Source organism: Enterococcus sp. 3G1_DIV0629, from assembly GCF_002141285.1.
GTDB lineage: Bacteria > Bacillota > Bacilli > Lactobacillales > Enterococcaceae > Enterococcus_B > Enterococcus_B lactis.
In genome coordinates, this window is sequence record NZ_NGLI01000002.1 from 478,976 (window position 1) to 692,051 (window position 213,076).

Here is a 213,076-nt window from a genome sequence, read left to right on the forward strand (position 1 = left end):
TAACACCACAGTGTGGTGGCGATAGCGAGAAGGATACACCTGTAACCATGCCGAACACAGAAGTTAAGCTTCTTAGCGCCGATTGTAGTGAGGGGTTGCCCCTTGTGAGAGTAGGACGTCGCCACGCTTAAGTTATCCATGGAGGTTTAGCTCAGCTGGGAGAGCATCTGCCTTACAAGCAGAGGGTCAGCGGTTCGATCCCGTTAACCTCCATATGAGCCGTTAGCTCAGTTGGTAGAGCATCTGACTTTTAATCAGAGGGTCACAGGTTCGAGCCCTGTACGGCTCATATTTTTGCGGGTGTGGCGGAATTGGCAGACGCACTAGATTTAGGATCTAGCGCCTTACGGCGTGGGGGTTCAAGTCCCTTCACCCGCATCATTTAAGTTTTACATGCCGGCTTAGCTCAGTTGGTAGAGCATCTGATTTGTAATCAGAGGGTCGAGGGTTCAAGTCCTTTAGCCGGCATCTTTAAACACGCGGAAATAGCTCAGTGGTAGAGCACCACCTTGCCAAGGTGGGGGTCGCGGGTTCGAACCCCGTTTTCCGCTTTGCCAAAGCAATCGCGCCGGGGTGGCGGAACTGGCAGACGCACAGGACTTAAAATCCTGCGGTGAGTGATCACCGTACCGGTTCGATTCCGGTCCTCGGCATTTCAAATATGCGCCCATAGCTCAACTGGATAGAGTGTTTGACTACGGATCAAAAGGTTAGGGGTTCGACTCCTCTTGGGCGCGTAGTCTTTTTTATTTTTTTAACGGGAAGTAGCTCAGCTTGGTAGAGCACTTGGTTTGGGACCAAGGGGTCGCAGGTTCGAATCCTGTCTTCCCGATTTTTTTTATCTTGCTTTTTGTTTTCAAATGATTTATAATTTTTTTAAATTGAATATGCGCCCATAGCTCAACTGGATAGAGTGTTTGACTACGGATCAAAAGGTTAGGGGTTCGACTCCTCTTGGGCGCGTCGATACGGAATAGTATATTCCGTATTTTTTTTGTTGATTCTAAAGGATTTATTTAACAAAAAGCGTTCTTCTTTCTTTCTATTACCAAATTCGTTATAATTAAGGTCAATATTAGTCAAAGGGAATGAATAAGATGGCACATCAGAATACCTCGGATTTAATTGAATCATATATAAAGAAAATTCTGGAAAATAGTGAAATGATCGAGATTCGAAGGATTGAAATGGCAGACCTCTTTAACTGTGTTCCTTCACAAATCAACTATGTGATTAATACCCGTTTTACCATCCAACGCGGTTATTTAGTAGAAAGCAAACGCGGGGGTGGCGGTTATATACGAATTGCGAAAGTAAGAATTTCAGACAAAAAACAGTTACTTGAGCAGATAAATCAGTTGTTTGATGATACAATCAGTGAGAAAAATGCTTTTGCTATTATTCAAAAACTTTATGAAGACCAAATAATTACAAAAAAAGAAGGAAACTTGATGTTAAGTGCAATTGCAAAAAACACATTGAATTTCAATGAATTTGAAGATCATACACGTGCTCGGATTCTCCGAGCATTTCTGGAACGTTTAAGTTATGAAGATGGGAAGTGAGATTAGATGGAAGAACTTTTTACTGAAAGAGCCCAAGCGGTATTAGAAATTGCACAAGAAGAAGCAAAACGATTGAAACATCAATCAGTTAGTTCAGAGCATGTTTTACTAGCATTAGTAGTTGAACAAAATGGAATTGCTGGAAAAGTATTACGTGAAATGGATTTGAATGAGACAGAAATTTATGAAGAAATTGAACATCTGATTGGTTATGGCGGTATCCGTTCTTACCCTAAAGGAGTCTTTCTTCCATATTCTCCAAGAATGAAACAAGTTTTTGCTTTAGCTAGCAGCGAAGTAAAGAAAACGGGTTCTCAAAAAGTTGGAACAGAACATATTTTGATGAGCTTATTAAAAGATGAAAGTATCATGGCTACTCGAATCATGATCAACTTAGGTATCAGCCTTTCAAAAGCCCGACAAGTTCTGAAACAAAAAATGGGACTAGCTGGTGATTCAGGTGGAAAGGGAATGAATCGTCGTAGAAATATACAAGATAAACGGCAAACACCGCAAGGAACACCTACACTGGATTCATTAGCACGTGATTTGACGAAATTAGCAAAAGAAAACAAGTTGGACCCAGTTGTTGGTCGTTCTAGAGAAGTCAAACGGCTTATTCAGATTCTTAGCCGACGGACAAAGAACAACCCTGTACTGGTGGGCGAACCTGGTGTAGGTAAAACAGCTATTGCTGAAGGACTAGCGCAAAAAATCATTTTAGGAGAAGTCCCAGAAGACATGCAAGAAAAGCGTCTGATGATGCTTGATATGGGATCTTTGGTTGCTGGTACGAAATATCGCGGTGAATTTGAAGATCGAATGAAAAAAGTCATCGACGAAATCTATAATGATGGTCAAGTAATCTTATTCATTGATGAATTGCATACCTTGATTGGTGCAGGTGGAGCAGAAGGAGCAATTGATGCTTCGAATATCTTGAAACCGGCGTTAGCTCGAGGAGAATTACAAACGATCGGAGCAACGACCCTAGATGAATATCAAAAATATATCGAAAAAGATTCTGCATTAGAGCGACGTTTTGCACGAATTCAAGTAGATGAACCAACTCCTGAAGAAGCGGAAGAGATTCTTCAAGGATTACGTTCAAGATATGAAGAGCACCACGGGGTAGAGATTACAGATGAAGCTGTGCGGGCAGCAGTGAATCTTTCTGTTCGTTATATCACTTCTCGTCAACTACCTGATAAAGCTATTGATTTAATTGATGAATCAGCAGCGAAAGTCCGTTTGGATCAAACCGATCACTTAACAAAATCAACTGTAATCAAATTAGAAATTGATGAATTAGTACAAGAAAAAGAAGCAGCGATCCAAAAACAAGACTTTGAAAATGCTGCGCAATTACGTAGACAAGAAAAAGCACTACGTAAAAAGCTACAAAAAGTTTCTGCAATCGAAGCAAAACAGGAACAAGGATATTCTGATCGTGTAACAGAAGAAGATGTTGCTACAGTTGTATCGGAGTGGACTGGTGTCCCTCTACAGCAGTTGGAGAAAAAAGAAAGTGAACGTTTGTTAGAATTGGAAGGTCTTCTGCATGAACGTGTGGTTGGTCAAGATGAGGCTGTCAAAGCAGTTTCACGCGCCATCCGTCGTGCACGAAGCGGCTTGAAAGATCCTAACCGTCCAATTGGGTCATTTATGTTCCTCGGACCAACTGGTGTCGGAAAAACAGAATTGGCCAAAGCACTTTCAGAAGTCATGTTTGGAAGCGAAGATTCCCTGATCCGTGTTGATATGTCAGAATTTATGGAAAAATACAGTACAAGCCGATTAATCGGATCTCCTCCAGGATACGTAGGGTATGATGAAGGTGGACAGTTGACAGAAAAAATTCGTCAAAAACCATATTCAGTGATTCTCTTAGACGAAGTGGAGAAAGCACATCCAGATGTTTTCAATTTACTTCTGCAAGTATTGGATGATGGTCATTTAACAGATTCTAAAGGTAGAAAAGTGGACTTTAGAAATACGATCATGATTATGACTTCAAATATCGGAGCGACACAAATTCGAGAAGAAAAAAATGTCGGATTTAATGTCCAAGATGTCACGAAAGATCACAAAGCCATGCAAAAACGTATCTTAGAAGAGTTAAAGAAAGCTTTCCGACCTGAATTCTTGAATCGAATTGATGAGACTGTCGTCTTCCACTCATTGAGTAAAGATGAAATCCATACAATCGTCCAAATTATGAGTAAAGCGATTATCAAACGATTGAAAGAACAAGATATTCAAGTGAAAATCACCCCATCTGCAATCGATGTGATTGGGAAAGCCGGATTTGATCCTGAATATGGTGCACGTCCAATCCGTCGCGCACTTCAAAAAGAAATTGAAGATCGATTGAGCGAGGCGTTGCTTGGCGGAGAGATTCGTTTAGGTGACCACGTAACAGTAGGTGCTTCAAAAGGAAAAATCACATTGAATGTTCGCGGACCTAAAAAGGAAACAGTAGGTTCCCTATAGGTACTTGGTCTATGTAGCTGAATTTTTATAATAGTAAGACTTGATTAAGAGGTTGTGACAAGACTTTTGTCACAATCTCTTTTTATATTTGGACAGAATATACCGAACTTTATTTTGAATTTTTGTGAAATAATTTTCAAAAATCCAACTTTAAATAGAAGAAGTATTGGAAAGTTTTTAGAGCTATGCTACTATTATGAAGTTGTAGGAGGAGGAAATTATGATCGAACTCATAACCACAGTAGAGACTATCAAACAAGCAGAACAGTTGCTTGCTGCAGGTGCAGACACACTATATTTCGGTGAAGAGCAATTTGGATTGCGTCTGCCTGCTTCGTTCACACGAGAAGAACAGCGACAATTAGTAGAATTAGCACACAAGCATGGTAAAAAAGCAAATATTGCTGTAAATGGGATCATTCATCCTGAGAAAATGAAAAATGTACCTGAATATTTGGCTTTTTTAAAAGAAATAAATGTAGATGTGATCACAGTTGGTGATACAGGTATCATTTATACGATGAAAAAAAATCCTGAATTGCGTATACCGTATATTTATGATGCTGAAACATTAGTAACGAGTGCACGTCAAATCAATTTCTGGGCGAAAAAAGGCGCAGTTGGCGCAGTACTTGCTCGTGAAGTTCCGTTTGAAGAGATGAAGGCGATGGAAGAAAAACTCGACATTCCTGTAGAAATCCTTGTGTATGGTGCTACATGCATCCATCAATCCAAACGTCCACTGCTACAGAATTACTATAACTATACGAAGCAAGACGAACAAAAAGATCGTGAAAGAGGTCTTTTTATCTCGGAACCTAAAAAAGAAGAGACACATTATTCTATTTATGAAGATAGTCATGGCACACATATTTTTGCCAGTAATGATCTAAATCTCTCGAATGAATTGAATGAACTTTATCAGCATCATTACCGTACATGGAAATTGGACGGGTTATTTACTCCAGGCGAAAATTTCGTGAATATCACTCAACTATTCGCCGAAGCAAAAAAACAAATTTTAGAAGGTAGCTGGAATCAAGAAAAAGCAGAAAAATTGACGAGCGAAATCAACAAATTGCATCCTGAAAACCGTGAATTAGATACAGGATTCTTTTATATTGATCCTTCTGCTATCAAATAAGGAGTATGATGAATGAAATGACAGTAAAAAGAAAATTGAAACGTCCAGAAGTCTTAGCGCCAGCAGGAACACTGGAAAAGTTAAAAACAGCGATCCATTATGGAGCAGATGCAGTATATATTGGCGGAAATGCATATGGTTTAAGAAGCCGTGCAGGTAATTTTACTTATGAAGAAATGGCTGAAGGAGTTGCTTTTGCAAAAGAACACGATGCAAAAGTGTACGTTGCTGCTAATATGGTCACCCATGAAGGAAATGAAGAAGGCGCTGGGGAATTTTTCCGCAGTCTGCGCGATGTCGGTATTTCTGCAGTAATCGTTTCTGATCCAGCTTTGATCGAAATTTGCGCGACTGAAGCTCCAGGTCTGCCGATCCATTTATCCACTCAAGCTTCAGCAACCAATTTTGAGACATTGGAATTCTGGAAAGAAGAAGGGTTGGAACGTGTCGTTTTAGCTCGTGAAGTTTCAATGGAGGAAGTGGCAGAGATTCGTAAAAATACGGATATCGAAATCGAAGCATTTATTCATGGTGCCATGTGTATCTCTTATTCTGGTCGCTGCACATTGTCCAACCATATGTCAATGCGGGATGCGAATCGTGGCGGATGCTCTCAATCTTGTCGCTGGAAATATGGATTGTTTGATATGCCTTTTGGTCAAGAACGGAATAGTTTGACTGATACAGGAGAAATTGAAGAAGAATTCTCGATGAGTGCAGTTGATATGTCAATGATCGAGCATATTCCAGAATTGATTGAAAACGGCGTAGACAGCTTCAAGATCGAAGGAAGAATGAAATCGATCCATTATGTATCTACAGTGTCAAACGTCTATAAAGCAGCTGTAGACAGCTATATGGAAGATCCTGAAAACTATGTCTGCAAACAAGAATGGATCGACGAGTTATGGAAAGTGGCACAACGAGAGTTAGCTACAGGCTTTTATTACAATACACCAACTGAAAACGAGCAATTATTCGGTGAGCGTCGTAAAATCCCAGTATATAAATTTGTCGGTGAAGTATTATCTTATGATGAGGCAACACAGATTGCTACGATACGTCAGAGAAACTTATTCTCTGTAGGGGATGAAATCGAATTTTATGGTCCAGGGTTCAGTCATTTCAGTCAAACAGTCGAAATCATGCATAATGAAGAAGGGGAATCCATTGACCGAGCACCAAATCCAATGATGGTTTTGACCATGCCAGTCGCACAACCAGTGAAACCTGGTGATATGATCCGGAAACGTAAATAAAGAAAAGCTGATACAGTCCTGTTTCAAGCATCTCCGCATACAAAATCCAAGAAAAGTGTTACACTTGTTTTCTGTAGAAAAAGGATCGTTAAATAAATGTTTTGATTGATCTCTTCAATAAGGAGGAACAAAATGCAAATATATGATTACATCGTAATTGGTGGCGGCTCTGGCGGTATTGCTTCAGCAAACAGAGCAGGGATGCATGGCGCAAAAGTTTTGCTGATCGAAGCAAATGAATTAGGCGGAACCTGTGTCAATGTCGGTTGTGTACCTAAAAAAGTCATGTGGCAAGCAAGTACGATTTTGGAAACAATTGAACGTGATGCTCCAAGTTACGGCATCCAAGCAGATTTAAAAAGTGTCGATTTCGCTGGTCTAGTAGAAAGAAGAGAAAAATATATTGATTTTCTACATGGTGCTTACCAAAGAGGATTAGATAGCAATCATGTCGAGGCTATAAAAGGATATGCTACTTTTATCGATAGTCAAACGATCGAAGTAAACGGTGAAACTTATCATGCGCCTAAAATCTTGATTGCAACTGGAGGCCGTGCAAGCAAGATGAGCATTCCTGGTGGCGAGTACGCCATTGATTCAAATGGATTTTTTGAATTAAGGGAATTACCTAAGAGAGCAATCGTTTTAGGTGCTGGATACATCGCAGCTGAACTTTCAGGTGTATTTCGTGGTTTAGGTAGTGAAGTCATGTGGGCATACCGAAAAGAACGTCCACTTAGAACGTTTGATAAAATGCTTTCGGACAATCTGATCCAAATGTACCAAGAAGCTGGGATCAAGACTTACGCACATCATATTGCTAAAGAAATCACTAAAAACAATGACGAATACACGGTGTTATTTGAAAATGGTGAAACCTTAACTGGCGATTGTGTCCTTTTTGCAGGCGGGCGTGTACCGAATACCGAAAAATTAGGTCTGGAAAATACAAATGTCGAATTGGACGAAAAAGGATTTATCAAAGTAGATAAATACCAAAACACAACGGATGAACATATTTTTGCGGTTGGTGATGTGATCGGTAAATTAGACTTGACTCCTGTTGCAATCGCAGCTGGCCGACGTTTGTCGGAACGTTTGTTTAATGGGAAGAAAGATTCTTATCTGGACTATAAACTTGTTCCGACAGTTGTCTTTACGCATCCACCAATTGCAACGATTGGATTGACAGAAGAAGAAGCATTGGAAAAATACGGAGAAAATGACCTGAAAGTTTATCGTTCACGCTTTACTCCAATGTACTTTGCTTTGAATGATTATCGCCAAAAATGCGAAATGAAATTGATTTGCGTCGGAAAAGAAGAAAAAATTGTCGGCTTGCATGCTATTGGTGTAGGTGTCGATGAAATGCTACAAGGTTTTGCTGTGGCTATCAAGATGGGCGCAACTAAAGAAGACTTTGATAATACAGTAGCCATCCATCCAACAGGAGCGGAAGAATTCGTAACGATGCGATAATTTAATATTAACAGTTCCAGCAGCTTTTTATTGAATAAACCAATGTAAAACCCGAAAATCTGTATACTGATTTTCGGGTTTTTTGTTTTTTCATTATTTATGTAAGATTGCTTCGATATTTTCCCAAAACGAATAAGTAGGGAAGTTGGATATTTTGATCATCTTCGTGTTCAGCCGATTCCTATCTAAAGGAAAGTCAGTCAAAACCAAATCATATTGATTGATCAATCCATAGTTCAAATCAAAAAAGCTATCCTGATATTCTTTTATTTCTTTTATCTCAGGAAATTTTTTAGTTAATAATTCCTTATATAAGAAACAAACTTTCGGTTCTTGAGAAGAAAGGATCATGACTGTATATGTCTTTTTTTGGGGAATGATTCGATCAATAAGAGCTGGAGACAGCAAAACCAGTTCTTCCAGCAATTCTTCATATAATAGACGATTGATTAGAATAAACGAATAATTTTCTTCCACCAATGCTTGTTCATAAAAAGAAAGAATGAGTGGATCCGATTTCAAGACGATCACAAAGAACCGTTTAAAGGAATTGGTTAGAAAAGGTAAAAACTCCTTCTTGAAAGAAATCAAATGATACAAGTAATTTAATTGCTGATCAGATAACACCGTATCAGTAGATAAAGAACGATAGAAATTTTGTGACAAGTTTCTTAATTTTTTGATTTCATGAGCTGGTGCCTTTACAGAAGCAAAATGGATCATCTGACTGATTGGACGCAAAAGTTCACTAGCTGTTTCTTTAGTCAAATAGAAATGATAATTTTTCTCCATAACGGAGCAAAATGTAATGTTATTTTTCGTTCGCTCAAAAAATAAATCAATATCCATTTCGAGAGGTTGGCTTTTCAACTGATCGGATAATCTATGTTTCTTTCCGATCCGGATAATAGAAATCAAAAAATAATAAATCAAAAAAAGCTGTTTGTGGACAGATAGTTTGTTTAATGGCGGATAAAGTTTCATGTATCGTTTGATAGCTGCAGACAATATTTGGTAATGAGGAAGTTGATCCGGTGTATAGATCTCCTCAAATAAACTGCAGTAGAAAAAACGTATTTGTCTCTCCTCACCTTGAATATGTACATATGGAGTAGCGTGGATTCTAAAAAGAAATCCTCGCTTTTGAAAGGATTCATTCAGAAACATAATGATTCTGCGAATACTTGCTGTACTTAGAAATAACTGATCAGCTAGTTTAGCAATACAAGGTTCTTGCATCAAAATGATTTTCAACACTTGTATATGGCTTGAATGTTTTAAGATAGTACTCGTGATGCTTTCTAAATTATATTCACAAGGTAATCTCAAAGAAACTTTCTGATGCTCGTCGATATGAATAGATGCCGGAGAATGAACAAAATTAAATGCGGCAATATCAGATAAGAGCGTTTTTTTTGTTACAGCAATTTTCTTCTCTAAGTCTTCTAAATAAAAGGAATCCATACTCAAAAGCATGGCTAATCTTAACTGTCTTTCTGATAATTTTTCAAGCATAGTTATATCTTCTGTCATATTTCCATCTGCGTTTTTTAAGAAATAATAGATAAAACGCTCCTTCACTTCCTTTCTTTTCGGTCGTTCTTAACCATTATCCCATGTTATAGAGAAAATTGATTCGTTTGTATGTTTGTTCAACAATTTTAAGCAACAGGCAGAATAAACAGCAAAAACAGAATGCCTTGACCTCATATTTTTGTTAATTAAAATAACGTAACAACGATAAAATAAATAGTTTTATATTTTTTGTTTTAGTTATTTTTAATTATGTATTTATAAAACCTTTTTGTACTCTCTATATTTACAGTAAAAAAATAAAACATAAATAAAAAGATTAGATAGAAATATCATGCTTATGTTCTTTAGATTATTGTTATTTAAAATAGCAAATATAACTACTGAATGAAAATTAAACCAACTATACTTTTAATTATTTTATATAAAATTGTTTTTTTTATTTATATCTTCGAGGGTTGAAAATGATATTTCAAGGGAGTTGCTCTTCATTCGATTTTTTGTTTCCGAAAATAAAAGATCGTTTTCTTTTATTTTTTTGATACCTATTCCTTTAGATATAGTTATTTATACTGTTTATCCAAAAATAATAATTATAACATATAAAAACAGTTTTTAAGAAACAGGTTTTCCAAAATAGAAAAAAAATAATACTAAATTCTAGCGTAAATAACTGTAGGATAGATTTAATAGCAAACGAGAAAAGGGGAAGTAAAAAATGGTAGGATTTTTGGAAAAGCAACTAGAGAGACAAATCATGCTGATCTGCTTGCTAAGCATGGATATGGCTGAGATCAACGACCTTGCGGAAGAGCTAAAAGTGACGGATAAAACAATTATTGCAGATATTGATAATTTTAATTCTTCTTGTTTTCCTGCGTACATCGAGGTCAATCAGTATAAAGAAGTAACGTTGAAAATACCCAGTAACCTCAATTTAGATGATATTTTTATCAAGATCCTAAATAATTCTATCTATATAGAAGTCTTAAAATACATTCTGATTTCAGAACCGTCTTTAACTGAGATTTCAGCTAAATTATTTTTGAGTAAGACAAGTGTCAGGAGAATCATTACCAAAATAAATACGTACTTTTCAAAAGAAAGATTAGATATACAAATCATCTTAACCACCAGACTACAAATCATCGGTGATGAAATCTATATTCGCAAATTTTTCTCAAGTATGTTCAAAGAAATCTGCAAAGAAAAAGATCTTCCTTATTTTGAAATGATTTATAAAATGTTGAAACGCTGTTTGATCAAGCAAGAACGGGATGCTAGCTCTTCTAAAATCATTTATACAGTCTATTATATTTTTACTTCGATCATTCGAATCGGGAACGACCATCTGATTCCCAAAGAGGAACTGGCAGATCGGCCAGCTGTCGTTGACTCAATTATGGAAACAATCAAGAGCGATACCGTCTTCTGCACGCTTATCAATCAAAATTATAAATTTGTGATCAGTAGAGAAAATATAGAAAATATTTTGAGCCCATATCTCAGTCTGCTGTTTACCAATCCAGCTGAAACAGATGAGTATATGCTCAGAAGAGTAGAACTGTTTCTTAAACATTTCTATTATCTTTCCAATATCAATGAAACGGTCACAACTGAAAAGGTTTTGCATTTCACCAGTTTTATTACCTTTTATAAAGAATTGACTTTTTTCAAAGTCAGCTATGCAGATATCTTTTATAAGAAAATCCTGAAGAAAAAAGTCCAGATATGGGAAGCTTATCAAAGTGCATTGATCATCTCTAACTTATCCTCTGTACGGAAAAATGAGCTTTTGTTAAAAGAATTACTGTTGGAGCTGATTGTCTCTTCGAATGAATTATTGCATCGAGTGGAGCCAAAACTAAAAGAACGGTCTATTTTGTTATTAAGTTCACAAGAAATGGGACTTCCTATTTTATATAAGAACTTGATTTTGAATAAGTACCCTTCTTTTAAGAAAGTCGATATTTATGAAAAAGATGTTTTTTCTTTAGACTATACACTGATCAACCAATATGACTTAGTGTTGACCGATGTGAATTTGAATTTGAATCGCATATCTTCCGCCATTCTGAAAATTTCTAAAGTACCGACGGATGCTTTCTGGCATAATTTGGAAACATTTCTTCATTCCACTTGAGAAAAAAGTTGCCAATAAATTATTATTTCGGAAAAAGTAGGTGTGGTATAGACAATTTTCAGCGTTAAGATAAAAACAAAAACACTGGAGGAACGAAAATGAAAGAGTTAATCGGTTTATTTTGTATTTTATCCTTTACGTTCAGAATATTGGCCTCAATGATCAAAGGATTGTATTACGTGGCAAGAACCCTTGTTTTATTACCAGTCGCAGGATACAAGTGTTACAAAGAATGCAAAGCCAACAAAAGAGAGAGCAATCTTTCAGATATTTCATCTACATCATCAAGAGAAAGCAATAGGCAATATGGGACTATTACCAATCGGATATCAGATGCTTTTAAGGATGCAGACAGGACAAATGAGTCAAGAAAAATAAAAGTACCTTTACAAGATCTAGCACATTCTAGCCGTAACAGTATATAGAGTAAAAATCTGAGAGGAAGTAAAAAAGATGCTTACACCAATCAATCAAAAGTTATTTGAACTTCTGGAATATGACGTAAAAGACAAAAGATTTACAAAAGAACCATCTTCCTTCGTAAACCCACGCGACCCGAAAATTGATATCAATATGAATAAGTTGAACGAATCTGTTTCAGAAGCAATTGAGGGAAAAATAAAAACGTTAACTGATGAACAGAAGCTATATGGTTATCTTTCAGAGGAAAAGAAACTTCAAAGCATCATCAATAAGATAAATGAAAAGCCATTCGTTGAATTGGAGCAGGAAAGAAAAACATTCGAGGAGAAGCTTGAAAAAGTCACTGGCCATCAAGAGAAGATCAAACAAGAAAAAGGTACGGTTGTTTATACATCCGATCAAACGTTTAACACCGATAGCTATCAAAATGAAATGCTAATCTTATCTAGAATAAATGTGGCAGAAAACAACTATCGAATCGGGGAAATAAACGAACCTACCAAAAAGGCTGAAGAAAGAGTAAATGAGCTAAGGAAGGAATCGAGGCAACTAAAAAAGCATTTGTCTAGAGATTTACAGAAAAAAGAACAAGAAATCATAAATCTTAAATCCTCTTTACCTCCAGCACCTGAAGATAAAGAGCGAAGAAAAAGTTGGGAAACGAATAACAAGGTGGTGATTGTACAGCTTCAAAAACTAGAAGAAGAAAAAAAAGTAATTGAATCAAAAATCGAAACCATTGATGCTGCAACTTCACGAACTGTTCCTACTGCACAAGTAGAATTCTCCAAAGATCTGCCAAAAAAGGAAGGTATCCTAAAAGAGCAGCCTAGCCAAATAGTCCAAGAAAGTGTACCTTTGCATCGAGCTGATAGTGAAAAGGCACAGCTGAGTACTCCATTAACAGCACCATCTATGCTAAGTAAAGAATTATCGCAGACACAAGAAACACAAAAGTCAGAGAAAGCACCTGATCCTATTGATCCGAAGGCTATCATTCAAGAGAATCCTAGCCAAAAACGGGAAAATGGATCTCGTCCAAGAGCTGCTAGCGATCCTGGAGAGTCTCGGACAGATGTACCAGATAGTGGTAAAAAGACGCAAGATACACCTGAAAGAGACAAGAAAGAGGAGCCGGATAAATCAACTAAAGATGCTTTACATACAGCAATCGGCGAAAATTTAAAAGCTAGACAAGAACTGCTCCAAGTGACGATCGAAAAACAAAAAGAAATACTTGGTATCATTCCTAAAAAAGCGAAACATTTACCAGAATTAAATGCGATAGATAAGAAGATCCAAGAAAATGAAGCCGAACTCGCAAAACTGAAGACCCAGTTAGATGACCCTAAAACGTGGAAGCCCGAAATGATCCAACTGCCAAAGGGACAATCCGCTACTGTTGAAAATATCAAAGCAGATACTGACAAAATCAAAACAGATATCGAAAAGATCAAAAGCATGGATATCAAAGATTTAAAAAAAGAACTATTCCCACATTCTAAAAAAATGCGTTGGCTCCGCCGAGCGTTGCATCTATGGCCTTTGGCGGCATACCCTTTATTTGTGAGTTGGGCAGTGATGATTTTACCAGCTCTGACAGTTAGTCTCTATGCGGCACCAGTTGCGATTACTGCTTTTTCTTTCTTTTGTGCCAGTTATTATGTCCCTAAATTGATCAATTATGCGAGGAAAAAAATAGCCAATCGACGCGAAGCTCAGAAAGATAAAGAAGAACTAAATAAAGGACTGACAAAAGAAAAAGAGCAGCCAGAAGCAACAAAAGAAGTAGTCCAAGAAACAGAAAAAGAAGCAAAGAAAATAGATATAACGACAAATGAAAAAGGCAAAGAAACGCTTAAAGGAGAAAAAACGGCAGAACCAAGTCTGGAACCTTCCGCGAAAAAAGATTGGAAAGCCAAAACGAAAGATTTCTTGAAGAACAATTGGAAGACACTCGCGATCATAGTAGGCGGAAGTACGTTGATTGCAGTAGCTTCTGTATTCCTCATGCCAGTCATCGCACCAGGACTAGTTGGGGCCGGTATATTTACCCTTGGAACTGTAGCGTTGATGGGGGCTTCTGTGGGTATCGGGGCGCAACTGATCGACAAATTTGGATTGAAAAAAGTAGAAAATCATTTGAATAAAAGAGAAGAGAAAAACTTTGATCAAAAATTAGAAAAAGCACTTCATTCATTTGACCTCTCGAATCAAAAAGAAGAGAAAGCGAAAGAGGTACACGAAGTAACTAAAGACTCAAAAATAAAAGAAGCAAAAGAACAAGGCATCTTGTCAGATACTTCCCGAAGAAGTTCTCAAAGTTCTCTTGGATCCATAGACTACAACTTGTTTGCATACTCAAAAGATAACCAACAAGTGAAAGCAGAGATCCACGCAGAGCCAAATAGGAAAGCATCACTCGAACAAGGAAAGGAACCTAACAAAGTAATTCCTATAAATCAAAAATTGACAGAAAATAATCGAAATACGCCTTCTCAAATTTCGTCAGTGATAGGGCCACGTCAATTTCAAGATTTAAAACAAGATGCAGTTGTTAGGGCAGGTAATCAAAACGGAAAAGATGATAGCAATAGAAACAGCCCAGCACGTACCAGAAGCAACAGTCAACCAACTCCAAAAAAGGAGCAGATAGTCCATTAAATGAAACAGAAGAAAAAACGAAAAGGAGAGTCATGTGAAAAATTCACGCTTTATAATTTTTAGCCTCCATCTATTGGTCTTTAGCATACTTTTTTATTTTGGAAATCGGATCGTCTTTCTGTTCTTAAGTGAAGGATTTGCTTCATTGGAGCTAGCAGATAGGATCATGGAAGCAATCAATCAGAGCTTTGCAGAAATAGCGGAATTCACCATCCATATCGAATTCGAACAAATGTCATTGCTGTCAGGTTTTGTGTTTGGGATTGCTTATATATTGCTCGTTTTATATAAGACATTTGATAGTAAAAATACCAGACCAAATGAAGAATACGGAAGTGCGCGATGGGGGAAGCCTGGAGATATCAGACCATTTATTGATAAAAAGAAAGACTTCAATATCTTATTGACGAAAACAGAAAGTCTGTCTTTATCTGGTCGAATGAAGATCACAAAAAGAGACAACTTCAACCGTAATAAAAATATCGTCGTGGTAGGAGGAGCCGGAAGTGGTAAAACGCGGTTCTTTGTAAAACCTAATCTGATGCAGATGCATTCTTCCTATGTTGTCAGTGACTCCAAAGGATTGTTGTTGATGGAGACAGGAAAAATGTTTGAAGAAGCGGGGTATAAAATCAAGATTTTTGATTTGATCAACCGGAAAGCAACCGACTACTATAATCCTTTCAAATATCTCAGAAATGAAGATGATATCTTAAAGATCATCAACAACTTGATCAAGAATACAACTGATCCGGATAAAAAAGGTGGAGATGGATTCTGGGAAAAAGCAGAGACGGCTTTGCTGATGGCCATTTTTAGTTATCTGATCCAAGAAGTCGTGGAGGAAGATCGTACATTAGGAAGTGTGATCGAATTAGTCCGATTAGCTGATATTGATGAAGACGTACCAAACTTTGTCAGTCCATTAGATGTTTTATTCCAAGAATTAGAAGAAAAGGATCCGCAGAATTTTGCTGTTGCACAATACAAAATCTTTAAATTATCGGCAGGAAAAACAACGAAAAGTATTTTAGTCAGCTTGGGGGTTCGTCTGGCACCATTTGACATACCAAGTGTCAGACAGCTTGTTTCCAAAGACACACTAGCATTGGATACGATCGGAGATCAGAAAACTATCTTGTATATCTTATTACCAGATACAGACACGAGTTTCAACTTTCTGGCCAGCATGATGTACCAGCAGTTATTTGACATGCTGGTTTACAAAGCAGACAACGAATACAAAGGACGGCTGCCTGTTCACGTACGCTGTATTCTTGATGAATTTGCCAATATCGGTCAGATCCCAGATTTTGAAAAAGTGATATCTGTTGTCCGAAGTCGGGAGATCTCGACAAGTGTGATCCTGCAAAATATCAGTCAGCTGAAAACATTGTATAAGAACACATGGGAAACGATCATCGGGACAAGTGATACTTTCTTGTACTTGGGAGGGATGGAACAAAGCACCCATGAATATATCTCTAAATTATTGGGTAAAGAAACGATCGAACAACGAAACATCAGTGTGACGAAAGGGGCAAACGGTTCGTTCAATGAAAGCTTCCAAAAACTAGGAAGAAACCTGATGGATCCTGATGAAGTTGCGAGTCTGAAAGGACAAGAATGTATCTTGAAAATTCGAGGAGCCCATCCGTTCCTATCTTCAAAATATGACATCACTAAACACAAGAATTATAAAAAACTCGGAGACGTCACAGAGAAATATATGTATACGCGTAATTTTTCCGAGCAAGAGGAGCAGTTGCTTCCTGGACAAGAGGAGTTGCCTTATGAGTCAGATGAACTGTTGCTCTCAGACTTTGACGAGACATTATACGAATCAGATGACATGATCGATGAGGAAGCTGATTTGTATGACGAGTATCAAGAAGAACATGACGATAACTATGACGAGGAAGCCTTGAGAGAGACAGTTTGATTATGGGACAAAGTATGAACGGCAGTTCTACATGAATTGAAAGAGGGGTTCTTTTAGAATTCCTTCTTTACGTGAAAATGACTAAGAAAGGTGTTTTCTGAAACGTTCCAAAATTTTCTGAACTTAGAAATAACTGTGAGAGAGCAAGGGGAAAATTTAGCTATACTGAAATTAGGCATTAAAAATAAAAATCAACTAGTAAGGGAGATTGTAATTATTATGGATTCAAGATTATTAGAACAGGTGTTTACATTAGTTTCACGTTTTACTTTAGTCGGAGGCGGGTTGTGGCTAATTTGGGGAACAATTATTTTAGCAGGTGCTTTAAAAGATAAAAATGGACCTCAGCTGCAGCAAGGTATCTGGCAAATCGTTGGTGGCGGATTGATCTTAGTGGCTGCAGGCTGGTTTGCTACATCCTTTGATATGAGTTCTTTGTTGCCATGAGTTTGAATACAATGAGGATGATAGGAGTTTAGCGTATGCACACAGCGATAATGAGTCTCTTCAATCAGATTATTACTTATCTGAATGGAGAAGATTTGCAAGCTATGTTGAGTCAGGATCTGCAGTCTTATATGTATGATGCATACAGTTTGGTTATGCGTCTGCAGCAACATGTAGTAGGGCCGATTGCCTTATCAATATTGGCTATTTTTGTTCTTTTGGAGTTCCAGAAGATCTCAATGAAAGTAGAAGGGGCAGGTGGTGCCCCTATGCTTGGATTCGAGATGATTATGAAAGCACTGATTAAATTCGTGCTTTGTTACATAGTAATTTTAAGAATTCAAGACATACTAGATGGAATCATCATTATTACCAGCAACTTGACTGCCAGAGTGATCGAGATCGGAAATGATGGTGTACTGAATAATGTGGCAGATCGGGTAAGTTCAGCAGTCGCCGACCTCTCATGGTGGGAACAACTAGTTATTCTATTAGTCATGTGTATCATGTTTTTGGTTTCACTTGTTGTGCGAGTGTTGATCCAGGTAACGACATATTTACGATTCTTGGAACTTTATATCTTTTGTGCGATGGCTCCAATCCCAATGGGGGCTCTTCCGAATCAGGAATTCTCAGCTATGTCGAAAAGTTTTTTCAAAAATTTTGCGGCCACGGGACTACAAGCAACATTTATCGGCTTGGTCCTAGTGATCTATCCGCTTTTGTTTATAAAAATCATGGAAGAAGTCGGCAGCGGGATTTGGGGAATCATCATGGGATTAACCATCTACATGCTTGCTCTGCTACTTTCAATCAATAAAACAAAAGGATGGGCAAAAACATTGCTCTCTGCATCATAAGGAGGAACTATGGCTGTCGAAGTAAAAGTACCAAAAGATATCAAAGAATACAAAGAAAAAGTAATCGCTGGTATGACCCTGAAGCAACTGCTTTGTCTTAGTGTTGCTGCCGGAGTGAATATCGTCATCAGTTTAATATTCATTGCATGGCTGAAGATCCCGATGGAAATCACCAGTTGGTTGATGATCCTTTCATCGATACCAATCGTTTCATTTGGCTGGTTCAAGCGTAATGGATTGACTTTTGAAGTATATATCAAACAGTTCTTCAAGTACCATTTTTCACCCGGTGTGAGGCAGAAGCAGGAGACGAAAATGGGAGAAAAAAGCAAAAAAGAAGAGAAAGAACAAACTAAAGAAACAAATATAGAAGCAAATAAAGATTTAGGCGGACAAGAAACATGATGAAGTTGAAGTCACTTACTCAAACGAGAAAATTAAAGAAAAAATTGAAAAAAAATGAACCAAAAACACAAAAAGGCGGGAAGAAACCAAAAGAAATAAAAGAGACAGATCCTTTGCGAGCTACTTTTTCGTTTCAGGAAATCTATCCTAGTGGCATTTGTCAAATCGACGAGATTACCTTTTCTACAACGATTGAATTAGAAGATATCAATTACCAGTTATCTTCAGAAGAACATCAAATCGAGATTTTTTCTCAATACTGTGATTTTCTGAATTCTTTAAGTAGTAAAACCAAGTTGCAACTGACAGTTTATAAAAAGAAACGTCCTTTGGCAGACTTGCAAAAAGTCCTTTACTATCAGGAAAAAGGTGATTTTTTAGATGACTATCGATCAGAAATGAATGAAGTCATCTCTAGAAAATTAGACGAAGAAAAAAATGGGTATCGAAAATGTATTTTGTTCACTTTTGTCCAAAAACATACAAAGATAGAACATGCAGAAAAAGAATTAGAAATGGTGGCAGATCGATTCTCAATGTTTGCCAGTCGATTAGGAAGTAAAACTAAACGAATCGAAAAACCAGAATTATTGACCATCCTCTCGGAGATTTTAGGAACAGATGACAAAAAAGAAAAGCAAGAAGCGGAAGATGTACTCCCAGAAGTCATCGAAGTAAAACAAAATAAAAATTATTTGAAGGTAGATTCTCATTATGCCAAAACAATTTATTTACAAGAATATCCTTCTGAATTAGCTGATACATTTTTATATGAACTACTGGAGATTCCTAAAGAATTAGTGATCACGCTGCATATCGATCCGTTAGAACAAGATGAAGCTTTTGATTTGGTAAAAACAAAGCTAGCCTTTATGGAACAGCAAAAAGTCGATGAACAAAAAAAGGCACTGCAAAGTGGTTACGACTACGAAATGCTTTCTTATGACCTTTCGTATTCATTAACAGAAGCAAAAGGCTTGGTAGATGATTTGCAAAATAGAGGTCAGAAGCTTTACGCCATAACAAGTTCAATCCATTTTCGGGCAGAAACAACTGAAAATTTAGCAGAGGTCCAAGATGAAGTGAATGCAGTAGGTCGTCGCTTTGGATTCAAAATCATTGAATTAGAGTTTATGCAGGAGAATGGACTAAATGCGACACTCCCGCTAGGAATAAATTCGATACCGCTAGATCGTACGCTATCAACAGCCAGCACAGCGATTTTTATCCCATTTACGATATCCGATTTGATCCAAGAAAACGGGAAATATTATGGCGTCAATGCCATTTCCAAAAATATACTCTCACTAGACAGAAAGCTATTGAAAGCTCCTAACGGCTTTGTGCTAGGTACACCAGGGTCAGGAAAAAGTTTCTCAGTCAAGCGTGAGATCGTGAATGTATTATTGCGAGATGCAGAAGATGAAGTCATTATTATTGATCCAGAGCGGGAGTATTCCGTTATTGGACAGAATTTCAATGGTGAGATCATCAAAATATCCAGTGATTCTGCAACGACAATCAATCCCATGGACATCAATGACAATTATGGAGATGATACTGATCCTGTAGTATTGAAGTCAGAATTCTTGATTTCGTTGTTCGATTTGATCATCGGTGGGGCACTAGGCTTGAGCTCTGCTCAAAAAACGCTGATCGACCGAGTTTGTCGTAGAACGTACGAATTAATGAGCGGTGATACACCCACTTTTGTGGATTTCTATAACATATTGAAAGAGCAGGAAGAAGAGGAAGCGAGACAGCTAGTCATGGATTTGGAGATTTATATCGAAGGAAGCTTATCGGTATTTTCTGCAAAAACCAATGTGGATATAACCAAACGACTTGTGATTTACGATATCAAAGACTTAGGGAAACAGTTAAAGACAATGGGGATGCTGATTGTTTTAGACCAAGTATGGAATCGAATCACAGAAAATAGGGAACGTGGTGTACGTACGTGGTTGTATATCGATGAAATGCAGTTATTGTTCACCAATGAATACTCTGAAAATTATTTCTTTGAATTATGGAGTCGGGCAAGAAAATGGGGGGCCATTCCAACAGGGATTACTCAGAACGTGGAGACATTGCTACTATCGGATCTTGCACGAAGAATGCTGTCAAACAGTGACTTCGTCATGATGCTCAATCAGGCTAAATCAGATAGGACACAGCTCGTTCGATTATTCGATATTTCGGAAGAACAGGAGAAATACGTAGTCAATTCTCCAGAGGGCTATGGATTAATGGTATTTGGGGATACCACTCTCCCGTTTTATGATCACTTTCCGAAAGATACGAAGCTGTACAAAATGATGTCGACCAAGCCTGGAGAAACATAATAAAGCAAAAAACAAGCAGAAAGGATATGTGATAGTGGCTGATTTGGAAAATCCAAGAGGAAATATTGAACTGGATAACGAAAGAGAGGATGAGAAAGGAAGCATCTCCACTTCCAAGTCTAAAGCAGAAAATATTGTTTTAAATAGAAACGGTGAGAAATCATCAAAAAGAAAAGCCTTCAAAACGAGTAGTGAGAAAAAGAAAAATATTCGGTTGAAGAAAAAAAACGGGAAAAAAGTAAAACTGATTACTTCGAATACGCGAAAAAAACGCCTTCGTGCCATGCTTCTCGAAAAAAGAATTGTCGCAGTGAACAATCCGAAAATCGCGAAACAGCAAAAGTTATTTCGAAGAAGACAATTACTTTTAAAATCAAAAAAAGAGCTAAAGCTGGAAAATGCTCGCCAAACGAACCAACAACATATCATCCAACGAGAAAAACCGAATGAACAGACTTATCGGAATAGTGTGATTTCTAATAAAAAGAGCACACAGACGACACAAACGATTATTCGTAAGCAGAAGTTCCGTAAACAAGCTTTTCAAAAAGACTTGTCATATAAAGGATATGTCAGTGACGCGCAAAAAGCTTCTTTGAAGCAAAATCAGACTAAAATCACCAGACAGTCCAAAACTGCTCAAACATATAAAAGAAAACATCAGCGTTCGACTCTCTCTGCTCAATCGAAGCAATCTGGTCAAACCAGCCAGAAATATAAGAGACAATCTGGTCGAGCAAGCACATATAGCGTCAAAAATATGAAACAGAAAGTGGATCGTTCTTTAAAACGAAATATTTCACCCAAAAATAGATTTCGCTCCAAAATAAAAGAATTAGTGATCGACCAAGTAGGACGTGACGGTGAAGGGAATCTAAATTTTATTGGGTTATTGATCGCACTGTTTATTTTAGTACCGATATTGTTGAAACTGATTATCATCATAACCATCGTGGCAATAGTCATTACGGTCATCACTGTAATTATCACGATTTTCATGTTTATTGCTAGTCTATTCGTGATAAAGACCGAAGACATGGCACTTGAAGAAGCTTATCGCTATGTCACTCAACTAGATGCTCTTAAAAATAGAAATGTCTACAATGCTTACAGAAACTTAGCAAATGACAATCAATTCGATGAAGTATACTTCCATGTCAACGGTGTCCAATCTGATCCAGAAACGTTTTTATACTCATCAAATGGCGATAGTTACTTATACTATTTGAATGCAAAATTCGAAGATTACGATATCGATGAATTAGCAATAGCGAAATATCGGGAAAGAATCGGTCAAAAAACTGGTCACTGGATTCCTTGGACTAGTCGAGGAACTATCTATGCCATATTCAAAGATGCACCCCATCCATTGACGCAAGAACCAGTCCGTGTCAATCGAGTCAGAGATGAAATCCTTGCTATCCATGACATGGTCTATAACTACAGTACGCTTGCTGAACTAGGAAAAGAAATCGAAACAACAACAGTAACGATTGACGAAGAAACTGGGGAAGAGAGAGTCGAAGTCAAAAGAGAAACAAAAAATATCGTGACAATCAACATCAATATCCAGACATTAGGGGAAATGCTAGATTCAGATCCAGAAGTAGATGTCTATACGATGAGAGGAGGAATTATTCCTTCAAACGATGACCCTTATTACGGCAGAGTATCTGCATTTGATGAAGAGGAAGTTGATAAATATTATCCAATTAGTGATTTAGATCGCTTTGAGAACAAAATCTTTTTACTTAATCCATTCGGCGCTACTCATTATGCTAGCGTAATCGAGAACTATGGTTATCGTGGACGAAATCCAGACGATCAACATGTAGATATTGTCTTGGAAGCCGAGCCTGGCACGCCTGTCTATGCGATGGGGGAAGAAACCATCGGTAGGATTTTAGGAGACGGAACTGGTTTACGTACATGGGTCTACATCAATGAATTTTCATTTTATCTGCATTATCGAAATATCGATCTTGTCCCTGGACTAGGTTCAGGTCAGCGATTATCTGCAGGTGATCTTATTGGACATACTCGTTCTGATAATGGTGGTAATTTGCTTATGGATATGGAGCTTTATCGTTTCTGGCACGCAGATCCGCCACTATATCCAGCAGTGTATATCGATAATCTTTCTTTTGCTCATGAGACGAATCTCGGTTATTTCCGCAGTGGCGGAGGGTTGAGAGGGGAACTGATCAATCCACCAGCTTCTGTTACTAAATGGCGGGAGAAAGTGGCTGAAGAAACAAAGAAGAATGATATCGAAGGGTATGAAAATGCGATTTTATCCATTATTTGGGTGGAAACAGGCGGGAATGAGAGAGAATTTCCGGATATCATGCAAGCCAGTGAATCACAAGGAAGACCGCCAAATTCAATTAGGAGTCCAGAAGAATCCATCGAAGTTGGCGTACGTTATTTTGCTCGTCTTCTGAAAAAAGCACAGGAAAACCAGAAGAATGAGCGAGCTGCCGTCCAGGCATATAACTTTGGAGAAGGTTATTTAGACGATTTGATTAGGAGAAACAGTGATTATTCATTTGATGACAGTAGGATTTTTGCTCGAGAAAAAAGTAACGGTAGAACTGTTCCCTACCATAATCCTACTGCGTTGCTGTTTGGTTATACGTGGCGATATGATTATGGAAATATGTTTTATGCGCAACTTGTAACGAATAATATCATGGTCGAGAGTGGACGTATGGTAGAAATAGCTAGAGAAGAGTTAGGGAATTTGAATGGTGATAAATATTGGCGCTGGTTTGGTTTTGAAAATCGTGCAGAATGGTCTGCGATGTTCGTTTCATGGGTAGCAGATCAAGCAGGTTACATCAGTCAAAATAAAGTATTGAAGACGCCGAATGTATTAGCGATGAGAGACTGGTTCTACGAAAATGAAAAATTCAAACGTCATGATGAAGAGTATTTACCACAATCTGGTGATCTTATTTTCTTTGATTGGACAGGTGGAAGAACTGGCAAGGATTTTGTCGGAATTGTGGAATATGCAGGAGGTGGAATGGTCCAAGTCATCGAAGGAAATTCCGACAATCGAGTAAGAAGAAGAACCTATGCTTTAGATAGCATAGCTATCTCGGGGTATGGAACCCCATAATCTTATTTTTAGGAAAGGTGCGAAGATGCTTAAAAATTTTTTAGAGACAAAAGCTGGAAGAAACATCATTATAGGTATAGCTGTTCTAATCGTGGCAGTAATTACTCTTGTCACTTATTCACTGATGAGTGGAAAACCAAAGGAAACAGCCCAAGCAAATGATAAGACAGAACAGACCCAAGAAAGCAAAGAAACGATTGGACGTTATAACGGAACAATCTACAGCGGAACATGGTATTCGAACCGTTCGGATGATATGTATATCGAGTTAGATGCAGATGGAACTTACTGGGCTTCTTCCTGGATTCCTAAAGGCGAATACTACCTCAAGGACCAAAATATTATGGTTTTAGAAGCAGAAGATGGAAAAACAAAGGAATTCCAGTTACAAACACGGATGGGTAGCACAGTGATGTATCTGAAAGAAGGAGAAGAAGAGATCTTCTTATATCCGAATGAAGACATCAAACAAAAAATGGAATCAGAAAATGCAGAACAAATCGAAGCGGCTGAAAAAGCAGTGAACCAAATGTGGTCTGATATCTTGACTCAAGGTCACTGGGAGAACAAAAATTCAGATCGAACATTCAAGTTGGAATTCAAAGATGGGGAATATATTCAAACGAAAATCGAAGGTGATGATCAGGAAACGGAGACATTCCAATATACCATAACAGGAATAGTTACGGAACAAAGCGGAGCTACTGTTTCATTAAGCCGAACAGACGGAAATGATAGAAAACAAGATATTAATTTTAAGATAACAGAAGAAGGGTCAAAATATATCTTGGCAGGACCAGTAGGGACCTTCAAGTGGAACTCTTATTATGAAAAAAGATATGATGATGTCACACTTACACAAGATGGAACGAAACGAGAAGATTTGCCTGAACGTACGATCGAAACGACGGATGAAGATGGAAACAAAGTCATTATCACAGAAAGAGATGTGACGAACTGATATGGATGGAAATAATGCTGCGAAAGATAAAGAAGTAGAACTCACGGAAAGAGGGTTTCTCTATCTCGCTAAAAGTACTCCCCGTATTTTATTATTTGCTGTGAAGTCTCTATATAGAATTGGAAGAGGAACAATCAATCTTGTGAGAAAGAAAAGTTTTCGCGAGACTATTAAAAGCCTGCCTCGTGTTCCAATAGTTATGTTTAAACTTTTATATAACGCTAGAACAAGAAGCATCGATTTTGTGGAAAAGTTGCGTGGAAAACAAAAAGAAGTCAAACAAGAGAACAAAAAAAATGTAGCAGTCCAAAATGAGAGACAGACCAAAAGTCAGAAATTGCAAGGCAAAACGGTGGGTTTATCTGAAAAAAAACATCAAGCATCTAGACCCACATTTAAAATTAATGCTAAAAGAGGGCTGGCTAGACCTAGAAACGTCAAAAAAAATATTCAAAAAGTCAAAACGCCAGAAATTACTGTGAACCGAAATTTCGAAACCAGAGAACTAGGATCGGCATCGCAAAAATCAGGTACAAAAGCAGAGAGAAATGAGCGAACAAGAAGCAACAAAGCTGCTAGATCGCGGAAACGGCAACGTTCATTAAGAGAGACTACAGCTTTCGCAACTAAGGAAGCCAAAGAATGGAATAAACAAGTGCTTAATGAGAGAAAAATTTCAGCACCGTCACTATCTAGATAAGAGAAACAATCGAAAAAGCTTAGGAAGAACGAGATTTCCATCTCTGCCTAAGCATTTTCTAAATCAAGCGTATAACAGTTTGTATCTCAAGAACAATAGACAAATGAAACAAGACGTAATGTTCAACAGCACATGACTCGATTTAGTGAAAAAGCGGAGGTTCATTATGGATAAACGAGAAAAAGCTTATTTACGTAGCAGTAAGAACGCACTGAATAATCACTTTACTTATATTTTAGAGAACGTCAAAAAAATCGAAAAGAAATTAAACGAACAACAGAAGGAAATGACGAAAAGAATGATTGACCCTCCTAAAAAGCAAGTGTTGCTTAATGAATATAATCAAACAAAAGAAACATATAGGGTGTGGAATCAAAGATTAGCGGATGTCGAAGAACAGATTCTAGATGTAAGAAAGCTATTGAATGACAAAAATGATTATCAGTATAAAAGCAAGACGATGAAAAGAAAAGGATATGTGGTGGGCACAGCCAAATCATATTTAAGTCATAACGTTGAACGATCAATGAACGATATCCGGAAGACAACAAATTTTGGGATTAAATTATACAAGCAGCAAGTGGATAAAAACCGACCTTCTAGTAAGTTTCAAATCACGAATGAAGAGCTTATTAAAGATCGAGCAGCCCTTAAAAGTACTCAAACTAATTCTAGAGAAAAACAAGACATAAAAAAACGGTTGTCGATAAAACAGCAAAGCCAACATGTAGGCTTAATAAAACAAAAAGTGAGGTCTGAAAAAATGCCTAATAAAAAGAACTTAAAAAAAGAAAAAGAATTGCTGAATAAGGATTTCAAAAACGTTTGTAAAGAATGGCAATCAATGTACAAAGAACTGATTAAGGGACAAAAAGAAATACAGGAGGAAGGGATAGCACTAAAAAAAACCGACTACAGAGCAGCATTTAGCCAAGCATTGGAATCTGGTGAATATAAAAATGGAATGTCGATTTATAATAAACCCGTAGAACTAATTCAAAAATATCAAACAAATTTGAGTGTTTATGGAGTAATTTGTCAGAAAATGCATAATCTTGAGCAACAAATATACAGCAAAAGAAAAGAAATCAAGGATAAACCAAGTTATATAAAAGGCAGTAAAACATTTAAACAGTGGAATTATAAAGAAGGATTTGCTCTAGAAGCTTTAAAAAACAGCTACAACAATTTTTATCCTAACGAAGTAGCATCAGTTATCAGTACGATCAAAGATCTTGCTGGTGCTGCAAAAGTCAAGTTATACCTTTACAATGAACAAGAAATGTCTCAAGCGTTGAACAATTTATTGCCATCTGTGCGTAGAGAAGGACAGATAGATAAACAAAATCCAAACTTGGGAAATATAGTAGAACAAGCACGGAAAAATGCTGAATCTACGAGAAATTCATCAGTTCAAAAAAGGCCTCATCAAGTTCGCTGATACGAATCAAAAAAATAAGGAACTGTGACAAAAGTCTTGTCGCAGTTCCTTTTTCCGAATAAACAGTGTTCCAGAAGTAACTTCTTCGGAAATAAGCCGAAATTTCACAAAAATTTGAAAAGCAATTTTCGTAAATTCCTTCTTATTTCTTGAAGTTGCCCACTTCTGTCACAACCTCTTCAAGTCGTTAAATGGCTTGCATAATGATTGTTAGTAATAAACCCAATACATAGCTAGCATTGAATAAGACCATATTTTTGATGGAATAGCTGAAACTGATAGGCTGGGGTAATGTTTGCTTGAATTGATCTAAATGCTTCTTCACAATTGGCAAAGTCAAGAAGGTGACTAAGATCGGCCATTCATAGATACCACTCAATAACCCCATCAAAATCACAAAATAGCAAGCATACATCAATAGCTGGAATAAGACTGTTCCTGCTGGACGTCCGATATAAAAAACCAGTGTATAGCGATGATTTTCAATATCGCGGTCAAGATCTCGCAAATTATTAGCTAACATGATATTGGCAATCGTAAACACCAGGGGTAAAGAGGCTAAGACAATTGCTGCTACAGCCCAAAGGTTTCCTACCAAAGCAAATTGCCCGGATGAAAAGTTGATTGTCAGATCATAGACATCCGAACCGAATGTATTGACATAAACAACCATGGCAAAAATCCCAAGTCCCATAGTCACCCCGCTGAAGATTTCCCCTAAAGGCATTCGAGACAAGGGAATTGGACCGAATGTATAGAATACTCCGATAAAACAACAAATAAATCCCATCAAAAGCAAAAGCCAACCCGTATTGATCGTTAAAATAACGCCAATAACAAAAACAAATGCGATCATCGCTAAAATCATGTTTCGAATCAATACAGGGGATAAATTTCTGCGACCAATGACGTTTTCTTCATACTTATATACTTCAGAATGAGCCTTTTCATAATCCATGTAATTATTGATTGCGGTAGTCGCTAAATCAAAAACTAGCATCCCAATAAAAAACAAAAAAGTGTTCAGCCAATGTATCTCGTGAAAAAAAGCGATAGAGAATAATACCCCTACCGCAAAAGGAAATACACTAGCCACCTTTGTTCGTATTTCAACTACTTCTAAAAAGATTTTTAGTGTCATGGTTCGTGCTCCTTATTTTAATTCAGAACGGTCACCCATCGTGTAATGGGAGTCCTCAGATAATTTGAAGGTGTCTTTGATTGGATCGGTCACATATACTTTATCATCTTTCGTCACGAAGATTGCTTCCGTCCCATTGTTCAATTCGCTTTCGACATATTCTAAACCTTTTTTCACACCCATTGAAAAGACTGCCGTGGACAGACCGTCACCATCGATTGATTTATCTGTTATGATCGTGACACTTGCGATATCGTTGTCGAATGGATAACCTGTTTTTGGATCGAACAAATGATGGTATTTTTTGCCATCTACTTCTAAATAGCGCTCGTAAATTCCAGAAGTAACTAATGTTTTGTTCCGTTCTTTGATAGAACCTAGAACAGAGCCACGAGCCATATTTGGATCTTGGATGCCGACTGTCCAGTCTTGATTTTCACCTCTTGGGCTGTGTCCTAAGACATAGACATTCCCACCTAAGTCAACGATAGCAGTAGTCACACCTTGTTTTTTCAAGACTTTCACTACTTCGTCCGTAATGTAACCTTTGGCGATTGCACCTAAGTCGATGATCATCCCTTTTTCTTTTAGATAGACCGTTTTTTCTTTGTCATTTAGTTCGATCTTATGATAATCCACTAATTTCAATGCCTGATCGATTTCTTCTTGTGAAGGTTTTCTGGCGTCATCAAAACCGATTCGCCATAATTGAGTGATTGCACCGATTGCCATATCGAATCCGCCTTGAGAATCTTGGCTGTATTCATAGGCTCGTTTGACTAACGTGTAGACGTCGTCAGAAACTTTTACGGGTTTGATACCAGCTTGTTCATTCACTTCATCAATCTCGGAACCTTTTTGATTGATCGTGATTTTATCACCAAGTTCTTTTACTCGATCAAAGGCAGGTTTCAATGCTGATTCTTTGCCTTCATCATACACACGGATACGAACGTAAGTCCCTAACAAGAACTGTTCATCAGAGTACGGATCTTTTAAGATCTTGGTAGATGCTGAACTTCCAGTAGTTGTATTTTTTGCTGAGTTAGTGCAGCCAGTTAGCACCATAAAAGAGATGCCCAGTGTGATTAAGGAAAATAGTAGTTTTTTCCGCATTGTTTTCCTCTCTTCATTTTGAAAGGTGAGACGACTGCCTAATCTGGCTATCGTCCCACCCTCCAACTTTTCAACTTTTATTAGTATGATAATGTGATTATTTTTCTGTTACGATATTATCTACTTCGATTGTTTGAGTGTCGCCTTTTTCAGCTGCATTCACTAATTGTTGTGCGTACATGATGAATGAATGTGAGCTGTGTGTAGCACCCGTAACAACTTCTACATCAGCTGGTGAGCCGTCTTCTTCACCCATTGCTTTGACGAATTCATCGTTAAGAGTAGGGATGTAAGTTTTTGGTTCTGTCCCGCTTTTTGCTTTCATGTTTTCATTGTATTCTGTATCATCTTGTTTTGATTTACCGTCTTTGTCGATATAATCAAAGTTTGATTCAGTTACTTTGCCGCCAGCAACTGTCATTTCGAATTGCACACGGTAGCCGTTAGAGTAGTTCTTTTCTTCAAGCTTGTAAGTGCCGTCTTTCAAATCAGCACCATTGTCGATTTCGATTGTATCTGTGTTACCAGCTTGAGCAGCTTGGATCAATTGTTGTGCGTAGTTTTGGAAGCTTTCAGATGAGTGAGTAGCTCCAGTTACGACTTCCACACCGCTTGCGCTTTGTGCTTTTAAGAATTGGTCATTCAACTCAGGAATGTATTTTTCTGGATTTGTGCCAGATTTTGCTTCCATGTTTTTGTTGTATTCTGCATCTTTTGTTTTTGATTCGCCATTTTCATTGACGTTATCATATTTTGATTCAGTGATTTTGCCGTCTTTTACAACCATTTCAAAGACTGCGCGGTAACCATTTGAATAATTTTTTTCTTCTAATTTATATGTGCCGTCTTGCAAGTCTCCGCCAGCAACAACTTTTGCAGATGATTCTGTTGTGCTTTTTGCAGTCGAAGATTGTGCTGTAGATGATTCAGAAGAAGAATTTGAACTTCCGTTGTCATCTGCGCCGCAAGCGCCTAACACTAGAGCTGAAAATGCTAACACGGCAAATCCAGTTACAAAACGTTTTTTCTTCATTTTAATACCCCACCATTCCATTTTTAGTCCACAATTTTTCTTTGTGATTCATTATACATTCTAATCTTTTTAGCCTATAAGTCAACTATTTTCGATAAATAACCCATGTAATATTTCAAACGTTTTCTTTCAGCAAATTTCGTGAAAAAACGCTTTATTTTAAAATTTGAAAAAAATCCAAAAGGAGTTAGACAAAAGAACAGAACATCTATATAATATATGGAGATTGTGTAATAAGTATCAAACTAAAAGAATTATCATATATTCATTATATAGATAGTCTATAAGGAGCGGATGATCAATGGCAAAGCAAAATATTGTCGTTGTAGGAGCAGGATATGCCGGTGTTTCAGCTACAAAATACTTGGCAAAGAAACTGAAAAAAGAAGATGTAGCAATTACTCTGATCGATCGTCATTCGTACCATACTATGATGACCGAGTTGCATGAAGTAGCTGGCGGACGTGTAGAACCAGAAGCAATCCAATACGATCTGCAGCATTTGTTTGCTCGTCAAAAGAATGTACAACTTGTCACAGACACTGTAGTCGGTATCGATAAAGAACAGAAAATCGTCAAGACCAAATTAGGTTCCTATCCTTTTGATCAGCTGATCCTTGGAATGGGCGGAGAGCCGAATGACTTTGGTACACCTGGTGTCAAAGCACACGGATTCACCCTTTGGTCATTTGAAGATTCTGTAAGGATTCGGGAACATATTGAGAAGACAGTAGCAAAAGCTGCATTGGAACCAAATGATGAGTTGCGTAAAGCCATGCTGACTTTCGTTGTCTGTGGTTCTGGGTTTACCGGTATTGAAATGATTGGGGAACTAATTGACTGGAAAAAACGCTTAGCCAAAGATTATAAGTTGGATCCAAACGAAATCACACTGATGGTCGTAGAGGCAATGCCGACGATCTTGAATATGTTAGACCGAAATGATGCTGCAAAAGCTGAACGCTATTTGCGTAAGCACAATGTAGAATTATTATTGAACGCACCAATCGTAGAAGTGGCTGCGGATCATATCAAGCTGAAGGACGGACGCAACATTCCGACTCACACACTGATTTGGACAGCTGGTGTTAAAGGAACTTCTGACGCTGCTGACTTTGGATTAGAAGCAGCACGCGGACAGCGGTTGATCGCCAATGAATACATGCAGGCAAAAGGCTACGAAGATAAAAATATCTATATCATCGGTGATTTAGTCTTTTATGAAGAGTTCCCAGGAACACCGACACCGCAGATCGTCCAAGCTGCTGAACAAACAGGACACACAGCCGCAGCGAATATCGTGGCTTCGATCAAAGGCGGAGAAAAGCATAAATTTAAAGGAAACTATCAAGGATTTATGGTTTCTATTGGTGCCAAATGGGGGGTAGCTAACCTATTTGATAAGATCCATTTAAGCGGATTTTTAGCTATCGTAATGAAACATATCGTGAATTTGAAATATTTCTTTGATATTCGTTCTGGTTATTATATGTTCCAATATTTAATGCATGAGTTTTTCCATATCAAAGACGATCGCAACGTGACTCGAGGACATTCTTCTCGTTACGGCAACGTCTTATGGAGTGTGCCACTTCGTATTTTCTATGGTTTAGTTTGGTTCGTTGAAGCTTCCAAAAAAATCATTGGGAATGGTGAAGTGTTCAAACCAAGTACATGGTTTGGTGAAGGATCATGGTTCACTGGAAACAGTGTATTCCCTTGGACATGGGAATATAATGTAACAGATGTTGCCAGTGGTGCTTCTGCTGCTGGAGATGCAACGACAGCTGCTAGCGGAGCAGGAGCAAGTGCCGGAGAAGCAGCGACTCAAGCTGCACATTTCGGGTTGAGTTATGCATACGGTGAAGAACCAATGGCTGTGATTGAGAAGTCACCAGACTGGTTCACAAAGATCATGCAAGTGATCATGCCAAATAATGATGTAGCGATGTTCTTCCAGAAATTCATGGTATTCTTTGAAATTGCCTTGGCATTAGCATTGATTGCTGGATTATTCACATGGCTATGCAGTGCGACAACGATCGTATTAGTGATTACGTTCTGCTTATCAGGTATGTTTTACTGGGTAAACATTTGGTTCATTTTTGTTGCTTTCGCATTGATGAACGGTTCCGGCCGTGCGATTGGTTTGGATCGCTGGGTAATTCCATGGCTACAACGTACACTAGGCAATTGGTGGTACGGTAGACCAAGTTCTCAATACGGCAAGAAATAAATAGACAAAAATAGATGAACAACGTTACTTGAATGCAAGATTTCAATAGAAAGGGGCTGAGGCAAACCGTCGCAGCCTCCTTTTTATGTAAAAATAAAGGAATAAGATGTCCGAGATGAGTCTCCATGCTTAAAGCAAGGCGCAGGTATCACAACCTCTTGTTTTTATGCTAAAATTGGGTGAGTTAATCTGGAAAAAGGAGAACAAAAATGAGCCTTAAAGAATTTGCTGAAAAAAGTCTGCTCAAACCTTGGGATGTTTTTATTATTTTTCTTTTGACTGTTCTTTCTTTTTTACCAGTCATGATTTTTGGTCTTCAGCAAAACACCGCAACAGCAGAAAAAGAAGCGGTACTGCGTGTGGATGGCACAGAAATCAAAACATTCCCTTTGATGGCTGGAGAAAAGAGCTACACATATACTTACAAAGATGAACACGGAGATTATAACTTGATCGAGATAGATGGCGATCGAGTACGGATAAAAGAAGCAGACTGTGATGACCAGATCTGCGTACGTCGAGGTTGGGCAACAAAAAATGGCGAAACCATTGTCTGTTTACCACATAAATTAGTGATCGAGGTCCGATCAACAGATGGGGGTGACGAAGACAGTCTGATTTATTAGACCTTCACACACCATGAGTAAATTACAAAAAATGATTTATATTTCGCTACTTGTTGCACAAGGAGTAATCATTGGCTTATTGGAAAATATGATCCCTTATCCTTTTGCTTTTGCGCCTGGGGCAAAACTGGGCTTAGCCAACCTGATCACAATCGTTGCGATTTTTACCATGAAAAAACGGGACAGCTTCTTGTTATTGTGGCTGCGACTATTTCTGACTACCTTGCTAGGTGGAACGATTTCTACGTTCCTTTACAGTATGAGCGGAGCTCTGCTTAGTTATTTTGGGATGTTATTGGTCAAGCAATTAGGACCCAAACGTGTCAGTATCATCGGAATCAGTGCGGCCGGCGGGTTCATGCATAATGTCGGTCAGCTTTTGATGGCCTCTTTCATTGCGCAATCATGGACAGTCATGCTGTACTTGCCAGTCCTTTCCGTTCTAGGAATCTTGTCAGGAATCGCTATCGGGATCGCGGCGAATTATCTTTTACGACATGTGCAGACACTGCAACGATTCCAAAAAGATTATGAGCAGGGAACTAAACAAAAATGGAGCCCGATGTTTACCAAAAAATAATCGTTACACAAGGAGTTTTTTTATGAAGCTACATCCAATGTGGGAAAACTATCCTGCTTTAAGTAAAGAATTGACAGAAACACTAAAACGGATGGAAGAAACTGTCCGTCTGAAAAACAAACCTGTCGAACAAGCAATCAAAGAAACGATCCATGCCGGCGGAAAACTGTTGCGACCTGCCTATCAGCTACTGTTCTCACAATTTGGACCAGAGCAAGACCGAGACAAAGCCATCGCTTTGGCAGCTTCCATCGAAATGCTCCATACGGCCACACTGATTCATGATGATATCGTTGATGAAGCGGATCTGCGGCGTGGTCAGCCTAATATCCGTAGTCAGTTTGGTAATGTCGTTTCTGTCTATGCAGGAGATTATTTATTCGTCTGCTGTTTTAAACTATTGTCTGATTACTCGACTTCCCTGAAAAGTCTTCAATTGAATTCTCGCAGTATGGAAAAAGTATTGAATGGCGAACTAGGGCAGATGGATGATCGCTATAATTATGAACTTTCTGTAAAAGAATATTTGGAGAACATTTCAGGTAAGACAGCTGAATTGTTCCAACTAAGTTGTTCTGTTGGCGCTTTTGAAAGTGGAACAAGCGAGCGTTTCGCAAAAAAAGCAGGAGATATCGGACTCTCTATCGGGATGGCCTTTCAAATTATCGATGATATTTTGGATTATACAAAAGAGAGTCAGGAAATCGGGAAACCTGTACTAGAAGATATGCGTCAAGGAGTCTATTCTTTGCCGTTGATTTATTCTTTGCAAAAAAACAAACAGAGTTTACTGCCTTATTTAGAGAAGAAAACGGAAATGACAGAAGAAGACGTTGAAGCCGTACGCAAAATCGTTGAACGTACAGGAGGTGTGGGAGAAGCCAAGAAATTAGCAGCAGCCTACACCGAAAAGGCGTTGAAAGAAATCAAGAAATTACCTGACACCTCTCTTCGAACGAGAGAAAATCTTTTTTCCCTTACCCGACTGATTCTGGATCGCAAAGACTGAATTGAAATTGGTGCAACACGTGGATAGATTCCTAAGGATGAAATCTGCGTGTTTTTGGATCACTTGAAATGTTTTTTATTGATGTTAACAAGCAAAAATAAAGAGCAACGTCACTAACTGACGTTGCTCTTTATTTTTATCTCGGATCATCTTTTTATCTTTTCGACTTCTTATTACTCATGAAAGTGATTCTTAAACCGATTACAAGTAATATAACGCCTGCGACTGTTATCCAATTATTTGATTGACTTCCAGTTTTAGGAAGTACTTTTTTTGATTTGTTTAAATGATCATCGCTTGTTTTATTAGTTACGTTAACGTTCGTCCTGTTATCCGAACTTGTTTTTGGAAAGGAAACACTTGCATGACGGCGATCACTTGTGATAAATGTTGTATCTATCGTATCGGTACTGTCACTTATGGCCGTTGTATTCGTACTAATATTTGTAGTTCTAGTGTCTTTGCTAACGCCTGTGCCAGTGATATCCGTGTTGTCGCTTGTAGTCGTTGTACCTGTACCATCACTTGATGTGGTAGTCGTTGTGTCGGAACTATCACTTGTGGTAGTTGTATCCGTACTATCGGTTGAAGTCGTTGTGTCGTTACTATCACTTGTTGTTCTAGTAGTATCCGAGCTATCGCTTGAAGCAGTTGTATCTGTACTATCACTTGTGGTAGTAGTATTCGTACTATCGGTTGTAGTCGTTGTGTCGTTACTATCACTTGTTGTTCTAGTAGTATCCGAGCTATCGCTTGAAGCCGTTGTATCTGTACTATCGGTTGAAGTCGTTGTATCTGTGCTATCACTTGAAGCAGTTGTATCTGTACTATCACTTGAAGTGGTAGTTGTATCCGTGCTATCGCTTGAAGCAGTTGTGTCGGTACTATCACTTGAAGTGGTAGTTGTATCCGTACTATCACTTGAAGCAGTTGTGTCGGTACTATCGGTTGTAGTCGTTGTACCTGTACTATCACTTGTAGTCGTTGTATCCGTGCTATCGCTTGAAGCTGTTGTGTCGGTACTATCACTTGTGGTAGTTGTGTCTGTGCTATCGCTTGAAGCCGTTGTGTCAGTACTATCACTTGATGTCGTAGTCGTTGTATCTGTACTATCAGTTGTAGTCGTTGTGTCGGTACTATCACTTGTTGTAGCAGTTGTATCCGTACTATCACTTGAAGCCGTTGTATCTGTACTATCACTTGTGGTAGTTGTGTCTGTGCTATCGCTTGAAGCAGTTGTGTCTGTACTGTCACTTGTGGTAGTTGTGTCTGTGCTATCGCTTGAAGCAGTTGTGTCTGTACTGTCACTTGTAGTCGTTGTATCTGTACCGCCTGTACCATTGTCGCTGATAAATATTTCGTTAGGATCCCAACGATTGGTAGCCGCATCTAAAATCACATTTGTCCCTATAATCGTTCCGTCTTGGTTTTGAGTAATGTGAATAGTGGCATTAGGCGCAAGAATCGTTCCTTGAAAAGGAGCACTGATTGTCAAATCAGTCATTTCATTTCCGAAATTCCAAGAGATATTCGCATCCGAAAAATCTTCTGTTTCATGATTTGAACGATCATTGTATTTGATTGGTGACTGTACGTTTAATGCAGAAGCACTGTTGATGACATTAAATACGACTACTTGATCACTTGGGTTAATGATTTGAAGTGGCGTATTCATCGTTAACACTTCTGCGTCAATATTTACCAATAAAAATCCAGAATCTGATAAACCAGTCAAATCAATGGTTCGATTATTCATGTCTGGAAAATCCGCAGCAGTATATGTTTTAGCTGGGGTGGCAGTTGCAAGGTCATTTGCTGCTACATTCAATCTAGCAAACTCTTGCTCGAAATCAATATATTCGTTTCCATCACGATCTTTATAAAAATCATCTGGAGTTAAGTGATCAAGCCTTGATCCATTAACCGTAGGATGCCCATCTTGTAATGCTACATTCACATTGCTACCAACGACAAATTTATTTACTCTTGTGTCGCCAGTAGGGATACCTGAAGAATTAATGAAAGAATCAGTTTTTTGTATATAATTGATTTCTTGGTTCAACAAACCTTCATGAAGGTTTGTACCAAAATTATTTTTTGCATCCAGTTCATGTGTCGCTATATTTCCGTCTGTATGTGCATTAACAGTTGTCTTATTTTTGGCAAATACATGGAATTGACTAGCAATTCCCAGCAAACCATAGTTACCAGTTAAATCATTATAAACATTCCCAGGATCTTTAGGAAATGTCTCCGCTGAAACGGCCACACCATACGAAAAGATGTTGAACAATAAAGTAACTAGTACGAGTAAACTTACCCCTTTTTTCATTGTTTACCTTCTTCCTTTTTCAAATATTTTCCTATTATACACTTTTTTTCTTAGGGTTAAACTGTTCGTTTAAAAAATCATTGTTTATTTAAACAATATTAATGAATCATTCATTTTGCTTGCTTTTATTCAAATACTAATGGAGAAATATTTTTCTTTTTCAATCTTCAAACGATTCATGTTAGTGACTGGAAAGTGTAAAAAATGAGGGGGTGTAGTAACATATTAAGTAGAAATCCTAGAGTTAGGAAAAAGCACGTAGGATAAATAAAAAGGAGGAAAACAGATGAATTATTTAGATATGTTATGCGAGAGTGTGGATCGAGCATACGAGCGATTTGAACGCTTGTTTGAAGGCGTCTCTATTGAGGAGGCCAACCGATTTCCAGTGGAAGAAAGAGCCCCGCAAATCAAATCAATGACTTGGCTGGCTTGGCATACCGCTCGAGAATTGGATTTCCAGATTGCTGATTTAGCCAGTACCTCTCCAATTTGGCACAGCCAAGACTGGGAAAGCCGATTTCCGATGACAATAGCAGATGACGAACAAGATTGGAAGCACAGTCTGGAACAAGCAAAACAAATCCAAGCTAATCAAGTAGAAGACTTGCTGGGATACTTGCGGGCTGCTTCTGATTCTGCTATTTCCTATTTAAAAGGGTTAGAACCTTCCGAGCTAGATGAAGTAATTGACGAGAACTGGACACCACCAGTCACGCGAGGGATGCGTCTCGTTTCTATTATTGATGATGCTGCCATGCACTCTGGTCAGGTGATCTATGCGAGACGTTTGTTGGGATTGAAAGACTAAGACACTAAATAAAAAAGAACTTACGACAAAAATAAGTCGCAAGTTCTTTTTTGATTTCAGTTGATTGGCATCCACGGTCTGTATAGTAGTAAGGAATGTACTAAATAGTAGTGAAGCCGTCAGTAAACGCAATTTTCTCTTTTTCATTTCAAATCCCTCTATTTTATGTTGTAATCGGTTACTGTTTCATCCTAATAAATAATCCAATAAGAAGGAAGTTTATTTAACTTTTCTGGTCATCCACATATTTCTACAAAAGGAAAAAACTGTTCTGAGAGTGTGTTCTGAGTCTGATAAAGTATTAACAGGTAGGCAGTTTTAACGATAAAAGCATCATGGAAAACTAAAATCAGATCCATTTGTTTTTATAGAAAAAACAGGAAAGCTCTATCGATAAAAAATGGCAAAGGAGGAAGATATTCTGGTCAAACGACACAAAAAAAAGATCATCGCTTCCCTAGTAGTACTGGTAGTTGCACTCGGCGGCTTTTTTGTCTATGACCATTTCTGGAAAGAGCCGGAAGTGATCATGAATTTGAATAGCGGCGATCAATCATTCATCAAGGACATGTCAGAAGAAGAGCTGCGTAATTTTCTGCAAGATCAAGCAGACGAAGATTATGTTCGACTGAAGTTGGACACGACGATGCGTTTTGATACCTCTGACAAACCTGGGTCAGTCAATATCCAAAACCCGCCCAGTAACGAATATGCCATCGAAGTGACAACTTATATCGAAGGAGAAGACGATGAAATCTACATTTCTGGAGTGATCCAGCCAGAACAATATGTAAGTGAAGGCAAACTGTTGCGTAAAGTAGCTAAAGGAACATACAAAACGATTAGTACTGTCCAATTTTTGGATACCGAAAAGAATGTAGTCGGAACATCTTCTGTCGTTGGAAAGTTAACAGTTGAAAGTTAACTGATAGCAAATATATATTTTTTAGGAGGAAAAGAAATGAGAGTCTCAAGAAAAATGTTGTTGCCGGCACTTGCATTAGTAAGCAGTGCAGCAATCGGACAAACAGTAAGCGCTTATACATGGGTGGGTGGTGAACCTGATCCGAATACAGTTTACGAATCAGTCCAAAAGCAAGATAACGCAACGATCCCAGCAGAAGGTACTTTTAAAGAGTGGGACCCGACTGATCCAGGACCTGGACCTGGGCCAACAGATCCAGTTGATTGGATCGATGTATCGATCCCGACAAAAGTATTATTCGGGCAAACAGATGCGACAGAGGGTAAGGTCGTAGCACCAATCTATCAAATCAGGAACAATTCAGCAAAAGGCGTGAAAGTCTCTGTGGGCAACTTCGTCAAAGGGCAAGATGCAGACAAGGTGCCGGAATTAGTGTTGAACATGGATAGTGTCAGCAGCAATACATCCATCCCTTTAGTCAACCCGACGGCTGCTCCGCAATTTCCACGTGAATTAGTGACATTGCCGAACCAAAACGATGTCACAGAGTTCACTTTCTCTGGTAGCGTCGGAGCGAATTTCCAATTTGGGGAAGCCATCAACCCTAAATATGAGCTTGTCTTGCAATTTGAAGCACTAGGGGTATAAAAAAATGAAAAAAACAGGGATCATTCCGCTGTTTTTCCTTCTAGGGTTTATCTGTCTATCAATAAGCGGTTTGGCAGATGCAGCAGAAAAAGAAAGCACGATCGAAGTTAGCGGACTGATCTATTCAGAAAAACCAACGGAACCTGGAACAGGTCCAAGCACAGATCCTGGAACAGGTTCAAGTGCTGGGCCTGGTACAGGCTCAACTGCGGATTCCGCAACTGATTCGGGAAAAAGTACCGGTGGAGATACGTCAGGAACATCCGGTTCTAGCGACACTAAAGGCAATCTGCCTCAGACGAATGCTGTAGGGACAAGCAGGTGGGTAACGGCAGCAGGCGTGCTGCTTCTCCTCGGTTCTCTTTCTTTATTAAGTAAAAAAAACTTGTCTGGAGACACAGATGTTTAGACAAGCGAGCAAATACAAAAGAGAGAGGAGAGAAAAATGAAACTATTCAAAATACTAGCAGTTTTTACCTTGCTGTTTTCCAGCATCAGCCCGACTACCCTTGTCTACGCAGTCTCATCTTTGACGCCTGAAAGTAGCGAGTCAGCAAACGAAGAAACACCGACAGAACCAATAGCCGAACCGCAATTAAAAGAAGCTCCTGCAGTAGCCGAGCCTGCAGCAGAAGAAGCATCAGCGGAACCAGCCGAACCATCGACCGTCGAACCGCAAACAGAGCCAGCAGTTCCCGTACCAGAAACGGCTGTGCCAAGTCCGCAGATTCCTCTTCCCAATCTTCCACAATATCGTGGGGATCTGAGAAGGAATGGAGAAAGTTCTTATCGAGCAGCAGCACAACCTGGATTTAATACGGGAGTCAGTAATTTGTCAGAATTGGGACCTAATGTAGGGGACAGTATTTCCTACAGCTTTACGATCCCGACCCATTCTCTCGTATATGGGAACGGCAGTGACTGGATCTCATTTATCGTTGGTAATGGTAATCTCGGTGTTGGATATGTCAACAGAATGTACTATGGTCGATCGCCAAATCATACAAGTGCCTATTCAACGACTTACCGGATCGGACGCACGGAAGTCATTGAAGTCGGTGGTGCTTCTGGCGATCTTAGTATTACGTCGAATCACACGATAAACAATAACAATTTCACGATGACGATGTCAGGGACGATTACCAGAACAAGAGCCAGCAACCGTACCAACTACCAATTAACAGCTGGGATCCATAATCTTGTATTAGGTTCTACTGCCGTAGCTTCAGGTAATGAGGTTCCACCTACGCCTATAGAAGATGTGCCGATCAATTATCTGTCGATCGGGAATTTTTCGGTCAATACTAGGCCAGCACCGCCAGCACCTACTGTAGCGATCACAGCCAATCCTGATAATCCTCTTGTTTTGGGGTCCGTGCACCCTCAGGCACAAAAAGATAGTCTGAGGGTAAGGGTCAACGGAATACTATTACCTTCTTCTGGTCCAGATAGTTACGAGATCATTGAGACCAACCTAGACGGCTCGGATGTGATCGATACAGTAGGAACAAAATATGTATGGGTGAGGATTCGCTATACGATGAATGGAACCGTTTACGAGAGTGAAATAATACGTTTCTACGTACTTGTCGTGTGGGGAGACAGTATTGCGTTTGGCGGGGTTCAGAATGTGATTGCGAGTACAGTTGCTGCTTTCACTTTACATCATCGTGGAACTCGTCCGTCGATTACTGCAAGTAGAGGAAGAACCTCTAGTGTAATTAATGGTGTTATACATCCAAGTTACTCAGGACAAGATTACTATAATTTTTCTTGGTATGACTTGAGTCAAAAAAACAGTGCGGATCTGACGAACGATTCTGCTAATCAAGCCGTAACAGCAAAAGGTGAAGAACTACGGGATACTGCTTTAAGCCGTTGGAGGACACAAACAGTCAACTATGGTGATGTCGTCCGTACATGGGTGGCAGAACCGGAAAAGAACGTAGTGACAAGTTCAATGACAGCAAATCCGTTATTTTTCTATTATGGTAATGAAGTCTACTATGAAATTACTACGAACGGTTATCGTAGATTGGATATCAATACGTTGACACCGACAGAACAATCGATTGAACGTGGTGCTTCGCAAGCATCTTTAGATAGTCAAGTCAGTCGATTTCTAGACACTTCTGGCAAGGAGAACCTTCGAGTAGTGAGGTTCGTGGATTACCCAGATACTTCTACTTTAGGAGAAAAAACCGGAACGATCCGAGTCGAAGAAACCTTGTCTACAGGAAAAACAGTGTCATACGACTACACAGTACCATTTGTCGTGTCTCCTAAACTTGAAGTAACGGCTAAGCCTGATAACAAAGTATTACTAGGAACAGATATGAATACGGTCGATCTTCGTCAGTTTGTGGATGTCGAGGTGGATGGAGAGAAACTCGATGTCGATAGATATGAAGTAGAAATGACCTCTGCACCTATCGCTACAGATACCGCGATTACTCAAAGATCACAAGCAGTTCGAGTTACTATAAAGGGAACAACTCTCTCTCAAGAGCTATCTATCAACATAGCTGTCATATGGGGAGACAGTATCGTGTTTGGCAGCGGAGATGGAATGAATGTTCGAACAGTAGCAGCTTTCACCTTGCATCATCGTGGAGCTCATCCGTCAATTACTGCAGTTACAGGTAGAAATAATTTACCTACCAATAATTTTGTGATAAACGAAAATTATTTAGGCCAAAATTACTATAATTTCTCTTGGTACGACTTTAGTCAAAAAAATATTCTTGATTTGACAAATGATTCCGCGAATCAAACAATCTCAGCAAGAGGGGGAGAAAGACAGCAAGATGTCTTAAACCGCTGGTCCACACAAACGGTCAACTACGGTGATGTCGTCCGTACATGGGTAGCAGATCCAACAAAGAATGCAGTGACAGAAAACGAGCAATTTGTCTCTAACGGCGGAGAAGTCTACTACGAGATCACAGCAGCCGGTTACCGAGCGCTGAATATCAATAAATTGACTACATCAAGTCATACGCTCTTACAAGGGATGACGGAGAGTGAACTAGACAGCCGATTAGCCGAGTTCTTAGATGTATCAAGTGTAGAGAACATCAGCTTGGATAGATTTGTCCAGTATCCAGATACTTCTGTCGTCGGTACGACAAGCGGAACGATCCGAGTAACAGAAACTTTATCTACAGGAAAAACAGTCTCCTATGACTATGAGATTTCCTTTACAATTGAAAACGCCCCTCCAACAGCTGATCCAATTGCGCAAGAATTGCATTTAGGAGAATCATTGCCAGATTCGCCGATGGATCTGCTAGAAAATGTATCAGATGACAGAGACGATCCGTCAGCGCTGAAAGCCACTTATCTAAACCGACCAAACATCGATCGTGTTGGAGAGATGACCGCTAGCATTCAATTGGAAGATTCAGGGGGAGCTGTTTCAGTCATCGAAGTGCCGATTACTGTCAAGTGGGGAAGTACACTTCGACTTAAAGGTTACGATTACGGAACCGTTGGTGTCTACAGATTAATAAGAAATAATAGTGGAAATATGCAAATTGTTCCGACAAAAGGTGAACTTTACTTTCCTACTGGAGTAATTCATCAAGAGTTTTCTGATGAACTTTACTATTCAATTGAAGTCTTAGCTGACGGATCAAGGACATTCATGTATGAAGTCAAAGGTGGAATGATTGCAGAAGATTCGATTGACCAATTCAACAATGGGCTTCCACTAAATGTATCCGTTGGAAATATCGTGAAAGTTTATCATGCAGAGGAAAAGTTCTCAAATGGTTATTCAAATAAAAATCTGCTGATGGAAAACGAAAAAGAAGAAAATTACACTTATGGTACGAACTACGCTTATTATAGAGTGACAGAAGACGGATTTGAACCAATGTCTCCTGTTTTGGCAGTGAAAACAATGAAACAGGATTTTGTTCTCGGCGAAAATACTAGTGGATTAAATCTTCACGATTTATTAGAAGAGGTCACATTAAATGATACAGTGATTCCTCCTGATGAATACGAAGTAGAGCGACTCACTGATTTTGATACTTCTTTAGTAGGTGCTCGTAATGCTAAAGTAAAGATAACATCTACTGTAGCTAATGTTTCCTTGGAAGTAGAAATACCATATGAAGTGAAATGGGGAAGTACGATTTCCTTAAGAGGACTTAGTGATCGTACAGTTGGCGCATATAGTTTAACGAGAAGCAACGATAGCACACTGCGTCTTCATTCGACATTTGGTGACAATAGAACGAATCAAGGTTCGCAAGTCCATCCTTATTATGGAAGTAGTGTCTATTATTCCATCGAAGTATTCGATGGAGAAACAAGCACCTATCAATACGAAGTCACAGGTAATGCGATTATCCAAAATGCAATCAATGGGTTCAATCAAGGCCAGCCGTTAGAGGTCTCTGCGGGGAATATCATCAAAGTCTTTCATGGGGAGTCCCACAGCCGAAGTCGATTGATGGTAAACGAAGTAGCAGAAAACTACTCCTTTGGTACACCGTTTTCTTACTACCGAGTAACGGACAATGGATTAGTTCCGATCAAACACTTGGAAGCTGAAGCAGCTCCACAAACATTCAACTTAGGTGAAAGTGTTGACGGACGTGACCTAAAAGAATTCGTTACGGATGTGCAGGTAAATGGTGTAGCAGTGGATGCAAGTGAATATGAAATCTCGTTACGTTCCGAAGTCAACACGACGTTGATCGATACGCGTGAAGTAGAAGTCGAAATACGCACGACGGACGGATTAGGCATCCTGAGAACAACTGTACCGTATGAAGTGAAATGGGGAAGTACGATTTCCTTGAGAGGACTTGGTGAAAATGCAGTCGGATCCTACAGTTTGATAAAAGATGGGAATGGAAAGCTACAACTTCATTCGACATTTGGTGATAACAGTAGTCGTCAATATTTAAACGTTCACCCTAATTTCGGCAATGACGTGTATTATTCAATCGAAGTATTCAACGGAGAAACAAGCACCTATCAATATGAAGTCACGGGGAATGCGGTTATCAGGGACGCAATCAATGGATTCAATCAAGGGAATCCATTGGATGTCTCTGCGGGGAATATCATTAAAGTCTACCATGCAGAATCTCGGACTCGAAGCAGACTGATGGTAAATGAAGTTGCCGAAAACTATACATTCGGCACCCTTTTCTCTTATTATCGAGTGACTGACAATGGATTAGTTCCAGTCAAACATCTGGAAGCCGAAGCAGCTCCACAAATGTTCAATTTAGGTGAAAGTGCCGATGGACGCAATCTAAAGGAATTAGTTAGAAATGTACGAGTAAATGGCACAGTTGTGGATGCGAGTGAGTATGAAGTCTCCCTACGTTCCGAAGTCAACACGACGTTGATCGATACGCGTGAAGTGGAAGTCGAAATACGCACAACGGACGGATTAGGCATCCTAAGAACAACTGTACCGTATGACGTGAAATGGGGAAGTACGATTTCCTTGAGAGGACTTGGTAATCGTACAGTAGGAGCATACAGTTTGACGAGAAGTGTTGATGGTACATTGCGACTTCATTCAACTTTTGGAGATAACCGAGCGAACCTAGACACACAAGTCCATTCTTATTATGGCAGTAGCGTCTATTATTCCCTCGAAGTATTCAACGGAGAAACAAGCACCTATCAATATGAAGTCACGGGTAATACGAGTAACAGGAATGCAATCAATGGATTCAATCAAGGCCAGCCGTTAGAGGTCTCTGCGGGGAATATCATTAAAGTCTACCATGCAGAATCTCGGACTCGAAGCAGACTGATGGTAAATGAAGTCGCGGAAAACTACTCCTTTGGCACCCTTTTCTCTTATTATCGAGTGACTGACAATGGATTAGTTCCAATCAAACAGTTGGAAGCAGAAGTAGCTCCACAAACATTCAACTTAGGTGAGAGTGCCGATGGACGCAATCTAAATGAATTGGTTAGAAATGTACGAGTAAATGGCACAGTTGTGGATGCGAGTGAGTATGAAGTATTCTTACGTTCAGAACTTGATACGTCATTGATTGGTACGCGTGAGATCGATATTGAAGTCCGTACAACTGATGGACTAGGTATCGTACAACTGACAGTTCCTTATGAAGTGAAGTGGGGGAACTCGATCATCGCCCAAGATCAGGCAGCAAGCTCTGATAAGACAGTGGCTGTTCTGTCATTGACCGAAGAGAATAATTTGCCAAAACTGACAGCTACGCAAGGAGACGGACTTGATTCCTTCAGTCCAGTAGCCTCTGCACCACAAGCAGTATTTTATCGTGGTGATCTTACTTCGCCAAGATTCTCCCTTTTGACAAATAACTTAACTGTGGACGCACAAACACTGAGGAGCAACTGGAACAATGTTCTTAGACAAAATGAATTAGCCTATGGCGATGTGCTTTCTTTTGAAGTTTTCGATTCTGTAGGGAATAACCTACTTGGAAATAAAACAGCTGTCTCAAGAAATGAACAACTAGTAAAAGAAGTAATCGGCTATCCGCAAGCTTTTTACGAAATGACAGCCAATGGGTTCAATCTTCTACGTATCAATCAATTGAAGGTAGAAACACAAACCATTGAAAGTGGATTGACAGAAGAGGAATTAAGTCAAAATATCGAATCTTATCTGTCGACTGACGGATTCGATACGATCCATGTGACAAAGTTCATCCAATATCCTGACACAAGTAAAGCTGGAACAAGTAACGGGATCATCGAAGTAGAAGAAATGTTAGCGACAGGCGGTACAGCTACGTATAACTATACGGTGCCATTTATCGTGGAGAACTCGACGGAATGGATCGATGTCAAGATTCCTAAAAAATTGCTTTTTGGAACGACTGACGTAAATAAAGGAATGGTTTCTTCCCCGCTTTACTACATCGAGAATGCTGGGACGAGAAATCTAAAAGTCAGTGTGGAGGAAATCAACATCACGAACAATACGAATAACTTGGAGCTGTTACGTACAGCTGATGCAGATCCATCTGCAGAGAGGGCAGCAGCAAAACTTCGTATGAATTACAAGACGAGCAATATCCTTGTCGATCTTTATGAAAGTACACCAAATCAGGTAGTTGCTGAGCTAGTACCGAATGAACAAACCCAGTTTATGATCGAAGGTCAATACTTCGGGAACTATCAGCAAGAAGTCAATATTGGATTGGACATTCGTTATCGATTTGAGGTTGCTTCGTAAGGTAGAAAGCTGTTGATTTGAAGAAAATGATGTACGAACACAAAAGCCCATCAATCGATTGAAATCGGTTGATGGGCTTTTTGAGTATTATTTTCCAAGTGTGTGGTTAGGTTTCGGCAGAGATGGACTTGATAGATTTGAACCACTAGCTTTTTCACTAGCGTGTTGAGTTAAGTTACCTAATGCTGCGTGGGTGGATTTTCGTCTGTTTTTTACCTGATGAGAGGTTAGGCTTTTAGAAAGGTTCTGTTTGTATTCCTCAACTGCTTTTTGTAATTTTTTAGGTGGATTTTCTAGTTCCGCCATCTCTTTTCTAGCATTCCAACCTAACGATGGATTAGCGCTGAGTGCATTATCAATTTTTACTTGAGTAGTTACGTAATTTTGTATTGCATTTGCGATTTTATTTTTGTTGAAACGTCTATTCATGAATGTATTTACATTCTTATATTGTTTTAAATTATTTTTTTGTGTAGCTAGCATCGACTTAAAATCATTTAAACTGGTCTCTTGTTTTGCCTCTTGTTTTTTAAATGATTGTTCCTTTTGCTTCTGTTGTACCTGTTGTTTCGCCATTGTCTTTCTAGTATCATCAAAGGTTTTTAATATTGTTGGTGATCGTTTTCCTAGTTCCTCTCGTGCTTTTTCTACTTCTGATTTTGCCTCGTTATACTCATTTTTATATTCAGTTATTTTGGATTCAGGTGTAAGTTTACCGTAGTTGCTTGCGTTTGTCTTTGCAATGTCCACAGCATTGGTCTTTTCTTGTAGTTGTGCTGCAAGTTTTTTTATCGAAGGGTCTTTAATCTCACTGATCATTTTATCTAATAGCGTTTCTTGCCTATAATCTGGTGAATTTGCAATATCTTCTTTTGGCATGTCAATTCCTCTTTTCGTTTTTTATTTGTATCTTTGTATTCACTTTATCATGCTTTCTTTTTGTTTTTGTTCCTGCTTTTTCTAAGGTGGAAAATATCTGGTACGCTTTTCTGATATTTTCCATAAAAAATAAAACAAGGGGCTTCTTTATGAGAAAAGACACGTAACGATTTTTTTTAATCCTCATTTATCCTTGTTGTCAAAGGCTTTTTTTCTTCGTATCATTCTTTTTTAATTTTAGAAATTATGGTCGCAAAGCATGAAAAAAAACATGTTATAGTAAAAACATAAGTGAAGTTGGCAGAGGAATCAGCCGATTTTTACTGTCTATCTAAGCGAAAAACAGCTGTCCGCAAAAATCAAATCGAGGAGGATGCATTTGAAAAAACTCATCACTAATTTAACACGTACAGATGTTTCGCCCCTGATCCTTCGGCTAAAAGGAGAGAAACATGCATTTACGTTTGAAGACATCGAAAAAGAAAGCGGAATAAAATTGACGAGCGCAGACAAATTTTTAATCCGTTCTGTCGCAGAGAAAAAATTCAAAATGCAAGTGGTGTGCGAAGCACCTGAGAACCAGCTGAAGTTCTTTCCAAAAGCAAAAGAACTTTCTTGATCACTCTATTTATTGTTCTATTTATGTAGCAAGTAGGAAAAAATAACAAATATGTTATTAAAAGTGTTGCAATCGCATACAAAAAGATTAAAAAACAAAATAGTCCCTTATCATAGGAGATGGAAACACGAGAATATCAGACAGGGGGGATGGGATGCGTTGATTTTTTAGTTGTAAGTTGGTTGCTACATAGATAATAAAAGGGGAGTAATTGGATTGAAAAAGAAAATCATTGGTAGTCTATTACTATCAACGCTAGTGTTGACGAGTATGATAAATATGTTCATCAATGAAGACTTGCAAGCGGAAAATCACGTGCTCAATATCAGTCGCACGCTTCAAGAAGAAAAGGTGAACTATCTCAATCCTAGGGGAGAAGATGGTATCGGCAATGCCTGCCACTGATAGTCATCGAAAATTATCGCGCAGGCTATATCGGCTCTATCGACATCGTTCCTCAATAAAAAGAACGATGAGGAGATAGATATTTTTTAGGAAACAAGCACATAACTTATGATCTCATAAGTATTTTCACAAAGGACTAGCAAATAGTCCTTTGTGGGTATCATAAAAAAACTGAATAGAAACAATAATCAGCTTTACCACCATTGATAGAAAAGAGATAGAAAACCGAGAAAAGGAATCGGCCCTCTATCTCTTTTTGCTGTACAAACGCATGCTTCTCCTGTTTTTTGCATGGATTCATTTAATGAAAGTGTACCATGTTTTCTTGATACGTTTAGAACACCTTTTTCTAGAGGATAGAAAAACTACAAGTTGAGAGGATAAGGAGAGTCGTTTGAAGAGAACTCAGAAAAAAGGGCACTGTATGAGATCAGGTGTCCTTTTGTGAAATCTGATATTATTGCGTACGGATAGATGTGAGACTGATTTCGCCAGAAGACAAACTCATTTCCTGTTCATTTGTTTGGACGATCAGTTCGCCATGATCACCGATTTCTTTTGCAAGACCGACATAAGTCGTTCCTTTTTGATTGAACGACACGGTTTTTCCCAATACGAATGATTTTTCTTTATAAAAGTCCAATGCTTTTTTCGGTTGAGAAAGATAGGTAAACAACTCCTGCCAGATTTTGCTGATCAGTTGATTCCTTGTGAGACTCGCTTGTCCGTCGGGAAAGACAGAGGTGGCTTTTTCTTGGAGATCAGCTGGAAAATGATTTTGAGGAACAGAAAAATTCAGCCCGATCCCGATAATGATATGACTGATCCTGCCGCTTTCCATATCACTGACTGCTTCAGATAAAATCCCACAGACTTTTTTCCCATTCATGTAGATATCATTGACCCATTTGATCGAAGCAGGACGTCCAGTAACAGATTCAATGGCTTTCACACAGGCGCTGGCTGCGATGATCGTATATTGAGGCAGTTCATCAAAACGTTTGTCTGGATGGAGCAAGAGACTCATGTAGATTCCTCGTCCAGGTTCGGCAAAAAAAGGTCGTCCAAAACGTCCACGAGCTTGTTCTTGTGTATCAGCAACAAATAACTTCGAAACAGAATCTCCGTGAGCTGCTGCCAATTTGGCATCTTTCATCGTAGATTCAGAAGTCAACATCGTTTGTACCTTCAAATCAGGAATAAAAGACCGTAGATCTTGCTGGATTTCTTTTGCATCTAGTACGTCAGAGGGCAGGTAACGATACCCTGTAGGCCCGTGCTCAAAACGATAGCCTGCCTTTTCCAATTCTTTGATGGCTTTCCAAATACTTGTCCGGGAAACTTCCAGTTGCTGTGCTAACTTTTCTCCGGAAAGAAAATCTGGCGTCTTTTTCAATAAATGAAGTACTTTGTCTTTTGTTGTCATGGTACCAAGCTCCTTTCCCATCCATTCTATCAGGAAGAAGGAGAGAACAAAATAGTTTTCGAAGAAACAACGGTTGATACATAAAGCAAAAACGAAAGAAGGAAAGAGAAAAAAGAAGAGGGTGGGCGTTCATTTTTTGTCCCAGCCTCTTTCTGATTATGAAGATAAAAGTACTTGATCGTCTTTTAATGTCGTGCCGCTGTTTTGTTTGAACAACGCCAATAATTGAGGTACTGTGAGTTGCTGTTTTTCCTCTTGCTGGATATCGACGACGATCCTTCCTTGATGAAGCATGATTAGTCGATTTCCATAGCGGATCGCGTCTTCCATGTCATGTGTGACCATGAAAGCAGTGAGATTCTGCTCAGTGATCAGCTTTTCTGTCAATTCCATCACCGTTTTGGAAGTAGCAGGGTCAAGCGCTGCGGTGTGCTCATCTAATAAGATTAGTTCTGGACGCTGCAATGTAGCCATTAACAGCGTGATGGCTTGACGTTGTCCCCCAGACAGCAAACCGATTTCTGAGGATAAACGATTTTCCAAACCCAAATTCAGCCGAGCCAGCTGTTCTTTGAAAAATGTTCGGTCTTGCGGTTTGACACCACGGAAGAAGCCGCGCTTTTTTCCTCGTTTCATAGCAAGAGCAAGATTTTCTTCTACCGTTAAACGAACGGCTGTCCCTAGTTTAGGATCTTGGAATACGCGACTGATGGATTTCGAACGTTCGACAACGGATTTTTTCGTGATATTTTTTCCATTCAATAAAATCTGTCCCTGATCGACAGAAAATGTACCGGCGATGCTGTTCAGCAAAGTAGATTTACCAGCACCATTTCCGCCGATGATCGTCACGAAGTCGCCGGGTTCCAAGGAAAGATTAATACCTTTCAGGACATGGTTTTCGTTGATCGTTCCTTTTTCAAAGGTATGATGGAGATTTTCCAATGTTAAGACGTCATTCATTTGACACTACCGCCTTTCTTTTTTTGAGATAAATGGAATTTTTGCTGAATCTGCGGGAAAGAAAGACAGATCACTAGCACGAAAGCAGAAGCAAGTTTCGAATCACTTGGTTCAACATTCAGTTCGAAGACTAACGCCAAAATAAAGCGGTAAATGACCGCACCTAAAACGACAGTCAAGAGACGGAGAAATAGTGGCTGGTTACGTAACAAAACTTCTGCGATGATAATAGAAGCAAGTCCAATCACGATCGTTCCAATACCAGAATTCAAATCAGCAAAGCCGTTGTTTTGCGCAAGCAAGGAGCCAGAAAGAGCAATGCATCCATTAGAGATCATATAACCGATGATCTTCATATTATCTGTGTTGATCCCGTTTGCTTCGCTCATTGCCAGATTATCGCCAGTTGCACGAATAGCAAGTCCTGTTTCTGTACGTAAGAACAAAACAAGTAAACATACAACGATCAAAGCAAAAAGCAGACCGACGATCAGTACAGCGTTGTCTTTTGTTATGCCGAATGACTCGACCCAATGAAAGATCGTTGGCTGACCCAATAAAGAGATGTTCGGCGCACCCATCACACGGGAGGTGACAGAATATAAACCAGTCATGGTGATGATCCCTGCAAGAAGGGCGGGAATTTTTAACTTTGTGTGAAGCAGTCCAGAAACAAGCCCTGCTGCCGCACCCCCTAAAAAGCCTAGAAGACAAGCTGTCAATGGATGATAGCCATTTGTAATACTTACTGCCGCGATCCCTGCACCTAAAGGGAAGCTTCCTTCAGCAGTCAAGTCGGCAATGTCCAAGATACGGAAAGTGACATACACACCAATCGCAAGCAGGGCCCATAAGACCCCTTGCGATGCAGATGATAAGAAAAGAGAGAGCAGATTTGTCATGAGAATCCTCCTGTGTTTTATTCAGCTTCTTTGATGCTGTCTGGATTGATACCTAATGCTTTGGCCATGTCTTTATTGACATACAGTTCCAAATCATTTGCTGTTTCGACAGGAAGTTCACTTGGCTTCTTGCCGTCTAAGATTTTTGCTGCCATGATCCCCGTTTGTTTGCCCAAGCTTTCGTAGTCGATCCCTACTGTTGCTAGACCACCGTCTTTGACTTGATCAACTGCGCCAGCAACGATAGGTGTTTTTGTTTCTTTTGCGACTTCACCGACAACACTTGCCGCACTTGCGAACGTGTTATCAGTAGGAATATAGATTCCATCTACATCTTTGGCTAGACTTTTCGTCACTTGTTGGACATCATTTGTGGAATTTGCTGTCAGTACTTTGACTTTGACGCCCGCTTTTTTCAATTCTTTTTCTGCCAAATCAGCTTGGATCTTAGAGTTTGCTTCACCGTTGTTATACATGATGCCGATTGTTTTGGCGTCTGGCACGATAGTTAACAGTAAGCCGATTTGTTTTTCGATTGGCACCATATCTGTCGTGCCAGTCACATTGCCGCCAGGTTTTTCATTGGATGTGACTAAATGGGCTTGTTCCAAGTCTGTGACCGCTGTGACAGTCATCGGGATAGTGGTTGTTTCATTTAATAAAGATTGTGCTGCTGGAGTGGCGATTCCAAGTAGCAGATCAGGATCTTCTTTGACGAGTTTCTCACTCATGCTTTTCAGGTTGTCTTGATTGTTTTGGGCATTTTGATAATCGATTGTTAGATTATCGCCTTCTTTATATCCTTCTTCTGCTAATCCTTCTTTGAATCCTTTATAGGCAGCGTCTAACGAGTTATGTTGTACAAGTTGCAATACGCCAATTGTTTTTTGTCCATCTGATGCCTCTGCGGAATTGTCTTTTTGTGCGCAACCTCCTAAAGCTAGTAGCAGGGCAGCGCCTAATCCGATGAATATATTTTTTTTCATTTCTTTTTCCTCCTTAATTTTGGGAAACAAAAAATCCATTCAGACAAAATGTCTAAATGGATTGAAAAGTCGGAAAATAAATTGAAAAAGTAGAATGCTTGATACTTTTACTTTGTATTTTCACTGCTCAGCCACTTAGCATTTTGTCTACGTGGCTTTTTGCTGCAATACAAAGTTCTTTAGCCATCATAGATACAAACTGTCGTTTAACGTTTGTATCCATCATGATGAATACAAACCTATCTAAAGTAGCTAAAGTAAAAGTTATTCAGTTGTGTTGGTACGATTTGCTTGATGTTGGTTCGCATAGAAGTTCCTCCACAAAATGAATTTTCTAAAGTATAACCGAGAAAAAAAGGTCTGTCAATTAAGAATTGTCAGATAATTGAAAACATAAAATTGAAAACATTAAGAAAATATTGCGAAAAAGCAGAAGAAACGCCAGGAAGTGTTGACTTTTATAGAAAATAAGTGTAGTATATGAAGTTGCAAAAACTATCTGATGAAGAAAAGGCAGAAACGAAATATTGTCCGTTTCGGCTTTAATATAAGGAAACAAAAGTAGAAGCTCACGAAGTAAGGTTTCAAGAGAATGTTCTATTTTTGGTTTTTTTTTGCCTAAAAGCCGCAAAAAATGTCTGTTGTTACCTAAAAATAATATTTGAAATATTATTGTAACAATTGATCGGGTAGTCTTTTTGAATGACATTTTAGAGGGGTGAAGAGCTTGGCTGGACACGTAGTAAAATACGGAAAACATCGCGAACGTAGAAGTTTCGCAAGAATCAGTGAAGTGTTGGAATTACCAAATTTGATCGAAATTCAAACAGACTCTTACCAATGGTTCTTAGATGAGGGACTTAGAGAAATGTTTGAAGACATTTTGCCAATCGATGACTTCAATGGCAATCTATCTTTGGAATTTGTAGATTATGAATTGAAAGAACCAAAGTATACAGTAGCAGAAGCTCGTGCGCATGATGCAAACTACTCTGCACCATTACATGTAACATTGCGTTTGACAAACCGCGAGACTGGCGAAATCAAAGCACAAGAAGTATTCTTCGGTGATTTCCCATTAATGACAGAACAAGGAACATTCATCATCAACGGGGCAGAGCGAGTAATCGTTTCTCAGTTAGTCCGTTCACCAGGTGTCTATTTCCATGGAAAAGTCGACAAAAACGGAAAAGAAGGATTCGGTTCTACTGTTATCCCTAACCGTGGCGCTTGGCTAGAAATGGAAACTGATGCAAAAGACATCTCTTATGTACGTATCGACCGTACACGTAAGATTCCTTTAACCGTATTAGTTCGTGCGTTAGGATTTGGTTCCGATGATACGATCTTTGAAATCTTCGGCGACAGCGAAACATTACGCAATACAGTCGAAAAAGACTTGCATAAAAACGCAAGCGACTCAAGAACAGAAGAAGGTTTGAAAGACGTTTACGAACGTTTGCGTCCAGGCGAACCAAAAACAGCAGACAGCTCACGTAACTTGCTGAATGCTCGTTTCTTCGATCCAAAACGTTACGACTTAGCAAACGTTGGTCGTTACAAAGTAAACAAAAAATTAGATTTGAAAACACGTCTATTGAATCTGACATTAGCTGAAACATTAGTTGATCCAGAAACAGGCGAGATCATCGTTGAAAAAGGAACAGTCTTGACTCACCAAGTCATGGAAACATTAGCTCCTTTCATTGATAACGGTCTAAATTCAGTGACTTACTATCCATCAGAAGATGGTGTGGTCACAGATCCAATGACTGTCCAAGTCATCAAAGTATTTTCACCAAGAGATCCTGAACGTGAAGTGAACGTGATCGGAAACGGCTATCCAGAAGCAGCTGTAAAAACGGTTCGTCCAGCCGACATCATTGCTTCAATGAGCTATTTCTTGAACTTGATGGAAGGTATCGGCAATGTCGATGATATCGACCACTTAGGAAATCGTCGTATCCGTTCAGTCGGTGAACTTTTACAAAACCAATTCCGTATCGGGCTAGCACGTATGGAACGTGTGGTTCGTGAAAGAATGTCGATCCAAGATACTGAAACATTGACACCTCAACAATTGATCAATATCCGTCCAGTTGTGGCAAGTATCAAAGAATTCTTTGGTTCTTCTCAGTTGTCACAGTTCATGGATCAAACAAACCCTCTTGGCGAATTGACACACAAACGTCGTCTTTCAGCCTTAGGACCTGGCGGATTGACTCGTGACCGTGCCGGTTATGAAGTTCGTGACGTTCACTACTCCCACTATGGCCGTATGTGTCCGATCGAAACTCCTGAAGGCCCAAACATCGGGTTGATCAATAGTTTGTCCAGTTATGCGAAAGTAAATAAATTCGGATTTATCGAAACACCTTATCGTCGTGTAGACCGTGAAACAGGTCGTGTTACTGACCAAATCGACTACTTGACAGCAGATATCGAAGACCATTACATCGTAGCCCAAGCAAACAGCCCATTGAATGAAGATGGAACATTTGCTCAAGACGTTGTTATGGCTCGTGCTCAAAGTGAAAACTTAGAAGTATCTATTGATAAAGTAGACTACATGGACGTATCACCTAAACAAGTAGTTGCCGTTGCGACAGCATGTATTCCTTTCTTGGAAAACGATGACTCCAACCGTGCCTTGATGGGTGCCAACATGCAACGTCAAGCAGTGCCGTTGATCAATCCTCAAGCACCATGGGTTGGTACTGGTATGGAATACAAATCAGCGCATGACTCAGGAGCTGCTTTGTTATGTAAACATGACGGTGTCGTTGAATACGTTGATGCTTCTGAAATCCGTGTACGCCGCGACAACGGTGCATTAGATAAATACGATGTAACAAAATTCCGTCGTTCAAACTCCGGAACAAGCTACAACCAACGTCCAATCGTTCATTTGGGTGAGAAAGTCGAAAAAGGGGATACTCTGGCAGACGGACCATCTATGGAACAAGGCGAAATGGCTCTAGGCCAAAACGTTTTAGTTGGTTTCATGACTTGGGAAGGATATAACTATGAAGATGCGATCATCATGAGCCGTCGTTTGGTAAAAGATGACGTATACACTTCTATTCATATTGAAGAATATGAATCAGAAGCCCGCGATACAAAATTAGGACCTGAAGAAATCACACGCGAAATCCCTAATGTCGGGGAAGACGCATTGAAAGATTTAGACGAAATGGGTATTATCCGTATCGGTGCAGAAGTCCAAGACGGCGATTTGCTTGTAGGGAAAGTCACGCCAAAAGGGGTAACAGAATTATCTGCAGAAGAACGTCTATTGCATGCGATCTTTGGCGAAAAAGCTCGTGAAGTCCGCGATACATCATTACGTGTACCGCATGGCGGCGGCGGGATCGTTCACGATGTGAAAATCTTTACTCGTGAAGCTGGAGATGAATTGTCACCAGGCGTAAACATGTTAGTTCGTGTTTATATCGTTCAAAAACGTAAAATCCATGAAGGGGATAAAATGGCCGGTCGTCACGGAAATAAAGGGGTTGTATCCCGTATTATGCCGGAAGAAGATATGCCATTCCTACCTGATGGAACACCAATCGATATCATGCTGAATCCTTTAGGGGTGCCTTCACGTATGAACATCGGACAAGTATTGGAATTACACTTGGGTATGGCTGCACGTCAGTTAGGTATCCACGTAGCAACGCCAGTATTCGATGGTGCAAGTGATGAAGACGTATGGGAAACAGTTCGTGAAGCCGGTATGGCCAGCGATGCGAAAACTGTTCTGTACGACGGACGTACAGGTGAACCATTTGACGGACGTGTGTCTGTCGGTGTAATGTACATGATCAAACTTGCTCACATGGTCGATGACAAATTGCATGCACGTTCAATCGGACCTTACTCATTGGTTACACAACAACCATTGGGAGGTAAAGCTCAATTTGGTGGACAACGTTTTGGTGAAATGGAAGTATGGGCACTGGAAGCTTACGGTGCGGCTTATACTTTACAAGAAATCTTGACATACAAATCAGATGATGTAGTCGGACGTGTGAAAACATACGAAGCAATCGTCAAAGGTGAACCAATTCCAAAACCAGGTGTACCGGAATCCTTCCGCGTATTGGTGAAAGAATTGCAATCACTAGGTCTGGACATGCGTGTCTTGGATATCGAAGAGACAGAGATCGAACTTCGCGACATGGACGATGAAGATGACGATTTGATCACTGTTGATGCTTTGACAAAATTTGCCGAACAGCAAACTGCCAAAGAATTAGAAAAGAAAGCTGCTGAACAAGTGGAAGATGAAAGAGACGATGTCATCCAAAACTTTGAAACCGCAGAAGATAATTTAGACTAATCCGGTCTATGAGCTGCAAGGCGGTCGAAGATCAGCCGTCTTGCGGTTTGCCATTAAATGAAATGGAGGGAACCCCTTTTGATCGATGTAAATAAATTCGAAAGTATGCAAATAGGTTTGGCTTCTCCCGAAAAAATCAGAAGCTGGTCTTACGGTGAAGTAAAAAAACCTGAGACGATTAACTATCGTACCTTAAAACCTGAACGCGAAGGGTTGTTCTGTGAGCGGATTTTTGGTCCTACAAAAGACTGGGAATGTGCCTGCGGAAAATACAAACGTATCCGTTATAAAGGAATCGTTTGTGATCGATGCGGAGTGGAAGTGACTCGTTCGAAAGTTCGCCGTGAACGCATGGGACATATTGAATTAGCAGCTCCTGTTTCACATATCTGGTACTTTAAAGGGATTCCTTCACGTATGGGTCTTGTATTAGACATGAGCCCACGCGCTTTGGAAGAAATCATTTATTTTGCTTCATATGTGGTTATCGAACCAGGAAACACGAATTTAGAGAAAAAACAATTGTTGACAGAACGCGAATATCGCGAAAAACGTGAACAATATGGACAAGAATTCCAAGCTGCTATGGGTGCAGAAGCGATTAAACAATTACTTGATAATGTTGATCTAGATGCAGAAGCAGCCGAATTGAAAGAAGAATTGAAATCTGCACAAGGACAAAAACGTACACGTGCAATCCGCCGTTTGGATATTTTAGAAGCATTCCGCGCTTCAGGAAATCAACCAAGCTGGATGGTTATGGATGTTATCCCTGTTATTCCACCAGATTTGCGCCCAATGGTTCAATTAGAAGGTGGACGTTTTGCAACAAGTGACTTGAATGATCTTTACCGTCGTGTCATCAACCGTAATAACCGTTTGAAACGTTTATTAGACTTGAACGCACCTGGAATCATCGTTCAAAACGAAAAACGCATGTTGCAAGAAGCAGTAGATGCATTGATCGATAACGGTCGTCGCGGACGTCCAGTAACTGGACCAGGTAACCGCCCATTGAAATCTCTTTCTCATATGTTGAAAGGGAAACAAGGTCGTTTCCGTCAAAACTTGCTAGGTAAACGTGTGGACTACTCCGGTCGTTCTGTTATCGTTGTTGGACCTTTCTTGAAGATGTACCAATGTGGACTTCCAAAAGAAATGGCCATCGAATTATTCAAACCATTCGTGATGCGTGAGCTTGTTCAACGTGAACTAGCTTCAAACATCAAAAATGCGAAACGTAAAATCGAACGTCAAGAAGACGAAGTATGGGATGTCTTAGAAGACGTAATCAAGGAACACCCAGTATTGCTGAACCGGGCACCTACGCTTCACCGACTTGGTATCCAAGCATTCGAACCAGTTTTAGTACAAGGACGCGCAATCCGTTTGCATCCACTTGTATGTGAAGCTTATAATGCCGATTTCGATGGAGACCAAATGGCTGTCCACGTGCCATTGAATGAAGAAGCACAAGCAGAAGCACGTATGTTGATGTTAGCTGCTCAAAACATCTTGAACCCTAAAGATGGTAAACCAGTTGTTACTCCTTCTCAAGATATGGTTCTAGGTAACTACTACTTGACAATGGAAGAAGAAGGACGCGAAGGCGAAGGAATGGTCTTCAGAGATCAAAACGAAGCCGTTATCGCATGGCGCAACGGATACGTTCATTTACATTCACGTATCGGTGTGAACCCTAACTCATTGGGTGAAAAACCATTTACTGAATGGCAAAAAGAACGTACGATGATCACAACAGTTGGTAAGATCATCTTCAACGAGATCATGCCTCCTGAATTCCCTTATCTGAATGAACCAACAGACTTCAACTTGACCGTCCAAACACCGGACAAATACTTTGTTGAAGCTGGTACGGATATTCCTGCACATATCAAAGAGCAAGAATTAGTATTACCGTTCAAGAAGAAAAACTTAGGGAACATCATCGCAGAAGTCTTCAAACGATTCAAAGTAACAGAAACTTCTAAGATGCTTGACCGTATGAAAGACTTAGGGTATAAACATTCAACACATGCCGGTATCACAGTAGGGATCGCTGACATCAGTGTACTGAATGAAAAACAAGAAATCATTGAAAATGCCCATAAACAAGTTGAAACTATTACAAAACAATTCCGTCGTGGTCTGATTACAGATGACGAACGTTATGAACGTGTCATTGCTGTTTGGAACGCTGCAAAAGACAGCATCCAACAAAAACTGATGGAAGGTTTGGAAGCGAAAAACCCAATCTTCATGATGTCTGATTCTGGAGCTCGTGGGAACATTTCCAACTTTACACAGCTTGCCGGAATGCGTGGTTTGATGGCCGCTCCTAATGGTCGAATCATGGAATTGCCAATCATTTCAAACTTCCGTGAAGGACTATCTGTCTTGGAAATGTTTATCTCAACTCATGGGGCTCGTAAAGGGATGACCGATACAGCCTTGAAGACTGCCGATTCAGGTTACTTGACTCGTCGTCTGGTTGATGTGGCCCAAGATGTAATCATCCGTGAAGAAGATTGCGGTACTGACCGAGGTCTTGAAATCCAAGCAATCCGTGAAGGAAATGAAATCATCGAATCATTAGAAGATCGTTTGGTGGGACGTTACACTCGTAAAGAAGTACGTCATCCTGAAACAAATGAATTGATCATCGCAGGAAACCAATTGATTTCCGAAGACATCGCAAAACAAATCGTTGATGCAGGTGTCGAAACAGTGACAATTCGTTCTGTCTTCACATGTAATACAAAACATGGTGTCTGCAAACATTGTTACGGACGCAACCTTGCAACTGGCTCTGACGTTGAAGTCGGAGAAGCAGTTGGTACGATCGCCGCTCAATCAATCGGTGAACCTGGTACTCAGTTGACGATGCGTACATTCCATACGGGTGGGGTTGCCGGAGACGATATCACTCAAGGTCTTCCTCGTGTCCAAGAAATCTTTGAAGCACGTAATCCGAAAGGGCAAGCAGTGATCACAGAAGTAACAGGGGATGTCATCGATATCTCAGAAGATCCTGCAACACGTACCAAAGAAGTAACAATCAAAGGAAAAACAGATACACGTACGTATACTGTTCCTTATACAGCACGTATGAAAGTAGCAGAAGGCGATATGATCCACCGTGGTGCGCCATTGACAGAAGGATCAATCGATCCAAAACAATTGTTGCAAGTCCGCGATGTATTATCTGTTGAAAACTACTTGCTTCGTGAAGTACAACGTGTTTACCGTATGCAAGGGGTAGAAATCGGCGACAAGCATATCGAAGTAATGGTTCGTCAAATGCTGCGTAAAGTTCGTGTAATGGATCCAGGTGATACAGATATCTTACCAGGTACATTATTAGACATCGCAGACTTTAAAGATCAAAACTACAATACGCTAGTCTCAGGAGGCGTTCCAGCAACTTCTCGACCTGTCTTGCTAGGTATCACAAAAGCATCATTAGAAACAAATAGTTTCTTATCTGCTGCATCATTCCAAGAAACAACTCGTGTCTTGACGGATGCTGCGATCCGCGGTAAGAAAGATCCTCTTCTTGGTTTGAAAGAAAATGTTATTATCGGTAAGATCATCCCAGCTGGTACTGGTATGCAACGTTACCGTGACATGGAACCAAAAGAAGTCGGTGTAGCAAGCGAAAATGTCTACAGTATTTCAGATATTGAAGCGCAAATGGCTGCAGAAGACGCAATGAACAATCAAACAAAATAGAGGTTGTGAAATCAGCGTTTTGACCTGAGTATTAGAGAAAATAAACGAAAAAATAGTTCCTCATATTTTGCCGTTTGTTGAGCTAATACCGAGGGTCAGCTGATTGAACACCGTTTAAGAAAGAGGTCGTGAGCCTGCCGTTCAGCTCCGAGTCACAAGGAACAATTTCAAAAAACAGCTCCTCATGTTTATTGAATATTGTGACTTGTGACCGAGGAGTTGGCAGGAGAACACCGTTTATTCGGAAAAAGGGATTGTGACAAAATCTTGTCACAATCCCTTTTTTTGCTTATATGAAGTAGCTTACCTCTCATTTGTTTGGTTAGAAGAAAGAGTGAGAGATGATCTTGAAGCTACAGGTTTTGCTATGTCAGCTAATTGTTTACTGCGTTTCAGTTTTTGTTTTATTTCGTTTACTGTAGTTAGGGATACGCCAAAAAACGTTGCCACATGTTTTTGTTTAGTATAGGGTATTGTTAATGCTTCTTCGATTTGATTACGTAATTTTTGTGGTATCCTTTGATTTTTTTCTCTGGAAATTTTTCCGAATTTCCCATGAAAAAGCTGATGGGTAATTTTTTCATCATAGTCTTCTTCAAAATGTTTTTGGTATATATTAATTACTGTAGAGTTGGACACGCCAAAAAATGCGGCAATCTGTCTTTGACTAAGATTAGGCAATGTTAATGCGTGTTTGATTTGATTACACAATTCTTGTGGTAGTCGCTTATTCTTCTTTCCTTCTCTAGAAGAAATAGGACCAAACGTTTCATACAAAAGCTGATAAGCGTTATTTCCAACATTTCCTTCTACTAGATTGCTCGTTTTTTGTCTATCCACAACAAAGGAAGGCCCTGGCTCAGTAGGCGAGATGGACTCTTCGTTCGTTTGTTGATGGAAGATTGGATCGGGCAATGGTTCATCAATAAATTGTCGCTCCTCTCTTGTGAGAGACTCGTGCTCCATTAAGTTATGGAAACGATAACCTTCCTCAGAGATGTCAATAGGTGGAGATGATAATGACTCCTCAAATGGCGAATGTTCAGGTGAATTTGGAATGACTGAAGCTAGTTCATTGACGAGTTGCTTCTCATCTTCCGAAAGAGTTAGAGCATCATCCTTTGAATGAGAATCAAATTCATGGGAAGTTACAGGAGGCGTTTTTATTTTTTTGTTCGCTTTAGTTAATAGTTCATCAAATGCAATAAAGTCAGTGGATGTATCTGAATGTTTTCTTTTTGCTTTAGGCATAGTTATCCCTCCGATAACATGGATTTGTTTATTCGCATGAAAAAATAAAGGTACATAATTTTGGGATAAGCATACCATATAAAACTTATACACAACGTGGCTGAAAAGACAACTTTTTCTTGCCTGTGGAAAAAGTGATTCAATACAATTGCTGTAGTTATCCACAACCAATTAAAAAAGAAGGGAAATGAAGAAAAATCTGCTAAAATACCGGGAGGGGGTAACGAGAAATGAGTGATTGAAAAAAGAACAGAGTAACTGACTTATCCTCAGTGTTTCTGTTCTTTTATAATTCTGTTCTACATTTCTTGTTGTTGGATCGAATCTGTGAGAGTAATCTCGGTTGAAAGAATGATTCTTTTTTCTTCAGGGTATTGGTGGTGGATTAGTTGGAATAAAAGTTCTGTGGCTTTGATTCCTAACTGATTTGTCGGAATGTCTATCCGAGTCAGCTGTGGCGAAAATAGGGAGGACAATAAGGGATCACTGAATCCTGCGATCGAAAGATCATCAGGTATCTGCTTTCCAGATTGTTCTGCCACTTTGTAAATACTCAATGATTTTAATGCATCGGTAGAAAAAATCGCAGTTGGTCTTTCTCGTAGCTTCATTAAATCATTTATCGCTGCCATGCTATCTTCTAAGCGAAAGCCGCCGTCTATGATCCATTCATTACGGATATCTAGGTGGTGATCAAATAAGCATTGACGGTAACCATTGAGACGATCATTGGATACATAAACTTCTGTCGGAGCATGGAGGCAGCCAATATGCTGATGGCCGTTATTGATTAGTATTTCCACCAAATCGTAACTATCTTGGAAATTATCCGTGTCTACTGAGTAGATGTTCGTATAGTCATGACCAACTTTTCCAATCACCACAATAGGAATATTGTATTGATCCAATTCAAAAAGAAGTGTTTCATCCATCGTAGAGCTTAAAATAATAATTCCTCGGATCATTTTTTCTTGGATTTTTTTTGCGCATTTCTCCAACTCTTCTTCTGGTGTTTTTGCCGTCTGTAGAATCAAGTCGAAGTTATTTTGTTCAGAAACGGCAGAAATGGATTGAATGACATCTGAAAAGAAGGGATTGCCATAAGTCGTATGGGATGTGCGATGGGATAATGCTAAAATCGCATCAAATCCACTTCCTGATAGTCCTCTTGCAATTTTGCTCGGTTCATAATTTAATTCTTTGATTGCTTGAAGTACACTAGATTTTGCTTTATCAGATATATTTGGCTGGTTATTTAATACTCTAGAGACAGTTGATTTTGAGACATTGGCTTTTTTCGCAATGTCATAAATAGTTGGTTTCAATTTTATATGCACCTCCTTTTTGGGAGCGTTTTAGAATAATTCCATAGTACAATAGACATTCTTTTTTGTCTATGATTTTGAAAATGGAGGAATAGCTTAGAGGATAATAAGAGATCATATTTTTTTAAGAATCCACTAACTATTGATACATAAGCTTTCTTATTTGTATTTTTGCGTATATCAAAATTATTTAAAAAAAACGCTATTGACAGTAAGCGTTTTCCATAATATGATCGAGTTGCTGGGAACGCTCCCATAAAAAGAAAGGAGAATCCGATGTATACAAAACTTTTACAAGCGATTTATCGCGACTCAGATTTAGCTGAAAAAATCGCCTCCAAAATTGAACAAAAAGTCAGTGATTATCAGCAGAAGAAAAACCAAGCAGGCAAACTGCATTGGGACGAAGAAGATATTTTCTTGATTACTTATGGAGATCAATTTTTTGAAGAGCAGCAACCAACTTTACGTACATTTAAAAAATTTTATCGGAAGTATTTGGCAGATACATTTAGTGTTGTTCATTTCTTGCCATTTTTTCCATATACATCTGATGATGGTTTCTCCGTTTTAGATTATCAGGCAATCAACGACCATTTGGGCACATGGGACGATGTAGAAGAAATGAGAAGCGAAACAAGGTTGATGTTCGACTTTGTCTGCAATCATATGTCTGCTGAAAGTAATTGGTTTCAGGAATATTTAAACTTGAATGATACGTACAAAGAATTTTTTATTGATTTGCCACTGGATACAGATACAAGTAGCGTGACTAGACCAAGGACCAGCCCGTTACTTACAACGTTCATTGACAAAAACGGGAAAGAAAAACACGTATGGACGACTTTTAGCGAAGATCAAGTAGACTTGAATTTTAAAAATCCAGAAGTTTTATTGAAAATGATCGATATTCTTTTGTTTTACTTAGAAAAAGGCGCTTCATTTATTCGCTTGGATGCTGTGGGATTTTTATGGAAAGAACTAGGAACTTCTTGTATACACCTGCCAGAAACGCATAAAATCATCCAATTATTCCGTGCAATCGTTGATGAAGCAGCTCCAGGAACGGTATTGATCACTGAGACAAATGTGCCACACAAAGATAATATCAGTTATTTTGGGAATGGCGAGAATGAAGCACAGATGGTCTATCAGTTTTCGCTACCACCTTTGACCCTTCAAGCGATTCGTTCGGGTAATACAAGTAAGTTGAAAGAATGGTTAAAAACCATCGATTTCGCATCGAAAAAAACAACTTTTTTCAATTTTTTAGCCTCCCATGACGGTATCGGATTGAATCCGGTACGAGGTATTTTGCCAGAAACAACAATCCTTGATTTAGTGGAACAGCTGAAGAAAGAGGGTGCCCGAGTAAACTACAAGAAAAATCCAGATGGAACGACTAGTCCATATGAGATAAACGCGACGTATCTAGATGCATTGAGCTCTCCAACAGATACGACGGAATGGAGAAGCAAACGCTTTTTAGCTGCTCATTCATTTTTGGTAACGCTACCAGGTGTACCGGCAATTTATATTCAAAGTGTGCTAGGAAGTCGAAATGATTACAAAGGCGTAGAAAAAACAGGAGAGAATCGAAAAATCAATCGGCAAAAATTTTCGTTGGCAGATATTGAGAAAGAGTTGCAGACAGACCCATTAAGAACAGCAGTGTATGAAGAGTTGACACAAATGCTAGCTATTCGAAAAAAAGAAAAAGCCTTCCATCCGAATAGTTTGATTCACTTGCTCGATTCAGCAGATTCTTTTATTAGTTTTATCCGCGAAGCGAAGGAAGAGAAAGTTTTAGTCATCCAACACTTTTCCGACCAATCAGCAGACTATCTTTTACCAAAAGGAGACTACCAAGATTTGTTTTCTGGTCAAATTATCCATTGCAGTCAAGAACAAAAGTTGAGATTCCAGCCTTATGAATACATGTGGCTGAAAATAATAAATTAAGAGGTGGGAAAAAATGAAAAAAATTCTTGTTACTACATGTCTGCTGGCTACTGGATTTCTGCTTACTGCTTGTGGCGGAAGTAAAAGCTCTGAGGAATCAAAACAGACAACGATCCAATTCATGCACTCTTCTGTCGAACAGGAACGGTTAAGTGTCATCAATGAACTAGTCGCTGATTTTGAAAAAGAAAATCCAGATATCAAAATCAAGCAAATGCCAGTAGAAGAGTCGGCATTCAATACGAAGATCGTTACACTAGCTCGTTCTGGTAAATTACCAGAAGTAATGGAAGTCAGCCAAGATTTTGCTAAAGTGATGGATAAAGATGAACTGATCGATCAGACGGCAGTCCAAAATGTTATTGAGAAAGCTGGAGAAGACAATTATTATGATGGCGCCAAAAATCTTGTTCGTTCGGAAGATGGAAAAAGCTATATTGCTGCCCCAATCAGTGGCTGGGTTCAAGGCATTTGGTATGACAAAGAAAAATTAGCAGAAGCTGGTTTTTCAGAACCGAAAAATTGGGATGATATTTTAAAAATTGCTCAACATTTCACAGATAAAGAAAATAAAAAATATGGGATTGCTATGCCTACTGCTGAAGGAACGATGAGCGAGCAGGCATTCTCTCAATTTGCTTTGTCAAATGGGGCAAACGTCTTGGATGAGAAAGGCGAGGTAACGATCGACACGGACAAGATGAGAGAAGCCTTGTCGTTCTATCAAAACTTATCACAATACACAATGCCAGGTTCCAATGATGTGACAGAAATCAAGGATGCCTTTATGAATGGAACAGTCCCAATGGCTATTTATTCAACTTATATTTTGCCTTCTGTTTACGAAGCAGGGAATTCAGAAAATATCGGTTTTGCTATCCCAACACAAAAAGATCAAGCTGTCTATGGCACAGTATCTGGCTTGACGATCTCTTCTGGTCTAGACGAGAAACAAAAAGAGGCTGCTGAAACTTTTACCGCTTTCTTATCCCAACCGAAAAATATGGAGAAATGGGTTTTGATGTCCCCTGGTGGTGCTCAACCAGTGAATAAGCAAGTAGTAGAATTGGATGGTTACAAAGAAAATGAAGTCATCAAGTCATTTGGAGAGTTGCCATCTGAGATTGCTAGTGCTTTTGATGAAGTACAAGTTTTTGGACTAGTTGGAGAAAAGAACTTTACGAAAATGGGAGATATCACTAGCTCAGGTGTGATCGGAAAAGCGGTGAATCAAGTAACTGTTGGCAACGAAGATGTCGATCAAGCTTTAGCTGACGCACAAAAAAATACGAAATAACATGAAGTTCTGCCAATAGTGACCGAAAAAAGTAGATAGCTATTGGCAGATTATCAGGGGGAGGTTTCAATGAATCGTCCAAGGAAACATTCTGACTTAAAATTAGCCATGGGACTTTTAGCACCAAGCATGCTTTTATTAGCTGTTCTAGTGCTGATCCCAATGCTTTCCAATATTCAGATCAGTTTTTTCGATATGCCACTGAATCCTAATTTAGATGCAGTTTTTATTGGGTTAAACAATTATCTTGAAATTTTAAGTGATAGTGAGTTTTATCGTTCTTTAGGTTTGACAGTTGCCTATACGTTACTAGTCGTAGCAGGCAGTACAGCTTTAGGATTAGCTGTCGCTATTTTACTTAACCGCAAGTTTAGATTTAGGAAAACGGTTCGTTCACTGATCTTATTAAGTTATGTTACGCCATCTATTTCTTTGATTTTTGCTTGGAAATATATGTTCAACAATAGTTATGGAATCGTCAATGATTTGCTAGTAGATAAGTTGCAGCTTTTCAACGAAGCACCGCTGTGGTTCGATCAGCCAGTTGCTAGCTTCTTTATGGTCGTTTTGTTTGCAATCTGGAGATACTATCCGTATGCGTTTATTTCATTTTTGGCTATTTTGCAAACAGTCGACAAAACACTTTATGAAGCAGCAGAAATGGACGGTGCAAATGCTTGGCAGAAGTTCAAGATCGTGACACTGCCGGCAATCAAACCAGTACTAGCAACTGTGATTGTTTTACGATCTATCTGGATGTTCTATATGTTTACAGATGTCTATCTACTGACGAATAAAGTCAATATCTTAGGCGTTTATTTGTATCAAACAGCCTTTGCGTTTAATGATCTTGGAAAAGCAGCAGCTATATCGATCTTGCTATTCATCATTATTGCAGCGGTCGTCTTGCTCTCACGAAAGAAGGTGGACTTAAAATGAAAAATAAAAAGAGCAAGAAAATCTTATTTTATGCGGCGATTCTGTTGCTGTTAGCTGTCAATTTGTTTCCATTTTTGATCATGCTGATGACGTCATTCAAGGATTCACAAGAAGCCATTGCGACGACACAAACTATTTTTCCGAAAGAATGGACTTTTGAACATTATCAGGATATTTTCAATACTGAGATTTTTCCATTCATCATGTATTTCAAAAATAGTTTAGTGATCTCCTTGATAGCCTCCGTAACTGCAGTAGTGATTGGGATCAGCGGGGCATATGCTTTGTCAAAACTACGCTTCAAAGCTCGCTCGAAAATCAATGCTAGCTTTTATACCGTCTACATGTTTTCCGGTATTTTGATCGTTGTCCCGTTATTTAAAATCATTTCCAGTCTAGGTTTGTATGATACCAATACAGCACTGATTATCACGATGGTCGTTCAAACACTGCCTACGGCGATATTCATGCTAAAAAGTTATTTTGATACGATTCCGACCGACATTGAAGAAGCAGCAATGATCGATGGCCTTAGCCGAGTACAGATCATTATTCGGATCATTATACCATTGGCTATTTCGGGAATCATTTCTGTCTTCGTTTATTGTTTTATGGTTTCGTGGAATGATTATTTATTTGCTTCGATTTTCCTGTCGACCTCCGAAAAATTTACTTTACCAATTGGTTTGAACACATTATTCAGTACACCAGACTATATCTGGGGACGAATGATGGCCGCTTCATTGGTGACCGCTTTACCAGTCATTATTATGTATGCGCTATCTGAACGATTCATTAAAGGTGATTTAGTCGAAGGCGGCGTAAAAGGATAAAAAAGAAAAGAAAGAGGAAAGAAAAGATGAAAAAATTAGTTGCATTAGAACCAAGAGTAGCCGGATTCAAAGATTACGAAGACCGTGAGATCGAAAAGAACGAAGTACGTATCCGAGTAATTTTCGCTACTCCAAAACCAGGAACGGAAATTGTAGATTTCAGAGGACTAAGTCCGTTTATCGACGAAGAATTTTCAGAAGAATGGCGCCTATTCATGCCAAGAGAAGAAGGAAGCCAACGCGGTGTGGTATTTGGCGAATTTCAATTAGGAAATATGATTGTCGGTACGATCGAAGAAACGGGCAGTTTGGTGACAGAGTATCAAAAAGGAGAGTTAGTCTGCACTTATGGACCCATTCGTGAAACACTGATTACAAACGGTGTTGATAATTATAAACTACGTAAACTTGATCGGTTGGATCAATGGAAAAATGCAGTATGTTACGATCCCGCTCAATTCGCTTTAGGTGGTATCCGAGAAGCACATGTTCGAGCAGGTGATGCTGTAGCAATCTTCGGTTTAGGCGCTATCGGACAAATTGCGATTCAATTAGCTAAAAAAGCAGGTGCCACTACCATCGTTGGGATCGATCCCATAGCGCAGCGTAGAGAATTAGCAGAAAAATACGGTGCCGATTACACGCTAGATCCTATGAAAGAGGATGTCGGTTTTCGTCTAAAGGAATTGACAGATAAACGTGGTGTAGATTCAGTTATTGAAACGAGTGGCAGTGCTGCCGCATTACAAGCTTCTTTAAGAGGGATCGGCTATGGCGGGATCATTTCTTATGTTGCCTTTGCTAAACCTTTTCCAGCTGGGTTTAATCTTGGTCGCGAAGCACATTTCAATAATGCAAAAATCGTCTTTGCTCGAGCATCTAGTGAACCAAACCCAGATTACCCAAGATGGAACCGTAAACGGATCGAGGACACATGTTGGGAATTATTGATGAACGGTTACTTGGATTGTGAAGAGATCGTTGATCCAGTTGTGCCATTTGCAGAAAGTGCAGAAGCTTACATGCGTTATGTAGATCAGCACCCAGAAGAAAGTATCAAAATGGGTGTTCAAGTACAAGGAGGAGAACAATGAAATTCGGTACGCAAGATCAAGCATTTTTCCCAAGAGACATTTTAGAAAAATTTAGATTTATCAAAGACTGTGGATTTGAAGAATACGAAATCGACGGTAAGTTGTTAATAGAAAATATCGATACAGTCAAACAGGCAATCAAAGAAACAGGGATCCCAGTAGTGACAGCTTGTAACGGCTACGATGGGTGGATCGGTGACTTTATCGAAGAACGGCGTCTTAATGGTGTACGTCAAATTGCTGAGATTTTGCGCGCGCTAAGCGAGGTTGGAGGCAAAGGAATCGTTATTCCAGCAGCTTGGGGAATGTTCACTTATCGATTACCACCGATGGTTTCACCACGAAGCAAAGAAGGAGACTACAAAGCAGTCAGCGAATCACTTCGTTATTTAGACAAAGTAGCCGAAGAAACAGGTACGGTTATTTATTTGGAACCTTTGAACCGATACCAAGACCACATGATCAATTTGTTAGCAGATGCGCGTCATTACATTGACTCCAATCAATTAAAACATGTGCAGATCATCGCTGATTTTTATCATATGAATATTGAAGAAGATGATATTTCAAAAGCATTGACTAAGCAAAAAGAGTATGTGGGACATATCCATTTAGCAGATAATCATCGCTACCAACCAGGATCTGGCGCAATTGATTTTACTCGCCATTTTCAAACGCTGCTTCAAAATAAGTATGAAGGTTATATGGTGTATGAATGTCGTTTGCGAGGAGAAAATGAAGTGAAAATTTATCAAGAATCATTGCAATACTTGAAAAATTGTCTGGAAACAGCGCGTCATTTAAATGATTTAGAGAAAGAATAGAGAAAGAAAAATAATAAGTAAAGGAGGGAGAAACAAATGAAAAAAGTAGCAATCATAGGCGCTGGGCAAGTAGCAGAAAAAGTACATGCTGCTTATTATCAAAAAAGATCAGATGTCTTAGAATTGGCCGCTGTGGTTGATCCAGTTAGCCAGCGAGCAGAAGACTTTTGTCGGCGTACAGGATTTTCTCATGCGTATACGTCAGTTACACAAATGCTGAATGAGATTTCTCCCGATATCGTGAGTGTCTGTACACCCAATCGCTTTCACTTCGAACATGTATTGGCTGCCCTCGAAGCTAATGCTTCAGTGATGTGCGAGAAACCACCAGCTATGACAGCTGATCAAGCAAGAAAGATGGCAGAGACAGCCGATAAACACGGGCAGATTTTGGCTTATGGATTCCAGCATCGTTTTTCTGACGAAGCAACAATGATCAAGAATCATCTTGATGTTCTCGGGGATATTTATTACGTCGAAGCGAATGCGCTTCGACGGTCTGGTGTGCCAGGCTGGGGGACGTTTATCGATAAAGAACTTCAAGGAGGCGGGCCTTTGATCGATTATGGAATCCACATGCTTGATACAGCGATGTATATTACTGGATTTCCTAAAGTAAAAAGCGTTCGGGCTTACAGCTTTCAAAAAATCGGCACGAAAAAAAATTCAGGGAAATTTGGAAAATGGGATCCAAGCAAATTCACAGTAGAAGATGCAATTTTTGGCACACTGGAATTAGAAAACGGCAAGATCATCCAATTGAATACTTCGTTTGCTTTGAATATCAGAGAAGACAAACTGAATGTGGCTTTTTGTGGCGATCAGGCAGGTGCTAATCTGTATCCAGGCGAACTATTCGAAGATGTAGATGGAAAGCTGGTTTCCTTACAAAAGACCACGCCAGTTAATGACCCACATGAACAAAGTATGGCTCATTTTGTGAATCGGGCGCTCGGTGACCAGACTCAGATGATTGCAGATGGTTGGCAAGGGTACATCATCCAGAATTTGGTGGAAAATTTATATCGTTCGGCAGAAACAGGAGAAGTTATTACCTTATGAAAGTAGAAGAAAAACAATTTGATTTAGAGTATATCAATAAGTATGCGAGTCAGATGACCATTGGGAATGGATTTTTGGGTATCAGAGGAAGCCAGGAGGAAGACTATCGGAATCAAGTAAGGGGAATGTTTGCAGCTGGTGTATATAACCGGCCTTTAGGAGCAGAATCAGCCGAGTTAGTGAATCTCCCAGATGTCATCAGATGGGAAATAAAAATCGACGGTGAACATTTTTCTCTTGAAACGATGAAAGTTCTTGCATATGAACGAGCACTAGATTTAGAAACGGGAGAGCTTAAACGCTATGCGCTCATTGAAACTGCTCAAGGAAAAAAAGTGGAAGTCATCACTTGCCGTGTTGCTGATCAAAATAATCTCCATCAGGCAGCCCTGAAAGTGGTTATCAAGCCGTTGACCGAAGACTGCCAAGTAGATGTGAAAACGGGTATCGATGGACAGCAAACTAATTTTGGTACACAGCAGTTGGTTGAAAAAGAACTGCGAGTATTTGGTGACGATTTGATCAGTGCTTCCTACCAGACAACAGAAAGTAAAATTGATATCGGGATTGCAGCCAAGTTCAATAAAGCAGGTGTGTTCCAAGCAAAAAATCGCCGGATCACCGCTTCTTTTTCAGAAAAGGTCAGAAAAAATACGTTCTTTACGCTAGAGAAGACCATCGTGCTCTCTACCTCTCTTCAGCAAACAGACCCATTTGAGAAAAGCATTGTCCAAGCACAGAAAAGCGTTAGTTATACAGAAATTTTAGAGCAGTCGATGGCTTATTGGGCAGATTTTTGGCATCAGCATCGGATAACGATCCAAGGCGATTCTTCTTTCGATCAGTTAGCGATGGACTTCTCTGCTTACCATTTACAGATTATGACTCCCCGCAATGATCCAAGTGTCAGTGTAGGGGCGAAGGGACTAACTGGCGAAGGTTATAAAGGTCATGTTTTCTGGGATACAGAAATTTTTATCCTGCCTTTCTTTTTATACCAGTTTCCTGAAGTAGCAAGGAATTTGCTGCTGTACCGTTATGATCGATTAGAAGGCGCACGGCAAAAAGCAAGAGATCATCACTATCAAGGTGCACTTTTTCCGTGGGAGAGCGCGCACACTGGTCAGGAAGAGACACCCAAATTTGCTGCATTGAATATCAAAACCGGAACAAGACAAGAAGTTGCTTCAGCTGCCGCAGAACACCATATCAGTGCAGACCTTGCTTATGCCGTTCAAGAGTATGTCCAAGCAACAGAGGATCAATCGTTTTTAGAAACAAAGGGAAAAACGCTCATTCATGAAACAGCAGCTTTTTGGCTGAGCAGAGCTGTAAAAGTCGATGATCATTTAGAGATACACAGAGTCATTGGTCCAGATGAATACACAGAATATATCGACAATAATGCATATACGAACTATCTGGCGCATTATAATGTGGCCTTAGCTGTCAAATATCAAGCTGGCGATCCGCTTTTTTTGAAAGAATGTCAAAATTTTTTAGACAAGTTATATTTGCCAGTGCCTAACAAAGAACAGCTGATTCCGCAAGATGACACGTATCTCAGCAAGCCAGTTATTGATTTGACCACTTACAAAGAACGTCCTGGCAGCCAATCTATTTTACTTGATTATGCCCGTAGCGAAGTAAATGAACTCCAAGTCAGCAAGCAAGCAGATCTTGTTATGTTGTTATACCTATTGCCTGAGTATTTTTCTCAACCAATCGTTTCTAAGAATTTGCGTTACTATGAGAACAAAACGATCCACGACTCATCGTTGAGTAAAGCGATTCACGCCATAGAGGCTTGCCGTATCCAAGAAATGGAATGGGCGTATCGTTTATTCCAAGACGCGTGCCTGATTGATTTAGGACCAGATCCGCATTCCTCAGATGACGGGATTCATGCTGCTTCATTAGGAGCACTATGGCTAGCAGTTATATTTGGTTTTTCAGGTATTACAGTAACGAATGGAACTCTTTCAGTTTCTCCAAGACTTCCTTCAGCATGGGGAAAAATTTCTTTTCCTTTTATTTGGAAAAATCACAGGTTGCTGTTCGTCTTGACAAAAAAACAAATAGTAATAAAAAAAGAGACGAAAGAAACATTACCTATTTTTGTCAATGGAGACCAATACCAGCTGGAAAAAGAACTGATCTTGGAACGGAGGGAAAAATAATGCGTATTCTGATTGCGCCAGATTCTTTCAAAGAAAGTCTGACAGCCTTAGAGGCAGCACAAGCCATTCGATCAGGTTTCCAAGAAGTTTTTGTTCAGGCTGAATATGATCTGCTACCCATAGGCGATGGAGGGGAAGGAACGGTTTCAACTTTAGCAGACAGTTTGAGGTTGAAGCAGCAAACAGCAGTCGTTACTAATGCATTTGGCAAAAACAAAGAAATCCAGTACGCTTCAGACGGTCAAACCGCGATTTTTGAAATGGCAGAAATCGTCGGATTGAAAGATGTCCCATTAAACCAACGACAGCCACTTAGGTTATCCACGCGAGGAGTAGGAGAACTGATTCGACAATTGTTGCAACAAGGTGTTCGACACATCATCATCGGCGTTGGCGGAAGTAGTACCAACGATGGCGGCATCGGCATGGCAGAAGGCCTAGGTTATGCTTTTTACGATCAAGATAATCAAAAAGTAGAAGCACTGGGAGAAAATCTAGGTAAAATTGCTACAGTCGATAAAACGAACGTGCCTATCGAGTTGACTAAAGCCAAAATCACTGTCATTACTGATGTTACTAATCTTTTATGCGGAAAAGAAGGCGCTTCTTTTGTTTTCGGACCACAAAAAGGCTTGAAAGAAAATGAACTAGCAGTAGCTGACCAAGCCATGCATGATTTTTACATGAGATTTGCCCCTCAAGTAATCGAGGTATCGGGCAGTGGTGCTGGTGGTGGCATGGGTGCAGGACTATTAGCATTTGCTTCAGGGAAAATAGTCTCTGGCATCGACTACGTATTGGATTTGCTGGAGTTCGATAAACGGGTACAGCAAGCAGATCTCGTAATCGTAGGCGAAGGGCGTCTGGATGGACAAAGTCTAAAAGGAAAAGCGCCAGTTGGGATTGCTAGAAGAGTACCAGAGGGCGTTCCTGTGATAGCTATTTGCGGAAGTGTTGGTAAAGGAAGCGAAAAAGCAGCAGATGTTGGCATTTCGGCCGTTTTTCCGATCCTTCCTGCAGCTGTCCCTTTACAAGAAGCTTTACAGCAAGCCACTGATAATCTGCATCGTACAGCTAAAAACATCGCATCTTTACTTCAAGTCGTTCATTTTCAAGGAGGAAATCGATGAAAATCAAAGCAGCACTATTCGATTTAGATGGCGTTCTTGTAGACACAGCTCGTTATCATTACGAAGCGTGGCTGGTTTTAGCTAACCAACTGTCTATTCCATTCACTGAGAAAGAAAACGAGCAGCTGAAAGGGATATCCAGAACCGAGTCACTGGAGCGATTGCTGTCATTTGGAAAAATGGAACAGAAATTCTCAGAAAAAGAGAAATCAGCCTTTGCTGAGCAAAAAAACAATCTATATCTTCAAGCGATTCAAAAAATGGATGAAACCTCCGTTTTGCCTGGTGCAATAGCTGTTCTTGAGTACTTGAAAAAAATAAACATCAAGATTGGATTGGGATCAGCAAGCAAAAATGCACGCCTCATTTTAGAAAAAACGAATTTGACAAGTTATTTTGATGTCATTATTGACGGCACGCAAGTATCAAAAGCAAAACCTGATCCAGAAGTTTTTCTCAAAGGAGCACAGCAATTGAATGTACCGCCAAATGCATGCTTGGTCATTGAAGATTCAGAAGCTGGCTGTCAAGCAGCTTTGGCTGGTAACATGCATGTATTGGGAATAGGTGAAAACATAAATCTTCCTTCTGCTGAATATGTGATTCCTGATTTAACCGTTTTTGATCAAGTACGTTCGTTTTGGCATTTATCAGAAGCCGTATCACGTGTATAATAGTTTCCGTTTTTTCTGTCACAAGCAAAACGTTATCCTCCTTTTGGAAATCAAGGTATGATGAGAAAAAAGGGAGGATTTTATATGACAAAAAAAGCAGTTTTCGCAGGCGGATGCTTTTGGTGTATGGTCAAACCATTTGAAGAGCAGCCAGGGATCATTTCTGTGACATCCGGTTATACAGGCGGGCATGTACCAAATCCAACTTACGAACAAGTAACAACAGGCACAACAGGGCATACAGAAGCCGTAGAGATCGAATATGACCCAGAAGTTATTTCTTATAATCAGTTGGTGGAAATCTATTGGCAGCAAACCGATCCGACTGACGCGTTAGGACAGTTCGCTGATCGTGGTGATTCTTATCGACCAGTGATCTACTATAGTGATGAAGAAGAACGAAGCATTGCAGAGCGTTCAAAACAAGCATTGCAAGACAGCGGGCGATTCGATAAGCCAATCGTGACAAAAATCGAACCAAGAAGCGAATTTTATCCTGCAGAAGATTACCATCAGGATTATTACAAGAAAAACAAGCTCCATTACAATCTTTATCGAGAAGGTTCTGGACGTGCCGGTTTCATTCGTCGACATTGGGGAGGCAAGAAATAAGAAGCCGAAAAAGCTACTTTTGGAACACCGTATATCAGAGGTTGTGACAAGTCGTTTGTCACAACCTTTTTTCAATACCTAAGATGAAGGACAATCAGCAATGCACTACTCAAAAAAGGAATGAAAGGCAGCTTTTCCAACTTTTTTTTATGACAGATAAAGTAAACAGAAAAAACGGTTATTCCAAACAGGCTAGCCAGAAACAAGACCCGAAGCAACTCTTCCAGAGGCAAGCCCCCACTCCAAGAAAGCACCAACAGAGTATCGCCAGCTCCGAGATAGGATTGACCATAGCGAAGGCTTGCACTGCCTACGATGAACGTTAACAGCACACTTTGCCATTGGAAAACGCCGGCCTGCAACCAAAAAATCCATAAGACTGCCCAAGAGCAGAATAGCGTGTGAGAATGGACCATAAAGTAAAACAAGTCCATCAACGAAAATAGCAAAGCCGAAAGCACCCAAATGAACGTCGAAAAATTTCTTGCGGAAGAAAAAGTAAAGAACCAGGCAAAAAGACCACCACATAAGACTTCTGCCAACAAATAGTAGAAGGGCAACCGACACCGGCAATAGCGGCAGCGAAAACGTTGGACGATGATCGAGAGAATCGGAATCAATTCATACCAAGAAAGCGAACGACAGCATTTGACACAATGGGATCTAGGATAAATAATAGAGTGACCTAACGGAATCCGCTGGGCGGTTAAACATAAAAATGACCCGATACAGCAACCAATGATAAAATAAAGTAACACGCCATCTCCCCCTTTTCAAAACCAAGATACGCAAGCTTAAACTAAATTTTTGTACATACATAAAATTTGAGGTGAAAAAATGAACGTTTCAATCGGATTAGATATCGGAACCACACAAACCAAAGCAGTTGCTTTCACAGATGAAGCCCAAGAAGCAGCATCCGCTTATTTTCGCTACCCTTTGATCCAAGAAACACAAGGGATGGCAGAACAAGATCAGGAATTGATCTTTCAAGGCGTATGCACCGTTATAAAAGAAGTAATTAAACAGTTGCCTTCAGACACGACCATTCAATTTGTCTCCTTCTCCTCTGCGATGCATAGCCTGATATTGTTGGATGAAGAGAAAACACCGTTATCTCGAATGATCACTTGGGCAGATAACCGAGCAGCGGACGAAGCAGAAAAACTGAAATATACCGTGCTTGGCAAAGAATTTTATCGGCAGACTGGGACACCGATTCATCCAATGACACCATTGAACAAAATCAAGTGGCTGCAAAACAGCCAACCTGAATTATTCAAAAAAACAGCTTATTTTGTCGGTATCAAAGACTATATCTTTTATAGATTGTTTGGCGAACTCATCAGCGACTACGGAACAGCTTCAGGAACTGGATACTTTGATATCCATGAATTCCAATGGGCAGAAGAAGTGCTTGACTACTTGGACATTCGGACAGAACAATTGCCGCAAGTATTTCCTTCCACCTATCAAGTAACAGGTCTACCGTCAGAAACAGCAGCAGAACTAGGTTTGCCAAATGATATATCATTTGTTTTGGGAGGGGCAGACGGACCGCTTTCTAATCTAGGGTTAGGTGCTTTTGGTGATACGATCGCCGCTTTGACCGTAGGAACGAGCGGAGCACTTCGTTTTATTACTACTCAGCCTCAGTTCCATCCAGAAATGGAGACGTTTTGTTATGTTCTGGATCAGAAACATTGGGTAGTGGGAGGAGCGACTAGCAATGGAGCTGGCATCTTTGATTGGGCAGGGCATACATTTTTACAGGAAGTCGTTCAATCTGCTAAAGAAAAAGGTGAAAATCCATATGATGCACTGCTTTCGGCTATCGCTTTTGTGCCAGCGGGTGCCAATGGTCTGATTTTTCATCCCTATTTGCTTGGCGAGCGAGCACCGCTTTGGGACGCAGATGCGTTTGGCAGTTTTATCGGCTTACAGCGGCAACATACAGAAAAAGAAATGATGAAGGCGATTCTAGAAGGAATCTGTCTCAACCTTTATAGGATTTTAAAAGGAGTTTGCCAAGAAAATCAGCTCACAGAGATCCGTGCTACAGGCGGGTTTGCTCAATCTCCGATTTTTCGTCAGATGATGGCTGATGTACTGGGTTACCCGCTTGTTTTCCCTACTGTCACAGAAGCATCCGCATTAGGAGCTGTGATTTTAGGCTGGCGAAGCATCGGAAAGATTCAAAGTATCAGTGAAGCACAGGAATTGATAGAATTGAAAGAGCAAGTCGGAGTACAAGAAAACGATCATAAAAAATATCAGAAAATCTATCCATTATTTGTTTCGACACAAAAGCATTTAGCACAGACTTATCAGCAATTTGCTCAACTGCGAGAAGAATTAGCTGATTCTGAAAAATGATTGGCTTTACGGATAAAAAAGCGAAATGAAAATCGTTCTCAGGTAAATGATTTTGTTGTACTTTTCATTGAAAGTCTACTATTATTTTAAGTGTAAGAAAATGTTAGGAGGCAAGAAAGATGAAATTCCAACAAACCAAAGAAGTATTAAATCAATTAGTTGCAGATCTAAGCCAAATGTCTGTTGTTGTTCACCAAACACATTGGTACATGAGAGGTCCAGGTTTCCTTACATTGCACCCAATGATGGATGAGTTCATGGATGATTTGAACGCTCAGTTAGATGAAGTATCCGAACGCTTGATCACATTAGACGGTTCACCTTATTCTACATTGCGTGAATTTGCAGATAACACGAAAATCCCTGATGAAGTAGGACGTTGGGACCGCACGATTCCTGAACGTTTGGAAACACTTGTTGCAGGCTACCGTTATCTAGCAGATCTTTACCAAAAAGGAATCGAAGTTTCTGGAGAAGAAGGCGACGATCCAACACAAGATATCTTTATCGAATTCAAAACAGCCACAGAAAAACGTATCTGGATGATCCAAGCTCATCTAGGCAAGGCGCCAGAGATCGACGCGTAAAAACTGTTGTTGAACTTGACCGAAAAAGAGGTTGTGAAATCAGCGTTTTGACCTGAGTATTAGAGAAACAAACGTCAAAATAGTTCCTCATATTTTGCCGTTTTTTGAGCTAATACCGAGGGTCAGCTGATTGAACACCGTTTATTCAAAATAAGGGGTTGTGACAAGACTTTTGTCACAGCCTCTTTTTGTTTTTCATTTTGGCAGGAAACGACCCTTTTATATAAAAGAAAGAAAAAGAAGTAAAGTTTCATATAAATTTTTCAATCAAGCAGAAAAACGTTGACATTGACTAGATTAGCGGGTAATATGTTAAATGGTATTGTTTGCCCCACAAAGAGCCCCGGAAACTCGAAGTGTATGTCAAACATCAGAACTTAAATTGGAGGAAAATAACGTGCGTACAACATATATGGCCAAACCAGGCGAAGTAGAACGTAAATGGTATGTAGTAGACGCAACTGATGTTCCATTGGGACGTCTTTCAACAGTTGTTGCATCTGTACTACGTGGTAAAAATAAACCAACTTTCACACCTCATTTGGATACTGGCGATTTCGTCATCGTCATCAATGCAGACAAAGTGAAATTAACAGGTAAAAAAGCGACTGACAAAATTTATTACCGTCACAGCAACTACCCAGGAGGATTGAAATCAATCACTGCTGGCGAATTGCGTGCTAAAAATTCTCGTCGTTTGATCGAAACTTCTGTAAAAGGTATGCTTCCTAAAAACACTTTAGGCCGCAAACAATTTACAAAATTGAACGTATACGGTGGAGCAGAACATCCACATGCAGCACAACAACCAGAAGTTTTAGACATCACAAACTTAATCTAATAGGAGGGAATTTCATTGGCACAAGTTCAATATATCGGCACAGGCCGTCGTAAAAACGCAGTTGCTCGCGTACGTCTAGTACCAGGAACTGGCAAAATTACTGTAAATAAAAAAGATGTTGAAGAATACATTCCACATGCTGACTTGCGTGAAGTAATCAATCAACCTTTCGCTGTTACTGAAACAAAAGGCGCATATGACGTATTTGTTAACGTAAACGGCGGAGGATACGCTGGACAATCAGGAGCTATCCGTCATGGTATCGCTCGTGCATTGCTAGAAGTTGATCCTGACTTCCGTTTAGCGCTTAAACGTGCTGGCTTACTTACTCGTGACGCACGTATGGTCGAACGTAAAAAACCAGGTCTTAAGAAAGCTCGTAAAGCTTCACAGTTCTCAAAACGTTAATCAATTCCTTATTGGATCAACGTTTACAAGAGTTTTTTGGTTCAAGTTGGTTCAAATTATCAATTTGACAAAGAATCTAAGAGGTTTAAAGCATCAGCATCTTGCTGGTGCTTTTTTTCTGGCATCAATTCAAGATAATAGTTCTGCGTTGTTTGAATATTGATATGACCTAAGCGTTTTGATACATAGGCAATATCAATATCTTGTGAAAATAGAAAAGAAGCATGAGTGTCTCTTAGGCCGTGGAAGGTAGTTTTTGGAATATCTAGTTTTTTTCAGTAATCTGGCGAGCTTAGCAGATTGTTGAAAGCCGTCAGGATCAAAAAAATATCCATTATCCTTAATCGGGACAGATTTTAGAACATCCTATACTTCTTTGTTAAAAGAACAGATTTTGAAGAAATATTATATTTTCTAATCACGCTTCTTTTACTTTCCCCTCCCAACAGGGTATCTTCAACTGCTGCTTGTTTTGTCTCTTCGGTGTAAAAGTACCTTTTCCTATAGGGTAGAAGTGCCTCTTCTCCATATGCCTGATATTTGCGAACTCAATCGGATAAAGTATCCGTTAGGAATTCCGCTTTTCTTAGAAATAAAGTTTATGGCTTTCTTTTTTTCAATAATTTCATTAATCCAAAAAAGCCTTTCTTCCAAACTACTCTTGTTTATAGTCATAACAAAAACACTCCTTACTGAAGTTGAACTAGATTTTTTATTTTCTAGTGTCTACTTCATAGGGAGTGTATCACTCTGGCAGGTTAACGGTCTATTTTTTGACTAGATATTTTCGCCACCGTCTTAAATGGGCTACTTAAGGACTATGTTGACGCACAGTTTTTTTCGCAATTAGTATAGCATAATTGACTTCATTTTTACAAAAGAGAAAATCATCCATTGCGCTTCGCTAGTTTTTTTCTAAGAAATAAATTAACATTTCGAAATAAAAATATCCATTGTTCTCAACTCTACCCGATTTGTTATAGTTCATCAAATGATTAAATGAACATGCATTCTACATCTTTGATATGATTTCTTCAATTTTATAAAGCTTAGAAGATGCTATACCAGTTCCTAGTACTGTGTAGTTTTTTAATTGTTTCGGAGTGACTTGAGTAGCTTCATATATATTTTCTTGTAGAGTAGTATCGATCCTATTTAAATAATCCACAATTAATTTGCGCTGTTTCTTTTTTCTGATCTGAACCGGTAGAGTAGTTAAGACTACTATGCCGATTGAAAAAACCGACATCGCTAAACTATTCAAGAATGTATTTGAAAAGTATATTACTGCCAGCCCAATTATTGCAATAGAAGCTGTTAAAAAGAAATCCTTTTTTTGATTCTTCGGCATAGTAATCCTCCTTATAAAGATTTATTTTTGTGAAATCCAGTCTTGTCCTGCACCGACTAATCCACCTGCCACGCAGCTACCCACGACTGATCCCCAATTAGTTTTACCTCCAAAAATTCCCATCATTTCTTGATCTGTTAATAATGTAATATTTGCAGTTTTCATTTTCATATCCTCCTTATTGTCCTAAAAATCCACCAATGCATACCGCTGACCCAGCAATGACCCCGACATGTGCACCTACGAAAGCTCCAGCGGGACCCCCTGCGTACCAGCAATCCCCCAACTACCAATTGCTTGCAAGCATTGTTTAGCAGTATAGCCACCGACTACTAGTACCAATTCTTCTTTGCTTAAACTTTGAACGTTTTTCATAGTAAAACTTCCCATATAATTTTTATTACGAAAAAAATATATCATTCGAATTGAATTTTTAAGATAAATTATCTCAAGATGACATTATTCTGTACTGAAATGTAAACGAGCCTATCCATCTGTGTCTTTTTAGTGTAATTTTTACTCATTTATCGTTTCAGCTGTAATTCTATTCACTTTAGGATATGAATGAGTGATTTCAGGACAATTCTGAATAATATTATATGAATAGAAGTATATTTACCATATTAAGTGCTAGAGAAGGTGTACGTACAATGAGAAAAATAAAGTTGATTAAGCAACATGATGAAAAAGATTGTGGTGTTGCCTGTCTTTCTATGGTCCTAAATTATTATGATACGAGCGTTCCTATCAGTAAATTACGTTTAATGTCCGGGACAAACAGCCAAGGTACTTCAGCCTTTGGATTAGTCCAAGCATTAAACGATTTCCAATTTCAAACACAGGTTTTTCAAACTGATGGATCAATTTGGAAGGAAGAAGACTTGCCCTATCCATTGATTGCCCACGTAATCATTGATGGAGCATTCTTCCATTACGTTGTCGTTTATGGAATGAAAAATGGAAAGTTGCTTCTGGCAGATCCGGCTAAAGGAAAAATAGAACGAACGCCAGAAGAGTTTGCTTCTATATGGACAGGAATCTTATTAACTACTGCTCCTACTGAGAATTATCATCCCATACAAGATAAATCAAATGGATTGTTCTCTTTTGTGCCCATATTGGCAAGTCATAAGAAGACAATTGCCGGTATTGTACTTCTTTCTTTTATATTAACCGGATTTGGCATCATAGGTTCTTATTACTTTCAAGTGATAATTGATCGAATTGTTCCTTCAAGATCTGTTAACTTATTAGAAATCATCTCAATAGGTCTTTTGTCAATGTATGTGATACAAACACTATTCCAGTATTTTAAACAGTATCTTTTAATTAAGTTAGGACAACAGCTAAGTTCTTCAATTATGCTGAAGTATTTCAACCATGTTTTAAATTTACCAATGAACTTCTTTTCAACAAGAAAATCAGGGGAGATTGTCTCAAGATTTTTAGATGCCAATAAAATCATCGATGCCTTGGCGAATGCGACACTATCCCTATTTTTAGATGTGTCCATGGTTATAATTATTGGAACTGCTTTATTTTTACAAAATCATCTTTTGTTTTTAATTAGTTTCAGTACACTTCCAATTTACGGCTTAATCGTCTTTCTATTCATGAAACCATTTGATCGAACAAATGAAGAGCAAATGGAATCTGGTGCTGTAGTCAATTCTCAGATTATTGAAAGCTTGAAAGGGATAGAGACAATAAAGTCCTTTAATGCGACAGATCAAGTATTTGAGAAAGTTCAGAGTCAATTCAAAGAGATGATGGATAAATCATTCAAAAATGCGAATCTTGATAACCTACAATCGAACTTAAAAACGGCGCTTCAAGTAATAGGTTCTACCACGTTACTGTGGATAGGTACGTACTTAGTAATCGAAGGGAGCTTGTCTATTGGGCAATTGATTACTTATAATGCCCTGATGTCTTTCTTCACAACACCTTTGCAAAACATCATTAATCTTCAGGTAAAGATTCAAACGGCTAAAGTAGCTAACGATCGATTAAACGAGGTTTTCTTTCTGGATCGAGAATTTCTGGGTGAGGCAACCAGTCAACAAATGAATAACGTTGAATTGTTTACGAAAGAGCCATTAATCGAAGTAAAGGACTTATCCTTTGCCTATGGATTCGACGAAAATGTTCTAAATGATCTTTCCTTTTCAATTAAATCAAATGAGAAAGTAGCAATCGTTGGAATGAGTGGATCAGGAAAATCGACTTTAGCTAAATTGTTCGTGAACTTCTATACTGCTCAAAAAGGCAAAATACAAATTCAAGGAAAATCTATTCAAGATATTCCAAGAATCGATTTGAGAAATAAGATCGGGTATGTGTCACAAGAAACCTTCTTTTTTAGTGGCAGCATCTTTGAAAACTTGATTTTTGGTTTAGACTATCAACCCACGGAGGAACAGATTATTTGGGCATGTGAAATGGCTCAGATAAAAGAATATATTGAAGGACTTCCCCTTCAATTCCAGTCTCCTATTGAAGAAGGTGCCAGCAATCTTTCAGGTGGTCAGAAACAGCGTTTAGCTCTTGCGAGAGCGTTGTTAAAGAACTCAGAAATTCTCATCCTCGATGAAATAACTAGCGGTTTAGATACTCGCTCAGAGCATCAAATAATTCAAAATTTGATGAACCTAGAGGATAAAACCATTCTGTTTATCGCCCATCACTTATCCATTGCAAAAGATTGTGATCAGGTATTTGTCTTAGATAAAGGGCAGCTTGTCGAATCTGGAACTCATACCCAATTAAGAGCACTAAATGGGACCTATGAAGAACTTTGGGAAATGATGGCAATTGCTTAAAAAAGGAACAATATAGAGCATTATAAACATTCTGCCTATTTTTATTGATTCTTGTTATAATTAGATATCTATAATAATAGGGAAGTGTTATATGGTTTTTGTAGATTCTTTCTCGTATTTTTTTAAAGAATTATTTGATCTGTTGCTGTTTCTATTCATGATTGGGCTACTAACAAATATTCGAAAAAAATCATTCTATTTTGCTCTACTTATATTCCTTTTTCCACTCACATTACTTTCAGTAACAGATGCACTTTTGACTGGAATAGCCCTGATATCTTTAATTGTGATACTAAGATTTAAGTCTTGGCGAAAGGAACCAGAAGTCAAATTTACCGAGTTATTAGGTCTTTTGCTTTCCTTAACGATTTATAGCATAGTACCACTCTTTTCATCCATCATTATATCTAGAATCTTTAAACTCGAATTCAACGTATTGAATGAACGAGGACCTTTGTTAGTAGTTATTTTGATTGGATTTGATTGGATTCTGTCAATCATCATTGCGTTGACAATAAAATCAAAGGTAATGAAACGTTCAATTCCTTCCGAAGAAGCAAAAGTGTATTGTATGCAGCTGGGAATATTTTTGACGTTTGTCTATTTGTTTGGAGAAGTATTAAGAAGGATGCAGATACTAGGCATTTTTCAAATCGTAATGATCAGTTTTTTAGTTACTCAATTCTCGGTTACGATGTATTTTACTTATCTTACTTTGAAAAAGAATCACGAAAAAACTGAATTGAGCAACCTTAAAGAACAGATGGAAATGATGCGAGTCTATACTGCGGACATTGAGAGAAACTATCAGGAACTGCGTAAATTCCGCCATGACTATAAAAATATGCTACTAGGTCTCAAGGCAATGCAAAATGAATCTGCGATCGATGAAGGGTATTTAAATAAGATGATCGATTATTCTCATCAGATGATAGATAACAGTGTGATGCGTTTTTCAGGACTAAGCAACTTAAAAGTAGACTCCGTAAAATCCTTGATGGTAGCAAAGTTAATCCATGCAGAACAATCTGGCATTGAGGTAAATTTTGAATGTCTTATTCCAATAGCAAACATCAATATGGATGAAATCAAACTTGTCCGAATCTTAGGTATATTAATCGACAATGCGGTGGAAGCAGCAATTGAATCAGAAGAAAAAAAAATAAACACATTGTTCATTGATTCCACAGATTCGATTGAGATTTCAATTGAAAATTCTTTCCTTGGCAAGTTGCCTTCTTTATCAGAGATGAAAAAAGTAGGATTTAGTAAAAAGGGAAAGGACAGGGGACTAGGCTTATCCAATGCTCAGGATATCCTTACTTCGGCCAAGCAAGCTGACCTAGCACATTACTCAAATCAAGGAATGTTTGTTTCTATACTAACTATAAGAAAGAGTGAATAATATGACATTACCAATTATTCTCTGTGAAGATGACATAATTTTGATGTCTCATTACAAGGCAATCATCGATAATTGGGTCATGATCAATGATTATGATATGCAACTGGTTTTAGCAACGACTGACCCGGGAGATATTTTCTTGTATTTATCAAAAAACAAGGTAACAAATAGTTTGTACTTTTTGGATATCGATCTTGGAAAACATTTAGATGGAATTGATGTCGCACAACGTATTAGAACTGATAACGAGTTCGCTCAAATCGTCTTTATCACTTCTCATCAAGAGTTGGCAATGGAGACGTTAAAACGACAAATAGCACCGTTAGATTATATTGTTAAGGACGAACAAAGTGAAAAAGGACAAATAGAATATGTATTAGATGGACGCCACAAGTTAACATTTGTAGATAATAGAACCAATGAACGTCATCTATCCTTTATGATTGGTGCAAGGAATTTTAGAGTGGATATTACTTCGATTTATTTCTTAGAAACGTCGGTTACGCCTCATAAAATTATATTATACGGCGAAAACATGATGTATGAATTTTATGGGAAGTTGAATGATTTAGAAAAAGAATATCCTGAATTACTTCGTGTTCATAAGTCGTTTCTAATCAATCCAAATAAAGTGATTTCTGTAGATTATAAGAGTAGAACGATATTCTTTCCAGAAGAGTATTCTTGTAGGTTCCCATTGGCAAAAAACAAAATCTTAAGAAAAACCTTAGATAGCATTGAAAGATCAGTTCGTAAATAGGTGCGTTACTATGATATAACGATAGATAGAACGATAAACAGGAATAATTAGCGAATTTAGGTAAATGATGCTGCACTAACTTAGTGGCGGCTTGTAATTTATTCTTGTTTTTTTCATTCAAGTCCCTTAATTAGAATACATTACCCAATATCTATTTGTGTCTTTAGATATTCTCAATTTGAATAACTAATTGTAATTTAACATTAAACTGTAATAGATTGAAAAACTCAAGAACCTGCGCTCTTGAGTTTTTTCTATTGCGGAATCATCTTTTAAGAAAAAATCATAAAATAGCACCTTTTTGAACTCAAAATAGGTCTTCAGTTCAAGAAATAAATTGTTGATTGCCAGATATAAGTTACTAAATAATCATAGGAAAAAATATACAACTGTCATCAAGCAGAAGGAGAGTGGTTCAGATAATTCATTGAAAAACATTACCAAAAGAGCAATAAAAAAAAGGAGGAACTCCTGGTGGATTTGATATTATTTCAGGTGGTCCACATGTTACTCAAGATGTTTTTAATTCAATAAAAAAACTATTCTAAGTAGAAATGGGGGAACCAAATGAATAAAAAAAATTCTCTATTTAGTATAGTAGTATTTTTTTCATCACAATTGGACTTTCTTTTTCTCCACAAAATTCATTTGCGGATGAGAATAGACCTGACACAAATTCCACTGAAGTTAATCATAAAAATGCGACAAATGTGACAGAAAAATATCTACAAAACATATCTGGTATTTTAGAAAATGATGTAAAGAAATTGATGGACACAATTCTAATGATTATAAATAAGGCTATTACTTCTGACGATTATTTATGTAGAGCTCAATAGATAGTGAATAGCAAATTGTATTCAACTAGCATCTATCCATCTATCATGGTTCAAATTGGTTCAACTACTATCTACAGAAATCCTTTTTTATCACTGTTGATGTAATAAGGATACTACTAAATTTCTGATATAAAAGGATTCCTATAGAATGAGAATCATAAATCCTATTTTGTCTCTATTAATTACGTTGAAAAGCAAAAAAAGATGTTAAAGAATTTAATTCCATCAGCTCCTACATATATCTACCTATTGAGATTATTGAAAGAAACGTATAAGGCACTCTAGAAAATGATGGCAATTGCCTATTTATTATTGATTAATTTTAAAGCATGTCTGACTGTCATGAATTTTCAAAAGTTTTATCTGATTATAAAGGAACAAGCAGACTGTCAATCTAATCTATCATGTTAATTTAGAAAGGGTTGTTTCTATCGATTCAGGACAGTTTTTTATTGTTTTGAGATAAAAAACCAAACAAAGAAGAAAACGGTGGTATCTTGTATACGTAACATAAATTTGTTTGAAAGGGAGTTTTATCATGCAAAAGTTTCAAAAACTAAACAAACAAGAAATGAAACAATTAATGGGAGGTTATAGCTCAAAAGATTGTCTAAAAGACATTGGTAAAGGAATAGGAGCAGGAACTGTAGCTGGTGCAGCTGGTGGCGGATTAGCTGCTGGATTAGGTGCTATCCCAGGAGCATTTGTTGGGGCACATGTCGGGGTCATTGGTGGTTCTGCTGCATGTATTGGTGGATTTTTAGGAAATTAGGAGGAACTATTAATGAAAAAAGAAATACTGAATCAAGAAGAAATGTTAAAAGTAATTGGCGGAAAAATTAACTGGGGTAGTGTAGGTGGTTCTTGCGTTGGTGGAGCAATAATTGGTGGCGCGCTTGGTGGACTTGGTGGAGCTGGTGGAGGTTGTCTGACGGGAGCTATAGGAAGTATTTGGGACCAATGGTAAAAGCATTAGTTTTTTCTGCTGTAATTTCTTTAGTTGCATTGGGTAACTATCTAAAGAAGAAAGATTTACCTTCGAAAAAGAAATTGATTTTAACAGTTGCTATAGCATTTTTTTTGATTATCTATGAATTTTTCTGGAGTATTTTCACTTGATAGATAATGTCATTTATATTTTAGAGAGCAGAACAAAATCAAATTGAAATAGATCGAAAAACTCAAGAGCGCAAGTTCTTGAGTTTTTTTCTATTGCGGAGTCATCTTTTGAGAAAAATATCATAAAAAAGAGCACCTTTATTATTAAGTGATCACACAATAACTAGTTTCTTGATCCAAACTTTCTGGCTATTGCAGTGGCTTTCGCCCATGATCCCATACCATTTAAACCGATTTCTAGATTTATTTTTTGTATCAGTCGGTCTAACTCTGATATAAATTGTAGTGAATGGACCTTGGGAGAAGAAAGATCAGCAAGAGATTCATGTAGAACATTGAAGCCATCTGTACTTTTCTCGCTTGGATTCAAACTCATATTTCTTTCAATTATCGAAGTAAAATGAGGATATCCTCTTTAGTCTTACTTAACCTATCTCATAATGAAAGAATTTGATTTTGAAATAAATGAACCCAAATAATAAGCGTGCTGAAAAAAAGAGAAATAAGAGCATTCCTTTTGAACTCAAAATAGGTCTTCATTTCAAGACATAAATTGTTGATTTCCGGATATAAGTCACTAAATAATCAAAGAAAAAAATATACTATTGTCATCAAATAGAAGGAGAGTGGTACAGATGACAAATCGAAAAACATTACCAAAAGAAGAATTGAAAAAAATCAAAGGAGGAACTCCTGGAGGATTTGATATCCTTTCTGGCGGTCCTCATGTCGCCCAGGATGTATTAAATGCAATAAAAGGCTTTTTTAAATAAAATTGGAGAGAGAAGAATGAAGAAAAAATTTTTATCCATAATAGCATTATTATTTTCAATTACAATTGGGCTGTCATTTGTTCCGCAAAATTCCTATGCGGATGAGAATAGTCCTGGCACAAATTCCACTGAAGTTGACCATCAAAATGCAACAAATGTAACAGAAGAAGAATATCTACAAAATATATCTGGTATTAAGGAAGTAAATGATTCAGAACTAATCAATCTACTGAAAAGTGATGATTCATATTTAATGTTGATTGGTTATAAAGGATGCCCGTACTGCCGAGAGTTTTCAAAAGTGTTGTCTGAATTCAAAGAGACTAGTAAATTGCCGATCTATTATGTCAATTTAGAAAAACCTTATGGTGATACGTTATCAAGTGAAGACAAACAATTGATGCTATCATTCTTTAATGAAAAAGTTGGGCTTCAATATACTCCAACATTTATTAGAATCGACCATCAGATTCCAGTAAATGGGTTTATTGGATCAAACACTACATTAGCTGATTTTCAGTCTTTGAATTACTAATTCGAATCAACACTATTAAGAATCAAAATACAATTATTCTCTTTGATTTTCGTATACTGATACTTTACCGTCAATCTGTTATGTTGTTTCCGTTTGTTTTGACTAGCTGTTTTTTATTGAGCAGTATGCTTTTTGTTTTACTGATCTCAAGTGCTTCAAGAGTTACCCAAATCCCTTTCAGGAAGAAAATGGAATGGTCTTTGTTGGTAAGTTATCGGCTCCCTTTAGTAACTGTCTATAACATTACTTTTATTGGACTGACCATTTTCTTTATGCAGCATTTTTCATTGGTGTATCTTTGTTTTTTTAGTGGTGTAATCAATCATGGTATTTATCGTAACCTGACAAGACGTTTTTCGATTGATAAGTTTTATGAATATCGCTCAATTGCATCATTTCAAGGCACTTCCTATGTTGGAAGTGTCTTTTTTCTCCGCCAAATGGTATGAAATGGCGGAGAAAAAATAAAGATGCATAACCGGGAGCAGGAACAAGCTATTCATTACAATACAATATTTTGGCGTCTCACTTTTTATTGTAATGATATTTCATAAAAGTATAAAAAAATATACTATTGTAATTTGGTTTCTCTAGGTGTATGATTGTGTTGTATTTGATAGCGCATTCATTTTGTAAGAGGAGGAAAAACACATGCATTTGTCGTTAGGTATTATTTTGGTTTTATGCGCGTTTACAGTTTTAGGTGTTTTGGATCAGATTTCTGTGCAAGTTGGACCATATACGCCACTTTTTGCTGCTGCTTTCACGGGTTTGGTGATGGGGGATCTAAAAACCGGGTTGATGATCGGAGCAACTTTGCAGCTGATGACTTTGGGGGTCGCAACATATGGCGGTGCAACTGTACCAGATTTTTTATCGGGAGCGATTATGGGGACAGCGTACGCGATACTTTCAGGAAAGGGGGTAGAATACGGAATCGGTGTGGCGGTGCCGATCGGCTTGCTGTTGACGCAATTGGATATCTTAGGACGTATGACGAATACATTTTTCCAACACAAAGCAGATCGTTATGCGGAAGCAGGAGATTATAAAGGAGTGGAGCGATGCAATGTCTTAGGGATTTTTCCTTGGACGATCTCTCGGGTCATCCCGGTATTCATCGGTTTATTCTTCGGCGAACAAGTGGTCAATGTGATCAATGAGATGATTCCTGAATGGATCATGACTGGATTGAAAGCCTCTGGAGCGATTTTACCAGCAATGGGGATCGCCATTTTGATGCGTTATCTACCGATCAAGAAATATTGGCCATATTTCCTGATTGGCTTTGTTCTACTGGCTTTCGGGGCAGAATTCTTTTCAGTATTAGGGGTGGCTTTAGTTGGGGTTGCTTTGGCTGCGATGTATATCATGAATCACCAGCAGACGCCGATTGCAGCTTCAAACACAGGTAATGTGGTTTATGAAGACGATGAGGAGATTGAGATTGATGACTAAAAAACTGACGAAGCAAGATATCAATAAGATGTATGTACGCAATCTATTCGGTTTTCAATGGGGCTGGAATTACGAAAAAATGCAAGGACTCGGTTATGCCTATTCCATCATGCCGGTGCTGAAAAGACTTTATTCAGATGACAAGGAAAAAATGAGTATCGCCTTAAAGACACACCTTGGTTTCTTCAATACTACTCCGGCAATGTCCAGTTTGATTGTTGGGGCAGATGCAGGGTTGGAAGAAGAGTTCGGAATGGCGGACCCAGAAGCGATTACAGGGCTGAAGACCGGACTGATGGGGCCATTTGCAGGAGTCGGCGACACGGTGTTCATCGCCATTTATCGAGCAATCGTTTTTTCTATCGCAGCTTACATGGCTCAAGCTGGTCAAGTACTCGGGCTTTTGATACCCTTGATTATGGGGACAGTAGTCATGTGGATTCGTTATAAATTCATCTATATCGGATACGCACAAGGGAAAAAAATCGCGACTGAATTTGCAGATAAAATGAGACTGTTTACAGAAGCTGCGGCGATTTTAGGATTGACAGTGGTGGGCGGATTGATCCCGTCTGTTATCACTTATAAACTGGATCTGACCTATAAGATGGGTGAAGTTTCCTTATCAGTCCAAGAAATGCTGGATAAGATCCTGCCAGGTATAGTGCCGCTAGGAATCGTATTCCTCTCTTACTGGCTACTAGGTAAAAAGAAAATGAATTCTACAGGTTTGATTTTTGTTTTGATTTTATTAGGGATGATCCTTGGAAATCTACAAGCGATTTTAACTTGGATCAGTCAATTTATTTAGGAGGAAGAAAAATGAGCATCATACATGCACGAGTCGATGAACGATTAATCCATGGGCAGGTGGCGACTGTCTGGACCAATTCTTTAGGCGCACAGCGGATCATGGTAGTAAATGATCAGGCGGTCAAAGATCAGTTGCAGATTGGCGCATTGAAAATGGCAAAACCGGTTGGCGTGAAATTGTCTATTCTGTCTAAGCGAAAAGCAGCAGAAAATATTTTGAACGGAAAATATGAGGACGAAAAAGTCTTTCTAATCACAAAGACGATCGAGGATATGGGTGCGCTGATCGATGCAGGAGTCCCGCTACAAGCATTCAACGTGGGCAACGTGTCCGGAAAAGATGGTAGCAAGCCAATCAAAAAATCGGTGGCTGTGACTCAAAAAGAGGTCGATTTGCTCAAACGCCTGACAGATCAAGGGATCAAAATCACTGCACAGATGATCCCGTCAGAATCAGGCGAATCAATCATATCATTTTTGTAAGAGAAGAAGGAGAAAAAATGGAAGTTTTACCGCAAATTAGAAAAGTTTATACATCATTATCAAAAGCACATCGGAAAATCGCTGATCACATCTTGCATTTTCCAGAAGAGGTGATCAGGCAAACGGCTTCTGAGATCGGAGAAGCTTCCGGCGTCTCTTCTGCGACAGTCATTCGCTTTGTCAAAACGATCGGTTATGACGGACTTGACGAAATGAAGGTCCAATTATCGACTGATCAGGCATTGAGAGCCAATGAGCGACAAATTGATCCCATCGTCTCTGCAGAGGATACGTTAGACGTGTTATGTGAAAAAGTAGAAACGCTGATCAAAGACACGGCTACAGATGTTTTTACAACGATTGATCGAAAAGCATTGCAAGTAGCAATCGATCATGTAAAAAGAGCACAGAATATCTATCTATTCGGGATAGGCGCGAGCTCCTTAGTTTCCTATGATCTTTTCCATAAATTCAATCGAGCTGGAAGACGTGCTTCTTATGTATTTGATGTGCATATCGGTTTGGAGATGCTGAGTTACGCTACAACCGATGATGTGGTGATTGCGGTTACTTACAGCGGCCATACGAAAGAAGTCTTACTGGCTTGTGAATATGCGAAAGAAAATAAGGTTCCTCTGATCGTCATCACGCGAAATGACGGACCGAAAATAAAAAATCTAGCAGATGAAGTCCTTCTCGTGCCGGGAAATGAACATCTGTTGCGCGTAGGAGCGATTTCATCCATGTATTCATCGATGATTGTGGGAACGGCTTTATATTTAGGTGTGATCCAAGAAACGATCGATGAAGAAATCACCGAAAACATGATTACGACAAAAAACTGGATTAGTCCATTAAAGGAAGAATAGCCAATGGAAATGACAAAATTATCAACGGAACAGCGTAATGAAAACAGTTTGCATATCGATCAAATGTCTGCTTCAGAAATGGTCAAAGTCATGAATGGAGAAGACAAGAAAGTGGCCTTGGCTGTCGAAAACGCGCTTTCGAATATAGCAGAAGCAATCGAACAGGCAGCCGCACGTTTCAATAACGGAGGACGGCTGATTTATATTGGCGCAGGAACATCTGGCAGGTTAGGAGCATTGGATGCCATTGAACTGACACCTACCTATGGCGTGCCGCCAGAACGAGCTTTTGGGATTTTAGCAGGCGGAACAGAAGCAATGTACACGGCTATAGAAGGAGCGGAAGATTCCGAAGAATTAGCTGTCAGTGATTTAGAAAAGGTGAAACTGGATAAAGCAGATATCCTTATCGCGATTGCAGCAAGCGGCAGGACTCCTTATGCCTTATCTGCTTTAACCTATGGCAATAAAGTGGGGGCCTTGACGATTTCGATCACTTGTACGGCGCATAATGTGATGTCACAAGAAGCACAAGTGGCGATTGAAGCCGTCGTGGGCCCAGAAGTGGTTACCGGATCGACACGTATGAAAGCCGGAACGGCGCAGAAAATGATTCTCAATATGTTATCGACCGGTGTCATGATCAAGAGTGGGAAAGTTTATCAGAATCTGATGGTGAATGTCCAGGCAACGAACCACAAATTAATGGAACGATCCATCTCGATCCTCACCCAAGCGTTAGAGATCGACAAGTCAGCGGCGACAGCTTTATTTGAGGACGCGGGAAAGAAAGTAAATGTGGCAATCGTCATGTATGAGCAGAAACTGGATCGAGAATCTGCTGAAACTTATCTGCGGGAAAACAATGACCACATCATCAGGAAATAAAATGGAAAAAAGATTGCATGAATTTATTGAGAATACAGGGATCGCCGGTCTTTCAGCAGCGGTAATCGACCAGCAAGTCAGAAACTATTCTCTCGGGAAAATGGGGAAGATCCCCCCTTTTTCCGAGCAAACTGTTTCGAAGGGCGCTATCTATGATCTAGCTTCTTTGACGAAGGTCATCGGAACGACGACTAGGATATTGCAGCTTGTCCAATCTCGTCAATTAACCCTTTTGACTCAGGTAGCAGAGATTCTCCCGCGATTTTCCCAGCTCACCATGACGATCGAGGATCTATTGTTGCATCGAAGCGGTCTGCCGGCGGATTTTTCTGATAAGTCTCGTTTTTCGTCTCGAACGCTCATGCAGTTTTTTAAGACATACGAGCAGCCAGCCCAGACAAAAAAGGTCAACTATTCTGATATAGGCTATCTTTTGTTGGGAATGGTCATTGAAGCAATAGACGGCACCGATTTGGAACGATCTTTTCAGCGATATATTTTCAGACCACTAGGGATGAAAGACACGACGTATTTCCCAAAAAACCTAAATCGGATCGTTCCTACAGAATCGACTGAAGAAAGAGGGCTGATTTTAGGCGAAGTCCATGATTCTAAAGCTTTTCAATTGGGGCGTCCGGCAGGTAGTGCGGGATTGTTTTCTACACTGGAAGACCTTACTGCATTTACGAAAGCAATGATGGAAGAGCAAGGGCAATCGGTCCTGTTTACTGGAACGGTACGCACTCAGCTCTTACAAACTTACCAGCAACGGACATTAGGATGGGAAAAACCATTTGGAGAAACGATCATCTATCATACGGGATTCACAGGGACCTCGATCGGGATTGATTTGAAACAGAAGAGAGCATTGATCTTATTGACGAATCGGATCCATCCTACTCGCGATACCCCGTATTTCATGAAAGAACGGTACGCGTTGTATCGTGAATTTTTTAAGGAGGAACAGATATGAGACCAGTTATGATTGTAATGAGTCACGGGAACATGGCCGCAGAAACAGTGAATTCTGCCAAAATGATCGTGGGAGAAATGGAGAATGTCTTTGTCATCGCTATGAAGGAAGATGACGGTCTTTCAGGAACGATGGATAAATTAGAGGCAGTTCTAGCGACGTTCGATCTGCAAACGGAAATCGTGATCTTGATCGATCTAAAAGGCGGTACGCCAGGGAATACAGCTTTGATGAAGCTAGGCAGCTATCCGAATTTGAATGTCGTTTCCGGGTTGAATCTGGCGATGCTGATCGAAGCGGCTCTTTCACCGCTTACGAGTTCGGCATCCTTAGCTAGCCATCTAGAAACAGTTGGCAGAAATGCAGTAGAAAAACTGGCACTGGCTGAGAAAATAGGCGAAGAAGAATACGAGGAATAGAATTTTAGCAGGTAGTATGTTTCTGAGTAGAAGGAGGGATGAAATGATCGGTATTCTTTACTTTTTTGTGATCATCGCGGCCAATACGATTGGGGCGGTTTCTGGAATGGGAGGCGGTGTGATCATCAAACCGGTACTGGACTTTATCGGTTACCATTCTGTTTCGGCTATTTCGTTTTATTCGACAGTTGCTGTATTCACGATGTCCATTTCTTCGACTGTGCGTCAGCTGAAGAGCGGACAGAAAATCAGATTTGCTATTGTGCTGTGGGTCTCTTCTGGAGCAATCGCAGGTGGAATTGCAGGGAATCTCCTATTTGAGCATCTGCTACTTTTTTTTGATGATGAAACAACTGTTCAATTCCTGCAAATCATTCTCACGATCGCATCGCTGATCTTTGCCTTTCTTTATACAAGGAATATTTGGAAAGGATTCCAGCTGTCTTCTTTTTTCAGTTATCTTACGTGCGGGCTGATTTTAGGCTTTTTAGCGAGTTTTTTGGGGATCGGCGGTGGTCCGATCAATGTATCGCTACTGATGTTGATGTTCCATTTCAAAATCAAAGAAGCAGTGATTTATTCCATTTGTACGATCTTCTTTTCTCAGCTGGCTAAGCTAGTGTCGATTTTTCTAGGGAGCGGTTTCGCTCAATTTGATTTATCGATGCTACTTTATATTGTTCCAGCAGCGCTTTTAGGCGGAGTATTGGGGGCTTATCTCTCAAAATTCTTGTCTTCTGAAAAAGTAACATTTGTTTTCCAAGGAGTAATCCTGCTGGTTTTGGCGATCAATATTTACAACGCAGTGAATTTGATTTGAGAAATTCCTGCTTCAATAGGGAATTGTCCTTCTTTGAAAACCCTTTCTAAATGACGCAACAGTGCTATACTAAAGCTAACAAATAAAGGAACGGAGAGGGATATGGGTCAAAGAGAATTTATCGTTTTAATCATTATGGAACAGTTAAGGAAAACAGAATTGCAGTTGATTTATTTGTGGGACATAAGACAAAGGATAACTGATTTATCGATTACTATTTTATTGGTTATTGTTTTGATTACCTATTCCACACTGAGCTATTTCCGCCTTTATCGGCAAAAATTTGTTGTTTGGCGGTTAAATGATGTTTCTTTTTTCAAAACTTATAGAAGAATTTTTCTGCTGTTTGGATTACAATATCTTTTGTTTTTTATCTATGTAGCTGTCCATTCATTTAGAATAACGGATGTCTTTATTTTTTCGTTATACATACTAATCGAATGTATTGTGCTGTTGTCTACATTTTTTTTAATCGAGAAAAAACAGAACAGATTATGTGAAAGTAAATGATTTTTTAGTTTCACAAGTAAAAATACCCTTTTCACTGTCTTTGGAAAAGTCAAACATGGGGTTGTGACAGAAGTGGTCAGCTTCAAGAAATAAGAAGGAATTTACGAAATTTGCTTCTCATGTTTGATAAATATTGTGACTTGTGACCGAGGAGTTGGCAGAAGAACGCCGTTTATTCGGAAGAAGGGGTTGCGACAAAAGTCTTGTCACAACCCCTCTTATTTTTCATAGGTCCGTTTTTAAGGATGAGTGCTTTTCTTTTCCTTTTGCTTTTTATATACTCTGGCTCTTTTGACGTGTTCTGCGGTGATTCGAGGGTAGGCCATACGTACTTCTTCATCTAGGAAGCAAAGATCACAGATTGTCTGGATTCGTTGGGTCTCTGAACGAATGAAATCATCGTCTTCTCGAAAAACAGCAGCAATCAATTCAAGTTGAGAAAGACGCAATGTGATGACTAAGCGTCCTTGTAAACTCGGATGTTCTTTCACTAAAGTTTGGAGGTCGGGAACTAAAGACAATGCTTCTTCATATCTATCAAAGAGTAGCTGGATCAAGGCATAGTTAAGTAGATGATTGGCATATTTAAAAGACCAGTCTTCTTCAAAATCACGGTAGTTCTGATAATTCTTTTTAAAGCGTGAGAGGAATAAAGGGCGGATATCATCTGCCAACATTGGCAAAATGATGCTTGCGTTATTCATTTCCTTTAGCGTCCACGTCTCCATCTGCATCAAATAATCTTCCATGAACTTCATTTCTTCGGTATTGACTTCGCTTGTCTGTGCATCGATTCGATCAATAGTAGCGAGTAAGTGGATGAGGTACGCATAAAAACGTTCTTCTTTTTTCTTACTATCTTTGTACTTCAAATAAAACTTAGGTTCTTTTTCCACATGTTGGAATCGTTGGGTTTCTTCTGCTATTTCTTTTAAGAAACTTTTCTGTCCGCGATATTTTTCTCCATAATGTAAAAAGAAAAATTCATCGGGGTTTTCTAATTCTAAATTATCGAGAACAGATAAAAAATCCTCTAAAGCAAGGTTTACTTCCCCCCGTTCAAAACGATAAGCAAAGGTCCGTCCAACGATTCCTCCATACACTTCCTTCATCAGCAACCCTTTGTCTATCCTGATGCGACGCGCTGTCAATCCATATTTCTCCATATACTTCCCTCTTTTGTGTTCATTATAGTGAACATAATAACATAAAAAATTGGTCTGCTGATAGGATGAAAAAAACGAAGGGAGCATGGAGCATGAATACACTCACTCTTGAACAGCAATCAAAGAAACAAGTTATGAAAGCAGCAATTTCTTCTCTTATCGGGACATTTGGTTCTTCTATCTTTACATTTGGACTTAGTCTGATGCTACTTGAAAAAACCGGGTTAGCTATTTCATTTGTTTTAGCATCTGTCATTCAGCCAATACTTGCCATTTTTCTAACGCCCATCGTTGGACCCATCGTGGATCGATACGATCGTAAAAAAGTGATCATCATCAGCCAGCTTGTAACGTTAGTTATTTTAGCCATATACGGTTTATATTGGGGGCTGTCTGCTCATCCGCAAAAAGGAATTCTTTTGCAATCAATCTTGCTGATTATTGTATTGAAAGCCACCGACCAATTTACTTATACTGCACAACAGGCGGCAAAACCCGATCTAGTATTGTCGGATGACTTGATGAAACTTGCCAGTTACTTGAGCATGGCTACGAGTATCTCGAGTCTACTAACAGGAGTTTTAGGTGCGGTACTTTATACACTTCTTCCATTCTGGCTTTTTGTTTTTATCGAGATACTGACTGAGATCATGACGTTATTCATTACATTGACAATGGATTTTCGCCTTGTTCATTCACAAGAAGACCAACTGAAGAGAGCTACCGAATCAGATAAAGGTTCTTTTCTTGAAGGGTTGCGTTACATCAAACATCAAAAATATCTTATCTATTCGTTGGTTTTTGCTTTACTGATGAATTTTTTCAGTGCCATCATCAATGTAGGGCTGCCCATCATCATGCTTCGTACTTTGAAGGTATCTAATGTTCTTTATGGATTGACTGAAACATTCTTTTTTGTCGGGATGTTAGTAAGTGCCTGGTTAGCAGGAAAAATAAAAGATCCATCGGCTCCTCTTGAACGATCTCGTAAGCTTTCTTATGGCTATGCAGTTGGTTATGTAGGCATTAGTTTAATGGTTCTTTTGGTCCACGGAGAGATTCTTGCAGTTATCATTGATGGCTTGCTTCTTTTTGCGATTGCTATCGTGAACAATCTGATGAATATCCCAACTATGGTCTGGCTTCAGCGAGAAGTTCCAACGCATATACAAGGACGTCTGATGTCAACGATAACAACGATTACCATGGTGGCCAGTCCACTTGGATTAGCACTGTTTGGTGCGCTCTTTGATTGGCAGACAACGCAACCACGTCTGCGAGACAGTCTGATTTTTCTGGGAGGGAGTCTTGCTATAGTTATCCTTATAACCGGTCTGGTAAAATTACTCAAGCTTGATCTGAAAGAAGCAAAAATTTTCAGTGAAGAGGAATACAGAGAAACGACTTTGGTCGAAAAGAAAGAATCAGGAAACTGATACAAGCGTATAACAAACTGCCTGATAATAGGAAAGACACGTATTGTCTGATTGTTTTTTTTTGACATTCAATTGGAAAATTTACACTTTCTTTATACATTTCTGGCTGCTTTCTTTATACCCGTCAACTATACTTCACTTATCAATAAGAAAGAAGGATAAGCATGGATTTTGGAAATGAAACGGTCTTGAAAGCAACTGGTATAACCAAAAAATACGGTGCTGCCAAAGCATTAGATAAAGTATCAATCGAAATCAAACGTGGAATGATCTATGGATTGATTGGGGAAAATGGAGCGGGGAAGTCTACCTTTATGAGAACTATTATGGGTTTGATCTCGATTGATGAAGGTTCGATCGAATTATTTGGAACGACGGATTTACAGGCAGCAAGACGACGTATGGGTCAATCGATTGAAACCCCTGCTCTTTATCCAGAATTAACTGCAAGAGATAACCTACGTATCCAAGCAGCGAACGGCGGTGTGTCGGATAGAGAAATCGAAGACCTGCTGAAACTGATGCGGTTGGAAAATACAGGGAAAAAGAAAGCAAAGAATTTCTCTTTAGGTATGCGCCAGCGTTTAGCTATTGCAAATGCACTGATCACGAATCCGGAATTTTTGATTTTGGATGAACCGACGAATGGGATGGATCCAGCGGGGATGGCAGAAATGCGAGAAATCATCCAACGGTTGGTAAAAGAACGGGGAATCACCGTCTTGCTTTCTAGCCACTTGCTAGATGAATTGTCACAGATCGCCACCCACTACGGTATTTTGCATGAAGGACACTTAATCAAAGAATTATCGAAAGAAGAATTGGCACAAGAATCTCGTCAATTTATAAAAATTGACACTTCGGCGACGGAACAAGCAGTAACGGTTCTCGACTCTCTTGGTTATAGGGATTATTTTGTCCAATCTAGCCGTGTTATCCAGCTTTTTGAAGGAATTGACCAAGTAGCAGCCATCAATCAAGCATTGGTAGAGGCAAAAGTTCCTGTGGATGGCATCCACCTAGTTGGGCAAAAACTGGAAGATTATTTCCTACAATTAACTGGAGGCAAGACACATGTTTAATCTATTAACTGCTGAAAAAATAAAAGTATGGAAGAGCCGTAAAATGTGGGTCTCACTAGGACTGATGGTCGTACTTCCGCTTTTTTATTCTTGGAACGAATGGTATATGCATACAAAATACGGCAATGAATTAAATCAAGCAACGGATACAGTCATCAACGGTGCAACAGGGATTTTAATGGTGGAAAAAATGGCTGCATGGATTCTTCTGGCTTTCGCAGCATTTGCGTGCTTTTATATTGGGGAAGAATTTCAAAACGGTACGATTCGAAATACGTTATCTTTAGGACGGAATCGAATGACTTATTATATGTCGAAACTTCTCGTTACGCTTTTGATCACAACACTTGGCGTGGTTTTGATCACGGGTCTAGCCATACTTGCTTACACACTTGCTTTCGGATTTGGTGAAATCGAGGGAATCAAAAACTATGGAAATTATGTTCTGCAAGTATTTCCTGTCTTGCTTCTGCTGACATTAGGGACATTATCTGTTCCAGTGGCTTTGACATTCGTCACTAGAAGTACCAGTGTCAGTTTGCTTCTTTCTTTTCTTTATATCATGGGAACGGCCTTCGTTCCCGGTGTTTTCGCAAAAATCAAAGGCTTGGAATTTCTAATGGAGTGGTTTACGGAAACGTGGCTCATGTATACGGACTTTGCGCAACAAGCAACTTATTCGCAAGCACCGAAAATGATTCTGGTCAGTCTAGTAACACTCGTGGTATCATCAGCTCTAGGAATGTTTATTTTCCAAAAATCTGACATTAAGTAGGTGGTCCTGCTGGAAACTATTTTGATTATCGAAGACGATGAAGCTGTTCATTCCTTACTGGAGGAGGTTCTTGAACAGAGATACAAACTTCTTGATGCTTATTCAGGTACGGAAGGAAAATTATTGTTAAGCACATATCCTGTTGATTTGATCCTTCTAGATCTCATGCTTCCAGGGCTTTCAGGAGAAGCATTGTTAGCAGAAATCCGACAGACATCGAATGTTCCGATCATCGTTCTTTCAGCAAAAAGCGATCAAAGAGATAAAGTTTTCTTGTTGGCAGCAGGAGCGGATGACTATGTGACGAAACCATTTGATATCGAAGAACTTTTGTTACGAATCGGCATCCAACTTCGTCATCAGACTTCTGTCCAAGTAAAAGATCTGTCACAACGCATCTATTACAAGGAAATCTTACTGGACAAAGAGTCAAGGGATGTAAATGTGAATGGTGTGGCTGTCCATTTGACAGGAAGAGAATTCGATTTGCTGAAGCTTTTTTTAGAACATCCGAAAAAAGTATTTTCGCGAGCAAATCTTTATGAAACAGTTTGGCAAGAACCATATTTTGATAGTGAGAAAACAGTGAATATGCATATTTCCAATCTTCGAGGGAAACTAGCAAAGGCACATGCTGTGTATATTCATACGGTGTGGGGAGTGGGGTTTAGATTTGATTAAGGGGCTGTTGCTTCTCGTTGTTATCTTTATGGGAAGTTTTATTTTCTTCCTGCAAAGGGAAATCAAGCGATTGACTAAGAAAATCGCCACTCTTTCTGAACGACAAGAATATGGTGGTCGTCTTTCAGTCGAATTTCGAGAAAAGAATCTAATGGACCTAGTAGATGCACTGAATACATGGGTGGATGAAAATGAACAAAAAGGACAAGTATTTCAAGAAATGGAAGAAAACATCCGACTATCGATTGTCGGCCTTTCTCATGATCTCAGAACCCCTTTGACTGCTATTAACGGTTATGTACAATTACTGGAACAGGTAGAGGATACGGAGAAACGGGAGAAGTATTTAACGATCATCAAACAATCTGTTGCAAGATTACTCAGTATGATGGATCAGTTTTATGATCTTGCTCGAATAGAGACGAAGCAAAAAGAAATGGATTTCCATACGCTTTCTTTTTCTAAAGAGGTGGAAGAAGTATTTTTCTCTTTTTATGAACAATTTTCTGAGAAAAATATCGAGGTAGCGTTCGCTGAACACTCGATAAATACAACTGTATTAGCAGATCCGCTCATGTTGTTGCGAGTGCTGCAAAATATCATACAGAATTTATTGCGTTATGCAGATGGACAAGCAAAGGTGACATTTTCAAAAGAGGATCCATTCATTCGATTAACAGTGGCCAATCCTATCAAAGCAGGAGCGCAAACCTCTGTTGAAAAAGTCTTCCAGCGTTTTTATACCGAAAATACCAGCCGCACAAATACGGAATCTAGCGGAATCGGGCTTTACCTGTCAAAAAAATTGGTGGAAGGAATGGGAGGAGAGATGACCGCTAAATTAGACGGGGGCATCTTCTCCATCTCCGTCAAGTTGCGGAGGGTTTAATTGGCTCTAATTTACCTGAAGTGAATGATAAAAAAATGTATCTCGTTTTAAAGACATCTTCTTTTTTTGGAAGGTGTTTTTATTTTGGTGTGATTGATACGAATTAGGTAACGAAGACAGTTATTTTTGTACCCTCTTTTCAAATAGCGCAACAGTGCTATACTAAAGCTAACAAATAAAGGAACGGAGAGGGATATGGGTCAAAGAGAATTTATCGTTTTAATTATTATTGCAGCTGTTATTTTATTAGTTGCTTTAGACATTTTTTCACGTTTGAAATTAAAGGAAACAGTTCGTAGCAAATGGAGAAAAATTCCTTATCAACCGAGATTTGATAAAGAAGAAAGTTTGAAGGAAGCATGGCTCACGGAGAAGAAGTTCCGTTCATGGGATAGTGAAATCGACGATCTTACTTGGTATGACCTGGATATGTTCGAAGTATTCGAAGGGATCAACAGTACCTATTCTAGTGTAGGTTCAGAAGCGTTGTATCAACGTTTACGCAGCTTTGATTTTGGCGAAGATCAGCAGTTAGAAAAACTGATTGCTTTTTATCAGGAAAATCCTCAACTGAGAGAAAAAATCCAATATCAATTCGCTCGTTTAGGAAAAAAAGATCATAATTTTGCAAAACAATATCTAGCGGATGGAAAAAGTAAAAAGATTGGACGCGTAGGTTTATTTATTTTTCTTGGCTTGCTTCCGCTGGTGGGTGTAGGTTTGCTTCTTTTAGGTCAAGTACTAGGAATCTATTTGGCAATCGGTGGGTTAGTATTCAATACGGTCTATTATCTAGTGAAGAAACAAACACTAGAAACAGAGCTGAATAGCATGAGTTATTTGGTTTCAACGATTTCAGCCGCCAATCAGCTAGCAAAACTGCCGACACCACTTCAAGAAGAGCTGAGACAGCAAACTAAACCATTAAGAGACATCCCTAAATTAGGTTTTTCATTTCGTATGAAGAGTGGGAGTGAAGCAGAGTTGATTTTTGAATATGTCAACATCATGTTCATGCTGCCATTTATCTCCTATCATTTTGTTCTCGCTAAATTAGAAAAGCATTCAACTGAAGCCATCAAGCTGTGGGAATTGCTGGGAGAATTAGAAGTAGCCGCTGCAATATTGAATTACCGTACTTATATGCCCATCACTTGCCGACCAGAGTTTACTGAGGGCGGTGTGACAGCGAAAGATATCTATCATCCATTGTTAAAAGAAGCGGTAGTGAATCCAGTCAACTGGCAGAAGAATACATTAGTCACGGGTTCCAATGCATCAGGAAAATCTACGTATGTCAAAAGTATAGCCATCAGCTGTATTCTAGCACAGACGATCCAAACAGCGATTGCAGAACAGTTTACCCTGCAACCTGGACATGTGTTGACTTCCATGGCAATCGAAGATGATTTATTTGAAGGCGACAGTTATTTTGTTTCAGAAATCAAATCGATCAAACGTTTGTTGGACCAAGTGGCTTCCAAAGAACGCTGCTACTGCTTCGTAGATGAGATTTTAAAAGGGACAAATACGATCGAACGGATTGCTTCTTCCGCTTCAGTCGTTCGGTGGCTTGCGGAGTATCCATCTTTAGCATTTGTCGCCACACATGATATCGAATTGACAGAGATTTTAAAGAATTATTGTGAGAATGTCCACTTTGAAGAACAAGTAACAGAAGGAAAAGGAATCAGTTTTGATTTCAAATTAAAAGAAGGACCTTCAAGGACCCGAAATGCGATTGCCTTGCTGAAAGTTTTGGATTATCCAGAGACTTTAGTAGAAACCGCAAAGACGGAAGCCGCGTCATTTGATGAAAAGCGGCAGTGGCATGTATTGGGATAGGCGAAGTGATCGAAAGTATTTATTGGATCAAAAATCTTGGCTCATGCTTCCGCCGTTTATACGTGTTTAGAGCGTGAGACAAAAGTGTTCTTTACTTTTGTCTCACGCTCCTTTTGTTGCACATATGAATAGTAATCCTTTATCTTCGATTTGTTTTTTCTGAAAAGGTTGTCTGACTTCGTCCGATTGATGTCTTTCATTAGGAGATTTTACTGAGCCCAGCAACCTGATTTTTCGTTGGAACCAAGTTGTTTTTTCATCTGCTGTATTCCATGATACAATAAAGAATCATGTCTATAAGGAGATAGGAAATAAATGGCAAATGCGCTTGAAATAAATAATTTGAAAAAGGTTTATGGAAGTGGGGTCGAAGCATTGCGAGGAATCGATCTTTCCGTGAAAGAAGGAGATTTCTATGCGCTATTAGGACCAAATGGAGCTGGGAAGTCTACAACGATCGGAATCATTACTTCTTTAGTCAATAAAACATCTGGAAAAGTGAAGGTCTTCGGTTATGATCTGGATACGGATCTAGTCCGAGCAAAGCAACAGATTGGATTAGTCCCGCAAGAGTTCAATTTCAATCCCTTTGAAACGGTCCAGCAAATCGTCGTGAATCAAGCAGGCTACTACGGTGTCTCTCGCAAAGAAGCGATGAAACGCAGCGAAAAATATTTGAAGCAGTCCAATCTTTGGGAAAAGAGAAATGTCCGTGCACGTATGCTTTCCGGGGGAATGAAGCGAAGACTGATGATTGCTAGGGCATTGATGCATGAACCACGTTTGCTGATCTTGGATGAACCAACAGCAGGAGTCGATATTGAATTGAGACGCGAGATGTGGGAGTTTCTCCGAGAATTGAACGAAAATGGTACAACGATCATTTTGACGACGCATTATCTAGAAGAAGCTGAAATGCTTTGTCGCAACATCGGGATCATCCAATCAGGTGAACTGATCGAGAATACTAGTATGAAAGAGCTTCTATCCAAACTGCAATTTGAAACATTTATCTTTGATTTAGCGCCATATGAGACCAAACCTGTGATTGAAGGATACGCTTGTACATTTGAAGATGAACAGACAATCGCTGTCGAAGTTGAACGAAATCAAGGGGTGAACGGAATCTTCGATCAGTTGACAAGACAAGGAATCAAAGTTCTTTCTATGAGGAATAAGTCGAATCGTTTAGAAGAACTGTTTTTGAAAATCACAGAAGAAAATGATCATACGGAGGAGAAAAATGTTTAATCTTTATTTTACTGCATTAAAAAGTTTAGCTATCAAGGAAACGAACCGCTATTTGCGTATCTGGGTCCAAACACTGGTTCCGCCTGTGATCACGACATCCTTGTACTTTGTTATTTTCGGAAAAATGATCGGTGGTCGGATCGGTGACATGGGTGGTTTTTCATATATGGAATTCATCGTGCCTGGTTTGATTATGATGTCTGCTATCACTAGTTCGTATGCCAACGTTTCTTCGTCCTTCTTCTCTCAAAAATTCCAGAAAAACATCGAAGAAATCTTGGTAGCGCCTGTTCCTACGCATGTGATCATTTGGGGCTTTGTGATTGGCGGAGTGGGTCGTAGTATTCTCGTCGGCTCTCTCGTAACGATCATTTCCTTGTTCTTTGTACCACTTCATGTGTATTCATGGTTCATGGTCATCATTACATTATTGATGACGGCAATCTTGTTTTCGTTAGCAGGACTGCTCAACGGGATTTTTGCTCAGTCTTATGATGATGTATCGATCGTGCCTACATTTGTCTTGCAGCCGTTAACTTATCTAGGTGGCGTTTTCTATGCCATCTCTATGTTGCCGCCATTTTGGCAAGCTGTTTCGAAAGTCAATCCGATCGTTTATATGATCTCCGGTTTCCGTTACGGATTCCTTGGAACAATCGATGTGCCAGTAGCAACATCGATGATCGTACTTGTGCTATTCATCGTTGTTTTGTACGCCGTTACTTGGTATTTGATCAATAAAGGAAGAGGATTGAGAAGTTAGAAAAGAGGTTGTGAAATCAGCGTTTTGACCTGAGTATTAGAGAAACAAACGGGAAAATAGTTCCTCATATTTTGTCGTTTGTTGAGCTAATACCGAGGGTCAGCTGATTGAACACCGTTTAGTGGAGAGGTTGTGAAAAAGCTGTTCTGCATCAAGTAATAAGAACAGCCAAACAAAAATAGCTCCTCCTATTTTTCGTTTGGTTGGACTTATTACCGCAGATGCAAGCTTTTGAACACCATTTATTCCGGAAAATGGACTGTGATAAGATTTTTGTCACAGTCTTTTTTTTGCTCAATCAGAAACATCCTTTAAGCTGTTCACTTTGCTTCTTTTTTTGTTTCCTAGTATAATGACAATGTTTTTGAGAAAGATTGCGACTTCACTGCTTGATAGAATGGAGAGTAACAAATAAATGACTACTAATTTTTGGAAAGAGCTGCCAAAGCCTTTTTTTGTTTTAGCACCAATGGAAGATGTAACAGATGTTGTATTTCGCCATGTCGTAAAGCATGCAGCAGCACCGGATGTCTTCTTTACTGAGTTTACAAACTCAGACAGTTTCTGTCATCCAGATGGAAAAGACAGTGTACGAGGAAGATTGACCTTTACAGAAGATGAACAGCCGATGGTTGCCCATATTTGGGGAGACAAGCCAGAATTTTTCCGAGAAATGAGCATTGCTATGGCAGAAATGGGCTTCCAAGGAATCGATATCAACATGGGCTGCCCAGTTCCTAATGTAGCAGAACGTGGAAAAGGCAGTGGCTTGATCCTTCGTCCAGAAGTAGCGGCACAATTGATTGAAGCGGCTAAAGCTGGCGGTTTGCCTGTCAGCGTCAAGACTCGTATCGGCTATACGGAAATGTCTGAGATGGAAGAATGGATCAGTCACCTACTTCATCAAAATATAGCCAATCTTTCTGTCCATTTGCGTACGCGTAAAGAGATGAGTAAAGTAGATGCACATTGGGAAGTCATCCCTAAAATCATTGCTTTACGTGACCAAATCGCTCCGCAAACACTGATTACGATCAATGGAGATATCCCCGATCGCCGGACAGGAGAAGAATTGGCTGAAAAATATGGCGTAGATGGCATCATGATTGGCCGGGGGATTTTCAAGAATCCTTATGCATTTGAAAAAGAACCGAGGGAGCATACAGAAAAAGAACTGATTGGACTACTTCGTCTGCAACTAGATCTGCAAGATCATTATTCAGAAATCATCCCACGTTCGATCACAGGACTGCATCGTTTCTTTAAAATCTATATCAAAGGATTTCCAGGAGCAAATGACTTGCGTGTTCAGTTGATGAATACGAAATCTACCGATGAAGTACGAGAGATCTTAGACACCTTTGAAAAAGAACATCCAACGCTTTTCAGTGAACAATCATTTCTTGCTTGAACACCGTGAATCAGAGGTTGTGAGCCTGCCGTTTAACTCTGAGTTACAAGGAGCAATTTCAAAAAATAGCTCCTCATATTTTATAAATATTGTAACTTGTGACCGAAGAGTTGGTAGGAGAACACCGTTTATAAGAGGTTGTGACAAAAGTCTTGTCGCAACCTCTTTTTCATCTAAAAAGTGCAAATAGTTTACTTTAAGTAAGAGAATAATTATGATGGATAAAAAAGGTGGAACAAATAACATACTATATATATTGAAATGAACACTGTATGGATGCTCCAACTTGATGAAGCTAAGGAGGAATTCGTATGTCAGAAAAGGAATTAATGAAGGTAGTCGGTTTTTATGAAGGGTTACCGATTGATGATCCAAAAAGCTTTATTGATGAAAAAGAACAGCTACCTGTACCCAGTTCACAGGATCTTCTGGTAAAAGTCAACGCAGTATCTGTCAATCCTGTCGATACGAAACTTCGCCAAGATAATGGGATAAGAAATGCTTTGCGTATCTTAGGGTTTGATGGGGTCGGAAAAGTCGTTGCTGTAGGCGATGAAGTGCAAAAATTTTCTGTCGGCGATCGCGTGTTTTATGCAGGTACAACAACAAGAGCAGGAAGCAATCAAGAATACCAACTGGTTGACGCACGTATTGCCGCTCTTGCACCGAAAAATCTGTCAGATGAAGAAGCCGCAGCGCTGCCATTGACTTCATTGACCGCTTATGAATTGTTATTTGAAAAATTTGGTCTGATTCCAGAAAAAAATGCCAACCGCGGGAAAAAAATCTTAGTGATCAACGGAGCTGGGGGCGTCGGTTCGATTTTGAATCAACTAGCACATTGGGCTGGTCTAGAAGTCTATGCGACTGCAAGTCCGAAGAATTTTGAATGGCTGAAAAAAACAGGTGTAGACTATCCAATCGATTATCATCAAGACTTAAGTAAAAGTTTTCGTGAATTGGGAATCGATCAAGTAGAGTATGTCGCTGTATTATTCGATATTACCCGCTATTTTGATCAAATCAAGCACCTTGTCCGACCATTTGGACATGTGGGAACGATCGTAGGAATCAAAGAGCCGTTAGATATAGGTGTTTGGAAAAACCAATCTATCAGCTTCGACTGGGAGTATATGTTCGCTAAAACAGACTATAACTATGAAGTCGAAACGCAAGGAGAAGCTTTAGCGCACATTGCTGCTTTAGCAAACGAAGGGATTATCCGCAGTACATTGAGCAAGGTCTATTCAGATGGGATCAATGCGAAGAATTTGAAACAAGCAACCAAAGACGTAGAAACAGGACATATGTTAGGAAAAGTCGTTGTTAGTGGTCCGTTCAACGGATAAGCAGGAATACGCCGATTTTCTTCTTACTTGATTTTGATAAAAACAAGAGCGCATGACAGTAATTTGCCATAAGCTCTTGTTTTTTTATTTATAATAAGCGAATCAATGAAAGGGAAAGTATACCCACCAAGACGATCACCAATAAGCTTTTTGAAAGAATAGCAGCTAAAAGAGTAGGAACTGAAGCCAAAGCATTTTCGAGATTGATTTGCGGCAGATGTCCGATGTTTTGGGTAAATAGACTGCTGAACCATAAAGCAGACATAATGACGATTGGGACAAAACTTAAATACTCAAGCAACGGTTGCGGTAAATCGAATTTTTTCAGTAAGACAAACGGTAGGACCCTAGAAAGCCAAGTCGCTAGAGTACAACCTAAAATAGTCAGCAATGTAAACTCAAAAGAAGGCATGTTTGATCCACACCCCCAATCCGCATCCGATCAGTGTCACAACTACGATCACTAAGTTGCTTGGGATAAAAATCAGTCCGACATATACCAGAATCAAAGTGAGACCAATCAGGATCAACTGTAATCGTTTAGAGGTGTTTCTATCAGAAATGACTTGAAGATAAAGTAAACCGATAAACATAGCGACGATGGCGAAATCCAAGCCAAACTTTTTCGGATCAGTAATAAAATTACCTAAAAGTGCGCCAACAAGAGAAGAACCCACCCACGTCAAATAAGAAATCCAATTAGCTGTATTCATCCAACGAAAGTTTAACTTTTGTCCCGTATAGTTCAATTTATTCATTCCCAGTGCGAAACTTTCATCTGTCAGCAATGTGCCAATTAGCAGATTTTGAAGCAGCCGATTTTTCTTGAAATAAGGGGCGATCGTCATACTCATCAAAATCATTCGGGAATTGACTAGAAAGGTCGAGAGAACGATGGAAAGCAGTGGACTATGGCTAGCAAGCATGCTGACTGTGATAAATTGGGCGGAACCAGCATAGATCAGCAGGGACATCAACGTGACGACCAGCGGATGAAACCCGGCAGCTTTTCCAACGATACCAAATGCAAGTCCAATACCGATATAACCAAAAACGGTAGGTAACGTGTCTTTGATCGCAGTTTTTATATCTAACTTTTCATCCAATAACAAAACTCCTTTAGCACGACATAAATTTTCATAATTGTCGTCAAACTTGTGAATATTCTAAATTTTTGTTTAACGTTTGTCAATGGTAAATAGTTCATACGAGGGGAATACTTAGAAGATAAAATTCTACTAGAAAAAACAAAAATGAGTATTTTTCATATAGCGAAAATAAAATAACGCATTATATGCATCATTTTACCGCTTATTCTTTATTCCCTAATGGATTACAAAATTATAAAACAACTATTATGATTAAGTTTTTTTAAAAATACTGGTAAATGAACAATCGGTTTTAACAGCGATGATATTATGAAAAACAAGGAACGTCTTACGAAAAAAATGATTTTTAGGAATGAAAAATGAAGATCTGATGGATTGGTATATGTTACTTCATACAAAATCATGTTGCGATTGTTTTCAATTGAAGGAGAGCCATATTTATAAAGGAGTTGGCAAAATGGAAGTATGGGAGATCATCGAATTTGTTCGAAAGCAAAAAGGTATCTCCGTAGCAGAATTATGCGGAAAGGAAGTCAGCCGATCCGTTTACGAACGGTTTGTAAAAAATCAAGCAGACACGACAGTTAGCAAATTTTCATATTTTTTACAAAAACTCAATCTTGGTTATGATGAACTGAGGATATTCGATTATCCGCCGGAAGTGGCAAACATGGACCGGATGATGAAAGAAATGGTTTTAGCATTTATGAATCAAGATAAAGAAGAATTGCAACATTTGATCAGCCTGTGCGAAGAAAAAGGAGACATCACTCAAAAGGAGAGACATCTAGCTAGTTTATGCAAATTACTGATTGCTCGTATAGTAGATGAGCCAATTGCTGTTGCTGATTCAGAAGTTTATCAGTATCTGATTTATGCACAGACATGGACGAATTATGAGTTGGTGTTATTCAATCATTGTATGTATGCTTTTGATCCATTCTTTATCGATTTAGTGTTAGATAAAGCATTAGTCAGTATTTCCGCTTATCAAAACAGCAAGGATCGAAAGAATGAGAGCTTTCGGATGCTGGCAAATGCGATTATCCATTTTATCCAGCAGCAACAACGCGGACTAATTTGGAAATATATCTCAAAACTTGAAGCAGTCTTTTTAGAAGAAGATATGTTCTTTGAACGAAATCAGTATTCCCTACTCACTGGAATCTGGGAGATGATCAAAGGAAATGAAAAAGGAAGACAAAAAGTAAACCAAGCGTTGCAGATTTGTCAGCAACTTGGTGCAACGAAATATCATAAAATGAATCATGATCTTTTGAGAAATGTAGAAAGAATCTATGAAATCGATTTTCAATTAGACGAATTACTAGTAGTAGACAAATAAAAAGACAGACAGCCGAGGTATTACATCAAATACCTTGGCTATTTTTTTGCATGAAAAATATCAAAAGGATAATGAGACAATAAAAAACCAAATCAAAAAAATTTTTTCAAATATTTACGTACTTAATAAATGGGAGAATATTCACCACATATAAAACGAAGGAGGATCATCTGCATTTACAAGAAGGAATATTCGTTCCGGATAGAAAGTAAAGGGGGATAGAGGAGTATTGTCAGGTAAAAATTAGCTGTTTTTTTATATTTTTTTGAAAAAGAACATAAAACATTAAAATATCAGCCAGTATTTAAGAATTATTTCAAAGTGATTTGTAATAAATTTAAAAAGGTCATACTTAGAAAAATATGTGAGATTAGAAATAATTTGTATAGTTATTTTTCTTGGGTTTTTGACCAGTCAAAAAAGGAGGGAGAAGGAGGTAAAATAACACATCGTATACGACACATGATGTGCGTGAATGCTACATTTTGACCACAGAGACAAAAAATAGTTTATGATGTACGCGTAACAAAAAATAACTTTTTATTAGGAGGAACAAACATGGCAGGAGCAATTGCAGTCACACCCGAACAGCTTAAATCACAGGCAAAGGTCTACCAGCAGGCAGCATCTCAAATCCAAGATGCGATCAGAAAGGTCAATTCCATGAACCAACAAATCGCTCAACAATGGAAAGGGCAAGCCTTCCAAGCATATTTAGAGCAATACAATCAGCTGGAAGGAAATGTCAAACAGATGGAGCAGTTATTGGAAAGCATCAATCAACAGTTGAACAAGTATGCTGACACTGTGGCAGAGCGGGATCGTCAAGACGCTGGCTCATTTGGATTTTAAGCAATAAGGCAATAAGAATTATTCAGTTTTGAGTGATCAGCAGACACATGACATCATCAAGCATGGTCGTTCCTCACGGCTTAATATCGTAAGAAAAAATGGATGACAATGTTTTTCTGCATTTTTTGATGGAGTTCGCTTCTCACTGAAAAACTGAATCGGCACATGAAGCCAGATTCAGGAGCAAGAAGAGGCTGGATACACTATTTTTCCAGCCTCTCCTCACTGTTCCTTCTTTTGGCTAAAAGTGCGCTGAGAAACTATCTGCACTAAGGCCAATTTTTGTACAAACTTTTGAAGAAGTTTCTGCAAAAATTTGTCTTACTGCGTAGAGCCAATTGTTTTTAACCTCATTTATTTTAAGGAGTGGAAGAGTTTAGATGTTAACTGATTTTAGAAGGAACATTTCATTATTTCTAACAATTGCCGCTAGCTTATTTTTACTGCTTTTCTTTCTTTACTTAGGATTCAAAGATGATAATGTCACGATCAGTACAACTGATTCTACAGGGAAAATGCAATATGCACTAGTCAACGAAGATAAAGGAGCAGTCTTTGAAGGCAAAAATTATTCATTAGGTTCGGATTTTGTGACATTGATCAATAAAGACAGTAAAAATCGCTGGGAAACCACCACTCGAAACATCGCTACAGCTGGTGTAGAAAGCGGGCAATTTGATGCGCAAATCATCATTCCCCAAGATTTTTCTGAAAAATTGCTCTCGCTGCAAAGTATCAATCCGGAAAAAGCATTGATCGAATATCAAGTTCGAGATGGACAAAATGAAATCACGAATCAAATGATTCAAGACAATGTCAACACGATCTTAACGGACTTCAATCAGCGGATTATCCAAATGTATTTTTCCAGTATCGTCGGGAATTTATTTGAAGCACAGCAAAACGTGAATCAAATCGCCGGAACACAAGTAAACTATCAGACGAATTTGGAATCATCTATTTACAGTCCATTCAAAGAAATCCCAGGCAATTATACGAATGTGCTGGAAACAGCCAGTATTTTAGACACAGACAATCAGTCTTTTACTGCCCAGCAGCAAGCCTTTGTCCAGTCGGTCAAAGAGTTGCTGGACAGAAACAATCAAGGATTAGAAGGAGGCAGCCAATCGACTGAAACAGTCAAAGAATCGGTCGAAGACTACACGAAGCAGGCAAATGAAAAACTGAAAGAATCGATCAGACAATTCAATGATCAAGTAGCGATGCAAAAAAAACAGCTCAACGAACAATGGGAAACAGATACGGCAAACTATAAAAAGCAGCATGATCAATTGAATGAAACAATCTTGTCCCAGTTGGGTGATTTTTATACCAGCAATGAACAAGAAAGCACAGGTGTGTACGCCGGATTTTTATCAGAATCGGTTCTTTTCCAAGTGACACAAATAAAAAGAATCACGGAACTTCAGGCAGAAATCGCTGAGCTACAAGCCCAGACAGAACAGTTGACCCAGTTGAAAAGCCAGATTGCAGCGACTTATTATAATGATCCTGCAGCTACTCCTGATACAGCAACCACCGAGCAAGTGAAAACAGCTATCCTCCAGCTGATTTCCGATTTGGGAGGAAACACACCCAAATTGAACGCTGAGTATCAAGGAACACTAGAGACCTCATTGGCTCAGATTCCAGACAAGAGCTTGGAACAGTTAGTGGACGAATTAGCAAAACAGCAAGTGATCACACCTGATCAAGCGTCCCTTTACTTGGATGAACTGGCAATCGTCCGAAAATACGCCAATGATTTGAACAAGCCATTGGGAAAAGAGGTCCATTTCACGTATTTAGATCCTAGACAAGGACATCCTGAAATGATCACCATTCCGCAGCAAACAGTCACGCTTTCCATGGACCCGACAAAAGGGAATACCTATTCGATCCAATTACCAGCTGATTCGCAAGAACAAGTCAGTGTGATGCTAGATGGTCCCAAGCTGCAAGAAATTGAACAGTTAGTGAATGATGAACTGCATCCTTATCGCTATCAAACTACAATCATCGACCATTCAGATCATCAATTTACATTCGCAGCACCTGAAAAAATCGAAGAAACGGAAGAAAGTACGCAAGATTCAACAGATGACCCACAAGAAAAAGAATTGCCGAAACAGGTGACATTCACGGTCAACCTACCGATTATCTGGCATTTGAACTCAATAGAACAAGCGACATCTTATAATGAACTTCACTATTCATGGAGCAGGAACGAAACGGTCCAAAGCGATCATCACTATGCCGTCTATCTCCCGATGGATCAGCCGCTGATCGATGATGTGCCTAAAATTCTGACACATTTACAAGTACTGGATACTGCTGCGCAGCAAATCGCGACTCTTTTCGGTAATCCGAACCAGTCGTTATCAGTCCAGTCTTATGCTGCCATGATCCGTGCATCAGAAAACCAAGGGAAAACAGTTCTGGAATTAGCTAAAGACCAATCGATCTATCGTCGGTATGACAATATTACGAATGACGAGAAACAAACGGTCATTACCGATAAATTATATGAAGAATACAAGAAATCAGGAGACAGGATCTACAAGGACACCGAGACTCAGATCAATCGACTGCAAGCGGTCATTGGGCATGAAACAGATCAGAATAAAGAAGAAGCCAGCCCTACGCTTTATGGCACATTGAATCTGATGTCCATCCCGGAAAAACTGCTACAGGAAGCAGATAAATTGAATCGATGGTTCACAGATGCCAACCGGCAAATCAAGGATTCATACAATGCATGGGGCGAAACAGCAAAAATCGAAGCCGCATCAGTGATCAATGAAGAAAATCCGCATCCTGAAGAAAACGAGACGAAACAAATTGCCACCCAAACAGAGTCTTTAGTCCAAACGATGCAGGAACTGATGCGATCATCCAAAGAAACGGCTGCTAGCACCGAGAAATCTGCTGCAGAAGTCAAAGATATCGCGCCGGTAATCGAAGAATTAAAAACAACGACAGCTGATGTTCAGACAAATGCAACAACGATCCTCACCAATCTGGATCAATCGATTCAACAATCGAAGCAAATAACGAAAGAAAACGAAGAATATGCAAAGACCTTTGAAAAAGTGTTATCCAACACGAAAAACGGCGGAGCAGACAATACACAAGTTTTCCATTTTCTGTCACGGCCGATCCAAGGAAAAGGTGTATTCGGGCAAACAAGACAAATCTCATTAGTTCCTTATTACGCAACATTAACTGGCGCGATTCTGCTTATGGTCGCAGGGCTTTCATTACTAGGATTTATGAAAAAACGTAAAGTGACAGAAGCCAATCTGTTGGTTCAGCCGACAAGGATATGGCTGAACGTTCCTAATGTCTTCCTTCTTTCGTTTGTGACGATCTTACTTGCCGGTTTTTATGCTGGTGCTACCAGTGCAAGTGCTGGCACAGCGAATCGCTTGTTGTGGTTCAGCTATGCCTTTTTGACCTTTGCCAGCATGCAGCTGCTTGTCACAGGCTGTTTACGGCAATTCAAGAAACTTACCTTATATGGTTACGGCATCGTTCTAGGATTGTATTTCATACTCACACCATTATTAGGAGTGACGGTCAAAATAGGTTCATTCACCGAGTTTCTCTATCGGCTGTCACCGCTCCAAAATATCCAAAATGGTTTTACAGTCCTGCTGAATGGCGGCCGTATCAGTTGGGTCAGTTATCTTGTGATCGCCATCCTTCTTGTTTTAGGACTGTTTCTGAATCTCATTGTTCTTCCTGAAGAACAAGATAGAAAAGAGCGTGAATCATGAATAAAAAAAGAAAAATCTGTCGGATCATCGGTATTTTGAGTGTTCTTTTTCCTATTAGCTTCGACGGAACACGTGTGCATGCTGAACAAGGGTCTCTTACAATCAACAATCAAGTAATCTATGAGGATCAGCAAACGGAAGCAGGCGGAAACGAGGTCTCATTTGCCATCAACGACTTGTTTTTGGCGGAGAAAGAAGCGAAAGATCAGCAATTGAAAGCAAAACAAAAAGAACTGGTCTCAACTGCACAGGAAAAAGTATTTTTTGAGGAAACGACTGAGCCAGAAGCTCTTGACCAAAAAGTAATGCCTTATCTCTTCAAAGAAGGAGACACTGTTGCTTCAGTCCAGAGCACTTCTTCTTCAACCATGCAGCAAAGGAAAGTAAATCAGCTGGTTACCTTTAGCGGCTATGTTCTTGGCGGAAGCCTATGCATAGGAATCGGTCTATTTTTAGGGAAACAATTAGCTTATCACAAAAATAAAAGGAGCAGGAGTGGCGTGTAGCATGGAAAAAGGTACAACAATCAGTATCAGTCTGCATACAGCTGATCGGATCATCGATCTGAAAGTCCCAAGCCAAGTCACTGTGGCACGGCTGAAAACAATTTTACAAGAGTCGTTTCCAATCATTCATATCCGACTTCCCGAAAATTTTGAATTGACTCTTTTGAATAAACCCATCCATTTGAGAAATGAGGCCATCTTAGCTGATTATTCTTTAGGCAATGGCGATCAGTTACAAGTGATCGAAAGACAAAAAAACAGGGAGGAAAACCCACTGTGAGAGAAATACAGAACATCGACCAAACCATTGGATTTATGAATGAGACTAACGCTGTAGAGGTGACTCTGCAGGCCAATCAGTATAGGCTGGACAAACTGACACAGTATCAGCACTTTTTAGCACCTGGTATCCGAATGCTGTCAGGAGAGATTATAGAAGCAACAGAAGAAAAGCTGGTTATTCGCTATAAAAAAGAAACGGATACCTTGCCGCTTGAGCAAGTCGTCAAAAAGGAAGAGCTCTTCCACCGTTTGCTGCTGGCACAAAAAATCCATTTCTTAACGGATTTTCTACACCGTCCAGCTCAGCCTTTCCTCCATCCTGCTAATCTATTCGTTCGTGGAGAAGAACTAGTTATCGGGCACCGAGGATTTATGGAAACGATCGTCCCTTATATCAATGAAGAAGATGATTTTATCAAGCAATATCGGGCACTGGTCCTTTATATCTTGCATTCTAGATTAAACTATGAACTGCTGATCGAAGGCAGCGGTACGCTGAAAGATGCCTTTACAAAAAAAATAAACGAAGCAGATACGATCGAAATCATTGATCAGTTGCTGGCAACGGAGATTCTGAAGCAAAAGCAAAAACGTGCCAAAGAAACACAAGTAGTCAGTAAAAGAAATCATCAGATTTTTAAGTGGAGCAGCTTGGTATTGGGGGTATCGACAATCGGATTTGCTGTTGCGACAGGGATCTATGCTCTGGATAAACTCCCGGCACAAGAGCGTATCAGTTCCGCTGAGACACAATATATCGCCAATGATTACGCTGGTGTTTTGAATACGTTGAAAGAAGACGAACCTGAAAAACTGCCCACTGGTGCTAAATATGTTGCCGCAGTCAGTGCCGTACAACTGGACAATTTGTCCAATGAACAAAAGGCAGCTATTTTAAATAACTTGTCCCTTAAATCGAGCGACAACACATTGCTTTACTGGATCTATGCCGGAAAAGGGAACTTCGATAAGGCACTGGATGTCGCTAAGAATCTTGGTGACAATCAATATATCTTACACGCCTATACCAAGTTATACGATGCAACAAAGACCAACAACAAGATGAAAGGTGAGAAAAAACAAGAATTGCTCACAAAGTATGAAGAAGAGATCAATAAATACATGAAGTTGTTAGGAGGAGAAGATGGAAATGAAGCCAACTGATCGGTTCGTCCCATTAAGTGATCAAATCCGGACATCTGTAAAGATCCTCTTTGATATTTTTTATTTTGGTGAAACGTTCGTCCATGAACAACTCACCGAGAAACAGCGTCAAGTCGTACTTAACGGTCAAAGCTTCACTTATGAAGACCAGAAGTTATTGTGTGACGGAAAACCAATCAAGTCAGATGAACACTTGCTGATTTTAAGACATGAAGAGCTGGAAACTGTTTTTACGAATAAGCCAAAAAAAGATTTTCTGATCTCCGGAGCGAAAAAATCGGCAGTTTTTTTAGAAACAGATGCATTGATCTCAATTCCTATCGATCCTAAAACCAAAGAATATCAGCTGAAGATCTATCCGAGTAAGGAACGTGTTTACTATAACGATCAGCTTATACAAGAAGGTACATTTTCCTTTGGCGTAGGAGATCGGTTGATGGTCGATCGTTTAGTGATCGAAGTCCGGGAAAAGCAGCTGCGTTTCACCAGTCTGGGCACAAACTATCAGCTGGATCCATGGAAACTGGTAGAAGAAACGTTTCTTCCGGAATATCCGGATGATTTCCCATTTTTTAGAAGAAGCCCGCGTATCCATTTGAAAGAACCAGCGAATGAAATCGAGATCCTTGCACCGAAACCAAAAGAAACAGAAGGCAGAAATGACTTATTGAAAACAATCGTGCCACCACTTGGTATGGTCGTTTTAAGCGGTGCCACAAGTTTTCTTAGCGGAGGAAACCCGATCATGATGCTGAGCATGGGTGGTGCGAGTCTATTGACAGCTGGTTTTTCAGTTTCCAGTTATCTGACCAATAAAAAAGAAACGAAACGAACAAACGAGGAACGGGAAACCACCTACCGCCAGTATATGCTTCAAAAAAAATCAGAACTGAACAAGCTGCAGCAAAAACAAAAAGAAGCGTTGGCGTACATGAATCCTTCTATAGATGATTTGGCTGTGATGGCTAAAGAATATCATGCGCGGATCTATGAGCGTATGAGCCGCAATGAAGATTTTTTGAATATTCGAGTGGGCACAGGAGAGATCATCTCCAGTTTCAAGACGAACTACCAGCCAGCAGAAGAAGATGATTTGAGCAAAGAAGCAGAAGAACAGCTCGTCTGGCCTTATAAACAGTTGGACGAAGCGCCAATCGTCGTTCCGCTAAAGGATCAGACGCTAGGATTAGCAGGACCATCTGCTGTACTGCGAACCGCCGTCCAAACCATCCTTTTCCAATTATCGGTTCTTCATTCGTACCGAGATGTCGAATTCATCACATTGGTTCCGGAAGCGGATTATCAAAAGGAGTGGAGTGCCTGGCGCTGGCTGCCCCATACGAAGATCCGACATTTGAATCTTCGGGGAATCGTCCATCACGCACAGTCACGGGACATGGTCCTGAATTCCTTTTATCAAATGCTGACAAAGCGACGCCAGCAAGTCAAAGAAGCCGGAAATGAAACAGTTGTTTTTCAGCCGCATTACATTTTTTCAATCCTTGATGAAAGCTGGCTTTCAGGTCATGGATTGAATGAATTTCTGGCTGAAGACATGAGTCCGTACGGTGTGACAGTCATTTGGGGAAAAGAAGCCTTGAACATGCTGCCGGAGACAACGACAACGCTCATCGAATATCAAAGTAGTGAATCTGCTACCCTGATCAATCAAAACAGCGAATACATCAATCAGACCTTCTTGCCAAATCATCTACCAACTAGCTATCCACTGGAGCAAGCCATCCAGCGTTTAGCGAACCTGCAGCACGTGGAAGTGGAGAAGAATGCGGTGCCGGAAAGTCTTAGTTTATTAGATCAATACGAAGTGAAAAAAATAGAAGAACTTTCTATTCGGACTCGCTGGTTGAAAGCTGAACCAAATAAATCAATTCGTTCTTTGATTGGCTGGAGAGGAAAATCTGAGTATGTCTATTGGGATCTACATGAGCGGGTTCATGGCCCACATGCACTCGTTGGAGGAACGACTGGTTCAGGAAAATCGGAGTTTTTGACCACCTATTTGCTAGGTTTGGCGATTAATTTTTCTCCAGAGGATATCGGAATGCTGATTATTGATTGGAAAGGTGGAGGAATTGCAAATACATTAGAAAAATTACCTCATTTCATGGGGGCAATTACTAATCTAGATGGTGCAGGGACGGCTCGTGCATTGGCAAGTATCAAAGCAGAACTGAACAAAAGACAAAGAGAGTTTGCTAAATATGGAGTAAACAATATCAATGGATACATGAGTTTATATAAACAGCGTCTAAACCCTAATCCAGCTATCACTTATCCTAGTAAACCATTACCACATTTGATTTTAGTTTCAGATGAATTTGCTGAATTAAAAGCAAATGTTCCTGAATTCTTAGAAGAATTGACCTCAGTAGCACGAATCGGCCGATCGCTAGGAGTCCATTTGATTCTAGCCACACAAAAGCCATCTGGTGTGGTAAATGATCAGATTGAAGCAAATAGTACAAGTAAAATCGCACTTAAAATGGCTAGCGTCCAAGATTCGAATGAATTACTAAAAACCCCAGATGCTGCTCAAATCATAAATCCTGGTCGTGGTTATCTTAAAGTTGGCGAAAATGAAGTATATGAATTATTCCAAAGCGGTTATGCCGGTGTTTCATATGATCCAGACAAAATAATCGAAGAGAATGTGGACGAACGGATTTTTATGATCAATGATTTAGGGCAATCAGAGGTGCTCTATGATCCTGGTGAGGAAGTGATTCAAGGAAAAGATACTAGCGAATTACCAACGCAACTAGAGGCAGTGATTGACAAAATCGATCAAATTTTTCAACAGTCGGATTATATCCTCCCCGAGAAGCCTTGGTTACCCAATCTGGAAGACCAGATCGTGACGCCGACTGTAAAAGAAACGAAAGAAAGAAAAATGGATATCCCGCTTGGAGTAGTAGACATACCGTCCAAACAAACACAAGAAATCTATAATTATGATTTGGTAAAAGCTAGCCACACTGCTATATTTGCAAGTCCGGGGTACGGAAAATCAACAATATTGCAAACGATTACGATGAATCTTTCACGTCAGAACACGCCGGAACAAATTCACTTTCATTTATTGGACTTTGGGAATAATGGTCTATTGCCATTAAAAAATTTGCCTCACACAGCAGACATTGTCACTTTGGAGGAAGACGAAAAGCTGCAAAAAATGTTGGATAGGATTTCTCTTGTATTAACAGAAAGAAAACAGTTATTCAAAGAATGCGGCGTAGCAAATCTTGAACAATATGAAACAAAAAGGCAAATAACATTACCAATCGTTGTTACAGTTCTTGATAGTTATGATGGTCTAAGCACGGATGATACGCGTAAGGAAAAAATCGATGGACTACTCCTGCAGCTGCTTCGTGATGGTGCGAGTTTAGGATGCTATCTTATTTTTACTGCCAATCGAGTAGGTAGCATTCGTATGAATATGCTGAGTAATATTTCTACCAAAATAGCTCTATATTTGAATGATGAAACGGAAATCACCAGTTTAGTAGGTCGTGCAAGCCTTGTTCCTCAAGCAATTAATGGGCGTGGCCAAGTTGTGCTCGATGAACCCGCAGCTATCCAAATTTATTTACCAGTGGAAGGAGAAAATAATGCAGCAATTCTTGAACATTTAGAAAAAGAAGTATCTTCGATGGAACAAGCGTGGAATGGCGTAAGACCAGAAAAAATTCCGATGGTTCCAAGTGAATTGACGTATGAAACATTTAATGGATTTGTACCGAAAAAAGAAATAGATGCGTTTTATTTAGGGTTGAATAAGTTATCATCAATACCTGAGTCTTTCCATTTATTTCAAGGAAAAACATTGGGGATTTTCACAGAATCCAATAGACAATTCCAACTATTGACTCCTTGGTTTATCCAACAAGTCACAGGGGTTCAATCAGAAGCAGATGTTGTCATTATTGATGTTTCAGGTACTTTAGAGAAAATAGCTGACAAGGTAGCAGTTTACATTGATCGAACACAAATCAGTCACCAAAATGTCGAATTGAAAGAAGCGATAGACGCTATGTTAGAAAGTAACGTGAAGAAGCGTTTGGTGGTTGTGAATGGGTTAGTGAATTTTACAGATAAATTATCTTTGGACGCTGAAGAAGTTGCGCAGGTATTAGCCAACGGGAAAGAGCAGTTACAAGTAATCGTTTTTGATAATTTAACAAAAATCGATGCAACTTATGGTAGTTTTGTCACCTTACTCAAAGAAAATATATCTCAAATACTTTTTGGAGGTATTTTGCAAAAGCAGTCTTTTGTGGGAAACATCCCGTATAACCAACAAAATTTACCTGTACCAAGAAATGTTTTACATCGTTTAGAAGAAGATAGTTTAGCACAAATCGTGATTCCAACGGAGGTAAAAGATTGATGGAACAATTAAGTACAGCATTTTTACCATTAGGGAGTATGGTACGTTTAGACAACGAAGAAATATACGGCACAAGGCTTTATCTGGTTGTGGCACGAGCTATTGCTAAAAATGAACAGGGAAAGATCATCTCAAGATACAAAGTAGCACCACATCCTTTTGGAGATATACCCAGTGAGGAGATCTTTTCTATTGAATTTGGAGATATTTTAGACGTTGTTTTTGAAGGCTATTCAAATGAAACAGATTCTCAGTTTTTAGAAGAGTTGATTAGGCGAATGACTAACGCAATGGCAAATCCAGCTTCTTCTGTAGAGAAGATGACTCCAGAACCTCAAGAAACAGAAGAAATCCAAGATGAGTATGAAGATGAGAAGCTAAAAGAAGATCCGTTCTATAAATTTAGAAAGCAAGAGGGATAGTTTATGGTAAAAATCGCTTCAAACCAAGGAGCAGCTCAAGCAGCAGCTTCGGGGATAAATAAAGTATCTATTAGCAGTGGGTACCAATGTACATTAGAAAAAAGTAATCTTTCTGGAATGAAAAAAGGAGCGCAAGTGAGCAACCAGATGCTAACGAATTTATCGAAACTTGTCGACTGTACCAATATACAAGCAAATAAATTTCCGAAATTAGCAGCTGCTATTGCATCACGAGATAGCCAGACAAAATTTAAATAAGAGGTTATTAATATGGAACAAACAAACAATTCTAAGTTAAGAACCGAATATAATCAAAAAATTATAGAAACAGAACAACAAATAGACGTATTGACCCATACAAAAAGACAATTACAAGATTTATCTGAGTTGCTAGAAGGTGACTTAATGCGAGACTTGCGCAACTTACAAAACTTGAATCAAGAACTAGTTAGCGGTGGCAATAGAGAAGCTAGCTGGTTTCAAGAAGATTTGACTGATAGGCAAAGGAAATTGAAACAATATTTACAACAAAAGAATCAAGAGTTCAACCAAGAATGCTTTAGTATGACAGAACAGTTAAACGAAGAACGAATACAATTTCAAGAGGAAAGGAATAAGCTTCCATGGGACTAATCTACTCCAGCAAAGACGCTTCAACTTTAAAAAGTTCGCTGTCTGCCAATCTATCCATCGCCCGAACGACTATCAGTCAACTGAATGTAGGGAGCCAACAACTGATCGCTGCCATTGATGGTCATACCTTGTCCGGGGCTGCTTACAATGCAGGAAAAGGGCTGTTTTCAGACTTGATCCTGCCAACCATCAAACGTGTGTCTAGTGCTATCGACACGATCCAACAGGAGCTGAACCAATTTTCAGCAGCCAACAGTTTCATTGCTAGTGAAGGCTATTTGGATGAAGAGAATCTGCAGCAGCAATTGACCATCTTACAACGCTCGAAAGTTTCATTGGAAAACGCAGCTCACACAGCAGGAGCCTTAGCCAATATCCCGCTCCCGACAATCGCGGAAATGTTAAGAAACCAGCAACAAGATTTCTTGAGAAGAGCCAAAAGCTATCAGCGAGATATCGTACGGATACAAAAGAAATTGAACCAGTTAAAAGAATTCGATGCAAAAACGAAGCACTTGTTTACAAGCAGCTTAAAAGAATTGGAACTTGCAATGCAAGCGGTGATGGTGTTGAACAACACTACAGTCAATAGTGATGGTACGTATGTATTGCCGAAAGGGTTTGATAGAAGTTGGTTTGAGCAAATAAAACCAAATGCAAAAGAACAGATCGATGCATACAGCAGTAATGCTTTCCTGGAATTATATCAGCAAGTAGAAGAACTAATGAATCCATTGAAAAGTGGAAAAACAGAAAATATGAAACGATTAGATCAATTATTAGCACTATATCCAAAGGCATTGGTAGATAAGTTAATGAAAAATGACGAATTTTGGATGCTTGCGGATAAGTTGCCTTCGAAAGCACAAACCAAGTTAATCAATGGATTAGCTAAATATGAATCATTTGGACAAGCTATAACCCAAGGAAAATGGATTCCTAAAATAGACACCCTTGGTAAAGGGTATCAATGGTTCAACAAAATGACGAATCCTATAAAAACTTATGTCAATGAAAGTTTGAAAAATTCTCAATTTATACAAGGAGCTAAGAATTGGGGAGTGGCGAAAGGATTAGGTTCAGCAGCCCAAATAGCGACCTATGCACAACTTGGGGTGACATTTGTCTCGAGTGGTGTCAATGAATATGGAAAAACAGGTAGTATCGGCAAAGGAGTGATTGGCGGGGCGATTGACACAGTGAAAAGTATCGGACCGTTGGAGGGAGCTACACTAGGAGCAACATTAGGAACGGTTATACCAGGTATAGGTAATGTCGCGGGTGCCGGTATAGGATTTACTATTGGTGCAATCAATAAGTTACTGCAACTTGCTAAACCTGATTTGTATGACAATATCAAAGACGGAGCTTACAAACTGTGTGATAAAAGAAAAGAATTTACGGAAAGTACCTTGAAAAACGCAGGTAAGGTAGTGAAACAAAATATAGGTACGGTGAAGCAAGCATATGAGGATGTTCAACAAGTAGGTAAATCAATCGGAAAGGTCCTATCTTCGGTAAAAATACCGAAAATTAGTTTTGGGTGGTAAGAAGTATGAAAACTTTATTTACAGCAACTTTTGAACAAAGTTTGAACTTACAAGATGATAAGTTAATCAAGTATATGAAAAAAGACGTAGAACAACCTGGAAAAAAAGAAAAGCCAATATTAGTAAAGATATTAGCAATCTTGCTAGTATCTTTACAGTACGGATTTGTAAAATTTACTGAATATGGAATAAAACATCCTGATAAAAATAGCTTCTTACCAACGCCTACATTTAATTTTTTACCAATATCTGTATTTATAATTATGTTGAGCATGTATTTAGTAATATGGACAGTTACTTTGTTAAAAAGGTATAAAGAACTCAAGCTATATTTTTCATATATAAACACGGTAAATATGCTCATTATGTTATTGATAACATTGAATCTTATGTTTATAACTTTTTTCTTAAAATCACTCACAGTAATAGGGATAGGGGTGTTGATAGGAATTTTAATGTTCACAGGGTATGTAGTATTTGGAACTAAAAAACGATCATTAGAAAACGTCTTATACGAAACAAAGACTAAGAAAGATAAAATAGATAAATTGGTAGAAAAAGTATTAAAACTAGTGATGAAATATGGCTGGCTAGTTGTAATTATAGTTGCGCTATGGAAGCTGATTTTCCCAAACAGTAATGAGGTACGAACAGATATTATTGGATTTATAAGCTTATTAGGTATGTGGATAGTCGCAGATATAGGATTCATTGTAGCAGAAGCCTACTTATTCTTCCCATATCTTTTACACGGTTATTACAAATATAAATATCCTGAAGAATATCGCGAATGGGAAGGTAAAACACAATTGGAATGGTACGGAGAGAAGTACTTTAACAAGCATATCAAAGGCACAGAAAAAGAGGAGAAAATAAATGACTGAAAAACAAGAATTATTACCATTAGGAAGCATCGTGTTATTGGAAGAAGGATTACAGAAATTAGTAGTAGTAGGGCGAGGTGTGGTATACACAGATCAAGTGACTGGAAAAGATACGTTTGCAGATTATATGGCTGTCTTATATCCAACGGGCTTGAATCCAGAAACGACTATTTTCTTTAATCATGAAAACATCGATAAAGTAGTATTCAAAGGATATTCGGATGAAGAAGAGACTCGCTTCTTAGATGTTTACCAAGAATGGAAAAAGAAACTTGATTCTTCCGAAAAAAAAGAAAGCCAAGCGACTGAAACATTTGGCTTCTAATTGTTTTGCAAAATGTTTTAAAGAAAACAGTACTGCAATTCTTTCTAAAAAGAGGAAGGTTTCCTCTTTTTAGAAGTACAAAGTAGGACTTCAAACATTAGAACAAATTACTAGCTGTTCAAATGAAAAACAATTATACCGCGAGAACATCCATTATGATCATTTGGCACGTAAAAGAATGCCATTCGATGAGGAATTAGGAGATAGCTAATTGATTAATAGAAAAATAACATTCAATCAAAAAAAGGTCAGTCCTCATTAAAGCAAGGCTGCCTTTTTTTGATTTTAGAAAAGTTATTTTTCTTTTCCCAACTTCAACTTCCGAATGTTCAAGAAGTGCTGAGCAGTGACTGCCAAGGCACCGTATAAAATCGCATTGCCTTTCAAACGGGTGTTGCGTACCGAAATATCTTTCGTAAACTGGCTTGTCAAGTTTGCATGGATTTGTTCGATCATTTGCGGATTTTTTTCGTAAAGCTTACTGTTGATGACGATCACATCTGGGTCATACATCATGATGATATTATTGATTCCGATGCTTAATAGGGCAGCGTTTTTCTTGAGTAGAGCTGTGGCATCTGTGTCTCCCTTTTTGACATAATCAGTCAAGATATCTGAGTTGACATATTCTAACCCTTTTAACTGGGCGAATTCTTCATAAACAGCTTTGCTGGAAGCATATTGTTCCAAGCATCCTGAATTCCCACAAGGACAAGGCCGACCATTAGGGTATAAAATCGAGTGACCAAGTTCCCCAGCCTTTCCATGTTTGCCGACTTGCAATTTCCCAGATGCCACGATCCCGCAGCCAATACCACTGTGTATACTAATACTTACAAGGTTTTGATAATGGGAAGAGAAGGTATATTCTCCCAAAGCAGCCAAGTTTGCTTCGTTATGTAGGTAAACAGGAAAGTCATAATGATCAGCTAATTCTTTTTGTAAATCGATTTTGTGCAGATCATAATAGGGCGTAAAAATTGGGTGGTCTTCGAAAACTACGCCGTGTATACCGATCGTCATCCCGACAATTCCATGTGGCGTTTCTGGCAAGTCTTTTATCAATTGAAGGATCGACTGTTGAATGTGATCGAACACGTTTGCGGCATCAATCGAGATTCGACGCTTAGAGATCGAAGAGAGGACAGTGCCGTCGATATAAGAAAGCATTCCTTCTAAATAATTATAGCCAATATCAAAAGAAAGAGCTGTGGCAGATTGGGGATTGAAAGTCAACATGATCGGCTTTCTTCCTCCTGCAGTGGAGGCATCTCCGACACGGGTTTCAACAATCAGCTGATCATCTAGAAGTTTTTTAGTGATATCTGACACAGATGCTTTGTTCAACCCTGTTGCAGCGGCTAATTCTGCGCGAAATACTTCTTTTTTATCAATAATCGTTTTTAAAAGCGTTGCTTGGTTCAATTCGCGAATCGTGTATTTACTTGAGATCATAGAAGTTCCTTTCTTGGTCCGCTGCTAGTAAAACCAACGTTATATGTTAAAGTATAGCGTGTCTTATTCCATTCGACAATGAAACATTTGTTATAAAACTAGAATCAATTAAATGACAAATGAATTTTTTTGAAAGCGCTTGACAAAGATGAAGAAAGTCGCTTATGATGCAATTGTAAATTAGTTTAGTGTACTAATCAACTAAAAACAAGGAGGAACAAGATGAGTTATTTTCCAATGATCAAAGAAGTAAAGTATGAAGGGCCAAGAACAGAAAATCCATTTGCTTATCGCCATTATGATCCTGGACAAGAAATCTTGGGGAAACCAATGAAAGAACATTTACGATTTGCAGCTGCTTACTGGCATACGATGACGCAAGACGGATCTGATCCATTCGGCGACCCTGTGAATATTCGCTCTTGGGAAGGTGAGAATCCATTAGAAACAGCGAAAAACCGAGTAGAAGCATTTTTTGAACTTCTTGAAAAATTGCATATCGAATATTTTTGTTTCCATGATGTAGACATTGCTCCAGCTGGGGATTCTTTAGAAGAATTTTTCCAAAACATAGATGCCATCACAGATTTGATCAAAGAAAAAATGGAACAGACTGGGATCAAGTTGCTTTGGAATACCGCCAATTTATTTTCACATCCGCGTTTTGTCCATGGAGCAGCTTCGTCAAGCAATGCAGAAGTTTTTGCCTATGCTGCAGCTCAAGTAAAGAAAGGATTAGATGTCAGTAAAAAGTTAAATGGAAAAAACTACGTCTTCTGGGGCGGACGAGAAGGATATGAATCCTTATTGAATACGGATATGAGATTCGAGCAGGACAATATTGCACGGTTATTCAAAATGGCGGTGGCATATGGTGAAAAAATCGAGCATAAACCGCAATTTTTGATCGAACCTAAGCCCAAAGAACCTTCGAAACATCAATATGACTTTGACGCTGCTACGACAATGGCATTTATCCAGAAATATGATTTATCAGGAGACTTCAAACTCAATCTTGAAGCAAATCATGCGACTTTGGCAGGTCACACCTTTGAACATGAATTGACTGTTGCCCGATGCTATGATGCTTTGGGATCAATCGATGCCAATCAAGGGGATCTTCTTCTAGGGTGGGATACAGATGAATTTCCAACCAATATTTATGACACGACGCTAGCCATGTACGAAATTTTGAAAAATGGCGGGATCGCACCAGGAGGAATCAACTTCGATTCGAAAGTACGACGTTCTTCCTTTGAGATGGAAGATCTGTTACTTGCGCATATTGCTGGAATGGATACCTTTGCACGAGGATTGAAAGCTGCCGCCCGATTGATAGAAGAGGAGTTTTTCGAAACAATCAAAGAAGAACGTTATGCAAGCTATAAATCAGGTGTGGGAGAACGGATCATCATGGATCAGGAAGATCTTGAATCACTGACAGAGTATGCTTTAGTACATGACCAAATAAAGAATGAGTCAAGTCACTTAGAATGGATCAAGTCGCGTTTGAACGATTACCTAGTATAGAAAGGAATTCTTTATGATAAATAACCCGATTTTAACTGGATTCCATCCAGATCCTAGTGTTTGTCGTGTTGGGAAAGATTATTATATCGCTGTTTCTACTTTTGAATGGTTCCCAGGTGTCATGATCTATCATTCAAAGGATTTAAAACATTGGCACTTGGTAAGTACGCCTGTCAACCGAACAAGTCAGCTGAATATGTTAGGGAACCCGGATTCTGGAGGTGTCTGGGCTCCTGCTTTGAGTTATCACGATGGGAAATTCTGGCTGATCTATTCCGATGTTAAAGAATTGAGTGGTAGTTGGAAAGACGTGAACAATTATTTGATTACATGTGATACCATCGACGGAAAATGGACAGATCCAATCTATTTGAATAGCTCAGGATTCGATCCATCCTTGTTCCATGAGGAAGATGGGAAAAAGTACTTGGTCAATATGGTTTGGGATTACCGTCCTACTCGTCATTCTTTCTATGGAATCGCCCTTCAAGAATATTCACCAGAAGAAAGAAAATTGATTGGTCCATCAAAGATCATCTTTAAAGGAACGAATCGAAAATTGACAGAAGCACCTCATCTTTATAAAATCAACGGCTATTACTATTTGCTGACTGCAGAAGGTGGAACGAAGTATGAACATGCGGCAACCATTGCCCGATCAAAGAAAATCGAGGGTCCGTACGAAGTCCATCCAGAGAATCCGTTGATTACTTCTTGGTCATCTCCTGAACTGCCTTTGCAAAAAGCAGGTCATGGGACGTTCGTTCAGACGCATACAGATGAATGGTATTTTGTCCATTTGACAGCTAGACCACTAAAATACAAAGAAACACCGCTTTTAGAAAACAGAGGGTATTGCCCCTTAGGAAGGGAAACTGCGATCCAAAAAATAGAGTGGAAAGCCCGTCCATACCAGAACAGATGTGGGAAAAAACACCTATCAAAGAAACATTCGATCAAGAAAAGCTCCCTCTGCATTTTCAAACATTAAGGATTCCCTTTACTGAAGAAATCGGTAGTTTGACTGAGCGAAAAGGTTATTTGAGACTATTTGGTCGAGAATCATTCCATTCGCTGTTCACCAAATCTTTAGTTGCTAGACGATGGCAGCACTTTTCATTTGAAGCCGTGACGAAAGTAGAATGTTCACCTGAGAATTTTATGCAACTGGCAGGAATGACGAATTATTACAATACTAAGAACTGGTCAAGCATCCATCTCACACATGATGAAGAGAAGGGACGAGTCATCGCTCTTTTAGATTGTGACAATGGACAATTATGTGAACCAGTCGGAATCATCCCCACACCCGATAATGTAAGCGCTATATATTTAAAAACTATAGTTTCTTATGAGACATATCGTTATTCTTATTCATTCGACGGGAAAGTATGGATAGACGTTGGTCATACTTTTGATAGCTTAAAACTTTCCGATGATTATACTGCTGAAACCCAAGAAGGATTTTTCACGGGAGCATTTGTCGGTATGTTTGCCATCGATACTTCCGGCACAAGACTGGCTGCAGATTTTGATTTCTTTTCGTATGAAGAAAAAGGAGGGAAGCCATGAAACAATGGAAGAAGCTGAGTGTTGCTCTATTAGGAGTCAGTTTGATAGGCGCACTAACTGCTTGCGGAACGAGCTCTGAGCGTTCTTCAGAAGACAATTTAGAATTGACTGTGTGGACGTTCACAGACGAACTTTCGACGATGATCAATGAATATTATTTGCCAGCTCATGAATCTTTGGATTACGAGATAAAGATCGTAGAGATCCCTTCTGATCAATTTGAGACAAAATTAGATCCAGTGTTAGGAACAAGAAATGCGCCTGATGTCATTGCCTTAGAATCTGCGTTCGTAAAGAAATATGTCGAATCAGGATTGATGGCTGATCTAGGAGAATACGGTCTGGAAGAAGCGGCAAGTGATACCTACTTATATGTCAAGGATGTCGGAACTAGCAGAGAAGGGACTTTGCATGCTTTAGCTTGGCAAGCAGCGCCTGGCGGATTTTATTATCGTGCTTCTCTAGCAGAATCACTTTTAGGGATTACAGATGCAGACCAGATGCAAGAGCAAATAGCTGATTACGAGAAATTTTATGAAGTGGCAAAAGAAGTCAAAGAAAACAGTGGTGGGACTGTCCAGATGATCTCCAGTGTCCAAGACTTAGCAAAACCATTTTTTGGCATGCGGGAATCAGGATGGGTGGAAGATGAAAAGCTAATCATCGATGATAAACTTCATGAATTAATGGATATTTCACGGCGATTTGTTGAAGAAGATTTGACGAAAGATACAGAAGGTCAATCAGAAGCATGGTTTGCTGGAATGAATGGCGAGACAGACTTTGGATATAGTCTGCCTACATGGGGATTACATTATTGGTTGAAACAAAATGCTGCTTCGGCAGACGGCTCTAGAACAACAGAAGGGGATTGGCGGATGATCCAAGGACCTTCTTCTTGGTTTTGGGGTGGTACATGGATCGGTGCCACGGACACTTCAGAAATGAAAGAAGAAGCAGCAGCGCTGATCCAATATCTAACTACTGACCCAGAATTTTTGGAACAATGGGCAAAAGATACGGGAGACTTCGTATCGAATGAACGGGTAGTAGAAGCAATCAAATCGTCTTACCAAGAAGACTTTCTGGGCGGGCAAAACCATTATGATGAATTTTCTGAAATGGTCCAATCAATCAATGCAAAAATTCTAACTGAATATGATCAAACAATCGAAACGTTGTTTATCGACCATTGCTTGACACCTTATTCTAAAGGAGAGACGGACAAAGAATCGGCTATCCAAAATTTCAAAGAGGCCGTAGCAAATGCTTATCCTGATTTAGAAATCGATTAGCTGGGACAGTTGTCTAAAAGGTACAAGAAAGGAGATTCGAGTGAAAAAAGCTAGATTTGAGCGCTACAATCGTTATGGTTTATTATTCATTGCCCCATTTTTCTTAGCATTTCTAGTATTTCAGCTTTATCCGATTTTCTATACTATTTTTTTAAGCTTCACAGATTTGAAAGGATGGAATACAGAAGCCTCGATCGTCGGTTTCGAAAACTATGTCAATCTTTTGAACAATGCATTGTTCCTTCAATCAATCAGAAACACATTGATTCTTTGGGGTGTGAATTTTGTCCCTCAGATTACGTTGGCGCTTCTTTTGGCTGCTTGGTTTACAAATCTCAAATTGAAGTTGAAGGGGACAGGTTTCTTTAAAATTATTTTCTATTTGCCAAACATTATTACAGCAGCGTCTGTAGCCGTTCTATTTTTTGCATTGTTCAGCTTTCCGATGGGGCCGATGAATTTGGTCCTGACTCATTTAGGTGTGTTGGAGCGACCGTTTGATTTTTTCCGAAGTGTGGCAAGTACACGCTTGATTGTCTCTTTTATTCAGTTTTGGATGTGGTATGGGCAGACAACGATTGTACTTGTTTCAGGGATATTAAGTATCGATCAGTCGCTTTTCGAATCTGCCATGGTTGATGGCGCAAGTGATGCTCAGATTTTTCGAAAGATCACGTTGCCGTTATTGAAACCTATCATGCTGTATACTTTAGTGACGTCATTGATCGGGGGTCTGCAGATGTTCGATATCCCGTTTTTATTGACTAACGGAAATCCTGACAATAGTGTCAACACGATTACGATGTTCATCTACAAACAAGCATTTACTGGTAGTCGGAATTTTCAGATTGCTGCGACAGCTTCAGTCATTTTGTTAGGGATGTCGATTCTTTTGAGTACATTGCTTTTCCGGTTTTTCCAAGAAAAGAGCAAAGTGAGGGGAAGAAATGGATAAACACTATCGGTTGCAACGTCTGCTGATTTATGGATTCATGTTGTTACTTACGTTTTTGAGTATTTTTCCCTTTTGGGTCGTTCTGGTAAATTCCACACGTTCAGCAGAGCAAATACAACAAGGGCTATCCTTACTTCCAGGAACACAGTTAGCAGCGAATTGGCATGTTTTGAGGAATAAAGGATTCGATGTGTTCAACGGATTCCAAAATAGTTTGGTGATCTCAGCTGGTGCTACGTTATTGAATGTTTATTTCTCTGCCTTGACTGCGTATGGATTGATTGCTTACCGCTTCAAAGGAAAAAGACTTGCTTTTGCCGTTATTCTTGGATTGATCATGATTCCTCAGCAGATCAGCATGATTGGTTTTTATCAATTTATGAATCGGTTGGATTTGCTGAATAGCTATATTCCATTGATCTTTCCAGCGATTGCATCGCCTACGACTGTCTTCTTTTTGAAACAATATCTGGAGACTGTCTATCATTCCGATTTGGCAGATTCAGCGCGTTTAGATGGTGCAGGAGAGCTGAAGATTTTCCATAAAGTGATGCTTCCTTTGATGAAACCGGGATTAGCGACGATGGCTATATTTTCATTCGTGACTACTTGGAACAATTTTTTGATGCCGCTGATCTTGATCAACGATACTGACAAATTTACCTTGCCGATGTTGATCCAGCTGTTAAAAACCGATGTCTATCGTACAGAATTCGGCAGTATGTATCTAGGGATTTCTCTCAGTATCGCACCGCTTCTGCTGATTTATCTGTTTTTATCGAAGTACATCATAGGTGGCGTGACTGCAGGTGGGATCAAAGAATAGGGAAAACGGACATTGTCAGCAATCGTTTTCGATAGGATAATAAAAACAAGGCAGGTGGTTAAATGTATATTTTAGGTATTGATCTAGGAACTAGTTCATTGAAGGGATTAGTAATGGATAGGAATGGGAGGATCCAAGGTGCGGCGAGCGAAGACTATCCGTTACTACAACCAGAAGCTGGATTTAGTGAACAAGATCCCAAAGACTGGATCCAAGCTTGTGGTCAAGTGATCGAAGAACTAGCTGAAAAAGTACCTGATTTTACTCAAAAATTAGAAGGAATCAGTTTTTCTGGTCAAATGCACAGTTTAGTCGTACTAGATGAAGCGAACCAACCGTTAAGAAATGCGATTTTATGGAATGATGTGCGTACAACCCAAGAATGTGAAGAAATAATGGAAAACTTTGGTGATCGATTACTTGAGATTACCAATAATCGCGCATTAGAAGGTTTTACGTTACCTAAAATGCTATGGCTTCAAGAAAATGAGCCGGAATTATGGGCAAATGTTCGTCATGTTTTATTGCCGAAAGATTACCTTGGATTTTGGCTGACAGGAAACCAGCAGATGGATTATTCAGATGCTGCAGGTACGTTATTACTTGATATGGAAAGAAAAACATGGTCTGAGGAGCTCTTACAGACTTTCCATATCTCTCCTAAAATACTGCCTCCGCTTGTATCTTCTACTACTTGCATTGGATCGGTACGCAAAGAACTAGCAGAACAATTTGGTTTTCACAAAGAAGTAAAGGTATTTGCTGGCGGAGCAGACAATGCATGTGCTGCTTTAGGTGCTGGGATCATCCAAGATGGCGCAGCTATGGTCAGTATTGGAACCTCAGGAGTATTTTTGTCTTATGAGAAAAATAACCAAAAGTCTTATGAAGGCAAACTTCACTTATTCCATCATGCAATAAATGATGCTTACTATTCTATGGGAGTGACGTTAGCTGCGGGACACAGTCTCAATTGGTTCAAAAAAACTTTTTCCAAAGGACTTTCTTTTGACGAACTGCTGCAAGGAATCGAAAAGATCGAGCCAGGATCAAATGGATTATTGTTCACACCCTATCTCTCAGGAGAACGAACACCGTACGCCGATAGCCAGATACGGGGGAGTTTCATTGGTATGGATATTCGACATACACTTAGCCATTTTACCCGAGCGGTGTTGGAAGGGATCACCTTTTCATTGAAAGATTCGCAACAGTTGATGGAAGAACTAGCGGGTCGCAGATTTACACGTATTGTTTCGGTGGGAGGAGGCGCGAAAAATCTTGCATGGCTACAAATCCAAGCTGATATTTTCGATGCAACGATCTATTGTTTAAGTGCGGAGGAAGGACCTGCATTAGGCGCAACAATGATTGCTGCACTAGGATTAGGGTGGTTCTATACACCTGAAAGCTGTTGCCAGTTTTTTATCCAATATACAGATGCAGTGGAACCTCTCTCACAAAATGTAGAAAAGTATCGTAAAATCTATCAACAATACCGAAAAATCTATCCAGCAACGAAGGAAATCTGTCATAACTTATAAATTATAAAACAGAAGGGCTGTGACAAAAGTTTGGTCACAGCCTCTTCCATTTTCTTTATTTCAACCTTGGTTCGATTCTTTTCATCTCAGCAGTCAATGCTTTTCTGCGCGGATATTTTTCTCGAAGTTCTTTGGTCAACAATTTAGCTGTCACAAGTCCGTTTGGCAAGCTAGCCATTTTTTCTATTTGGTTGCCAAGTTTTTGGTATTCCAATTTTGTCGCAAAATTAGCTACGTTTTGACGTAATTCAAATTCATATTTTTGTAATAACTGTTTAGGACAATAGTTTTTCAAGATATCAAAGTGCCGGTCGACCATGATCAAGCTGTCTGTGCTTTTTACATAATCCCACAATAAATCATAACAACCTTCTGCTGCATAAAAGCGATCCACATTTTTATGATATTTAAGAGCTGAAAACAGTTCATTGCGTATGATCGGCCACGTTTCAGGTGGGCATGCGTTTTTTAGTTTTTCCAATGTAGGGAAGTGGATACTGTCAGATGCTAATAAACGTTTTTTCAAATTTTCTATTTTACTTGTATCATCCGTATTTTTTAAAGTAGAGCCAGTTGTTTTTTTGATGGATTTAGACTGCTTGTCCGTGTGTGTTTGTCCTTTTTTATGGGGCTCGCCTTTTTTTACAGATTTTTTTCGTTTTTTGGTTATTTTTTTCTTTTGGCTAGAGAACTCTTTTTCCTGAAATTCTTCTTTCAGGATTTTTATGGAGTAGTTTTTTGAATAAGAGGCGTCAGTATGATCGACTTGGCAGACGAACCAAGAGAACATTTGTCTTTTTTCTGCACGGGGTGCTTCTGCTAATAATTCTTTCCATAAATAATAACAATCCTCTATCAGAAGAAGTGATCGTTCGTCCGCAGGCTCCAAATAGCATGTTTCAAGAGTAGCAATCACTTCATTGATCAATTCGAATGCGGGAAGATAGGCATTTTGCTGTATAAGCGACTCAACAGCTTCTTGGATGAACGTTCGCATCTCCATGATAAACTTCGCTGTTTTCCTGTTTTTGTTTTTTCCGATAGGATGATCGTATTTGTGGATGATCGTTGCTAGTTTATCTGTGTAGTTTACTGCATGGAGCGGGATCTTCTCTTTGAAGCGTTCGATAAATTGCGGATGTTCTATAAGAATCTCTGTTAAAAGTTCCCGTACAAGAGAGGAACTAGCGGAAGAAACAAGGGAAGAGAGTTCGGAAAGCGAGTAGTTGGATTTTTTTATTGGACGTTCTTCGTAAGCGAATAAGACAGCCGCCATGTGCTTGCAGTTTTTTCCTTCTATGGCATATAGACAATCGCAAGTCATATTCGTCTTTTCATCCCATGTGATCACTACCTTATAATCTTCCGTGCCAGAAACTGTTGCGGTCAAGTGTTTGCTCGTATAGTTCAAATGACTGACAAACCCGTGCAGATGATAGCTATACCCGCGTTCCAAAATGTTTTCAGGAAAAAGCTCAAGCCAATTATTCATATAGTTCTCCTTTCATGAAACACTTGTTTATATTTAGTATAAAGAATCGTTAAAGAAAAAAGTAGCTGATTTTACCATATCTGTGAAGCAACTTTTTCTCGAATTGTCAAAAATTAATTCTGCGTTCCTTTTCTTAAAGAATGAGAGAAAAAGTAAAAAAATAGCGTATTTTAAAGATGGAACTTTTTGTTTTTTTATTTACCTGGCAAAAATGAAGGAATTTTGTTGGAAATAAATAATTGTTCCAATTGATAAAAGAGGTATGATGTAACGCAAAGAAAGATTCAAGCAGCGTTCGTATCAACAATCCGAATAGCCGCTTGCTTTGTACAGTAGATAGTAAGCGGTTTAACGAAGGGGATAAAAGCTATTTTTCCTTCTTTGTTAACTTAGAATGTGTCTTCCCCAAAATTCATTTTTTCTAAAGGTAAAACATAAGTAGGCAGATACTACCAATTATCCGTTACAAAACGCTGCTTGAGAATTTTCTTTAAATCCATACAAATTTTTCTATACCCGACTAAATTGGTTCCTGATTCATCAAGTAATTGACTTTCTTTGATAATATGATAAAAAGGCAAGCAAGGAGGAAGATAAACATGCTTAAAGATCTGAACCAATTGATTGATTACATCGAAGAACATTTGACAGAAAGTCTTACCTATAAAAAAATAGCCGAAAATACAGGAATCTCTGAATATCAGTTAAAGCGCATCTTTACGTTTATTGCAGGGATGTCTCTGATGGACTATATCAAAAACCGTAGATTGGCTTTGGCTAATCGCGATCTTCTAGGTGGGGAAAAAGTAACAGAAACGGCGTTTAGATATGGATATGAAACAGTCGAGGGTTTTTCAAGAGCTTTTCGTGATTGGTCAGGTTATCTGCCTTCAGAAATCAGCAGATATGGCATACAAAAATCTTTTCCACGCTTGACATTTTTTATTGATGTCAGAGGAGGAAAATCGATGGAATTTCGTATCGAAAAGAAAGAACAGTTTTATGTGGCAGGTGTGGCGAAAAAAGTTCCTGTCCAATTTGAAGGAGTCAATCAAGAAATACAAAAGTTAGCGCAGACGATCACGGAGACTCAAAGGGAAGAGATGCATAAGTTAGGAGATTTATATCCACATCAAGTAATCAACGTTTCTTATGGATTTGATGCAGACCGCTTAGAAGAAAAGGGTAGTTTAATGCACATGATCGGCTTTGCTACGACAAAAGAAAATCCGTACGCTGATTTAGAAATGCTTGCTATAGAAGAACACACTTGGGCCATTTTTCCTAATAAAGGACCATTTCCCCAAACTTTACAAGACACTTGGGGGAAAATCTATGCAGAATGGCTTCCTTCTTCAGATTATGAGCTAGTTGAAGCTCCCGAGATCTCTTTTACAAAATGGGGAGCGGATTTCAGTCATGTTTACAGTGAGATTTGGATTGCAGTAAAATTAAAGAAATAGTTAAAAAATAAAAGCACCTCTATGAAAAAGAACGTAACTTTGTCAATTCCCTTTAATTTTACGTAAGATAAACTTAACATAATAGAAAGGGTGGGAGAAATGGCAAAGTATAAGATTGAAGAAAAACCAGAGTTTGCAGTGACAGGTATTGGTGTGGAATTGAAAAGTAGCAATACAGATTTTGTCGGTTTGGCAGCAGAGAAGCAAGCCTTTGAGCAAAAAGTCATCAGTGACGGAACAATAGACACCTTGAAACAAGCTGCTGAAAATCATTATTTCTTTACAGTCAACGAACCCTATGACGGAAAAATGATGTACTATGTCGGTGTTCAAACGAGCCAGGATGTTCCTAACACTACGAAGATCATCCCATTTCCAAAAGGAATGTATCTCGTTGTAAGCGCTTCATCGGAGTCGCCTGAAGAACTAAGGAACGATTTGACGAATACGGCCTTTGGACATGTTTTAAGAGAAGTAGAAGATTACGCCTATGTTGATGGTCCGAATGCTGTCGTTGAAATGGGTGTTATCGATGGGAAATACATTGGAGAAATCTGGATACCGGTAGTCAACAAACCATGATAATATAGAGGCCGTGAAAGTAGCGCTTTGACCTGAGCTTTAGAGAGGAAAAATGGAAAATAGCTTTCCATATTTTGTATTTTTCAGAACTAATGCCGAGGGTCAGCTACTTGAACACCGTTTATCAAGACGTCATGACTTCAGCGCTTTGACCTGAATATTAGAGAGAAAAAAGAGGCATGACAATTCTTTTATTCTCCCGAGAATAAAAGAATTTTTGTAGACGATTCCGATCAGAAAAATGCAGGTCCAGTAGAGAGAATTATAAAAATCTCTCTACGAGGTCTGTGTTTTCTGGCCTTTTTTCTTTTTCCAAAACGGCTATTTTATGTATCAGACTATCAAGTGTGATCTTAGCCATTTCTTCTTCTGCTTTTTTCTGCAGCCGAGCGTAGCTTTCTTCTAAAGCTTCTTGGATATTTGCACCAACGACGCAATTTGGGTTTGTTTTTGGATCGACTTGGATAAGCTGTGTATTACCTTCAATGCTACGATAGACATCTAGTAAAGAAATCTGATCTGGTCTTTTGGCAAGGGAAGGTTGCGGTTTTCCGGTTTTTGTAAGGATCAAGCCGGATTTTTTGAGCTGACTCATGATTTTACGTACATTTGCTGCATTTGTTTCGATACTGCTGGCAATCATCTCACTAGAAAGCAATCGGGTATCTTGAAACATTTCAATATAGGCAAGTACATGGATTGCATCACTAAATTGCAGAGAATACTTCATCAGTTGTCATCCTTTCATTTTTTTTTGCTTGACTTATCTTACCACACTCTTTATGATAAAGGTGTAATTTATAAATGTACAGCTGTAAATCTTAACAAATAAAAAGAATAAGGAGTGGTAAATATGCATTATTTAGTAACAGGAGCAACTGGAGGTTTTGGTGGTTATGCGCTGGAATTTTTAAAAAAGATGGTTCCACAAAATGAAATCTATGCACTAGTACGTAGTGAAGAAAAAGGAGAAGCACTGAAAGAAGCTGGATTTAACATACGTATTGGTGATTATGATGAGTTAGATTCAATGAAAGAAGCGTTGAAAGGAATAGATCGATTGCTTTTTGTCTCTGGCGTTCCAGGAAATCGCCAAGCCGAACATGAGAATGTAGTGAAAGCAGCGCAAGCAGCTGGGGTATCTTATATCGCTTATACAAGTTTTGCAGATGCCGATCACTCAATCAGTGTATTAGCGCCAGATCACCAATTCACTGAAAAAACAATTAAGGATTCAGGTATTCCCCATACATTTTTACGGAACAATTGGTATGTAGAGAATGAATTACCTATCATTGGGCAAGCTTTAACAACTGGTCAATTCGTTTATGCTGCAGGAAATGGAAAAACAGGTTGGGCATTGAAACGGGAATATGCAGAAGCCGCAGCAAAAGTACTAGTAGAGAATGATTCCCCAGAAATCTTAGAATTATCCGGCCATCTAACTGACTATGAAGAATTAGCCAAGGCATTAGAGCGTGCGACAGGTAAAGAGTTAGAAATTATTGAAGCAAGTGATGTAGCGTTTGTCGAAAATCTAAAAGAAGCCGGATTCCCTCAAGCAGCAGCTGACATGTTTTTAGCGATCCAACATGATATCAAAAAGGATCAGTTAGCTATTTCCTCTGATGATTTAGAAAAAGTTTTGGAAAAACCATTAGTCTCTCTTGAAGCAGCATTGAAAGAAATACTGGATCAGGAATAATGTATAAAGAGGTTGTGAAAAAGCCGCTTAGTTTTGAGTATGAAGAAAAATTTTGTGAAAATGGCTTTCGACATTTTTGCATAAATTTGACTTCATACCGATAAACTGGTTTTTGAACACCGTTTACCAGAGGTTGTAAAAAAGCTGTTCTGCATCAAGTAATAAGAAGAGTCAAATAAAAAATAGCGCTTCATATGTTTCGTTTGGCTGGACTTATTACCGCGGAGTAGGCAGGAGAACGCCGTTTTTATTCGGAAAAAGGAGCTGAGACAAGATTTTTGTCTCAGCTCCTGTTTGTTTATCGATAAAAAAGTCTGGGGAAGACGATGGCTCAGGCTTTGTTAGAAACAGAGCCGATTTTATCATTTGCTTTTACATCACGTGCGGGTTCGATTTCTAAGCTTTGGACTTTGTCGCCATTTGTGAATACAACGACCATATCCGTGTTTTTGCCTGCAGATTGAATAGCAGCAAGATCAACTAAAGCAATCAATTGACCTCTTGCGACTTTTTGACCTTCTTCTACATATAAAGTGAATGGTTCACCTTTTAAGTCAACAGTATTGATGCCCATATGAAGCAAGACTTCGATACCAGCATCTGTTTGGATTCCGACCGCATGTTTCGTTGGGAAAATGTTTGTGATCGTACCAGCGATTGGAGAGAAGATTTCTCCATTTTCTGGTAATACAGCATAGCCGTCACCCATCATTTTTTCCGCGAATACATCATCTGAAACTTCAGTGATTGGAATCAGTTTCCCATTTGCGATAGCGTAAATATCTTGTTCGATCGTTCCGCCGGCAAATGTTTCTGTTTTAACCACGGTGTTTGTTTGTGCAGGTCTTGCTGCAGCGCCACCATGTAATTTTGCCATCTCATCTGCAACGAATTGTACTTCTGTACCTACGATGACTTGCGCATTTTTCCCATCAATGATTTTCATTCCAGGTACGCCAGTGGCTTTGATTTTGTTTTGATCGATCAGGCCTGTATCTTTGACTTGCAAACGAAGACGTGTAGTACAGTTGTCGATTGAAGTTACATTATCAGCTCCGCCTAATGCAGCGTAGATTTTGTTTGCTTGTGCAGCATATTTATTGTCTGAATTAGTCGTTGCAGTATCGTCATCTGAAAGATCTGCTTCCTCGCGGCCAGGAGTCATCAGATGGAATTTTTTGATAGCAAAGTTAAAGCCAAAGTAGTAAATTACTGCTGTTACTAACCCTTGGACGATCAACATCAATGGCTGATTCGCAATCGGATTTTTCAAAGATAGGAAGTAATCGACAAATCCGGCACTAAAGGCAAATCCTGCGGTCCAATGGAAGAATGCACTCACTGCTAAAGAAATCCCAGTGAAAATGGCATGCAAGACATATAATGGCCAAGCAACGAACATAAATGAGAATTCAAGTGGTTCTGTTACACCAGTAAAGAATGAAGCAAAAGCTGCTGCTAACATCAAGGAAGCTGTTTTTGCTTTGTTTTCTGGACGGGCATTTCTGTAAATAGCATATGCTCCTGCTGGAAGCCCGAACATCATGATTGGGAAAAATCCAGCTTGATACATTCCTGTTACGCCTTTTGTTCCTTCAGAAGCCAAGAATTTACCGATATCATTGATTCCAGCTACGTCAAACCAGAACACGGAGTTCATTGCTTGATGCAATCCTGTAGGGATCAGTAAACGGTTGAAGAAGCCATAAAGACCTGCACCAACCCAGCCTAAACTCAAAATGAATTTAGCAAAAGAAACTAAAGCAGAGTAAACCGGAGGCCATACGAGCAGTAGCACTGCACTGATCAGCAGCATGACGAAGGCAGCCAAGATTGGCACTAAACGCTTACCGCTAAAGAAAGATAAAGCCATCGGTAATTTTGCTTCGTGGAAACGATTATAAAGAGCTGCCGCAATCAATCCGGCAATAATACCAATAAATACGTTACTGATCTGAGCAAAAGATGGATCAACTGATTCTGGTTTGATATTCAATAAAGTAGCTACTGAATCAGTTTTTAAAACATTTACTGGAACTTCAAATGCAACCAACCCTGCTAAGGCAGCAGCACCTGATTTGTCCACTGACATCCCTAGTGCTAATCCAACAGCAAACAGCAAAGGCAATTGACCTAAAACTGCGTTACCGCCAGCTTGTAAAAAATGAGCGACAATGTCGTTACTATAAGATGCCCACCAGTTCCCGATCCCTACTAGCAAAGCAGCAGCAGGTAAGACCGCAACTGGGAGTTGAAGGGAACGTCCCATTCGTTGTAGATATGCTTTCAATTTTTTTCCTCCTCATGATTGTTAACATTTGTTTGTACGATTGCGCTTCTTAAACGCTCGATATGGATGGCCAAGTAACCCAGTTCTTCTTTCGTGATCGCGAGCTGGTATTCTTTGGTCAGCAACACACGGATTTTTTTAGAAATCTTATAGCTTTCTGGGTATTTTCGTTTGACCATTTCTACGATTTCCGTATCTAAGACAGCATATTGTTGCGCATGGGTTCGTTGTAGAAGCAGTCGTAAATGATTCACCAGTCTTGAATAATTCAGTGAAAATGGTTTTGAATGGATATCTGTTTCCAATTCTGATTCCACTAAATGGATGATATCAGATACAATCGTCACTTCACGGATACTGCGATGGTTATTATTTCGACCGCTTCGTCCGCTGTGGATATGGATTGCGATATATCCTGCTTCGTCATAAGTGTATGGAATCCCAAGCTCTTTCGTCAGATATTCTACTGCCCATTGAGCAATACTGAATTCATCACTGTAAAGCACTTCGATTTCTCTCAAAAGCTTGTTGCGGATGACGATACCGTTATTGATATTCTCCGCAGAAAAAGCAATGTGGTCGGTCAAAGCAATCAACACATGCTCATTCAGTTTCTCCATCAAGACAGTTTCCGCATGATCGATGATTGTTTCTGCTGCAAACAAAAAGCGTTCATCAATCTGATTGAGTAGATTTTGCAATTTGATTTGTCCTTCTGGCTCCATGACGAATATCCGCTCAATATCACGATCAAAGATCAAATCATTTCTTTTTCTGTCAAATCCAATTCCTTTTCCAATAGCTACTTTTTCCTGCCCACCGTCATCTACCAATACTGCATTTTGATTAAAGATCTTTTTGATTTTCATGCGCGCACCCTTTTTGAAGATTTGGTTTTCATGTCTGCTAGACCCGTTGATTGCGGCCAAACAAAAATAGACACGAAAAACCTCCTAGGGAAACCATGTTCCTCAGAGATTTTTCATGCCTAGTATGATCTAGTCACATGAAACGAATTATTGTTAACGTAATCATTTTATATAGACAGTTATGTTTTGTCAATTCTTTTTTTATAATTATAGTAATTTAATGGAATTATCAGAAATAAAATGAAGGAACAGATTAAGAAACCTGTGTTATTTAATTATTGGATCTTTTGCTTATCTTATTCGTTGTTAAAAAGCTGAAAGCAAAGGAAAGAAACGCTACTTAACTGTATTTCTCCGTTAGGACATCTAAAAATTTACGAGCTGCAGGAGAAAGCGGCTGGTCTTTTTTCCAAATGAGATTCAGTGAAGCTTGTAATGGCGGATCGAGTGGGATAAATATTTTTTCCGTCCCATAAGTATTGATGATCCCATCTAGAGCTAATGCACCAAAAGTCCCGTTATCGACCATTAAAGAAGCATTGTACAATAAGTTATATGTTCCGACGATCGATAACTGATCTATGCTGAAACCTAGCCATTCAGATAGTTGATTGTCCACTGACGTTTGCCGGGAAATGATCAAAGGAACAGTTTTTAGTTCTTGTGGATGGATAACGGTTTGTTTTGCTAAAGGATGAGTCCGATGTATCAAAAGTCCCCAACGATCTTGGGCAGGTAGTCGAAATGCCTGATATTTTTGCTTATTTGTCGGTTCGATCACGACTCCAAAATCGAGTAGCCCGCTATCCAATTTCTCCATGATATCATCTGCATTCCCACTATATAAATGAAACTGGATATCAGGATGCGCTTTGATCAACGAATGAAGGCTATCAGAAATGAAAGAGATTGCTTGAGTTTCACCGCCACCAATGTAGATTTCTCCAGAGATGATTTCGTCATTTGTTAAGTTGTTCGTCGTTTTTTCCACCAATGACAAGATTTCTTTTCCTTTTGAATAAAGATATCGACCAGAATCCGTCAACTGTATCTCTCGGGAGCCTCGAGTGAAAAGTGTCACACCAAGTTCTTCTTCTAAATCTTTCAGTTGTTTTGAGAGAGTAGGTTGCGTGATATGCAGCGATTTTGCTGCTCGGCTGATATTTTTTTCTCTAGCTACTGCTAAAAAATACGTCAGTATACGAATATCCATTTTTTCCCTCCTGTTTTTAAAAAGTATATCACTAAGTATAGCTAAAATGAATAGTTAAGTATATTTTATAAATATTAGACATAGTAAGCCGTCCGTTATAAAGTAAGGATAAAAGGAGGGAGCAAAATGACAAGTGCCATCGAAAAACAAATCGTTAATAAAGAGATTCGAGTGACGGATCCACTTTTTGAAGTGATCCATCAGATCCAAGCGGAAAACGAAGAGCCTTTAGCAGCGCTGAATACTGGGTACCATGAACCAGCAGATATCCGCAAACGGCTAGAAAAAATCATTAGTGACAAAGTAGATGATACGGTGACTGTTCTGCTGCCTTTTTATACAGATTTCGGCAAACATATTAGTATAGGGAAAAATGTCTTTATCAATCGTCAAGCGATGTTCGTCGACTTGGGTGGTATCTGTTTAGAAGATTCAGTATTGATTGGTCCTCGTGTCAATCTCATCACGGTAAACCATCTAACCGATCCAACAGAACGAAGAGGCTTGTCAGTAAAGCCAATCCACATCAAAAAAAATGCTTGGATCGGAGCAGGAGCAACTATTCTGCCAGGCGTAACGATTGGCGAGAATGCCATTGTTGCAGCGAATGCAACTGTTACGAAAGATGTCCCAGACAATACCATCGTTGCAGGAATCCCTGCCAAAATCGTCAAACCTGTCGAACGGATTATTTGAAGAGTAAGATGAAATAAGAGATAGTAAGTACAAGCAAAAGATTTTTCAAAACAGGAGGAGAATAGAATGAATGATTTATCAGAAAAAGTGATTGTCATCATGGGCGCTTCAAGCGGAATCGGTGAAGCAACAACGAAGCTGTTAGCAGAAAAAGGGGCTAAACTAGTCATTGCCGCACGCCGAGAAGATCGCCTCAAAGCAATAAAAGAATCTTTACCAGAAGCTGAGCTATATATTCAAACAGCAGATGTAAGAGACTTTGCGCAAGTCCAAGCAGTTATCGATTTAGCGATGGAAAAATTCGGTCGAATCGATGTATTGTACAATAATGCAGGGATCATGCCAACCGCACCATTAGTTGAAGGACACCGAGATGAATGGCAAAATATGCTTGATATCAATATCATGGGTGTTTTAAACGGGATTTCCGCCGTACTTCCAATCATGGAAAAACAAAAATCTGGGCATATCATTTCAACTGATTCTGTAGCAGGTCATGTTGTTTATCCTGATTCCGCCGTTTATTGCGGAACAAAATTTGCTGTCCGTGCGATCATGGAAGGATTACGTCAAGAACAGCGACAAAATAACATCAAATCTACAATCATCTCTCCAGGAGCTGTTCAAACTGAATTATATCAAACGATCAGCGACAAAAAAGCCGCTCGTGAACTTCATGAAGCGCAAAAAGAATGGGGATTAACATCTGAAGATATAGCATCTGCTGTAGCATTTGCGATAGAAACGCCAGACCGGATGTCTGTCAGCAACATGATCATCCGTCCGACGACACAAGAAGTATAATTCATAACGGATAATATCCAGAGAGAATTACTTGTTATTGGTTATTCAAATGACCAACTAACTAAATAAGGCGTGAATGAAGAAGGTTCTTCATTCACGTTTTTTTTATGTAGAAAAAGCAATTTTACCAAAAAAACAAAAGTTATTTAAAAATGGACATTGACTTACTTTTACTTTTTTAGTTACACTGTTATTTAGGAAAAGTTTCATATCCAAAGGAGAAAAAAGATGAAAGCAAAGAATTTATTATTTAGCGTTATTCTTTTAGGAAATCTAGCAGTTGCCAACACAACCGTGCTAGCTGAAGAAACGACAGGAACAGTCACAACTCAGACAACGAGTTCTTCAGAAATAGGAATTGAAAACGATACAGAAAGTACGTTGCAGTCAGCTGCTGTCTCCGAAAATACGGTTTCAACTGAAGAATCAACAACAGGGACAACAGAACAACCGCAAACGGAAGAAAGCACATCAGCAGAAGCTCAGAAAAATCCAGAGAATGCGGAAGAAATCACGAATCAATTGACGGATGGACAAACATTGACACATACCCATCAAGCAGATTTGTCTGAATTCGAAAACTATACTGGCTACGCTTTTTCTGCCCGCTCATCTGCTAATTCTCAACAAGCATTCATTGATAGTATTGCATCCACTGCACAAAGCTTGGCAAGTGCCAATGACTTATACGCATCAGTCATGATTGCACAAGCAATCGTTGAAAGCGGCTGGGGGAACAGTGCCTTGGCTTCTGCTCCTAATTACAATCTATTTGGAATCAAAGGAAGCTATAATGGCCAATCCGTTACGATGCCTACTTCGGAATATGTCAATGGACAATGGATCACGGTAAATGCTGCTTTTAGAAAATACCCTTCGTACAAAGAATCATTACAAGATAATGTGACGGTATTGAAGACGACTTCTTTCCAGCCGGGCGTGTATTATTATTCTGGTGCATGGAAAAGCAATACGAACTCTTACAAGGATGCTACAGCTTGGTTGACCGGTCGTTATGCCACTGCGCCTAATTATGGTGCTACATTAAACAATGTAATCGAGACTTACAATCTGACGCAGTATGATACAGCACCAACTTCAACTTCTCCAATGTATCGTTTATATAATCGTCATACAGGAGAGCATTTGTATACATTGAATGCCGGCGAAAAAAATTATCTGCCCACTGTAGGCTGGGAATATGAAGGGATTGCTTGGCAAGCACCAAACAGTGGACAGCCTGTCTACCGTTTATACAATCCTTACAGCGGAGACCATCATTACACAATGGCGCAATCTGAGATCAACTCTTTAACAAAAATCGGTTGGCGCTATGAAGGTCTAAGTTTTTATTCTGGTGGTTCCAAACCAATCTATCGATTATTCAATCCAAATGAAAAAACTGGTACCCATCACTATACCTTAAGTGCGAAAGAAAGAGATTGGCTAACGCCAATGGGCTGGAGATATGAAGGAATAGGATTTTATGGTTATTAAAAAGAGGTTGTGACAGAAGTGGTCAGCTTCAAGAAATAAGAAGAAATTTACGAAAATTGTTTCTCAAATTTTTGTAAATTTCGGCTTATTCTCGAAGAAGGTACTTCTGGAACACCGTGTATCAGAGGTTGTGAAATCAGCGTCCTGACCTGAGTATTAGAGAAACAAACGGAAAAATAGTTCTTCATATTTTGCCGTTTTTTGAGCTAATACCGAGGGTCAGCTGATTGAACACCGTTTAAGGAAGAGGTTGTGAAAAAGCTGTCCTGCATCAAGTAATAAGAACAGCCAAACAAAAGCAGTTTCTCATGTTTTTCGTTCGGCTGGACTTATTACCGTAGATGCAAGTTTTTGAACACCGTTTACTCAAAAAAGGTTGTGACAACATTCTTGTCACAACCTTTTTTTATGCCCGTTCAATCAAATTGATCCAGCTTCCAATATTCGATCAGATTATTCAATTTTTGACCGTAATCAGGATCTGTCGCGTATGTTCCTGTTAGTGCACGGGTAGCATCTCTGTAAGAGCGTGCATTGACTTTCCATGTCCCCGCATATCGGTTTGGGTCCCAAGAAACACCATATCTTAATTTTAAGGCATTATCTAAGAAGGATTGGTCAGTGGACTGATAGACCCGAAATTTTGAATTGACAGGGACAACGACACCATTGATCACTTCGTTAGATATATGCCAGATATAGCCATACTTTCCTTCATCTTCGCCGTCTTTGAATTTCATCCCAAAGAAGTTATTCGCGTGCTGAGCTAGATAGCTTGTGCCATATCCTGTTTCTAGGATCGCTTGAGCCAACATGACAGAAGTATACAAGCCATGAGCAGGCGCGATACGATTCGCACTTTGGCTGACGGAATTGATGAATCTTCCCTGAGGTGTCTGATCATTCACTTGTCCTAGAATCGTCAGTTGGTTTGGCTGATAGCCACTTGGCCGCCGGTCGTTTTCAACAATGGTCAGCTGGATACCTTCAACAGGTAAATTCATTCTGACAGAGCCTGCTTTTTGTCCATTTGATGCCCAGCCTAACCAGCCTCTGGAACGAACAAAGGCACGATAATAAATATCATAGTTTTCAGCAAGTTCTCCTGTTAACTGAAAGGAAAAGGCTTGAAGAGAGCGATTTTGTCCAGTCGTTCCTGAGATCGCTCCATTGGATACAGTTCTGGTCCAACCGCTGTCAGCTATGTGTGAATCATATTGGATACCGCCAGTATACCTTGATGTTCCTAAATTTGCGCGAATCGCTTCAAATTGTCTTCCTTGATTTGCGTAGCTGATCGAGTTGTTCAGGCTAGTTTGGCTTACCCAGCCAATATTCGATACATGTCCTTGCAACGTGATTCTAGGCGGAGCTATACGAAAGGCGCGAGTAGTTGCACCAGGTGCGGCTCCTCCTTTCCTTACTAATACAATTTGAATCGCTTCTGCACGGTAAGCATAGCCTTGTGTGCCAGCTGGTTCACCGTTCTTTGCCCAGTTCATCCAGCCGAATTCTTGTGCATGTACACGATAATAAACGTCATATCGGGTGCTGATCGTACCAGTCAGATTGATGCGGATCGCTTCAATAGGCAGATTTTGTCCAGTCGTGCCAGAAATCGTGCCATTTTGTGCCCAGTTGGTTTCCCAACCTTTGTTAGCGATATGGGATTGATAAGTGATACCGCCACCAATCGTATTTTCAGATAAACGCAGTTGCATTGCTTGAAGACTTAACCGTTGGCCAGTCGTACCAGCTTGATTAGCAGCATCTGTCTGGCCTAACCATCCTCTGTTAGTTACGTGAGTATTCGCCAATACGGATGGTTCCTTTTCGATATAAGAAATACCGTTGGTAGCAGGACCGGAACTGTTTTTGTCCAATAATTGGATTTCAATTGCTTCGATTTGATGACCGTATCCAAGTGTTCCGGAAGGATTTCCGTTCATTGTCCAAGGAAGCCAGCCAAAATTTCGTACATGGACTCTATAATAAACATTGTAAGTTGCTGCTAATTGTCCAGTTAATCGAATATTGATTCCTTCAATCTGTTTGACTTGTCCAGTCGTGCCAGAAATAGCGCCGTTAGCTACCCAATTTTGCCATCCTGAACCTTGGACATAAGAGGTGTATTCAATAGCACCAGAGAGGGAGGATGAAAGATGGATACGAAAAGCTTCTACTTGTAAAGATTGACCTGTTGTTCCTGAAAGTTGACCGCTAGAAACATTTGGCAGCCAACCACGATTTTTGACATGTGTACTATAAGTAATAGATGGACGTGCAGTACGCAAGGTAGATTCATCTGTCTGTGGCACTTTGTTTTGTGGCTGGAAAGAAGAATCAGTTGTTTCTTTTGAATCAGATGCTGTACTTTCAGCTGTTCCTATCTGTTCATTTGAGGAATCAGTCTCTGCTGATACTGGATTCTCTGGTTGGAATTCTTTCTGTCGGACAAAAACGATTGAAGAATCCTCTGCTGTCAGCACATAAAACACTTGATCGCTGATTTGGACTGCTCTTTGTACGTGATAACTTTCTGAATGTGAAATGGTTTCCTCTGATTGTTCTAGCCAAGCTTGATCAAGTGACAGAGAGGCAACGGTTGATTCAGAAAGCTGACCTTGTGAGGCTTCAACTGGAACTGTTTTTGGCTCATGAGCAGTTACAGAGTTTGCTGCTACCCATCCTTCATAGTTTCCTGTTTGGATATGTACCCAAGTCGTTTGATCCGATAACGCTACTTTATCTGTGACGAGGGCTTGTCCAGATATTTTTTGATGTTCTTCTTGGCGATAGAAGGTAGGATAAATATCTGTTTCATTCAGAGTCGTATAGGTTTCTGTCATACTTATATGTGTTTGAATGATAGGACCAGCTGCAACTTCTGTGTAATACGCACGTACGGAAGAAAGAAAATGCTCCTTGTCTAGAGTGATCGAATCGTCAAACATCAAGAAATCTGCTGATTTTTCCAAGGGTAAAGAATAGGTTTTGATTTTTTTTGCTACATAATAGGCCAAATAATTGGTGACTTGTTCTGTTGGTTCTGTCGGTATGACCAGTTGGATCGTTCCTTTATCCACCCATTGTCCACCGGGTAGCTGGACATCAGTAGAGACGATCTCATACACACCTTGCGCATCAATGTAGCTATGAGCAGATTGCTGCTGAATGAACGATTCCTTTGTTTGTTTTGAAGCTGAAAGGTGGATTTTATCAGGTTTCATTTGTTCAAATCTACCATTTGCTCCTTGCAAAGAGGGATTTCCAGAGATTTTTGGCGGTGTAAAATTTTCTACTGCAGAAGAGCTGTCTTCTAGATTTTGATAGGAATTCTCTCCAGATAGGCTTGATTGGGATGGTGCGCTTTCATCTTCTGATAGGGCAGATGTTTCTGTTGTTTGAACATTTGACAAAACGGTATCAGCAAATACGAGACTATTAGGTAACAACGTCGCATTCACTAAGAGAAATACTGCGGCTAATATTCTTTTTCTCACATCATTGTCCTCTCTTTCTTTTTTATTGTTCCTTCTTTTCATTCTACAAGAGATTTCTTTTATTTACACTCATTTCTATTGAAAGCCTTTGTTTTTTAATTTCACAGCTGATTCTTTGACTTTTTTCTTTTTTTATTCTATTATTGATAAGTCAATCGTTGACTAGTCAATTATTAGAGAGGAGGAAATTATGTCTTTAGAAGAGATTAGCCACCTTTTATATCAAATCAAATTAGCCGATCAAAAAATCGTCCAGATCTTTGAGGAAAATATCGGTATAAGTCTTACTAGATACGAGATCATGATGAGACTGAAAGAAGAAAATCCATTGCTGCAAAGCAGTTTGCAAGAAAAGTTGCAGATTGATCAAGGAGCAGTTACTCGTCATCTGAAGGTTTTAGAAGCAAACGGCTATGTTTCGCGTCAGAGAAATCCTCAGAACAACCGGGAAGTGTACGTAGCACTGACAGAAAAAGCCCAGCAGAAAATCGAGCATTGTGAAATGGACCATAAAGATACAGGTTCCGTGCTGTCCCCAGCTTTCAGCGATGTAGAAATGAAACAATTCCTAACACTTTTAGATAAATTGAATACCCAACTTTGCAATATAACAACAGAAACGAAAGAGGTTAATAATAATGGAACAAAAAAATGATTTTTCAACAATTATGACTGGTAGAAGATCCGTTCGCGTATATGATGAAACATACAAAATCCCACACGAAGAAATGCTGGAAATGATCAAAGAAGCGACGACTGCTCCTTCTTCTGTCAATATGCAACCATGGCGCTTTGTGGTCGCTGAAAGCGAGGAAGCAAAAGAAATCTTGCGTCCTTTGATTCGTTTCAATACGAGACAGAATGATACTTCTTCTGCAATGGTCATGATTTTTGGCGATATGCAATGTTACGAATATGGCGAAGAAATCTATAACCAAGCTTACGAATCAGGGAAGATGCCAAAAGAAGTCAGAGATCAACAATTAGCTGCGATCATTCCTTATTACAAGAGTTTTTCAAGAGAAGAAATGAACGATGTAGTCAAAGTCGATTCTAGCTTAGCGGCTATGCAATTCATGTTAGTTGCGCGTGATCATGGCTATGAAACAAATCCAATTGGTGGATTCGAAGCAGATCAGTTGGCAGAGGCATTTGGTTTGGATAAAGACCGTTATGTTCCAGTTATTATTTTATCAATAGGAAAAGCGGTAGAAGAAGGTTACGAGTCTGTTCGTTTAGCACCAGAAAAGATCACTACGTTCAAATAAAAGGTTTTCAGTTACTATTCAGTAGCTATTGCTTTTTTTGAATCGTGTGTGGTAACCTAATAAAAAAGGAGGTCGGAAAAATGACTGCATCGATGAAATTACGTTTTGAACTTTTGAATAACAACTAAATAAATTCAAAAGACATGTATAAACAACAATTTCATGGGTGGAGTATGTCCATTTTTTCGAACGACAGTAGAATAGGTGAAAGCTATGACAGATTTGATGATTTAGTCATAGTTATTTCGTTCAGAGTAGGAAAAGATGTTATGCAGTTTTTTTGCAAACAGATTTTTCTGCTCTTTTTTAGTATCGATAATTGTTGTTTTACATGAAATAGGAGTGTAAAACATATGGAAAATTTAGCAATAAATATAACAAACCTGCAAGTTCGTTTTGGTAACCAGTTAGAATTATCTATTGATTCTCTTCGTGTCTATCAGCAAGATCGGATAGGGATCATAGGGGAAAATGGAGTCGGTAAGTCAACGTTGCTTAAACTGATAGCCGGTGAACTTATCCCCGATCAAGGGAAAATCCAAACAGAGATCACTTTCAACTATCTGCCTCAATTAACTTATCTTACTGAAACAAAGGATCTGAATTTGGAATTAGCCAGTCATTTCCAGTTAAAACTGGAAGAAACTTCGGAACGGAAATGGAGTGGAGGGGAAGAACGAAAGATCGAGTTGATACGTCTTCTTTCTTCTTATGAACAAGGGATGCTTCTAGACGAGCCGACAACCCATCTAGATAGAAAAAGTATGGATCGACTAATTGAAGAGCTTCGTTATTATTATGGCACGCTGATTTTTGTTAGTCATGACCGCTATTTTCTAGATGAGCTGGCAACGAAAATCTGGGAAGTAAAAGACGGAGAAATCCGAGAGTTTTCGGGGAATTATAGTGCCTATCTCACTCAAAAGGAATTGGAGAAAAAGACTCAGCTACGAGAAGCAGAGTCGATCATGCAAGAGAAAAAACGATTGGAAAAATCGCTCCAAGAAAAGAAAAAACAAGCGGAAAAGTTGGAAAAAGTGTCCAGTAAAAAGAAAAAGCAACAAATTAGACCGGATCGGTTGTCTTCCTCTAAACAAAAAGACAGTGTACAAAAAGCCATCCAAAAGAATGCGAAAACATTAGAGAGAAGACTCCAAAAAATAGGAGAAACAACCAAGCCGCAACAGATGAAACAAATCCGTTTTCCAGTACCAAAATCTCTTGCACTCCACAATCGTTATCCAATCATGGGACAAAATATCCAATTGGAAAGAAACGGAAGAACATTACTGATAAATAGCGATTTTCAATTTTCTTTAGGTAAAAAAATCGCGATTGTCGGCGAAAATGGTTCAGGTAAGACAACTTTATTGGAACATATCCGCAAACAAGGAGAAGGAATCCTTCTCTCTCCGAAAGTAAGCTTTCAAGTCTATCAGCAAAAGGATTATCAAATGACATCTGAAGAATCCGTCATTCGTTTTGTCATGAGACAAACAGAGTTTTCGGAATCGCTTGTCCGCAGTTTGCTGAATCACTTAGGGTTTGCTCAGGAAACTCTGGCGAAACCGTTGTGTACGTTAAGTGGGGGAGAAGCGACCCGTTTGACGATTGCTTTGCTTTTTACTAAGCCAAGTAATGTGTTGCTGTTAGATGAACCGACTAATTTCATTGATATGGCAACGATCGAAGCTTTAGAGAAGCTGATGCAAGTATATCCGGGAACGATTTTGTTTACTTCTCATGATTCCTACTTTGTCGAGCGTACGGCTGATGAAGTTTATGAAATAAAAGGGCAGAAAATAAAAAAAGTACTTACGAGAAATTTTTAAATGTGCTACGATGATTTTCGTGACAAATTTAAAGGAGTGGTACAGATTGCCTACAAATAAAAAAGAAGGAATAATTTTTACAACAATGATGTGTTTTTTGATGGTCTTGGGGATGAGCGCGTATAATTTATGGCTGCATCAAGATCTTCATTTATCAAGTTTGTTGATTGGTCTAGTGCCTGGATTCGTGGTGGCTTTCATTTTGGATGTCTTCATCATCGGTGTGCTGGCGAAAAAAATTGCCTTTAAACTACCAGTAAATCCAGAAAGCAAGATCCAAATGATCTTAACTATTTCCTGCTTGATGGTTTTAGGAATGGTCACATGTATGTCTTTGTTTGGTGTGATCATGGAACAAGGAATACCTGATCAATTATTCTCTGCTTATATGAATGCTTGGAAAATGAATGTGATTGCCGCTTTACCGTTGCAGTTGATCATCGTTGGCCCACTTTCAAGAAGTGTGTTGAAAGCCATTCAAAGCAATGAATGATGGAACACTGTTTATTTGAAAAAAAGGTTGTGACCTGCTTTTTGTCACAGTCCCTTCAATGCTGTTCTAGAAAGAAAAACGATCCGAACGATAGGTTCTTGCCTATCTTTCGGATCGTTTTTCTTGGTCAGCTGTATCGTTCTTTTAGTGAAGATGATTCGTTGCTTAATAGATAAATCTAGAAAGGTTCTGTTTATCCATTACTCAAAAAACGGCTGCATTTGTTCTCTTACTTGCTGACACCATTGGAGTTCCTGCTGACAAAGCATGATTCGGCGCTGGATAACAACATAACGTCCAAATTCTTGTCTCTTGTCTAGCGAGAGGTCATTCAATTTTTTTTGATTTTTTTGCATGATTTTGTTCAGCTGTTGTTCTCTAGTGAATAGCAGTCCAGTAGCTGTTGTTTTGTCGAGTGTCGAAAAAGCATAGATTTTTGCTAAAAATTCATCTTTTTGCGTAGGAGCTGGGGTCTCCTCTTTGATCCATTCCTCTACAAGGGCACGTCCTTCATCAGTTAAGTGGTAGATCTTTTTTTGAGAGTGCTCGTCTTTGTCCAAAACGGTCACATAACCCTGCTGGTCTAACTTGGCAAGCGTCGTATAAATCTGACTGTGATGAGCTTCCCAAAAAATCGTGATCAGCTGCTTCAATTCATACCCAGAACGCGGTTTGGATAAAAGCACGCATAATAATATATAGGCTAAAGTATTCATAAAAATCCTACCTCTCGTCTTATTTTCTTTATTATATCACAGTAAAGTTTCCATGTTTTACATGTGCATATTGACATGTAAAATAAATCATGTATGATGCTAATAGAGAGAAAGGGATGGAAATATTGGAGAATCAAATAGATATACAAGAACAAACAAATGAAGAAACAAAGGGGAAAAGTTCGGCGCTAGTTGTAGCAGCTACCTGTATGATCGCTTTTATGGGAGTGGGCCTAGTAGACCCGATCTTAAAAACGATTGCTGCACAGTTAAACGCTACGCCAGCTGAAACGACCCTGTTATTTACTAGTTACATGTTAGTCACTGGTGTGGTGATGCTATTTACAGGTTTCTTATCTAGTCGGATTGGCTTGAAAAAAACATTGATGACCGGATTGTTTATCATCGTTGTATTCGCTGGTCTTGGTGGATTATCTGGCAATATCGGTATGTTGATTGGGTTACGTGCCGGCTGGGGTGTCGGGAATGCTTTGTTTGTCTCTACTGCTTTAGCAACGATCGTCAGTATTTTAGTCGGTAACACAGAAAAAGCAATCATGATGTATGAAGCAGCACTTGGCTGCGGAATGGCTGTTGGCCCTCTAGTCGGTGGGGTCTTGGGTAGTGGTTCATGGCGTTATCCATTTTTTGGGGTAGCATTTTTGATGTTTTGCGGTTTTATAGCCCTAGCGGTACTTTTACCTGAAACTGAGAAACCAAAGAGAAAAGTAGGCCTTTGGGAAGGTGTCAAAGCGTTAAGCAATCATAAACTTCGTTCAGTTGGACTGATTGCATTGTTATATAATTTCGGATTCTTTACTTTACTTGCATATGCGCCTTTTTTATTGATTGGCTATTCTGAATTAGAAGTCGGTTTTGTATTTTTTGGCTGGGGTGTGCTTCTGGCTATTGCTTCGATTTTCGTTGCACCGGCTCTTGAGCGTAAGTTTACGACTTATCGGACGATTTTAGCTGCATTTGTCTTATTCATTATTTGTTTGCTGTTATTAGGAGCTGGAACTTCTATGCCAGTCCTTGTACCGATCAGCATTGTGTTAGCAGGATTTTTCCAAGGAATTATCAATACACTGTTGACGACGATTGCTATGGAAATACCCGGTCTGCAACGAAATGTTGCTTCTTCCAGCTATAGTTTTGTCCGCTTTTTCGGTGGAGCTTTAGCACCATTTATTGCAGGTGTGATCGGCGAACATATTGGTGAAAGCTATGCGTTTTATTTTGCAGGTGCCATTGTTCTTATCAGTGTATGTTGTATCATTTATCACCGTAATTATTTTGCTACAAATGAAGAAGAATAAGAAACCAGAGGTTGTGAAAAAGTCGTTTAGTTTCAAGTATTAAGAAAAATTTTGTGAAAATGGCTTTCTACATTTTTGCATAAATTTGGCTTAATACCGGGAAACTGGCTTTTGAACACCGTTTATTCGGAAAAAGGGAATGTGACACGATTTTTGTCACATTCTCTTTTTTTCTCAAAATAATGTAACTGGAAAATTTTCAGTAGGTAAGCTAAAATTCATTTAAGAAAAAGAATGGGGGGATAACAGATGCTGGAAGAATATTTTCAGGAAGTCGGGTTGACACTCGTTGAATTACCCATTGAATTTTCAGATGATCGGTTGATTTATCGTGGCTATATCAAAGAATTGCCAATGATCAACGCGGAAGGTGAAACTAGAAAAGCGATGCAGCAAAAAATAGCTGGTATGTATCAGATGTATCGGGAACAGCTATTGGCAGAATCAGCGGAAGAAGAAAAAGAAAAAACGATGAACTTGTCCATGGATGAGCTGCTTCGTTATTATGATGGCGAAACATTTGACGGATTTTCGCTTCTTAACGAAGAGGAAACAGATTTACCAGGCAGCTGGTAGGAGAACACCGTTTATATGGGAAGAGGCTGGGACAGAAGCGTTTAACTCCAAGAAATAAGAAGAAATTCACGAAAATTGCTTTTCAAATTTTTGTGAATTTCAGCTTATTTCCGAAGGAGTTGCTTCTGCTCCCGCCGTTTATACATGTTTAGAGCGTGGGACAAAAGTTTTTCTTTACTTTTGTCCCACGCTCTAAAAAGTTCGGCAGTTTTTTGCCGATGTTCAAGGCACCCTACTTATCGTACGGATATTTTTTAGCGGAAAGTCCGATTCAAGTGGTTTTTATTCAGCTGATATTTATAAGATAAGTGAAAGATCCCAGCAATCAGCAACGTAATCGTATAGGCAATTGAATGATCGAAAAAAGAATAGTAATTGACTCCAGCTAACAGGCATAATGCAGCCATGTAGCTGATGTGTAAGCGAGCAACCAAACCTTTTGGACCAATTTTGTCAAAATACTGCGCCCATTTTTCCCGTTGACTCCCTATGCTTCGTTTTTTTAACTGAAAAAAAAGGGATAAAATACCGACTCCTAGAAAAGCAGCGATATTCAGAGAAATAAGGTAAATAAAAAAAATCATTAAAATTTCAAACATATTGACACCTTTCTAGTTGGATAGAACCTTTACAGTAAAAAGGCAAAAGGCGTGAATAATGTTTCACACGAAACATTATTCGCGGATTTGTCCATCGCCATAAATGATATATTTTGTGGAAGTTAATTCATTTAACCCCATTGGACCGCGGGCATGTAGCTTTTGAGTGGAGATGCCGATCTCTGCACCAAAACCAAATACCGATCCGTCTGTAAAACGAGTGGAGGCATTGACATAGACAGCCGCCGCGTCCACTTCATTCAAGAAACGCTGACTAGCCGAATAGCTATCTGTCACGATTGTTTCTGAATGCTTGGTGTTATGTCGGTTGATATGCGCAATTGCTTCGCTTAAAGAATCGACTACTTTGACGGCAAGGATATAATCCAGATATTCAGTATCCCAATCTGCCTCTTCTGCTAAAGCAGCTGTCTCTAGATATTCTAACGCACGAGTATCCGCACGTAAAGAGACGCCGTGTTCTACCAGTTCTTTTTCAATGGCTGGTAAGAAAAAGGGTGCGATCTCAGAATGGATCAGTAATGTTTCTGCCGCGTTGCAGACAGAAGGACGGGAAGCTTTTGCATTGACGATGATTTTCACTGCCATAGACAACTGTGCTTCTTTATCGATGTATACGTGATTATTTCCTGTACCTGTTTCAATGATAGGTACCGTTGCTTGTTCTTTGACTCTTTGGATCAATTTTGCTCCGCCTCGAGGGATCAGCACATCTAAGTATTCTGTCAATCGCATCAACTGTTCTGCAGTTTCATGAGAAGTATCATCGACAAACTGGATGGCATAAGGAGATTCGCCAGCACTAAGCAGTACTTGCTGCAATAATTGGACCAGCAATTGGTTCGAGAAGAATGCTTCTTTGCCACCGCGAAGGATAACGGCATTCCCTGATTTGAACGCTAGACTGGCTGCATCAGTCGTGACATTTGGACGAGATTCGTAAATGATACCGATCACGCCGAGGGGCACGCGCTTTTTGCCGATTCTCAATCCGTCGGTGTTCGTCCACATCTCATCTACTTTTCCAATAGGATCGTCTAACGAAGCAATCTTTTCGATCTCTGCAGCCATGGCATTGATTCGTTCAGGCGTCAGCTGCAAGCGGTCTTGCATCGTTTCACTGATATTGTTTTCGACTGCTTTCTCTAAGTCCTTATGATTTGCTTCGATGATCGCCTGTTGATTCTTTTTGATGGTTTTCGCCATTTGAATAAGTAGCTCATTTTTACGGTTTGTAGGCATAAGTGCTAGTTGTTGCGCACTATCTTTTGCCTGTTGCCCTAATTGCATCAAATCAGTCATTTCAAGTCCTCCTTAAATAAAGTACCTACTTCTTTTCCTGCAAGAATATCAAAAATGATTGCCGGATTTTTCCCATTTGCTAAAATCATTGCACTGTTTGCTTCAAATATCCTAGAAGCTGCTTTTAATTTACTTTGCATACCGCCTGTTCCAAAGGTGCTGCCTGCACCACCTGCTTGTGCCAGAATCTTTTCATCGATTTTATCGATATAGCGATACATCTGAGCCTCGGGATTTGTAGTCGGATTATCTGAATAAAAACCGTCGATATCAGAAAGAACGATCAAAAGGTCTGCCGCGACAAGTTTTGCCATGATTGCTGACAGCTGATCATTATCGCCAAATTTTGTCAGATGATCTAATTCATCTACTGCGACAGTATCATTTTCGTTTACGATAGGAATCGTATCCATGATCAAAAGCTGTTCCAATGTATTCCTCACATTTTTACGACTTTCAGGGTAATCTACCACGTCTCTTGTCACGAGGATTTGTGCTGTCTGCTGATTATATACACTGAATCTTTGATTATAGATATTCATCAATTCGGATTGACCAACAGCCGCCGCAGCTTGCTGTTCAGGGATCAAAGTCGGACGTTCTGACAAATGTAATTTATGCATACCGACGCCTACAGCTCCCGATGAGACTAGGATCACTTCCTTTCCACGATTTCTAAGATCGGAAAGGACAAAAGCTAACTGATCGATCGCTGCAAGATTGATGTTTCCATTAGGATAGATCAATGTACTTGTTCCTACTTTGACAATAATTCGTTTTGCATTTTTTATTTCTTTACGCATGTGACACCTCAATCAAATATCCACTCATTAATTTCGTTCTATTCTACTTGTTTTGACGAGTAAAGTCATGTAAAAAATAGTTTTTTTGTACAACTTGCAGTTGTTCGGTAAAAGAACGCGTTAATGGTTGACTTTAGGATAGCAGAATTTCTTGAAGAATTTGTAAAGAGAGTCTTTTATAGCCTCGAATATGTTAGAATAGGAGTAGTTTATTTAGGGAGGAAAACCGGTGAGAAAAAGAGGATTTGAAGTTATTTCTAAATATAAAGAGCAAAATATCAATCTACCGCAGCGCGCTACACATCATGCTGCTGGCTATGATTTTGAAGCAGCAGAAGAGGTCGTGATTCCAAGTATCTGGAAAGCAGGCTGGAAAAAAGGATTGGAAACCGTCGCAGATGCATTGAAAAAAGACGTATCAGAAAATGAAAAACAGTTAAAACCGATCCTCGTGCCTACTGGGATTAAAGCCTACATGGGAGAAGATGAATTTTTGCAGCTTGCTAACCGTTCAAGCAATCCGTTGAAGCGGTTTTTAGTGTTGACGAACGGCGTGGGTGTGATTGACAGCGATTATTACAATAATGAGGCAAATGAAGGCCATATCATGTTCCAATTCACCAACTTTGGTTTCAAGGATGTAGTGATCAAAAAAGGTGAGCGTATCGGTCAAGGAATCTTCTTGCCATTTTTAAAAGCAGATCAAGATCAAACGACTGCTCAACGTCAAGGCGGATTTGGTTCTTCCAGTAAATAAAACGATAAAGAAATTTAAGCTTGATTTAATGTCTCATGGTTAGAATAAAAGGAGGCGGTACAATGGCAAAAAAATCAAAAGTACAATTTGTTTGCCAAAATTGCGGGTATGTGTCGCCTAAGTTCTTGGGGCGCTGCCCAAATTGCGGAAAATGGAATACGATGGTTGAAGAAATCGAACAAGATACAACAGACCGCAGAACGCGGACAAGTTTGACAGGAGAAAAAGCGAAACCAACAAAAATCGCAGACGTCGTCCCTAAAAAAGAACCTCGGATCAAAACGAAATTAGAAGAACTGAACCGTGTGCTAGGTGGAGGTGTGGTACCGGGATCCATGGTCTTGATCGGTGGTGATCCAGGTATTGGTAAATCCACTTTGCTATTACAAGTTTCTCAGCAATTAGCAGCCATAGGCGGGAAAGTCTTATATGTATCCGGCGAAGAAAGCGCAGAACAGATAAAATTACGCGCGGAGCGCCTAGGAAGTATCAACACAGAATTTTATCTATACGCTGAAACAGATATGAATGAAATCAGTCGTGCCATCGAACATATCTCCCCTGATTATGTTATTATTGATTCCATCCAAACGATGACGCAGCCAGACATCACAAGTGTGGCAGGAAGCGTCAGCCAAGTAAGAGAAACCACTGCAGAATTACTCAAAATCGCTAAAACAAATGGGATTGCCATCTTTATCGTCGGTCATGTTACGAAAGAAGGTTCGATCGCCGGTCCAAGAATGTTAGAGCATATGGTGGATACAGTGTTATATTTTGAAGGTGAACAACATCATAGTTTCCGAATTTTACGAGCGGTAAAAAACCGATTTGGCTCAACGAACGAGATTGGGATTTTTGAAATGCATGAGCATGGATTGGAAGAAGTCGCTAACCCTTCACAGATTTTCTTAGAGGAACGCCTAGACGGTGCGACTGGCTCTGCTATCGTTGTGGCAATGGAAGGAACACGTCCAATTTTGGTAGAGATCCAAGCATTAGTCACACCTACTATGTTCGGAAATGCTAAGCGAACAACAACAGGTCTTGATTTCAATCGTGTATCTCTGATCATGGCAGTGCTGGAAAAAAGAGCTGGACTACTTCTTCAGAATCAAGATGCTTACTTAAAAGCTGCAGGTGGGGTAAAATTAAATGAACCAGCGATTGATTTAGCTATCGCTGTCAGTATTGCTTCAAGCTACAAAGAAAAAGGAACACAGCCGACGGAATGTTTCATCGGTGAAATCGGACTGACTGGAGAAATCAGACGTGTCAGTCATATTGAACAACGGGTCAAAGAAGTCCAAAAACTCGGCTTCACAAAAGTTTACCTGCCTAAAAACAATTTAGGCAACTGGGAAGCGCCAAAAGGAATCGAGATCGTTGGAGTAGCAACTTTGGCTGAAACGTTGAAGCGTGTGTTCCGCTAAATAATAAATGATTGTCGAAACGGAGGAAAAACGATGCAAAAACGTGTCATTACGTTGCTGATGATCATTGTCGGCGCAAGCTTGGGTATTTCATTTTTACCCTCAGCTTGGCAGGCAATCGGTCAACAGTCAAATGGGTGGCTGAATAATACATTTACCAACAGCTTGTTAGGCGCACTTATTTTCTTTTTATTATCTTTGCTGTTGGCTAAACATATCTCAGCTATTATCAAACAAGTAGAACAAAAACTAAGCGAGGTCAGTTTGACTTATCTTCTCTTCGGTGCGATCGGTGCGATCATCGGATTGACTTTAGGCGTTGTGATCTCAACCCCTCTTTACAATATGGAAATTCCATTCGTCAATAGTGTATTGCCGATTTTACTGATGATCATCTTAGGTTATTTGGGATTGAGAATGGGAACGACACGAATCGAAGAATGGAAGAAAGTCTTTGGTTCACGAAGTAAAAAAATCGAGCAAGAAACAGCTAGCCAAGTGGAGAGCCAACTGTTAGAACGAAAATCAGGAGAAAATTTCCATAAATACAAAATCTTGGATACAAGCGTGATTATTGATGGTCGGATTTATGATATTACAAAGACTGGGTTCTTAGAAGGAACCTTGATGATCCCTAATTTTGTTCTTTACGAACTACAATACATCGCGGACTCAGGGGATAGTTTGAAACGTGTGCGTGGTCGTCGCGGATTAGATATCCTAAATGCTTTGCAAAAAGAAGAAGGTATATCTGTCGAAATGTACGATGGAGACTTTGAAGATATCAGCGAAGTAGACAGCAAGTTGATCAAATTAGCCAAACTTTTAGACGGTGTCATCGTAACCAATGACTATAACTTGAATAAAGTCTCTGAATTCCAAAATGTACCTGTTCTTAATATCAATGCGTTGGCAAATGCCGTGAAACCAGTCGTCATTCCTGGTGAAACGATGAATGTTCTAGTAGTAAAAGCCGGAACAGAACGCCAGCAAGGGGTAGCCTATCTTGATGACGGCACGATGGTTGTCGTAGAAGATGGACAGCATTACATGAATGAACGTATCGAAGTCGTTGTGACAAGCGCCCTTCAAACAGCTGCTGGACGTATGATCTTTGCTAAACCTGCCCATGCAGGACGAGGGATCGACAATAAAAAAGAGACAGAGAAAAAGACAAAACAATCAAAATAAAAAAGAAATTCAGCCAACTGGTAAGGAAATTCAACCAGTTGGCTTTACTATTTACCTTAGAAAAGGTAAAATTTGTGCTGAGTGGCTTTAAATAAATGATATTTGAGAAGCCGTAACTGACGGAATTTTACTGTTAGTCAAAGTCTAGTTTGAAAGAAGAGGAAGAAAATGACGAAAGTACGCGTACGCTATGCACCAAGTCCAACTGGGCACCTGCATATTGGAAATGCAAGAACTGCATTGTTCAATTATTTGTTTGCCCGCCACAATGATGGAGACTTTATTATTCGTATTGAGGATACTGACCAAAAACGTAATATCGAAGATGGCGAAAAAAGCCAGTTGGAAAACCTTGCTTGGTTGGGAATGGATTGGGATGAATCTCCTGAAAATCCTGGAGAATATGGCCCTTACCGTCAATCTGAACGTAAAGAAATCTATCAACCGCTGATTGATCAGTTGCTTGCTAGCAATCGAGCATACAAATGCTATTGCACAGAAGAAGAATTAGAAGCAGAACGGGAAGCACAACGCGCAAGAGGAGAAATGCCTCATTACGCAGGAACATGTGCGAACTTGACACCTGAAGAACAAGCAGAAAAAGAAGCACAAGGTCTAGAATCTGTTGTACGTTTCCGTGTGCCTCGCAATACAGAATACGCATTTACAGATATGGTAAAAGGCGCTATTTCGTTCGAATCCGATAATATCGGCGGCGACTTTGTCATCCAAAAACGCGATGGTATGCCAACCTATAACTTTGCTGTTGCGGTCGATGATCATTTGATGAAAATCACTCACGTTTTACGTGGAGATGACCATATTGCCAATACACCAAAACAACTGATGATCTATGAAGCATTTGGCTGGACGCCACCAACATTCGGACATATGACGTTGATCATCAACAGTGAAACAGGCAAAAAACTAAGCAAACGTGACGAATCAATCTTACAATTTATCGAACAATATCGCGAATTAGGTTATCTACCAGATGCAATGTTCAACTTTATTGCATTATTGGGCTGGTCACCTGTGGGCGAAGACGAAATCTTCGAACACCAAGATTTGATCAAAATGTTCGATCCAAAACGCCTAAGTAAATCACCCGCAGCTTTCGATGCGAAAAAACTGCAATGGGTAAACAACCATTACATCAAAGCAATGGATCTAGATGCATTTACTGACATGTGTCTGCCTTATCTAATCGCTGATGGACGTGTAGCAGAAAACCCAGATGAAAAGACAATCGAATGGGTGAAGAAGATCGTTAGCCTGTATCAACCTCAAATGAGCTATGCTGCAGAAATCGTTGATCTGTCTACGCTATTTTTCAATGAACATCCTGTATTGAATGAAGCAGCAAAAGAAGTACTTGCTGGTGAAACAGTTCCTACTGTTCTCCACGCATTTAAAGCACAGCTAGAACAAATGGAAGTAGTAGATGCTCCAACTGTAAAAGCTGCCATCAAAGCTGTTCAAAAAGAAACTGGCGTAAAAGGGAAAAATCTTTTCATGCCGATCCGTGTAGCTGTATCAGGACAAATGCATGGACCAGAATTGCCTGAAACGATCGAATTACTTGGTCGTGAAAAATCATTAGCACATTTAAATCAAGTACTGAACTAAACACGATGAACAGAAAAAAGTAAGCAGCTGATCATTACAAGAGAGATACCGGGTGGTGCAAGGTATCAATGAATGGTTGCCGAAATGCCTCTGGGAGTGGTCTTGGCGAAAACACAGAAAACAGGAAAAACTGTTTTACAGGAAACGAAGTAGCCAAGAACGTATAACAGGCGTTAGCTGTCAGAGATAATCGTTGATTATGAAGAAAAGTGGAACCACGCGGAAAGCGTCTTTTGATAAGGAAACTTATTTAAAAGGCGCTTCTTTTCTTTATAAGAAGCTGTTTTCCTACATAAAATACTTACGAAAGGAGTGGAAAGTCATGAGTTGGTTTGCCCGAGCGATTGATGCAGCAAAGAGAAACGATCCGGCTGCACGTTCGACAGCGGAGATCGTTTTGACCTATCCTGGTTTTCATGCTTTGTTTTGGCATCGTTTCTCTCATTTTTTATATCAGCATCGCCTCTTTTTATTGGCGAAGATCAATGCTCAATTTTGGCGATTCCTGACAGGTGTTGAAATCCATCCAGGAGCAACGATTGGAACAGGTGTGTTCATCGACCATGGAATGGGGATCGTCATTGGCGAAACTGCAGAAATCGAGGATGATGTGATTTTGTTCCATGGCGTAACATTAGGCGGTACGGGAAAAGAAACAGGTAAAAGACACCCAACGGTCAAACAAGGAGCCATGCTCTCTGCGAATGCGCAGATATTAGGACCGGTAACGATCGGAAAAAACGCAAAAATCGGTGCAGGTGCCGTTGTGTTGAAAGATGTTCCAGACGACGCTACAGCAGTAGGAGTACCAGCAAAAGTCGTTCGAATCAAAGGAGAAAAAGTGAGGAGATCAGAATGATAAAAATCTACAATACATTGACCAGAAAAAAAGAAGAATTCATCCCTATACAAAAGGGACATGTCGGTATGTATGTCTGCGGACCGACTGTGTATAATTATATCCATATCGGAAATGCTCGTAGCACCATTGCTTTCGATACGATTCGACGCTATTTTGAATATCGAGGCTATAAAGTCGATTTCGTATCGAATTTCACGGATGTAGACGATAAAATCATCCGTACAGCAAACGAATTAGGCATCACAGCACCAGAAGTCGCTGATCGTTTCATCCGAGCATTTGAAGAAGATACGAAAGCGTTGAATGTCGAGCCTGCTACACTGCATCCAAGAGTCATGGACCATATGCCAGATATTTTAGCATTTATTCAAGTGTTGGTTGAAAAAGGCTATGCTTATGAATCTTCAGGTGATGTGTATTACCGTACCCGTAAATTTGAAAAATATGGGAAATTAAGTGACCAATCCATCGATGAATTGGAAGTCGGCGCAAGTCAGCGTACAGGGGAAGAACAGCAGCAAAAAGAAGACCCATTAGATTTTGCTTTATGGAAACAAGCAAAACCTGGCGAGATTTCTTGGGATTCACCATGGGGCAAAGGACGTCCCGGTTGGCATATCGAATGTTCCGTCATGGCAACAAAACATTTAGGCGAAACGATCGATATCCATGGTGGTGGGCAAGATTTGGAATTTCCTCATCACGAAAATGAAATCGCACAAAGTGAAGCGAAAACAGGGAAAAAATTCGCTAATTACTGGATGCACAATGGCTATGTAACGATTGGCGAAGACGATGAAAAAATGAGTAAATCTCTAGGGAATTTCATCACTGTACATGAAATGATCCAAAACGTTGATCCACAAGTCTTGCGTTTCTTCATGGCGACCACACAATACCGTCGTCCGATCCGTTACAGTGAAACGACGATGAAAGAAGCAGCCACCAATTTACAACGACTGAAGAATACGTTTGACAATTTGAAATTCCGCCAAGAAACTGCCTCAGAGAATTTGGCAGATGATGCAGATAAAATCACTTTGTTAGAAAATTTGGAACAGCGATTCATCGAAGAAATGGATGATGATTTTAATGCAGCAAATGGGATCACAGTGGTCTATGAGCTTGCTAAATGGCTGAACACTTATCTAGACCAGCTGGAAGTTTCTGCCGCTGTCTTGGCACAGGGAGAAGCTTTATTCTCGCAATGGCTTTCGATCTTCGGTATTTTATTTACAGCAGAAGAATTATTGGATGAAGAGATTGAACAATTGATCGAAGAACGAAATCAAGCAAGAAGCAATCGTGATTTTGCCCGAAGCGACGAAATCCGTGATTTGTTGAAAGAAAAAGGGATCTTATTAGAAGATACACCCCAAGGAACCCGATGGAGAAGAGAAGCATGAGAGATTACACACAATTGAACGGTTTAGCCTTGGCTTACGTGGGAGATGCGATTTACGAAATCTATGTTCGTGACCACCTGATCGATCAAGGAGAAACAAAACCCAATAAGCTGCATCGTGCGGCAACGAATTATGTTTCTGCGAATGCACAAGCTTTTTTGATTCAGCAAATGTTGGAGGAACATCTTTTGACAGAAGAAGAAGAGCTTTATTATCGCAGAGGAAGAAATGCCAAAAGCCATACGAGTGCAAAAAATGCTGATGTTACGACTTACCGGGTCGCAACAGGGTTCGAAGCACTAATGGGCTATCTGCATTTGACAAAACAAACCGAGCGGATGGAAGAATTGATCCGCTGGTGTATTCAGAAAGTTGGTGAAAAAAATGAGTAAAGAAAGAACAAACAAACATCAATCGAAACGTGGTTTTGAAGACAAAAAACAAAATAGATATCCAAATAAAAAGCAAACTGGACGAAATCAGTCTGTTTCTGATCAAAACGAAGAAGCATTAGAAGATAATTTCGTCTTTGGACACCATGCCGCTGTAGAAGCGCTACAACAAGGGCGAGGGAATAAACTCTTTCTTCAAGAAGATTCACGAGGAGAAAAAGTAGAAGAACTGAAAGAAATCGCACGTGAGCAAGCTGTACCGGTCAAATGGGTCCCTAAACAAAAATTAGAAACTTTGAGCGATCATGGCGTGCATCAAGGAGTCGTTCTTGCGATTACACCTTATGAATATTTATCCCTTGACCAACTGATTGAACGAGCAAAAGAGAAAAAAGAAGACCCCTTCTTTTTGATTTTGGATAGCATCGAAGATCCACACAATTTTGGGTCGATTTTACGGACAGCAGACGCAAGTGGCGTCGATGGTGTGATCATACCAAAACACCGAGCAGTTGGAATCACGCCTATCGTAACAAAGACTTCCACTGGTGCAGTAGAATATGTGCCTGTTGCACGTGTGACGAATTTGGTACAAGCTGTGCAACAGCTCAAAGAGACAGGATTTTGGGTATTTGGCACAGATATGACCGGCACAAACTTTCAAAAATGGAATGCCAAAGGATCCATTGCTTTAGTCATTGGTAATGAAGGCAAAGGAATGAGTCCAGGATTGAAAAAAGAAATGGATGAATTACTGACGATTCCAATGACTGGGCACGTCCAAAGTTTAAATGCCAGTGTTGCCGCTGGATTGCTGATGTATCAAGCTTTTTCCCAACGTCAGGGGGAGTAGGTCATGAAAAAACAGCTGTTGATTGTAGATGGCTACAACATGATCGGTTCGTGGCCGGAACTGGTCCAGCTTAAAAAGCAGGACAAAATGGCAGATGCAAGAGAAGCTCTTTTGCATCGTTTATCAAATTATGCGAAATATGAAGGACTGGAAGTCATCGTTGTTTTCGATGCTCAATTAGTACCGGGCATCCAGCAAAATTATAGGAAATATCAATTGGATGTTGTTTTTACGAAAGAAGATGAAACGGCTGACAGTTATATCGAGAGAATCGCTGGGCAGCTGAATGATCGTTTGACGCAAGTAACAGTGGCGACAAGCGATCTAGCAGAACAGTGGATGATTTTTTCTCAGGGGGCGTTGCGAACTTCTGCTTATGAATTATATAAAACGATTAAAAAAACGGAAAAAACAATAGCCCAAGAAAATAAAGATATGCATTTTGTTGATTTCCGACGTAATTCTCCGTGGAATGAAGAGCAGTTAAAAAAATTGTCCCAAAAATTGGACGATTTAATGAGAAAAAATAAATAACATATCGTTCTAATCAGTTCGATGAATCATTGATGATAAGATTCCTCCATAAACGAATTTATGGAGGAATTATTTTATGTCTGAGGAGTTATTGCGCGCTGCACGTAATGGTGACGAAGAAGCATTTGCTGCCCTGTATCAAAAATATTTTCCACTCTTACTACGTTTGAAAAACACCTATTATTTAAGAAATTATGTTACTGAGGATTGGGAACAAGAAGCGAGGATCGCTTTATATCAGGCATTGAGAACTTACGAAAAAAGCAAAGGAGTTAGCTTTGGAAGTTATTATAAAAGTATCATAAGCAATCAAATTTATTCTTTATTGAGAAAACAGAACGCGCTGAAGCGCCGTGACCAAAAAGACGAAGTCTCGATCGACCAAAAAATAGAGACAGAAGGACCAGATTTTTTAGCAGAGATCACCTTGCAGGAACCTTTAGCGATTCAGCATCTTTTATTAAAAGAAGCAATCGAAAATTGCGAGATCCGATTTTCAAAAAAAGAAGCACAAATTTTTCATTATTACATGCAAGGGGTTGATTTTGCGGAGATGGCTGAATGTTTGTCAATGGATCACAAGCAAGTGATGAGTGCATATGGAAGGGTAAAACTCAAAATAAAAAAACACTTGAAATTTTATAATGAGGAATAATTTAGAAAAATCTTAATGAGCTTCTTATTTATTTTTATTGCATTTCTTTTTTTTTTATGGTAAACTTGAAAATTTTAAAAATATGTGGTATAGTTGGTAGTAGAGGTGAACTGTATGCCAACAACTTTAGCTTCAATCAAGAAAGATTTAGAAGGTCGTATCGGCAGCCCAATCATGTTGGTTGCTCAGACAGGAAGAAAGCGTCAAACAGAACGCCGCGGCGTTTTAACAGAAACCTATCCTTCAGTATTCGTTGTTGACTTGGATCCTGAAGAAAATTCTTTTGAACGAGTATCTTACAGCTATTCAGATGTACTTACTCGGACAGTTGAGATCGAATTTTTAACTGAAGCAGTTTAAAAAGCAAACGAGCCTGAGATTCGTAAGGTTCGTTTGCTTTTTTGTGTATGAATCGGTATGCTAATAATAAAAAAGTAGGAGGCGTTTACTTAGTGGAATATCAGGTAAAGAAATTTGAAGAATTGTCGACAGCAGAGTTTTATGCAATCGTCAAAGAACGGATTGCAGTCTTTGTTGTGGAACAGCAGTGTCCTTATCAAGAAGTTGATGACATCGATGGACAAGCTTGGCATACGTATTTCCAAGATACTGATGGGAAGATCCTTGCCTACACGCGGGTATATGAAGAAGCAGAGAGCATCCATTTTGGTCGTGTTCTTGTTCATCAGAATAACCGTAAAGACGGCTTAGGAAGAAAGATTGTCCAAGAAACGATCAACATGATCCAGAAAAAATTTCCAGAAAAACCAATTGTGATCGGTGCACAAGAATATCTACAGGCCTTTTATGAGTCGTTTGGATTCAAGGCAATCACAGATGTGTATTTGGAAGATGATATTCCGCATATCGACATGAAAAAAGAACAGGTAACAAGTTAAGAATCTGAAAAAAGAAAGCCGACACTGAAAATCGGCTTTCTTTTTTTAGATTCTTCATTATTTAGAAGTATCTGAAAGATTTGTTTGCTCTACCGGATGCGTATTGTCTTCTGCCACTTGTTTGGCAAGAAGATCGCGTATGTCACTAAGATAATCTTCTGCGGTAGGTGTTTCTTCCACTTCTTCTTCTGCTTCTTTGGCGCGTAAATTCTTCGCACGGTTTGCCGCTTTGACAACTAAGAATAAGACAAAACCAGTAATCAGGAATGTAATGATAGCACTAATAACGTTACCAAACGCAAATGTGACACCTTTTGTCGGCGACCAGTCAAGAATTGAAAGTGCTCCTTCTAAATCAGAAGTTCCTGTGATCATAGCGACAATCCAACCAATTAGCGGAGTGATTAATCCTTGCACCACTTGGTTTACGATACTTGTAAACGCACTCCCGATAACAACACCGACAGCAAGATCCAAGACATCTCCACGCATGATGAACTCTCTGAATTCTTTGATCATGAATGACCCTCCCTTCTTTTGTATGTCTTTAGTATATCGAAAAATAAAAAATAAAAAAACGATATACGCTTTTAGCTGTCTGTCCCTTTTGATAAAAAACTTCTATGCTATACTATAAAGTGTAACATCATTTAGAAAAATCGGCGAATTGCCTGAACTTATATATTCAAGCAGATGCATAAGTAAAAAAGCCGATTGTCCTACTAAAAGAGTAAGGGGCAATCATCTATGAAAAGGAGCATATAAATATGGTGTATCAATTGGCAGAAGGCGTGAATCTTCATGTCTTACCAACAAAACAATACAAAACGATTCGGATTTTTATCCGTTTTACTGCACGTCTGCAACAAGAAGTCATTACAAAACGTTCACTACTCAGCAGTATGCTGGAAACAAATAGTTTGAATTATCCGGATCAGACAAAGTTAAGTGCGAAACTTGCTGAGCTTTATGGTGCAAGCTTCGGACTATCAGTAAGAAAAAAAGGGAACTTGCATTGGCTAAACGCAGGAATCAGCTTTGTGAACGGCGAATATGTCAATGATCCGAACCTTTTCTCTCAAGCGGTGGATTTTTTTAAAGAGGTTTTATTTTATCCAAATATCAAAAATCAACAGTTTGATCAGTTGACGTTTGACTTGGAAAAGAACAATCTGCGTCTCTATTTGGAAAGTTTGAAGGAAGATAAACAAACTTTTGCTTCCTATGCACTGCAAGAACTTTATTTTGAAAACAGCCCGGAACAAAAAATCCCAAGTTTAGGCGTAGTGGAAGAACTAGACAAGATCACTGCTCGTTCGCTAGCGGCTTACTATCAAGAAATGATGGCAAACGATCAAATTGACATTTTTGTTGTCGGCGATGTTGATCCGGACAAAGCAGCCGAAGCTGTTGGGCAATTACCATTTGAGCCGCGTGAAACAGCACATCCAGAATTGTTTTATACTCAGCCTCAAGTGAATATCGTCAAGGAACGGCAAGTCCGTGAGCCAATCGTTCAAGCAAAGCTGAATCTAGCTTATCAGACAAATGTATATTATGATGAGCCAGAACGTTTTGCGCTAATGGTCTTCAACGGTTTATTTGGCGGGTTTCCTCACTCCAAACTGTTCATGAATGTGAGAGAGAAAGAAAGTCTAGCTTATTATGCCTCTAGCAGTGTGGATACATTCCGAGGGTTCATGAGTGTCCAGACCGGTATCGATGAAAAAAACCGAAATCAAGTACTTCGCCTGATTCACGAGCAATTAGAAAGCTTGCGAAACGGTGAAATAACAGATTTGGAACTAGCTCAGACAAAAGCGATGCTAAGAAACCAATACCTGCTTTCTCTAGACTCTCCGCAAGCGGCAATCGAAGCTTCTTTTTTGGACAGTTGGCTGCCGGAAACAAAATTATCTGATGAAGAATGGTTGAAACGTATGGAGAGTGTAACGATCAAAGAGATACAACAAGTAGCTGAGCAAATCGAATTGCAAGCAATCTTCTTTTTAGCAGGAGGAAATGCAAATGAATAAAACAGAATATGAGCAAATCAATGAAACGCTTTATCATGAAGTACTGCCAAACGGTTTGACCGTGTATTTGTTACCTAAAAACGACTATCACAAGACATATGGTTTGTTCAGTACGAATTATGGTTCGATCGATAACGAATTTATTCCCTATGGTGAAAAAGAAAAAGTGAAAGTCCCAGATGGCATCGCTCATTTCTTAGAACACAAGCTGTTTGAAAAAGAAGACGGTGATGTCTTTCAATTATTTGGACAGCAAGGTGCTTCCGCTAATGCTTTCACGAGTTTCACGAAAACTAGTTACCTGTTCTCTACGACTGATCAGGTAGAAAAGAATCTGACGACCCTGATTGACTTCGTACAAGCACCTTACTTTACAGAAGAAACTGTAAACAAGGAAAAAGGAATCATCGGTCAGGAAATCCAAATGTATGAAGACGACCCTAACTGGCGGATGTTTTTTGGTATACTAAATAACTTGTATCCTACACACCCGTTGCATATCGATATTGCGGGCACGGTTGAAAGTATCGACAAAATTACAGCTCAAGACTTGTATACGTGCTATCAGACGTTTTATCAGCCAAGCAATATGGTTTTATTTGTAGTTGGTAAGATGGAGCCTGAGAAATTGATGAAACTTATTCGGGAAAACCAAGAAGCAAAAAATTTCCCGCCAAAGCAAGAAATTGTACGTTATTTCCCAGAAAACACAAAAGAAATCATCAAACAAAGTGCATTAGAAGCAGCCATTACACGAGATAAATTTGTACTTGGTATTAAAGGATTAGATACATTGCCGCAAGAAGGAACAGAACTACTACGTTATAAAACAGCTATCAATCTGTTGTTCCAAATGATTTTAGGTAATACTTCTCGAAACTATCTAGCTATGTACAACCAAGGAATTATCGATGACAGCTTTGGTTTTGAATTCAGCTTGGATCGTGAATTTCACTTTGCGGACTTCAGCGGAGATACGGATGAACCAGAGAAAGCAGCAGAAAAAGTCAAAGAAATCATTCTTGGATTCGCTGATGATCCTGAAGTGTCAGAAATGAATCTCGATTTGCTGAAGAAGAAAATGCTTGGACAATATTTCCAATCATTGAATTCAATCGAATATATTGCTAATCAATTTACGCAAAGTTTATTTGGTGATCGAACATTATTTGATCTTCCTGAAATCATCGATTCGATCCAAATGAAAGACGTACTGGCAGCTGGAGAAGCATTTATAAGTGAAGAGGCCTTCAGTGAGTTTTATATGAGACCAAAATAAACCAGTATTTTATGGAGAAAAGTCTTAAATTTCGTTTTAGACTTGTAGCAGGAACCTCCTCCAAAACCAGCTTTTGTGGTATTCTTAGATGTGTTGGAAATATTAATGAGAAAATAAAACAAATCATGCTCTCTTTTAATCAACTTATATTAAAATAAAATCAAAAGAAGTAATCAAAGAGGTTGTGACAGAAGTGGTCAGCTTCAAGAAATAAGAAGGAATTTACGAAAATTGCTTCTCAAATTTTTGTGATATTTCGGCTTATTGCCGAAGAAGCTACTTCTGGAACACCGTGTACCAAGAGGTTGTGAAAAAGCTGTTATGCATCAAGTAATAAGAACAGCCAAATAAAAATAGCTCCTCCTATTTTTCGTTTGGTTGGGCTTATTACCGCAGATGCAAGCTTTTGAACACCGTTTAAGGAAGAGGTTGTGAAATCAGCGTTCTGATCTGAGTATTAGAGAAACAAACGGAAAAATAGTTCCTCATATTTTGCCGTTTGTTGAGCTAATGCCGAGGGTCAGCTGATTGAACACCGTTTAAGAAAGAGGTCGTGAGCCTGCCGTTCAGCTCCGAGTCACAAGGAACAAGTTCACAAAACAGCTGCTCATGTTTTATGGATATTGTGGCTTGTGACCGAGGAGTTGGCAGGAGAACGCCGTTTATACGGAAAAAGGAGCTGTGACACGACTTTTGTCACAGCCCCCAAACATAACGTCTTTCGTTGCAACAGCAGATGCTTCGGAGAATCAAACAGACTGGAGAAGATGAACGAGTGGCTTTTGAAACCATCGGAGAAAAATTACGGCAAGCACGCCTGAATAAAAAGATATCTTTAGATGAATTACAGCAGATTACAAAAATTCAAAAACGTTATTTGGAAGCAATCGACAATGATGATTTTGATCAATTGCCTGGTAAGTTTTACGTACGGGCGTTTATTAGGCAATACGCTGAAGCTGTAGGAGAAGATGGAGACCATTTAGTCGATGTTTTTGATGGAAAAAGCAAATTGACAGGATCGGTCCCTGAACGTCCGCAGCCTGAAACAGTAAGTACTTCCAGAAAAGCAATACATCAAGAAGAATCGCATCCAAGTCGTTTTTGGACAAGTCTTCCTGTCATTTTATTAGGATTGGTCGCTTTGGCGATCGTCGTTGTCGTAGGCTATATGACTTGGCAAGATCGTCAAGCTGATCCAATAATCGGCGATACAGCTTCTTCGCTCAAAGTAGAAGGATCAGTCGAGGAGTCCTCTTCCTCAGAGAAAAGCACGCAGACCCAAGAGTCTTCTACAGTAGAGTCAACAACAGAATCAAGTGAAGAAAAGAAAATGGCAATAGCTGCAGGAGAGGATTCCGGCAGTGCCATCGCAGTAAATATTACAGATGCTACCAAGCCTGTCACTCTTGAGTTTACCGCTGTCAATCGTGTGTGGATCGGTGTGCTAGTAGACAATGCTTATGTTTATCAAGGAACACTGGCAGCAAATGAAACACAAAGAACCGTGTTACCGGAAACAGCGGCCAATGCGACTATTACGATCGGTGCAGCAAGCAATGCGACGATCAAAGCGAATGGAGAATCCGTACCAGTTAATCCAGGGGAAAACAATCAGAGTCCTAAAAATGTGAACCTGACTCTCCAATACGCAGAGTGATCGTACAAATGAGTTTATTCATCTATTTACTTGTAGGCATAAAAAAGAAGGATCGTGACAAATCTGTGTCGCGGTCCTTCTTCGTTATTTCCAAAAGATCAGTTTCAATAAAAATGCTCCGTTGAATAAATTCGTTCGGAAAAGTAAATAATATCGGTGGAAACTTCGCGGATAGTCACGTAGAATAGGGAAGAAAGGAGTCGATAATGTGAATTTACCAAATAAATTAACTGTACTTAGAATTTGTATGATCCCGATTTTCATTTTGGTTGTAGGATTACCGTTAGATTGGGGACAACTTAACGTAGGGGACACCACACTGGCTGTCACACAGCTAGTAGGCGCAGTTATTTTTGCATTAGCCAGCATCACAGACTGGTTAGACGGAAAAATTGCCCGTGCACGAGGTCTTGTCACTAACTTTGGCAAATTTGCGGACCCACTGGCAGATAAAATGCTAGTTATGACCGCTTTTATCATGTTGGTTGACCAAGGAAAGGCCCCAGGTTGGGTAGTCGCGATTATTGTCTGCCGCGAATTAGCCGTCACAGGCTTACGTTTACTACTTGTCGAACATGGAGAAGTCATGGCTGCTGCTTGGCCGGGAAAAGTCAAGACGGCTACACAAATGGTTGCTATTATCTTGCTGTTTATCAATAATATCCCATTCAATCTGATTAGTATTCCAGTAGACCAAATCATGCTTTATGCTTGTCTGATCTTTACTATCTATTCAGGTGCGGATTACTTCATCAAAAATAGCGGCGTGTTCAAAGGATCAATGTAGGTATTGTTTTGTGGATGGTCAGATTCGTCGGTTCTTGATAAAGCGAAAATAATTTGATCATATAATGAAAAAAGAACTGGGGAGAGGCTGGTCCATGGATCAGCCTTGCCCTCTTTTTAAATAAAAAAATATATAAGTACAGCGTATACTATATAAGGGAGCGGGAAGTAATGAAAGCAGAAATAATAGCTGTCGGAACAGAACTTTTACTAGGACAAGTCGTGAATACGAATGCCACTTTCTTGTCAGAACAGCTAGCTGATCTAGGTATCGAAGTTTATTATCAGACAGTCGTAGGAGATAATCAGCAGCGTTTAGAAGAGTTGATTGCTCTAGCTGAAACAAGAAGTAAACTCATACTCTTATGTGGCGGATTAGGACCGACAGAAGATGACCTGACAAAAGAAGCAACTGCGGCTCACCTCGGTAAGTCTCTCATACAAAATACGGAAGGATACAAAAAATTATTGGCATATTTTGAAACAACCCATCGAAAAATGACCAAAAACAATCTGCAACAGTCCCAAATCATCGAAGGCGGGGTTCCTCTACCAAATCGTACAGGGCTTGCTTTAGGGACTTTTTATCAAACAGATACACATGCATATATCCTTCTTCCCGGTCCGCCTAATGAGTTGAAACCAATGTTTGTGGAACAAGTACGTCCTTTACTAGAGGAACGTTTTCCTTCTGAAGAAAAACTGATTTCTAAAGTTTTGCGCTTTTATGGGATTGGTGAATCGCGACTGGTCACTGAACTAAAAGATCTAATCGAGACACAGATCAATCCAACGATCGCTCCTTATGCCAAACCAAATGAAGTGACATTGCGTCTAACAGTGAAAACAAAGGATGTTCAGGCAGGAAATCAAGCTCTTTTAGCATTGGAAGAAAAGATTCAAGAACGAGTAGGAGAATATTTTTATGGATATGGCGATGATAATTCGTTAGCAAAAGTCGTAGTGGAACTGCTGAAAGAAAACAAGCAGACTGTAACAGCGGCGGAAAGCTTGACAGCCGGTGCCTTCCAAGCCGCATTGGGCGATATTGCTGGTGTATCTGAAGTATTTCCAGGCGGCTTCGTTACCTACTCGCTCCAAACAAAAGCTGGTTTTCTGGAGATTGATCCGGAGCTATTAGCAGAATATGGAACAGTCAGCAAAGAATGTGTGGAGCAGATGGCCATTCAAGCACGTGAGATAGCAAGAACAGATTACAGTGTAGCTTTCACCGGAGTGGCTGGACCGGACACGTTAGAAGGTCACCCTGCAGGAACAGTATGGATCGCTATTTCATCTAAAGATGGCGTGGTTTCAGAAAAATATCATTTTGCCAGAGACCGTGCGGCTATCAGATATAATGCGGTTATGCAAGGATTTGATCTTTTGAGAAAACAGCTTTTAAGAAAATGATAAATGCGAATATTTGTTCGGTTTTTTCTTGCTTTTTATTACTAAAAACGATATGATAAGGATAATGAAATGTTGCTCTGATTTGTAAATATAAGGAGGATTATCGTATTGGCAGATGATCGTAAAGCAGCCTTAGATGCTGCACTGAAAAAAATTGAAAAGAGCTATGGTAAAGGCTCTATTATGAAATTGGGCGAAAAAATCGACCAACAAATCTCTACAATTCCAAGTGGCTCTCTTGCGTTAGATGTCGCTTTAGGTGTCGGCGGTTACCCCCGTGGACGTATCATCGAAGTATATGGACCTGAAAGTTCAGGTAAAACAACAGTGGCGCTACACGCTATTGCAGAAGTACAAAAAAATGGCGGAACGGCCGCTTTCATTGATGCTGAGCATGCGTTAGATCCGCAATATGCACAAAAATTAGGCGTGAATATCGATGAACTACTTCTTTCACAGCCTGACACAGGAGAACAAGGTCTGGAGATCGCTGATGCTTTAGTATCAAGTGGGGCTGTGGATATCGTAGTAGTCGATTCAGTTGCTGCTTTAGTTCCACGAGCAGAAATCGACGGCGAAATGGGTGACTCACATGTCGGGTTACAAGCACGTTTGATGTCTCAAGCATTGCGTAAACTCTCTGGTTCGATCAACAAAACAAAAACAATCGCTATTTTCATCAACCAAATCCGTGAAAAAGTAGGCGTGATGTTTGGGAATCCAGAAATCACTCCTGGAGGACGCGCATTGAAATTCTACGCAACGATCCGTTTAGAAGTACGTCGTGCAGAACAATTGAAACAAGGAACAGATATTGTTGGTAACCGTACAAAGATCAAAGTCGTAAAAAACAAAGTAGCACCTCCTTTCAAAATCGCTGAAGTAGATGTCATGTATGGTTTAGGGATCTCACAAGAAGGAGAACTTCTAGACATGGCAGTAGAAAAAGACATCGTTGATAAAAGCGGTGCTTGGTATTCTTATAAAGAAGATCGGATTGGTCAAGGACGGGAAAACGCTAAAATCTATATGGCTAATCATCCTGAAATGATGGCAGAAGTTTCTGCTCTAGTTAGAGCAGCTTATGGCATTGGTGAAGAAGTGGCTGTCCCAGAAGATACAAAAGGCCAAGAAGAATTACCTTTAGAAGAAGAATAATAAACAACATAAATAAAAACGGCTGGTCTGAAGAGTAGATACTCTCCTTGACCTGCCGTTTTTTTATTGAATAAAGAACAAAGAAATCTTGAGTTATTTAATCATACGAGTAGCTACACAAAATAAAAAATATCTATTCGACTACAAAAAGTAATTTAGTGAAAAAGTTTCTCAACTTAAAGGTTTACCTATATGAAACTAGTGTCATTTATTCTAAAAACCACCGTTTAATGAATAAGTAGAAAGCCGTTTCTTTGTTTATTTAAAGTTGACACTACGGGGTACAAACATTAGAATAAAGTTGTGCATGTTTTTTGTACACATATATGCGAAGATGCATATTGACAAGTTTAGAATAATTTATCATAGAAGCTGTATAGATGATAAAAATGAAAAAGATAGTATGGAGGTGGATTTTATGGTATTCAACATTCTCCTCGCTATCATCGGTTTAATTGTCGGTCTTGGTTTAGGGTTTATGGTCGCAAAGTCACGTCACGAGAAAGAAATAGCTGGTGCACAATCATCAGCTGCTGGGATCATCGATAGTGCAAAAAAAGAAGCAGAAACTCTAAAAAAAGAAGCATTGTTAGAAGCTAAGGAAGAAAATCAGAAATACCGTTCTGAAGTTGAAAGTGAGCTGAGAGAAAGTAAGTTAGAATTAAAATCTCAAGAGAATCGTTTGATTCAACGCGAACAAACGCTGAATCGTAAAGATGACTCGTTAGAAAAACGCGAGAACTCACTTGAAAGTAAAGAAGAAGCACTTAGTTCAAAACAGCAATTAATTGAAGAGCGAGAAAAAGACGTTGAAAAAATGATTGAAGATCAACAAAAAGAACTAGAAAAAATTGCTGGTTTATCAAAAGAGGACGCACGAGATGTCATCATGAAATCGACTGAAGAAGAGCTGAATCATGAGTTAACTCTAATGGTAAAAGAATCTGAACAGCGTGCCAAAGAAGAAGCAGATCGCAAAGCGAAAAACTTATTATCATTAGCGATTCAACGCTGCGCAGCAGATCAAGTTTCAGAAACGACTGTTTCAGTCGTTACCCTTCCGAATGATGAAATGAAAGGTCGTATCATTGGACGAGAAGGTCGTAATATTCGAACGCTTGAGACGCTGACTGGTATCGATTTGATCATCGATGACACACCTGAAGCAGTTGTTCTTTCCGGATTTGATCCAATCCGAAGAGAAATCGCACGAATGACCTTGGAAAAACTGATACAAGATGGACGAATCCATCCAGCACGAATCGAAGAAATGGTCGAGAAATCTCGTAAAGAAATGGATGAACGTATTCGCGAATACGGGGAAGAAGCAGCATTTGAAGTCGGTGCCCATACACTTCATCCAGATCTAATCAAGATCATCGGACGTCTGAGATTCAGAACTAGTTACGGACAAAACGTCTTGAAGCATTCGGTCGAAGTTGCAAAATTAGCTGGTATCTTAGCAGCAGAACTTGGCGAAGATATCCAATTAGCAAAACGTGCCGGGTTGCTCCATGATATTGGAAAAGCACTTGACCATGAGATTGAAGGATCTCACGTTGAGATCGGTGCGGAATTAGCTGCCAAGTACAAAGAAAACCCAGTAGTAATCAACGCAATCGCTTCTCACCATGGCGATGTGGAAGCGACTTCTGTTATCTCTGTCCTTGTAGCTGCAGCAGACGCGCTTTCAGCAGCAAGACCTGGTGCGCGAAGTGAATCATTGGAAAACTACATCCGTCGTTTAAGAAGTCTGGAAAATATTTCGAACAGCTTCGCCGGTGTAGAATCAAGTTACGCCGTTCAAGCTGGACGCGAAGTTCGGGTAATGGTCAAACCAGAAGAAATTTCGGATCTGGACGCTGTTCGTTTAGTACGCGATATCCGTAAACGAATCGAAGAAGAGCTGGATTATCCTGGACATATCAAAGTAATCGTTATTCGGGAAACTCGCGCAACTGATTATGCTAAATAAGAGTAAACACAAAAGAAGAGTCGCGGCAAAAGCCGCAGCTCTTCTTTTTTTGTAAGGCACGAAAAAACATTGCTATCATTATTTTTTATTCAACATCTCAAGATCTTTCTCGATCGTCGTATTGATTCCTTTGATGATTGCTGGGATGAATCCTGCTTCTTCTAGCGCAACTACACCGGCAACGGTCGTACCACCAGGAGAAGAAACTTGGTCTACAAGTTCCCATGGATTTTTATCACTTGAAAGGAATTTTTGACAAGAACCCATGATTGCTTTTGCAGCAATTTCAGTTGCTGTCTGTTTGGACAAACCATTTAATACACCAGTCCGTCCCATCGCATCGATCAGCATATAAATGAATGCGGGCGAGCTGCCAGCAAGGCCGATGAATGTACTGAAATCTGCTTCTGCTAAAGGATAGACGCTACCGATTGCTTCAAAAATTATCGTGGCTTGTTGAAGCTGTTCCTCCGTGGCAGCTTCATTTTTGCAAATCGCAGAAACGCCTGCTCCTACGCTGACATTGACATTCGGCATCACTCGTACGATGGAGGCCTGAGGATCTTCAAGCGCTGTTTCTAAATCTGTTAATGATTTTCCTGAAGCAATAGAAATGAATAAGACCTTCTGGCTGTATTCTTTTAGTTCTTTCAATACTTTTTCAATGATTTTTGGTTTCACGGCTAAAAGAACGATATCTGATTTTGATGCAACTTCTTGGTTGCTTTTGCACGCATGGACGCCAGTTTCAGCAGCGAATGTTTGTGCATTTTCAAAATGACCACTGGAAACGAACACTTCTTCTTTCGAGACTGTTCCTGTTTTCAATAAACCATCAATAATAGCTTGTGCCATATTCCCTGTACCGATAAATCCTACTTTCATGTTATCCTCTCCTTTAGCATTAGGATATCTTTCTTTTTCTATGATCGCAAGCAAAGAACAGGTCTAAAGTGGAAAAATTAAAATAAATAAGATAACATTGGGGTATAACACAAAAGTATACAAGTTAGGAATGGGAAAATGTGAAAAATAAACGATACTTGATGCTGCAATGGATAAAGGAACATAGTCTGATTTTAAAATTGATTTTTTTCGGCTCCGTGTTAGTCTTTGTGGCAAATCAAGTCGCAAATATTGCTAATGGCATGAGTTGGCAAGATATTTGGCAAAGGATGGGACAACAAAGCCACATGACGATCCTGCTCATGATTCTGGCTGGACTGCTGGGTGTCACTCCGATGTTGTTGTATGATTGGGTGACGATCAGAGTCTTAGAAAAACAAGGAAAACCAAAAATGGAAAGAAAAGAGTTTCTTCTTGCTGCGTGGGTAACAAACACGATCAACAATCTCGCCGGTTTTGGTGGTGTGGTAGGAGCAAGTCTGCGGGCTAGTTTTTATGGAAAGCAGACAAATAGGAAAATGGTGTTAGTGACTGTTTCAAAAGTCGCACTATTTATGCTGACTGGTTTGTCTGTATGGTCGTTTCTTACATTTATTGATGTCTTTTTTATTCAGTCAGAAAGTATTTTTCGGAGCTATTGGATCTGGCTTTTCGGCGGTAGTTTTTTAGCACCAGTCATTTTCTTTTTTGCTTATCTAAAGAGAAAGACTTTGTTCTCTGAGTTTTATCCAAAAGGCTTGCTTGGTCTGCTACTGGCATCTTTTGGACAATGGACGGGGGCACTTGCGGTATTTCTGACTATCGGCAAGTTGATGAGAATAGATATTTCCATGTTTTCGATCTATCCTATGTTCATGATTGCGACGCTGATAGGAATGTTGACAATGGTCCCAGGTGGAATGGGGACTTTTGATGTTTTGATGATCTTAGGAATGAGTCAATTGTCTGTTCGGCAAGACGTAGCAGTAGTTTGGTTGTTATATTATCGGTTGTTTTATTATGTCCTGCCTTTTTTGACAGGACTTCTATTGTTCATCACACATACAGGAGTCAAAATCAATCGATTTTTAGATAATATACCGCGATTATTTTTCCAAAAGGTTGCGCATATCGTGCTCGTAAGTGCTGTATATTTTGCAGGGATTATGATGGTACTCCTGTCAACGATCACTAATCTGTCTGCAATCAGTCGGCTGTTTCAGGTATTATTGCCGTTCTCTTTCAACTTTTTAGACCAGACATTGAACCTATTAGTGGGCTTTTTATTGCTCGGTCTTGCTCGAGCGCTTTCAGTAAAAGTCAAAAAGGCATTTCTGCCTACGATCGCTTTACTAGCTTTTGGTATTTTAAATACGATCACACGTACATTATCTTGGCAATTGTTATTGGTGTATGTCTTGATTCTATTGGCTGTGTGGTTATCTAGAAAAGAATTTTATCGAACAAAATTCGTTTATTCTTGGGGAGCTATACTCTTTGATGCTAGCTTGTTCGGTTTCTTGTTTATTGTTTATGCAATTGCGGGTTATCATAGTGGACGCTTTTTAGTTGGCCGGATAACAGGTAACCATTTTATTTTGTTTCCTTCAGATGATGTGTGGTTCTCAGGGCTCATTGGTTTGGGCATCTCGTTGCTAGCTTTAGTGGCGCTTTATCAATACTTAGCAGAAGATACTACGACGCTTGGCAGTGAGTACGAAAAAGAACGTTTTGACCGTTTATTGGAAACATACGGAGGCACAGCTACAAGCCATCAGCTTCGCTTGCCAGGATACAGTTATTTTTATTACCAAAAAGATGACCAAGACCAAGTCGTTTTTGGCTATCAAATCAAAGGGAACAAATGCTTTGTTTTAGGAGATCCAATTGGTAATCCCAAAATGATGCGGGCAGCAACGAATCAGTTCATGAAACGAGCAGATTGTTTAGGTTATCAGCTTGCGTTTTATAAGATATCAGAAAGCTACGTAGTGATGCTTCACGAATTGGGCTTTCATTTCACGAAAGTAGGTGAAGCAGGAATTGTTGATCTAGCGACAGATGACTTGTCTCGGCTGAGTCAGCAACTTGAATATCAACGTTTGATGAAAGAAGGATACCATTTCACTTGGTATGACCAACTACCAGAAGAATTACATCAAGCTGTAAATGAAATTTCACAAAAATGGCTTCACGGGGCACGAGAAAAATACTTTTCTGTGGGACGATTCGATGAATCCTATGTATTATCCAGTGGCGTCGGTATTGTCCGTAAAGATCAAAAAGTCGTGGGCTTCATCACCGCTCAACCGATGACGAAAGAACAAGCGGGTTATGATTTACTTCGAATCTTGCCTGAAGAGCCTGAGGAATTAGCGGATTATCTATTAGCTAATTTGTTCATTGTATACGAGAAAATGGGCTATCTGGAAGCAAATCTGGGATTAGCACCTTTAGCAAATGTTGGAGAAACAGATTTTTCTTTCTTTCAAGAAAAAGTCATGCATATCGTATATAATTATGGTAATTTTTTCTATTCCTTCCAGTCTGCTTATGAAAAGAAATTAAAATATGTCGATCATTGGGAAGGTCGCTACTTTGCATATCGGAAAGGAAGTAATTTCGGATTTGCTACCATGCAGCTGCTCAGTCTGATAGGGAAAGAAAAAGGAAATGTGCCGAGTTTGGCAGAAGAAGTGCTCACAGAATTATAAGAATCACTAGAGTTTATTTGGATTATGAAGAGAAAATTCTATGAAAGCTGTTGAAACGATGACAAAATCAACAGCTAGGCGGACATAAGCTATACTTTTATTTTTCCCTATGATAGAATACTTGCGACTTAGACTTTTCGAATGGGTGAGAGGATGGAATTGATTGAAAAAGCGCCAGCCAAGATAAATTTAGGACTGGATGTATTATATAGACGGCAAGATGGGTATCATGAGTTGGAAATGGTGATGTCGAGCGTAGACTTGGCAGATCATCTATTTTTTGAAGAAATAGCAGAAGACAAAATCATTGTAGAAACAAATAAAGCATTTTTACCGGTAGATGAGCGTAACAATGTTTATCAAGCTGCTTTATTATTAAAAAACAAATACAATATCAAAACCGGTGTCAAGATCTTTGTTAAGAAGAATATTCCAGTAGCCGCTGGATTAGGCGGAGGAAGTACAGACTGTGCAGCTGCTTTAAGAGGGATCAACCAATTATGGAATCTAGGCTGTTCATTAGAAGAGCTAGCAGAGATCGGTTTGGAAGTTGGTACAGACGTTCCTTACTGTGTATATGGAAGTACGGCTTTTGTCGGAGGTAAAGGGGAAGAAATCCAAGTATTACCTTCTATGCCACAGTGCTGGGTTGTGTTGGTCAAACCAAGAATGAGTGTTTCCACACGTACAGTGTTTAGGGAAGTAGATACGCAAGCTATCCAACATCAAGATATCCACGGACTTGCTGAAGCCATCCGAGAGCAAGATTATCAGCAGATGATCAAAAAAATGGGAAACAGTTTAGAAGATGTAACGGGAAACCGGCATCCAGTCATCCATCAAATCAAAGAGCGTATGGTCAAGTACGGAGCAGATGCTGCATTGATGAGTGGGAGCGGACCAACCGTTTTTGCCTTGTGCCAACATTATTCAAGAGCGCAGAGAGTATATAATGGGTTAAAGGGTTTTTGTGAAGAAGTTTATTTAGTACGAACCTTGCAATAAAAATAGAAGAAGTAAAACAGGTAAGAAAAGACTGAGGAGTCCTAAAATGGGATTCTTCAGTTTTTTTATTGTAATGAACAGCTTAAATATGAGTGTTAACTCATCCATTTTACGATTTAATCAGAATATCCACGTTTAAATCAGAAATTGATGGATTTCTATTGACGGCGTTTTTTTATTTTGATACATTAGTTCACGTTGATAAATCGTAAAATTACGATTTGCTTATTTGAAAGGAGCATATAGATGAAAAAATATCTTTTGACAGCTACGGTAATGATAGGTGCTTTATTGTTTGCAGCATGTGGAAATACGAATAAGGAAGCAGATAAAAAAGAAGACTTGACGATCGTTGCGACATTTTATCCGATGTATGATTTTACAAAAGAGATCGTAGGGGACGAAGGAAACGTGAAACTTTTGATCCCTGCCGGAACGGAGCCTCATGATTTTGAACCAAGCGCAAAAGAAAGAGCAGAAATTTCCGATGCAGATGTTTTCGTGTATAATAGTTCAGACATGGAATTTTTCGTGGATTCGTTGAAGGATTCAGTGGACAGCAAACAGACCTTGATGATCGAAGCAGCTAAAGGAATTGACCGCTTAGAATCTCAAGAAGCAGATGAACACGAAGAATCAGAAGAAGGACATGATCATGCGCATGAATATGATCCCCATGTTTGGCTCGATCCGGTATTAGCTATAAAAGAAGTCAGAACAATTGCTGGAGAATTAGGCGAAAAATATCCAGATAAAAAGGAAATATTTACGAAGAATGCTGATGCTTATATCAAAAAGCTTGAAGCACTGGATCAAAAATACTCCGAAGAACTCAAAAATGCGACAAACCGCACATTCGTCACTCAGCATGCTGCTTTTGCTTATTTAGCGAATCAATACAACTTAGAACAAGTGGCGATTTCAGGTGTTTCGCCAGATCAGGAACCAACACCAAGCCGCTTAGCTGAACTAAAAGAATTTGTGAAGAAAAACAACATCAAAGTGATTTACTTTGAAGAAAACGCCTCTTCGAAGGTGGCAGAGACATTGTCGAATGAAACGGGTGTGAAGTTAGAGGTGTTGAATCCTTTAGAAAGCTTGACCAATGAACAAATCAAAGCAGGCGAAAATTATATTTCTGTCATGGAAAAAAATCTGGAAGCTTTAAAAGAAAGTATCAATTAAGTCTAGAATGGAGGTTATAAGGTGCGTTACATCGAAATATCTGATTTGACCTTTTATTATGATGATGAACCAGTACTAGAAGATGTCTCCTATCATGTAGACGCGGGTGAATTTGTCATTTTGACTGGAGAAAATGGAGCAGCCAAGTCAACCTTGGTGAAAGCATCGTTAGGATTACTGAAACCTTCAAAAGGAACGATAAAGATTGCTGAGAAAAATCAAGAGGGAAAAAAATTAAGTATCGGCTATATCCCCCAACAAGTTGCATCTTTCAATGCAGGTTTTCCAAGTACGGTAATCGAATTAGTCCGATCAGGAAGATACCCAAGAGGCCGCTGGTTCAAGCGTCTCTCTGAAAAAGATCATCAACATGTACAGCGGGCTCTAGAAGCTGTTGGGATGTGGGATATGCGAAACCGGCGGATAGGTGAATTGTCTGGCGGACAAAAGCAGCGGATCAGCTTAGCACGTATTTTTGCTACTGATCCTGACTTATTTGTCCTTGATGAGCCAACAACAGGAATGGATGAAGAGTCTAGAAATGAGTTTTATCGTCTTCTCCGACATAGTGCCCATGTCCATGGGAAATCAGTACTAATGATCACTCATGATCATGAAGATATCAAACAGTATGCGGACAGACAGATCCGACTGGTGAGAAAGGAGGATTCTCAATGGCGTTGCTTTCATATGAATTCATGAGAAGAGCTTTTCTTGCGGCTATCTTCATTGCGGGGATCGCCCCGATGCTAGGTGTGTTTTTAGTGATCAGAAGACAATCGCTGATGGCTGATACACTTTCCCATGTCTCTTTAGCAGGGGTAGCGTTAGGATTCTTTTTGAACCTTAATCCTACACTTACGACCATGCTAGTTGTTGTGCTAGCAGCTGTGATATTGGAATATCTGCGAACAATCTACCGAACTTATTCGGAAATCTCCATTGCCATTTTAATGGCTGGCGGTTTAGCGCTAGCTTTAGTATTAATGAATCTGAGTGGCGGGAATTCTGCAACAAGTATCCAATCTTATCTGTTTGGTTCGATCGTGACCATTACTTGGGAGCAAGTCATCTTTTTAGGAATCTTATTCGTTGCGATCGGTATATTGTTCTTTTTATTCAAACGTCCGATGTATGTACTGACTTTTGATGAGGATACCGCTCATGTAGATGGATTACCCGTTCATTTGATGTCAATGATGTTCAATGTGATTACTGGTGTAGCTATTGCTGTGATGATTCCGATTGCCGGTGCACTTTTGATATCCGCAATCATGGTTCTTCCTGCAGCAATCGGTATGCGGTTAGGCAAAAGTTTCAATGTTGTGATTGCTATCAGTGTTTGTGTCGGATTTCTAGGGATGCTGTCAGGATTGACTAGCTCGTTTTATCTAGATACCCCTCCAGGAGCAACAATCACATTAGTCTTTATTGCTTTGTTCCTGATTGTAAATATCATCAAACGAATATTGGTTGCCTTCAGAAGAAAAAATAACTGAATGATAAAGAAAAGAAGCCTGATAAAAACGAAAAATTTTTTATAGGCTTCTTTTTATTTTAATAAATACCGAACTATTTTCTTATTTTTTCATAAAATGCTCGAATTTTTGAAGAAAAACTTATATAATGTAAAACGATAAAATTTCTTAAAAGGAGTTGGAATAGGTGAAAGTACGTCGCAGTGAACGTCTGGTTGACATGACACAGTATTTATTGAATCACCCGCATGAATTGATTTCCTTAACAAGCTTTGCCGAACGTTATGAATCTGCTAAATCTTCTATCAGTGAAGATTTGGGAATCATCAAAAAAACATTTAAAGAACGAGGGTATGGAACCTTGGAAACAATCCCAGGTGCTGCAGGTGGTGTATTGTTCATCCCTGAAATTTCATATGAAGAGGCGAAAAAATATATTGAATCTCTAGCAGAACGTCTATCAGAACAAGATCGTCTGCTTCCAGGAGGATATGTTTATCTCTCTGATTTGTTAGGAGAACCTGAACTGCTGCGTCAAGTTGGAAGAATCATTGCTTCTAAATACCTTGGTGAAAAAATCGATGCTGTAATGACTGTAGCCACAAAAGGCGTACCTATTGCCCAAGCTGTGTCCTATTATCTGAATGCACCATTCGTTATTGTACGCCGAGACTCAAAAATAACAGAAGGATCAACAGTAAGTGTCAACTATGTGTCCGGTTCTTCTGAAAGAATTGAAAAAATGGAATTGTCTAAGAGAAGCTTGAAACGTGGTTCACGTGTCCTTGTAGTGGATGATTTTATGAAAGGCGGCGGAACAGTCAACGGAATGAAGAGCTTGATCGAAGAATTCGAATCAGAACTTGTTGGCATCACTGTATTTGCCGAATCGAAATTCAACGGACATCGCGCTATCGATGATTATACGTCACTGCTTTATGTCAAAGATGTAGATACTCAAACGAAAAACATCACGGTTGTGCCGGGAAATTATTTTTCAGAATAAGAGGTTGTGAAAAAGCAGCTTAGTTTCGAGTAGTAAGAAAAATTTTGTGAAAATGGCTTTCCACATTTTTTCATAAATTTGGCTTAATACCGAGAAACTGGCTTTTGAACACCGTTTATCTAGAGGTTGTGAGCCTGCCGTTTAACTCTGAGTCACAAGGAGCAATTTCAAAAAACAGCTTTTCTTGTTTTATGAGTAGTGTGACTTGTGACCGAGGAGTTGGCAGGAGAGCACCGGTTACCCAATAGATAGGTCCTTTATGGTCTATCTATTTTTTTATCCAAAGAACACCGTGGTGAAAGAAAATCACTTGTTTTGTTGAAAAAATGGGTATACTGGGATAAACTGAAATCAGCAAACTATATTTAGGAGTGACGCAGTTGGACGCACGTTATGCAATTATTTTGGCGGCAGGGAAAGGTACCCGCATGAAGTCAAAATTATATAAAGTTTTACATCCCGTCTCTGGTAAACCTATGGTAGAACATATCATCAATCGGGTCAGTGAAACGAAACCAGATGAAGTGATTACCATCGTTGGACACGGAGCAGAACAAGTCAAAGCACAACTAGGAGAGCGCAGTAAATATGCGTTACAGGCGGAGCAATTGGGAACAGGACATGCTGTTTTGCAAGCCGCTTCTTTCTTGGAAGGAAAAAAAGGAACGACATTAGTTATCAGTGGCGATACACCATTATTGACTACTGAAACGCTGAACAATCTTTTTGAATATCACCAAGGAAAAAATGCAAGTGCGACGATCTTGACGGCACAAGCAGAAAACCCAACAGGATATGGTCGGATCATTCGTGACCATATTGGGATCGTAGAAAAAATCGTGGAACAAAAAGACGCAACACCAGAAGAAGCACTTGTACAAGAAATCAATACAGGAACATACTGTTTTGACAACGAAGCTTTGTTCGATGCGTTAAGCAAAGTCGGAACAAACAATGCTCAAGGTGAATACTATCTGACAGATATCATCGAAATCTTAAAAGAAGAAGGCAATACAGTTGCTGCTTATCAAACAGATGATTTCGAAGAATCAATGGGAGTCAATGATCGGATCGCGTTAGCTAAAGCAAATGAGATCATGAGAAAGCGGATCAACCAGATGCATATGGTCAATGGCGTAAGCTTTGTCGATTCAGCAACGACATACATCGATGCAGGCGTAGAGATTGGTCCAGACACATTGATCGAAGCAGGTGTACAAATCCAAGGCAATACAGTCATCGGTTCTGATTGTGTCATCGGGGCACATTCAAAAATCGTAGACAGTAGGATTGAGGATCACGTCGTCATTGAAAACTCAGTCATTGAAAGCAGCCATGTCAAGAAGCATGCAGATGTGGGACCTTATGCACATTTACGACCAAAAGCTGAAATTGGCGAAAACGTCCATATCGGAAACTTTGTGGAAGTGAAAAATGCTCAAATCGGCAATGGAACGAAAGTCGGTCACTTGACTTATGTTGGTGATGCTACGTTGGGAGAAGAGATCAATGTCGGATGTGGTGTTGTCTTCGTCAACTATGATGGAAAGAACAAGCATCATACGACTGTCGGCGACCACAGCTTTATTGGTTCTAGCACGAATATCATCGGACCTGTCGAGGTAGCTAAAAACAGTTCGATTGCTGCCGGGTCAACAATTACAGACAATATTCCAGAATATGCGCTGGCAATTGCGAGAGCAAGACAAGTCAATAAAGAAGGATATGCAAAAAAACTCCCTTATCTAAACTAAGACTTTTGCAAAATCACTTGATTTATTTAAAAAATATGACTACTATTTATTAGGTAGAATTCTAGAGTTGTGAAAAAGAAAGTGGAGGTCCCCATGTCAAAACATTACTTTGACCCAAGATTAAAAATTTTTGCGTTAAATTCCAATCGCCCATTAGCAGAGAAAATTGCAGCAGCAGTCGGTGTCGAGTTAGGAAAATCATCTGTTACTCAATTTAGTGATGGAGAAATTCAAGTAAACATTGAAGAAAGTATTCGTGGATCGCATGTCTATGTTATCCAATCAACGAGCAGCCCAGTCAATGATAACTTGATGGAGTTGCTGATCATGATTGATGCACTGAAACGAGCAAGTGCAAAAACAATCAACGTAGTCATGCCTTATTATGGTTATGCGCGTCAAGATCGTAAAGCACGTGCACGGGAACCAATCACAGCGAAATTAGTAGCAAACATGATCCAAAAAGCCGGTGCAACAAGAATGCTGACTTTGGACCTTCATGCAGTCCAAATCCAAGGTTTCTTTGATATTCCAGTCGATCATTTGATGGGTGCGCCACTTATTGCTAATTATTTCTTGGAAAAAGGAATCAAAGGCGATGATGTTGTCGTTGTTTCACCAGACCACGGTGGCGTTACACGAGCACGTAAATTAGCGGAATTTTTGAAATCTCCGATTGCGATCATCGACAAACGCCGTCCAAAAGCAAATGTTGCAGAAGTAATGAACATCATTGGACAAGTCAAAGGCAAAACATGTGTACTGATCGACGATATGATCGATACAGCAGGTACGATCACATTGGCTGCCAATGCTTTGAAAGAAGCTGGTGCAACAAGTGTGTATGCTTCATGTACCCATCCAGTATTATCTGGTCCTGCTTTACAAAGAATAGAAGATTCAGCTATCGAGCGACTAGTTGTCACAGACTCGATCTATCTTCCAGAAGATCGTAAAATCGATAAAATCGATGAAGTAAGTGTTGGCGGACTAATGGGAGATGCAATCAAACGTATCCATGAAAACAAACCGGTTAGTCCATTATTTGAAACAAAAAATAAATAATAAATAAACTCACAAAGGGGAGTCCAATTGGGCTGAGATTGAATCTATTTCTAAACCCTTCGTACCTGTTTCGGTTATGCGAGCGTAGGAATTGTGAAAAAACAGCTGTTTGAAATTTTTCGAAAGCTGCTTCCTCCTTTGTGACTTTTTTATTCAAAGGAGGAAGTTTTTTTATGGGAAAAAATAGAGTTTGGGTAGAAGGAACGATTGTTGCAGCGTTAGCGATGGTGCTGTCATTGATACCAATCCAGATCGGCAGCAGTTTTTCTATTTCATTGGGGCAGATTCCGTTGACTCTTTTTGCGTTAAGAAGAGGGGCAAAGGCAGGGATGCTGGCAGGTTTCATTTGGGGGATCTTACACTTTCCGTTGGGACAAGTTTATTATTTAAGTGTCGTTCAAGTGTTGATTGAGTATCCGATTGCTTATACTTTTGCAGGTGCAGCAGGGCTCATGGCTTCAAATGTCCAAAAAAGCTATGCAGATGGAAATACGAAACAAATCAGAAAAAACATAGTGTTTGGTGCATTGATTGGCGCACTTTCCAGATATTTTTGGCATTTTATTGCGGGAGTTGTTTTCTGGGGAGCCTATGCACTATGGGGGATGAATCCTTGGCTCTTTTCTTTCGTAATGAATGGTGCTAGCGGGTTGAGCACAGCGATTGTGACGATGATCGTTTTATTAGGGATCCAACAAACGATTCCATCGCTTTTTGTGCCAGATAAACGACAGAATCTTTAAATAAAAAAGGAAACAAAAAACTTGAGACAGAATCATGTCCTAGTTTCTTGTTTCCTTTTTGTTTTTCGGTAAGAAATAGACTCACTTCAATGGCAGATAAGAAAGACCGGCATCTTCTACCAATTGCCAGCGCCGATCGTTGACAGAGTAGATTAAAGTAGCGACGACTTCTTCTTCCCGATACCGAGTACCTTTCAATTTCCAAATATAGTCCTCAATCACATAAATAGGAATACGGTATTCGTCATCGATCAAACCAACTTGATCAAAAGAAAAAATGATCCCTTCCTGCATTAAATTACGCATTTCTTTCAATAATTCCACACTGATTTTTTCAACAGGAGTTTCCTTTTTAAAAAAGGATTTTTTTACATTGATCTTATCTGACAGGATAGAACTTAATTTACTAGCAAAAATCCTGTAAAATTCTTCTAAATAGCGATAATAAATTCGGTTCAATTGATCGTTCAGATCGAAGTACACGAAATTATTTTGCAGCTTATAAAAAAATGGTGAGTGGAGATGTGTTTTCATATGGCCAAAATATAACAATTCTGAAATTTCTAAAGGTGTCAATTCTTTCAGCATCGTTAAATCAGTAAAGTCGATCCACTTCAATTCATCGAATCCACGCCTGTTTCGAGAAGAGGAAAAGAAACGCTGGATATTTTCTGTACCACGGATTACTTTCAGCCCTGTATGAGATTCGTATTCTCCAGCAGAAGCAGATGGATCAAGCAAGAGCAAGTTTTGAGGAAAATGCACGATACTGTTTGCAAAATCAGTAGCAGTCAGTCCTTTTGTTAAAACAGCATTACTTGTGGTATCAATATGTACATAAACTGACTCAGTCATCATGTTCCTCCTCTTATTTCCTCTTAATCTCTTTTATTTTACAACATTTGCATAAAAAAAGCTTGTTTCTTTTATTTTAAAATTCCATTACAAAATCACGTTTTCATTGAAAATACTCTCATTTTCAATTAATTTTTGTATTTTTTATTTAAAGGTGGTTTTATGAATTGTTTTCTTATGGAATATCCAAAGTCGAATACGATACTCATGACCTTTTTTCGACGTACTGGTATACTTGAAGAAAAAGGAGAGAGCGATGGAGATAAAAAAAGTTTACTTTTCACAGAAAATGTCGCTGTATTCGCGTATCAACCAAGCAAAACAACCTCTTCCGTTTTTTCAAAGCCATCAAGAAAGTAGAGAAGCATTTTGGCGTTCTGCAAAAAAACAATGTGCCTTTGAAGCAGTATCAAAAAAATATACCATCTATTTTACTATTGATAAAGGTAGAGAAGATGTTATTTTTAATAACTTGCTGATCGAAGGCGAAACTTTTGAATGGCAAAAACTTTTTCAGCATATGGAAGCTTGCGCTCGTTTTTTTATTAAAGAAAACTGTTGTTTTTTATTTCAATCTCCTCTATCAGAAGAATGGTTGCGTATTTTTCATAAAAACGGCTATCAAGGAACCATGCAACTAAATAAAAAGCTGGTCTATCACACAGCACTTGTATTAGGAGGAGGGGGAGCACACGGTGCCTATCAGATTGGTGTATGGCAGGCGCTGAAGGAACATAACATCCGCTTTGAAATCATCACTGGGACCTCGGTAGGTGCGCTGAACGGCGCATTGATTTTACAAGGAGACATGGAAAAAGCTGTGGGTTTATGGAAAAAGCTATCAACAAGACAAGTGCTTGCGTTGCCAGAAATGGCTGCCGTTGAAGACTTGCGGGAACGTTTCTATCAAGAAAGACGCCAAATGACGAAAACGGCACTAGTTGAAGGTGGGGTTTCGTCTGCGCCATTGGAAAAGCTGGTCAAGGAAAATTTAGATTTGTCTTTGCTCAAATACAATTCCAAAATACGTTTATACACGGTGTCTACTAAATTGCCAGAACTAGCGGAAGTAGTGACTGCTATCCAACAAACAAAAACAGAAGAAATACCAGATTGGATACTTGCCTCTGCTTCATTTTATCCTGCTATGGCTTACCGAAAGATCGGAAAAAATAAATACGCAGATGGTGGATATCGTAATAAAATCCCTATTGACATCGCGATTAACGAAGGCGCAACAGAGGCATTTGTCGTGGATGTGCAAGGACCAGGGCCAGCGAAAAGAATCCGTGTGCCGGATACGTTTATCCATTGGAAATGTCAAACATTGTGGACGCTTGGCAGCTTTCTGCTTTTTGATAGCCAAAGAAATCAATTAAATTTACAATTAGGCTATCTGGAAATGAAAAAACGATTAGGCTGTTACTACGGGAATTGGTATACATTTGATTCTGTCAAACAAGCAAGAACATGTTGGCGTGGATTTTTATCTTACTTAATAAAAGAACTTCAGTTAGAGCTATCTTTTTTCAAAACCATAAAATTTTGGCAAAAACTGCGTAATATATATAAGAACAGGGTCGAACCAGAAACATGCGGACTGGCGATGCTGGAACTTTTAGCAAAAAAACATTTTTTATTGCCAAACAAAGTCTATGAAGTAGATTGGATGTTTCAAATGATCTGCCAACAAGATAGAAAAAGTATGCCGGATGATTTATTGGCACAAGTTGGTCAATTAAGTACAGAAGAATGGCGGAGGTATCGAAAATATCAGCAGAAAATACAAAATGAACGCACGAAAGCCGTTTATTTTAAAAAACTGCTGCAAGAAAAATGTAAGGATCGTTTGCAGCGTGAACTGCTTGAACAGCCAGTTGACACATTACTGATCCTATATTTATATTATCTCAAGGAGGAACAACCATGGCACAAGAATTTTCATATGAAATCGTAGAAGAAATCGCTGTTTTATCAGAAAACAACAAAGGATGGCGTAAAGAGCTGAACTTAGTCAGCTGGAATGGTCGTCCGCCGAAATTCGATCTTCGAGATTGGGCACCCGACCATGAAAAGATGGGGAAAGGGCTGACACTGACGAACGAAGAGTTTGAACAACTGCAAAAAGCAATAGAAAATATGTAATGAGGAAGGACCCTGTCGAATGAAAAGTATGACTGGTTTTGGCAAAGCCATCCGCGAAACAAAAGCATATCAGCTAGATATCGAAATAAAAAGTGTCAATCAGCGTTTTCTAGATGTCCAAATACGAAGTCCTAAAATTCTGAACTTTATTGAAAACGATTTTCGTCAGCTTATCAAACAGCAGTTAAGCCGCGGACGGATCGAGGTATTTGTGAATCTAGCTTATATTGGCAAAAACGAAAAGCAGATCGTCATCAATTGGGAATTGATTGATTCGCTTATCACCCAATTGACAGACGGGATTCAACAACGATACGGGAGTCAAAATCAAGTGTCAATTCGTCGGCTGGCGGAACGCTTCGCGCTGGATGAAAACTTCGTAACGGTAGAAGAAAAACCGGAAGAGAGCATGGAAGAATTGGCACAGTTAGCTCTAGATACATTGAAAAGTGCACTTGATTCTATTGAAGCCAGTCGAGAAAAAGAAGGACAAGCCTTAGCTTCGGTGCTGAAAAAGAACACGGAAGAATTCAAACAAGTACTAAAAAAACTCAATAGTTTTGTAGATGTCTATGAACAGGAGTTTCAATTAAGGTATCAAAAAAAGCTGGAGGAATTTCTTGGAGCGAAAGTGGATGAGCAACGGTTGCTGACGGAGATGGCTATCTTGCTGGAACGTGGAGATATCCACGAGGAACTGGACCGTTTGGCAATCCATGTCCAAAAACTAGATGAACTTATCGAGGCGCAATGTCCTGTAGGCCGGGAATTAGATTTTCTGATCCAGGAAATGAATCGGGAAATCAACACGATCGGTTCCAAATCAAATGCAATCGAAATTAAAAATCAAGTCGTCCAATCCAAGACGATCTTAGAAAAAATCAGAGAACAGGTCCAAAATATTGAATGACGAAAGAGGTAGAGACAATGAAATACTATGACGTAACGTTCCACGAATTAAGTGGGAAAACTGTTGTTAAACGGGATATCCCTTCTGAAAAAAACGGCTTTGACGTATGGAAAGATGCCTGTGCAGACTATAATGAGAACGAACTGTTTATTTTGATCAACGACGGTGCTTACGTGACGATGAATCGGAAATTTATTGTTCGAATCGACACAGAAGAGGTAGAAGATCCGACAGAAAAAGCACGTTCTCGAAAAGATGAAATCATGGGTGTAGTGAATACTTTGTCCAATATGGGCTTTTAGCAAGGATGTTGAACAAAGAAATACAGTAAATAAACAGAATTGCATTTCTTCGCTTAGCTTCTTTGCTCTTGAAATCCATTTTGGGGTTGTGACAAAATACGTGTCACAACCTTTTTTTATTCTAAATAAATCATGTTTAAAATCCGTTTTCTCATTATGAAGTCAAATTTATGCAAAAACATGAGAAGCTGTTTATGTTTGGTTATTCTTATTACTTGATGCAGGGCAGCTTTTTCACGACCTCTCATACACGGCGTTCAAAAGCTTGCATCTGCGGTAATAAGCCCAACCAAACGAAAAACATGAGAAGCTGTTTATGTTTGGCTGTTCTTATTACTTGATGCAGGGCAGCTTTTTCACGACCTCTTGGTACAGGGTAGCTTTTTTACCAATTTCTAGCTATAATTAAAGATAACCTTGAAAGTTGCAGAAAAAAAGTGCAAAATAAACGATAAGTACAAAAAGACTAGTTGAAAGGACGTCGTCATGTCAGAGCGTGGATTATTAATCGTGTTGTCTGGTCCATCCGGTGTAGGAAAAGGCACAGTACGAAAAGCAATTTTTGAGAGTGAGGATAATGATTTTCAGTATTCAATCTCAATGACTACCCGTAAAATGCGTGAAGGGGAGGTCGAAGGCGTTGATTATTTCTTCCGAAGCAAAGAAGAGTTTGAATCAATGATCGAAGCTGGAGAGATGCTGGAATACGCAGAATATGTCGGGAATTATTATGGAACGCCTTTGTCATATGTCAACAAGACATTGGATGAAGGAAAAGATGTTTTCTTGGAGATTGAAGTCCAAGGAGCAAAACAAGTCAAAGAAAAAGTGCCCGATGGTGTATTCATTTTTTTGACTCCGCCAGATTTAGCGGAATTAAAATCACGGATCGTAGGCCGAGGAACAGATGCAGACGAAGTAATCGAAGAACGAATGAAAGTTGCAAAAGAAGAAATCGAAATGATGGCTCTTTACGACTATGCTGTTGTGAATGATGAAGTGCCGCTAGCAGTTGAACGAATCAAAAACATTATTGCCAGTGAACATTTTCGAGTAGATCGCGTAATCGGTAAATATATTAAAATGTTAAAGGAGATGTAGTCTTATGATGTTAAAACCTTCAATTGACTCACTATTAGATCGTGTAAATTCAAAATATTCTCTAGTAATTTTAGCAAGCAAACGTGCACATGAGCTGGATGCAAGTGCACAACCTACACTAGATTCTTTTGATTCAGTAAAAAGCGTTGGTCAAGCTTTAGAAGAAATCGATGCAGGGAATGTAGTCAATGATCCTCATCCTGAATTAAAACGTGAACGTTTGAAGATGGAAGAAGAGGAACGTCAAGCTCAAAAAGAGCGTGAACAACACGAATTGGAATCACGTATCCGCGAAGAGCAAAAAATGTAATAAAGAAAAGTAGAGCGAACATCTAAAAAGAAAAGCAAACCCAGCTGTTTCCTTTTCAAACATTCGCCCCTTATTGTCTGGTAGAAAAGGCTGTGTCTGAACTTTTTGACACAGTTCTTTTTTTTCTTATCCGCTGTTAATTTTTTGTTAGGATTTGGCAGAAAATAAGACAAATCCAGCGATCTCTAGTAAAATAGGCAAGGAACTTTTTGTCGCTTGATATGAAAAGACAAAAAAAGGAGGAAACGAACCATGACATTAACAGCTGAAGTCATTGTGGACGTACCTACTATGCAGACCGATCAGCCATTCACCTATCTGGTTCCCTCTGAAATGGAAACAGCTTTGCAAGTCGGGATGCGGGTAGAGGTCCCTTTTGGTAATGGCAATCGTCATGTCCAAGGATTTGTTATGGCTATCCAAAAATCAGAAGAATCAGCTAACCCATCGTTGAAGGCAGTGATCCGTTTGCTGGACCTTGCTCCGGTGGTCAATGAAGAATTACTTTCATTAGCTGATTACATGAAAAAAATCACTTATGCATTCAAAATCACTTGTCTACAAACGATGCTTCCGAGTGTGATGAAAGCAGAATATGATAAATTGATCTATCCTTTGGCAGATACACCAGAAATTCAGGCATTGTTTGGACAACGAGAAGTGATTCCTTGGAAAGAAGCAGAAGAAGAAGGCAGCCTTTCTCAATTGATTCGTTGGCGCCAAGAGCAGTTAGTAGATATCAAATACGAAGTCCATACACGAAATAAAGTAAAAACGATTCGTTTGGTCCGTTCCCTATTAACTGAAAAGCAAATCGAAGAAGAATGGGCAAAATTACGGCAAAATGCCAAGAAACAAAAAGAGCTTCTTTTGTGTTTATCTGAACTGAGCCAAGAAGAACCAATCGCTTATTTCAAAGATAAAGAAATCAGTACTGCTGTCTTGAATCAAGGAAAAGAAAAGGGCTGGCTGGAGTTTGTAGAATCAGAACGTTATCGCGACCCTTATCAAGACCGAGTATTTGACCAAACGACGGCATTGGAACTGAATGCAGAACAAAAAAATGCTGTCGAACAAATCATCACAGCAGGTCAGCAACAAAAAGATCAGGTCTTTTTGCTAGAGGGAATCACCGGTAGTGGAAAAACAGAAGTATATCTTCAGTCAATCGCTGATGTTTTGTCAGAAAATAAAACGGCTATAATGTTAGTGCCTGAAATCGCATTGACTCCGCAAATGGTCGAGCGATTCAAAGGACGCTTCGGTGAATCAGTTGCGGTCTTACATAGCGGACTTTCCCAAGGTGAAAAATATGATGAATGGCGCAAGATCGAGCGGGAAGAAGCACAAGTAGTAGTAGGCGCACGTTCTGCTATTTTTGCTCCGCTGAAAAATATAGGATTGATCATTATCGATGAAGAACATGAATCAAGTTATAAACAAGATGAGACGCCGCGTTACCATGCGAGAGATTTAGCTATTTGGCGCAGTAAATACCATCATTGCCCAATAGTCCTTGGAAGTGCGACACCCTCTTTGGAATCAAGAGCACGAGCTCAAAAAGGCGTGTATCAGTTATTGCAGTTGAACCACCGAGCCAAAGCAGCTGCACAACTTCCAGCTATTGAGATCGTAGATATGCGTGAAGAATTTCAGAATCATCGGACCTCTACTTTTTCTGCTAATTTGCAGGAAAAGATACAAGATCGGTTAGACAAAAAAGAACAAACTGTCCTACTGCTCAATCGTCGAGGATATTCGTCTTTTGTGATGTGCAGAGACTGCGGATTTGTTCTCCCATGCCCTAATTGCGATATCTCTCTTACCTTGCATATGGATACACGTTCGATGCGCTGTCATTATTGCGGACACGAAGAACCTATTCCTAATCGCTGTCCCAATTGTGGGGGCAACAAAATCCGCTACTATGGGACAGGTACCCAAAAAGTAGAAGAGGAACTCCGAGAACTTTATCCGCAAGCTAGGATTTTGCGTATGGATGTAGATACCACCCGAAGAAAAGGGGCACACGAACAGATTTTACAAAAATTCGGTGCAAAAGAAGCAGATATTTTATTAGGGACACAAATGATCGCTAAAGGCTTGGATTTTCCAGAAGTCACATTAGTTGGCGTGTTGAATGCCGATACCTCCCTGAATTTACCGGATTTTCGTTCTAGCGAGCATACATTCCAATTGCTGACCCAAGTCTCAGGACGAGCAGGACGAGCGGAAAAACCAGGCGAAGTCGTGATCCAAACGTTCAATCCTCAGCATTACGCCATAGAATTGGCTAAAAAACAAAACTATGAACAGTTTTATCAGCAGGAAATGCATGTACGGCATCGTGGAGGCTACCCTCCTTATTACTTTACTGTGAAAATAACTGCTAGCCATCCTGAAGAACAAGTGGCGGCAAAGAAAATCTTTCAGATTGCCAATCAGCTAAAAGAAGTATTAAGTCCTCAAAGTTTGTTACTAGGACCAACACCCAGCATGATTTTGAGAGTGAAAAATCGATACTATTATCAACTAATCATCAAATATAAACATGAACCGAATCTTCCCCATGTTTTGGATGAAATCTTGAATGGAAGCCAGAAAGAACAGCGGCAAGGTCTTTTTGTGGCAATTGACAACGAACCATTAAACTTTATTTAAGAAAGGACCAACTTATGCGCTATCCTATATTGATCCACCCTAATGATAAATTAAAAAGACCTGCTCAGCCAATCGACGTGATCACGGACGAAACGATTGCTTTGTTAGACAACTTATATGAGACGATGATTGCGAATGACGGAATAGGGATTGCTGCTCCTCAAGTAGGACAAAACAAGAGAATCGCTGTGATCGAAGTAGATGAATTCGAAAAATTCGAACTGATAAACCCAGAAATCATTGAAGCAAAAGGTGAAAGCATGGACGTAGAAGGCTGTCTCAGTATTCCGCATGTCTATGGAACAGTCAAGCGAGCAGATGAAGTGACTGTACGCTATTATGACCGCGATGGAGAAGAGATAGAAGTGACAGCTTTCGGCTATTTAGCCCGTGCCTTCCAGCATGAAATCGATCACTTAGACGGTATTCTGTTCATTGAGAAAATGGTACAGCAGATCCCGGAAGAAGAACTTGAAGAATATATGGAGGAACATCTTGATGACTAAGTTAGTATTTATGGGCACACCTGCTTTTTCTGTGCCAATTCTTGAAGGGTTGATAGAATCAGGCTACGAGATCCAGGCAGTAGTCACACAGCCCGACCGTCCAGTTGGGCGGAAACGAGTAATTACGCCGACACCGGTAAAAGAAGCTGCTCTAAAGCACGGTATCCGTGTGTTGCAGCCAGAGAAAATCTCCGGTTCGCCAGAAATGGAAGAAATCATTGAATTGGCACCTGATGTGATCGTCACTGCGGCGTTTGGCCAATTCTTGCCTGAAAAGTTATTGCAAGTGCCAAAATTAGGGGCAATCAATGTCCATGCTTCTTTACTTCCTAAATATCGGGGAGGTGCGCCTGTTCATTATGCCATCATGAATGGGGAGAAAGAAACTGGTGTAACGATCATGGAAATGATCAAAAAAATGGATGCAGGCGGAATCTATGCGCAAGAAAGCATGCCAATCACTAAACAAGATGATGTGGGGACGATGTTTGAAAAGCTTAGCCTTTTAGGAAGAAAGCTATTGCTAGAAACATTGCCTAATATTTTGAATGGACAAAAACCAGTCCCTCAAGACGAGTCAAAAGCCACTTTTTCGCCAAACATCACACGTGAACAAGAAGCGGTCGATTGGCATAAAACTGCAGAAGAAATCGACAACCAAGTACGCGGGATGCGTCCTTGGCCGATTGCATTCACGACCTATGAAGGTACACGCTGGAAATTATTATCGGTTGAAGTACTGGCAGAAAGTACAGACGAAGCACCAGGCACAATCATCCGAAAAGACAAAAAAAATCTATGGATTGCTTGCGGTAAACAGACCGTATTAGCCATCAATGAATTGCAGCCAGCTGGTAAAGGAAAACAAGCCGTACACGATTTTCTTAACGGAAGCGGTCAGCAAGTTCAGATTGGTCAGCAGGTGAAATAATGAAAAAAATCCCTAAAAAAATGAAAAAATCTGTACGATATATGGCATTACTGACATTAGAGCGAGTGAACAAGGGCGGCGCCTACTCGAATCTTTTGTTGAATGAGATGATCAAACAAAGCGAGCTAAATCAAAAAGATGTGGGGCTATTTACAGAATTGATCTACGGTACGATTAGCCATCAGCGACTATTGGAATTTTACGTTGCACCATTGATCGCTAAAGCAAAAAAAGTGGATGACTGGGTCAAGACGCTTCTGTATCTGTCTGTATATCAATTAGAATTTTTAGATAAAGTCCCTGCACATGCTATTTTAAACGAGGCGGTCGAAATCGCGAAAGTAAAAGGAAATCCTGGGACAGGAAAATTTGTAAATGGTGTTTTGAGGAATTATCAGCGTCAAGGAGCACCAGATCTGCAAGGCATTGCTGATCCTATCGAAAGACTTTCTGTCAAAATCAGCCTGCCTCTATGGATGACGAAACGGTTGGTGGATCAAATCGGTTATGAAGAAACTGAAAAGCTCGGTTTATCGCTATATCAGCCTAGCCATGCTAGTGCCCGAGTAGATACACGTCGACTTTCCAGAGATCAGGCCATCACTGTTTTGCAAGAAGAAGAGATTACAGCTGAAAAAAGCCAAGTCAGTCCATACGGTATAGTAGCGAAAAAAGGGCATTTAGCTTCTAGCTCATTGTTCCACGATGGCGTCATGACGATCCAAGATGAAAGTTCGATGCTTGTAGCGCCGTCTATGCAAATCGAGCCTGAACATCATGTTTTAGATGCCTGTGCAGCACCCGGAGGTAAGACGACACATATTGCTTCTTTTTTGGATCCTTCATGCGGCGGGGAAGTGATTGCTTTAGATGTACATGAACACAAAGTCAAACTCATTGAAGAAAATGCAACACGTCTGGGTGTCTCTTCTGCTGTTTACGCTCAAAAGATGGATGCTAGAGAAGTCAGCAAGCAGTTTGAACCAGAGCAGTTCGATCGGATTTTAGTAGACGCGCCTTGTTCAGGTCTAGGGCTCCTTCGGCGAAAACCAGATATCCGTTATAAAAAACAGCCGGATGAATTAGCGAATTTACCAAAAATCCAATTGGAAATTTTAGAAAGCTGCGCACCAGCTTTAAAGTCTTCCGGTATTCTGACTTATAGTACTTGTACGATCTTAAAAGAAGAAAACCAAGACGTTGTTTCTGCTTTCTTGGAAAGACACCCTGATTTTGAGAGGATTGATGTTTTGACCGATCCTATGCTACAATCATCAATCGTAGAGAAAATGTTGACTTTGTATCCGCATCAGTTTTACACAGATGGATTTTTCATTTGTTGTTTGCGCAAAAAGTAATGAGGTGAAAAAATGCAGATTGAATATCAATCAGATGTAGGAAGACGACGTAACACCAATCAAGACTATGCCAGTGTATTTACTAGCCGTTCAGGTCTCAAGCTTGCTGTATTAGCAGATGGGATGGGTGGGCACCGTGCTGGAGACATTGCTAGTCAAATGGCGGTAACAAATCTAGGCGAAGCTTGGGAAGAACAAGAAGCTGCCGACGATGAAAAAATCGCCCAGTGGTTCATTCAATCGATTCAAGAGGAAAATGTGCTGATTTATCAGCGAGGACAAGAACAGCCGGAATATAACGGTATGGGAACAACAATCGTAGCGGCAGCTCTGTCAGATGACTGGTTTACGATTGCGAATGTTGGCGACAGCAGAGCTTATTTGATTCGCGAAGATAAAATCATGCAATTGACAGAGGATCATTCTTTAGTTAACGAACTAGTCAAATCAGGGGAAATCAGCGAAGAAATGGCAGTGAACCATCCAAGAAAGAATATTTTAACACGTTCTGTCGGCATGCCAGGAACAGTCGAAGTAGATGTTTCTACTCATCTTTGGCAACTAAAAGATCGCTTGCTGTTATGTTCAGATGGCTTGACGAATATGCTATCTGAAGAAGAAATAGGAACGATCATTAATCAAGAAGGCCCGTTGTCCCATAAAGTAACTGAGCTGATTGATCGTGCCAATGAAGCAGGCGGAGCGGATAATATCACCGTTCTTCTTATCGAATATAAGGAGGACCGTGTATGATCGAGTTGGGAAAAAAATTAAATGGCCGTTATCAAATCACGGGGAATATCGGTAGTGGTGGTATGGCTAATGTATTTTTGGCGCACGATTTGATCTTGGATCGAGATGTAGCAGTCAAAGTCTTACGATTCGACTTTCAAAATGATCAAACCGCGATTCGACGATTTCAGCGAGAAGCTTTAGCAGCAACAGAACTCGTTCATCCAAATATTGTCAGTGTTTACGATGTTGGTGAAGAAGACAATATGCAGTATCTAGTGATGGAATACGTCAAAGGAATGGACTTGAAACGATATATCCAAACACATTATCCTGTTCCTTATGAAACAGCAGTAAATATTATGCAGCAGATTCTTTCTGCTATTTCTTTAGCTCATAACCATCAAATCATCCACCGAGATTTGAAACCCCAAAACGTATTGATCGATAACGAAGGTGTAGTAAAAATCACGGATTTCGGGATTGCTATTGCTTTATCTGAAACATCGATCACACAGACGAATACGATGCTGGGATCTGTTCATTACCTATCTCCTGAGCAAGCAAGAGGGAGTATGGCAACGAAGCAGTCAGATATTTATGCTTTAGGGATCATTCTTTATGAGATGCTGACAGGTAGCGTGCCGTTTGACGGTGAATCTGCTGTGACGATTGCTTTAAAACATTTCCAAGATGATCTTCCATCCATAAAGGCACTTGATCCAAATGTACCGCAAGCATTGGAAAATGTGATTTTACGGGCGACGGCTAAAGAACCTGCAGACCGTTACAAGTCAGCCGAAGAAATGTCTGATGATCTTTCTACAGTATTATCACCAGCTCGTGCAAACGAAGAAAAATGGCAACCTCATGCGATGGATAACGAAACAAAAGTTATCACACCGCTTGCAGCAGATACACCAATGCCGGATTCATTCAAATCTATGCCTCTGCCAAAAGACGAACCGAGAAACGAAACATTGCCGGAAGAGGAAGAAGTTCTGCCTGACCCTAAAAAGAAAGGACAGAAAAAATGGTGGCTGATCCTGTTAGCTGTCCTCGCTGTTTTAGGAATCGGAACAGCTGTATTCTTTGCTTCTGGCGGACGAGGAGAAGTTGTTGTTCCTGATGTTTCTGATCTTTCTGAAGCTTCTGCCAGAGAAACACTCGCAAAAGCAAAATTAGAAGTAGCAACAAAAACAGAAGAAATTGCAGATGACAAAATCGAAGAAGGCAATGTGGTGAAGACAGACCCTGCAGCGGGAACGACAGTCAAGCAAAAACGCGAAGTCACTCTTTATATCAGCAGTGGCACGAAAAAAATCAAATTAGATGATTACAGTGGTAAAAGTTATGAAGATGCTGAAGCAAGTTTGAAAGAATTAGGATTTTCTGCTGATTTGATTCAAAAAGAAGAGGAATTCAGTTCAGAGGTAGAAAGCGGAATGATCATTTCGCAATCTCCATCAGAAGATACAGAAGTCGATCCTAAAACAGACACGATTACTTTCACAGTCAGCAAAGGACCAGAAACAGTGACTTTGAGTAGTCATGTAGGAGAAAACTACGAAACTGTCCGTAATTGGCTTGTTACACAAGGATTCAATATCAATAACATTAGTGCTACTTATGAATATAGCGACACTGTGCCATCGGGTTCGATCATTAGTCAGGATCCAGCCTCAGGTGAAGTTGTAGCAGAAGAAACTTACATCAGTTTTGTCGTAAGCCAAGGAACAGAACCTAAACTGAATGACATCTCCGGCTATACAAAAAGCGAAGCACAAAGTTATTTGGCTAGTATTGGTGCAGAATATATCGGTCATGAGACTTCTGAATATTCAAGCACGGTGGATAAGGACAAAGTAATCCGTACAGTGCCAGGGGCAGGTACGACGATTACCAAAGGAATGGTTGTAAACGTGATTTACTCTAAAGGACCAGACCCAGCGTCTTCTAGTTCTGAGAAAGATTCTTCAGACAGTTCTAGCAGCTCAAGTAGCTCTAGCAGTACGAGCAGCTCTTCCAAAGAAGAATCTTCCAGCACTACAAGTTCATCAGATAGTACCTCAGAAAGCTCAAAATAAGTTTTTAATAAAATAGAACAAAGAGGTTGTGACAGAAGTGATCAGCTTCAAGAAATAAGAAGGAATTTACGAAAATTGATTCTCAAATTTTTGTGAAATTTCGGCTTATTTCCGAAGAAGCTACTTCTGGAACACCGTTTACTCGGAAAAAAGGGACTGTGTCACAGTCTCTTTTTTGTGTTTTCTATCCCTTTTGATTAGTTTACAAGCTGTATACTTTGAGAAGTTTGCGTGGAATGACACCTACTTTCCTCTTCATATGGTAAAATAAACAAAAACGGAGGTGGCACTTATCAAAGGACAAATCAGAAAAGCAATCAGCGGTTTTTACTATGTATACGCAGACGGAGAGACCTATCAAACAAGAGGAAGAGGGAATTTCCGGAATCGGAAAATCACGCCGCTTGTCGGAGATCAGGTAATCTTTGAGAGTGAAAATCAAACAGACGGCTATCTTCTGGAAATCTTGCCGAGAAAAAATCAATTAGTTCGCCCGCCAGTCACAAATGTTGATCTTGGAATCATTGTCACAAGTATCGTGGAACCTGCATTTTCTTATAATCTGCTTGACCGCTTTCTAGTTACCTTGGAATATGAATCAATCGAACCGCTCATTTTTTTGACGAAGACCGACTTGTCAGACGACCCGAAAAAAATCGAAGAAATCAAACAAACCTATACTAAGATAGGCTACCCAGTGATTGTACCCAATCATGCGGGTGACACGACAGAACTGATTCGTTACTTTCCAGAACGGCTATCGGTCTTCATGGGACAGTCTGGAGCAGGAAAATCAACACTACTGAATCAAATATCTCCAGAACTGAATTTAGCAACAGGAGAGATTTCTGATGCACTTGGAAGAGGGCGGCATACAACACGGCATGTGGAGCTGCTCCCTATCTACGGTGGGTTAGTAGCAGACACACCAGGATTCAGCTCGATTGACTTTTTGACTATCGAAGCAGGAGAATTGCCAAGACAATTTCCGGAATTTGTGGAAGCTTCTGCCCATTGCAAATTTAGAGAGTGCATGCATGCCAAAGAACCTGGCTGTGAAGTGAAACATAGAGTAGAAACAGGTGATATCGCACAGGCACGTTACGATAATTATTTGCAATTCTTACAAGAAATCGAGAAAAGAAAACCCATGTATACGAAAAAAGAAGGTAAACGAAAATAGGAGGAACCAAGAATGAAAATAGCACCATCCATTTTGAGCGCAGATTTTGCCAATTTGCAAAGAGATATTGAGTTAGTAGAAAAAGGAGGCGCAGATTACATCCACGTAGATGTCATGGATGGCCAATTTGTCCCAAATATCACGTTAGGGCCAAATATTGTTCAGGCAATCCGACCTGTCACTAAATTACCGCTAGACGTCCATCTGATGATCGTTGATCCGGAAAATTACATTCCAGCATTTGCGAAAGCTGGAGCAGATATCATTACTGTTCATGTAGAAGCAACTCCTCATATCCATCGGGCACTCCAAATGACAAAAAGCTTAGGTGTCAAAGCTGGAGTAGTTATTAATCCAGGGACACCAGTCTCCATGATCAAACATGTTTTGCCTTTGGCTGATCAAGTGCTGGTCATGACTGTCAATCCTGGGTTTGGCGGACAAAGCTTTATTGAAGAAACTGTAGAAAAAATCACAGAACTCGCTGATCTACGTAAAGAGAACAATTGGTCTTATGCAATCGAAGTAGATGGCGGAATCGTTCCAGAAACAGCAAAAATCTGTAAAGATGCAGGGGCGGATGTCTTTGTTGCAGGATCATATATCTATGGAGCCGAAAATCCAGTCGGACAAATCGAACGGTTAAAAGAGGCATTAGATTAAATGGAAATTTTATTAGCTGCTGGAGGTAATCCGGAAAACTGGCCGCAGCCTCTACTGACCAAATACGATGCCTATGTCGGAATAGATCGTGGTGCGCTGTATCTGCTTCAAGCAGGCTACCCAGTAGATCTGGCAGTAGGTGATTTTGATTCATTGTCGAACGAAGAGCAGGAGGAAGTATTTGCAAAAGCCAAAGAGTATGCCCGTTCACCCGCAGAAAAAGACGATACAGATACACAATTGGGAATCTTAAAGACATTTGAACGTTATCCGCATGCTGAAGTCACTTTGATCGGCGCCACAGGCGGAAGATTGGATCATCTTTTAGCCAATCTCTGGTTAGGTCTGGAACCTCGCTTCAAACCGTTTGCCCATCAGCTTATTATTAGAGATCGTCAAAATTATTTGGCTTATTATTTGCCTGGAAAGCATATAGTAAGACAGGTTCCAAGTATGAAGTATCTAGCTTATTGCTGTTTGACGCCCGTCTCGGCTCTTACATTGAAAGGCAGTAAGTATGTATTGGAAAATAAAGCAGTTGAATACCCGACATCTTATGCAAGTAACGAGTTTCTTTCAGATACCGCTGAATTTTCTTTTTCAGATGGTATGATTGCAGTTATTCAAAGCAAAGACTGACCAATGAACAAAAGGAAAAATTTTGTTTTTCAGGCTAAAATGACAGAATCTATTATTTACTAAAAAAAAGCTTAAGAGGAGCAACTTGCCTTTTGTTTCCCGGCATTTAGTGATAAAATTGAACACAAGAGTCTAATTAATTCGAGGTGTCTTTGTGAAGAAGTTCAATCCTAATAAAAATATTATTATTACCTTGGTTATTGTTATCATCGTGGTGACGATACTAAGTGTGACCGCTGCACAGCGAGCGAATGAAGGAAAGCCTAATTTCTTCCAATCCATCGTTAATGACAGTGTTGCAATGGTTGATAAAACAATCTCTGCCCCAGTACGGTGGGTGCGAAACGGAGTAGATTCTGTCCATAATCTTTTTTCAACTTATGCCGAAAATGAGCGGCTAAAAGAAAAAATCGATAGCTATGATGACGTTGCACAGCAAAACAAGAATTACGAGAGAGAAATCGAATCTTTGAAAAAAGAACTTGATTTGAACCAGACGCTGACGAGTTACGAAAAAGTAACGGCAAATGTCATTACCCGTTCACCAGATAGCTGGCAGGACATGCTGATCGTAGACAAGGGTTCTAAAGACGGTATCGAAGCAAATATGGCAGTCATGTCGCAAAAAGGATTGATCGGCCGAGTGATCGAAGTCAATACAGCTTCGTCTAAAATCGAATTACTGTCATCCTCTAACGAAAGCTCCAATCATTTTCCAGTACGGGTATCTTCGGCTAATGGCGAAGCATTCGGTTTGCTTAAAAACTATGATGAAAAACTCCATGCATTAGTGGTGACCCAATTGACTGGTGATACGGATATCAAAGAAGGGGATGTTGTTCAGACATCCGGTCTTGGAGGGAATTCTCCAGCTAACTTGCCGATCGGTACGGTTATCAAAACGAAACCAGACAGTTATGGTCTGGATCGGGAAGTTTATGTGAAACCTTATGCAGAAATGTATGATGTGTCAGTTGTGACGATTGTCCAACGGCTAGCGGAGGATTAGTCCATGTTGAAAAAAGAAACAATGAAGTACTATCTGCCAATCGTTCTTTTCTTTTTGATGTTGATAGATGGCCATTTAACAAGAATGCTAGGAGAGTGGTCGAAAGGCAGTTATATGTCAAATGCCCACTTTCTGATCTTGGCATTGTTATGTTGCAGTATGGCATTTGAAAAACGCTATTTGCTAATCACCACAATTGTTCTCGGTGCAGTCTATGATGCTTACTATATCGGTGTTATCGGTATCTATGCAGTAGCTCTCCCTTTGATCGTATGGTTGATGTATGTAATGAAAGACGTCATCCACGTCAACATCTTTACTGAATTTTTCAGTATGATTATCTTTGTCACGGGTTATGAACTGTTTACGATGGTGGTCCAATTGATTTTTAAACTAGCAGTAGTAAATAACACGTATTTTATTACAAGGTTCTTAGGACCTACACTGCTGTTGAACATGATTATTTTTGTATTATTCATTTTTCCATTTAAGAAATTATTCAGTGATGAATAATTTCTTTTTTTGTTTTTCGACTGAAAGCAAAAAAGAATTATTGTTATCTTAAAAAAAGCCCGTCTTAACACGCCTTTTTCATGATCATTTTCTGAAACGAACAGTTTTGTCATTTTTAGAGGTTGTTTTGAAACATTTTTGTAACATAACTATTATATCGCTGACATACTGCTATGGTACAATTTTTATATCGTTAAGAAAGACTTAAATATATTTAGATATTTATTAAATTAAGCCAGTCGGAGGAATGAAGAGTGAAAAAGAGTTTAATATCAGCAGTAATGGTATGTTCAATGACCTTGACTGCCGTAGCATCACCGATCGCTGCCGCGGCGGACGATTTTGATTCTCAGATACAACAACAAGATCAAAAGATTGCAGACTTGAAAAACCAACAAGCAGATGCACAATCACAAATCGATGCCCTAGAAAGCCAAGTTTCTGAAATCAACACACAAGCACAAGATCTATTAGCAAAACAAGACACATTGCGTCAAGAATCTGCACAATTAGTAAAAGATATTGCAGATTTACAAGAACGTATTGAAAAACGTGAAGATACAATCCAAAAACAAGCACGTGAAGCACAAGTAAGCAATACAAGCTCAAACTATATCGACGCTGTATTGAATGCTGATTCATTAGCAGATGCTATCGGACGCGTTCAAGCAATGACAACGATGGTAAAAGCAAACAACGACTTGATGGAACAACAAAAACAAGATAAAAAAGCTGTAGAAGACAAAAAAGCTGAAAACGATGCTAAACTAAAAGAATTAGCTGAAAACCAAGCTGCTTTGGAATCTCAAAAAGGCGATCTTTTATCTAAACAAGCTGATTTGAACGTACTGAAAACTTCATTAGCTGCTGAACAAGCAACTGCTGAAGACAAGAAAGCTGACTTGAACCGCCAAAAAGCAGAAGCTGAAGCAGAACAAGCACGCATTCGTGAACAACAACGTCTAGCAGAACAAGCACGTCAACAAGCAGCACAAGAAAAAGCTGAAAAAGAAGCACGCGAACAAGCAGAAGCTGAAGCACAAGCACAAGCTACTCAAGCTTCATCAACTGCACAAAGCTCAGCAACAGAAGAATCATCAGCTGCTCAATCTTCAACGACTGAAGAATCATCATCAGCTGCTCAATCTTCAACAACAGAAGAATCAACAACAGTTCCTGAATCTTCAACAACAGAAGAATCAACAAC

178 protein-coding genes, 9 tRNA genes, 1 rRNA gene, 3 pseudogenes, 1 riboswitch and 1 other annotated feature are annotated in these 213,076 nt (G+C 39.4%); of the genes and pseudogenes, 157 read left to right on the forward strand and 34 right to left on the reverse strand.

Annotated features, from left to right (window positions below; translation table 11 throughout):
- Positions 1–11 precede the first annotated feature (11 nt).
- The 15 genes from rrf to gor all read left to right on the forward strand — a co-directional run bounded on the left by rrf (position 12) and on the right by gor (position 7,940).
- A 5S ribosomal RNA gene (gene rrf / locus A5816_RS11085) occupies positions 12–127 on the forward strand.
- 13 nt (positions 128–140) lie between these two features.
- A tRNA-Val gene (locus A5816_RS11090) sits at positions 141–213 on the forward strand.
- 3 nt (positions 214–216) lie between these two features.
- Positions 217–289: transfer RNA gene (locus A5816_RS11095), tRNA-Lys, on the forward strand.
- Between the two features lie 7 nt (positions 290–296).
- A tRNA-Leu gene (locus A5816_RS11100) sits at positions 297–378 on the forward strand.
- 17 nt (positions 379–395) lie between these two features.
- Positions 396–468, forward strand: a tRNA-Thr gene (locus A5816_RS11105).
- 11 nt (positions 469–479) lie between these two features.
- A tRNA-Gly gene (locus A5816_RS11110) sits at positions 480–551 on the forward strand.
- 16 nt (positions 552–567) lie between these two features.
- Positions 568–653 (forward strand) — tRNA-Leu (locus A5816_RS11115).
- 10 nt (positions 654–663) lie between these two features.
- Positions 664–737, forward strand: a tRNA-Arg gene (locus A5816_RS11120).
- A gap of 21 nt (positions 738–758) precedes the next feature.
- Positions 759–832 (forward strand) — tRNA-Pro (locus tag A5816_RS11125).
- A 57-nt stretch (positions 833–889) separates the two neighbouring features.
- A tRNA-Arg gene (locus tag A5816_RS11130) sits at positions 890–963 on the forward strand.
- 134 nt (positions 964–1,097) lie between these two features.
- Entirely contained in the window at positions 1,098–1,565 is a 468-nt protein-coding gene (locus A5816_RS11135; protein ID WP_002310600.1) for a CtsR family transcriptional regulator, read from the forward strand.
- A 6-nt stretch (positions 1,566–1,571) separates the two neighbouring features.
- Positions 1,572–4,058 (forward strand): ATP-dependent Clp protease ATP-binding subunit, encoded by a 2,487-nt coding sequence (locus A5816_RS11140; RefSeq protein WP_086311335.1) that lies wholly within the window; start codon positions 1,572–1,574, stop codon positions 4,056–4,058.
- Between the two features lie 220 nt (positions 4,059–4,278).
- The gene (locus A5816_RS11145) at positions 4,279–5,202 is read left to right on the forward strand and encodes a peptidase U32 family protein (protein WP_086311336.1); all 924 of its coding nucleotides are present in this window, start codon (positions 4,279–4,281) and stop codon (positions 5,200–5,202) included.
- A 5-nt stretch (positions 5,203–5,207) separates the two neighbouring features.
- The gene (locus tag A5816_RS11150; RefSeq protein ID WP_016629233.1) at positions 5,208–6,461 is read left to right on the forward strand and encodes a U32 family peptidase; all 1,254 of its coding nucleotides are present in this window, start codon (positions 5,208–5,210) and stop codon (positions 6,459–6,461) included.
- 132 nt (positions 6,462–6,593) lie between these two features.
- Entirely contained in the window at positions 6,594–7,940 is a 1,347-nt protein-coding gene (gene gor, locus A5816_RS11155) for a glutathione-disulfide reductase (RefSeq protein ID WP_086311337.1), read from the forward strand.
- A 93-nt stretch (positions 7,941–8,033) separates the two neighbouring features.
- On the opposite strand, the gene A5816_RS11160 is transcribed toward gor, so the two are convergent.
- The gene (locus tag A5816_RS11160) at positions 8,034–9,473 is read right to left on the reverse strand and encodes a helix-turn-helix domain-containing protein (RefSeq protein ID WP_086311439.1); all 1,440 of its coding nucleotides are present in this window, start codon (positions 9,471–9,473) and stop codon (positions 8,034–8,036) included.
- A gap of 718 nt (positions 9,474–10,191) precedes the next feature.
- Between A5816_RS11160 and A5816_RS11165 the strand changes: the two genes are divergently transcribed.
- The 12 genes from A5816_RS11165 (at position 10,192) to A5816_RS16565 (ending at position 26,928) form a co-directional block, all read left to right on the forward strand.
- Positions 10,192–11,616: a helix-turn-helix domain-containing protein gene (locus A5816_RS11165; RefSeq protein WP_086311338.1), complete on the forward strand. Its 1,425-nt coding sequence runs from the start codon at positions 10,192–10,194 to the stop codon at positions 11,614–11,616.
- Positions 11,617–11,714: 98 nt separating this feature from the next.
- A complete protein-coding gene (locus A5816_RS11170; RefSeq protein ID WP_086311339.1) occupies positions 11,715–12,041 on the forward strand; it encodes a hypothetical protein in 327 nt (108 codons plus the stop codon).
- A 28-nt stretch (positions 12,042–12,069) separates the two neighbouring features.
- Complete coding sequence (locus A5816_RS11175; RefSeq protein ID WP_086311340.1) at positions 12,070–14,703, forward strand: hypothetical protein; 2,634 nt, start codon at positions 12,070–12,072, stop codon at positions 14,701–14,703.
- 34 nt (positions 14,704–14,737) lie between these two features.
- The gene (locus A5816_RS11180; RefSeq protein WP_086311341.1) at positions 14,738–16,645 is read left to right on the forward strand and encodes a VirD4-like conjugal transfer protein, CD1115 family; all 1,908 of its coding nucleotides are present in this window, start codon (positions 14,738–14,740) and stop codon (positions 16,643–16,645) included.
- Between the two features lie 219 nt (positions 16,646–16,864).
- Complete coding sequence (locus A5816_RS11185; protein ID WP_010733018.1) at positions 16,865–17,092, forward strand: hypothetical protein; 228 nt, start codon at positions 16,865–16,867, stop codon at positions 17,090–17,092.
- Between the two features lie 35 nt (positions 17,093–17,127).
- A complete protein-coding gene (locus tag A5816_RS11190) occupies positions 17,128–17,952 on the forward strand; it encodes a hypothetical protein (RefSeq protein ID WP_086311342.1) in 825 nt (274 codons plus the stop codon).
- A gap of 9 nt (positions 17,953–17,961) precedes the next feature.
- Positions 17,962–18,357 carry a PrgI family protein gene (locus A5816_RS11195; protein ID WP_086311343.1) on the forward strand — a complete coding sequence of 132 codons (396 nt, stop codon included), beginning with the start codon at positions 17,962–17,964 and terminating at the stop codon, positions 18,355–18,357.
- Positions 18,354–20,702 (forward strand): VirB4-like conjugal transfer ATPase, CD1110 family, encoded by a 2,349-nt coding sequence (locus A5816_RS11200; RefSeq protein ID WP_086311344.1) that lies wholly within the window; start codon positions 18,354–18,356, stop codon positions 20,700–20,702. The genes A5816_RS11195 and A5816_RS11200 overlap by 4 nt, the downstream gene beginning before the upstream one ends.
- A 34-nt stretch (positions 20,703–20,736) precedes the next feature.
- Positions 20,737–23,826 carry a lysozyme family protein gene (locus tag A5816_RS11205; RefSeq protein WP_179189717.1) on the forward strand — a complete coding sequence of 1,030 codons (3,090 nt, stop codon included), beginning with the start codon at positions 20,737–20,739 and terminating at the stop codon, positions 23,824–23,826.
- Between the two features lie 25 nt (positions 23,827–23,851).
- Positions 23,852–24,787, forward strand: coding sequence for a hypothetical protein (locus tag A5816_RS11210; RefSeq protein WP_086311346.1), 936 nt, complete (start codon positions 23,852–23,854; stop codon positions 24,785–24,787).
- A gap of 1 nt (position 24,788) precedes the next feature.
- Complete coding sequence (locus tag A5816_RS11215; protein ID WP_086311347.1) at positions 24,789–25,487, forward strand: hypothetical protein; 699 nt, start codon at positions 24,789–24,791, stop codon at positions 25,485–25,487.
- A 166-nt stretch (positions 25,488–25,653) separates the two neighbouring features.
- Complete coding sequence (locus A5816_RS16565; RefSeq protein ID WP_256926090.1) at positions 25,654–26,928, forward strand: hypothetical protein; 1,275 nt, start codon at positions 25,654–25,656, stop codon at positions 26,926–26,928.
- A 187-nt stretch (positions 26,929–27,115) separates the two neighbouring features.
- On the opposite strand, the gene menA is transcribed toward A5816_RS16565, so the two are convergent.
- From menA to pplA, 3 genes are all read right to left on the reverse strand, one after another.
- Positions 27,116–28,069 (reverse strand): 1,4-dihydroxy-2-naphthoate polyprenyltransferase, encoded by a 954-nt coding sequence (menA, locus tag A5816_RS11235; RefSeq protein ID WP_086311348.1) that lies wholly within the window; start codon positions 28,067–28,069, stop codon positions 27,116–27,118.
- A gap of 12 nt (positions 28,070–28,081) precedes the next feature.
- Entirely contained in the window at positions 28,082–29,185 is a 1,104-nt protein-coding gene (locus A5816_RS11240) for an FAD:protein FMN transferase (protein WP_086311349.1), read from the reverse strand.
- 97 nt (positions 29,186–29,282) lie between these two features.
- Positions 29,283–30,218 (reverse strand): extracellular electron transfer flavoprotein PplA, encoded by a 936-nt coding sequence (gene pplA / locus A5816_RS11245; protein ID WP_002307821.1) that lies wholly within the window; start codon positions 30,216–30,218, stop codon positions 29,283–29,285.
- A gap of 301 nt (positions 30,219–30,519) precedes the next feature.
- On the opposite strand from pplA, the gene A5816_RS11250 reads away from it, so the two are divergent.
- The 4 genes from A5816_RS11250 (at position 30,520) to A5816_RS11265 (ending at position 34,669) form a co-directional block, all read left to right on the forward strand.
- Positions 30,520–32,454 carry an NAD(P)/FAD-dependent oxidoreductase gene (locus tag A5816_RS11250; RefSeq protein ID WP_086311350.1) on the forward strand — a complete coding sequence of 645 codons (1,935 nt, stop codon included), beginning with the start codon at positions 30,520–30,522 and terminating at the stop codon, positions 32,452–32,454.
- 209 nt (positions 32,455–32,663) lie between these two features.
- The gene (locus tag A5816_RS11255) at positions 32,664–33,080 is read left to right on the forward strand and encodes a NusG domain II-containing protein (protein ID WP_010733030.1); all 417 of its coding nucleotides are present in this window, start codon (positions 32,664–32,666) and stop codon (positions 33,078–33,080) included.
- 13 nt (positions 33,081–33,093) lie between these two features.
- Positions 33,094–33,660: a Gx transporter family protein gene (locus tag A5816_RS11260; protein ID WP_086311351.1), complete on the forward strand. Its 567-nt coding sequence runs from the start codon at positions 33,094–33,096 to the stop codon at positions 33,658–33,660.
- Between the two features lie 22 nt (positions 33,661–33,682).
- Complete coding sequence (locus A5816_RS11265; protein ID WP_086311352.1) at positions 33,683–34,669, forward strand: polyprenyl synthetase family protein; 987 nt, start codon at positions 33,683–33,685, stop codon at positions 34,667–34,669.
- Positions 34,670–34,823: 154 nt separating this feature from the next.
- On the opposite strand, the gene scm is transcribed toward A5816_RS11265, so the two are convergent.
- Positions 34,824–37,001 carry a collagen-binding MSCRAMM adhesin Scm gene (gene scm / locus A5816_RS11270; RefSeq protein WP_086311353.1) on the reverse strand — a complete coding sequence of 726 codons (2,178 nt, stop codon included), beginning with the start codon at positions 36,999–37,001 and terminating at the stop codon, positions 34,824–34,826.
- Between the two features lie 286 nt (positions 37,002–37,287).
- Between scm and A5816_RS11275 the strand changes: the two genes are divergently transcribed.
- The 5 genes from A5816_RS11275 (at position 37,288) to A5816_RS11300 (ending at position 46,592) form a co-directional block, all read left to right on the forward strand.
- Positions 37,288–37,812 (forward strand): DUF664 domain-containing protein, encoded by a 525-nt coding sequence (locus tag A5816_RS11275; protein WP_086311354.1) that lies wholly within the window; start codon positions 37,288–37,290, stop codon positions 37,810–37,812.
- A 400-nt stretch (positions 37,813–38,212) separates the two neighbouring features.
- Entirely contained in the window at positions 38,213–38,737 is a 525-nt protein-coding gene (locus A5816_RS11285; RefSeq protein WP_010733037.1) for a hypothetical protein, read from the forward strand.
- Between the two features lie 36 nt (positions 38,738–38,773).
- Positions 38,774–39,385, forward strand: a complete 612-nt coding sequence (locus tag A5816_RS11290) for a hypothetical protein (RefSeq protein ID WP_086311355.1) — start codon at positions 38,774–38,776, stop codon at positions 39,383–39,385.
- 4 nt (positions 39,386–39,389) lie between these two features.
- Positions 39,390–39,794, forward strand: a complete 405-nt coding sequence (locus A5816_RS11295; protein WP_086311356.1) for an LPXTG cell wall anchor domain-containing protein — start codon at positions 39,390–39,392, stop codon at positions 39,792–39,794.
- 36 nt (positions 39,795–39,830) lie between these two features.
- A complete protein-coding gene (locus A5816_RS11300; RefSeq protein ID WP_143354108.1) occupies positions 39,831–46,592 on the forward strand; it encodes a putative mucin/carbohydrate-binding domain-containing protein in 6,762 nt (2,253 codons plus the stop codon).
- An 87-nt stretch (positions 46,593–46,679) separates the two neighbouring features.
- On the opposite strand, the gene A5816_RS11305 is transcribed toward A5816_RS11300, so the two are convergent.
- A complete protein-coding gene (locus A5816_RS11305; protein WP_086311357.1) occupies positions 46,680–47,471 on the reverse strand; it encodes a hypothetical protein in 792 nt (263 codons plus the stop codon).
- Positions 47,472–47,844: 373 nt separating this feature from the next.
- Between A5816_RS11305 and A5816_RS11315 the strand changes: the two genes are divergently transcribed.
- The gene (locus tag A5816_RS11315; RefSeq protein WP_016629240.1) at positions 47,845–48,090 is read left to right on the forward strand and encodes a hypothetical protein; all 246 of its coding nucleotides are present in this window, start codon (positions 47,845–47,847) and stop codon (positions 48,088–48,090) included.
- A 216-nt stretch (positions 48,091–48,306) separates the two neighbouring features.
- Positions 48,307–48,495, forward strand: coding sequence for a hypothetical protein (locus A5816_RS11320; protein WP_086311359.1), 189 nt, complete (start codon positions 48,307–48,309; stop codon positions 48,493–48,495).
- A gap of 457 nt (positions 48,496–48,952) precedes the next feature.
- On the opposite strand, the gene A5816_RS11325 is transcribed toward A5816_RS11320, so the two are convergent.
- From A5816_RS11325 to A5816_RS11345, 4 genes are all read right to left on the reverse strand, one after another.
- On the reverse strand, positions 48,953–49,921 hold the full coding sequence (locus tag A5816_RS11325; protein ID WP_306297913.1) for a biotin--[acetyl-CoA-carboxylase] ligase: 969 nt from the start codon (positions 49,919–49,921) through the stop codon (positions 48,953–48,955).
- Between the two features lie 156 nt (positions 49,922–50,077).
- A complete protein-coding gene (locus A5816_RS11335) occupies positions 50,078–50,884 on the reverse strand; it encodes an ABC transporter ATP-binding protein (RefSeq protein WP_086286384.1) in 807 nt (268 codons plus the stop codon).
- Positions 50,881–51,786 carry an ABC transporter permease gene (locus A5816_RS11340; RefSeq protein WP_002320483.1) on the reverse strand — a complete coding sequence of 302 codons (906 nt, stop codon included), beginning with the start codon at positions 51,784–51,786 and terminating at the stop codon, positions 50,881–50,883. Before A5816_RS11340 ends, A5816_RS11335 begins: the two co-directional genes overlap by 4 nt.
- A 17-nt stretch (positions 51,787–51,803) precedes the next feature.
- Positions 51,804–52,772: an ABC transporter substrate-binding protein gene (locus tag A5816_RS11345; protein ID WP_086311361.1), complete on the reverse strand. Its 969-nt coding sequence runs from the start codon at positions 52,770–52,772 to the stop codon at positions 51,804–51,806.
- Between the two features lie 727 nt (positions 52,773–53,499).
- Between A5816_RS11345 and rpoB the strand changes: the two genes are divergently transcribed.
- Positions 53,500–57,117, forward strand: coding sequence for a DNA-directed RNA polymerase subunit beta (gene rpoB / locus A5816_RS11355; RefSeq protein WP_002310550.1), 3,618 nt, complete (start codon positions 53,500–53,502; stop codon positions 57,115–57,117).
- A gap of 78 nt (positions 57,118–57,195) precedes the next feature.
- A complete protein-coding gene (rpoC, locus tag A5816_RS11360; protein WP_002295965.1) occupies positions 57,196–60,849 on the forward strand; it encodes a DNA-directed RNA polymerase subunit beta' in 3,654 nt (1,217 codons plus the stop codon).
- 303 nt (positions 60,850–61,152) lie between these two features.
- Here the strand turns inward: rpoC and A5816_RS11365 are convergent, their stop codons facing one another.
- Positions 61,153–62,100 carry a hypothetical protein gene (locus A5816_RS11365; RefSeq protein ID WP_086311362.1) on the reverse strand — a complete coding sequence of 316 codons (948 nt, stop codon included), beginning with the start codon at positions 62,098–62,100 and terminating at the stop codon, positions 61,153–61,155.
- 299 nt (positions 62,101–62,399) lie between these two features.
- On the reverse strand, positions 62,400–63,425 hold the full coding sequence (locus tag A5816_RS11370) for a LacI family DNA-binding transcriptional regulator (RefSeq protein WP_086311363.1): 1,026 nt from the start codon (positions 63,423–63,425) through the stop codon (positions 62,400–62,402).
- A gap of 276 nt (positions 63,426–63,701) precedes the next feature.
- On the opposite strand from A5816_RS11370, the gene A5816_RS11375 reads away from it, so the two are divergent.
- From A5816_RS11375 to msrA, 11 genes are all read left to right on the forward strand, one after another.
- Complete coding sequence (locus A5816_RS11375; protein ID WP_086311364.1) at positions 63,702–65,387, forward strand: alpha-amylase family glycosyl hydrolase; 1,686 nt, start codon at positions 63,702–63,704, stop codon at positions 65,385–65,387.
- A gap of 13 nt (positions 65,388–65,400) precedes the next feature.
- Positions 65,401–66,684, forward strand: coding sequence for an ABC transporter substrate-binding protein (locus A5816_RS11380; protein WP_086311365.1), 1,284 nt, complete (start codon positions 65,401–65,403; stop codon positions 66,682–66,684).
- A 69-nt stretch (positions 66,685–66,753) separates the two neighbouring features.
- A complete protein-coding gene (locus A5816_RS11385) occupies positions 66,754–67,623 on the forward strand; it encodes a carbohydrate ABC transporter permease (protein WP_086311366.1) in 870 nt (289 codons plus the stop codon).
- A complete protein-coding gene (locus tag A5816_RS11390; RefSeq protein ID WP_086311367.1) occupies positions 67,620–68,456 on the forward strand; it encodes a carbohydrate ABC transporter permease in 837 nt (278 codons plus the stop codon). The genes A5816_RS11385 and A5816_RS11390 overlap by 4 nt, the downstream gene beginning before the upstream one ends.
- A gap of 26 nt (positions 68,457–68,482) precedes the next feature.
- Positions 68,483–69,550 carry a zinc-binding alcohol dehydrogenase gene (locus tag A5816_RS11395; RefSeq protein WP_086311368.1) on the forward strand — a complete coding sequence of 356 codons (1,068 nt, stop codon included), beginning with the start codon at positions 68,483–68,485 and terminating at the stop codon, positions 69,548–69,550.
- Entirely contained in the window at positions 69,547–70,374 is an 828-nt protein-coding gene (locus tag A5816_RS11400) for a sugar phosphate isomerase/epimerase (protein WP_086311369.1), read from the forward strand. The genes A5816_RS11395 and A5816_RS11400 overlap by 4 nt, the downstream gene beginning before the upstream one ends.
- Before the next feature lie 36 nt (positions 70,375–70,410).
- Entirely contained in the window at positions 70,411–71,436 is a 1,026-nt protein-coding gene (locus tag A5816_RS11405; RefSeq protein ID WP_086311370.1) for a Gfo/Idh/MocA family protein, read from the forward strand.
- A complete protein-coding gene (locus tag A5816_RS11410; protein ID WP_086311371.1) occupies positions 71,433–73,616 on the forward strand; it encodes a glycoside hydrolase family 65 protein in 2,184 nt (727 codons plus the stop codon). Before A5816_RS11405 ends, A5816_RS11410 begins: the two co-directional genes overlap by 4 nt.
- The gene (locus A5816_RS11415; RefSeq protein ID WP_010733056.1) at positions 73,616–74,746 is read left to right on the forward strand and encodes a glycerate kinase; all 1,131 of its coding nucleotides are present in this window, start codon (positions 73,616–73,618) and stop codon (positions 74,744–74,746) included. Before A5816_RS11410 ends, A5816_RS11415 begins: the two co-directional genes overlap by 1 nt.
- Positions 74,743–75,420, forward strand: coding sequence for a beta-phosphoglucomutase (gene pgmB, locus A5816_RS11420; protein ID WP_086311372.1), 678 nt, complete (start codon positions 74,743–74,745; stop codon positions 75,418–75,420). Before A5816_RS11415 ends, pgmB begins: the two co-directional genes overlap by 4 nt.
- Positions 75,421–75,504: 84 nt before the next feature.
- A complete protein-coding gene (gene msrA, locus A5816_RS11425) occupies positions 75,505–76,032 on the forward strand; it encodes a peptide-methionine (S)-S-oxide reductase MsrA (protein WP_086311373.1) in 528 nt (175 codons plus the stop codon).
- 71 nt (positions 76,033–76,103) lie between these two features.
- Here the strand turns inward: msrA and A5816_RS11430 are convergent, their stop codons facing one another.
- The gene (locus A5816_RS11430; protein ID WP_086311374.1) at positions 76,104–76,790 is read right to left on the reverse strand and encodes an A24 family peptidase; all 687 of its coding nucleotides are present in this window, start codon (positions 76,788–76,790) and stop codon (positions 76,104–76,106) included.
- Between the two features lie 79 nt (positions 76,791–76,869).
- Between A5816_RS11430 and A5816_RS11435 the strand changes: the two genes are divergently transcribed.
- The 4 genes from A5816_RS11435 (at position 76,870) to rpsI (ending at position 80,244) form a co-directional block, all read left to right on the forward strand.
- Complete coding sequence (locus A5816_RS11435) at positions 76,870–78,408, forward strand: gluconokinase (RefSeq protein WP_002345621.1); 1,539 nt, start codon at positions 76,870–76,872, stop codon at positions 78,406–78,408.
- Between the two features lie 119 nt (positions 78,409–78,527).
- Positions 78,528–78,995 (forward strand): DNA starvation/stationary phase protection protein, encoded by a 468-nt coding sequence (locus A5816_RS11440; protein WP_002310545.1) that lies wholly within the window; start codon positions 78,528–78,530, stop codon positions 78,993–78,995.
- 412 nt (positions 78,996–79,407) lie between these two features.
- Positions 79,408–79,836: a 50S ribosomal protein L13 gene (gene rplM, locus A5816_RS11445; RefSeq protein ID WP_002323724.1), complete on the forward strand. Its 429-nt coding sequence runs from the start codon at positions 79,408–79,410 to the stop codon at positions 79,834–79,836.
- A 15-nt stretch (positions 79,837–79,851) separates the two neighbouring features.
- A complete protein-coding gene (gene rpsI / locus A5816_RS11450; RefSeq protein ID WP_002287505.1) occupies positions 79,852–80,244 on the forward strand; it encodes a 30S ribosomal protein S9 in 393 nt (130 codons plus the stop codon).
- A gap of 59 nt (positions 80,245–80,303) precedes the next feature.
- On the opposite strand, the pseudogene A5816_RS11455 reads toward rpsI, so the two are convergent.
- The 4 genes and pseudogenes from A5816_RS11455 to A5816_RS11470 form a co-directional block, all read right to left on the reverse strand.
- A pseudogene (locus A5816_RS11455) lies at positions 80,304–80,610 on the reverse strand (tyrosine-type recombinase/integrase); the annotation flags it as partial.
- 646 nt (positions 80,611–81,256) lie between these two features.
- Positions 81,257–81,595, reverse strand: a complete 339-nt coding sequence (locus A5816_RS11460; RefSeq protein WP_010733060.1) for a hypothetical protein — start codon at positions 81,593–81,595, stop codon at positions 81,257–81,259.
- Positions 81,596–81,616: 21 nt separating this feature from the next.
- Complete coding sequence (locus A5816_RS11465) at positions 81,617–81,760, reverse strand: class IIb bacteriocin, lactobin A/cerein 7B family (RefSeq protein WP_010733061.1); 144 nt, start codon at positions 81,758–81,760, stop codon at positions 81,617–81,619.
- A gap of 75 nt (positions 81,761–81,835) precedes the next feature.
- Entirely contained in the window at positions 81,836–81,970 is a 135-nt protein-coding gene (locus A5816_RS11470; RefSeq protein WP_010733062.1) for a hypothetical protein, read from the reverse strand.
- A gap of 275 nt (positions 81,971–82,245) precedes the next feature.
- On the opposite strand from A5816_RS11470, the gene A5816_RS11475 reads away from it, so the two are divergent.
- From A5816_RS11475 to A5816_RS11555, 15 genes are all read left to right on the forward strand, one after another.
- Entirely contained in the window at positions 82,246–84,417 is a 2,172-nt protein-coding gene (locus tag A5816_RS11475) for a peptide cleavage/export ABC transporter (RefSeq protein ID WP_010733063.1), read from the forward strand.
- Positions 84,418–84,871: 454 nt separating this feature from the next.
- Positions 84,872–85,822, forward strand: a complete 951-nt coding sequence (locus A5816_RS11480; RefSeq protein WP_080114483.1) for a sensor histidine kinase — start codon at positions 84,872–84,874, stop codon at positions 85,820–85,822.
- A 1-nt stretch (position 85,823) separates the two neighbouring features.
- Positions 85,824–86,582, forward strand: a complete 759-nt coding sequence (locus A5816_RS11485; RefSeq protein ID WP_010733065.1) for a LytTR family DNA-binding domain-containing protein — start codon at positions 85,824–85,826, stop codon at positions 86,580–86,582.
- Between the two features lie 1,377 nt (positions 86,583–87,959).
- Positions 87,960–88,193 (forward strand): DUF6861 domain-containing protein, encoded by a 234-nt coding sequence (locus A5816_RS11490; RefSeq protein ID WP_010733066.1) that lies wholly within the window; start codon positions 87,960–87,962, stop codon positions 88,191–88,193.
- Between the two features lie 12 nt (positions 88,194–88,205).
- The gene (locus tag A5816_RS11495) at positions 88,206–88,388 is read left to right on the forward strand and encodes a Blp family class II bacteriocin (RefSeq protein WP_010733067.1); all 183 of its coding nucleotides are present in this window, start codon (positions 88,206–88,208) and stop codon (positions 88,386–88,388) included.
- A 787-nt stretch (positions 88,389–89,175) separates the two neighbouring features.
- Positions 89,176–89,313, forward strand: a complete 138-nt coding sequence (locus A5816_RS11505; RefSeq protein WP_010733068.1) for a bacteriocin — start codon at positions 89,176–89,178, stop codon at positions 89,311–89,313.
- 16 nt (positions 89,314–89,329) lie between these two features.
- The gene (locus tag A5816_RS11510) at positions 89,330–89,848 is read left to right on the forward strand and encodes a PedC/BrcD family bacteriocin maturation disulfide isomerase (RefSeq protein WP_010733069.1); all 519 of its coding nucleotides are present in this window, start codon (positions 89,330–89,332) and stop codon (positions 89,846–89,848) included.
- 651 nt (positions 89,849–90,499) lie between these two features.
- Entirely contained in the window at positions 90,500–91,306 is an 807-nt protein-coding gene (locus tag A5816_RS11520; RefSeq protein ID WP_086311376.1) for a PTS sugar transporter subunit IIC, read from the forward strand.
- Positions 91,299–92,117, forward strand: coding sequence for a PTS system mannose/fructose/sorbose family transporter subunit IID (locus tag A5816_RS11525; protein ID WP_086311377.1), 819 nt, complete (start codon positions 91,299–91,301; stop codon positions 92,115–92,117). Before A5816_RS11520 ends, A5816_RS11525 begins: the two co-directional genes overlap by 8 nt.
- An 11-nt stretch (positions 92,118–92,128) precedes the next feature.
- Positions 92,129–92,602, forward strand: a complete 474-nt coding sequence (locus A5816_RS11530) for a PTS sugar transporter subunit IIB (RefSeq protein ID WP_010733073.1) — start codon at positions 92,129–92,131, stop codon at positions 92,600–92,602.
- Positions 92,603–92,619: 17 nt separating this feature from the next.
- Positions 92,620–93,471 carry a MurR/RpiR family transcriptional regulator gene (locus A5816_RS11535; RefSeq protein WP_010733074.1) on the forward strand — a complete coding sequence of 284 codons (852 nt, stop codon included), beginning with the start codon at positions 92,620–92,622 and terminating at the stop codon, positions 93,469–93,471.
- Between the two features lie 3 nt (positions 93,472–93,474).
- Complete coding sequence (murQ, locus tag A5816_RS11540) at positions 93,475–94,359, forward strand: N-acetylmuramic acid 6-phosphate etherase (RefSeq protein WP_010733075.1); 885 nt, start codon at positions 93,475–93,477, stop codon at positions 94,357–94,359.
- The gene (locus tag A5816_RS11545; RefSeq protein ID WP_086311378.1) at positions 94,337–95,332 is read left to right on the forward strand and encodes a serine hydrolase; all 996 of its coding nucleotides are present in this window, start codon (positions 94,337–94,339) and stop codon (positions 95,330–95,332) included. The genes murQ and A5816_RS11545 overlap by 23 nt, the downstream gene beginning before the upstream one ends.
- Entirely contained in the window at positions 95,329–95,751 is a 423-nt protein-coding gene (locus A5816_RS11550; RefSeq protein ID WP_086311379.1) for a PTS sugar transporter subunit IIA, read from the forward strand. Before A5816_RS11545 ends, A5816_RS11550 begins: the two co-directional genes overlap by 4 nt.
- A gap of 43 nt (positions 95,752–95,794) precedes the next feature.
- Positions 95,795–96,571: a sulfite exporter TauE/SafE family protein gene (locus A5816_RS11555; protein ID WP_086311380.1), complete on the forward strand. Its 777-nt coding sequence runs from the start codon at positions 95,795–95,797 to the stop codon at positions 96,569–96,571.
- A 749-nt stretch (positions 96,572–97,320) separates the two neighbouring features.
- Here A5816_RS11555 and A5816_RS11565 read toward each other — a convergent pair.
- Positions 97,321–98,247 (reverse strand): transcriptional regulator, encoded by a 927-nt coding sequence (locus A5816_RS11565; RefSeq protein WP_086286390.1) that lies wholly within the window; start codon positions 98,245–98,247, stop codon positions 97,321–97,323.
- A 134-nt stretch (positions 98,248–98,381) separates the two neighbouring features.
- Between A5816_RS11565 and A5816_RS11570 the strand changes: the two genes are divergently transcribed.
- The 10 genes from A5816_RS11570 to A5816_RS11630 all read left to right on the forward strand — a co-directional run bounded on the left by A5816_RS11570 (position 98,382) and on the right by A5816_RS11630 (position 109,729).
- A complete protein-coding gene (locus A5816_RS11570) occupies positions 98,382–99,683 on the forward strand; it encodes an MFS transporter (protein ID WP_370877211.1) in 1,302 nt (433 codons plus the stop codon).
- 164 nt (positions 99,684–99,847) lie between these two features.
- Entirely contained in the window at positions 99,848–100,765 is a 918-nt protein-coding gene (locus tag A5816_RS11575) for an ATP-binding cassette domain-containing protein (protein WP_002373830.1), read from the forward strand.
- Positions 100,758–101,540, forward strand: a complete 783-nt coding sequence (locus A5816_RS11580; protein WP_002373829.1) for an ABC transporter permease subunit — start codon at positions 100,758–100,760, stop codon at positions 101,538–101,540. Before A5816_RS11575 ends, A5816_RS11580 begins: the two co-directional genes overlap by 8 nt.
- On the forward strand, positions 101,541–102,221 hold the full coding sequence (locus A5816_RS11585) for a response regulator transcription factor (protein ID WP_086311381.1): 681 nt from the start codon (positions 101,541–101,543) through the stop codon (positions 102,219–102,221).
- Positions 102,214–103,110 carry a HAMP domain-containing sensor histidine kinase gene (locus A5816_RS11590; RefSeq protein ID WP_086311382.1) on the forward strand — a complete coding sequence of 299 codons (897 nt, stop codon included), beginning with the start codon at positions 102,214–102,216 and terminating at the stop codon, positions 103,108–103,110. Before A5816_RS11585 ends, A5816_RS11590 begins: the two co-directional genes overlap by 8 nt.
- Positions 103,111–103,305: 195 nt before the next feature.
- Complete coding sequence (locus A5816_RS11595; protein WP_086311383.1) at positions 103,306–104,955, forward strand: DNA mismatch repair protein MutS; 1,650 nt, start codon at positions 103,306–103,308, stop codon at positions 104,953–104,955.
- Positions 104,956–105,270: 315 nt separating this feature from the next.
- Entirely contained in the window at positions 105,271–106,206 is a 936-nt protein-coding gene (locus A5816_RS11605; protein WP_002310523.1) for an ABC transporter ATP-binding protein, read from the forward strand.
- Positions 106,199–106,969 (forward strand): ABC transporter permease, encoded by a 771-nt coding sequence (locus A5816_RS11610; RefSeq protein ID WP_002287492.1) that lies wholly within the window; start codon positions 106,199–106,201, stop codon positions 106,967–106,969. The genes A5816_RS11605 and A5816_RS11610 overlap by 8 nt, the downstream gene beginning before the upstream one ends.
- Positions 106,970–107,384: 415 nt before the next feature.
- Positions 107,385–108,380, forward strand: coding sequence for a tRNA-dihydrouridine synthase (locus A5816_RS11620; protein WP_086311384.1), 996 nt, complete (start codon positions 107,385–107,387; stop codon positions 108,378–108,380).
- Positions 108,381–108,691: 311 nt separating this feature from the next.
- Positions 108,692–109,729 carry a zinc-binding alcohol dehydrogenase family protein gene (locus tag A5816_RS11630; protein WP_086311386.1) on the forward strand — a complete coding sequence of 346 codons (1,038 nt, stop codon included), beginning with the start codon at positions 108,692–108,694 and terminating at the stop codon, positions 109,727–109,729.
- A gap of 88 nt (positions 109,730–109,817) precedes the next feature.
- On the opposite strand, the gene A5816_RS11635 is transcribed toward A5816_RS11630, so the two are convergent.
- Positions 109,818–110,141, reverse strand: coding sequence for an AzlD domain-containing protein (locus A5816_RS11635; RefSeq protein ID WP_002332245.1), 324 nt, complete (start codon positions 110,139–110,141; stop codon positions 109,818–109,820).
- Complete coding sequence (locus A5816_RS11640; RefSeq protein WP_002310518.1) at positions 110,128–110,835, reverse strand: AzlC family ABC transporter permease; 708 nt, start codon at positions 110,833–110,835, stop codon at positions 110,128–110,130. The genes A5816_RS11635 and A5816_RS11640 overlap by 14 nt, the downstream gene beginning before the upstream one ends.
- A gap of 460 nt (positions 110,836–111,295) precedes the next feature.
- Here A5816_RS11640 and A5816_RS11645 point away from each other — a divergent pair, with 460 nt between their 5' ends.
- The 13 genes from A5816_RS11645 to A5816_RS11705 all read left to right on the forward strand — a co-directional run bounded on the left by A5816_RS11645 (position 111,296) and on the right by A5816_RS11705 (position 126,991).
- A complete protein-coding gene (locus A5816_RS11645) occupies positions 111,296–112,183 on the forward strand; it encodes a transcriptional regulator (protein WP_002320469.1) in 888 nt (295 codons plus the stop codon).
- 558 nt (positions 112,184–112,741) lie between these two features.
- Complete coding sequence (locus A5816_RS11650; RefSeq protein ID WP_002310516.1) at positions 112,742–113,035, forward strand: WXG100 family type VII secretion target; 294 nt, start codon at positions 112,742–112,744, stop codon at positions 113,033–113,035.
- A gap of 380 nt (positions 113,036–113,415) precedes the next feature.
- Entirely contained in the window at positions 113,416–116,814 is a 3,399-nt protein-coding gene (gene esaA, locus A5816_RS11655) for a type VII secretion protein EsaA (protein WP_086311387.1), read from the forward strand.
- Positions 116,811–117,320, forward strand: coding sequence for a hypothetical protein (locus A5816_RS11660; RefSeq protein ID WP_010733091.1), 510 nt, complete (start codon positions 116,811–116,813; stop codon positions 117,318–117,320). The genes esaA and A5816_RS11660 overlap by 4 nt, the downstream gene beginning before the upstream one ends.
- Position 117,321: 1 nt before the next feature.
- Positions 117,322–117,600, forward strand: coding sequence for an EsaB/YukD family protein (locus tag A5816_RS11665; protein ID WP_002373795.1), 279 nt, complete (start codon positions 117,322–117,324; stop codon positions 117,598–117,600).
- Entirely contained in the window at positions 117,597–118,766 is a 1,170-nt protein-coding gene (gene essB / locus A5816_RS11670; protein WP_086311388.1) for a type VII secretion protein EssB, read from the forward strand. Before A5816_RS11665 ends, essB begins: the two co-directional genes overlap by 4 nt.
- Complete coding sequence (gene essC / locus A5816_RS11675; protein WP_179189719.1) at positions 118,747–123,177, forward strand: type VII secretion protein EssC; 4,431 nt, start codon at positions 118,747–118,749, stop codon at positions 123,175–123,177. Before essB ends, essC begins: the two co-directional genes overlap by 20 nt.
- Complete coding sequence (locus tag A5816_RS11680) at positions 123,177–123,599, forward strand: DUF4176 domain-containing protein (RefSeq protein ID WP_086311389.1); 423 nt, start codon at positions 123,177–123,179, stop codon at positions 123,597–123,599. Before essC ends, A5816_RS11680 begins: the two co-directional genes overlap by 1 nt.
- A gap of 3 nt (positions 123,600–123,602) precedes the next feature.
- Complete coding sequence (locus A5816_RS11685) at positions 123,603–123,857, forward strand: hypothetical protein (RefSeq protein WP_086311390.1); 255 nt, start codon at positions 123,603–123,605, stop codon at positions 123,855–123,857.
- Between the two features lie 12 nt (positions 123,858–123,869).
- On the forward strand, positions 123,870–124,232 hold the full coding sequence (locus A5816_RS11690; RefSeq protein WP_086311391.1) for a hypothetical protein: 363 nt from the start codon (positions 123,870–123,872) through the stop codon (positions 124,230–124,232).
- Positions 124,223–125,782, forward strand: coding sequence for a T7SS effector LXG polymorphic toxin (locus tag A5816_RS11695; protein ID WP_086311392.1), 1,560 nt, complete (start codon positions 124,223–124,225; stop codon positions 125,780–125,782). The genes A5816_RS11690 and A5816_RS11695 overlap by 10 nt, the downstream gene beginning before the upstream one ends.
- 5 nt (positions 125,783–125,787) lie before the next feature.
- Entirely contained in the window at positions 125,788–126,666 is an 879-nt protein-coding gene (locus A5816_RS11700; protein WP_086311393.1) for a hypothetical protein, read from the forward strand.
- Positions 126,659–126,991, forward strand: coding sequence for a DUF4176 domain-containing protein (locus A5816_RS11705; protein ID WP_086311394.1), 333 nt, complete (start codon positions 126,659–126,661; stop codon positions 126,989–126,991). Before A5816_RS11700 ends, A5816_RS11705 begins: the two co-directional genes overlap by 8 nt.
- A 294-nt stretch (positions 126,992–127,285) precedes the next feature.
- On the opposite strand, the gene A5816_RS11710 is transcribed toward A5816_RS11705, so the two are convergent.
- Positions 127,286–128,446, reverse strand: coding sequence for an ROK family transcriptional regulator (locus tag A5816_RS11710; protein ID WP_086311395.1), 1,161 nt, complete (start codon positions 128,444–128,446; stop codon positions 127,286–127,288).
- A gap of 222 nt (positions 128,447–128,668) precedes the next feature.
- On the opposite strand from A5816_RS11710, the gene xylA reads away from it, so the two are divergent.
- From xylA to xylB, 6 genes and pseudogenes are all read left to right on the forward strand, one after another.
- Entirely contained in the window at positions 128,669–129,976 is a 1,308-nt protein-coding gene (xylA, locus tag A5816_RS11715; RefSeq protein ID WP_086311396.1) for a xylose isomerase, read from the forward strand.
- A gap of 13 nt (positions 129,977–129,989) precedes the next feature.
- Positions 129,990–131,548, forward strand: a pseudogene (locus A5816_RS11720) (glycoside hydrolase family 43 protein).
- Entirely contained in the window at positions 131,545–132,843 is a 1,299-nt protein-coding gene (locus A5816_RS11725; RefSeq protein ID WP_086311397.1) for an ABC transporter substrate-binding protein, read from the forward strand. Before A5816_RS11720 ends, A5816_RS11725 begins: the two are co-directional and overlap by 4 nt.
- Before the next feature lie 40 nt (positions 132,844–132,883).
- Positions 132,884–133,798 (forward strand): carbohydrate ABC transporter permease, encoded by a 915-nt coding sequence (locus tag A5816_RS11730; RefSeq protein WP_002335286.1) that lies wholly within the window; start codon positions 132,884–132,886, stop codon positions 133,796–133,798.
- Positions 133,791–134,624 (forward strand): carbohydrate ABC transporter permease, encoded by an 834-nt coding sequence (locus A5816_RS11735; protein ID WP_002315855.1) that lies wholly within the window; start codon positions 133,791–133,793, stop codon positions 134,622–134,624. Before A5816_RS11730 ends, A5816_RS11735 begins: the two co-directional genes overlap by 8 nt.
- Before the next feature lie 62 nt (positions 134,625–134,686).
- On the forward strand, positions 134,687–136,168 hold the full coding sequence (gene xylB, locus A5816_RS11740) for a xylulokinase (protein ID WP_086311398.1): 1,482 nt from the start codon (positions 134,687–134,689) through the stop codon (positions 136,166–136,168).
- A 649-nt stretch (positions 136,169–136,817) separates the two neighbouring features.
- On the opposite strand, the pseudogene A5816_RS16570 reads toward xylB, so the two are convergent.
- Positions 136,818–137,660: pseudogene (locus tag A5816_RS16570) on the reverse strand (SWIM zinc finger domain-containing protein); the annotation flags it as partial.
- 599 nt (positions 137,661–138,259) lie between these two features.
- Here A5816_RS16570 and A5816_RS11750 point away from each other — a divergent pair.
- Positions 138,260–139,123, forward strand: a complete 864-nt coding sequence (locus tag A5816_RS11750; RefSeq protein ID WP_086311400.1) for an AraC family transcriptional regulator — start codon at positions 138,260–138,262, stop codon at positions 139,121–139,123.
- 99 nt (positions 139,124–139,222) lie between these two features.
- Positions 139,223–139,705, forward strand: coding sequence for a GyrI-like domain-containing protein (locus tag A5816_RS11755; protein ID WP_086311401.1), 483 nt, complete (start codon positions 139,223–139,225; stop codon positions 139,703–139,705).
- Positions 139,706–139,967: 262 nt separating this feature from the next.
- Here the strand turns inward: A5816_RS11755 and A5816_RS11760 are convergent, their stop codons facing one another.
- Positions 139,968–140,435, reverse strand: coding sequence for an Rrf2 family transcriptional regulator (locus A5816_RS11760; RefSeq protein ID WP_086311402.1), 468 nt, complete (start codon positions 140,433–140,435; stop codon positions 139,968–139,970).
- Positions 140,436–140,558: 123 nt separating this feature from the next.
- Here A5816_RS11760 and A5816_RS11765 point away from each other — a divergent pair, with 123 nt between their 5' ends.
- Positions 140,559–141,410, forward strand: a complete 852-nt coding sequence (locus tag A5816_RS11765) for an SDR family oxidoreductase (RefSeq protein WP_086311403.1) — start codon at positions 140,559–140,561, stop codon at positions 141,408–141,410.
- Between the two features lie 331 nt (positions 141,411–141,741).
- On the opposite strand, the gene nagE is transcribed toward A5816_RS11765, so the two are convergent.
- From nagE to A5816_RS11780, 3 genes are all read right to left on the reverse strand, one after another.
- Positions 141,742–143,700 carry an N-acetylglucosamine-specific PTS transporter subunit IIBC gene (gene nagE, locus A5816_RS11770; RefSeq protein WP_086311404.1) on the reverse strand — a complete coding sequence of 653 codons (1,959 nt, stop codon included), beginning with the start codon at positions 143,698–143,700 and terminating at the stop codon, positions 141,742–141,744.
- Positions 143,697–144,569 carry a PRD domain-containing protein gene (locus A5816_RS11775; RefSeq protein ID WP_086311442.1) on the reverse strand — a complete coding sequence of 291 codons (873 nt, stop codon included), beginning with the start codon at positions 144,567–144,569 and terminating at the stop codon, positions 143,697–143,699. Before A5816_RS11775 ends, nagE begins: the two co-directional genes overlap by 4 nt.
- A gap of 340 nt (positions 144,570–144,909) precedes the next feature.
- Positions 144,910–145,782 (reverse strand): LysR family transcriptional regulator, encoded by an 873-nt coding sequence (locus tag A5816_RS11780; RefSeq protein ID WP_086311405.1) that lies wholly within the window; start codon positions 145,780–145,782, stop codon positions 144,910–144,912.
- 126 nt (positions 145,783–145,908) lie between these two features.
- Here A5816_RS11780 and A5816_RS11785 point away from each other — a divergent pair, with 126 nt between their 5' ends.
- The 3 genes from A5816_RS11785 (at position 145,909) to A5816_RS11795 (ending at position 148,779) form a co-directional block, all read left to right on the forward strand.
- Complete coding sequence (locus A5816_RS11785) at positions 145,909–146,478, forward strand: DapH/DapD/GlmU-related protein (protein ID WP_002372464.1); 570 nt, start codon at positions 145,909–145,911, stop codon at positions 146,476–146,478.
- A 66-nt stretch (positions 146,479–146,544) separates the two neighbouring features.
- Positions 146,545–147,282: an SDR family oxidoreductase gene (locus A5816_RS11790; protein ID WP_010733116.1), complete on the forward strand. Its 738-nt coding sequence runs from the start codon at positions 146,545–146,547 to the stop codon at positions 147,280–147,282.
- A 228-nt stretch (positions 147,283–147,510) separates the two neighbouring features.
- A complete protein-coding gene (locus A5816_RS11795) occupies positions 147,511–148,779 on the forward strand; it encodes a glycoside hydrolase family 73 protein (protein ID WP_002372461.1) in 1,269 nt (422 codons plus the stop codon).
- 416 nt (positions 148,780–149,195) lie between these two features.
- Here A5816_RS11795 and A5816_RS11800 read toward each other — a convergent pair whose 3' ends face one another.
- A complete protein-coding gene (locus A5816_RS11800) occupies positions 149,196–152,324 on the reverse strand; it encodes a glucosaminidase domain-containing protein (protein WP_086311406.1) in 3,129 nt (1,042 codons plus the stop codon).
- A gap of 148 nt (positions 152,325–152,472) precedes the next feature.
- Between A5816_RS11800 and A5816_RS11805 the strand changes: the two genes are divergently transcribed.
- The 4 genes from A5816_RS11805 to A5816_RS11825 all read left to right on the forward strand — a co-directional run bounded on the left by A5816_RS11805 (position 152,473) and on the right by A5816_RS11825 (position 155,875).
- Positions 152,473–152,937, forward strand: a complete 465-nt coding sequence (locus tag A5816_RS11805) for a MarR family winged helix-turn-helix transcriptional regulator (RefSeq protein WP_002310476.1) — start codon at positions 152,473–152,475, stop codon at positions 152,935–152,937.
- Positions 152,921–153,550 carry a nitroreductase family protein gene (locus tag A5816_RS11810; protein ID WP_002310475.1) on the forward strand — a complete coding sequence of 210 codons (630 nt, stop codon included), beginning with the start codon at positions 152,921–152,923 and terminating at the stop codon, positions 153,548–153,550. The genes A5816_RS11805 and A5816_RS11810 overlap by 17 nt, the downstream gene beginning before the upstream one ends.
- Before the next feature lie 353 nt (positions 153,551–153,903).
- Entirely contained in the window at positions 153,904–155,382 is a 1,479-nt protein-coding gene (gene msr(C), locus A5816_RS11820) for an ABC-F type ribosomal protection protein Msr(C) (RefSeq protein ID WP_086311407.1), read from the forward strand.
- Between the two features lie 46 nt (positions 155,383–155,428).
- Positions 155,429–155,875 (forward strand): DUF2798 domain-containing protein, encoded by a 447-nt coding sequence (locus tag A5816_RS11825; RefSeq protein ID WP_002310470.1) that lies wholly within the window; start codon positions 155,429–155,431, stop codon positions 155,873–155,875.
- Between the two features lie 200 nt (positions 155,876–156,075).
- Here A5816_RS11825 and A5816_RS11835 read toward each other — a convergent pair whose 3' ends face one another.
- Complete coding sequence (locus tag A5816_RS11835; protein ID WP_002310468.1) at positions 156,076–156,591, reverse strand: PadR family transcriptional regulator; 516 nt, start codon at positions 156,589–156,591, stop codon at positions 156,076–156,078.
- 116 nt (positions 156,592–156,707) lie between these two features.
- Between A5816_RS11835 and A5816_RS11840 the strand changes: the two genes are divergently transcribed.
- Positions 156,708–157,910, forward strand: a complete 1,203-nt coding sequence (locus tag A5816_RS11840; RefSeq protein WP_002296013.1) for an MFS transporter — start codon at positions 156,708–156,710, stop codon at positions 157,908–157,910.
- 249 nt (positions 157,911–158,159) lie between these two features.
- Entirely contained in the window at positions 158,160–158,486 is a 327-nt protein-coding gene (locus tag A5816_RS11850) for a hypothetical protein (RefSeq protein ID WP_002373352.1), read from the forward strand.
- Between the two features lie 254 nt (positions 158,487–158,740).
- On the opposite strand, the gene A5816_RS11855 is transcribed toward A5816_RS11850, so the two are convergent.
- The 3 genes from A5816_RS11855 to proB all read right to left on the reverse strand — a co-directional run bounded on the left by A5816_RS11855 (position 158,741) and on the right by proB (position 161,211).
- A complete protein-coding gene (locus A5816_RS11855) occupies positions 158,741–159,085 on the reverse strand; it encodes a hypothetical protein (RefSeq protein ID WP_086311408.1) in 345 nt (114 codons plus the stop codon).
- A 75-nt stretch (positions 159,086–159,160) separates the two neighbouring features.
- Positions 159,161–160,408: a glutamate-5-semialdehyde dehydrogenase gene (locus tag A5816_RS11860; protein ID WP_086311409.1), complete on the reverse strand. Its 1,248-nt coding sequence runs from the start codon at positions 160,406–160,408 to the stop codon at positions 159,161–159,163.
- Positions 160,405–161,211, reverse strand: coding sequence for a glutamate 5-kinase (gene proB, locus A5816_RS11865; protein ID WP_010733122.1), 807 nt, complete (start codon positions 161,209–161,211; stop codon positions 160,405–160,407). The genes A5816_RS11860 and proB overlap by 4 nt, the downstream gene beginning before the upstream one ends.
- A 229-nt stretch (positions 161,212–161,440) precedes the next feature.
- Here proB and A5816_RS11870 point away from each other — a divergent pair, with 229 nt between their 5' ends.
- From A5816_RS11870 to A5816_RS11925, 12 genes are all read left to right on the forward strand, one after another.
- Entirely contained in the window at positions 161,441–161,968 is a 528-nt protein-coding gene (locus A5816_RS11870) for a dUTP diphosphatase (RefSeq protein WP_010733123.1), read from the forward strand.
- Between the two features lie 62 nt (positions 161,969–162,030).
- Positions 162,031–163,401, forward strand: coding sequence for a DNA repair protein RadA (radA, locus tag A5816_RS11875; protein ID WP_002287449.1), 1,371 nt, complete (start codon positions 162,031–162,033; stop codon positions 163,399–163,401).
- A 33-nt stretch (positions 163,402–163,434) separates the two neighbouring features.
- Positions 163,435–164,592, forward strand: coding sequence for a PIN/TRAM domain-containing protein (locus A5816_RS11880; protein WP_002287448.1), 1,158 nt, complete (start codon positions 163,435–163,437; stop codon positions 164,590–164,592).
- A gap of 168 nt (positions 164,593–164,760) precedes the next feature.
- Entirely contained in the window at positions 164,761–166,221 is a 1,461-nt protein-coding gene (gene gltX / locus A5816_RS11885; protein ID WP_086311410.1) for a glutamate--tRNA ligase, read from the forward strand.
- Positions 166,218–166,458 (forward strand) — a binding site (T-box leader). Its footprint overlaps the gene before it by 4 nt.
- 85 nt (positions 166,459–166,543) lie before the next feature.
- A complete protein-coding gene (gene epsC, locus A5816_RS11890; protein ID WP_002293094.1) occupies positions 166,544–167,080 on the forward strand; it encodes a serine O-acetyltransferase EpsC in 537 nt (178 codons plus the stop codon).
- Entirely contained in the window at positions 167,077–168,489 is a 1,413-nt protein-coding gene (gene cysS, locus A5816_RS11895; protein WP_086311411.1) for a cysteine--tRNA ligase, read from the forward strand. The genes epsC and cysS overlap by 4 nt, the downstream gene beginning before the upstream one ends.
- Positions 168,486–168,881 carry a Mini-ribonuclease 3 gene (locus A5816_RS11900; protein WP_086311412.1) on the forward strand — a complete coding sequence of 132 codons (396 nt, stop codon included), beginning with the start codon at positions 168,486–168,488 and terminating at the stop codon, positions 168,879–168,881. The genes cysS and A5816_RS11900 overlap by 4 nt, the downstream gene beginning before the upstream one ends.
- Positions 168,874–169,734 (forward strand): 23S rRNA (guanosine(2251)-2'-O)-methyltransferase RlmB, encoded by an 861-nt coding sequence (gene rlmB, locus A5816_RS11905; RefSeq protein WP_086311413.1) that lies wholly within the window; start codon positions 168,874–168,876, stop codon positions 169,732–169,734. Before A5816_RS11900 ends, rlmB begins: the two co-directional genes overlap by 8 nt.
- Positions 169,735–169,737: 3 nt before the next feature.
- Positions 169,738–170,268: an NYN domain-containing protein gene (locus tag A5816_RS11910; protein WP_002293089.1), complete on the forward strand. Its 531-nt coding sequence runs from the start codon at positions 169,738–169,740 to the stop codon at positions 170,266–170,268.
- Between the two features lie 76 nt (positions 170,269–170,344).
- Positions 170,345–170,923 (forward strand): sigma-70 family RNA polymerase sigma factor, encoded by a 579-nt coding sequence (locus tag A5816_RS11915; RefSeq protein WP_002293088.1) that lies wholly within the window; start codon positions 170,345–170,347, stop codon positions 170,921–170,923.
- Between the two features lie 114 nt (positions 170,924–171,037).
- The gene (locus A5816_RS11920; RefSeq protein WP_002287434.1) at positions 171,038–171,283 is read left to right on the forward strand and encodes a Veg family protein; all 246 of its coding nucleotides are present in this window, start codon (positions 171,038–171,040) and stop codon (positions 171,281–171,283) included.
- Positions 171,284–171,375: 92 nt separating this feature from the next.
- Entirely contained in the window at positions 171,376–171,822 is a 447-nt protein-coding gene (locus A5816_RS11925) for a GNAT family N-acetyltransferase (RefSeq protein ID WP_086311414.1), read from the forward strand.
- Between the two features lie 57 nt (positions 171,823–171,879).
- Here the strand turns inward: A5816_RS11925 and mscL are convergent, their stop codons facing one another.
- Positions 171,880–172,341, reverse strand: coding sequence for a large conductance mechanosensitive channel protein MscL (gene mscL, locus A5816_RS11930; protein WP_010733126.1), 462 nt, complete (start codon positions 172,339–172,341; stop codon positions 171,880–171,882).
- A 248-nt stretch (positions 172,342–172,589) separates the two neighbouring features.
- On the opposite strand from mscL, the gene yfmF reads away from it, so the two are divergent.
- The 7 genes from yfmF to rny all read left to right on the forward strand — a co-directional run bounded on the left by yfmF (position 172,590) and on the right by rny (position 182,129).
- A complete protein-coding gene (gene yfmF, locus A5816_RS11935) occupies positions 172,590–173,858 on the forward strand; it encodes an EF-P 5-aminopentanol modification-associated protein YfmF (RefSeq protein ID WP_086311415.1) in 1,269 nt (422 codons plus the stop codon).
- Positions 173,851–175,137 (forward strand): EF-P 5-aminopentanol modification-associated protein YfmH, encoded by a 1,287-nt coding sequence (yfmH, locus tag A5816_RS11940; protein ID WP_086311416.1) that lies wholly within the window; start codon positions 173,851–173,853, stop codon positions 175,135–175,137. Before yfmF ends, yfmH begins: the two co-directional genes overlap by 8 nt.
- Positions 175,138–175,873: 736 nt before the next feature.
- Positions 175,874–176,797 (forward strand): RodZ domain-containing protein, encoded by a 924-nt coding sequence (locus tag A5816_RS11945; protein ID WP_179189720.1) that lies wholly within the window; start codon positions 175,874–175,876, stop codon positions 176,795–176,797.
- 208 nt (positions 176,798–177,005) lie between these two features.
- A complete protein-coding gene (pgsA, locus tag A5816_RS11955; RefSeq protein ID WP_002310442.1) occupies positions 177,006–177,584 on the forward strand; it encodes a CDP-diacylglycerol--glycerol-3-phosphate 3-phosphatidyltransferase in 579 nt (192 codons plus the stop codon).
- A gap of 170 nt (positions 177,585–177,754) precedes the next feature.
- Positions 177,755–178,996, forward strand: a complete 1,242-nt coding sequence (locus tag A5816_RS11960) for a competence/damage-inducible protein A (protein WP_086311418.1) — start codon at positions 177,755–177,757, stop codon at positions 178,994–178,996.
- Positions 178,997–179,104: 108 nt separating this feature from the next.
- Complete coding sequence (gene recA, locus A5816_RS11965; protein WP_002293077.1) at positions 179,105–180,154, forward strand: recombinase RecA; 1,050 nt, start codon at positions 179,105–179,107, stop codon at positions 180,152–180,154.
- Positions 180,155–180,572: 418 nt separating this feature from the next.
- Positions 180,573–182,129 carry a ribonuclease Y gene (gene rny / locus A5816_RS11970; RefSeq protein WP_002287336.1) on the forward strand — a complete coding sequence of 519 codons (1,557 nt, stop codon included), beginning with the start codon at positions 180,573–180,575 and terminating at the stop codon, positions 182,127–182,129.
- A 78-nt stretch (positions 182,130–182,207) separates the two neighbouring features.
- Here the strand turns inward: rny and proC are convergent, their stop codons facing one another.
- Entirely contained in the window at positions 182,208–183,014 is an 807-nt protein-coding gene (gene proC, locus A5816_RS11975) for a pyrroline-5-carboxylate reductase (protein WP_002310439.1), read from the reverse strand.
- A gap of 140 nt (positions 183,015–183,154) precedes the next feature.
- Between proC and mprF the strand changes: the two genes are divergently transcribed.
- The 9 genes from mprF to thiT all read left to right on the forward strand — a co-directional run bounded on the left by mprF (position 183,155) and on the right by thiT (position 193,964).
- Positions 183,155–185,728 (forward strand): bifunctional lysylphosphatidylglycerol flippase/synthetase MprF, encoded by a 2,574-nt coding sequence (gene mprF / locus A5816_RS11980; protein WP_086311419.1) that lies wholly within the window; start codon positions 183,155–183,157, stop codon positions 185,726–185,728.
- Positions 185,729–185,881: 153 nt separating this feature from the next.
- Positions 185,882–186,733, forward strand: a complete 852-nt coding sequence (gene ispE, locus A5816_RS11985; protein ID WP_086311420.1) for a 4-(cytidine 5'-diphospho)-2-C-methyl-D-erythritol kinase — start codon at positions 185,882–185,884, stop codon at positions 186,731–186,733.
- Positions 186,734–186,979: 246 nt separating this feature from the next.
- The gene (locus A5816_RS11990) at positions 186,980–187,918 is read left to right on the forward strand and encodes a metal ABC transporter substrate-binding protein (protein WP_086311421.1); all 939 of its coding nucleotides are present in this window, start codon (positions 186,980–186,982) and stop codon (positions 187,916–187,918) included.
- A 21-nt stretch (positions 187,919–187,939) separates the two neighbouring features.
- Positions 187,940–188,620 carry a metal ABC transporter ATP-binding protein gene (locus A5816_RS11995; RefSeq protein ID WP_002315885.1) on the forward strand — a complete coding sequence of 227 codons (681 nt, stop codon included), beginning with the start codon at positions 187,940–187,942 and terminating at the stop codon, positions 188,618–188,620.
- Positions 188,593–189,417, forward strand: coding sequence for a metal ABC transporter permease (locus A5816_RS12000; RefSeq protein WP_002287344.1), 825 nt, complete (start codon positions 188,593–188,595; stop codon positions 189,415–189,417). Before A5816_RS11995 ends, A5816_RS12000 begins: the two co-directional genes overlap by 28 nt.
- Before the next feature lie 166 nt (positions 189,418–189,583).
- Complete coding sequence (gene purR, locus A5816_RS12005) at positions 189,584–190,402, forward strand: pur operon repressor (protein ID WP_002287345.1); 819 nt, start codon at positions 189,584–189,586, stop codon at positions 190,400–190,402.
- A 380-nt stretch (positions 190,403–190,782) separates the two neighbouring features.
- Positions 190,783–192,156, forward strand: coding sequence for a bifunctional UDP-N-acetylglucosamine diphosphorylase/glucosamine-1-phosphate N-acetyltransferase GlmU (gene glmU / locus A5816_RS12010; protein ID WP_086311422.1), 1,374 nt, complete (start codon positions 190,783–190,785; stop codon positions 192,154–192,156).
- A 93-nt stretch (positions 192,157–192,249) separates the two neighbouring features.
- On the forward strand, positions 192,250–193,221 hold the full coding sequence (locus tag A5816_RS12015) for a ribose-phosphate diphosphokinase (RefSeq protein ID WP_002287347.1): 972 nt from the start codon (positions 192,250–192,252) through the stop codon (positions 193,219–193,221).
- 5 nt (positions 193,222–193,226) lie between these two features.
- Positions 193,227–193,329: riboswitch (TPP riboswitch) on the forward strand.
- 65 nt (positions 193,330–193,394) lie between these two features.
- The gene (gene thiT, locus A5816_RS12020) at positions 193,395–193,964 is read left to right on the forward strand and encodes an energy-coupled thiamine transporter ThiT (protein ID WP_002315887.1); all 570 of its coding nucleotides are present in this window, start codon (positions 193,395–193,397) and stop codon (positions 193,962–193,964) included.
- Positions 193,965–194,045: 81 nt separating this feature from the next.
- Here thiT and A5816_RS12025 read toward each other — a convergent pair whose 3' ends face one another.
- Entirely contained in the window at positions 194,046–194,819 is a 774-nt protein-coding gene (locus tag A5816_RS12025; RefSeq protein ID WP_086311423.1) for a hypothetical protein, read from the reverse strand.
- Between the two features lie 256 nt (positions 194,820–195,075).
- Here A5816_RS12025 and A5816_RS12030 point away from each other — a divergent pair, with 256 nt between their 5' ends.
- From A5816_RS12030 to A5816_RS12120, 18 genes are all read left to right on the forward strand, one after another.
- Complete coding sequence (locus A5816_RS12030) at positions 195,076–196,776, forward strand: patatin-like phospholipase family protein (protein ID WP_086311424.1); 1,701 nt, start codon at positions 195,076–195,078, stop codon at positions 196,774–196,776.
- A complete protein-coding gene (locus A5816_RS12035; protein ID WP_002293064.1) occupies positions 196,746–196,964 on the forward strand; it encodes a YdbC family protein in 219 nt (72 codons plus the stop codon). Before A5816_RS12030 ends, A5816_RS12035 begins: the two co-directional genes overlap by 31 nt.
- 19 nt (positions 196,965–196,983) lie before the next feature.
- A complete protein-coding gene (locus A5816_RS12040) occupies positions 196,984–197,874 on the forward strand; it encodes a YicC/YloC family endoribonuclease (RefSeq protein WP_010733134.1) in 891 nt (296 codons plus the stop codon).
- A gap of 17 nt (positions 197,875–197,891) precedes the next feature.
- Positions 197,892–198,176, forward strand: a complete 285-nt coding sequence (locus A5816_RS12045) for a hypothetical protein (protein ID WP_002287356.1) — start codon at positions 197,892–197,894, stop codon at positions 198,174–198,176.
- A gap of 486 nt (positions 198,177–198,662) precedes the next feature.
- Positions 198,663–199,277 carry a guanylate kinase gene (gene gmk, locus A5816_RS12050; RefSeq protein ID WP_002287358.1) on the forward strand — a complete coding sequence of 205 codons (615 nt, stop codon included), beginning with the start codon at positions 198,663–198,665 and terminating at the stop codon, positions 199,275–199,277.
- Between the two features lie 4 nt (positions 199,278–199,281).
- Positions 199,282–199,587: a DNA-directed RNA polymerase subunit omega gene (gene rpoZ / locus A5816_RS12055; protein WP_002287365.1), complete on the forward strand. Its 306-nt coding sequence runs from the start codon at positions 199,282–199,284 to the stop codon at positions 199,585–199,587.
- 252 nt (positions 199,588–199,839) lie between these two features.
- A complete protein-coding gene (gene priA / locus A5816_RS12060; RefSeq protein WP_086311425.1) occupies positions 199,840–202,248 on the forward strand; it encodes a primosomal protein N' in 2,409 nt (802 codons plus the stop codon).
- 14 nt (positions 202,249–202,262) lie between these two features.
- Complete coding sequence (gene def, locus A5816_RS12065; RefSeq protein WP_086311426.1) at positions 202,263–202,754, forward strand: peptide deformylase; 492 nt, start codon at positions 202,263–202,265, stop codon at positions 202,752–202,754.
- Positions 202,747–203,685 (forward strand): methionyl-tRNA formyltransferase, encoded by a 939-nt coding sequence (gene fmt / locus A5816_RS12070; protein ID WP_002373612.1) that lies wholly within the window; start codon positions 202,747–202,749, stop codon positions 203,683–203,685. Before def ends, fmt begins: the two co-directional genes overlap by 8 nt.
- Complete coding sequence (gene rsmB, locus A5816_RS12075) at positions 203,685–205,043, forward strand: 16S rRNA (cytosine(967)-C(5))-methyltransferase RsmB (RefSeq protein ID WP_010733136.1); 1,359 nt, start codon at positions 203,685–203,687, stop codon at positions 205,041–205,043. Before fmt ends, rsmB begins: the two co-directional genes overlap by 1 nt.
- Positions 205,044–205,055: 12 nt before the next feature.
- Complete coding sequence (locus tag A5816_RS12080; protein ID WP_002373615.1) at positions 205,056–205,796, forward strand: Stp1/IreP family PP2C-type Ser/Thr phosphatase; 741 nt, start codon at positions 205,056–205,058, stop codon at positions 205,794–205,796.
- Complete coding sequence (gene pknB, locus A5816_RS12085) at positions 205,793–207,862, forward strand: Stk1 family PASTA domain-containing Ser/Thr kinase (protein WP_086311427.1); 2,070 nt, start codon at positions 205,793–205,795, stop codon at positions 207,860–207,862. Before A5816_RS12080 ends, pknB begins: the two co-directional genes overlap by 4 nt.
- Before the next feature lie 283 nt (positions 207,863–208,145).
- A complete protein-coding gene (gene rsgA, locus A5816_RS12095) occupies positions 208,146–209,045 on the forward strand; it encodes a ribosome small subunit-dependent GTPase A (RefSeq protein ID WP_010733138.1) in 900 nt (299 codons plus the stop codon).
- A gap of 12 nt (positions 209,046–209,057) precedes the next feature.
- The gene (rpe, locus tag A5816_RS12100) at positions 209,058–209,708 is read left to right on the forward strand and encodes a ribulose-phosphate 3-epimerase (protein WP_002373619.1); all 651 of its coding nucleotides are present in this window, start codon (positions 209,058–209,060) and stop codon (positions 209,706–209,708) included.
- On the forward strand, positions 209,709–210,347 hold the full coding sequence (locus A5816_RS12105) for a thiamine diphosphokinase (protein ID WP_086311428.1): 639 nt from the start codon (positions 209,709–209,711) through the stop codon (positions 210,345–210,347).
- Positions 210,348–210,501: 154 nt separating this feature from the next.
- A complete protein-coding gene (gene mreC, locus A5816_RS12110; protein WP_002293051.1) occupies positions 210,502–211,356 on the forward strand; it encodes a rod shape-determining protein MreC in 855 nt (284 codons plus the stop codon).
- Positions 211,357–211,359: 3 nt separating this feature from the next.
- The gene (mreD, locus tag A5816_RS12115) at positions 211,360–211,869 is read left to right on the forward strand and encodes a rod shape-determining protein MreD (RefSeq protein ID WP_010733140.1); all 510 of its coding nucleotides are present in this window, start codon (positions 211,360–211,362) and stop codon (positions 211,867–211,869) included.
- A 254-nt stretch (positions 211,870–212,123) separates the two neighbouring features.
- The coding region (locus tag A5816_RS12120; protein ID WP_373404615.1) for a coiled-coil domain-containing protein at positions 212,124–213,076 on the forward strand (953 nt) is incomplete at its 3' end.

Coding starts and splice junctions, on each gene's coding strand:
- A5816_RS11550 (WP_086311379.1), top strand. CDS start 95,329: ATGAGACCAGTTATGATTGTAATGAGTCACGGGAACATGGCCGCAGAA.
- pplA (WP_002307821.1), bottom strand. CDS start 30,218: ATGAAGAAAAAACGTTTTGTAACTGGATTTGCCGTGTTAGCATTTTCA.
- A5816_RS12015 (WP_002287347.1), top strand. CDS start 192,250: ATGTCAAAACATTACTTTGACCCAAGATTAAAAATTTTTGCGTTAAAT.
- A5816_RS11165 (WP_086311338.1), top strand. CDS start 10,192: ATGGTAGGATTTTTGGAAAAGCAACTAGAGAGACAAATCATGCTGATC.
- menA (WP_086311348.1), bottom strand. CDS start 28,069: ATGACACTAAAAATCTTTTTAGAAGTAGTTGAAATACGAACAAAGGTG.
- A5816_RS11650 (WP_002310516.1), top strand. CDS start 112,742: ATGGCAGGAGCAATTGCAGTCACACCCGAACAGCTTAAATCACAGGCA.
- A5816_RS11695 (WP_086311392.1), top strand. CDS start 124,223: ATGGGACTAATCTACTCCAGCAAAGACGCTTCAACTTTAAAAAGTTCG.
- rlmB (WP_086311413.1), top strand. CDS start 168,874: ATGAGTAAAGAAAGAACAAACAAACATCAATCGAAACGTGGTTTTGAA.
- A5816_RS11880 (WP_002287448.1), top strand. CDS start 163,435: ATGCAAAAACGTGTCATTACGTTGCTGATGATCATTGTCGGCGCAAGC.
- A5816_RS11405 (WP_086311370.1), top strand. CDS start 70,411: ATGAAAAAAGTAGCAATCATAGGCGCTGGGCAAGTAGCAGAAAAAGTA.
- rplM (WP_002323724.1), top strand. CDS start 79,408: ATGGCCAAACCAGGCGAAGTAGAACGTAAATGGTATGTAGTAGACGCA.
- gltX (WP_086311410.1), top strand. CDS start 164,761: ATGACGAAAGTACGCGTACGCTATGCACCAAGTCCAACTGGGCACCTG.
- A5816_RS12080 (WP_002373615.1), top strand. CDS start 205,056: ATGCAGATTGAATATCAATCAGATGTAGGAAGACGACGTAACACCAAT.
- A5816_RS12000 (WP_002287344.1), top strand. CDS start 188,593: ATGGCGTTGCTTTCATATGAATTCATGAGAAGAGCTTTTCTTGCGGCT.
- gor (WP_086311337.1), top strand. CDS start 6,594: ATGCAAATATATGATTACATCGTAATTGGTGGCGGCTCTGGCGGTATT.
- A5816_RS12025 (WP_086311423.1), bottom strand. CDS start 194,819: ATGACTGAGTCAGTTTATGTACATATTGATACCACAAGTAATGCTGTT.
- A5816_RS11840 (WP_002296013.1), top strand. CDS start 156,708: ATGGAAATATTGGAGAATCAAATAGATATACAAGAACAAACAAATGAA.
- A5816_RS11545 (WP_086311378.1), top strand. CDS start 94,337: ATGACCACATCATCAGGAAATAAAATGGAAAAAAGATTGCATGAATTT.
- radA (WP_002287449.1), top strand. CDS start 162,031: ATGGCAAAAAAATCAAAAGTACAATTTGTTTGCCAAAATTGCGGGTAT.
- A5816_RS11535 (WP_010733074.1), top strand. CDS start 92,620: ATGGAAGTTTTACCGCAAATTAGAAAAGTTTATACATCATTATCAAAA.
- A5816_RS11690 (WP_086311391.1), top strand. CDS start 123,870: ATGGAACAAACAAACAATTCTAAGTTAAGAACCGAATATAATCAAAAA.
- A5816_RS11990 (WP_086311421.1), top strand. CDS start 186,980: ATGAAAAAATATCTTTTGACAGCTACGGTAATGATAGGTGCTTTATTG.
- A5816_RS11810 (WP_002310475.1), top strand. CDS start 152,921: ATGGAACAAAAAAATGATTTTTCAACAATTATGACTGGTAGAAGATCC.
- A5816_RS11910 (WP_002293089.1), top strand. CDS start 169,738: ATGAAAAAACAGCTGTTGATTGTAGATGGCTACAACATGATCGGTTCG.
- A5816_RS11395 (WP_086311368.1), top strand. CDS start 68,483: ATGAAAAAATTAGTTGCATTAGAACCAAGAGTAGCCGGATTCAAAGAT.
- A5816_RS11835 (WP_002310468.1), bottom strand. CDS start 156,591: ATGAATACTTTAGCCTATATATTATTATGCGTGCTTTTATCCAAACCG.
- A5816_RS11255 (WP_010733030.1), top strand. CDS start 32,664: ATGAGCCTTAAAGAATTTGCTGAAAAAAGTCTGCTCAAACCTTGGGAT.
- A5816_RS11140 (WP_086311335.1), top strand. CDS start 1,572: ATGGAAGAACTTTTTACTGAAAGAGCCCAAGCGGTATTAGAAATTGCA.
- A5816_RS11645 (WP_002320469.1), top strand. CDS start 111,296: ATGGAAGTATGGGAGATCATCGAATTTGTTCGAAAGCAAAAAGGTATC.
- proC (WP_002310439.1), bottom strand. CDS start 183,014: ATGAAAGTAGGATTTATCGGTACAGGGAATATGGCACAAGCTATTATT.
- A5816_RS11135 (WP_002310600.1), top strand. CDS start 1,098: ATGGCACATCAGAATACCTCGGATTTAATTGAATCATATATAAAGAAA.
- A5816_RS11780 (WP_086311405.1), bottom strand. CDS start 145,782: ATGGATATTCGTATACTGACGTATTTTTTAGCAGTAGCTAGAGAAAAA.
- A5816_RS11210 (WP_086311346.1), top strand. CDS start 23,852: ATGCTTAAAAATTTTTTAGAGACAAAAGCTGGAAGAAACATCATTATA.
- A5816_RS11565 (WP_086286390.1), bottom strand. CDS start 98,247: ATGGAGAAATATGGATTGACAGCGCGTCGCATCAGGATAGACAAAGGG.
- A5816_RS11850 (WP_002373352.1), top strand. CDS start 158,160: ATGCTGGAAGAATATTTTCAGGAAGTCGGGTTGACACTCGTTGAATTA.
- A5816_RS11580 (WP_002373829.1), top strand. CDS start 100,758: ATGTTTAATCTATTAACTGCTGAAAAAATAAAAGTATGGAAGAGCCGT.
- A5816_RS11240 (WP_086311349.1), bottom strand. CDS start 29,185: ATGCGGAAAAAACTACTATTTTCCTTAATCACACTGGGCATCTCTTTT.
- thiT (WP_002315887.1), top strand. CDS start 193,395: ATGGGAAAAAATAGAGTTTGGGTAGAAGGAACGATTGTTGCAGCGTTA.
- priA (WP_086311425.1), top strand. CDS start 199,840: ATGACATTAACAGCTGAAGTCATTGTGGACGTACCTACTATGCAGACC.
- A5816_RS11705 (WP_086311394.1), top strand. CDS start 126,659: ATGACTGAAAAACAAGAATTATTACCATTAGGAAGCATCGTGTTATTG.
- scm (WP_086311353.1), bottom strand. CDS start 37,001: ATGAAAAAAGGGGTAAGTTTACTCGTACTAGTTACTTTATTGTTCAAC.
- A5816_RS11410 (WP_086311371.1), top strand. CDS start 71,433: ATGAAAGTAGAAGAAAAACAATTTGATTTAGAGTATATCAATAAGTAT.
- A5816_RS11305 (WP_086311357.1), bottom strand. CDS start 47,471: ATGCCAAAAGAAGATATTGCAAATTCACCAGATTATAGGCAAGAAACG.
- A5816_RS11570 (WP_370877211.1), top strand. CDS start 98,382: ATGAAAGCAGCAATTTCTTCTCTTATCGGGACATTTGGTTCTTCTATC.
- A5816_RS11620 (WP_086311384.1), top strand. CDS start 107,385: ATGACTACTAATTTTTGGAAAGAGCTGCCAAAGCCTTTTTTTGTTTTA.
- A5816_RS11340 (WP_002320483.1), bottom strand. CDS start 51,786: ATGACAAATCTGCTCTCTCTTTTCTTATCATCTGCATCGCAAGGGGTC.
- xylB (WP_086311398.1), top strand. CDS start 134,687: ATGTATATTTTAGGTATTGATCTAGGAACTAGTTCATTGAAGGGATTA.
- A5816_RS11175 (WP_086311340.1), top strand. CDS start 12,070: ATGCTTACACCAATCAATCAAAAGTTATTTGAACTTCTGGAATATGAC.
- A5816_RS11390 (WP_086311367.1), top strand. CDS start 67,620: ATGAAAAATAAAAAGAGCAAGAAAATCTTATTTTATGCGGCGATTCTG.
- A5816_RS11530 (WP_010733073.1), top strand. CDS start 92,129: ATGAGCATCATACATGCACGAGTCGATGAACGATTAATCCATGGGCAG.
- A5816_RS11510 (WP_010733069.1), top strand. CDS start 89,330: ATGAAGAAAAAATTTTTATCCATAATAGCATTATTATTTTCAATTACA.
- A5816_RS11660 (WP_010733091.1), top strand. CDS start 116,811: ATGAATAAAAAAAGAAAAATCTGTCGGATCATCGGTATTTTGAGTGTT.
- A5816_RS11945 (WP_179189720.1), top strand. CDS start 175,874: ATGCTTCGGAGAATCAAACAGACTGGAGAAGATGAACGAGTGGCTTTT.
- mscL (WP_010733126.1), bottom strand. CDS start 172,341: ATGATCAAAGAATTCAGAGAGTTCATCATGCGTGGAGATGTCTTGGAT.
- A5816_RS11630 (WP_086311386.1), top strand. CDS start 108,692: ATGTCAGAAAAGGAATTAATGAAGGTAGTCGGTTTTTATGAAGGGTTA.
- A5816_RS11685 (WP_086311390.1), top strand. CDS start 123,603: ATGGTAAAAATCGCTTCAAACCAAGGAGCAGCTCAAGCAGCAGCTTCG.
- A5816_RS11775 (WP_086311442.1), bottom strand. CDS start 144,569: ATGAAAATCAAAAAGATCTTTAATCAAAATGCAGTATTGGTAGATGAC.
- cysS (WP_086311411.1), top strand. CDS start 167,077: ATGATAAAAATCTACAATACATTGACCAGAAAAAAAGAAGAATTCATC.
- A5816_RS11285 (WP_010733037.1), top strand. CDS start 38,213: ATGGCAAAGGAGGAAGATATTCTGGTCAAACGACACAAAAAAAAGATC.
- gmk (WP_002287358.1), top strand. CDS start 198,663: ATGTCAGAGCGTGGATTATTAATCGTGTTGTCTGGTCCATCCGGTGTA.
- A5816_RS12105 (WP_086311428.1), top strand. CDS start 209,709: ATGGAAATTTTATTAGCTGCTGGAGGTAATCCGGAAAACTGGCCGCAG.
- A5816_RS11750 (WP_086311400.1), top strand. CDS start 138,260: ATGCTTAAAGATCTGAACCAATTGATTGATTACATCGAAGAACATTTG.
- A5816_RS11790 (WP_010733116.1), top strand. CDS start 146,545: ATGAATGATTTATCAGAAAAAGTGATTGTCATCATGGGCGCTTCAAGC.
- A5816_RS11665 (WP_002373795.1), top strand. CDS start 117,322: ATGGAAAAAGGTACAACAATCAGTATCAGTCTGCATACAGCTGATCGG.
- A5816_RS11265 (WP_086311352.1), top strand. CDS start 33,683: ATGAAGCTACATCCAATGTGGGAAAACTATCCTGCTTTAAGTAAAGAA.
- A5816_RS11765 (WP_086311403.1), top strand. CDS start 140,559: ATGCATTATTTAGTAACAGGAGCAACTGGAGGTTTTGGTGGTTATGCG.
- A5816_RS11920 (WP_002287434.1), top strand. CDS start 171,038: ATGCCAACAACTTTAGCTTCAATCAAGAAAGATTTAGAAGGTCGTATC.
- yfmF (WP_086311415.1), top strand. CDS start 172,590: ATGGTGTATCAATTGGCAGAAGGCGTGAATCTTCATGTCTTACCAACA.
- esaA (WP_086311387.1), top strand. CDS start 113,416: ATGTTAACTGATTTTAGAAGGAACATTTCATTATTTCTAACAATTGCC.
- A5816_RS11525 (WP_086311377.1), top strand. CDS start 91,299: ATGACTAAAAAACTGACGAAGCAAGATATCAATAAGATGTATGTACGC.
- A5816_RS11365 (WP_086311362.1), bottom strand. CDS start 62,100: ATGCCTAAAGCAAAAAGAAAACATTCAGATACATCCACTGACTTTATT.
- A5816_RS11555 (WP_086311380.1), top strand. CDS start 95,795: ATGATCGGTATTCTTTACTTTTTTGTGATCATCGCGGCCAATACGATT.
- rpe (WP_002373619.1), top strand. CDS start 209,058: ATGAAAATAGCACCATCCATTTTGAGCGCAGATTTTGCCAATTTGCAA.
- A5816_RS11400 (WP_086311369.1), top strand. CDS start 69,547: ATGAAATTCGGTACGCAAGATCAAGCATTTTTCCCAAGAGACATTTTA.
- A5816_RS11375 (WP_086311364.1), top strand. CDS start 63,702: ATGTATACAAAACTTTTACAAGCGATTTATCGCGACTCAGATTTAGCT.
- rny (WP_002287336.1), top strand. CDS start 180,573: ATGGTATTCAACATTCTCCTCGCTATCATCGGTTTAATTGTCGGTCTT.
- A5816_RS11470 (WP_010733062.1), bottom strand. CDS start 81,970: ATGAAAAACGTTCAAAGTTTAAGCAAAGAAGAATTGGTACTAGTAGTC.
- A5816_RS12030 (WP_086311424.1), top strand. CDS start 195,076: ATGGAGATAAAAAAAGTTTACTTTTCACAGAAAATGTCGCTGTATTCG.
- A5816_RS11150 (WP_016629233.1), top strand. CDS start 5,208: ATGATGAATGAAATGACAGTAAAAAGAAAATTGAAACGTCCAGAAGTC.
- msrA (WP_086311373.1), top strand. CDS start 75,505: ATGACAAAAAAAGCAGTTTTCGCAGGCGGATGCTTTTGGTGTATGGTC.
- A5816_RS11855 (WP_086311408.1), bottom strand. CDS start 159,085: ATGTTTGAAATTTTAATGATTTTTTTTATTTACCTTATTTCTCTGAAT.
- A5816_RS11290 (WP_086311355.1), top strand. CDS start 38,774: ATGAGAGTCTCAAGAAAAATGTTGTTGCCGGCACTTGCATTAGTAAGC.
- A5816_RS11440 (WP_002310545.1), top strand. CDS start 78,528: ATGAAATTCCAACAAACCAAAGAAGTATTAAATCAATTAGTTGCAGAT.
- mreD (WP_010733140.1), top strand. CDS start 211,360: ATGTTGAAAAAAGAAACAATGAAGTACTATCTGCCAATCGTTCTTTTC.
- A5816_RS11185 (WP_010733018.1), top strand. CDS start 16,865: ATGGATTCAAGATTATTAGAACAGGTGTTTACATTAGTTTCACGTTTT.
- A5816_RS12035 (WP_002293064.1), top strand. CDS start 196,746: ATGGCACAAGAATTTTCATATGAAATCGTAGAAGAAATCGCTGTTTTA.
- A5816_RS11415 (WP_010733056.1), top strand. CDS start 73,616: ATGCGTATTCTGATTGCGCCAGATTCTTTCAAAGAAAGTCTGACAGCC.
- A5816_RS11190 (WP_086311342.1), top strand. CDS start 17,128: ATGCACACAGCGATAATGAGTCTCTTCAATCAGATTATTACTTATCTG.
- A5816_RS11260 (WP_086311351.1), top strand. CDS start 33,094: ATGAGTAAATTACAAAAAATGATTTATATTTCGCTACTTGTTGCACAA.
- A5816_RS11805 (WP_002310476.1), top strand. CDS start 152,473: ATGTCTTTAGAAGAGATTAGCCACCTTTTATATCAAATCAAATTAGCC.
- A5816_RS11710 (WP_086311395.1), bottom strand. CDS start 128,446: ATGATCTCAAGTAAATACACGATTCGCGAATTGAACCAAGCAACGCTT.
- ispE (WP_086311420.1), top strand. CDS start 185,882: ATGGAATTGATTGAAAAAGCGCCAGCCAAGATAAATTTAGGACTGGAT.
- A5816_RS11335 (WP_086286384.1), bottom strand. CDS start 50,884: ATGAATGACGTCTTAACATTGGAAAATCTCCATCATACCTTTGAAAAA.
- A5816_RS11680 (WP_086311389.1), top strand. CDS start 123,177: ATGGAACAATTAAGTACAGCATTTTTACCATTAGGGAGTATGGTACGT.
- A5816_RS11460 (WP_010733060.1), bottom strand. CDS start 81,595: ATGCCGAAGAATCAAAAAAAGGATTTCTTTTTAACAGCTTCTATTGCA.
- proB (WP_010733122.1), bottom strand. CDS start 161,211: ATGCGTAAAGAAATAAAAAATGCAAAACGAATTATTGTCAAAGTAGGA.
- yfmH (WP_086311416.1), top strand. CDS start 173,851: ATGAATAAAACAGAATATGAGCAAATCAATGAAACGCTTTATCATGAA.
- A5816_RS11380 (WP_086311365.1), top strand. CDS start 65,401: ATGAAAAAAATTCTTGTTACTACATGTCTGCTGGCTACTGGATTTCTG.
- A5816_RS11170 (WP_086311339.1), top strand. CDS start 11,715: ATGAAAGAGTTAATCGGTTTATTTTGTATTTTATCCTTTACGTTCAGA.
- A5816_RS11520 (WP_086311376.1), top strand. CDS start 90,500: ATGCATTTGTCGTTAGGTATTATTTTGGTTTTATGCGCGTTTACAGTT.
- A5816_RS11795 (WP_002372461.1), top strand. CDS start 147,511: ATGAAAGCAAAGAATTTATTATTTAGCGTTATTCTTTTAGGAAATCTA.
- A5816_RS11435 (WP_002345621.1), top strand. CDS start 76,870: ATGAACGTTTCAATCGGATTAGATATCGGAACCACACAAACCAAAGCA.
- A5816_RS11250 (WP_086311350.1), top strand. CDS start 30,520: ATGGCAAAGCAAAATATTGTCGTTGTAGGAGCAGGATATGCCGGTGTT.
- rsmB (WP_010733136.1), top strand. CDS start 203,685: ATGAAAAAAATCCCTAAAAAAATGAAAAAATCTGTACGATATATGGCA.
- fmt (WP_002373612.1), top strand. CDS start 202,747: ATGACTAAGTTAGTATTTATGGGCACACCTGCTTTTTCTGTGCCAATT.
- murQ (WP_010733075.1), top strand. CDS start 93,475: ATGGAAATGACAAAATTATCAACGGAACAGCGTAATGAAAACAGTTTG.
- A5816_RS11195 (WP_086311343.1), top strand. CDS start 17,962: ATGGCTGTCGAAGTAAAAGTACCAAAAGATATCAAAGAATACAAAGAA.
- A5816_RS11505 (WP_010733068.1), top strand. CDS start 89,176: ATGACAAATCGAAAAACATTACCAAAAGAAGAATTGAAAAAAATCAAA.
- A5816_RS11385 (WP_086311366.1), top strand. CDS start 66,754: ATGAATCGTCCAAGGAAACATTCTGACTTAAAATTAGCCATGGGACTT.
- pknB (WP_086311427.1), top strand. CDS start 205,793: ATGATCGAGTTGGGAAAAAAATTAAATGGCCGTTATCAAATCACGGGG.
- A5816_RS12045 (WP_002287356.1), top strand. CDS start 197,892: ATGAAATACTATGACGTAACGTTCCACGAATTAAGTGGGAAAACTGTT.
- A5816_RS11275 (WP_086311354.1), top strand. CDS start 37,288: ATGAATTATTTAGATATGTTATGCGAGAGTGTGGATCGAGCATACGAG.
- A5816_RS11735 (WP_002315855.1), top strand. CDS start 133,791: ATGGATAAACACTATCGGTTGCAACGTCTGCTGATTTATGGATTCATG.
- A5816_RS11610 (WP_002287492.1), top strand. CDS start 106,199: ATGTTTAATCTTTATTTTACTGCATTAAAAAGTTTAGCTATCAAGGAA.
- A5816_RS11575 (WP_002373830.1), top strand. CDS start 99,848: ATGGATTTTGGAAATGAAACGGTCTTGAAAGCAACTGGTATAACCAAA.
- pgmB (WP_086311372.1), top strand. CDS start 74,743: ATGAAAATCAAAGCAGCACTATTCGATTTAGATGGCGTTCTTGTAGAC.
- A5816_RS11635 (WP_002332245.1), bottom strand. CDS start 110,141: ATGCCTTCTTTTGAGTTTACATTGCTGACTATTTTAGGTTGTACTCTA.
- A5816_RS11145 (WP_086311336.1), top strand. CDS start 4,279: ATGATCGAACTCATAACCACAGTAGAGACTATCAAACAAGCAGAACAG.
- A5816_RS11300 (WP_143354108.1), top strand. CDS start 39,831: ATGAAACTATTCAAAATACTAGCAGTTTTTACCTTGCTGTTTTCCAGC.
- A5816_RS11495 (WP_010733067.1), top strand. CDS start 88,206: ATGAAAAAAGAAATACTGAATCAAGAAGAAATGTTAAAAGTAATTGGC.
- A5816_RS11915 (WP_002293088.1), top strand. CDS start 170,345: ATGTCTGAGGAGTTATTGCGCGCTGCACGTAATGGTGACGAAGAAGCA.
- A5816_RS11160 (WP_086311439.1), bottom strand. CDS start 9,473: ATGACAGAAGATATAACTATGCTTGAAAAATTATCAGAAAGACAGTTA.
- A5816_RS11785 (WP_002372464.1), top strand. CDS start 145,909: ATGACAAGTGCCATCGAAAAACAAATCGTTAATAAAGAGATTCGAGTG.
- A5816_RS11700 (WP_086311393.1), top strand. CDS start 125,788: ATGAAAACTTTATTTACAGCAACTTTTGAACAAAGTTTGAACTTACAA.
- A5816_RS11475 (WP_010733063.1), top strand. CDS start 82,246: ATGAGAAAAATAAAGTTGATTAAGCAACATGATGAAAAAGATTGTGGT.
- A5816_RS11960 (WP_086311418.1), top strand. CDS start 177,755: ATGAAAGCAGAAATAATAGCTGTCGGAACAGAACTTTTACTAGGACAA.
- def (WP_086311426.1), top strand. CDS start 202,263: ATGCGCTATCCTATATTGATCCACCCTAATGATAAATTAAAAAGACCT.
- epsC (WP_002293094.1), top strand. CDS start 166,544: ATGAGTTGGTTTGCCCGAGCGATTGATGCAGCAAAGAGAAACGATCCG.
- A5816_RS11315 (WP_016629240.1), top strand. CDS start 47,845: ATGCATTTGAAAAAACTCATCACTAATTTAACACGTACAGATGTTTCG.
- A5816_RS11200 (WP_086311344.1), top strand. CDS start 18,354: ATGATGAAGTTGAAGTCACTTACTCAAACGAGAAAATTAAAGAAAAAA.
- A5816_RS16565 (WP_256926090.1), top strand. CDS start 25,654: ATGGATAAACGAGAAAAAGCTTATTTACGTAGCAGTAAGAACGCACTG.
- A5816_RS11215 (WP_086311347.1), top strand. CDS start 24,789: ATGGATGGAAATAATGCTGCGAAAGATAAAGAAGTAGAACTCACGGAA.
- A5816_RS11755 (WP_086311401.1), top strand. CDS start 139,223: ATGGCAAAGTATAAGATTGAAGAAAAACCAGAGTTTGCAGTGACAGGT.
- A5816_RS11325 (WP_306297913.1), bottom strand. CDS start 49,921: ATGACAACAAAAGACAAAGTACTTCATTTATTGAAAAAGACGCCAGAT.
- rpoZ (WP_002287365.1), top strand. CDS start 199,282: ATGATGTTAAAACCTTCAATTGACTCACTATTAGATCGTGTAAATTCA.
- A5816_RS11760 (WP_086311402.1), bottom strand. CDS start 140,435: ATGAAGTATTCTCTGCAATTTAGTGATGCAATCCATGTACTTGCCTAT.
- A5816_RS11490 (WP_010733066.1), top strand. CDS start 87,960: ATGCAAAAGTTTCAAAAACTAAACAAACAAGAAATGAAACAATTAATG.
- xylA (WP_086311396.1), top strand. CDS start 128,669: ATGAGTTATTTTCCAATGATCAAAGAAGTAAAGTATGAAGGGCCAAGA.
- A5816_RS11900 (WP_086311412.1), top strand. CDS start 168,486: ATGAGAGATTACACACAATTGAACGGTTTAGCCTTGGCTTACGTGGGA.
- A5816_RS11605 (WP_002310523.1), top strand. CDS start 105,271: ATGGCAAATGCGCTTGAAATAAATAATTTGAAAAAGGTTTATGGAAGT.
- A5816_RS12040 (WP_010733134.1), top strand. CDS start 196,984: ATGAAAAGTATGACTGGTTTTGGCAAAGCCATCCGCGAAACAAAAGCA.
- A5816_RS11595 (WP_086311383.1), top strand. CDS start 103,306: ATGGGTCAAAGAGAATTTATCGTTTTAATTATTATTGCAGCTGTTATT.
- A5816_RS11860 (WP_086311409.1), bottom strand. CDS start 160,408: ATGACTGATTTGATGCAATTAGGGCAACAGGCAAAAGATAGTGCGCAA.
- A5816_RS11725 (WP_086311397.1), top strand. CDS start 131,545: ATGAAACAATGGAAGAAGCTGAGTGTTGCTCTATTAGGAGTCAGTTTG.
- essC (WP_179189719.1), top strand. CDS start 118,747: ATGGAAATGAAGCCAACTGATCGGTTCGTCCCATTAAGTGATCAAATC.
- A5816_RS11345 (WP_086311361.1), bottom strand. CDS start 52,772: ATGAAAAAAAATATATTCATCGGATTAGGCGCTGCCCTGCTACTAGCT.
- A5816_RS11295 (WP_086311356.1), top strand. CDS start 39,390: ATGAAAAAAACAGGGATCATTCCGCTGTTTTTCCTTCTAGGGTTTATC.
- A5816_RS11465 (WP_010733061.1), bottom strand. CDS start 81,760: ATGAAAACTGCAAATATTACATTATTAACAGATCAAGAAATGATGGGA.
- A5816_RS11800 (WP_086311406.1), bottom strand. CDS start 152,324: ATGAAAAGAAGGAACAATAAAAAAGAAAGAGAGGACAATGATGTGAGA.
- A5816_RS11485 (WP_010733065.1), top strand. CDS start 85,824: ATGACATTACCAATTATTCTCTGTGAAGATGACATAATTTTGATGTCT.